This is a genomic window from Halosaccharopolyspora lacisalsi, assembly GCF_014137975.1.
Lineage (GTDB): Bacteria > Actinomycetota > Actinomycetes > Mycobacteriales > Pseudonocardiaceae > Halosaccharopolyspora > Halosaccharopolyspora lacisalsi.
Window position 1 is genome coordinate 55,998 of the sequence record NZ_JACGWZ010000001.1, and the last position, 225,885, is coordinate 281,882.

Annotated in this window: 221 protein-coding genes, 3 tRNA genes, 1 pseudogene and 2 riboswitches (2 of these 227 running past the window's edge); of the genes and pseudogenes, 128 read left to right on the forward strand and 97 right to left on the reverse strand. The window is 69.5% G+C overall.

The window, feature by feature from the left end:
• On the forward strand, positions 1-450 hold the 3' end of the coding sequence (purH, locus tag FHX42_RS00290; RefSeq protein WP_328795949.1) for a bifunctional phosphoribosylaminoimidazolecarboxamide formyltransferase/IMP cyclohydrolase. 1,125 nt of this gene lie to the left of the window's left edge; only the last 450 of its 1,575 coding nucleotides appear in the window; its start codon lies off the left edge, out of view; the stop codon is at positions 448-450.
• A 78-nt stretch (positions 451-528) separates the two neighbouring features.
• Here purH and FHX42_RS27215 read toward each other — a convergent pair whose 3' ends face one another.
• A complete protein-coding gene (locus FHX42_RS27215) occupies positions 529-984 on the reverse strand; it encodes a DUF421 domain-containing protein (RefSeq protein ID WP_182542086.1) in 456 nt (151 codons plus the stop codon).
• Between the two features lie 870 nt (positions 985-1,854).
• On the opposite strand from FHX42_RS27215, the gene FHX42_RS00300 reads away from it, so the two are divergent.
• A complete protein-coding gene (locus tag FHX42_RS00300) occupies positions 1,855-2,697 on the forward strand; it encodes a bacteriocin fulvocin C-related protein (RefSeq protein ID WP_182542087.1) in 843 nt (280 codons plus the stop codon).
• 54 nt (positions 2,698-2,751) lie between these two features.
• Here the strand turns inward: FHX42_RS00300 and FHX42_RS00305 are convergent, their stop codons facing one another.
• On the reverse strand, positions 2,752-4,032 hold the full coding sequence (locus FHX42_RS00305; RefSeq protein ID WP_328795811.1) for an ArgE/DapE family deacylase: 1,281 nt from the start codon (positions 4,030-4,032) through the stop codon (positions 2,752-2,754).
• Positions 4,033-4,090: 58 nt separating this feature from the next.
• Here FHX42_RS00305 and FHX42_RS00310 point away from each other — a divergent pair, with 58 nt between their 5' ends.
• A complete protein-coding gene (locus FHX42_RS00310) occupies positions 4,091-4,555 on the forward strand; it encodes a universal stress protein (RefSeq protein WP_220479400.1) in 465 nt (154 codons plus the stop codon).
• Between the two features lie 44 nt (positions 4,556-4,599).
• Here FHX42_RS00310 and FHX42_RS26130 read toward each other — a convergent pair whose 3' ends face one another.
• Positions 4,600-7,278: a glycohydrolase toxin TNT-related protein gene (locus FHX42_RS26130; RefSeq protein ID WP_182542089.1), complete on the reverse strand. Its 2,679-nt coding sequence runs from the start codon at positions 7,276-7,278 to the stop codon at positions 4,600-4,602.
• A gap of 231 nt (positions 7,279-7,509) precedes the next feature.
• Here FHX42_RS26130 and FHX42_RS26135 point away from each other — a divergent pair, with 231 nt between their 5' ends.
• The 5 genes from FHX42_RS26135 (at position 7,510) to FHX42_RS00340 (ending at position 11,805) form a co-directional block, all read left to right on the forward strand.
• Entirely contained in the window at positions 7,510-8,508 is a 999-nt protein-coding gene (locus tag FHX42_RS26135) for a DMT family transporter (protein WP_182542090.1), read from the forward strand.
• 6 nt (positions 8,509-8,514) lie between these two features.
• Positions 8,515-9,366, forward strand: a complete 852-nt coding sequence (locus FHX42_RS00325; RefSeq protein ID WP_182542091.1) for a bifunctional methylenetetrahydrofolate dehydrogenase/methenyltetrahydrofolate cyclohydrolase — start codon at positions 8,515-8,517, stop codon at positions 9,364-9,366.
• Between the two features lie 71 nt (positions 9,367-9,437).
• On the forward strand, positions 9,438-9,734 hold the full coding sequence (locus tag FHX42_RS00330) for a DUF3017 domain-containing protein (protein ID WP_182542092.1): 297 nt from the start codon (positions 9,438-9,440) through the stop codon (positions 9,732-9,734).
• 296 nt (positions 9,735-10,030) lie between these two features.
• On the forward strand, positions 10,031-10,615 hold the full coding sequence (locus FHX42_RS00335) for a TetR/AcrR family transcriptional regulator (protein ID WP_182542093.1): 585 nt from the start codon (positions 10,031-10,033) through the stop codon (positions 10,613-10,615).
• Positions 10,612-11,805 carry an FAD-dependent monooxygenase gene (locus tag FHX42_RS00340; protein WP_182542094.1) on the forward strand — a complete coding sequence of 398 codons (1,194 nt, stop codon included), beginning with the start codon at positions 10,612-10,614 and terminating at the stop codon, positions 11,803-11,805. The genes FHX42_RS00335 and FHX42_RS00340 overlap by 4 nt, the downstream gene beginning before the upstream one ends.
• Before the next feature lie 127 nt (positions 11,806-11,932).
• On the opposite strand, the gene FHX42_RS00345 is transcribed toward FHX42_RS00340, so the two are convergent.
• The 4 genes from FHX42_RS00345 to FHX42_RS00360 form a co-directional block, all read right to left on the reverse strand.
• Entirely contained in the window at positions 11,933-12,787 is an 855-nt protein-coding gene (locus FHX42_RS00345; RefSeq protein WP_328795812.1) for a DUF4253 domain-containing protein, read from the reverse strand.
• Between the two features lie 118 nt (positions 12,788-12,905).
• A complete protein-coding gene (locus tag FHX42_RS00350; RefSeq protein ID WP_182542095.1) occupies positions 12,906-13,097 on the reverse strand; it encodes a DUF1918 domain-containing protein in 192 nt (63 codons plus the stop codon).
• 107 nt (positions 13,098-13,204) lie between these two features.
• Positions 13,205-13,633 carry a hypothetical protein gene (locus FHX42_RS00355; protein ID WP_182542096.1) on the reverse strand — a complete coding sequence of 143 codons (429 nt, stop codon included), beginning with the start codon at positions 13,631-13,633 and terminating at the stop codon, positions 13,205-13,207.
• A gap of 104 nt (positions 13,634-13,737) precedes the next feature.
• Positions 13,738-14,568, reverse strand: coding sequence for a metal-dependent hydrolase (locus tag FHX42_RS00360; RefSeq protein WP_182542097.1), 831 nt, complete (start codon positions 14,566-14,568; stop codon positions 13,738-13,740).
• 178 nt (positions 14,569-14,746) lie between these two features.
• On the opposite strand from FHX42_RS00360, the gene FHX42_RS00365 reads away from it, so the two are divergent.
• Positions 14,747-15,967 carry an NADP-dependent isocitrate dehydrogenase gene (locus FHX42_RS00365; RefSeq protein ID WP_182542098.1) on the forward strand — a complete coding sequence of 407 codons (1,221 nt, stop codon included), beginning with the start codon at positions 14,747-14,749 and terminating at the stop codon, positions 15,965-15,967.
• 75 nt (positions 15,968-16,042) lie between these two features.
• Here FHX42_RS00365 and FHX42_RS00370 read toward each other — a convergent pair whose 3' ends face one another.
• Positions 16,043-16,483, reverse strand: a complete 441-nt coding sequence (locus tag FHX42_RS00370) for an acyl-CoA thioesterase (protein ID WP_182542099.1) — start codon at positions 16,481-16,483, stop codon at positions 16,043-16,045.
• Between the two features lie 98 nt (positions 16,484-16,581).
• On the opposite strand from FHX42_RS00370, the gene FHX42_RS00375 reads away from it, so the two are divergent.
• Positions 16,582-16,653: transfer RNA gene (locus tag FHX42_RS00375), tRNA-Val, on the forward strand.
• A gap of 171 nt (positions 16,654-16,824) precedes the next feature.
• Here FHX42_RS00375 and FHX42_RS00380 read toward each other — a convergent pair.
• Positions 16,825-17,406, reverse strand: coding sequence for a helix-turn-helix domain-containing protein (locus FHX42_RS00380; RefSeq protein WP_182542100.1), 582 nt, complete (start codon positions 17,404-17,406; stop codon positions 16,825-16,827).
• Positions 17,407-17,572: 166 nt separating this feature from the next.
• Between FHX42_RS00380 and FHX42_RS00385 the strand changes: the two genes are divergently transcribed.
• A complete protein-coding gene (locus FHX42_RS00385) occupies positions 17,573-18,175 on the forward strand; it encodes a class I SAM-dependent methyltransferase (RefSeq protein WP_182543402.1) in 603 nt (200 codons plus the stop codon).
• Positions 18,176-18,339: 164 nt separating this feature from the next.
• Here FHX42_RS00385 and FHX42_RS00390 read toward each other — a convergent pair whose 3' ends face one another.
• On the reverse strand, positions 18,340-19,950 hold the full coding sequence (locus FHX42_RS00390; RefSeq protein ID WP_182542101.1) for an adenosine deaminase family protein: 1,611 nt from the start codon (positions 19,948-19,950) through the stop codon (positions 18,340-18,342).
• A gap of 203 nt (positions 19,951-20,153) precedes the next feature.
• Between FHX42_RS00390 and FHX42_RS00395 the strand changes: the two genes are divergently transcribed.
• Genes FHX42_RS00395 through FHX42_RS00405 form a run of 3 tightly spaced genes read left to right on the forward strand, consistent with a single transcriptional unit; the run spans position 20,154 to position 22,367 of the window.
• Positions 20,154-21,152, forward strand: a complete 999-nt coding sequence (locus tag FHX42_RS00395; protein WP_182542102.1) for a DUF2157 domain-containing protein — start codon at positions 20,154-20,156, stop codon at positions 21,150-21,152.
• Between the two features lie 48 nt (positions 21,153-21,200).
• Positions 21,201-21,998 carry an exodeoxyribonuclease III gene (locus tag FHX42_RS00400; RefSeq protein WP_182542103.1) on the forward strand — a complete coding sequence of 266 codons (798 nt, stop codon included), beginning with the start codon at positions 21,201-21,203 and terminating at the stop codon, positions 21,996-21,998.
• Between the two features lie 60 nt (positions 21,999-22,058).
• The gene (locus FHX42_RS00405) at positions 22,059-22,367 is read left to right on the forward strand and encodes a nucleotidyltransferase family protein (protein WP_182542104.1); all 309 of its coding nucleotides are present in this window, start codon (positions 22,059-22,061) and stop codon (positions 22,365-22,367) included.
• Positions 22,368-22,387: 20 nt separating this feature from the next.
• On the opposite strand, the gene FHX42_RS00410 is transcribed toward FHX42_RS00405, so the two are convergent.
• Positions 22,388-22,525 (reverse strand): hypothetical protein, encoded by a 138-nt coding sequence (locus tag FHX42_RS00410; RefSeq protein WP_182542105.1) that lies wholly within the window; start codon positions 22,523-22,525, stop codon positions 22,388-22,390.
• 308 nt (positions 22,526-22,833) lie between these two features.
• On the opposite strand from FHX42_RS00410, the gene FHX42_RS00415 reads away from it, so the two are divergent.
• The 4 genes from FHX42_RS00415 to FHX42_RS00430 all read left to right on the forward strand — a co-directional run bounded on the left by FHX42_RS00415 (position 22,834) and on the right by FHX42_RS00430 (position 26,324).
• A complete protein-coding gene (locus tag FHX42_RS00415; RefSeq protein ID WP_182542106.1) occupies positions 22,834-23,070 on the forward strand; it encodes a hypothetical protein in 237 nt (78 codons plus the stop codon).
• Between the two features lie 146 nt (positions 23,071-23,216).
• Positions 23,217-23,981: a DUF4352 domain-containing protein gene (locus FHX42_RS26920; RefSeq protein WP_182542107.1), complete on the forward strand. Its 765-nt coding sequence runs from the start codon at positions 23,217-23,219 to the stop codon at positions 23,979-23,981.
• Positions 23,982-24,118: 137 nt separating this feature from the next.
• The gene (locus tag FHX42_RS00425; RefSeq protein WP_182542108.1) at positions 24,119-24,733 is read left to right on the forward strand and encodes a TetR/AcrR family transcriptional regulator; all 615 of its coding nucleotides are present in this window, start codon (positions 24,119-24,121) and stop codon (positions 24,731-24,733) included.
• A gap of 25 nt (positions 24,734-24,758) precedes the next feature.
• Complete coding sequence (locus tag FHX42_RS00430) at positions 24,759-26,324, forward strand: FAD-dependent monooxygenase (protein ID WP_182542109.1); 1,566 nt, start codon at positions 24,759-24,761, stop codon at positions 26,322-26,324.
• A gap of 5 nt (positions 26,325-26,329) precedes the next feature.
• Here the strand turns inward: FHX42_RS00430 and FHX42_RS00435 are convergent, their stop codons facing one another.
• Positions 26,330-26,860: a hypothetical protein gene (locus FHX42_RS00435; RefSeq protein WP_182542110.1), complete on the reverse strand. Its 531-nt coding sequence runs from the start codon at positions 26,858-26,860 to the stop codon at positions 26,330-26,332.
• 369 nt (positions 26,861-27,229) lie between these two features.
• On the reverse strand, positions 27,230-28,705 hold the full coding sequence (locus FHX42_RS00440) for a S8 family peptidase (protein WP_328795950.1): 1,476 nt from the start codon (positions 28,703-28,705) through the stop codon (positions 27,230-27,232).
• Between the two features lie 188 nt (positions 28,706-28,893).
• On the opposite strand from FHX42_RS00440, the gene FHX42_RS00445 reads away from it, so the two are divergent.
• From FHX42_RS00445 to yhjD, 9 genes are all read left to right on the forward strand, one after another.
• Positions 28,894-31,482 (forward strand): bifunctional FO biosynthesis protein CofGH, encoded by a 2,589-nt coding sequence (locus tag FHX42_RS00445; RefSeq protein WP_182542111.1) that lies wholly within the window; start codon positions 28,894-28,896, stop codon positions 31,480-31,482.
• A 270-nt stretch (positions 31,483-31,752) separates the two neighbouring features.
• A complete protein-coding gene (locus tag FHX42_RS00450) occupies positions 31,753-32,265 on the forward strand; it encodes a hypothetical protein (protein WP_182542112.1) in 513 nt (170 codons plus the stop codon).
• A 94-nt stretch (positions 32,266-32,359) separates the two neighbouring features.
• On the forward strand, positions 32,360-32,689 hold the full coding sequence (locus tag FHX42_RS00455; RefSeq protein WP_182542113.1) for a hypothetical protein: 330 nt from the start codon (positions 32,360-32,362) through the stop codon (positions 32,687-32,689).
• Entirely contained in the window at positions 32,689-33,927 is a 1,239-nt protein-coding gene (locus FHX42_RS00460; protein WP_182542114.1) for a putative T7SS-secreted protein, read from the forward strand. Before FHX42_RS00455 ends, FHX42_RS00460 begins: the two co-directional genes overlap by 1 nt.
• Before the next feature lie 40 nt (positions 33,928-33,967).
• Entirely contained in the window at positions 33,968-34,468 is a 501-nt protein-coding gene (locus tag FHX42_RS00465; RefSeq protein WP_182542115.1) for a hypothetical protein, read from the forward strand.
• A gap of 156 nt (positions 34,469-34,624) precedes the next feature.
• Positions 34,625-35,143, forward strand: coding sequence for a hypothetical protein (locus FHX42_RS00470; protein WP_182542116.1), 519 nt, complete (start codon positions 34,625-34,627; stop codon positions 35,141-35,143).
• Positions 35,144-35,364: 221 nt separating this feature from the next.
• On the forward strand, positions 35,365-35,613 hold the full coding sequence (locus FHX42_RS00475) for a hypothetical protein (RefSeq protein WP_328795813.1): 249 nt from the start codon (positions 35,365-35,367) through the stop codon (positions 35,611-35,613).
• Between the two features lie 74 nt (positions 35,614-35,687).
• On the forward strand, positions 35,688-36,725 hold the full coding sequence (gene trpS, locus FHX42_RS00480; protein ID WP_182542117.1) for a tryptophan--tRNA ligase: 1,038 nt from the start codon (positions 35,688-35,690) through the stop codon (positions 36,723-36,725).
• A gap of 40 nt (positions 36,726-36,765) precedes the next feature.
• Positions 36,766-37,809 (forward strand): inner membrane protein YhjD, encoded by a 1,044-nt coding sequence (yhjD, locus tag FHX42_RS00485; RefSeq protein ID WP_182542118.1) that lies wholly within the window; start codon positions 36,766-36,768, stop codon positions 37,807-37,809.
• 59 nt (positions 37,810-37,868) lie between these two features.
• Here the strand turns inward: yhjD and FHX42_RS00490 are convergent, their stop codons facing one another.
• From FHX42_RS00490 to sdhC, 5 genes are all read right to left on the reverse strand, one after another.
• Positions 37,869-39,179, reverse strand: a complete 1,311-nt coding sequence (locus FHX42_RS00490; RefSeq protein ID WP_328795814.1) for a D-alanyl-D-alanine carboxypeptidase family protein — start codon at positions 39,177-39,179, stop codon at positions 37,869-37,871.
• A gap of 220 nt (positions 39,180-39,399) precedes the next feature.
• Positions 39,400-40,191, reverse strand: coding sequence for a succinate dehydrogenase iron-sulfur subunit (locus FHX42_RS00495; protein ID WP_182542119.1), 792 nt, complete (start codon positions 40,189-40,191; stop codon positions 39,400-39,402).
• Complete coding sequence (gene sdhA / locus FHX42_RS00500; protein WP_182542120.1) at positions 40,191-41,981, reverse strand: succinate dehydrogenase flavoprotein subunit; 1,791 nt, start codon at positions 41,979-41,981, stop codon at positions 40,191-40,193. Before sdhA ends, FHX42_RS00495 begins: the two co-directional genes overlap by 1 nt.
• A 39-nt stretch (positions 41,982-42,020) precedes the next feature.
• Complete coding sequence (locus tag FHX42_RS00505) at positions 42,021-42,440, reverse strand: succinate dehydrogenase hydrophobic membrane anchor subunit (protein WP_182542121.1); 420 nt, start codon at positions 42,438-42,440, stop codon at positions 42,021-42,023.
• Positions 42,441-42,448: 8 nt separating this feature from the next.
• A complete protein-coding gene (sdhC, locus tag FHX42_RS00510) occupies positions 42,449-42,883 on the reverse strand; it encodes a succinate dehydrogenase, cytochrome b556 subunit (protein WP_182542122.1) in 435 nt (144 codons plus the stop codon).
• Positions 42,884-43,225: 342 nt separating this feature from the next.
• Between sdhC and FHX42_RS00515 the strand changes: the two genes are divergently transcribed.
• Entirely contained in the window at positions 43,226-43,612 is a 387-nt protein-coding gene (locus tag FHX42_RS00515; RefSeq protein ID WP_407926187.1) for a cytidine deaminase, read from the forward strand.
• 69 nt (positions 43,613-43,681) lie between these two features.
• Positions 43,682-44,959 carry a thymidine phosphorylase gene (locus FHX42_RS00520; protein WP_182542123.1) on the forward strand — a complete coding sequence of 426 codons (1,278 nt, stop codon included), beginning with the start codon at positions 43,682-43,684 and terminating at the stop codon, positions 44,957-44,959.
• 114 nt (positions 44,960-45,073) lie between these two features.
• On the opposite strand, the gene FHX42_RS00525 is transcribed toward FHX42_RS00520, so the two are convergent.
• Positions 45,074-46,240 (reverse strand): coiled-coil domain-containing protein, encoded by a 1,167-nt coding sequence (locus tag FHX42_RS00525; RefSeq protein WP_182543407.1) that lies wholly within the window; start codon positions 46,238-46,240, stop codon positions 45,074-45,076.
• A 326-nt stretch (positions 46,241-46,566) separates the two neighbouring features.
• Here FHX42_RS00525 and FHX42_RS00530 point away from each other — a divergent pair, with 326 nt between their 5' ends.
• A complete protein-coding gene (locus tag FHX42_RS00530) occupies positions 46,567-47,655 on the forward strand; it encodes an adenosine deaminase (protein WP_182542124.1) in 1,089 nt (362 codons plus the stop codon).
• A gap of 25 nt (positions 47,656-47,680) precedes the next feature.
• Here the strand turns inward: FHX42_RS00530 and FHX42_RS00535 are convergent, their stop codons facing one another.
• Positions 47,681-48,919, reverse strand: coding sequence for a primosomal protein (locus FHX42_RS00535; RefSeq protein WP_182542125.1), 1,239 nt, complete (start codon positions 48,917-48,919; stop codon positions 47,681-47,683).
• Positions 48,920-49,101: 182 nt separating this feature from the next.
• On the opposite strand from FHX42_RS00535, the gene FHX42_RS00540 reads away from it, so the two are divergent.
• Positions 49,102-49,683 (forward strand): SMI1/KNR4 family protein, encoded by a 582-nt coding sequence (locus FHX42_RS00540; protein ID WP_182542126.1) that lies wholly within the window; start codon positions 49,102-49,104, stop codon positions 49,681-49,683.
• Positions 49,684-49,729: 46 nt separating this feature from the next.
• Here the strand turns inward: FHX42_RS00540 and FHX42_RS00545 are convergent, their stop codons facing one another.
• The 8 genes from FHX42_RS00545 to FHX42_RS00580 form a co-directional block, all read right to left on the reverse strand.
• Positions 49,730-50,473: an ABC transporter permease gene (locus FHX42_RS00545; RefSeq protein ID WP_182542127.1), complete on the reverse strand. Its 744-nt coding sequence runs from the start codon at positions 50,471-50,473 to the stop codon at positions 49,730-49,732.
• The gene (locus FHX42_RS00550; RefSeq protein ID WP_182542128.1) at positions 50,470-51,366 is read right to left on the reverse strand and encodes an ABC transporter ATP-binding protein; all 897 of its coding nucleotides are present in this window, start codon (positions 51,364-51,366) and stop codon (positions 50,470-50,472) included. The genes FHX42_RS00545 and FHX42_RS00550 overlap by 4 nt, the downstream gene beginning before the upstream one ends.
• Positions 51,363-51,686 (reverse strand): transcriptional regulator, encoded by a 324-nt coding sequence (locus FHX42_RS00555; protein WP_182542129.1) that lies wholly within the window; start codon positions 51,684-51,686, stop codon positions 51,363-51,365. Before FHX42_RS00555 ends, FHX42_RS00550 begins: the two co-directional genes overlap by 4 nt.
• The gene (locus FHX42_RS00560; protein ID WP_182542130.1) at positions 51,683-52,333 is read right to left on the reverse strand and encodes a hypothetical protein; all 651 of its coding nucleotides are present in this window, start codon (positions 52,331-52,333) and stop codon (positions 51,683-51,685) included. Before FHX42_RS00560 ends, FHX42_RS00555 begins: the two co-directional genes overlap by 4 nt.
• A gap of 102 nt (positions 52,334-52,435) precedes the next feature.
• A complete protein-coding gene (locus FHX42_RS00565) occupies positions 52,436-53,299 on the reverse strand; it encodes an aldehyde dehydrogenase family protein (protein ID WP_182543408.1) in 864 nt (287 codons plus the stop codon).
• Positions 53,300-53,321: 22 nt separating this feature from the next.
• Positions 53,322-54,770, reverse strand: a complete 1,449-nt coding sequence (locus FHX42_RS00570; protein WP_182542131.1) for an aldehyde dehydrogenase family protein — start codon at positions 54,768-54,770, stop codon at positions 53,322-53,324.
• Positions 54,767-55,729, reverse strand: coding sequence for a deoxyribose-phosphate aldolase (gene deoC / locus FHX42_RS00575; protein ID WP_182542132.1), 963 nt, complete (start codon positions 55,727-55,729; stop codon positions 54,767-54,769). Before deoC ends, FHX42_RS00570 begins: the two co-directional genes overlap by 4 nt.
• 239 nt (positions 55,730-55,968) lie before the next feature.
• Positions 55,969-56,226 (reverse strand): hypothetical protein, encoded by a 258-nt coding sequence (locus tag FHX42_RS00580; RefSeq protein ID WP_182542133.1) that lies wholly within the window; start codon positions 56,224-56,226, stop codon positions 55,969-55,971.
• A 117-nt stretch (positions 56,227-56,343) separates the two neighbouring features.
• On the opposite strand from FHX42_RS00580, the gene metG reads away from it, so the two are divergent.
• The 11 genes from metG (at position 56,344) to FHX42_RS00635 (ending at position 73,923) form a co-directional block, all read left to right on the forward strand.
• Positions 56,344-58,137 (forward strand): methionine--tRNA ligase, encoded by a 1,794-nt coding sequence (gene metG / locus FHX42_RS00585; RefSeq protein ID WP_182542134.1) that lies wholly within the window; start codon positions 56,344-56,346, stop codon positions 58,135-58,137.
• A gap of 279 nt (positions 58,138-58,416) precedes the next feature.
• Positions 58,417-59,265 (forward strand): TatD family hydrolase, encoded by an 849-nt coding sequence (locus FHX42_RS00590; protein WP_235986868.1) that lies wholly within the window; start codon positions 58,417-58,419, stop codon positions 59,263-59,265.
• Positions 59,266-59,669: 404 nt separating this feature from the next.
• Positions 59,670-61,154 (forward strand): resuscitation-promoting factor, encoded by a 1,485-nt coding sequence (locus FHX42_RS00595; RefSeq protein WP_182542136.1) that lies wholly within the window; start codon positions 59,670-59,672, stop codon positions 61,152-61,154.
• An 89-nt stretch (positions 61,155-61,243) separates the two neighbouring features.
• Positions 61,244-62,038: a 16S rRNA (adenine(1518)-N(6)/adenine(1519)-N(6))-dimethyltransferase RsmA gene (gene rsmA / locus FHX42_RS00600; protein WP_220479640.1), complete on the forward strand. Its 795-nt coding sequence runs from the start codon at positions 61,244-61,246 to the stop codon at positions 62,036-62,038.
• A gap of 151 nt (positions 62,039-62,189) precedes the next feature.
• A riboswitch (SAM riboswitch) is annotated at positions 62,190-62,279 on the forward strand.
• Positions 62,280-62,489: 210 nt separating this feature from the next.
• A complete protein-coding gene (locus tag FHX42_RS00605) occupies positions 62,490-63,512 on the forward strand; it encodes a methionine ABC transporter ATP-binding protein (protein ID WP_182542138.1) in 1,023 nt (340 codons plus the stop codon).
• 105 nt (positions 63,513-63,617) lie between these two features.
• Entirely contained in the window at positions 63,618-64,583 is a 966-nt protein-coding gene (locus FHX42_RS00610; RefSeq protein ID WP_182543409.1) for a 4-(cytidine 5'-diphospho)-2-C-methyl-D-erythritol kinase, read from the forward strand.
• A gap of 54 nt (positions 64,584-64,637) precedes the next feature.
• Entirely contained in the window at positions 64,638-66,428 is a 1,791-nt protein-coding gene (locus FHX42_RS00615) for an ABC-F family ATP-binding cassette domain-containing protein (protein ID WP_182542139.1), read from the forward strand.
• Between the two features lie 168 nt (positions 66,429-66,596).
• Entirely contained in the window at positions 66,597-68,282 is a 1,686-nt protein-coding gene (locus FHX42_RS00620) for a fatty acyl-AMP ligase (protein WP_182542140.1), read from the forward strand.
• Between the two features lie 498 nt (positions 68,283-68,780).
• A complete protein-coding gene (locus FHX42_RS00625; protein ID WP_328795816.1) occupies positions 68,781-71,363 on the forward strand; it encodes an HAD family hydrolase in 2,583 nt (860 codons plus the stop codon).
• Positions 71,360-72,469, forward strand: coding sequence for a class I SAM-dependent methyltransferase (locus FHX42_RS00630; RefSeq protein ID WP_182542142.1), 1,110 nt, complete (start codon positions 71,360-71,362; stop codon positions 72,467-72,469). Before FHX42_RS00625 ends, FHX42_RS00630 begins: the two co-directional genes overlap by 4 nt.
• Entirely contained in the window at positions 72,466-73,923 is a 1,458-nt protein-coding gene (locus FHX42_RS00635) for a glucosyltransferase (protein ID WP_328795817.1), read from the forward strand. Before FHX42_RS00630 ends, FHX42_RS00635 begins: the two co-directional genes overlap by 4 nt.
• Positions 73,924-73,947: 24 nt before the next feature.
• Here FHX42_RS00635 and pth read toward each other — a convergent pair whose 3' ends face one another.
• Positions 73,948-74,535 carry an aminoacyl-tRNA hydrolase gene (gene pth / locus FHX42_RS00640; RefSeq protein WP_182542143.1) on the reverse strand — a complete coding sequence of 196 codons (588 nt, stop codon included), beginning with the start codon at positions 74,533-74,535 and terminating at the stop codon, positions 73,948-73,950.
• 109 nt (positions 74,536-74,644) lie between these two features.
• Positions 74,645-75,280 carry a 50S ribosomal protein L25/general stress protein Ctc gene (locus FHX42_RS00645; protein WP_182542144.1) on the reverse strand — a complete coding sequence of 212 codons (636 nt, stop codon included), beginning with the start codon at positions 75,278-75,280 and terminating at the stop codon, positions 74,645-74,647.
• Positions 75,281-75,606: 326 nt separating this feature from the next.
• Here FHX42_RS00645 and FHX42_RS00650 point away from each other — a divergent pair, with 326 nt between their 5' ends.
• A complete protein-coding gene (locus FHX42_RS00650) occupies positions 75,607-76,902 on the forward strand; it encodes an Nramp family divalent metal transporter (protein WP_182542145.1) in 1,296 nt (431 codons plus the stop codon).
• 150 nt (positions 76,903-77,052) lie between these two features.
• On the opposite strand, the gene FHX42_RS00655 is transcribed toward FHX42_RS00650, so the two are convergent.
• The 4 genes from FHX42_RS00655 to FHX42_RS00670 all read right to left on the reverse strand — a co-directional run bounded on the left by FHX42_RS00655 (position 77,053) and on the right by FHX42_RS00670 (position 81,678).
• Positions 77,053-78,024, reverse strand: coding sequence for a ribose-phosphate diphosphokinase (locus FHX42_RS00655; RefSeq protein ID WP_220479645.1), 972 nt, complete (start codon positions 78,022-78,024; stop codon positions 77,053-77,055).
• 37 nt (positions 78,025-78,061) lie between these two features.
• Positions 78,062-79,570, reverse strand: a complete 1,509-nt coding sequence (gene glmU / locus FHX42_RS00660) for a bifunctional UDP-N-acetylglucosamine diphosphorylase/glucosamine-1-phosphate N-acetyltransferase GlmU (RefSeq protein WP_182542147.1) — start codon at positions 79,568-79,570, stop codon at positions 78,062-78,064.
• Positions 79,571-79,798: 228 nt separating this feature from the next.
• Entirely contained in the window at positions 79,799-81,493 is a 1,695-nt protein-coding gene (locus tag FHX42_RS00665; protein ID WP_328795818.1) for a GGDEF domain-containing protein, read from the reverse strand.
• Positions 81,494-81,607: 114 nt separating this feature from the next.
• Positions 81,608-81,678, reverse strand: a tRNA-Gln gene (locus FHX42_RS00670).
• 354 nt (positions 81,679-82,032) lie between these two features.
• Between FHX42_RS00670 and FHX42_RS00675 the strand changes: the two genes are divergently transcribed.
• Positions 82,033-83,004, forward strand: coding sequence for an acyl-CoA desaturase (locus tag FHX42_RS00675; protein ID WP_182542148.1), 972 nt, complete (start codon positions 82,033-82,035; stop codon positions 83,002-83,004).
• A 195-nt stretch (positions 83,005-83,199) separates the two neighbouring features.
• Positions 83,200-83,796 (forward strand): TetR/AcrR family transcriptional regulator, encoded by a 597-nt coding sequence (locus FHX42_RS00680; RefSeq protein ID WP_220479646.1) that lies wholly within the window; start codon positions 83,200-83,202, stop codon positions 83,794-83,796.
• A gap of 13 nt (positions 83,797-83,809) precedes the next feature.
• On the opposite strand, the gene FHX42_RS00685 is transcribed toward FHX42_RS00680, so the two are convergent.
• Positions 83,810-85,051, reverse strand: coding sequence for a PP2C family protein-serine/threonine phosphatase (locus tag FHX42_RS00685; RefSeq protein ID WP_182542150.1), 1,242 nt, complete (start codon positions 85,049-85,051; stop codon positions 83,810-83,812).
• Between the two features lie 179 nt (positions 85,052-85,230).
• Here FHX42_RS00685 and FHX42_RS00690 point away from each other — a divergent pair, with 179 nt between their 5' ends.
• Positions 85,231-85,596, forward strand: coding sequence for an STAS domain-containing protein (locus FHX42_RS00690; RefSeq protein WP_182542151.1), 366 nt, complete (start codon positions 85,231-85,233; stop codon positions 85,594-85,596).
• A gap of 100 nt (positions 85,597-85,696) precedes the next feature.
• On the forward strand, positions 85,697-86,155 hold the full coding sequence (locus FHX42_RS00695; protein ID WP_235986869.1) for an ATP-binding protein: 459 nt from the start codon (positions 85,697-85,699) through the stop codon (positions 86,153-86,155).
• An 84-nt stretch (positions 86,156-86,239) separates the two neighbouring features.
• Here the strand turns inward: FHX42_RS00695 and FHX42_RS26145 are convergent, their stop codons facing one another.
• Together FHX42_RS26145 and FHX42_RS00705 are read right to left on the reverse strand one after the other, a co-directional pair.
• Positions 86,240-86,614, reverse strand: coding sequence for an alpha/beta fold hydrolase (locus FHX42_RS26145; RefSeq protein ID WP_235986870.1), 375 nt, complete (start codon positions 86,612-86,614; stop codon positions 86,240-86,242).
• A 195-nt stretch (positions 86,615-86,809) separates the two neighbouring features.
• Positions 86,810-87,166, reverse strand: a complete 357-nt coding sequence (locus FHX42_RS00705) for a hypothetical protein (RefSeq protein WP_182542154.1) — start codon at positions 87,164-87,166, stop codon at positions 86,810-86,812.
• Positions 87,167-87,289: 123 nt separating this feature from the next.
• On the opposite strand from FHX42_RS00705, the gene FHX42_RS00710 reads away from it, so the two are divergent.
• Positions 87,290-87,817, forward strand: coding sequence for a TetR/AcrR family transcriptional regulator (locus FHX42_RS00710; protein WP_182542155.1), 528 nt, complete (start codon positions 87,290-87,292; stop codon positions 87,815-87,817).
• A gap of 175 nt (positions 87,818-87,992) precedes the next feature.
• Here the strand turns inward: FHX42_RS00710 and FHX42_RS00715 are convergent, their stop codons facing one another.
• Together FHX42_RS00715 and FHX42_RS00720 are read right to left on the reverse strand one after the other, a co-directional pair.
• A complete protein-coding gene (locus FHX42_RS00715) occupies positions 87,993-88,523 on the reverse strand; it encodes a thioesterase family protein (protein WP_182542156.1) in 531 nt (176 codons plus the stop codon).
• Between the two features lie 89 nt (positions 88,524-88,612).
• Positions 88,613-89,779 (reverse strand): PQQ-dependent sugar dehydrogenase, encoded by a 1,167-nt coding sequence (locus FHX42_RS00720; RefSeq protein ID WP_182542157.1) that lies wholly within the window; start codon positions 89,777-89,779, stop codon positions 88,613-88,615.
• 254 nt (positions 89,780-90,033) lie between these two features.
• On the opposite strand from FHX42_RS00720, the gene mfd reads away from it, so the two are divergent.
• Entirely contained in the window at positions 90,034-93,657 is a 3,624-nt protein-coding gene (gene mfd / locus FHX42_RS00725; RefSeq protein WP_182542158.1) for a transcription-repair coupling factor, read from the forward strand.
• Between the two features lie 66 nt (positions 93,658-93,723).
• On the opposite strand, the gene FHX42_RS00730 is transcribed toward mfd, so the two are convergent.
• The 3 genes from FHX42_RS00730 to FHX42_RS00740 are packed head-to-tail and all read right to left on the reverse strand — an operon-like array spanning position 93,724 to position 95,330.
• The gene (locus FHX42_RS00730; RefSeq protein ID WP_182542159.1) at positions 93,724-94,608 is read right to left on the reverse strand and encodes an alpha/beta hydrolase; all 885 of its coding nucleotides are present in this window, start codon (positions 94,606-94,608) and stop codon (positions 93,724-93,726) included.
• Complete coding sequence (locus FHX42_RS00735; protein ID WP_182542160.1) at positions 94,605-95,048, reverse strand: hypothetical protein; 444 nt, start codon at positions 95,046-95,048, stop codon at positions 94,605-94,607. The genes FHX42_RS00730 and FHX42_RS00735 overlap by 4 nt, the downstream gene beginning before the upstream one ends.
• Positions 95,049-95,060: 12 nt before the next feature.
• A complete protein-coding gene (locus FHX42_RS00740) occupies positions 95,061-95,330 on the reverse strand; it encodes a hypothetical protein (protein ID WP_235986871.1) in 270 nt (89 codons plus the stop codon).
• A 160-nt stretch (positions 95,331-95,490) separates the two neighbouring features.
• Here FHX42_RS00740 and FHX42_RS00745 point away from each other — a divergent pair, with 160 nt between their 5' ends.
• From FHX42_RS00745 to FHX42_RS00790, 10 genes are all read left to right on the forward strand, one after another.
• Positions 95,491-96,333 (forward strand): helix-turn-helix domain-containing protein, encoded by an 843-nt coding sequence (locus tag FHX42_RS00745; RefSeq protein ID WP_182542161.1) that lies wholly within the window; start codon positions 95,491-95,493, stop codon positions 96,331-96,333.
• A complete protein-coding gene (locus tag FHX42_RS00750) occupies positions 96,326-96,511 on the forward strand; it encodes a DUF397 domain-containing protein (protein ID WP_182542162.1) in 186 nt (61 codons plus the stop codon). The genes FHX42_RS00745 and FHX42_RS00750 overlap by 8 nt, the downstream gene beginning before the upstream one ends.
• A gap of 90 nt (positions 96,512-96,601) precedes the next feature.
• Positions 96,602-97,006, forward strand: a complete 405-nt coding sequence (locus tag FHX42_RS00755) for a hypothetical protein (protein WP_182542163.1) — start codon at positions 96,602-96,604, stop codon at positions 97,004-97,006.
• On the forward strand, positions 97,003-97,629 hold the full coding sequence (locus FHX42_RS00760) for a DUF3558 domain-containing protein (RefSeq protein WP_328795819.1): 627 nt from the start codon (positions 97,003-97,005) through the stop codon (positions 97,627-97,629). The genes FHX42_RS00755 and FHX42_RS00760 overlap by 4 nt, the downstream gene beginning before the upstream one ends.
• Before the next feature lie 11 nt (positions 97,630-97,640).
• Positions 97,641-99,077: a PPE domain-containing protein gene (locus tag FHX42_RS00765; protein WP_182542164.1), complete on the forward strand. Its 1,437-nt coding sequence runs from the start codon at positions 97,641-97,643 to the stop codon at positions 99,075-99,077.
• Positions 99,078-99,092: 15 nt separating this feature from the next.
• Positions 99,093-99,917, forward strand: a complete 825-nt coding sequence (locus FHX42_RS00770; protein WP_220479406.1) for an ESX secretion-associated protein EspG — start codon at positions 99,093-99,095, stop codon at positions 99,915-99,917.
• Between the two features lie 192 nt (positions 99,918-100,109).
• Positions 100,110-101,048 carry a hypothetical protein gene (locus FHX42_RS00775; protein WP_328795820.1) on the forward strand — a complete coding sequence of 313 codons (939 nt, stop codon included), beginning with the start codon at positions 100,110-100,112 and terminating at the stop codon, positions 101,046-101,048.
• Between the two features lie 22 nt (positions 101,049-101,070).
• Positions 101,071-102,066 carry a MazG family protein gene (locus FHX42_RS00780; RefSeq protein ID WP_182542166.1) on the forward strand — a complete coding sequence of 332 codons (996 nt, stop codon included), beginning with the start codon at positions 101,071-101,073 and terminating at the stop codon, positions 102,064-102,066.
• An 86-nt stretch (positions 102,067-102,152) separates the two neighbouring features.
• Complete coding sequence (locus FHX42_RS00785) at positions 102,153-103,007, forward strand: lytic murein transglycosylase (protein ID WP_328795821.1); 855 nt, start codon at positions 102,153-102,155, stop codon at positions 103,005-103,007.
• Between the two features lie 21 nt (positions 103,008-103,028).
• Positions 103,029-103,955: a lytic murein transglycosylase gene (locus FHX42_RS00790; protein ID WP_328795822.1), complete on the forward strand. Its 927-nt coding sequence runs from the start codon at positions 103,029-103,031 to the stop codon at positions 103,953-103,955.
• A 45-nt stretch (positions 103,956-104,000) separates the two neighbouring features.
• Here FHX42_RS00790 and FHX42_RS00795 read toward each other — a convergent pair whose 3' ends face one another.
• Complete coding sequence (locus tag FHX42_RS00795; RefSeq protein WP_182542167.1) at positions 104,001-104,417, reverse strand: tetratricopeptide repeat protein; 417 nt, start codon at positions 104,415-104,417, stop codon at positions 104,001-104,003.
• Positions 104,418-104,664: 247 nt separating this feature from the next.
• Between FHX42_RS00795 and eno the strand changes: the two genes are divergently transcribed.
• The 9 genes from eno (at position 104,665) to FHX42_RS00840 (ending at position 113,995) form a co-directional block, all read left to right on the forward strand.
• Positions 104,665-105,954 (forward strand): phosphopyruvate hydratase, encoded by a 1,290-nt coding sequence (gene eno, locus FHX42_RS00800; RefSeq protein ID WP_182542168.1) that lies wholly within the window; start codon positions 104,665-104,667, stop codon positions 105,952-105,954.
• Positions 105,955-106,461 (forward strand): FtsB family cell division protein, encoded by a 507-nt coding sequence (locus tag FHX42_RS27220; protein ID WP_182542169.1) that lies wholly within the window; start codon positions 105,955-105,957, stop codon positions 106,459-106,461. It abuts the gene before it with no gap.
• Positions 106,462-106,463: 2 nt separating this feature from the next.
• Positions 106,464-106,937: a DUF501 domain-containing protein gene (locus FHX42_RS00810; protein WP_182543417.1), complete on the forward strand. Its 474-nt coding sequence runs from the start codon at positions 106,464-106,466 to the stop codon at positions 106,935-106,937.
• A gap of 202 nt (positions 106,938-107,139) precedes the next feature.
• Entirely contained in the window at positions 107,140-108,096 is a 957-nt protein-coding gene (locus FHX42_RS00815) for a Ppx/GppA phosphatase family protein (RefSeq protein WP_182542170.1), read from the forward strand.
• Between the two features lie 224 nt (positions 108,097-108,320).
• A complete protein-coding gene (locus FHX42_RS00820; RefSeq protein WP_182542171.1) occupies positions 108,321-109,979 on the forward strand; it encodes a peptide ABC transporter substrate-binding protein in 1,659 nt (552 codons plus the stop codon).
• Positions 109,980-110,053: 74 nt separating this feature from the next.
• Positions 110,054-110,980 (forward strand): ABC transporter permease, encoded by a 927-nt coding sequence (locus FHX42_RS00825; RefSeq protein ID WP_182542172.1) that lies wholly within the window; start codon positions 110,054-110,056, stop codon positions 110,978-110,980.
• A complete protein-coding gene (locus tag FHX42_RS00830) occupies positions 110,973-111,938 on the forward strand; it encodes an ABC transporter permease (RefSeq protein ID WP_182542173.1) in 966 nt (321 codons plus the stop codon). The genes FHX42_RS00825 and FHX42_RS00830 overlap by 8 nt, the downstream gene beginning before the upstream one ends.
• A 16-nt stretch (positions 111,939-111,954) precedes the next feature.
• Positions 111,955-112,974 carry an ABC transporter ATP-binding protein gene (locus tag FHX42_RS00835; protein ID WP_182542174.1) on the forward strand — a complete coding sequence of 340 codons (1,020 nt, stop codon included), beginning with the start codon at positions 111,955-111,957 and terminating at the stop codon, positions 112,972-112,974.
• The gene (locus tag FHX42_RS00840) at positions 112,967-113,995 is read left to right on the forward strand and encodes an ABC transporter ATP-binding protein (RefSeq protein ID WP_182542175.1); all 1,029 of its coding nucleotides are present in this window, start codon (positions 112,967-112,969) and stop codon (positions 113,993-113,995) included. Before FHX42_RS00835 ends, FHX42_RS00840 begins: the two co-directional genes overlap by 8 nt.
• A 103-nt stretch (positions 113,996-114,098) precedes the next feature.
• Here FHX42_RS00840 and FHX42_RS00845 read toward each other — a convergent pair whose 3' ends face one another.
• Positions 114,099-115,577: a S10 family peptidase gene (locus FHX42_RS00845; protein WP_182542176.1), complete on the reverse strand. Its 1,479-nt coding sequence runs from the start codon at positions 115,575-115,577 to the stop codon at positions 114,099-114,101.
• A gap of 52 nt (positions 115,578-115,629) precedes the next feature.
• On the opposite strand from FHX42_RS00845, the gene FHX42_RS00850 reads away from it, so the two are divergent.
• Positions 115,630-116,406 carry a uracil-DNA glycosylase gene (locus FHX42_RS00850; RefSeq protein WP_182542177.1) on the forward strand — a complete coding sequence of 259 codons (777 nt, stop codon included), beginning with the start codon at positions 115,630-115,632 and terminating at the stop codon, positions 116,404-116,406.
• Between the two features lie 218 nt (positions 116,407-116,624).
• On the opposite strand, the gene FHX42_RS00855 is transcribed toward FHX42_RS00850, so the two are convergent.
• The 3 genes from FHX42_RS00855 to FHX42_RS00865 form a co-directional block, all read right to left on the reverse strand.
• A complete protein-coding gene (locus FHX42_RS00855; protein ID WP_182542178.1) occupies positions 116,625-117,173 on the reverse strand; it encodes a DinB family protein in 549 nt (182 codons plus the stop codon).
• A gap of 109 nt (positions 117,174-117,282) precedes the next feature.
• Positions 117,283-117,582 carry a type II toxin-antitoxin system PemK/MazF family toxin gene (locus FHX42_RS00860; protein WP_182542179.1) on the reverse strand — a complete coding sequence of 100 codons (300 nt, stop codon included), beginning with the start codon at positions 117,580-117,582 and terminating at the stop codon, positions 117,283-117,285.
• Positions 117,582-117,818, reverse strand: coding sequence for a ribbon-helix-helix domain-containing protein (locus tag FHX42_RS00865; protein ID WP_182542180.1), 237 nt, complete (start codon positions 117,816-117,818; stop codon positions 117,582-117,584). The genes FHX42_RS00860 and FHX42_RS00865 overlap by 1 nt, the downstream gene beginning before the upstream one ends.
• 134 nt (positions 117,819-117,952) lie before the next feature.
• Between FHX42_RS00865 and FHX42_RS00870 the strand changes: the two genes are divergently transcribed.
• From FHX42_RS00870 to FHX42_RS00895, 6 genes are all read left to right on the forward strand, one after another.
• On the forward strand, positions 117,953-118,393 hold the full coding sequence (locus FHX42_RS00870) for a MerR family transcriptional regulator (protein WP_182542181.1): 441 nt from the start codon (positions 117,953-117,955) through the stop codon (positions 118,391-118,393).
• A gap of 5 nt (positions 118,394-118,398) precedes the next feature.
• Positions 118,399-119,376 carry an aldo/keto reductase gene (locus FHX42_RS00875; RefSeq protein WP_182543418.1) on the forward strand — a complete coding sequence of 326 codons (978 nt, stop codon included), beginning with the start codon at positions 118,399-118,401 and terminating at the stop codon, positions 119,374-119,376.
• A gap of 97 nt (positions 119,377-119,473) precedes the next feature.
• On the forward strand, positions 119,474-119,926 hold the full coding sequence (locus FHX42_RS00880; RefSeq protein WP_182542182.1) for a hypothetical protein: 453 nt from the start codon (positions 119,474-119,476) through the stop codon (positions 119,924-119,926).
• A gap of 310 nt (positions 119,927-120,236) precedes the next feature.
• On the forward strand, positions 120,237-121,562 hold the full coding sequence (locus FHX42_RS00885) for an NAD(P)/FAD-dependent oxidoreductase (RefSeq protein WP_182542183.1): 1,326 nt from the start codon (positions 120,237-120,239) through the stop codon (positions 121,560-121,562).
• 258 nt (positions 121,563-121,820) lie between these two features.
• Positions 121,821-121,894: transfer RNA gene (locus tag FHX42_RS00890), tRNA-Leu, on the forward strand.
• Between the two features lie 83 nt (positions 121,895-121,977).
• On the forward strand, positions 121,978-122,373 hold the full coding sequence (locus FHX42_RS00895) for a DUF5313 family protein (RefSeq protein WP_182542184.1): 396 nt from the start codon (positions 121,978-121,980) through the stop codon (positions 122,371-122,373).
• Between the two features lie 16 nt (positions 122,374-122,389).
• Here the strand turns inward: FHX42_RS00895 and FHX42_RS00900 are convergent, their stop codons facing one another.
• A complete protein-coding gene (locus tag FHX42_RS00900) occupies positions 122,390-123,025 on the reverse strand; it encodes a carbonic anhydrase (RefSeq protein WP_182542185.1) in 636 nt (211 codons plus the stop codon).
• A gap of 383 nt (positions 123,026-123,408) precedes the next feature.
• On the opposite strand from FHX42_RS00900, the gene yidC reads away from it, so the two are divergent.
• Complete coding sequence (gene yidC / locus FHX42_RS00905) at positions 123,409-124,503, forward strand: membrane protein insertase YidC (RefSeq protein ID WP_182542186.1); 1,095 nt, start codon at positions 123,409-123,411, stop codon at positions 124,501-124,503.
• A gap of 71 nt (positions 124,504-124,574) precedes the next feature.
• Here the strand turns inward: yidC and FHX42_RS00910 are convergent, their stop codons facing one another.
• Positions 124,575-125,267, reverse strand: coding sequence for a class F sortase (locus FHX42_RS00910; RefSeq protein WP_328795823.1), 693 nt, complete (start codon positions 125,265-125,267; stop codon positions 124,575-124,577).
• Positions 125,264-126,709 carry a hypothetical protein gene (locus FHX42_RS00915; protein WP_182542187.1) on the reverse strand — a complete coding sequence of 482 codons (1,446 nt, stop codon included), beginning with the start codon at positions 126,707-126,709 and terminating at the stop codon, positions 125,264-125,266. Before FHX42_RS00915 ends, FHX42_RS00910 begins: the two co-directional genes overlap by 4 nt.
• 439 nt (positions 126,710-127,148) lie before the next feature.
• Between FHX42_RS00915 and FHX42_RS00920 the strand changes: the two genes are divergently transcribed.
• Complete coding sequence (locus FHX42_RS00920) at positions 127,149-127,940, forward strand: Bax inhibitor-1/YccA family protein (RefSeq protein ID WP_182542188.1); 792 nt, start codon at positions 127,149-127,151, stop codon at positions 127,938-127,940.
• A gap of 327 nt (positions 127,941-128,267) precedes the next feature.
• Here the strand turns inward: FHX42_RS00920 and FHX42_RS00925 are convergent, their stop codons facing one another.
• Positions 128,268-129,488: an acetyl-CoA C-acetyltransferase gene (locus FHX42_RS00925; protein WP_182542189.1), complete on the reverse strand. Its 1,221-nt coding sequence runs from the start codon at positions 129,486-129,488 to the stop codon at positions 128,268-128,270.
• A gap of 124 nt (positions 129,489-129,612) precedes the next feature.
• Complete coding sequence (locus FHX42_RS00930) at positions 129,613-130,527, reverse strand: SGNH/GDSL hydrolase family protein (protein ID WP_182542190.1); 915 nt, start codon at positions 130,525-130,527, stop codon at positions 129,613-129,615.
• Positions 130,528-130,723: 196 nt separating this feature from the next.
• On the opposite strand from FHX42_RS00930, the gene FHX42_RS00935 reads away from it, so the two are divergent.
• From FHX42_RS00935 to FHX42_RS00950, 4 genes are all read left to right on the forward strand, one after another.
• Positions 130,724-132,091, forward strand: a complete 1,368-nt coding sequence (locus FHX42_RS00935) for a cystathionine beta-synthase (RefSeq protein WP_182542191.1) — start codon at positions 130,724-130,726, stop codon at positions 132,089-132,091.
• A 95-nt stretch (positions 132,092-132,186) separates the two neighbouring features.
• Positions 132,187-133,494 (forward strand): hypothetical protein, encoded by a 1,308-nt coding sequence (locus tag FHX42_RS00940; RefSeq protein WP_182542192.1) that lies wholly within the window; start codon positions 132,187-132,189, stop codon positions 133,492-133,494.
• Between the two features lie 69 nt (positions 133,495-133,563).
• Complete coding sequence (locus FHX42_RS00945) at positions 133,564-134,364, forward strand: hypothetical protein (RefSeq protein ID WP_182542193.1); 801 nt, start codon at positions 133,564-133,566, stop codon at positions 134,362-134,364.
• A gap of 62 nt (positions 134,365-134,426) precedes the next feature.
• A complete protein-coding gene (locus FHX42_RS00950) occupies positions 134,427-135,566 on the forward strand; it encodes a cystathionine gamma-synthase (protein ID WP_182542194.1) in 1,140 nt (379 codons plus the stop codon).
• 128 nt (positions 135,567-135,694) lie between these two features.
• Here FHX42_RS00950 and FHX42_RS00955 read toward each other — a convergent pair whose 3' ends face one another.
• On the reverse strand, positions 135,695-135,961 hold the full coding sequence (locus tag FHX42_RS00955; protein WP_182542195.1) for a hypothetical protein: 267 nt from the start codon (positions 135,959-135,961) through the stop codon (positions 135,695-135,697).
• 209 nt (positions 135,962-136,170) lie between these two features.
• The gene (gene hppD / locus FHX42_RS00960; protein ID WP_235986956.1) at positions 136,171-137,316 is read right to left on the reverse strand and encodes a 4-hydroxyphenylpyruvate dioxygenase; all 1,146 of its coding nucleotides are present in this window, start codon (positions 137,314-137,316) and stop codon (positions 136,171-136,173) included.
• Between the two features lie 208 nt (positions 137,317-137,524).
• Here hppD and FHX42_RS00965 point away from each other — a divergent pair, with 208 nt between their 5' ends.
• A complete protein-coding gene (locus FHX42_RS00965) occupies positions 137,525-138,016 on the forward strand; it encodes an Lrp/AsnC family transcriptional regulator (RefSeq protein WP_182542197.1) in 492 nt (163 codons plus the stop codon).
• Between the two features lie 109 nt (positions 138,017-138,125).
• Here the strand turns inward: FHX42_RS00965 and greA are convergent, their stop codons facing one another.
• Both greA and FHX42_RS00975 read right to left on the reverse strand, forming a co-directional pair.
• Positions 138,126-138,614 carry a transcription elongation factor GreA gene (gene greA, locus FHX42_RS00970; RefSeq protein ID WP_182542198.1) on the reverse strand — a complete coding sequence of 163 codons (489 nt, stop codon included), beginning with the start codon at positions 138,612-138,614 and terminating at the stop codon, positions 138,126-138,128.
• 178 nt (positions 138,615-138,792) lie between these two features.
• Positions 138,793-139,233 (reverse strand): DUF4307 domain-containing protein, encoded by a 441-nt coding sequence (locus FHX42_RS00975; RefSeq protein WP_328795824.1) that lies wholly within the window; start codon positions 139,231-139,233, stop codon positions 138,793-138,795.
• Positions 139,234-139,379: 146 nt separating this feature from the next.
• Between FHX42_RS00975 and mca the strand changes: the two genes are divergently transcribed.
• Both mca and FHX42_RS00985 read left to right on the forward strand, forming a co-directional pair.
• Complete coding sequence (gene mca, locus FHX42_RS00980; protein ID WP_182542199.1) at positions 139,380-140,258, forward strand: mycothiol conjugate amidase Mca; 879 nt, start codon at positions 139,380-139,382, stop codon at positions 140,256-140,258.
• Positions 140,259-140,260: 2 nt separating this feature from the next.
• Complete coding sequence (locus FHX42_RS00985) at positions 140,261-140,683, forward strand: hypothetical protein (RefSeq protein WP_220479410.1); 423 nt, start codon at positions 140,261-140,263, stop codon at positions 140,681-140,683.
• A 75-nt stretch (positions 140,684-140,758) separates the two neighbouring features.
• On the opposite strand, the pseudogene FHX42_RS00990 reads toward FHX42_RS00985, so the two are convergent.
• Positions 140,759-142,051, reverse strand: a pseudogene (locus FHX42_RS00990) (AAA family ATPase); the annotation flags it as partial.
• Positions 142,052-142,214: 163 nt separating this feature from the next.
• On the opposite strand from FHX42_RS00990, the gene FHX42_RS00995 reads away from it, so the two are divergent.
• Positions 142,215-144,242: a thioredoxin domain-containing protein gene (locus tag FHX42_RS00995; protein WP_182542201.1), complete on the forward strand. Its 2,028-nt coding sequence runs from the start codon at positions 142,215-142,217 to the stop codon at positions 144,240-144,242.
• A gap of 124 nt (positions 144,243-144,366) precedes the next feature.
• Here FHX42_RS00995 and trhA read toward each other — a convergent pair whose 3' ends face one another.
• Entirely contained in the window at positions 144,367-145,044 is a 678-nt protein-coding gene (trhA, locus tag FHX42_RS01000; protein WP_182542202.1) for a PAQR family membrane homeostasis protein TrhA, read from the reverse strand.
• Between the two features lie 188 nt (positions 145,045-145,232).
• Here trhA and FHX42_RS01005 point away from each other — a divergent pair, with 188 nt between their 5' ends.
• Complete coding sequence (locus FHX42_RS01005; protein ID WP_182543421.1) at positions 145,233-146,009, forward strand: isoprenyl transferase; 777 nt, start codon at positions 145,233-145,235, stop codon at positions 146,007-146,009.
• Between the two features lie 66 nt (positions 146,010-146,075).
• On the opposite strand, the gene FHX42_RS01010 is transcribed toward FHX42_RS01005, so the two are convergent.
• Positions 146,076-146,324: a hypothetical protein gene (locus FHX42_RS01010; protein ID WP_328795825.1), complete on the reverse strand. Its 249-nt coding sequence runs from the start codon at positions 146,322-146,324 to the stop codon at positions 146,076-146,078.
• 246 nt (positions 146,325-146,570) lie between these two features.
• Complete coding sequence (locus FHX42_RS01015; protein ID WP_182542203.1) at positions 146,571-146,822, reverse strand: hypothetical protein; 252 nt, start codon at positions 146,820-146,822, stop codon at positions 146,571-146,573.
• Positions 146,823-147,089: 267 nt separating this feature from the next.
• Here FHX42_RS01015 and FHX42_RS01020 point away from each other — a divergent pair, with 267 nt between their 5' ends.
• From FHX42_RS01020 to FHX42_RS01030, 3 genes are all read left to right on the forward strand, one after another.
• On the forward strand, positions 147,090-148,334 hold the full coding sequence (locus FHX42_RS01020) for a DUF885 domain-containing protein (RefSeq protein ID WP_182542204.1): 1,245 nt from the start codon (positions 147,090-147,092) through the stop codon (positions 148,332-148,334).
• A 206-nt stretch (positions 148,335-148,540) separates the two neighbouring features.
• Entirely contained in the window at positions 148,541-149,902 is a 1,362-nt protein-coding gene (locus tag FHX42_RS01025) for a PhoH family protein (RefSeq protein WP_182542205.1), read from the forward strand.
• A gap of 494 nt (positions 149,903-150,396) precedes the next feature.
• Positions 150,397-150,783, forward strand: a complete 387-nt coding sequence (locus tag FHX42_RS01030; RefSeq protein WP_182542206.1) for a VOC family protein — start codon at positions 150,397-150,399, stop codon at positions 150,781-150,783.
• On the opposite strand, the gene FHX42_RS01035 is transcribed toward FHX42_RS01030, so the two are convergent.
• On the reverse strand, positions 150,784-150,999 hold the full coding sequence (locus FHX42_RS01035; protein ID WP_407926189.1) for a DUF397 domain-containing protein: 216 nt from the start codon (positions 150,997-150,999) through the stop codon (positions 150,784-150,786). It lies immediately after the preceding gene.
• A gap of 143 nt (positions 151,000-151,142) precedes the next feature.
• On the reverse strand, positions 151,143-151,571 hold the full coding sequence (locus FHX42_RS01040; protein WP_182542208.1) for a cytidine deaminase: 429 nt from the start codon (positions 151,569-151,571) through the stop codon (positions 151,143-151,145).
• A 117-nt stretch (positions 151,572-151,688) separates the two neighbouring features.
• On the opposite strand from FHX42_RS01040, the gene FHX42_RS01045 reads away from it, so the two are divergent.
• Entirely contained in the window at positions 151,689-152,084 is a 396-nt protein-coding gene (locus FHX42_RS01045; protein ID WP_182542209.1) for a VOC family protein, read from the forward strand.
• Here FHX42_RS01045 and FHX42_RS27225 read toward each other — a convergent pair.
• Positions 152,074-152,742: a helix-turn-helix domain-containing protein gene (locus FHX42_RS27225; RefSeq protein WP_182542210.1), complete on the reverse strand. Its 669-nt coding sequence runs from the start codon at positions 152,740-152,742 to the stop codon at positions 152,074-152,076. The genes FHX42_RS01045 and FHX42_RS27225 overlap by 11 nt on opposite strands.
• Positions 152,743-152,815: 73 nt before the next feature.
• Here FHX42_RS27225 and FHX42_RS01055 point away from each other — a divergent pair, with 73 nt between their 5' ends.
• Positions 152,816-153,241: a pyridoxamine 5'-phosphate oxidase family protein gene (locus FHX42_RS01055; protein ID WP_182542211.1), complete on the forward strand. Its 426-nt coding sequence runs from the start codon at positions 152,816-152,818 to the stop codon at positions 153,239-153,241.
• Positions 153,242-153,306: 65 nt separating this feature from the next.
• On the opposite strand, the gene FHX42_RS01060 is transcribed toward FHX42_RS01055, so the two are convergent.
• The 6 genes from FHX42_RS01060 to FHX42_RS01085 form a co-directional block, all read right to left on the reverse strand.
• Entirely contained in the window at positions 153,307-154,746 is a 1,440-nt protein-coding gene (locus FHX42_RS01060) for a GuaB1 family IMP dehydrogenase-related protein (protein WP_182542212.1), read from the reverse strand.
• A 156-nt stretch (positions 154,747-154,902) separates the two neighbouring features.
• Entirely contained in the window at positions 154,903-155,142 is a 240-nt protein-coding gene (locus FHX42_RS01065; protein WP_182542213.1) for a hypothetical protein, read from the reverse strand.
• A gap of 390 nt (positions 155,143-155,532) precedes the next feature.
• On the reverse strand, positions 155,533-155,997 hold the full coding sequence (locus tag FHX42_RS01070) for a DUF4288 domain-containing protein (RefSeq protein ID WP_182542214.1): 465 nt from the start codon (positions 155,995-155,997) through the stop codon (positions 155,533-155,535).
• Positions 155,998-156,009: 12 nt separating this feature from the next.
• A complete protein-coding gene (locus FHX42_RS01075; RefSeq protein WP_328795827.1) occupies positions 156,010-157,626 on the reverse strand; it encodes a GGDEF domain-containing protein in 1,617 nt (538 codons plus the stop codon).
• Positions 157,627-157,724: 98 nt separating this feature from the next.
• Positions 157,725-159,122, reverse strand: a complete 1,398-nt coding sequence (locus FHX42_RS01080; RefSeq protein WP_182542215.1) for a class II fumarate hydratase — start codon at positions 159,120-159,122, stop codon at positions 157,725-157,727.
• 119 nt (positions 159,123-159,241) lie between these two features.
• On the reverse strand, positions 159,242-160,033 hold the full coding sequence (locus FHX42_RS01085) for a S1 family peptidase (RefSeq protein ID WP_328795828.1): 792 nt from the start codon (positions 160,031-160,033) through the stop codon (positions 159,242-159,244).
• Between the two features lie 260 nt (positions 160,034-160,293).
• Between FHX42_RS01085 and FHX42_RS01090 the strand changes: the two genes are divergently transcribed.
• On the forward strand, positions 160,294-161,289 hold the full coding sequence (locus FHX42_RS01090) for an NAD(P)/FAD-dependent oxidoreductase (RefSeq protein WP_182542216.1): 996 nt from the start codon (positions 160,294-160,296) through the stop codon (positions 161,287-161,289).
• Positions 161,290-161,324: 35 nt separating this feature from the next.
• Here the strand turns inward: FHX42_RS01090 and FHX42_RS01095 are convergent, their stop codons facing one another.
• Both FHX42_RS01095 and glpX read right to left on the reverse strand, forming a co-directional pair.
• Positions 161,325-162,074, reverse strand: a complete 750-nt coding sequence (locus FHX42_RS01095; RefSeq protein WP_182542217.1) for a S1 family peptidase — start codon at positions 162,072-162,074, stop codon at positions 161,325-161,327.
• A 197-nt stretch (positions 162,075-162,271) separates the two neighbouring features.
• Entirely contained in the window at positions 162,272-163,342 is a 1,071-nt protein-coding gene (glpX, locus tag FHX42_RS01100) for a class II fructose-bisphosphatase (protein WP_182542218.1), read from the reverse strand.
• 158 nt (positions 163,343-163,500) lie between these two features.
• On the opposite strand from glpX, the gene FHX42_RS01105 reads away from it, so the two are divergent.
• Entirely contained in the window at positions 163,501-164,115 is a 615-nt protein-coding gene (locus tag FHX42_RS01105) for a DUF4245 domain-containing protein (protein WP_328795829.1), read from the forward strand.
• A gap of 61 nt (positions 164,116-164,176) precedes the next feature.
• On the opposite strand, the gene FHX42_RS01110 is transcribed toward FHX42_RS01105, so the two are convergent.
• The 4 genes from FHX42_RS01110 to FHX42_RS01125 all read right to left on the reverse strand — a co-directional run bounded on the left by FHX42_RS01110 (position 164,177) and on the right by FHX42_RS01125 (position 166,850).
• Entirely contained in the window at positions 164,177-164,461 is a 285-nt protein-coding gene (locus FHX42_RS01110) for an exodeoxyribonuclease VII small subunit (protein ID WP_328795830.1), read from the reverse strand.
• Positions 164,458-164,883, reverse strand: a complete 426-nt coding sequence (locus tag FHX42_RS01115; RefSeq protein WP_328795831.1) for a hypothetical protein — start codon at positions 164,881-164,883, stop codon at positions 164,458-164,460. The genes FHX42_RS01110 and FHX42_RS01115 overlap by 4 nt, the downstream gene beginning before the upstream one ends.
• Before the next feature lie 84 nt (positions 164,884-164,967).
• Positions 164,968-166,197, reverse strand: a complete 1,230-nt coding sequence (gene xseA, locus FHX42_RS01120) for an exodeoxyribonuclease VII large subunit (protein ID WP_182543428.1) — start codon at positions 166,195-166,197, stop codon at positions 164,968-164,970.
• A gap of 131 nt (positions 166,198-166,328) precedes the next feature.
• The gene (locus FHX42_RS01125) at positions 166,329-166,850 is read right to left on the reverse strand and encodes a lipid droplet-associated protein (RefSeq protein WP_182542219.1); all 522 of its coding nucleotides are present in this window, start codon (positions 166,848-166,850) and stop codon (positions 166,329-166,331) included.
• Between the two features lie 119 nt (positions 166,851-166,969).
• Between FHX42_RS01125 and FHX42_RS01130 the strand changes: the two genes are divergently transcribed.
• The gene (locus tag FHX42_RS01130) at positions 166,970-168,022 is read left to right on the forward strand and encodes a 4-hydroxy-3-methylbut-2-enyl diphosphate reductase (RefSeq protein WP_182542220.1); all 1,053 of its coding nucleotides are present in this window, start codon (positions 166,970-166,972) and stop codon (positions 168,020-168,022) included.
• Positions 168,023-168,069: 47 nt separating this feature from the next.
• Here FHX42_RS01130 and FHX42_RS01135 read toward each other — a convergent pair whose 3' ends face one another.
• The gene (locus FHX42_RS01135; RefSeq protein ID WP_182542221.1) at positions 168,070-169,140 is read right to left on the reverse strand and encodes a DUF6542 domain-containing protein; all 1,071 of its coding nucleotides are present in this window, start codon (positions 169,138-169,140) and stop codon (positions 168,070-168,072) included.
• Between the two features lie 711 nt (positions 169,141-169,851).
• Between FHX42_RS01135 and FHX42_RS01140 the strand changes: the two genes are divergently transcribed.
• Positions 169,852-172,431, forward strand: a complete 2,580-nt coding sequence (locus FHX42_RS01140; RefSeq protein ID WP_182542222.1) for a glycoside hydrolase family 172 protein — start codon at positions 169,852-169,854, stop codon at positions 172,429-172,431.
• Positions 172,432-172,483: 52 nt separating this feature from the next.
• Here FHX42_RS01140 and FHX42_RS01145 read toward each other — a convergent pair whose 3' ends face one another.
• Positions 172,484-173,476 (reverse strand): LacI family DNA-binding transcriptional regulator, encoded by a 993-nt coding sequence (locus FHX42_RS01145; RefSeq protein ID WP_182542223.1) that lies wholly within the window; start codon positions 173,474-173,476, stop codon positions 172,484-172,486.
• 177 nt (positions 173,477-173,653) lie between these two features.
• Here FHX42_RS01145 and FHX42_RS01150 point away from each other — a divergent pair, with 177 nt between their 5' ends.
• Complete coding sequence (locus FHX42_RS01150) at positions 173,654-175,072, forward strand: L-fucose/L-arabinose isomerase family protein (protein ID WP_182542224.1); 1,419 nt, start codon at positions 173,654-173,656, stop codon at positions 175,070-175,072.
• Between the two features lie 86 nt (positions 175,073-175,158).
• Positions 175,159-176,649 carry an FGGY-family carbohydrate kinase gene (locus FHX42_RS01155; RefSeq protein ID WP_182542225.1) on the forward strand — a complete coding sequence of 497 codons (1,491 nt, stop codon included), beginning with the start codon at positions 175,159-175,161 and terminating at the stop codon, positions 176,647-176,649.
• Between the two features lie 112 nt (positions 176,650-176,761).
• Here the strand turns inward: FHX42_RS01155 and FHX42_RS01160 are convergent, their stop codons facing one another.
• Positions 176,762-177,706 (reverse strand): DNA recombination protein RmuC, encoded by a 945-nt coding sequence (locus FHX42_RS01160; protein ID WP_182542226.1) that lies wholly within the window; start codon positions 177,704-177,706, stop codon positions 176,762-176,764.
• Positions 177,707-177,834: 128 nt separating this feature from the next.
• Between FHX42_RS01160 and FHX42_RS01165 the strand changes: the two genes are divergently transcribed.
• From FHX42_RS01165 to ychF, 5 genes are all read left to right on the forward strand, one after another.
• Complete coding sequence (locus tag FHX42_RS01165; protein ID WP_182542227.1) at positions 177,835-179,019, forward strand: exonuclease SbcCD subunit D; 1,185 nt, start codon at positions 177,835-177,837, stop codon at positions 179,017-179,019.
• Positions 179,019-181,973: an AAA family ATPase gene (locus FHX42_RS01170; RefSeq protein WP_182542228.1), complete on the forward strand. Its 2,955-nt coding sequence runs from the start codon at positions 179,019-179,021 to the stop codon at positions 181,971-181,973. The genes FHX42_RS01165 and FHX42_RS01170 overlap by 1 nt, the downstream gene beginning before the upstream one ends.
• 75 nt (positions 181,974-182,048) lie before the next feature.
• A complete protein-coding gene (locus FHX42_RS01175; RefSeq protein ID WP_182542229.1) occupies positions 182,049-183,398 on the forward strand; it encodes a DUF2252 domain-containing protein in 1,350 nt (449 codons plus the stop codon).
• 175 nt (positions 183,399-183,573) lie between these two features.
• A complete protein-coding gene (locus FHX42_RS01180) occupies positions 183,574-183,759 on the forward strand; it encodes a hypothetical protein (protein ID WP_182542241.1) in 186 nt (61 codons plus the stop codon).
• Positions 183,760-183,843: 84 nt separating this feature from the next.
• Positions 183,844-184,923 carry a redox-regulated ATPase YchF gene (ychF, locus tag FHX42_RS01185; RefSeq protein WP_182542243.1) on the forward strand — a complete coding sequence of 360 codons (1,080 nt, stop codon included), beginning with the start codon at positions 183,844-183,846 and terminating at the stop codon, positions 184,921-184,923.
• A 469-nt stretch (positions 184,924-185,392) separates the two neighbouring features.
• Here the strand turns inward: ychF and FHX42_RS26150 are convergent, their stop codons facing one another.
• From FHX42_RS26150 to FHX42_RS01210, 5 genes are all read right to left on the reverse strand, one after another.
• Entirely contained in the window at positions 185,393-185,854 is a 462-nt protein-coding gene (locus FHX42_RS26150) for a GAF and ANTAR domain-containing protein (RefSeq protein ID WP_235986872.1), read from the reverse strand.
• 716 nt (positions 185,855-186,570) lie between these two features.
• Positions 186,571-186,846 (reverse strand): hypothetical protein, encoded by a 276-nt coding sequence (locus FHX42_RS01195; RefSeq protein WP_182542245.1) that lies wholly within the window; start codon positions 186,844-186,846, stop codon positions 186,571-186,573.
• A complete protein-coding gene (locus tag FHX42_RS01200; RefSeq protein WP_182542246.1) occupies positions 186,830-187,162 on the reverse strand; it encodes a hypothetical protein in 333 nt (110 codons plus the stop codon). Before FHX42_RS01200 ends, FHX42_RS01195 begins: the two co-directional genes overlap by 17 nt.
• On the reverse strand, positions 187,146-187,385 hold the full coding sequence (locus FHX42_RS01205; protein WP_182542248.1) for a DUF397 domain-containing protein: 240 nt from the start codon (positions 187,383-187,385) through the stop codon (positions 187,146-187,148). The genes FHX42_RS01200 and FHX42_RS01205 overlap by 17 nt, the downstream gene beginning before the upstream one ends.
• A gap of 136 nt (positions 187,386-187,521) precedes the next feature.
• Positions 187,522-188,409: a helix-turn-helix domain-containing protein gene (locus FHX42_RS01210; RefSeq protein ID WP_182542250.1), complete on the reverse strand. Its 888-nt coding sequence runs from the start codon at positions 188,407-188,409 to the stop codon at positions 187,522-187,524.
• Between the two features lie 124 nt (positions 188,410-188,533).
• Between FHX42_RS01210 and FHX42_RS01215 the strand changes: the two genes are divergently transcribed.
• From FHX42_RS01215 to FHX42_RS01230, 4 genes are all read left to right on the forward strand, one after another.
• Entirely contained in the window at positions 188,534-189,370 is an 837-nt protein-coding gene (locus FHX42_RS01215; RefSeq protein WP_182542252.1) for an SAM-dependent methyltransferase, read from the forward strand.
• Between the two features lie 43 nt (positions 189,371-189,413).
• Positions 189,414-189,521: riboswitch (TPP riboswitch) on the forward strand.
• A 38-nt stretch (positions 189,522-189,559) separates the two neighbouring features.
• The gene (locus FHX42_RS01220; protein WP_182542254.1) at positions 189,560-190,609 is read left to right on the forward strand and encodes a thiamine ABC transporter substrate-binding protein; all 1,050 of its coding nucleotides are present in this window, start codon (positions 189,560-189,562) and stop codon (positions 190,607-190,609) included.
• Positions 190,585-192,210 (forward strand): ABC transporter permease, encoded by a 1,626-nt coding sequence (locus FHX42_RS01225; RefSeq protein WP_407926190.1) that lies wholly within the window; start codon positions 190,585-190,587, stop codon positions 192,208-192,210. The genes FHX42_RS01220 and FHX42_RS01225 overlap by 25 nt, the downstream gene beginning before the upstream one ends.
• Positions 192,210-193,250 carry an ABC transporter ATP-binding protein gene (locus tag FHX42_RS01230; protein ID WP_182542257.1) on the forward strand — a complete coding sequence of 347 codons (1,041 nt, stop codon included), beginning with the start codon at positions 192,210-192,212 and terminating at the stop codon, positions 193,248-193,250. Before FHX42_RS01225 ends, FHX42_RS01230 begins: the two co-directional genes overlap by 1 nt.
• Before the next feature lie 53 nt (positions 193,251-193,303).
• Here FHX42_RS01230 and FHX42_RS01235 read toward each other — a convergent pair whose 3' ends face one another.
• The 4 genes from FHX42_RS01235 to FHX42_RS01250 form a co-directional block, all read right to left on the reverse strand.
• Complete coding sequence (locus FHX42_RS01235) at positions 193,304-193,852, reverse strand: DinB family protein (protein WP_182542259.1); 549 nt, start codon at positions 193,850-193,852, stop codon at positions 193,304-193,306.
• A 128-nt stretch (positions 193,853-193,980) separates the two neighbouring features.
• Positions 193,981-194,829, reverse strand: a complete 849-nt coding sequence (locus FHX42_RS01240) for an ABC transporter permease (protein ID WP_182542261.1) — start codon at positions 194,827-194,829, stop codon at positions 193,981-193,983.
• Complete coding sequence (locus FHX42_RS01245) at positions 194,826-195,797, reverse strand: ABC transporter ATP-binding protein (RefSeq protein ID WP_235986873.1); 972 nt, start codon at positions 195,795-195,797, stop codon at positions 194,826-194,828. Before FHX42_RS01245 ends, FHX42_RS01240 begins: the two co-directional genes overlap by 4 nt.
• Positions 195,794-196,828 (reverse strand): LolA family protein, encoded by a 1,035-nt coding sequence (locus tag FHX42_RS01250; RefSeq protein WP_182542265.1) that lies wholly within the window; start codon positions 196,826-196,828, stop codon positions 195,794-195,796. The genes FHX42_RS01245 and FHX42_RS01250 overlap by 4 nt, the downstream gene beginning before the upstream one ends.
• A gap of 122 nt (positions 196,829-196,950) precedes the next feature.
• Here FHX42_RS01250 and FHX42_RS01255 point away from each other — a divergent pair, with 122 nt between their 5' ends.
• The 9 genes from FHX42_RS01255 to dapC all read left to right on the forward strand — a co-directional run bounded on the left by FHX42_RS01255 (position 196,951) and on the right by dapC (position 205,741).
• Entirely contained in the window at positions 196,951-197,358 is a 408-nt protein-coding gene (locus tag FHX42_RS01255; RefSeq protein ID WP_328795832.1) for a (deoxy)nucleoside triphosphate pyrophosphohydrolase, read from the forward strand.
• A gap of 81 nt (positions 197,359-197,439) precedes the next feature.
• The gene (locus FHX42_RS01260) at positions 197,440-197,751 is read left to right on the forward strand and encodes a YciI family protein (protein WP_182542267.1); all 312 of its coding nucleotides are present in this window, start codon (positions 197,440-197,442) and stop codon (positions 197,749-197,751) included.
• A 423-nt stretch (positions 197,752-198,174) separates the two neighbouring features.
• Positions 198,175-200,082 carry a translational GTPase TypA gene (gene typA / locus FHX42_RS01265; protein WP_182542269.1) on the forward strand — a complete coding sequence of 636 codons (1,908 nt, stop codon included), beginning with the start codon at positions 198,175-198,177 and terminating at the stop codon, positions 200,080-200,082.
• Between the two features lie 164 nt (positions 200,083-200,246).
• Positions 200,247-202,010, forward strand: coding sequence for an ABC transporter family substrate-binding protein (locus tag FHX42_RS01270; RefSeq protein ID WP_182542270.1), 1,764 nt, complete (start codon positions 200,247-200,249; stop codon positions 202,008-202,010).
• A gap of 52 nt (positions 202,011-202,062) precedes the next feature.
• Positions 202,063-202,974 carry an N-acetyl-1-D-myo-inositol-2-amino-2-deoxy-alpha-D-glucopyranoside deacetylase gene (gene mshB, locus FHX42_RS01275; protein WP_182542272.1) on the forward strand — a complete coding sequence of 304 codons (912 nt, stop codon included), beginning with the start codon at positions 202,063-202,065 and terminating at the stop codon, positions 202,972-202,974.
• Positions 202,974-203,351, forward strand: coding sequence for a hypothetical protein (locus FHX42_RS01280; RefSeq protein WP_182542274.1), 378 nt, complete (start codon positions 202,974-202,976; stop codon positions 203,349-203,351). The genes mshB and FHX42_RS01280 overlap by 1 nt, the downstream gene beginning before the upstream one ends.
• On the forward strand, positions 203,348-204,109 hold the full coding sequence (locus tag FHX42_RS01285; protein ID WP_182542275.1) for a hypothetical protein: 762 nt from the start codon (positions 203,348-203,350) through the stop codon (positions 204,107-204,109). Before FHX42_RS01280 ends, FHX42_RS01285 begins: the two co-directional genes overlap by 4 nt.
• Positions 204,110-204,293: 184 nt before the next feature.
• On the forward strand, positions 204,294-204,614 hold the full coding sequence (gene fdxA, locus FHX42_RS01290; RefSeq protein ID WP_182542277.1) for a ferredoxin: 321 nt from the start codon (positions 204,294-204,296) through the stop codon (positions 204,612-204,614).
• On the forward strand, positions 204,611-205,741 hold the full coding sequence (gene dapC / locus FHX42_RS01295) for a succinyldiaminopimelate transaminase (RefSeq protein WP_182542279.1): 1,131 nt from the start codon (positions 204,611-204,613) through the stop codon (positions 205,739-205,741). The genes fdxA and dapC overlap by 4 nt, the downstream gene beginning before the upstream one ends.
• A gap of 116 nt (positions 205,742-205,857) precedes the next feature.
• Here the strand turns inward: dapC and dapD are convergent, their stop codons facing one another.
• A complete protein-coding gene (gene dapD, locus FHX42_RS01300) occupies positions 205,858-206,844 on the reverse strand; it encodes a 2,3,4,5-tetrahydropyridine-2,6-dicarboxylate N-succinyltransferase (protein ID WP_182542281.1) in 987 nt (328 codons plus the stop codon).
• A 61-nt stretch (positions 206,845-206,905) separates the two neighbouring features.
• Here dapD and dapE point away from each other — a divergent pair, with 61 nt between their 5' ends.
• Positions 206,906-207,982: a succinyl-diaminopimelate desuccinylase gene (dapE, locus tag FHX42_RS01305; RefSeq protein ID WP_182542283.1), complete on the forward strand. Its 1,077-nt coding sequence runs from the start codon at positions 206,906-206,908 to the stop codon at positions 207,980-207,982.
• A 42-nt stretch (positions 207,983-208,024) separates the two neighbouring features.
• On the opposite strand, the gene FHX42_RS01310 is transcribed toward dapE, so the two are convergent.
• Complete coding sequence (locus FHX42_RS01310) at positions 208,025-208,948, reverse strand: slipin family protein (protein WP_220479414.1); 924 nt, start codon at positions 208,946-208,948, stop codon at positions 208,025-208,027.
• A gap of 259 nt (positions 208,949-209,207) precedes the next feature.
• On the opposite strand from FHX42_RS01310, the gene FHX42_RS01315 reads away from it, so the two are divergent.
• From FHX42_RS01315 to FHX42_RS01340, 6 genes are all read left to right on the forward strand, one after another.
• The gene (locus tag FHX42_RS01315; RefSeq protein ID WP_182542285.1) at positions 209,208-209,987 is read left to right on the forward strand and encodes an LOG family protein; all 780 of its coding nucleotides are present in this window, start codon (positions 209,208-209,210) and stop codon (positions 209,985-209,987) included.
• A complete protein-coding gene (locus FHX42_RS01320) occupies positions 209,969-210,553 on the forward strand; it encodes an LOG family protein (RefSeq protein WP_182542287.1) in 585 nt (194 codons plus the stop codon). The genes FHX42_RS01315 and FHX42_RS01320 overlap by 19 nt, the downstream gene beginning before the upstream one ends.
• 55 nt (positions 210,554-210,608) lie before the next feature.
• Positions 210,609-210,875 (forward strand): type II toxin-antitoxin system Phd/YefM family antitoxin, encoded by a 267-nt coding sequence (locus FHX42_RS01325; RefSeq protein WP_220479416.1) that lies wholly within the window; start codon positions 210,609-210,611, stop codon positions 210,873-210,875.
• Positions 210,872-211,288, forward strand: a complete 417-nt coding sequence (locus FHX42_RS01330; protein WP_182542290.1) for a type II toxin-antitoxin system VapC family toxin — start codon at positions 210,872-210,874, stop codon at positions 211,286-211,288. Before FHX42_RS01325 ends, FHX42_RS01330 begins: the two co-directional genes overlap by 4 nt.
• A 356-nt stretch (positions 211,289-211,644) precedes the next feature.
• Positions 211,645-211,980 carry a PadR family transcriptional regulator gene (locus FHX42_RS01335; protein ID WP_182542292.1) on the forward strand — a complete coding sequence of 112 codons (336 nt, stop codon included), beginning with the start codon at positions 211,645-211,647 and terminating at the stop codon, positions 211,978-211,980.
• 125 nt (positions 211,981-212,105) lie between these two features.
• The gene (locus FHX42_RS01340) at positions 212,106-212,453 is read left to right on the forward strand and encodes a DivIVA domain-containing protein (RefSeq protein ID WP_182542293.1); all 348 of its coding nucleotides are present in this window, start codon (positions 212,106-212,108) and stop codon (positions 212,451-212,453) included.
• Between the two features lie 39 nt (positions 212,454-212,492).
• On the opposite strand, the gene FHX42_RS01345 is transcribed toward FHX42_RS01340, so the two are convergent.
• On the reverse strand, positions 212,493-213,281 hold the full coding sequence (locus FHX42_RS01345; RefSeq protein WP_182542295.1) for an enoyl-CoA hydratase-related protein: 789 nt from the start codon (positions 213,279-213,281) through the stop codon (positions 212,493-212,495).
• A gap of 357 nt (positions 213,282-213,638) precedes the next feature.
• Between FHX42_RS01345 and FHX42_RS01350 the strand changes: the two genes are divergently transcribed.
• A complete protein-coding gene (locus FHX42_RS01350; protein ID WP_182542297.1) occupies positions 213,639-213,806 on the forward strand; it encodes a DUF3117 domain-containing protein in 168 nt (55 codons plus the stop codon).
• 34 nt (positions 213,807-213,840) lie between these two features.
• Positions 213,841-215,409 carry a leucyl aminopeptidase family protein gene (locus FHX42_RS01355; RefSeq protein ID WP_328795833.1) on the forward strand — a complete coding sequence of 523 codons (1,569 nt, stop codon included), beginning with the start codon at positions 213,841-213,843 and terminating at the stop codon, positions 215,407-215,409.
• 269 nt (positions 215,410-215,678) lie between these two features.
• Here FHX42_RS01355 and FHX42_RS01360 read toward each other — a convergent pair whose 3' ends face one another.
• On the reverse strand, positions 215,679-216,605 hold the full coding sequence (locus FHX42_RS01360) for a LysR family transcriptional regulator (protein WP_182542299.1): 927 nt from the start codon (positions 216,603-216,605) through the stop codon (positions 215,679-215,681).
• Between the two features lie 66 nt (positions 216,606-216,671).
• Between FHX42_RS01360 and FHX42_RS01365 the strand changes: the two genes are divergently transcribed.
• Together FHX42_RS01365 and FHX42_RS01370 are read left to right on the forward strand one after the other, a co-directional pair.
• The gene (locus tag FHX42_RS01365) at positions 216,672-217,886 is read left to right on the forward strand and encodes an MFS transporter (RefSeq protein ID WP_328795834.1); all 1,215 of its coding nucleotides are present in this window, start codon (positions 216,672-216,674) and stop codon (positions 217,884-217,886) included.
• A gap of 148 nt (positions 217,887-218,034) precedes the next feature.
• Positions 218,035-219,141, forward strand: coding sequence for a maleylacetate reductase (locus FHX42_RS01370; RefSeq protein ID WP_182542301.1), 1,107 nt, complete (start codon positions 218,035-218,037; stop codon positions 219,139-219,141).
• 96 nt (positions 219,142-219,237) lie between these two features.
• Here the strand turns inward: FHX42_RS01370 and tatB are convergent, their stop codons facing one another.
• The 4 genes from tatB to sigE form a co-directional block, all read right to left on the reverse strand.
• Positions 219,238-219,633 (reverse strand): Sec-independent protein translocase protein TatB, encoded by a 396-nt coding sequence (gene tatB, locus FHX42_RS01375; RefSeq protein ID WP_182542302.1) that lies wholly within the window; start codon positions 219,631-219,633, stop codon positions 219,238-219,240.
• An 89-nt stretch (positions 219,634-219,722) separates the two neighbouring features.
• A complete protein-coding gene (locus tag FHX42_RS01380; RefSeq protein ID WP_182542304.1) occupies positions 219,723-221,360 on the reverse strand; it encodes a trypsin-like peptidase domain-containing protein in 1,638 nt (545 codons plus the stop codon).
• A gap of 230 nt (positions 221,361-221,590) precedes the next feature.
• Positions 221,591-222,367: an anti-sigma factor family protein gene (locus FHX42_RS01385; RefSeq protein ID WP_182542306.1), complete on the reverse strand. Its 777-nt coding sequence runs from the start codon at positions 222,365-222,367 to the stop codon at positions 221,591-221,593.
• Positions 222,364-223,023 (reverse strand): RNA polymerase sigma factor SigE, encoded by a 660-nt coding sequence (gene sigE, locus FHX42_RS01390; protein WP_182542308.1) that lies wholly within the window; start codon positions 223,021-223,023, stop codon positions 222,364-222,366. Before sigE ends, FHX42_RS01385 begins: the two co-directional genes overlap by 4 nt.
• A 243-nt stretch (positions 223,024-223,266) precedes the next feature.
• Between sigE and FHX42_RS01395 the strand changes: the two genes are divergently transcribed.
• Entirely contained in the window at positions 223,267-223,881 is a 615-nt protein-coding gene (locus tag FHX42_RS01395) for an O-methyltransferase (RefSeq protein ID WP_182542310.1), read from the forward strand.
• A 65-nt stretch (positions 223,882-223,946) separates the two neighbouring features.
• On the opposite strand, the gene FHX42_RS01400 is transcribed toward FHX42_RS01395, so the two are convergent.
• Positions 223,947-225,086 carry an Mrp/NBP35 family ATP-binding protein gene (locus FHX42_RS01400; protein WP_182542312.1) on the reverse strand — a complete coding sequence of 380 codons (1,140 nt, stop codon included), beginning with the start codon at positions 225,084-225,086 and terminating at the stop codon, positions 223,947-223,949.
• Between the two features lie 158 nt (positions 225,087-225,244).
• On the opposite strand from FHX42_RS01400, the gene FHX42_RS01405 reads away from it, so the two are divergent.
• The gene (locus FHX42_RS01405; RefSeq protein WP_328795835.1) at positions 225,245-225,733 is read left to right on the forward strand and encodes a MarR family winged helix-turn-helix transcriptional regulator; all 489 of its coding nucleotides are present in this window, start codon (positions 225,245-225,247) and stop codon (positions 225,731-225,733) included.
• 26 nt (positions 225,734-225,759) lie between these two features.
• Here the strand turns inward: FHX42_RS01405 and FHX42_RS01410 are convergent, their stop codons facing one another.
• Positions 225,760-225,885: the 3' portion of a DUF1003 domain-containing protein gene (locus FHX42_RS01410; protein ID WP_182542314.1), read on the reverse strand. 426 nt of this gene lie beyond the right edge of the window; 126 of the gene's 552 nt are visible here — the last part of the coding sequence; its start codon lies off the right edge, out of view; it ends in the stop codon at positions 225,760-225,762.

Here is a 225,885-nt window from a genome sequence, read left to right on the forward strand (position 1 = left end):
GCGATCTCGGGTGGCCTGCTCGTGCAGGGTTCCGACGCCATCGACGCCACGGGCGACGACGTGGCGGAGTGGACGCTGGCGGCGGGTTCGCCGGCGGACGACGCGACGCTGCGCGATCTGGAGTTCGCCTGGCGGACCTGCCGCGCGGTGAAGTCCAACGCGATCCTGCTCGCCGACGACGGCGCCACGGTCGGGGTCGGCATGGGGCAGGTCAACCGCGTGGACTCGGCGCGCCTGGCGGTCTCCCGCTCCGGTGACCGGGCCCGGGGTGCGGTCGCCGCCTCCGACGCGTTCTTCCCCTTCGCCGACGGATTGCAGGTGTTGTTGGACGCGGGCGTGCGCGCGGTCGTGCAGCCGGGCGGTTCGGTCCGCGACGGCGAGGTCATCGCGGCAGCCGAGGCGGCGGGGATCTCCCTCTACCACACCGGTACCCGGCACTTCGCTCACTGACCGGGGTTTTCCCAGCGGGTGTGCGGAGGCGTTCCGGCGGTGCGAGTGCCGGAGCTCCTCCGCGCACCGGCCGCGCGGTCATCCCGTGGGGAGCACTCGCCGGGCCGGTCCTCCCCGCTGCTCCCCGGTGCCGCGCCTGATCACGGGCACTCCGCCGTTGGACTCCAGGATGACGCGGTCGACCTCGCCGAGGTCGACCGCGCCGCGCTGGCGGAGCAACCGGAACAGGTCGTCGTCACGGATGCCCGCCGCGCGCAGTTCCCGGTCGCAGAGCTGTCCGCGAGCCACCAGCACCCGAGCCGGGTGCTCGGTGAGCCGCCACACCAGGGGAACGCGAGACCTGATGCGCTCGACGGCCCGGTGCGCGGCGACCAGGGCGGCCAGGGTCACCGCTCCCTCCACCCAGGAGGTGGTGTTCGCGTTCGGCACCCGGCCGACGATCGCGCCGATCGCCACCGCGACGACGAAGTCGAACGGGGGCAGCTCGGCGAGGGCCCGCCTCTTGCCCGGCCGTAGTCCGACCACGGCGGACACGTACAGCAGTACCGGCTTTGGCCGCCATCGCCCCGAGCGGGTGCCGGTGACCCGCGATGGCCGACATTCACGCCTCCCGGAGAGGTGAACGCGTCGTCGTGGCAGTTACACCGCCCGTGATGCTGCCAAGGCGACGCGATCACCGCGGGATGTCCACGCGGGATGTTCACTCGATCGGGTTCAGCGCTTGACGGTGGGGGTCGGAGGCGATTTACTGATGATGTTCGAACTGAGGTTCGAACACGGAGTGGCCGGCGTCGGGGGTTGGCCACTCCGGCGGACCCCGTCGGTTCGGGTGCAGGCACGACGAGGTCCGTAGTACGTCCGCACGGGTGCCACGGGCGGGCGGGTGACCACGGCGTCGGGGTGTTCGTGGTCGCCCGGTTCCGAGGCATCCGGGGGCGGTCCTGTTGCGGGACGGGACCGCCGGCGGAGCGGAGCGCCACCGTGCTGCCGTGGCCGAGCCCGCGGCGCGGCAGCACGGCGGTGGTTTCGACGACCGTGTCCCGAGAAGTTCCGAGCCGGAAGGGGAGGATGGAATCCCGTGCTGATGTCGGCGCTCTCCGCCGCCGAGCGCCCGAATCGGTGAATTACGCGTAGTTGTCGCTCTATTGCACTGATCGAGTGCGGGGTGTGCTCGAAAGTGTGGTTTCCGGGTGTATCACTGCTTTTTCCGTTCCCGCTGAAGCATCCTGATGGCGTCGGTTTACCAGGGGCTTCCCCGTGTGGTTGGCCCTACTTGGCGAAGGGATGAAAATGAACGGTGCAGCGGAACGCTGGGTACTTGCTTTCGACGCTTCGTGCGGAACGTGCCGAGAGCTCTCCGACGTTGTCGCCCAGGCTTGTGCGGGAAAGCTCGAGGTGTTGCCGTTGACGCATTCCGAGGTGCGGCAATGGCGCGAGCGGGTGTTGGGGGATCGGGCTCGCTGGGAGCCGACCCTGTTGAGAGTTCGGGACGAGAGCGTGCGTGTCTGGACCGGAGCGTCGATGGGTCTTCCGCTCGTGCGCCGGTTGGGAGCGCGTTCGACGGCGCAGGTGCTGAGGTCACTGGGGCAGCTGCGCCGGCAGGTGAACGGGTACCCGCTGGAGCCGGCCTCGATCGGTCGGGCGCGTTTCCTGCGACTCGCCGGTGGTGCCGCCGTGGCGGCCGGCATCGTGTTCACGGGCAGAACACCGGCCTTCGCCGAACGCGGTTGCGCGGCCGCGCGGGACTGGGTCGAGGCGAACAAGGGGAGGCTGCCGACGACCTACGACGAGATCACCGCCTACCCGATGGTGTATCGGCGTGCGATCTACAGTGAGCTCTCCCCGGTGTCCAAGAGCGGGATCTGGATCGAGCACCTCGACCGTTACCGCGCCGCGCACCCCGACCTTTCCACCGAACAGGTCAAGGTCGTCGACGCGGCGAAAGCGATCGCCGCGAACCCCACGCACTTCGAGTCGGGAAATCGGCCGGATCGGGCGCTCGCACAGCTGAAGGAGTCCGCCGTCGGATCCTTCGGGAAGGCGGGAGCGGGGGCGCTGCTGGCCACGATCGGCCCCCCGGAATACCGCTCCGCTTCCGGAGCTCCGGCCTGTGAGTGCACCAACGAGGACGAGTACTGCCCCGACAGGCATTACTGCCAGTACAAGTCGAGCAACTGTTCTTTCAACGACGGCTGCGGGACGTTTGGGCTCTACGTGTGCAACGGTCTCTGCGATTACGGCGGCTGACTTCTCCCGTGGTCCTTTCGGGTCACCGCGGCGACCCGAAAGGACCACGTTCTCTCACTCGACCACGCCGCAGCGGCGCATGGCCAGGAGGGCGTAGGTGCGGGCGGCCTGTTCGAGGTCGGCCACCTCGACGTGCTCGTCGTGGGCGTGGGCGTGGCGAACATCCCCCGGTCCGTACTGCAGCGTCGGGACTCCGGCGGCGGCGTAGTGGCGCAGGTCCGTACCGTACGGAGCTCCCAGCGCCTCCGGTCGCGGTGCTCCGGCCGCCTCGGCGGCGTCCCGCGTCTGGTCGAGCAGCGGATGCCCGGCGGGCAACTGTCCACTGGCGAACGTGCCACCGGGCCAACTGACCCGCACCGGGTGCTCCGCCAGCCAGGGATCCGCCGCGCACGCCCGCGCGACGACCTCGGTGAACTCGGCCTTGGCCGCGGCCACGTCCTCGCCGAGGCGGACACCGTAGCGACCCTCGGCCACCGCCAGATCGGGGACCGTGCTCGCCCAGTCGCCCGCTCGGACCATCCCGATCGACAGCGGGTACGGCACGTCCAGGTGCTTCATCAGCGGATCCGGGTCGGTGTTCCGGCTGCTTTCCAGTTCCCGCAGCACCGGTAGCAGCGCGGCCAGTTTCTCCCCCGCGTCGACTCCGCGAGTCCGCGTGGCGCCGTGAGTGCCGTGGCCCGGCACCTCCAGCCGGAAGGTCAGCGATCCGCCGTTGGCGGCCACGACGGTTCCCGAACTCGGCTCGGCCAGTACGCAGGCTTGCGCCCGGTGCCCGCGCCGCAGCGTCGCGAACGCGCCGATTCCGCCGTCCTCCTCGGCCGGGACGGCGTGCACGGCCAGTGGATGGCGCAGCCGGACCTCGCACGCGCGCAGTGCCTCCAGCGCGCCGAACACGGCCGCCACTCCGCCCTTCATGTCGCACGTGCCGCGGCCGGAGGCGACACCGCCGGCCACCCGCAGGCTGTAGGGGTCACGGTCCGGCCACCGATCGAGGTCGCCCGGTGGCACCACGTCGGTGTGCCCGCACAGCGCCAGGGCCGGTTCACCGTCCGCTCCGAGGACTCCGACGCACCCGTGAGCGGTGTCACGCTCCACCTCCTGGCCGGGAAAGTCATCCTGGGCGGCGAGCTCGTCGACGTCGATGCGCCAGTGGTCCACCCGCGCCCCCAACGCCTCCATCCGGTCGGCACACCACTGTTGTGCCTGCTGTTCTCCGGAGGTGCCCCCGACGCTGGGGATGGCCACGAGCTCGCGGAGATCGTTCAGGATGCCGGTCACGTCCACGGACTTCAGCACCGTGCGTTCGAGGTCGGTCGGCGGATGCGGGATAACCACGTTGCAAGTATGTCGCATCCGTCCGAGTCCCGATGCCACGGCCATTACCATTCGGCGCGTGGCCGAAGAAGGCGAGAGCAGACCACCGGTTTTCGAGATCGGCAAGGACGGACTGAGCGGCATCGTCGTCGGGATGGACGGCAGCCCGGCCAGTTTCCACGCCGCGGCATGGGCGGGCGGACTGGCGCGGCGCGAGCGCGCGCGGCTGGTACTCGTTTACGTCGAGGCGGTCGGCGGGGTCGCCTACTGGTCGCCGATGGGGGTGGCCGTGGCAAGTGAGGCGGCCGAAAGCCTGGTGGAGGAGCTCAAGAAGGAAGTCGTCTCGCACCTGCGGTGGGTCGACATCGACTGGGATTTCGTGCACCACCGCGGGGATCCCGCCGTGGGGCTGGAGCAGGTTTCCGAGCAGTACCGGGCGGATCTCATCGTCGTCGGCCGCTCGCGTCGCCGCGGTGGCCTGTTGGGCACCGTGCCCGCGACGCTGGTCGTCGAAGCCGTGCGGCCGGTCGTGGTCGTTCCCTGAACCGCCCCCGGTGGGCCGGCGGGCTCACCGGGGGCGACTGGGGATCATTCCATCGGAGGGCGTGCCGGTGCGTCGACGCCGGACAGGGCGATCAGCGTGCCGTCGGCGATCAGATCGCTGACGGTGCCGGGCAGCACGTAGGCCGTACCACCGCCGGCCTGTTCGAACCACGGCACAGCGGTGCCCCGCAGGACCTGGACCGGCCGTTGGACGCGGTAGGCCAGGTAACTGCGGCCGGCCCACTGGGGTGGGAGCGAACGCTGGGTGTAGGGGGTGCGGGCCGCGTAGGTCACGTTGCCGTGCGGTTCGCCGAAGCGGTCCAACTCGGTGCCGGGCTGCAGCACCACGCTGCGACGGTCCCGGTACAACGTCAGCGGTGGCTCGCCCTGCATCGGCTGGATCGGCTGTTCCGGCCCCTGGGCGGCTGGTGCTTGGGCTGCCGGTCCCTGGGGCGGAGCCTGGTTCGGCGGGCCTGCCTGGGGCGGCTGCCCGGGAGGACGCGGAGGCTCCGCCTGGGGTGGACGCTGCGGCAGTCCGTTCGGTGCCGGAGCCGGCCCGGCACCCTGCCGTGGCGGCGGTCCCGCCGCGCCGGGCGCAGGTCCCGGTGGTTGTCCGTTCACGGGGCGCGAAGCCGGTTGTTGCTCGGATGGCTGGGGCACGCCGGGTTGGGGAGAGCCGGACTGGTCCGCCCGCGGTTGGCGCTTGGGCAGCGGCGGTTGTCCCGCCGCGGGGCCACCGGGAACGGGCTCGCCCGGACGGGGACCCTGCGCCGGCTGGCCGGTGGGAGACGACGGTGGGCCCGCCGGAGGAGCCGGAGGTTGGGGAGTGGGCTGAGCGGGCGGTGGTTCCGGAGCCCGCGTCGGCTCCTCGTTCGCAGTCGGAGGACTCAGCGCGGGGCCCGGCTCGGCGCTGGGACGTGCGAGTTCCTCGGGAGGCTCCGAGTCGGCTTCCTGGGGTTCCTGGTGAGCCGTGAACAACGGATGCCCGCCCGGCTGCTCGGCGGGGCCGCGGGAGGCTTCGGCGGAGGGTTCCGGTTCGACGGGCTGCCAGGTCGGGAGTTCGGCTTCTTCCTCGACCTGTTCGTCTTCCTCGACCGGATCGGGGAGCTCGGCCTGCTCGGCCGTGTCGGCCCGCTCGGTGTCCTCGATGGTGTCGCCGATCCCGGTGATCAGCGGTTCGTCGGTGGTGGCGGCCGCGGGTTCCGGCGCCGTCATCAGCAGGCTGCCGAGCAGGTACGCCGCAGCCTGGTCCGGACGGTCGAAGCGCAGTTCGGAGGAGCCCTCGGGGGCGGCCACGACCCAGTCCGAGCCCTCGGCCACCAGGCACCAGGCGTCACGAGCACGACTGCCCACCCGGTAGCTGTCGGTGTCCACCGCGTGAGCGCCGAGCTGGTCGTGCAGCCGGTGGAAGACGGCGTCCGAGTCGACCTCGTCCCCGGTCGCGGTGACCGGCTCGGAAGGTTGGGACTCCTCGAGAAGGCTGTGCCGCGATTCGGAACCGAACTCCGTGACCGGCGCCTGCTCGGGCGGGACGGAGTCGGCGGAGTGGGTCTCGATGCCGAGGTCCTCCGGTTCGTCGTCGACTTCGGCGACCTCGTCGACGCGGCCGTCGTCGACCTCGTCGACGTGATGGGCGCCGGACTGGGCGCTCCCGTTCACGGTGGTGTTCTCCGGTTCCGGTGTGAACGGTTCCGCGGTGAACGATTCCTGTCGGGCCATCTCGGGGTGCGGAGGCGCGGGGAGATCGTCCGGGACGCGGGGCGACTGCTCGGCGGTGTTCTCGACCGCTGCTTGCTCGTCACGGTCTTGCTCGCCGTGGTCCTGCTGCTCGAACAACACGTTCGCGGCGGCGTCGCGCGTCCGGTCGTCGACGTCGGTGAGCGTGAAACGCGTGGCGCGAATGTGCTCGACGAGCTCGGGGTCCGGCGGAACACCGTACTGAGCCAGGTAGTAGGCCACCGCGCCCTGCCACAGCCAAACACCGTCGGTGTGCCACGTGGCGGGGACGACGGCCGTCGACTCGGGGTCGAGGAGGTCGTGCTCGTTGTCGCGCGAGGCCAGCACGATCGGAGCGTTCTCCAGGTACTGACGCAGCGCGGCGACGTCCTCCGGAGCGATGGGCGCACGGGTCACGACCAGCGGGCGGCCCTGCTCGTCGGAGTCGTCGAAGAGCCTGGCGGTACGGAACCGCCGGTGGTCGGTCTCCGAATCCGCGGAGGCGGGCTCCGGTGCGGTGAACGACTGCGGTTCGGCTTGCGGGGGCTCGTCCTGGGACGGGGCGGGTTGGGCCGCTCCCTCCAGTTTCTCCCGCATCCAGCCGGGGATGTTCTCGTCGGAGCGCGGGTAGCGACGCAGTTCGTCCACATAGGCCGCTCGGGGCAACGGTTGTTGCCACTGCGGCTCCGCGTCGAAGTTGATGTCGATGCGGTAGCTCGACGGCCGTTCGACGGTGTAGAGCGCGCTGATCCAGGTGCCCACGTCCTGGCGGTACATTCCCTCCCGGAGCTGCTCGAAGATCGTGCGGAGTTCCTCGGAGGGTTTCCACGTCTGGGTGCTGTCGTCCTGTCGGACGGTCTCGCCCAGCAGGTCGTGGTACTCACCGGTGGCTCGGTACTCCACCGTGATCTGTTGCCAGTCCTCGGGAGCCCCCTGGAGCACCAGGACACCGATCCTGCGGGCTATCTGCTCCTGCTCTTCCGGGCTGATCGCTGTCGGACGCGACATGGGTGTCATCCTCCCCCTCTCGACCGGGCACACCGACTCCACCCCACGAAAACGTTACTCGATACCCGAGTTCTCGTGTGGTTGCCACGCCGGTCCGTGTCTCCGGGGCAGGGTACGGGAGCTGCTCGAGCTTTTCGTGGGCTCGTGGTCCTCGGGAGTCTTTCGTCACGGAGGATTGTCACACGTCACAGTGCTGCTCGGCGTTTCGGTCGCGGTGGATACGGTTCGCGGGTGAGTACTCGAACCTCCACGGACGCCCCCGCTGCCGGCACGACTTCCGCTCGGAGGGGAGTCGGAGTGCTGGGCGCCGCGGCGGTGGGGTTCGTTCTCGCGGTGCAGTCGCAGATCAACGGAATGCTGGGAGCGCGGCTGTCGGACGCTCTCGCGGCGGCGGTGATCTCGTTCGGCGTGGGGTTGAGCCTGCTGGTGGTGGGCACCGCGCTGGTTCCGCGTGCCCGGCGGGGTTTCCGCAGGCTGGCGAGCACGTTGCGCTCGGGGTCCGGACTGCGGCCCTGGCACTGCCTCGGCGGAGTGTGTGGCGGGTTTCTCGTGTTCACCCAGGGAATCGTCGTCGGCGTGCTCGGGGTCGCGCTGTTCACGGTGGCGGTCGTCGCCGGGCAGGTGACCAGTGGGCTGGTCGTCGACCGGTTCGGGATCGGACCGGGAGGTGCTCGGCGCGTGACCCCCACGCGGATGCTCGGTGCCGTGCTGGCCGTCGTGGCGGTGGTGATCGCGGTGTCGGCGCAGCTCGACGGTTCACGGGCGAACTGGCTGGTGGTGCTGCCGGTACTGGCCGGTGCCGGCGTTTCCTGGCAGCAGGCGGTCAACGGCAGGGTCCGGCAGACGGCGGACTCCGCGGTGTCGGCGTCGACGCTCAACTTCGCCACCGGCACGTGCTCGCTGGCGGTGGCGCTGCTCGTCGGGTTCGCGGTGCGCGGGCTGCCGGAACCCCTGCCCGCGCAACCGTGGCTGTACCTCGGTGGTGTGCTGGGCATTTTCGTCATCGGTGGCACGGTCGTACTCGTGCGCTACACCGGGGTGCTGCTGCTGAGCATGGGCATGGTGGCCGGGCAGCTCATCGGTGCGCTGATCCTGGACCTGGTCGTTCCGACCCCGGGTACGCGGGTGGATGTCTCCACGGTGGTGGGGATCGGACTGACGTTGGTGGCCGCCGCGATCGCCGCATGGCCGACCGGGCAGGGCGCTCGTGCGCGCGATCTGCCAGGATGACCGATTGTGAGCGCGACGATTCTCGATGGTAAGGCCACCAAGGACGCGATCTACGACGAGTTGCGGCCACGGGTGGCCCGGCTCGCCGAGCAGGGCCACACGCCGGGCCTGGGGACCGTCCTGGTCGGCGACGATCCGGCCTCGCACTCCTACGTCCGGGGCAAGCACAACGACTGCGCGAAGGCCGGGATCACCTCGATCCGCAGGGATCTGCCCGCCGACGTCGGTCAGGCCGAGCTGGAAGCCGTCATCGACGAGCTCAACGCCGATCCCGCCTGCGACGGCTACATCGTGCAGCTTCCGATTCCCGAGCAGCTGGACACCGGTGCCGTGCTGGGAAGGGTGGACCCGAGCAAGGACGCCGACGGGTTGAACCCGGTCAGCCTCGGCCGCCTCGTCCTGGGGGAGCCCGCTCCGCTGCCGTGCACTCCGCGCGGCATCGTGGAGCTGCTGCGTCGCTACGGCGTCGAGCTCAACGGAGCCAAGGTCGCCGTGGTCGGCCGCGGTATCACCGTCGGTCGCCCGCTCGGCCTGTTGCTGACCCGGCGCAGCGAGAACGCCACGGTGACGCTGTGCCACACCGGGACCAAGGACCTGCCCGACGAGGTGAGTCGCGCCGACGTCGTGGTGGCCGCGGCGGGCAAGCCCGGTCTGATCACGCCGGAGATGATCAAGCCCGGTGCCGCCGTGCTGGACGTCGGTGTGACCCGCACGGACTCGGGCCCCTCGGGGGACGTGCACCCCGACGTCGCCGAGGTCGCCGGCCTGCTCTCGCCGAATCCGGGCGGTGTCGGCCCGATGACCCGGGCGATGCTGTTGACCAACGTCGTCGAGGCCGCCGAGCGCCGCTTCACCTGACCGGAGGTGGCGGCGGTTTCGCCCGGAACCGCCGCACCCACGCCGAGGCACGAGTGCGAAGGGGTTGGGCGATGACGGACCGTTTCGGGGGCGGGTCGAGGCTCTCGGTGTATCTGGCCTTCGGCCTGGTCGGCCTGGTCGTGCTGATCGGCTTCCTGCGCGTGGCCACGCAGCACTGGCGGGACGGATCGACCTTGCTGGGCTGTGCGCTGCTGCTCGCGGCCGGGCTGCGCGCGACCCTGTCCACCAAGCAGGCGGGACTGCTGGCCATCCGCAGCCGCGTCGTGGACATCGTGCTCTACGGCGTGCTGGGACTGCTGATCGTGGCCGTGGCGCTGACGATCAAGGGCGGTCCGCTGGACATGTAGGGCCGCGGCGGTGTCCGAGGTGAGCCGCGCGAACACGTGCGGTTGCTGCTTCGCCGCCCGCCTGCCCGCTGAGGCGACTCGGTTACGCTCCGGCCGCGCTGCTCCGGATGCGCTCGACACGCCGGATCTCCCACCTCGAACCGTGACCGCGCGAGGAAGTCACTCCTCTCCGCCTCGGCGCGTTCCCCGAAGAGAAGCACTGCCAGGGGTTGCGCACGATGCTACCGTTTGGGCAATCGCCCAAATCGATTGACCAGGTCGAATGTACAGGGCGAGTGACCTGAAAGAGGTGGCCGATGGTGACGGCGTCGGAGCGAGGACGGGAAGTACGGCGCAAGCTGTTGAACGCGGCACTCGAACTCGTGCCGGAACTGGGTTGGAACGCGGTCAGCACGCGCGCCCTGGCCGAGCGCGCGGGTGTGGCACCCGGTCTGGTCCACTACCACTTCTCGTCCTTGCAAGCGGTGCTGCGCGAGGCCGCCGTGGGTGAGATGCGCCGGACCCTCGGGGCCGCGATCCCCGAGTTCGAGCGTGCGGGGACCCCGGCCGACGGGATCGGGATGATGCTCGAATCACTCGACGCCTACAGCGGGGACGATCCCGCTTCGCTGATGTTCACCGAGGCCTACCTCGTCTCGGCCCGGGACGAGGAACTGCGCGGTGAGCTCGCCGGACTGCTCGCCGAGTTCCGCGACGGCCTGGCCCGGTGGCTCGGGGAGCACGGGCAGGGGAGTCCGGTCGAGACCGCGTCCGTGCTGGCCGCGGCCGTCGACGGGGTGCTGCTGCACCGGCCGCTGAACCCGGCGCTGACCTCGTCAGCCGTCGCCCCGGTCCTGCGCAGGATCCTCGGTCCGGACATCGAAGGAGAGGAGCACCGATGAAGGCCGTGATCTGCGGTGCCGGTATCGCGGGGCTGGCCCTCGCCCAGCGTCTGAGGACCCTGGACTGGGACGTCGTCGTCGTCGAGAAGGCTCCCGGCCCGCGCCCCCAGGGATACATGATCGACTTTTTCGGGCCCGGCTACGACGCCGCCGAACGGATGGGAGTGCTGCCCCGCGTCGCCGAGCTCGGCTACCGGGTCGACGGCCTGAGCTACCTGGACGACTCCGGTCGCAGGCGGGCGGGGATGGACTACGCCAGCCTCCAGCGGGCCGTCGACGGCCGACTGCTGAGCATCATGCGTCCCGACCTGGAACGGGCACTGCGCGAACAGGTCGACGACGATGTCGACCTGCGCTTCGGCAGCACCATCGCGCGGATCGACGACGACACCGACGGCGTTCGTGTCGCCCTCGACGACGGGACGGTCATCGACGCCGATGTGCTGGTCGGCGCCGACGGCATCCACTCGACCGTGCGCGAGCGGGTCTTCGGCCCCGAGCAGCGGTACTTCCGCTACCTCGGTTTCCACACCGCCGCCTACACCTTCGACGATCCCGAGGTGTACGAGTCGCTGGGCAATCGCTTCTGCCTGACCGACACCGTGGATCGGCAGCTGGGCTTCTACGGCCTGCGCGACGGCAGGGTGGCGGTCTTCGCGGTACACCGCAGCTCCGATCCCACGCTGCCGGACGACGCGCGGGAAGCCGTGCGCGCGGAGCATTCGACACTGGGGTGGATGGCTCCTCGTGCGCTGGCGGCCTGTCCGGAGTCGTCCGAGATCTACTACGACCAGGTCGCCCAGGTCGAGGTTCCGCGGTGGAGCCGTGGGCGGGTGGTCCTGCTCGGGGACGCCTGCCAGGCGGTCTCGCTGCTGGCCGGGCAGGGGGCCTCGCTCGCGATCGCGGGTGCCTACGTGCTCGGCGAGCAACTGGCCACGGCGGATTCCGTCGAGGACGCGCTCACCGAGTACCAGCGGCTGTGGCAGCCGGTGGCCACCGAGAAACAGCGGGTCGGGCGCAACGGGGCCAAGTGGTTCCTGCCGCCTTCGACCGCGCGGTTGTGGGCACGCCGGATCGCGTTCAAGCTCGCCGGTCTACCCGGCCTGGACAAGTACTTCGCCACCGCACTGGTCGGGGAGACGCCCGTGCCCGCGGAGGAACTCGACGGTCGCCGCGCGGCGCCCCGGTAGGCGATCCGTGGGCCCTCTCACCGGCCCGTGCCGGGGGCGTGACGATTTTCCCTAAAGTTGTGCCACAACTTTAGGGAAAATCGCACCACCTACGGCAGGACGGACGCTCGCCGATCCGCGCACCCTCTCACTCCCACCAGAAGGACCAGGTGCGGCGGCCCCGGATCTCGCGTGCGTGGGCGGCGAGGCTGCCGGACTCCTGCATCACTCGATCCGGGCTGAAGGTCCAGTGCTCGGCGGCGACGGCGACGGCGTGCTCCTCCCGCTGCGGGGGCGCGGCGACGCTGAGATCCAGCCGGTCCGGGCCGAGTCGCAGCACACGGACGCCGAAGCGCTCCTCCCAGCTGCGCAGCATGGCCGAGAGACCGGCGTTGCGGGAGACGTGGTTGGAGGCGCCGGACCAACCGAGCACCGTGAGGACGTCGGCTCCCCGGGCCACGGGGACCATCGCCAGCCGGGTCTCGTGGTCCAGCAGGCGCGGTGCCTGCTGGTTGGCCAGGATGTCCGGATCGGCCAACGGGGCCCCGGCCGGGGCCGGGCCGGGACAGCGGTGGTCGAACGGATGCAGGCCGTCGGGGTCGTAGGAGGGGCCGAGGTCCGAGTCGGCCTGACACAGCCCCTCCCAGATCCTGGCCATCACCTGCTCGGCCCGCCACCTGTCGACGTGCTCGCGCGGTTCCGGGGCGATGACGCCGACCGTGCAACGCTCCCCGTAGACCTCGGTGTCGTCGCACAACAACAGCGGCCACAGCCCGCTGCGCCGGTGGTCGGCGCGCAGCGAGGCCAACAACTGCGCGGAGGGCGGCTCGTCACTGAGCCAGCACAGCCGTGCCGAGTCGGCCGTCCAACCCGCACGCGTGGACTGCTCGGAAAGAATCTCACCCGGAGGCAGCGTCACCGTGGCGTGGTCCGTCTCGGTGACACCGCCGAGCAGGCTGGACAGGTCGGTGGCGACCCTCGTGGGTTGGTCGCTTCGCACCACGTCACCGCCTCCTTCGCGAATGCCCGGCAGGCGGCGAGGAGATCGCCGCGCCGCCGTACACCTTAGGCAGCGTGCCGTGGTGCGGCCCCAGCGGCCCCGTCTCAGTCGGTGACGCGGGTCACCGCTGCTGGGGAAGTTCCACCTCGCTGTCCGGGCCGGGGAAGACCAGGCGTTCGTGCCCGTCGTGGAAACGGACGAGGTAGGGCGGTGCCCCGTCCTGGCCGCGCACCTCCAGGATCACCCCGGTGCGGTCGGATTCCTCGACGGTGCGACTGTGCATGTGCAGCTGATCTCCGATGGTGGCCTTCATGCCCCTCACCTCCGATTCCGCGTACGTGGAGGGCTCGTCACCAGCCTAGGTGACCCGCATCACCTTGCACAGCGGTCGAGGTGCGAGGTCGTGCTCTGCGAGAGCTCTCAGCCGGTGATGCGGCCGCAGACGGAGGCGATCTTGGCTGCCTTGTCCAGCTTGGTCTGTGTCCACTCGGCGCTGTTCTGCGGCGTGATCTCGCCGGAGGCGACCCGGGAGACGGAATCCTGCAGCCCCCTCAGGTGCTGCTTGAGGGCCTGGTCGGCGGTCCGCTCGGCCACTCGTCCGATCTCCTCGGCCTTGGCCGCCGCGTCGGCCCTGGCCTGGGCCGGGTCCTGCCAGTTCGGCATGAATTTCGCCAGCTGCAGTGCCTTGCCGCAGGCCTGCGCCGCCTGGAGGCCCTGCTGTGCCTGTCGTACGCCCTGCTGAGCATCTTGGACGCCCTGCTGGGCCTCCTGCGCCACGCCGCACGCGGGGAGGCCGGCCAGCAGGGGCAGGGCCAGGGATGTTGCCACGATTCGCTTGTGGAGTCGCATCGTTCCTCCGGTTTTACGGCCGGCACCACGGCGACGCCGGACATGATCAGAATAACGCTTCACGTCCTGACCGCGGGCGTTTCGTGAGATTTCACGGACCGGAATCAGCGCAGGTCGATCCAGGCCATGACCTCGGGCGGCAGACCCGCCCGGTCCAGCCACGGTACGGCGCCGACGCGGTAGAGCACCACGGCCGAGAGCACGACCGCGATCACCGTCAGGGTCGGCCCGAGCAGCACCAGCTCCACCCTGCCGCCGGTCTTCATGCGCAGTGCCTTCGGTGGCGCGACCGGAAACCACGTCTTACCGCCCAGTGGTATCGGCCACAGCATCGGACACCCCTGCTCGGTGATGGCGTCGCCGACGAAGTGCATCACGCAGCCGGTCATCACGGCCACTCCGAAGGCCGCGGCCTGGTGCGGCTGGTCGCCCGCCCACGCCCAGCACACGATCGTGAGCACGAGCGAGACCGCCGCGATCAGCAGCGCGTCGCTGCGCGGGCTCCAGTTGTGCATCAGGCCCCGCACGGTCAGCCCGGCGAAGACGAACATCAGCACGCCGAGCGCGGCACCGTCGCTGCTCTGCACGACGGCCGTGGTGGTCACGCCCGCGAGCAGGGCGAACACGACGGTGTGAGTGAACCCCCGGTGCGTGCCCTCGCGGTCGCTGTCGTGCTTGGTGCGGGTCAGCCGGTACATGAAGCCGCTGAGGCCGCTCATCGCCGCCGAGACCCCGCGCGACATCCCGCCGAAGGTGCGGGCCACGGTGGATTTCGGGTGATCGATGTCGGGCAACAGCGCCGCGCCGGTGGCCAGCGTCGCCCCCACCACCCACGTCTTGGCCGACAGCTGCCCGATGGTGTGACTGCCGGCCAGGGCGGTCACCGCCGCCCAACCGACGAGCCCGCTCATGGCGTGCGTCGGTCCCGTCGCCATCGCCTGCCCCCTCGAAAGATCACCGGTGCGCCGCCGAGCTTACGTGGCGGCCCGTCGGGTGGTGTGACGCGTTTGTGTCCGCGGGTGGGTGACGAAACCAGTGGGGGGCGGCACAATCGAATCAGCTAGCAGTACGCTTGTACCGCTTGCATTCTCGCGAGAGGAGCACCCCGCCACAATGAGCAAGATCAAGGTTCAGGGCACCATCGCCGAGCTCGACGGCGACGAGATGACCAGGATCATCTGGTCCTTCATCAAGGACAAGCTGATCCACCCCTATCTGGACGTCAACCTCGACTACTACGACCTGGGCATCGAGCACCGCGACGCCACCGACGACCAGGTCACGGTCGACGCCGCGAACGCGATCGCCGAGCACGGCGTCGGCGTCAAGTGCGCCACCATCACTCCGGACGAGGCCCGCGTGGAGGAGTTCGGGCTGAAGAAGATGTGGCGCAGCCCGAACGGCACCATCCGCAACATCCTCGGCGGCGTCATCTTCCGCGAGCCGATCGTCATCTCCAACATCCCGCGCTACGTACCCACCTGGACGAAGCCGATCGTCATCGGCCGTCACGCCCACGGTGACCAGTACAAGGCCACGGACTTCAAGGTTCCCGGCCCGGGCACCGTCACGATCTCCTACACGCCCGACGACGACTCCGAGCCGATCGAGCTGGACGTCGCGCGGTTCCCCGAAGAGGGCGGCGTGGCGATGGCGATGTACAACTACCGGAGCTCCATCGCGGAGTTCGCCCGCGCCTCCTTCCGCTACGGTCTGGAGCGCGGCTACCCGGTGTACATGTCCACCAAGAACACGATCCTCAAGTCCTACGACGGCGTGTTCAAGGACGTGTTCGAGGAGATCTACGAGAACGAGTTCAAGGCCGAGTACGAGGCCAACGGGCTGACCTACGAGCACCGCCTGATCGACGACATGGTCGCCACCGCCATGAAGTGGGAGGGCGGCTACGTCTGGGCCTGCAAGAACTACGACGGTGACGTGCAGTCCGACACGGTCGCTCAGGGCTTCGGTTCGCTGGGCCTGATGACCTCGGTGCTGATGACCGGGGACGGCAAGGTCGAGGCCGAGGCCGCCCACGGCACGGTCACCCGGCACTACCGGCGGCACCAGCAGGGTCAGGAGACCTCGACGAACCCGATCGCGTCGATCTTCGCCTGGACCCGCGGTCTCCAGCAGCGGGGCAAGTTGGACTCGACTCCGGAGGTCGTGGACTTCGCCGAGAAGCTGGAGCAGGTCGTCATCGAGACCGTCGAGAGCGGCAAGATGACCAAGGACCTGGCGCTGCTGGTCGGCGGTGACCAGGGGTACCTGAACACGCAGGACTTCCTGAACGCGTTGGACGAGAACCTGCAGAAGAAGATGGCCCAGAGCTGATCCTCGTCGTCCACCGCGACACCGACGCCGCTCCCGCCCGACGGGGGCGGCGTTTTCGTCTCGGGAAAGCGCCGCTCAGGAGCGCAGGGACTCCGCCGCCGTGCGGATCTGCTCGGGGACCGGGGTCGTGCGGCGGGTGTTCGGGTCGACGTAGACGTGCACGAAACGGCCGAGCGAGGCGGGACTGTCACCGCCGTTGCCGAAGGTGGCCAGCGAGTAGGTGATGCTGGAGTTGCCCAGCTTGCGCAACCCGATGCCCACCTCGATCTCGTCCGGGAAGCTGAGCTCGACCAGGTAGCGGCAGGCCGTCTCGACGACCATCCCGATGGCGGGCAACGCCCGGATGTCCAGTCCGGTGGTCCGCATCAGCCAGCCGTTGACGGCGGTGTCGAACCACGAGTAGTGCACGACGTTGTTGACGTGCCCGTAGGCGTCGTTGTCCTCCCAGCGCGTGGAGATCGGCCACAGCACGGGGAAGTCGCTGCGTGACGGTGGGGGATCGGGAAAGTCGGTCACGGCGGGAGATCCTACCGCCGGGGGAAGTCGACCATCCCCTCCTCGGAGGGGGAGTACCCGGACCGTTATACTGGTCGTGCACGGCCGAGGCCATGCACGCGCGATTAGCTCAGTGGAAGAGCGCTACGTTGACACCGTAGAGGTCGCTGGTTCAAATCCAGCATCGCGCACCGAATTCCTTCGACACCTCCCCATCGGGGAGGTTCGCTCACGCGTCGGGATCGACCGACTCCGGGCCTTCGCCGCGCACGCTCGCCCTCGTGGACACATGGGGGGTCCCTTGGCCGCTGAGTCCGTTCGGCGCCTCGTGACACCGCGGCGATCCGTTCCGAGGTTCGCTGTCACGGGCGATAGCGAGCTCGGATGTGGAAGCGCTCCCCCTGCGGCCCCAGGATGCTGAGGTACTCCACCGGCTGGGAACCGGCGTTGCCGAACCAGTGCGGGAGGTGGGTGTCGAATTCGGCGACCTCGCCCGCGGTGAGGACGAGATCCTGCTCGCCGAGCACCAGGCGCAGCCGTCCATTGAGGACGTACAGCCAGTGGTAGCCCTCGTGCGACCGGGGTTCCGGATCCTGCCCGTCCGACGCCGGGGGCAGGATCTGCTTGAACGCCTGCAGGCCGCCGGGCTTGCGGGTCAGCGGGATGGCTGTCATGCCGTGGTGCGTTACGGGCCGCGGGTACACCCGGGGATCGCCGCTGGACGGAGCGTCGACGAGTTCGTCGAGCGGTAGCTGGTGCGCCTTGGCCAGGGGGAGCAACAGCTCCAAGCTGGGCTTGCGGTGTCCGGACTCCAGCCGGGACAGGGTGCTGATCGGAATTCCGGTGGTCTCCGCCAGTTCGGCCAGCGTCGCACCGCTGCGACGACGCAGGTCGCGCAGGCGCGGACCGACCGCGCCGAGCACCGAGTCGAAGCCGTCCACCATCCGCCTATTGCAGTTTTGGCAAAGAACTTTGTCAAGCCGGTGCCATGAGGGCCACGTTGGGCGTGCAGGTGGCCCCGATGACTCGATGGCGATGGTCGCGAACGCGTCCCGGGAACCGGCGACACGGCAGCTGGCCACCGAAGACTCACCGAGAAAGGCAAGGACGATGGACGCGCAGTTCTGGGACGACCGGTACAGCAGCCACGACCAGCTCTTCAGCGGTGCTCCCAACGGCGTGCTCGTCACCGAAGTGACCGACCTACCACCGGGGCGAGCGCTCGACGTGGGATGCGGCGAAGGTGCCGACGCCTGCTGGCTCGCCGAGCACGGCTGGCAGGTCACCGCGGTCGACGTCTCCCGAGTCGCCCTGGAGCGCGCCGCCTCGCGAGCCGAGGACGTCACCCCCGACGTGTCCTGGACACGCGCCGACCTGACCGCCACAGCACCCTCGGCCGGCGCGTTCGACCTGGTCTCGGTCCAGTACTTCCCGCTGCCGCACCAGCCGGACCACGCCGCACTGCGCGGCCTGCTCGACGCCGTCGCCCCCGGCGGCACGTTGCTCGTCGCCAGTCACGACCTCGCCGACCTGCCGCTGGACAACGAGCAGGGAATCGATCCCAGCCAGTACTACCAACCCCACGAGATCGCCGAGCTCCTCGACGACTCCTGGACCGTGCTGGTCGACGAAACCCGCCCGCGAACCAGCCCCGCCCCCGAAGGCACCCGGCACACCCACGACACCGTCCTGCGAGCACGGCGTCCGCGCTGATGCGGCAGCGAACGCGACCCGAAAAGGGACCTCGCCGACGTGGAGGGGACATCAGCACCGGTGGCCGTCCCCTCCACGTCGGCGCCCCACGTCGACGACGCTGTCACACGGTCGAACACCGGGCGACGACGCCGAACTCGCGGAGAATCGCCACCGGTCCCCGGTCAGACCTTCGACGCGTAGCGGGCCTCGAAGGCGCGGAAGGCCGCTTCCTGCCGCCACTGGAGGCCGGCCTTGGGGCTGGAGTTCAGCAGCTCCGTGCACGAGGCGGTGAGATCGCCACCACCGGGGGTGTCCGTGGCGCACGCCGGCTTGACCTCGTGGTCGTCGGGGTTGGTCCAGAGGCTTGCCCCCTCGATGAAGGCCTGCTCCAGCGACGTCCGCGCGCTGGCCTTGAGCTGGGTGTAGTCGAGGCCGAAGTTCCGGACCGCACGCCGGTACTGCTCGGTGATGTCGCTGCGGGAGACACCGGGATCGTCGGTGGACAGCGCCACGGGCACGTCGTGGGCCAGGTAGGTCGGCAGCGGGTGCTCCTCGGGGCCGCAGACCCGCAGGATCTGGCAGTTGCTGGTCAGCGGCACCTCGACCGCGATGTTCTCCCGCGCCATGCGCTCGACGAGCCCACGCCAGTCGTCCTCGTGACGCAGGTCGATGCCGTGCCCGATGCGTTCGGCACCGGCGATGCTCACCGCCTGGTTGATGTGGAAGGTCAGTTCCTTCGGCTTGACCAGTCCGGGCACGAGCTCCCCGGCGTGCAGCGTGACGGGCACCTCCGGGTACAGCCCGCGCAGGTACTTGATCATGCGCATGTGCAGCGTGTAGTCCCGCAGCGCGACGGGGTCGTCCTCGGGCTGGACGAGATTGAGCCCGACGAACCGCGGGTCGCTCCGGGCCAGCTCGAACCCGAGCAGGATGTCGGCGAAGACCCGCGCGGGCTTGCGAGCGCGGGCGACCTGGTAGTCCAGCCGGACATCGACCGCGCAGCCCGCCTCGGCCTGCGCGGTTCCGCAGTGCAGCAGCCGCCGGTAGCGCCGGAAGTCCCGGTCGGTGGCGCGCCGGGAGGCCTGCTCGATGCCGGTGAGCCCTTCGGACAGCAGCACCCGGCGCAGCCTCGCGAAGTCCTTCCGGGACTCCGGGGCGAACCCGACGCGGTCGACGAGCTCGCCGACGGCCTCGGACTGCCGCGACAGCAGCGTCTCGACGTAGAACTGGCGCTGGCGTGCGGCGTCGTTGGCGACCTCGGCCAGCATGTCGCCGTTACGGCCGTCGGTGGCGGCCGAGAACTTGCCGAAGGTCGCGAAGAAGTGGTCGTGGCCGGACTCCTCCGGCGTGGGCCGGAAGTCCTCCATCGACCACGCGCGGATCACCTCGCCCCGGAACACCGGATCGGTGACCGCGTCACTCGCGGGACGCTGCCCGGCCTCGCAGGGTCCGTGGGAGGCCTTCAGCGTGGTCGTGTCGATGCAGCGCCCGTCCTCGGCGGCGTAGCGGATCAACGACTCCGTCGACGCCGCGCCGGACAGGTGGTTGTGCAGGTCACCACCCTTGGGCAGGTGGCTCAGGAATTCGTTGAGCTCGCCGGGATTCGAGCGGATGCCGTCCAGGTACCGGTTCACCCGGCACTCGCGGTCCCCCGGTGCGCACTCGGCGGCTTGGGCCGGTGCGGTGACCACCGGGAACGACGCGGCGGCCAGCAGGGCGACCAGCGCCGCTCGGCCCGCTCCGCGGCGTCTCCGGTGGTGCACCGATCCGGTCCCGACGCTTCCACGGTGCATACGCACTCCTCGTGATCGATTTCGCGCCACGCACCGGCGTGGCGCCGAACGCGATCATTCTGAGGCAGGCGATCAACCGGGGGCATCGGGTGCGGAACGATCTCACCCGTTCGGGCGGGAAGGGGATCCGGATTCCCTCGATGTCCGCCGAACCGCTCCACGTCGTTTTGCGTCCGTGGTGCAATCCCGGTGGGAGGTGCGCCATGACCAGCGGAAGACAGCGCCGAGCCGTCGAACGCCTGACGGAACGTGCCGTGCTCTCACCGGAACAGGCGGACGCGGTGCTGACCGAACTCGATCGGGCTCGCCCGCCGGGCGTCCGACCCGGTGCCGTGGTCCCGGAAATCCTCGGCTACGTCGGTGGCGTCCTGGTACTGGGCGGGGCGTGGCTGCTGGGGCGGCTCTACTGGTACGAGCTGGGGGCACCGGTGCGGGTGGGCATCCTGACGGCGGTCACTCTCACCCTGGTCCTGGCCGGTGTGCTCATCGGCGGTGGCCCCGCGAAGTTTCGGTCGGTGCGGGAGTCGTCCGTACGACGTTTTCGGATCACGACCGTCCTGCTGGCCGTCGCCGCGGTGACGGGGTCGATGGCCGTGAACAACGCCTTCCCCGTGGAGATGTCGGGACCGCGAGCGCTGGACGTGTTCTGCGCCGCCCTGGTGGGACTGCTGATCGGGCTGGTCGGCTACCTCGTGCTGCCCTCGATACCGGGGCTGCTTGTCACCGGCGTGTTCAGCGCGTGGCTGGCGCTGGTCACGCCCGAGTTGTGGCTCGACCACTCGACGGTGGCGGAGGGGTTCGCGCTGCTCCTGGTGGGTGCCGTGTGGACCGTGCTCGCCTGGTCCGGTCTGCTGCGATACCGCGAGCTGGGCTTCGGGGGGATGGCCATCGCCACGTGCGGGGCGCAGTGGCTGACGCTGTCGGAGTTCCCCGTCCTCGGTTACGCCGTAGGACTGCTCGTGGCGCTGGCCTGCTTCGCGCTGTACCTGCTCCGGGGCGGGGTGCTGCTGCTCGTGGTCGGGGTGATCGGGATCGCCCTGGTCGTGCCGGAGGCCGTCTGGGACTGGACGAACGGGACGATCGGTGCACCGCTGATCGTGGTGATCGTGGGGGCCGTCCTGCTGGGGGCCGGAGGCGTCGCCTTCCGGTTGCGTGAACGGCGCTCGCCGGGCGAGGCGGACAGCGGTTCCCGCGACCGGTAACCGACCGGGACCACGTGCCCGCTGTCGCCGGTCGCTATCCTCGGGCCCGTGCTGACCGTCTCCACCGTCAACGTCAACGGCCTGCGCGCCGCCGCGAAGAAGGGCTTCGTCGAGTGGTTGGGGGCCACCGACGCCGACGTGGTCTGCCTGCAGGAAACCCGCGCCGAGCACGAGCAGCTGCCCGCCTCGGTGCGCGAGCCCGAGGGATGGCACACGCTGCTCGCCCCGAGCTCGGACCGGGGGCGCAGCGGCGTGGCGATCTACAGCCGCGATGCGCCGGAGAACTCGCGGATCGGCTTCGACTCCGGCGAGTTCGACGACAGCGGTCGTTACGCGGAGATCGAGCTGCGCGACGTCGTGATCGCCAGCCTCTACCTGCCCAGCGGTGACGTGGGCACCCCGCGCCAGGACGAGAAGGAACGCTTCATGGAGGGTTTCCTGCCGTACTTGGTCGAGCTGCGGGCCCGCGCCGAGGCCGCGAACAAGGACGTGCTGGTCTGCGGCGACTGGAACATCGCCCACCAGGAGATCGACCTCAAGAACTGGAAGAACAACCGCAAGTCGGCGGGCTTCCTGCCCGAGGAGCGGGCCTGGCTGAGCCGCGTGTTCGACGAGGCCGGCTACGTCGACGTCGTCCGTCGCCAGTACCCGGAGGGACCGGGGCCGTACTCGTGGTGGTCCTACCGGGGCAAGGCCTTCGACAACGACTCCGGCTGGCGGATCGACTACCACGTGGCCACCGAGGAGCTGGCCGTCCGCGCGCAGGACGCGCGCATCGAGCGCGCTCCTTCGTACGACAAGCGCTGGTCCGACCACGCCCCGGTCACCGTCTCCTACGACCTGTAGCGGCACTGCTCGCGGGTGGGTGACCCGCTCGGGCAGCATGTCGGGTGGGAGGTGAAGGCCGTGCACGAGGTGGTCGCGGAGAAGCGGCACGAGATCGAGCAGCTGTGCCGAGAGCTGTCGATACGGCGACTCGATCTTTTCGGGTCCGCTGCCGAGGGCACGTTCGACGCCTCCTCCGGCGACGTCGATGTCCTCGTCGAGTTCGACGGTGGTCCGGGATTCGACTATTTCGGCACGTACTTCGCCTTGAAGGAAGGACTCGAACGGATCCTCGGGAGGTCGGTCGACGTGGTGAGTGCTTCCAGCGTCCGCAACCCGTATTCCAAGCAGCGCGTCCTGGACACCAGGGAGTTGCTCTATGCGGCCTGATGTGCGCATATTCCGGGTGATCAGTGCGGGGCGACGTCGTGATTGACGACCACTTCGGAACCGGTGGGGCGGAAGCCGCACGCGAGTAGCGTGCGCAGCGCGTTGCCGGGTGCGGCGGTGGCGAACACCGGTTCGCCGGTGGGGGTGCTGCGCCGCACCGCGTCGAGCAGTTCCCGGCCGACGCTCTGCTACTGGTGCTCTGCGGCGACTTCCACGCCCGCTTCCCACCGGTGGACCAGGCCGCGTCACAAGGTGACGCGGTGCTCGTCATCACCGAACACCGTGACGTCGGTGCGGGCATGGTTCGCTCGCTGCACCCGGGGGTGGTCGTCCCACGCGGTCGTGCGCGGGGGTCCGGTGTTCCTTCGCCGATCGCTGCCAGGACGGCTCCGTGGTGGGCCGCGTTTCCGCTTTCACCGGCCGGCCAAGTCAGGAATCCGGAGCCGCGAGAGGTCACGATGGCCGCGTGTCCGGTGAAGTCGACGACCGCTTCCTGATGCGCGAGTTCGGGGGCCGGCAGGACCTCAGCGGTGCCGTCGACCGGTGGGAACCGACCGCGCGCCGCTTCTTCAAGGAGCTGTCGGAGCCGGTCGAATCCTGTCGACGTGATCGGCAGCGCAGCCACCGGGCCTGCTCAGCGCGATCAGTGAGGAGTCGAGCCAGCATCGCCCGTATCAGTCGCTTCCATGCGATTCAAAAATAGATACTGTTTTGTTGTGGTATGATTATCATTTCGGTATGAACTAACCGTGTTCCGGTGAATACTGCTCGGATGGAACAATCGTCGCCGTTAGGTGAACGTGTGTAGCAAGAGCCCCGAAGGGGCGCAGCGGCCAGCGAGGAGAGACCGTGACCTACCAGCAACAACCCACTTCAGAGCCTTACGTGACTCCGCAGCGGCCGAAGAACGGTATGGGTGTCACCGCTTTGGTCCTGGGTATTCTCGGTCTCCTGCTGGCCTGGATCCCATTCATTGGTTTCGTCGGCTTCGTCCTCGGGGTGCTGGCGATCGTTTTCGGCGGCATCGCCGTGTATCGATCCCACAAGAAAATTGCCACGAACCCCGTTGTCTCGTATTTCGGACTGGGTCTTGGAGCGCTGGCCTTCGTGGTCTCCACGGTGGTGTTCGGCGCACTCGTCGTGAGTTCTGCTCAGTATGCCCAGAACGCGGGTGATCGGCTGGATGTTCCTTCGGTCGAAAACCAGGGCGGAAGCTCTGAGGAAAAAGTCGTGCGCCTCGGTTTCGGCGAGCAGCACACGTGGAGTGGCGGCGAGACCATCTCGGTCGCGAAGCCCGAGGAGCACACTCCGTCCGAGCAGTTCATGCGGGCACCGGAGGGGAAGCGGTACGTTGCTGTCGACGTGACGATCCGCAACGAGGGAAAAACCGAGTACAACGTCGTGCAGACCACGATCACTGCTCAGCACGGCGGACAGGCGGCGAAGCAGAGTCCCATGGCGGGTGATCCCATGCCGAACGTGCAGCTCCCTCCCGGCGGTGAGACGACGTACACGGCGGTTTTCGAGATCGGCGAACAGCCCGGAAAACTCCAGCTTTCCGTTCAGCCGAACGCTTTTGCGGCCGATACGGCGTACTTCTCCGGGAAGTTCTGATCAATACGGCGAGCCCCACGGTCGAAGCCGTGGGGCTTTTTGCTGCCCACTCGGCGTCACCGTTTTCCATCAACTGATTGACGCCCCGGTGCGTGCGCGCTACCGTCGTCTATCAAGTGATGGAAAGGGGCGCGGTGATGGTGAAGCGCGCGAAGCCGGGGGAGCAGACCGAGCGGCGCCGGGAGCGGTTGGCCGTGGCGGGGTACGACGTCATGGTCCGGTCCGGCATGGCCAACGTGCGCACGCGTGAGGTCGCGACCGAGGCGGGCATCACCGTCGCGACGCTGCACTACTACTTCCCGACGAAGAACGACCTGGTGCGAGCCGTCGTCGAGTACGCGATCTCCGAACGGATCATCGTCCCGGTTCAGGAGCAGGCGACCACGGCCTCCGACGCGCCGGAGTGGCTCGGGGAGATGCTCGCCGGCCTCCGCGAGCAGGCCGAGCGGGATCCCGGCCACTTTCGCCTGCTGCACGAGATGATCTGGGCCTCGCACGAGGATCCGGAGCTGCGGGTGCTGCTGGAGAACTGGCACGGCCACTGGCACGAGGGCGTCGCGTCCTGTCTGCGAAACGGCCAGCGTGCCGGCACGGTGCGCGCCGACCTGGACCCGCCGACGACCGCTCAGCTGATCGTCTACCTCGCGTTCAGCGTGGTCCTGCGCCCGCCCATGCCTGTCGACCACGGAAAGCACCTGCCCGGCGAGCTCGATCGGTTGCTCGCTTCGCTGAAACCCGAAGAGAGTGCTTGACCCACTCAACGCAGGGAGGCATCCCATGTCCGACGAACAGACCCGGGTCGTGATCGTGGGTGGAAGCCTGGTCGGGCTCTCCACCGCGCTGTTCCTCCGGCACCACGGTGTCGACGTCGTCCTCGTGGAGCGCCATCCGAGCACGTCGATCCAACCCCGCACCCCCGGCTACAACGCGCGCACGATGGAGTCGTTCCGCGCGGTCGGGATCGAGGACGAGGTTCGGGCCGCGGGGCCGTGGACGCTGACCGGGAGCGGGATCCTGTGGGCGGAGAGCCTGAGCAGCCCGAACTGGCACTGGATCGAGCATCCGAGCATGCACGCTCCGACCGAGGGCTTCTCCGAGGTGAGTCCGAGCGAGATGGCGGTGCTGGCCCAGGACGAGCTGGAGCCCGTGCTGCGCGCTCGTGCCGAGTCGCTGGGCGGGGATCTGCGCTTCGCCACCGAACTCCTGTCGTTCGCCCCCGACGACGAGGGGGTCACGGTGGAGGTGGCCGACCGGCGCACGGATGAGCGGAGGAGCGTCCGGGCGGACTACCTGATCGCCGCCGACGGCGCGGACAGTCCGGTGCGTGAGGCGCTCGGGATCGGCCGGGACGGGCCGGGCGTGCTGGGGCACCAGGTCGGCATCGTGGTCCGCACCGACCTCTCGGAGGTGCTGGACGGGCGGAGCTTCGCCATCTCGATGGTGGCGAACCAGCACGTTTCGGGGATGGTCCGCGTCGTCGGCGACCTGATGATCCTGAACGTGGAGCACGACCCCGACGGGGGCGCGGTGTCCGAGCAGTTCCCCGAACATCGCTGCGCCGAGCTGGCGCGCGCGGCCGCGGGCGTTCCGGACCTACCGGTGGAGGTCCTCGACGCCCAGCCGTGGACGACGCGGGCCGCCGTAGCGCGGCGGTTCGTCCACGGCCGGGTGTTGCTGGCCGGCGACGCGGCGCACGTCATGCCGCCCAGCGGTGCGCTCGGGGCCAACACCGGCATCCAGGACGGCTGGAACCTGGCGTGGAAGCTCGCGCTCGTGCTCGACGGCCGGGCGGGCACGGACCTGCTCGACACCTACGGTGCCGAGCGGCGTCCGGTCGCCGAGCTCACGGTCGATCAGGCGCTCGCGCGGGGAGGCGCCTGGTTCGGCGACGGCGAGGCGAGCACCGAGCTGATCGACGATCTGACGCTGATGTTCGGCTACCGCTACGACTCGGCGGCGCTGCTCGCGGAGTCCGGTGCCGGTGCCGAGGTCGAGGACCCGCGCCGACCTTCCTGGGCGCCCGGCACTCGTGTGCCGCACGTGTGGTTGGACGGCGACCGGGACGAGTCCACGGTGGACGCTTGTGCTTCGGGTTTCGCGCTGCTCACCGGCGGCGACGACTCGTGGCCGCGTGCTTCGGCGGAGCTGGAACGGCGGCTCGGACTCCCGATGACCGTGCGTTCCGTGGACCCGGAGGCGGGGGCCTCGTGGGGTATCGAGCCGTCCGGCGCCGTGCTGGTGCGACCGGACGGGTTCGTCGCCTGGCGCTGCGCGTCGATGCCCGAGAACCCCGCCGACGCCCTCGAATCCGTGCTGGATCGGATTCTGGCCAGGACGTCCTGAGGGGATCAGACGGCTGCCCGCGCGCTGAGCAGCTGGGTGAACTCGGCGCGCTCGTCGTCCGAGCGCAGCATGCTCCTCGCGCGCACGATGAGATTGGCCGCCGCGATCTCGGTTTCGAACGTGCTCACCCCCTCCTGCTCACCGAGGTGCTCGGCCGCCCACTCGGCCACCTGCGACCAGGAGTACAGCGCCCACCCGTCGCCGGAGAGCGGTGCGGGGAAGGAACCCGGCCCGCGCTGTCCCGTGGCGATCAGCCGCATTCCCTCGTAGCTGCGCCCCAGCCGCCCGGCGACGGTGCGCAGCGACACGAGATCGTCGGTTTCCACGGCCTGCACGGCGAATCCGGCGGTTTCCGCGTCGCGAATCGCCGTGGAGATGCCCTGGCCCAGTGTCGGAGCTTCCCTGTCGAAGTGCAGGAGCAGGGAACCGCGTCGGGTTTCCGGGCTCGCGTCGTCGCAACCCGACTCGAACAGGATGTCGTACTCCGCCTCCTCCGGAAGTCGGTCCAGGACCAGGGTGAAGTCGTGGAGAATCATGATCACTGCTCCTTCGGTGAACGATGCTGCTTGCGGAACTTGTCGAGCCGGAAAGCATGCAGTTCTGGAACCTGCGGAGTGCAGTAGATCGGCATCTGCTCGCCGCAGCCCGGGCATACGAGCCGGCCCCATCGGTGCCCCTTGTGGAGTTCCACCACGAGAAAGCCCCTCCTGTGCCCGCTTCAGCACTTCGGCGACCGGCTTCTTCGGGTGTCGTCGCTTGCTGATCACCGTGACGAGCGTGCCGCTTGGTGTTGTGACTACACAACGCACAGCCGGGTGAAGGACGACCACGAACGGGTGATCTTCACCGGAGACGAGCCGAGGGGCCTCCCATCCGCGCGGGAGGCCCCTCGGTGTCGGTCGCGGTCAGCCGCGCACCGCGTCGAGCGCGTTGACGAGGCCGGCGCCGAAGAACCCGGCCCCGGTCTTGCCGCCCCGGCACTTCGCGTCCTGCTTGCCGTCACCGTCGGTGTCGTAGGACTTCGGGCAGGGCAGGGTGTCGGCCTGGGCCTTCAGCGCGCCCTTGACCTGCGCTGCCGTCCAGTCCGGGTGCGCGCTGCGCAGCAGCGCTGCGACACCCACCGTGTGCGGGGACGCCATCGAGGTGCCCTGCATGTAGCCCCAGCCGCCGCCGGGCACGCTGGACAGGATCAGCCCGTTGCGCGACGGTGCCTTCTCGGGGATCTGCTCGGAGTCGCCGCCGGGGGCGGTGACGTCGACCGAGCCGAGCCCGTAGTTGGAGAAGTACGACTTCTCGGTGTCGGCGCCGACGGAGGAGACCGTGACCACGCCGGGCAGTTCCCCGGGAAGCTGGGTGCAGCCCGGGCCGGCGAGGCGGTCCTGGGTCGGTCCGCCGTTGTTCGGGCTGTTGGTGTCGCGGATCGGTTTGGACAGGTCCTGGTTGCTGTTGCCCGCGGCGACCACGTTGACGACGTCGTGCCCCTGCGCGTAGGCCACGGAGCGGCGCACCGCCTCGGCGACGGCGGCCTGGTCCGGGTCGCGCTGGCACCAGAAGTACCAGGGATCGACGAAGTAGCTGTTGTTCGTGACGTCGATGCCGTGCTGGGCCGACCACATGAATCCGCACACCGCGGCGGAGGGGTAGATGAAGCCCTCGTCGGTGATGACGCGGATCGAGGCCAGGTTCACGTTCGGGGCCACCCCGGCGATGCCGAGGCCGTTGCGGGCCGCCGCGATCGTGCCCGCCACGTGGGTGCCGTGGTCCTGGCCCGCTTCCGGCCCCCAGGCTTCGACCGACCGGTCGGGGACGCCGTCGACGCAGCTCACCGACTTCGACTCGTCGAGATTCGGTGCGAGGTCGGGGTGGTTCGGGTCGATGCCGTAGTCGAGCACGCCGACCGTGACGTCCTGGCTGCCCCGCGAGACCTGGTGCGCCTTCGGCGCACCGATCATCCGCATGTCCCACTGCTCGGGTTCCAGCGGCTCCGCGCCCGGTTTCGCGGCCGCCGTGGTGGCCTCGACGGTGCCGTCGACCTTTTCGAACCGGTTGGTCGAGTTCTCGTCCGGCATCCGCGCGACCAGGTTGCGACTGGCTCCCACGCCCTGGACGGCCGGTTCGCCACGCAGGTCGGCGGCGAAGCCGACCTCGGTCGAGGTCGCCGCGATGACACCGATCTCCGGCCAGGACCGCACCACGGCGCCCCCGGCGGCTTCCACCGAGTCCGCCGTGACGTCCAGTCCTTCACCGGTCGGGCCGAGGACCATGAAGTGCGCCGGTGCGGCGGTGGTCTGCTGAGCCGGGGCAGCGGCGGCGGTGACCGCGGGCGCGGCCAGGGTCAGGGCCAACGCCGTACCGGCTATGCGTAATGGGCTGCGTCTCACCAATTTGAATGACACCTACTGCTTCATTGCGTTTTCGGGGTTACTAAGCGTTGCAGTCTCTGCCTTGCGGGGGAGGCTCGATAGGGCGAAATGGAGTAATTCAGCCGTCGTAAGCAACACGTGATGTGACGTGCAGCGCTTCGCTTTCCGGGTGGGATTCACCGGCGGATCGGCATAGGGTCGGGGGCGTGTCGGTTGATCTCGAAACACCCCAGCCGGAACCGGTCCCCAGCGCGTCGGCGATGCGTCGTGCTCTTCGCCGGGCCACCGACGGCAAGGCCCTGGACGCCTCCGAGGCCGCCGTGCTGCTGCACGCGCGCGGCGACGACCTGGAGACCCTGTTCGGTGCCGCATCCCGCGCCCGTGACGCGCACCTGGTGGCCGAGGGCCGCGGGGGCGTGGTGACCTACAGTCGCAACGTCTTCATCCCCCTGACCCGGCTGTGCCGGGATCGGTGCCACTACTGCACCTTCGCCACCGTCCCGCACAAGGTCGACGCCCCGTTCCTGGAACAGGACGAGGTGCTGGAGATCGCGCGCCGAGGTGCCGCGGCGGGCTGCAGGGAAGCCCTGTTCACCCTGGGCGACCGCCCGGAGGACCGGTGGTCGGCGGCCTCGGAGTGGCTGGAGGCGCGTGGTTACTCCTCCACGATCGACTACGTGCGCTCGTGCGCCATCGCGGTGCTGGAGGAGACCGGGCTGCTGCCGCACCTCAATCCCGGGGTGCTGAGCTGGCAGGAGCTGACCAGGCTCAAGCCCGTCGCTCCGAGCATGGGCATGATGCTGGAGACCACCTCGGAACGGCTGTTCAGCGAACCGGGCAATCCGCACTACGCGAGCCCGGACAAGGATCCCGCCGTGCGGCTGCGCACCCTGGCCGACGCCGGTCGGGTGGCGGTGCCGTTCACCAGCGGCATCCTCATCGGCATCGGCGAGACCACGACCGAACGCGCCGAGTCGTTGCTGGCGCTGCGGCAGAGCGCCCGTCAGTACGGGCACATCCAGGAGATCATCGTCCAGAACTTCCGGGCCAAGCCCGACACGGCGATGCGCGAAGCGCCCGACGCCGACCTGCACGACCTGGCCGCGACCATCGCCGTGGCACGGTTGCTGATGCCGTCCGGGGTGAGCGTGCAGGCACCGCCGAACCTGGTCGGTGACCAGCAGCTGTTGATGCTGCGCGCCGGAATCGACGACTGGGGTGGCGTGTCGCCGGTGACTCCGGACCACGTCAGCCCCGAGCAGCCGTGGCCGGAGCTCGACGAACTGTCCGAGCAGACCCGCACCGGCGGGTTCGAGCTGCGCGAGCGCCTGACCGCCTACCCGCGTCACGTGCGCGCGGGGCTGACCGGCGACAGTACGCAGTGGATCGACACGCGGGTGGCGCCCCACGTCTCGCGACTGGCCGACTCGGACGGACTGGCGGCGGCGGAGACGGAGCCGGCCGGGCAACCGTGGCAGGAGCCCGATGGCGGCTTCGAGTCGCTCGGCCGCACCGACCTGAACACCAGCATCGACACGGTGGGACGTTCCGAGGACAAGCGCGGCGACTTCGACACCGTCTACGGCGACTGGGAGGAGCTGCGTCAGCAGCTCCCGAGCACGCGGGAGCCCGAGCGGCTGGAGACCGACGTGCGCGAGGGACTGCGGATCGCGGCCGAGAATCCGGCCGCGCTGCTCGACGAGTCCAGCACGACCGCGGCGATGGCGCTGATGACCTGCGACGGGGTGGCGCTGGACGAGATGACGAAGCTGGCCGACGCGCTGCGGCGCGACGTCGTCGGCGGCGATATCACCTACGTGGTCAACCGCAACATCAATTTCTCCAACATCTGCTACGTCGGATGCCGCTTCTGCGCCTTCGCGCAGCGGGAGCGTGACGCCGACGCCTTCCGGCTGTCCCCCGACGACGTCGCCGACCGCGCCGAGGAGGCCTGGCGGGCGGGGGCGACCGAGGTGTGCATGCAGGGGGGCATCGATCCGCGCCTGCCGGTCGGTGGGTACGCGGAGCTGGTGCGCGCGGTCAAGACCCGGGTCCCGGGCATGCACGTGCACGCCTTCAGCCCGATGGAGGTCGTCTCCGCCGCGGCCAAGGCCGGCGTCGGTATCGCGGACTGGCTGACCGAACTGCGCGAGGCCGGGCTGGACAGCATTCCCGGAACGGCCGCCGAGATCCTCGACGACGACGTGCGCTGGGTGCTGACCAAGGGCAAGCTGCCCGCGTCGGAGTGGATCGAGGTCATCAGCACCGCGCACCGGCTGGGCATCCCGTCGTCGTCGACGATGATGTACGGCCACGTCGACACCCCCGAGCACTGGCTCGGTCACCTGCGCACCCTCGCCGAGGTGCAGGACCGGGCCGCCGCCAACGGGGTCGGCGGGTTCACCGAGTTCGTTCCGCTGCCGTTCGTGCACCGCAACGCGCCGATCTACCTGGCGGGGCTGGCCAGGCCCGGACCGACCCAGCGGGACAACCGCGCGGTGCACGCGATGGCCCGCCTCGCGCTGCACGGTCGTGTCGACAACGTGCAGTGCTCCTGGGTCAAGCTCGGTGACGAGGGCACCTCCCAGGTGCTGACCGGCGGGGCCAACGACCTCGGCGGCACCCTCATGGAGGAGACCATCAGCCGGATGGCCGGATCCGAACACGGTTCGGAACGCACCATCGAACAGCTGCACGACATCGCCTCGCGGATCGACCGCACGGCCCGTCAGCGCGGAACGACCTACGGTCCGGCACCGGTCCGGCACCTCGGCCTCACCGAGGCGCCCGGGTAGGGGGCCCGGCCGGACTTCGCCGAGCCCGGATTTCGCCCGGCCGGGCGAAATCCGGGATTTTGGCTCGTCAGGGGAGTTTCCCGTCGTGGGAATACCCCGGTGCGGGCAGGCGGTTTCTCCGGATCGTTGGATTTCGGACTCCCCGTGTTCGCCATCCGTTCCCCGCCTCGGTTGTCCCGGATCAGGGGACATCACGGATCCCGACGGTTGCTTGTGGGAGAGTTCGGAAACCATTAGTATGCCGCTCAGCTCGACGGAGGAAGGCTCGGCATGGGGTTGTTCGACTGGTTCACCGGCACCAAGCGTCCCGAGGGCGGAGTTACACCGAGATCACCACAGGAGGTCTACCAGTCCCTACTCGCGGTGAACCGGGACGATGCTCCCTTCGTGGTGCGTGACGGCTCGCCCGAGGGGGTCGACCTGATCTCGGAGTGGCGGATCATGGACCCCGTCTGGTACGAGCACTTCAAGGCATTCAGTGTGACCAAATATTATCAGATCCGGATGCGTCTCGATCCTTCGAAGCAGGAAGTGCGCTCGGTGGACAGAACTTGGGAAGTGGACTGGGTACGAGGATTTCCCCAGTTCGTTCATGGTGCCGAAACAGGTCGGGGGCAGGTAAAGAAGGTCGAGAAGGCGTGGTCCCTCGGGCGTGATGAGAACGGCAAGCTTGAACTCAAGGACAAAGCCACCTTCTCTATGGGCGAGTTGAAGTCTCCGCTTCAGAAATCCGTTATCGATCTCGGGTGGACCTGGCGCGGTGTCGCGGTCGGCAAACTCTGACAGGACCACTTTCGAAGTGGTCTTCGCGTTGGCTGGAATTGGGATCGGCCGTGTCCGACTGGAACAGTCGTCTTGTTCGTTGAAATGAGGCAGTATGGGCGATGGATTCGGTGTCGAGCCGGAGGTGCTCCGGCAGGCGGCGTCCAAGATATTCGACACGGTTGGCGGCGCGGACGGCAGGAAGCTGGATTCCTTCTGCGGAGACAGCGGTGCATACGGTCACGATGCCCTGTTCAAGGCTTTCGAGGAGTTCTGCTCCGCCACGCAGCTCGGTGCCGAGGTGCTGGTGCGGAAAGCCGAGTCGACCGGTGACGGGCTGAACCACGCCGCGCGAACTTACGCGGAGAGCGACGGTGTCGCGAACGACGAGATGACCGCCCTCGTCAACGACTTGAACGGCAGCAGGGCTCCGGGAGGGAAGTGATGGCCGAACTCGGTGAGACCACGGACCCCAAGGCGCTGGTTCCCGGTGATCCGGACGGTCTGAACGACAAGGCCACGAAACTCCGCGAGGAGGGTGAGCGCTTCGAGACCGTCGGGGCCGGTCTCAAGCGCGTCGAGGTCGGTGATTGGAAGGGGGAGGCCAGTGAGGCGTTCTGGAGCACCTTCTCCCCCGAGCCGCCGAAGTGGATCAAGGTCTGTGATGCCACCGAGTCCGTCTCCAAGGTCCTGAGTGGTTATGCGGAGACGCTGCGCTGGGCGCAGAACCAGGCTTCGGAAGCCATCGCGCTGTGGGAGAGGGGGGAGGACGAGTCTCGGCGGGCTGCCGGGACTCAGGCCGCCTCGGCGAAAGGGGACGCTCCCGGATCGGGATACCGGCAGCAGGCGCAGCAGACTCTCGCGCACGCCCGCGAACAGCTCGACGCGGCCGGTACCCGGGCGGCGGCTGCCATCGGCGGCGGTTCCGGCAAGGAGGGTGCGCTCGACGGCCTCGTCCACGCGGTGACGAGTGGGTGGAAAGCCGAGGGCAAGGCGGATGCCAGCGGTCCGAATGCCGGAGCCTCGGCCTCCTGGCCCAAGGGCGGCAAGATGGGGGAGCTCAAGGCTTTCGCCGAGTTGGCCAAGGCCAGTGCTCAGGGCTCGGTCGGCAACGAGTACGCGCAGCTGTCGGGCAAGGCTTCCGCGACCGTGGCGGCGGAAGCTTCCCTCTCGGGGGGAGTGACCAATGAGGGAGTGGCCGCGAAGGCCGAGGTGGCGGCGGGAGCGAAGGCGACGGCTCAGGGAAAGGCCGAGCTGGGGCCGTATCTCGGTTACAATGCGAAAGGCGAAGCATTCGTGGGCGGTAAGGCCAGTGCGAGTGCGTCAGTGGGGCTCGACGGTCTGCATGCGAATGCCGGTGCTTTTGCCGGTGGAAAGGTAACCGGAAAAGCGGGTGGCGATATCGGCGGTATAGGTATCAATGCCACGGCTGAGGGGTGGGCCGGTCCGGGAGCTGAGGCTGGGGTCCACTTCGGTCCTGATGAAAGCGGGACATGGCACATCGGGGCGAACGCCGGGGTTTCCCCCATCGTGGGCGGCAAGCTCGGTTTCGAGCTCACCGTCGATCCGGAGGACGTGGCCGCGACGGCCTCCGATGCCGCCCAGTTCGTCGGAGATGCCGGTGAGTCCGTGGGGGAATTCGCCTCGTCGTCCTACGATACCGTGACGGGCTGGGTTTCCTGATTATGGCGGTTCCCGTTTTTCGTGAATGGAGTGTGTGACGATGGTCGGCACCCTGCCGATTCCGATCAAATTCGAACTGCCCGAGGGGTGGCAGGCTGGGGATCCCGACGAGCTCGGGTCGCCGGATTCGGCGTTCGCCGCGATTCACCCCGGATCGTGGCAGCCCGGTTCCACGGCCAACATCACCATCGACGGTGCGTACCGGCCGGACCCGGCCACGCTGACCGACATCGCCGACGAGTCGGTCGGCAACATCGAGCAGGTCGCGGAGCCGGTGGAGGTGGCCCAGCGTTCGGAACTCGGCTCGGCCGAGGCTCCGGGGCTCGGACAGGTGCTGAAGTTCTCCGCCGTCGTCGACGGCACGGCCCGGGAGTTGTTCCAGTGCCAGATCTACCTGTCGATGGTGGATACCGAGGACCCGGAGCAGCGGGTGGTGGTCCGGCTGGTGCTGACCGCCAATCCCGAGCAGTTCCGGACTCTCATGGACGACTTCCAGGCGTTCGTCGGGTCCGTGCGCGCGGAGAGCGAACGGGACGAGTGAGGTGTATCAGTCCCGCTCGCCGGGAACCGCGAGGAAGCGCCTTTCGTGAACCGCTACGGCAGCTCCGGAGTAGCGCCCTGCGCCTCGTTGACCTGCGGTAGGGTGACTCGAGACCGACGAGCACCGCGCCGTCGTCTCCGAGTGGAGTGGGTGAGAATGGCCGGCACCTTGCCGATCCCGATCCGGTTCCGCGTCCCGGCGGGATGGCAGGATGCCGATCCCGACGAGGCCGGTGCCCCCAACGCGGCGTTCGTCGCGGTCCATCCCGGGTCGCAGCAGCCCGGCTCGCTGGCCAGCATCACCCTCGACGGTGACTACCGGCCGGACCCGGCCACGCTGAGCGACATCGCCGACGAGTCGGTCGGCGCGCTCGGGCAGGTGGCCAGGGCGGTGGAGGTGACCCAGCGCTCCGAGTTCGGCACCTCCGAATCCCCCGGAGTGGGTCAGGTGCTGAGCTTCTCCGTGGTCGTCGGGGAGAGCGAGCGGGAGTTGTTCCAGTGTCAGATCTACCTGTCGATGGTGGATACCGAGGATCCGGAGCAGCGGGTGGTGGTCCGGCTGGTGCTGACCGCCAATCCCGAGCAGTTCCAGATTCTCCTGGACGACTTCCAGGCTTTCGTCGCTTCCGTGCGTGCGGACCCGGATGGCGGTGAATCCGACTCCACGGTCGGTTAGTGGCGATGTCCAGCGGTTCTCACACGATCGGCGACCCGGTGTGAGCAACGTTGCGTAACCCCATACGATCTCTGCGGCGTTCGCTGGTCCGCACCTGTCGGCCACCTCTCGGTAGGAGTGCGAATCGAACGCGACGTTACCGGTTTCCGGAACGGTCGGAGAACCGCAAACCCGGATTGGTTGTGGCCCGTACGGGTCACCGTCAAGGGAGGCATCCGCTCGTGCGTAGCCGACTGGCTCGCGCCGGCAAGCAAGCGCCCGCGCTCGTCGCCGCCATGATGGCCGGTGGCACGGCCACCGCTCACGCCGCCACGCCCGATCAGCACCTCGATGCCCAGGCGACTCCGCTGGACGCCCTGAGCGCCCCGGTAGCCGCCACCGCTCTCGGCCTCGGCCTCGTCGGGATGGTCGTGGGCACGTTGCGCCGCAAGAAGATCCCGGTGCAGCCGGAGAACCAGCGCAAGACCTGACGATCACCGGGTGGTGGGCTTCTCCCCCGGGCGGGCGCGGAAACACCGTGGCGACTTGATGCGACAATCGCCGTGTGAGCAGTGACAGCCCCGCACCCCAGGAGGCCGGAGCGGCGCTTCCGCGCGTGTTCTCCGGTATTCAGCCCACCGCCGGTTCCTTCCATCTCGGCAACTACCTGGGTGCGCTGCGTAACTGGATCACCATGCAGCAGACCCACGACACGTTCTACTGCGTGGTGGACCTGCACTCGATCACCGTGGCCAAGGATCCCGCCGAACTGCGCAGCAACACCCGCTACGCCGCCGCGCAGCTGCTGGCCCTGGGCGTCGACCCGGACCGCAGCACGCTGTTCGTGCAGAGCCACGTGCCCGAGCACACTCGGCTGAGCTGGGTGCTGGAATGCCTGATGGGCTACGGCGAGGCCGCCAGGATGACCCAGTTCAAGGACAAGTCCTCCCGGCAGGAGGAGGAGCACGTCAGCGTGGGGCTGTTCACCTACCCGGCGCTGATGGCCGCCGACATCCTGCTCTACGGGACCGACGCCGTCCCGGTAGGGGAGGACCAGCGCCAGCACCTGGAGCTCAGCCGCAACCTCGCCCAGCGGTTCAACTCCCGTTTCGGTACGACCTTCACGGTTCCCGACGCCCACATTCCCACCGACACGGCCCGGATCTTCGACCTGCAGGACCCGGGTTCGAAGATGAGCAAGTCGATCCCCTCCGGGGTCGTCGAGCTCATGGAGGACCCGAAGCGCACGGCGAAGAAGATCCGCTCGGCCGTGACCGACAACGAGCGCGAGATCCACTACGACCCGGAGAACAAGCCCGGGATCAGCAACCTGCTGGTGATCCACTCGGCCATGAGCGGCCGGTCGGTCGCCGACCTCGAATCCGCCTACGAGGGCAGTGGTTACGGTGATCTGAAAAAGGACATCGGCCAGCTCGTGGTCGATTTCGCCACCCCGTTCCAGGCCGCGGTCCAGGGCTACCTGGACGACCCCGCCGAGCTGGACAAGATCCTGCGGCGCGGGGCCGAGCACGCCCGCGGCGTGGCCTCCGAGACCGTGCGCAAGGCCTACGACCGGGTGGGTTTCCTACCTCCGGCGAGCTGAGCTGATCACTCGCCGGTAACGTCCGACCCGGAGGTGAGCCGTGGTCGACCGAAGCCAGCCCGCACGCACCGCACGCGCTCCCGAGGCCCAGCCGAGCAAGCTGGACCTGGTGCGACGCAGGTACCCGTGGATCGACCGGCTCGTACGTGCCGCCGGGCGATACCAGCAGCAGTACGGCGACTACTACGCCGCCGCGATCACGTACTTCAGCGTGCTCGCGCTCGTGCCGCTGCTGATGATCGTTTTCGCCGTGGCCGGTTTCGTGCTGACGGGCGATCCCGAGCTGTTGGCACGGCTCCAGCGGACCATCGCCGAGGCCGTGCCCAGTCCCGAGCTGAGCAAACTGCTCTCCGGCGTCATCGAGGAGGCGATCTCGCAGGCGGGAGCGGTCGGTGTCATCGGGTTGCTGGTGGCGCTGTACTCCGGGCTGGGGTGGATGACCAATCTGCGCGACGCGCTGACGGCGCAGTGGATCCAGGAGCCGGAGAGCCCGCCGGTGCCCAAGCGCATGGGGTTCGACCTGCTCGCACTGCTCGGGCTCGGGTTGGCCCTGGTGCTGTCCTTCGCGATCACCGCGCTCGGCGGAGGTGTCGGTCAGTCGGCGTTCGCGCTGGTCGGGATCGAGGGCAGCCTGCTGGCCTACGTCCTGTGGTGGGTGCTGGCCGTCGTGCTCTCGGTGGGCGCGAACTGGCTGGTGTTCCTGTGGGTGCTGGCGCGGTTGCCCCGTCAACCGGTCACGGTGCGCAGCGCGGTCTGGGGTGCCCTGTTCGCCGCCGTGGGATTCGAGGTGCTCAAGCAGATCGGTGTCATCTACCTGAGAAGCATCAGCGACTCCCCGGCCGGCGCCGCGTTCGGCCCCATCCTGGGGCTGCTCGTCTTCGCCTACCTGACCTCGCGGTTCGTGCTGTTCGTGACCGCGTGGACGGCCTGTGCCCGGGAGAACCTGGAGCTGCTGCCGCCACGGCCGCCGGGCCCCGTCCTGATCAGCCCGGTCGTGCACGAACGCGCCGGCACGCGCGCGAGGACGGTGAGTCTGTTCGGGCTCGGTGCTCTGATCGGGTGGTTGCTGCGCCGTCGCCGGTGATCCGGTGGTGTGAAACCGCCGAACCTCCGATCGTCCGACAGAGCGCAGTCACCCGCGCGTCACGGATGGTCGTCAGGAGGTCCGAGGCTGTCGCGACGTGCGACGGAGGCGAGGCGCGCTCGGCGTTGCCGCAGGGCTACCACCCCGAAGGCGACGACCCCGGCGGCCAGCAGCAGCGCCAGTGGACCGCCGACGTTGCCGAAGAGGCTGGTGTGGGGACGGGGCCGATCGGCCGATGACTCCACCGGCGATGCGGAACCGTCCTCGACACCGGCCGCGTGCTCGACCCCGGTCGATGAGGCGGTGGGCTGCGGTCGCGGTTCCACGAGCCGTCCGATCGGCTCGGTGCCGGTGAGTCGGAAACCGTAGTTGAGCAGGGCCTTGGCCTGCACGTCGAGGTCCACCGGCCGGTACTCGCCGCGCATGAGCACGGCCACGAGCCTGCGGCCGTCGCGTTCGGCGGCGGCGATGTAGGTGTGCCGGGCGTCGTCGGTGAAGCCGCTCTTGGCCCCGATCGCCCCGGGGTAGGTCGTCAGCACGTCGTTGTCGCTGTAGACCTTCATCGGGGCCTCGCCCGGCGGGGTGGGCAGGGTCGTGACCCGGGTGGTGGCGATGCGGGCGAACGCCGGCTGTCGCAGGGCGGCCCTGAAGATCAACGCCATGTCGTAGGCCGAGGTCGTCATGCCGGGGCCGTCCAGTCCGGACGATGTGGCGGCGCGGGTGTCCAGTGCGCCGAGCCGGTGGGCCAACTCGTTCATCCGGTCCAGCGTGGCTCGTTCGCCGCCGAGCGCGCGGGTCAGCGCGTGCGCGGCGTCGTTGCCGGACTGCATGATCAAGCCAGCCAGGATCTGGTCGACCGTGTAGGTCACGCCGGGAACGAGTCCGACCTTGCTGCCCTCCACGGCGGCGTCGGCGGGAGCGGCGGTGAGGGTGTCGGTCAGTTCCAGCTCACGGATGGTCACCAGCGCGGTGAGCACCTTGATGATCGAGGCGGGTCGGTGCCTGCCGTGCGGATTCTTCGCGGCCAGCACGTCACTGCTGCCGAGCTCGGCCACCATCCACGTGGTCGAGCCGACCCGCTCCGGGACGGGTTCGCCGGGCGGCGTGACCACGCCGCATCGACCGAGCGACTCACCACCGACGGGCTGCTCGGGAACCGGTAGCGGTTGGGGGGAGGGGATGCCGGGAGGAGGCACCTCCGAGCTGTCCACGGGGGGCGGCGGCAGTGTCGCGTTCGGACACGTGGACGCCGGTGGTGCGGTCGTCGCCGGAGCGGTCACCGCGCCGGGAACCAGCGCGACGAGCGCGGCACAGACGACGGCGGCGGCCTTCTTCCCCGGCACGGCCGAGCGACGGGCTCTCACAAGCACATGAGCAGGCTAGACGATCTTACGGCGCGGTGGGCCGCGAAATGCGGCGAACGGGGAGAAAACGGGTCGAGGAACACCCGAAAAGAGGATCACGCGGCTCGTCGGAAGCGGTGTCTTCGAACCTCTGGTCCGGTGCGACGACCGGAGCAGCGCTCGCGGTGAACGCGTCGTGCCGGCAGTCGCACCGTCGGCACGACGCGTTCACCATCGGCTGTCGCCGTCAGCGGCGGCGGAACATCAGGGCGCGCTTGACTTCCTGGATGGCCTTGGTGACCTGGATGCCCTGCGGGCAGGCGTCGGTGCAGTTGAAGGTGGTGCGGCAGCGCCACACGCCGTCGATGTCGTTGAGGATGTCGAGGCGTTCCTCGGCGGCCTCGTCACGGCTGTCGAAGATGAACCGGTGGGCGTTGACGATGGCCGCGGGCCCGAAGTAGGAGCCCTCCGACCAGTACACCGGGCACGAGGTGGTGCAGGCCGCGCACAGGATGCACTTGGTGGTGTCGTCGAAGCGCTCCCGCTCGGCGACGGACTGGGTGCGCTCCCGCGAGGGGTCGTTGCCGGTGGTCACCAGGTACGGCTTGATGGCCTTGTACGCCTCGAAGAACGGCTCCATGTCCACCAGCAGGTCCTTCTCCACCGACAGCCCCTTGATGGGCTCCACGGTCAGCGTGGTCTCCCCGCTCTTGGCGAACATGTCCTTCATCAGGACCTTGCAGGCCAGTCGGTTGACGCCGTTGATGCGCATGGCGTCCGACCCGCACACGCCGTGCGCGCAGGAACGGCGGAACGTCAGCGTGCCGTCGATGTACCACTTGATGTAGTGCAACATGTTGAGCACGCGGTCGGTGGGCATCGCCGGCACCCGGTAGGACTCCCAGTGCAGGTCCTCGTCGACCTCGGGGTTGAATCGCTCGATCTTGACGGTGACCATCGTGGCGCCCTCGGGGACCGGGGGCGCGTCCGAGGGCAGGTCGGTGACGGCGTTGTCGTTGTCGCTGAGGGTCGCGGTCATCAGTACTTACGCTCCATCGGCTGGTACCGGGTCACGGACACGGGCTTGTAGTCCAACCGGATGTCGGCGAGGAAGCCGGTCAGGCCCAACGGTGCGTCCGGGTCCTCGGCGTCCGGCAGCTGCTTGTAGGACATGCTGTGCCGCATGAAGTTCGTGTCGTCGCGGGCGCCGTAGTCCTCCCTGGCGTGCCCGCCACGCGACTCCTTGCGCGCCAGCGCGGAATTGACCAGCGCCTCGGCGAGGTCGAGCAGGAAGCCGAGCTCGACGGCCTCCAGCAGGTCGCTGTTGAACCGCATCCCCTTGTCGTGCACGGCGATGCGCCCGTAGCGCTCCTTGAGCAACTGCACGTCCGACAGCGCCTGCTTGAGGGTGTCCTCCGTGCGGTAGACCGAGGCGTTGGCGTCCATCGTCTCCTGGAGGGCGGTGCGGATGTTGGCCACCCGCTCCCCTCCGTGGGCGGTGCGGAGGTGATCGACCATGCCCTGCACGAGCTTGGCCGGCTCCTCGGGCATCTCGACGTGCTCGCGGGAGTGGGCGTACTCGGCGGCGGCGATACCGGCGCGGCGCCCGAAGACGTTGATGTCCAGCAGCGAGTTGGTGCCCAACCGGTTGGAGCCGTGCACCGACACGCAGGCGCACTCGCCCGCGGCGTAGAGACCGGACACGGACGTCTCGTTGTCGCGCAGGACCTCCCCGTCCACGTTGGTGGGGATGCCGCCCATCGCGTAGTGCGCGGTCGGGTAGACCGGGACCGGCTCGGAGATCGGGTCCACGCCCAGGTAGGTGCGGGAGAACGCGGTGATGTCGGGCAGCTTGGACTCCAGCACCTCCTCGCCGAGATGGGTCACGTCCAGCAGCACGTAGTCCTTGTTCGAGCCGCAGCCGCGGCCCTCCAGCACCTCCAGCGCCATCGAGCGGGCCACGATGTCGCGCGGGGCGAGGTCCTTGATGGTGGGCGCGTAGCGCTCCATGAACCGCTCGCCGTCGACGTTGCGGAGGATTCCGCCCTCACCGCGCACCGCCTCGGAGATGAGGATGCCCAGTCCGGCCAGCCCGGTCGGGTGGAACTGGTAGAACTCCATGTCCTCCAGCGGCAGACCCTTGCGGTAGACGATGCCCATGCCGTCGCCGGTCAGCGTGTGGGCGTTGGAGGTGGTCTTGAAGACCTTGCCGAAACCACCGGTGGCGAACACCACCGACTTGGCCTCGAAGACGTGGATCTCGCCGGTGGCCAGCTCGTAGGCCACGGCACCGGTGCAGACCTCCTCGCCGTCCTCGTTGGTGCTCATGTTCACGTCGAGGACGTAGAACTCGTTGAAGAACTCGACGCCGTGCTTGATGCAGTTCTGGTACAGCGTCTGCAGGATCATGTGACCGGTGCGGTCGGCCGCGTAGCAGGCGCGGCGCACCGGCGCGGTGCCGTGCTCGCGGGTGTGCCCCCCGAAGCGGCGCTGGTCGATCTTGCCCTCGGGAGTGCGGTTGAACGGCAGTCCCATCCGCTCCAGGTCCAGGACCGCGTCGATGGCCTCCTTGGCCATGATCTCGGCGGCGTCCTGGTCGACCAGGTAGTCACCACCCTTGATGGTGTCGAAGGTGTGCCACTCCCAGTTGTCCTCCTCGACGTTGGACAACGCTGCACACATGCCGCCCTGGGCCGCCCCGGTGTGCGAGCGGGTCGGGTAGATCTTGGTCAGCACGGCGGTGCGGGCGCGCTGGCCGGACTCGATCGCGGCGCGCATCCCGGCACCCCCGGCGCCCACGATGAGTACGTCGTACTTGTGGAATTGCATGGTGGTCTCCTACGGCGGCTTCGCGCCTGCGGGGGTTGCTCAGCCGATGTTCGGGTTGAAGGTGAAGATCACGTAGGTGCCCAGGACCACGGTGAGCAGGATCGAGCAGTACAGCAGAATCTTCAGCCAGAAGCGGGTGACGTTGGTGCGCGAGTAGTCGTTGATCACGGTGCGCAGGCCGTTGCCGCCGTGCAGTCCCGCCAGCCACAGCATGGTCAGGTCCCACAGCTGCCAGAACGGCGAGGCCCAGCGGCCGGCGACGAAGGCGAAGTTGATGCGGTGCACTCCGCCGTCCAGGAACAGCATGATCAGCATGTGTCCGAGGACCAGGAACAGCAGCACGACTCCGGACAGCCGCATGAACACCCAGCTGTAGAGCTCGAAGTTGCTGCGGCGGGCTGCCGGGCGCGTCGACGAGCGCGGCTTGTCGACGGACAGCGGCGCTTCGGTGGTGGTCATGATCTCTCTCAGCCCCCGAACAGTTCCGTGGCGGCGCGGGTCAGCATGCTGATGGCGGCCGGAATCATCAGAACCAGCCACAGGACGATGACGGTCCAGAGCATCGGACGCTGGAATCTGGGTCCCTCGGACCAGAAGTCGACCAGCATCACCCTGATGCCGTTGAACGCGTGGAACAGCACCGCGGCCAGCAGACCCAGTTCGAACAGGATCATGAGCGGGTGCTTGTAGGTGTTGATCACCGTGTCGTAGGCGTTCGGCGAGACCCGCACCAGAGCGGTGTCCAGGACGTGCACGAACAGGAAGAAGAAGGTGAGCACGCCTGTGATGCGGTGCGCGACCCACGACCACATGCCCAGATCGCCGCGGTAGAGCTTGCCCCGGGCGCGAGGGAGAGACTCGCGCCGGGAAGCCTCCGCCGCGGTGGCGGTGGTGCTGGCCATGATGGGAGGCCTCCAACGTCGCTGGTGGACTTGACGGACCCGCTGGGCGACCACGGGTGCCACCGGCGTCGACGTTTCGGGGGAAACGAACGAACCAATCGCCTGCGACGGGTCCTTGACTCATCGGATGCTAGACCCGTGCCGTCGAGCTGGCCTACTCGCATGTGCTTGCTGTGATCGACCAGACAAAACAACGGCGTGGTTAATCGATATAGAAGCCGTTTTGTCATCGAACGCCGTGGAAATGAGGGTTCGAATGGGTGAATCGTCAACCCTTTAGGGCGAGAGAGATGTCACTGACATGATACGGGTTACCCAACCGGCGACAGCGAGGAGTGAGCGGTGCGAGCGATCCGAACGGACGAGTGGGAGGTGCTGCGGGAAGCGGCCGTGGCCGCGGCGGCACGCGCGTACTGCCCGTACTCCGGGCTGGGGGTGGGGGCGGCGGCGCAGTGCGAGGACGGTCGCGTCGTCGTCGGGTGCAACGTCGAGAACGGCTCCTACGGGCTCACGCTGTGCGCGGAGTGCACCCTGGCCGGTCAGCTGCGCCTGACCGGGGAAGGGCGCTTCTCCGCCGTGGCCTGCCGAGACGGTGGCGGACGTTTGTTGATGCCGTGCGGCCGTTGCCGCCAGCTGTTGCTGGAGCTCGGCGGTCCGGAGTGCCTCGTCGACACCCCACGCGGCGCGCTGCCGGTCCGCGAGCTCCTCCCTGAGGCGTTCGAGTTGTGACGCATCCCGGTGAACGCCTCGAACGTCGGTGTAGGTGTGGAGAGAACAATCATGGAGAAAGGTCGTCTCATGGCACACACCGCCATCGATGTGATCCGCACCAAGCGTGACGGCGGGCGGCTCACCGGACCCCAGATCGACTGGGTGGTCGATGCCTACACGCGGGGAGAAGTCGCCGAGGAACAGATGTCGGCATTGGCCATGGCGATTCTGCTGCGCGGCATGGACGCCGACGAGACCGGCCGGTGGACGGCCGCGATGGTGGCTTCGGGCAACACGCTCGATCTCGAGGGAGTCCGGAGGCCGACCGCGGACAAGCACTCCACCGGCGGTGTCGGCGACAAGATCACATTGGCGCTGACCCCGCTGGTGGCCACCTGCGGAGTCGCCGTACCGCAACTGTCCGGGCGGGGTCTCGGCCACACCGGCGGGACGCTGGACAAGCTGGAGTCGATCCCCGGCTGGCGTGCGGGACTGTCCGTCGGCGAGATCCGCGAACGCCTCGATGAAGCCGGCGCCGTGGTGTGCGCGGCCACCGAGGACCTGGCGCCGGCCGACCGCAAGCTCTACGCGCTGCGGGACGTCACCGGCACGGTCGAGTCGGTACCGCTGATCGCCAGTTCGATCATGAGCAAGAAGGTGGCCGAGGGAGCTCAGTCGCTCGTGCTGGACGTCAAGTGCGGCAGCGGTGCCTTCATGACCCACGTCGACCGGGCTCGTGAGCTCGCCGAGGCACTGGTGTCGATCGGCACGGCCAACGGTCTGAACACCAGCGCCCTGCTGACCCCGATGTCGACGCCCCTGGGCCGGTCCGTGGGCAATGCGGTGGAGGTCGCCGAGGCGATCGAGGTGCTGCGTGGCGAAGGTCCCGCCGACGTGGTCGAACTGACCGTCGCGCTGGCCCGCGAGATGCTCGCGCAAGCGGGGGTGGACGCGGATCCCGCGCGGGTGCTGGCTTCCGGGCGGGCATACGAGACGTGGTGCCGCATGATCACGGCGCAGGGCGGCGATGTCGATGCTCCGCTGCCGCGCGCGGCACACACGCACACCGTCGTCGCGCCCGAGTCCGGGGTGTTGGCCACACTGGACGCGTATGCCGTCGGTGTCGCGGCCTGGAGGCTCGGTGCCGGGCGCGGGCGCAAGGAGGATCCCGTCCGCCACGGTGCGGGCGTGTTGTGCCACGCCAAGCCGGGAGAGCGTGTGGAGCAGGGTCAGCCCCTGCTGGAACTCCTCGCCGACGACCCCGCCGACTTCCCGCAGGCGCTGGAGGCGTTGTCCGACGCCGTCGAGGTCAGCGACGTCGAGGTGACTTCGGCCCCGGTGGTGCTGGAACGCATCGGGGCGTGAGCGCGGCGGCCGATCCGGTAACCACCGCGAGGGTGCGGGTGGTTACCCGGTTTCGCGCGGATCCGGGAGCTCCCGGATCCGCGCGAAACCGGCGAAATCCTCCCCGAGCTCCGACTACGCCGTTTCGGCGGTGATGTCGTCGCTCTCCTCGCCCGGCTTGTCGTCGCGCTTGGCGCTCTTGGAGCGTCCACGGCGCTGCTGACGCGGGAGCGCCGTCGGAGCGGTCGGAGCCGGTTGGGACTGCGGGGCACCGCCGCCGAGGATCAGCTCGGCGAAGGTCGCCATCGCCTCGTCGAGCTGGCCGGCGTGCTTGCGCTCGCTGTCCTCGTTGGCGTCGCGCACCAGCGAGGACAGCGCCTCGGTGTCGGGCCTTTCCGCCAACGTGCCGCTGATCTCGGAGAGGTTCGTGGCCAGCGTGCCGCCGAGGTCGCCGAGCCGCTCGTTGACGCCCTGCTCGACCGTTTCCAGCCGGCTGCTGACGCCCTGCTCGACCGTTTCCAGCCGGTTGTTGACGTTCTCCTCGACGCTGTCGAGCCGCCCCGAGACCCGGTCCAGCCGGTTGGCGAGGTTCTCCATCTGATCGGCCAGCTGCTGCAGCCGGTCCGTGGGGTCCACCGCCGGACGCTCGGCCAGCTCGTCGAGCTTGCCCTGAAGCTGCTGGCGACTGTCGGAAACCGCTTCGCCGACGGAGCTCCGCACGCCTTCAGCGGACTCCGTCACGGCGCGGTTCAGCGCCTCACGGGTGCCGTCGAGGTGTTCGTGCACTCCCTCGTCCATCTCGGTGAAGCGCCCGCGCAGGCTGGTCTCCATCGAGTCGATGCGCTCGCGCACCGGGCCGTGCACGGAGTTCGGCAGCGACTCGATGCGCTCGTCCTGCTTGCCCAGGTGCGCACCCAGCTCGTCCAGCCGCTTGTGGATGTGGGAGAGCTTGTCCTCCATCCCGTCCATGCGGCCGGCCACGCCGTCGAACCGGCCCGCCATCCCGTCCATGCGTCCGTCCAACTGGGCGAACGGCTCGGCGAGCTTGTCGGTGATTCCCTCGACCTGGGTGTTCAGGCCGGAGATCGCGCCGTCCTGGGTTTCCAGCTTGGCCAGCGCCTCGTCCAACCGCTCGGCGAGTACGCCGATCTCGGTGCGGTCGGGGAGTTCGGAGAGCCGCTTGCGTACGGAGCCGAGCGACTCCAGCGGCGACATCCGGGCGTTGATCTCGTCCAGTGCGTCGAAAATCTGCTGTTGTTCGCTCTCGCGGATCTCGGCCGCGCGCGTGAGCATGTTGCGCATACGGTCGAACGACACCGTGTCTTGGCTGTTCTCATTCACGGCTAGGGGCGTCCTTCTTCGTGGGGAGGGGGAGGACGATTGGAGCGTAGCGACTCGCTCGCCATCATGACCAACGCCCCCCGTGTCGCCGGGCATTTCCCGACGGAGTCCAGCGCAACGGAGAGTCTACCAATCCCGCCGAAAGGCGGTGGACGGTTACGCCGTTCGGAGTAATCCTATCGGTGCACCGCTGAAGTTTCACTCACTCGGAGTAAGACAACGTGATGGAGTATGCGCCCGGGCACAGTGGCTCCGTGCGGCGGGGCCGGAGATAGTAACGTGGGAACATGTCAACACCGGTGAGCTTGGACACGATCCCCCTGGCCCCCAAGGTGCTGTTGCACGATCACCTCGACGGCGGGCTGCGCCCGCAGACGGTGATCGACCTCGCCCGTGCGGCGGGCTACGACCAGCTTCCCTCCGAGCGCGCCGATGAGCTGGGAGAATGGTTCATCGCCTCGGCCGACTCCGGGTCCTTGGAACGGTACCTGGAGACCTTCTCGCACACGGTCGCGGTGATGCAGACCCACGAGGCGCTGGTCCGGGTCGCCGCCGAGTGCGTCGAGGACCTGGCCGCCGACGGCGTGGTCTACGCGGAGGTCCGTTACGCGCCGGAACTGTTCCAGGAGCGCGGCCTGACCCTGGACGAGATCGTTTGTGCTGTTCAGGACGGATTCCGGGAGGGTGAGCGCCGCGCCGCCGAGGTCGGAAAAAGTATCCGGATCGGTACCTTGCTCTGTGCGATGCGCCAGAACGCGCGGTCGGCCGAAATCGCGGAGTTGGCCGTGCGTTACCGGGACGTCGAGGTCGTCGGTTTCGACATCGCCGGTCCGGAGGCGGGGTTTCCGCCCACCCGCAACCTCGACGCGTTCGAATACCTCCGTCAGCAGAATGCGCACTTCACCGTTCACGCCGGTGAGGCGTTCGGGCTGCCCTCGATCTGGGAGGCGCTTCAGCACTGCGGCACCGAGCGGCTCGGTCACGGCGTGCGCATCGTCGACGACATCAAGGTCGACGACAACGGAGGGGTTCAGCTGGGCCGGCTGGCCTCCTACGTGCGGGACCGCAGAATCCCGCTGGAGATGTGCCCGTCGTCGAACCTCCAGACCGGCGCGGCGCCCTCCATCGCCGAGCATCCAGTCGGCCTGCTCGCCGACCTGCGGTTCCGCGTGACGGTCAACACCGACAACCGGTTGATGAGCCACTGCTCGCTGTCCAGCGAGTTCGCCGTCCTCCACGAGACCTTCGGTTACGGCTGGACGGACCTGCAGTGGTTCACGGTGAACGCGATGAAGTCCTCGTTCCTGGGCTTCGACGAACGGCTGGAGATCATCAACAACCTCATCAAGCCCGGCTACGCCAGCCTGATCGGCTGACGGGGAAGCCGACGGGGCCGGTGGGTCAGTGGGTGCGCAGTCGGTTCTCGAAGGCGTCGACGAGCTCGCGCCAGGCGGCGACCTCCGCGTCGAACGGGGCGCTCGGCGGGAGCCGGTTGGGGTTCGGCCGGATGATGTACGAGACCATCCACCCCAGCCGTTCGGAAGGCCGCAGGGCCTCCTCGACGCTCTTGTCCTCCGCCCACGTGGCCGCGTCGCTGAGCAGCTCCTCGGCCAGGTCGAGCTGGTTCGGATCCACCTCGCCCGGCCCTTCGGCGAGATCGGCATCGAGGCCGTTGAGCACGTAGGTGTTCTCCGGATCGACCTCGACCTTCAGCTCCCCGGCGACGGCCTTCTCCACCACCCGCGGCCAGGTTGCGACGTTGGAGAGGTCGGTGTCGGGGTCGTCGGCGAGGAAGCGGGCCAGGGCGCTCGGGGAGGTGAACACGTCGATCCGGCCCTCGGACCCGAGGAAGACCGGTTCGTCGTCGAGGTAGCACCGCAGCGAGTAGTGATCGCCGGCACCGGAGATGATCCGGATCGGGTCGATCCCGACCTCGCCCCAGAACCCGAGCTCGGGTTCCTCGGTCGACTCCACCTCCTCCTCGGTCATCTCGGAGGTGGCCGGCTCGGCTTCCTGATCCTCCTGTTGCTCGGGTTCGGAGAAGGCTTCGGCGAGTTCGGCCTCCGCGGTGGCGACGGCGTCGGCGTCGACCTCGGGGGTGGTCATCACGCCGTCGATGGCGTCGAGCAGCTCGTCCCAGCGCTCGGCGACCACTTCGCAGAGCTTGTTCCAACGTCGTTGGCCGTCCTTGCCCGAGAAGGCCAGGGTGCCCTGTTGCAACAGGGAGAAGCCGTCGGCGGAGTCGAGGATCTCGGTGACCGCGTCCAGCTCGCAGACATCGGCCAGGGAGCGGGCGATGGACACGATGTCGGACAGCTCGTTGATGGTCCAGGTGTCCGGGGGCTCGGACACGAGCTCGGGAACTCCCACGAGATCGAACTGGTGTTCCTCGTCGGGGCTGAGGTCGATCGCGCCCAGTGCGTGCACCACGTGCCAGGCCGGGTGGTCGTCGAGATCGTTCTCGGCTCCCGACCGCACGAAAGCGGTGAGGTGTGCCGCGTCGGGGAAGGCGTACAGAGCCTCCTCGTGGCCGAGGAACGCCTCCCAGTCCTCGCCGTCCTCCCGCCACTGGGGTGCCCACAGGGTGACCATGTCGCCCTGCGGCAGACCGAGCTCGATCGGGACGATGTCCTGCGCCATGTCGAATTACCTCCGGTCACCGAACCAGATCTTGCCGCAGCCTACGGGGTGGCCGATAATGCCATGTCCGCCGGTGGGGTTGTCACGCTATCGATCGTCGAGAGCGCGGTGTGCTCCATTCGCCGGAGACGGGTCACGGTTGGCGGTACCGATGTGGTAGTACTGCTCCGATCATGGTCTGAATGGATGTCACTCAGCTGTGGACGAAGATCGTGTTGTGGCTCGGCGAGCACGCCCCGGTGACCGCGGCGGCACTGCACCAGCCCTCCACGCCGCTCGACGTCGAGTCCCTGGAGGCCGAGTTCGGCCGGCAGTTGCCCGCCGAGCTGCGTGAGTGGTGGTCGTGCTGCGGAGGCACCGAAAGCGACGTCCTCGCCGACGTGCTTCCCCCGTTCTACACGCCCTACGACGTCAGCCGGTCGCTGCGAACCTGGAAGCAGCTCCGGGAGTCGTGGCGGACGCAGTGGCAGCGGCCGCTGTGTGATCCCCGAGCCGGATCGCCGGGGTCGAGCTATCACCCGGACTGGATTCCGATCGCCGGGGACGGCTTCGCCGACGAGCTGGTCGTGGACCTGCGACCCGGCGCGATGCACGGCTGCGTCCTGGAGTGGGAGCAGGAGGCCGCGCAGGTGCTGGTCACCGAGTGGTCCGGTGTGGCGTCGATGCTCAGCGACGTCTACCGTGCGCTGACCGAGGGCACGCCCTCGGGCTACAGCCACCCGACCGTCACCGAGGACGGACGACTCGACTGGCAGATCCGCTGATCCGGCGGGGGAGGCGTCGGGTCTCCCGGACCGCGAACACCGGAAGTCATCGGAAGCGGCGGCCCTCGTCGCGCCGGTAGGCGAACACGGCCGCACCCGCGCAGACCAGCGTCCACCCGAGCACGACGAGTACCGACGTCGCTGCCGTGGGAGCGCCGGTGAGCGTGCCGACCACGAGATCGCGCCCCGCTCGTGTCGGTAACGCCTGGGAGAGCGCGTCGAGCCACGCGGGGAACATGCGAGGCGGCAGGAAGAGCCCACCCGCGAAGGCCATCGGGAACAGCAGGAGCTGGACGACCGGGACCGCCGCCTTCAGCGGTAGCGCGTAGCCGACGGCCAGCCCGAGCAGCAGCAACGGTAGTCCGCCCAGCACGAGTGCCACCAGTGCACCGGCGAGTTGGCCGACGGAGGCGTGGGCCTCGGTCAACAGCGCGGCCACCAGGGTCACCGGGATCAGCGAGAGCAGTGCCAGTGCCACCGCGTTGAGCAGGCGGCCACCGAGCTCGTTGACGGGTCCGGCCGGGAGGGTGCGCACGTAGCTCTGCCACGGGCGCGCCCGGTCCTCGGCCACTCCCGCCCCGAGGTTGAACATGTAGGCCGACACGATCGCGAAGAACGCCATCTGACCGGCCGCGAACGTCGCGGCGGTCGGGTGGTTGCCGACCGCCGGGTTCGAGACCACGAACAGCAGCATGAACAGGGGCGGGAAGAGCAGCGTTCCGAGGATGGCGATCGGGACGCGGATCGTTTCCAGGAACTGGTACCGCGCGTGCAGCAGGAGGATGCTCACGATTCCCTCCGGGTCGGCTCGTCACCGCTGGTCAGGCTCATGAAAGCCTCTTCGAGCGATGCGGTGGTCACTTCGAGGTCGTGGAATTCGGTGCCGGAGGCGACCAGGTCGCGGACCAGCCGGTCGGAGTCGCCGGTCAACAGCCGGACCCGGTTCCCGTCGTGCTCCCGCCGGGTGATCCCCGGCAGGTCCGGCGGCGGGGTTTCGGCGCGGAAGCCGACCGTGTGCGTGCCGACTCGGGCCCTGATGTCGTCGGGGTCGCCGTCGGCCAGCACACGGCCGCCGCCGATGACGACCACGCGTTGCGCGAGCGCCTCGACCTCTTCCATGTAGTGGCTGGTCAACAGCATCGTGCCGCCCTCGCGGTGGTACTCGCGCAGCGCTTCCCACAGGACGTGGCGGGCCTCGACGTCGAGGCCCGCGGTGGGTTCGTCGAGTACGACCAGGTCCGGTCGCCCGACGAAGGTGAGCGCTACGGCCAGGCGACGCTGTTGACCACCGGAGAGCCCTCCGGACTGGCGACGTTCGAGCCCCTCCAGCCCGAACCGCTCCAGGACGTCGCCGACGGGGGCCGGGTTCGCGTAGTGCCTGCCGACGAAATCGACGATCTCGCCCACTCGCAGTGTCTCGGGCACTCCGGTCTGCTGTGGTGTGACACCGAGCCGCCTCCGGTTGCCGGCTTCGCGTGGGTCGCCGCCGAAAAGTTCCACCCGGCCCGATGTGGGTCTGCGCAGGCCGGTGAGCAGATTCAGCAGCGTGGTTTTTCCCGCCCCGTTGGGGCCCAGCAGTCCCACGAGTTGTCCCGCACCGACGTCGAGGTCCACGGCGTCCAGCGCGCGGACGCCGTCGAAATCGCGGGTGGCGGAGAGTGCTCGGGCGTGGTGGGTCGTCATCGGGAGTTTCCCTCCGTCGCCGGTCCGATCAGGGATCGCAGCTGTGCCACGTAGTTCTCGAAGGCGGCGCGGCCGAGCCTGGTCAACCCGACGTAGGTCGTGGTGGGCCGTCCTGAGCGGGACTTCTCGCTGCGGGTGTAGCCGGCCTCGTCGAGTTTGCGCAGATGCGTGATGAGGTTGCCCGGCGTCATGTCGAGCAGCTCCTGAAGTCGTGCGAACGACATCCGGTCCTCGGCCGGCAGGGTGGCGAGGGTGGTCATGACCCGGAGCCGGGACTGGGCGTGGATGACGGGGTCGAGTTCCCCGCTCGACGTGTTCATCGACGTTCCCGCTTCGCGTTCCGGAGTGCGAGCACGAGCGCCACGAGGAGGAAACCGCCGCCTCCGGCCAGCGACATGACCAGGTAGTGGCCCGGGATGCCCGCGAACGCGCCGACCGCGTTGATCAGCAGGATCCACAGGCCGACGCAGTACTGCCACCAGTCGTTGCTCAGCGCGCCGCCGCCGAGGAACAGCAGCCCGACCAGCAGTCCGGATCCCGCCGACCACAGCAGTGCGTAGACCTCGAAGTCGATTCCGAGCCTTCCGACCGCGGTGATCAGCACGGCGAGGCAGCCGAACGCGATGGTCCACGACCATCCGTACATCGCTCCGGCCCGTTGCGACGGTCCGCGCAGTCCCTGGGACACCCGGATCAGGGTCACGGCGGTGATCGTCCCGGCGCCCGCCAGGCAGGCGAAGAACAGGGCGAGCGCACCCCAGAGCGGGATCACCACCGCCCCAGCCGGTCCGATGGTGAGGAACAGCTCTCCGAAACCGAGCAGCCAGGCCGTGCCCCAGGCCCCGAACAGGAGACCGGGCCTGATGTCGAGCCCGTTGCGGGTTCGCTCCTGCTGGTGCTCGGCCACGGCCAGCATCTCGGCGGGTGAGGGGGTTTCGCCGGTGGTGTCCGGCCTGTCCTCGTTCATGGTTCGACCCTCCGGCTATGACTTTGCACTGCAAAGTGCATAGCTACTTTGTAGTGCAAAGTTCAGGGCCGGTCAATACCGGTCAGGTCCCCACGGGTCGGCTCAGGTACCCACCGGGTGCCAGACGGTTTTCGTCTCGGTGAAGGTGCGCAGGCGTTTCAGGCTCGGTTCGCGTGTCCAGTCCGGTTCGCCCCTGCCCACGGGCAGGACGCGCTTGACGGTTTCGGAGGCCGAACGTTCCAGCTCCGGCCGGAGCGTCTCCGGCGCACCCGTCAAGTCCAGAGCGTTGACGTCGGCGTGGGTGGCCAGCCACGGAGCCAGCTCCGCGACGTGGCCGGTGAGCAGGTTGATCACCCCACCGGGCAGGTCGGAGGTGGCCAGCACCTCGGACAGGGTGATGGCGGGCAGTGCACGATCACCTGCCACCACGACACAGGTGTTGCCTGCGGCGATCACCGGTGCGACGACGCTGAGCAGGCCGAGCAGCGAGGACTGCCGTGGGGCCAGTGCCCCGACCACTCCGGTCGGTTCCGGCACGCTGAACGAGAAGTACGGCCCGGCCACCGGGTTCGTGGTGCCGAGCACCGTGGTGATCTTGTCCGTCCAGCCCGCGTACCAGACCATTCGATCGATCGCGGTGTCCACGGCCGCGGTCGCCCCCTCGACGGACAGGTCCTCGACCGCCGCCGTCTCGGCGATGAACTGCTCGCGGCGTCCTTCCAGCATCTCGGCCACGCGGAACAACACCTGCCCGCGGTTGTAGGCGGTCGCGCCCGACCATCCGTCGAAGGCCTTGCGGGCAGCGGCCACGGCGTCCCGGAGGTCCTTGCGCGAGGCTTGTGCGGCGTTGGCGAGGAACCGACCCCGCGCGTCGTGCACCGGGTGGACGCGGCCGGACTCCGAGCGGGGGAACGCACCGCCGATGTAGAGCTTGTAGGTCTTGGTCACAGCGATCCGCTCCGGCACTGCCCCGTCTCGGGCTCGGCTGTCAGACGTCAAGGTAAGCCTCCAGACCCGCGCGTCCGCCCTCGCGACCGAAGCCGGACTCCTGGTACCCGCCGAACGGTGCCGTCGGGTCGAACCGGTTGAACGTGTTGGCCCACACCACACCGGCCCGGACCCGCTGGGCCGCCCACAGGATCCGTGATCCCTTCTCGGTCCAGATCCCGGCCGACAGCCCGTACGGGGTGTTGTTGGCCTTGGTCACCGCCTCCTCGGGAGTGCGGAAGGTCAGCACCGACAGCACGGGGCCGAAAACCTCCTCCCCGGCGACGCGCATCGACTGGTGGACCTCGGAGAACACCGTCGGTGCGAAGAAGTATCCCTGCGAAGGCAGCGGACACGGGCTGGTCCAGCGCCGTGCCCCCTCGGCCTCGCCGGTGTCGGCGAGCTCGGTGATCCGCGACAGCTGCTCGGCGGAGTTGATCGCCCCCACGTCGGTGTTCTTGTCCAGCGGGTCCCCGACGCGCAGCGCGCTCACCCGGGTGCGGAGCCTGTCGAGCAGCTCCTCGGCGATCGACTCCTGCACCAGCAGGCGCGAACCGGCGCAGCACACGTGGCCCTGGTTGAAGAAGCCGCCGTTGACGACGCCCTCGACGGCCTGGTCGAGGGGGGCGTCGTCGAAGACGATGTTGGCGGCCTTCCCGCCGAGCTCCAGCGTCAGCCTCGTGGCGGTGCCCGCCAGGCGATGCTGGATGCTCTTGCCGACTTCGGTGGAACCGGTGAAGGCGACCTTGTCGACCCCGGGATGGGCCACCAGCTCCGCGCCGATGTCGCCGGCACCCGGCAGGATGTTGACCACTCCCGCCGGAAGTCCCGCCTGCTGGCAGATCTCGGCGAAGACCAGCGCGGTCAGCGGTGTGGTCTCGGCGGGCTTGAGTACCACGGTGTTGCCGCAGGCCAGTGCCGGTGCGATCTTCCATGCCAGCATGAGCAGCGGGAAGTTCCACGGGATCACCTGCCCGGCGACCCCGAGCGGGCGCGGGTTCGCGCCGTACCCGGCGTGGTCGAGCTTGTCGGCCCACCCGGCGTGGTGGAAGAAGTGGGCCGCCGCCGTGGGAACGTCGGTGTCGCGGGACTCCTTGACGGGCTTGCCGTTGTCCAGGGTCTCCAGCACCGCGAGCTCCCGGCCGCGCTCCTGGATCAGCCTGGCGATGCGGAACAGGTACTTCGCCCGCTCCGAGCCCGGCATGGTCGCCCACGTGCTCTCGAACGCGGCGCGTGCGGCGGTGACCGCTCGGTCCACATCGGCCGCCGAGGCACCCGCGACCTCGGCGAGCGTTTCCTCGGTGGCCGGGTTGACGCTGGTCAGCGACTGCCCCGAACCGTCGACGAACTCGCCGTCGACGAACATGCGGTAGCTCGGCCGCAGGCCGGCGACGTCGCGGGACTCGGGCGCCGGTGCGTAGTCCCACGGGCTGGTGATCGATTCCGTCATTGGTCCACCGCCACGTAGTCGGGGCCGGAGTAGTGGCCGTCGAGCTGGGTCCGTCGCTGCATCAGCAGATCGTTCAGCAGGCCCGAGGCGCCGAACCTGAACAGTTCCGGACTCAGCCACTGCCGACCGGCCACCTCGTGCACCGCGACGAGGTAGCGTACGGCGTCCTTGGTGGTGCGGATTCCGCCCGCCGGTTTGACCCCGCGGGACAGGCCGGTTCGGTCCCGCCAGTCCCGTACGGCCCCCAACATCAGGTGCGTGACCGGCAGGGTCGCCGCGGGGGAGACCTTTCCGGTCGAGGTCTTGACGAAGTCGGCACCGGCCAGCAGGGCCAGCCAACAGGCTCGGCGCACGTTGTCGTAGGTGGCCAACTCGCCGGTTTCCAGGATGACCTTGAGGTGGGCCCGTCCGCAGGCGGCCTTGACCTCGCGGATCTCGTCGTGGACCTGCCCGTAGCGTCCGGCCAGGAACGCGCCGCGGTCGATGACCACGTCCACCTCGTCGGCCCCCGCCGAGACCGCCAGCTCCACCTCGGCGAGTTTGACCCGCGAGGACGAACGGCCGGCGGGAAACGCCGTGGCCACGGAGGCGACTCCGACGCCGGACCCGTTCAGGGCCTCCGCCGCGGTGGCGGCCAGATCCGGGTACACGCACAGCGCCGCGACCGGAGGTGTGTCGGGCCGGTCGGGATCGGGTCGGCGGGCCTTCGCGGCCAGGGCGCCGATCTTGCCCGCGGTGTCGGCTCCCTCCAGCGTGGTGAGGTCGATCATGCCGATGGCGGTGTCGATCGCCCACAGCTTGGAGTCCTTCTTGATGCTGCGGGTGGCGAGGTCGGCCGCGCGCTGTTCGAGGCCCACCCGGTCCACACCGGGTAGGCCGTGCAGGAACCGCTTCAGCGTCGAGTCGTCGCGAGTCGCCTCGGCGAGATCTCCCGGTAAAGCCGGTGGCGGGGTGGGCATGCCGTGGAGTCTATGTGCGTTCGGCCACTGAAGACACCGCCGTGGGCCGATCCCGGCCGGACGGCCGAGAAAGGACGAACCCTCCGACCGGTCTCATCGACCGAAAGGCCGAGGATCGTCGACGACCGTGGCCCATCGACGGTCCGGTGCCCGTACGTCGCGACGGGCCGGTGGGTCCGACGAGTCGATTCTCTCCGGGCACCGGTCCGCGGTGATACCGCCACCATCCGGCGCGGGCGTCAACCGGAGCTTCCCCCGGCGCGGCGCGCTCGCGCGTAGCTGGCCCCGTGCGTGGTCGCCATCGCGGCGAACACGATCGCCGAGCCACCCTGGCCAACGAGGGGGAGGGCGGATTCCGCACCGAGTCCGACCAGGAACAGGACTCCGTTGAGCACCGCGACCACCGAGAACGCGACGGCCGCCGACAGGAGGAACTTTCGCGATCTCGGCACGTACCACCGGGGGTGCTCGTGCCGTCGCGGAGAGGGCTCACCCATGTTCGCCATGGTGGGGCGCGGCGGGGACGGCTCGGCGCCGTCGTATCCCGATCGTGACTCGCGCCCGCGTGGAACCTCCTTCGAGAGCAAAAGCCCTCGATACGTAGGCTATGGACCATGAGTACCTCCGTGTTGACCGCCGTGGCCTGGCCTTACACCAACGGGCCACGCCATATCGGCCACGTTTCCGGCATCGGCGTGCCTTCCGACGTGTTCTCGCGGTATCACCGAATGGTCGGGAACAAGGTGCTCATGGTCTCCGGCAGCGACGAGCACGGCACCCCGATCCAGGTGCAGGCCGAGAAGGAGGGCGTCTCGCCGCGGGAGCTCGTGGACCGCTACCACCGGGTGATCGCCGAGGACATGCGCGGGCTCGGCGTCAGCTACGACCTCTACACCCGCACCACGACCGGCAACCACTACGGGGTGGTGCAGCAGATCTTCCTGACGCTGTACCGCAACGGCTACATCGTGCCGAAGACGACGACCGGGGCGGTCAGCCCGTCCACCGGACGCACGCTGCCGGACCGCTACGTCGAGGGCACCTGCCCGATCTGCGGTTCCGACGGGGCACGCGGCGATCAGTGCGACTCCTGCGGCAACCAGCTCGACGCCGCCGACCTCAAGAACCCCGTCTCCAGGATCAACGGCGAGATTCCCGAGTTCGTCTCCACCGAGCACCTGTTCCTCGACCTGCCCGCGTTCACCGACTCGCTGGGCAGCTGGCTGTCGACCCGCACCGGTTGGCGCTCCAACGTGCTCAACTTCACCCGCAACCTCGTCGAGGACATGCGGCCCCGCCCGATCACCCGCGATCTGGACTGGGGCGTCCCGGTCCCGCTGGAGGGCTGGGACAAGCAGTCGATGAAGCGCCTCTACGTCTGGTTCGACGCCGTGATCGGCTACTTCTCGGCCAGCGTGGAGTGGGCTCGGCGCAGTGGTGATCCGGACGCGTGGCGGGCCTGGTGGAACGATCCCGCCGCGCAGTCGGTGTACTTCATGGGCAAGGACAACATCACCTTCCACGCCCAGATCTGGCCCTCGTTGCTGATGGGGCACAACGGCCAGGGCGATCTGGGTGGGACGCCGGGTCCGTACGGTGAGCTCAACCTGCCCGCGGAGATCGCCTCCAGCGAGTTCCTGACCATGAGCGGGTCGAAGTTCTCCACGTCGCGGGGAACCGTGATCTACGTGAACGACTTCCTGCGCGAGTTCGGCCCGGACATGTTGCGCTACTTCATCTCCGCGGCCGGCCCCGAGACCCAGGACGTCGACTTCACCTGGGACGAGTTCGTCCGCCGGATCAACTTCGAGCTGGTCAACGAGTGGGGCAACCTGGTCAACCGCGCGATCTCGTTGGCGGCCAAGAACGTCGGGGCCGTGCCCGTGCCCCGCGCGCCGGAGGCCGCCGACGAGGAGCTGAAGAAATCGGCGCGGGCGGCGTTCGACACCGTGGGCACGCACCTGCGCCACTCCCGGTTCCGCGCGGCCTCGCAGGAGGCCATGCGGGTGGTCAGCGCGGCGAACAAGTACCTGTCCGAGCAGGAGCCGTGGAAGCGCAAGGACGACCCGGACCGGCGGGACACGATCCTGCACACCGCTCTCCAGGTGGTCTCCGACGCCAACACGTTGCTGACGCCGTTCCTGCCGCACGCGGCTCAGCAGGTCCACGAACTGCTCGGCGGTACGGGGGTGTGGGCGGCCCAGCCCGAGATGCGCGAGGTCTCCGACCTCGACGTGGCCGACAGGTCGTACCCGATCCTGACCGGCGAGTACACCCGGGAGCAGGCGAGCTGGGAGTCCAAGCCGATCGAGGTCGGGCGTCCGCTGAGCAAGCCGAAGCCCATCTTCGCCAAGCTCGATCCCAAGTTGGCCGAGACGGGCCCGGACTGGGCCCCCATCCGGCATTAGGATTCCTTGTGGAATGTCCTGTGTAGTGGGTCGGGTGGGGAACCTCGGGCGGGGCCCCGCCGTGGGATCCGGGACATCGAGTAGGTACTGCGCCCACCCGTAACCCGGCCACCGCCCCCCACGGAGGCGCTGCGCGCCGCAGCGTCTTCGCGGGGGTTGTCCTCGCGAGGCCCACGCCTGAGACCCCAGGCGGGTCGGCCCGCGTACATGGGTGCAAAGCGGCTCCGCCGCTTTCTGGAAGACCCCTCAGAGAATCCTTCTGGGTGTGGAGGAGGAACCTTGAGCAAGAGTGACAAGAGGCGTGAGCCGCCCCCGGTTCCGGAACGGCTGCCCACGCCCATCGTGGATGCTCACACGCACCTGGACGCGTGCGGTGCCTCCACCGCCGCGGACGTGCGGGAGATCGTGGACCGCGCCGAGTCCGCCGGCGTCGACCGCGTGGTCACGGTGGCCGACGACATCGGCTCGGCCCGGTGGGTCGTCGATGCGTCCACCTGGGACGACCGCGTGTTCGCCGCCGTGGCGCTGCATCCCACCCGTGCCAAGGACTTCGGCGCCTCCGAGCGCGAGACGTTGGAACGACTGGCTCCCGATCCGCGCGTGGTGGCCGTGGGGGAGACGGGCCTGGACTACTACTGGGACTACTCGCCGCCACGCCCCCAGCAGGAGGCGTTCCGGTGGCACATCGACCTCGCCAAGCGCGTGGACAAGCCGCTGATGATCCACGACCGCGACGCGCACGCCGACATCCTGCGGATCCTGGAGGAGGAAGGCCCTCCGTCCACAGTGGTTTTCCACTGCTTCTCCGGGGACGCCGAGTTCGCGCGTGAGTGCGTCCGGGCGGGATACGTGCTCTCGTTCGCCGGGACCGCGACGTTTCGCAACGCCAACGCCAAGGGGCTGCGGGAGGCCGCGCGGCTGGTTCCGGCGGAACAGATGCTCGTCGAGACCGACGCGCCGTTCTTGACGCCGCATCCCTTCCGCGGTCGGCCGAACGAGGCTTACTGCGCCAACTACACCCTCCGTGATCTCGCCGAGTTGCGCGAGGTCACGCCGGAGGAACTCGCGGCGGCCACGAACCGTACCGCCGAGCACGTGTTCCGGTTGTCCCGAACGAGCTCCGAGTGAGTGTGGAGTGCCTCGACGACCCCGCGGTGGCGACGCAGAGTAACTCGGCTCACATCGTCCTTTCGGGGGCTTGGCAGTGGAGTTCGATCACGCTAAAGTCTCGCTCCGGTAAACCGATGACAGTGCGGTCTCGGAACACGCCCGCAGTCTTCGCCGGTGTACGTCGGGGTAATCGGGCTCGTGGACGGCCTTCGCCGTTCGGAGTGCGGTTAGGACGGTGCTGGCTACGGGAGTCGGATACATAACACGAAGCACGAAGGTCACGTGGCCGACGCTTCGGTGCGGGGGATCTTCGGCGACTCGGTCCCGAGTGGACCGGGTGGGCCGACGAGTCGCCCGCGCGAGGTGTCGTCCCGGCGCGGCTTCCGCCTTCGAGAGGTAGCGACCCTGTGAACGAACGCGGCATGTCCAGTAGCTCTGCTCGGGGCTACTGGGGAGATTCCTTCGACACCTCCACGGATTGGTTCACTCCCGTCCCGCCCGAGGCCTCCACCGCGGTGGGCCTGCTCGACCGGCCGGACCAGGGAGGGCGCAGCGGTTATCCCGCGCAGGACCACCCCAGTTTCCCTCCCGGAACGCTGGGCGAAACGTGGAGCATCACGCAGCAGGACCTCTACGAGGTGCTCGGTGCGGACGCCGACGACCTGCTCGCCGATGCCGACGTCGAGCTCGACGAGCTCGTCCGGATGATCAACGCCGAGACCACGGTGATGCCACCGCTGGACATCCCGGACACGATCGCCGAGCTCGATCCGCATGCCCCCCCGCCTCCCGAGATGGTCGAGGCGATCAGCACGTGGAAGCGCCGCTTCCTCAAGGGAGCCGTCGGTGCGGTGATCCTGACGCTGACCGGTACCGGTGGTGCCGCGGCGGCCATGGACAAGTCCGTCACCGTCGAGGTCGACGGCAAAGAGCGCGAGATCAACACCTATGCCTCGACCGTCGGTGAGGTCCTGGAGAACCAGGGCATCGAGGTCGACTCGCACGACGCGCTGAGCCCGTCACCGTCCTCCCAGCTCGAGCAGGGCGAGACCATCTCGCTGGATCGGGGCCGGCTGCTGACCATGACGGTCGACGGCCAGCAGCGCGAGGAGTGGGTGCGCTCGGTGACCGTCGGCCAGGCGCTGCGCCAGCTCGGTGTCTCCACCGACGGCGCCTGGGTCTCGGCCAAGCGCTCGATGCCGGTGCCCGAGCAGGGCATGAACCTCGAGGTCAAGACCCAGAAGTCGATCACTCTGGTCAACGGTGGTCAGCAGCCCGAGCAGCTGGAGACCACCGCCGTGACCGTCGACGAGCTGCTGAACCAGCAGCACGTCGAGCTCGGTGCGCAGGACCGGGTCACTCCCGGCGGCGGCGAGCGGATCACCGACGGCGCCACGATCGAGATCAACCGCACCGGTACCTCGACGGAGAACGTCCATCAGTCGGTCGACCCGCCGGTCGAGGAGATCGTCGACAACTCGATGCTCAAGGGCGAGCGCAAGGTCGAGCAGCAGGGCAGCCCCGGCAAGAAGATCGTCTTCTACCGGGTCACTACGAAGAACGGCGAGGAGACCGGCAGGGAGAAGATCGACGAGAAGATCGTCGAGCAGCCCGAGCCGAAGGTCGTGCGGGTCGGTGGCAAGGAGCCGCCGAACAGCGCGGTCTGGGACAAGCTCGCCCAGTGCGAGTCCGGTGGTGACTGGCACACCAACTCCGGCAACGGCTACTACGGCGGGATCCAGTTCGACAAGTCGACCTGGGTGGCCTACGGCGGTGACCAGTACGCCGCCTATCCGCACAAGGCCACCCGCGAGCAGCAGATCGCGGTCGCGACGAAGGTCCGCGACGCCCGTGGCGGCTACGGTGCCTGGCCCTCCTGCGCCTCCCAGCTCGGCCTCTCGTCGTAGGGGCTGTTAGCTTCACTCGGGTGCAGGATCAACAGCCGACGCGTTTACTCGGCCCGGCCGAGGTGCGCGGGCTGGCCGAGGAACTCGGCATGCGCCCGACCAAGAAGCTCGGGCAGAACTTCGTCCACGACCCGAACACCGTCCGCCGCATCGTGAGCACGGCCGGTGTCGGCGCCGACGATGTCGTCGTCGAGGTCGGCCCCGGGCTGGGATCTCTGACCCTGGGCTTGCTGGAGGTCGCCGGGGCGGTGACCGCCGTCGAAGTGGATTCGGTGCTGGCGCGGCGGCTGCCGAGAACCGTGGCCGAGTACGCTCCCACGCGCTCCGAACGGCTGCGGGTCCTCGAAACCGACGCGCTGCGCGTGCGGGCCGAGGCCTTCTCCGAACGCCCGCCGACCGCGCTCGTGGCGAACCTGCCCTACAACGTCGCCGTTCCGGTCGTGCTGCACCTGCTGGCCGAGCTGCCCACCCTGCGGCACGGGTTGGTGATGGTGCAGTCCGAGGTCGCCGACCGGATGGCGGCCGGTCCGGGAAGCCGTACCTACGGTGTGCCGAGCGCGAAGACGGCGTGGTTCGCGGATGTGCGGCGCGAGGGGCCGGTACCGCGTTCGGTGTTCTGGCCGATGCCCAACGTGGACTCCGGGCTGGTGTCGTTCGCCAGGACCGAACCGCCCGCCGCGGTGGACCGCGAGAAGGTCTTCGCTGTCGTGGACACGGCCTTCGCCCAGCGGCGCAAAACCCTGCGCGCGGCGTTGTCGGGGTGGGCCGGTTCGGCTGCCCGTGCCGAAGAGCTCCTGCTGGAGGCGGGCGTAGCGCCCTCCGCGCGCGGTGAACAGCTCTCGATCGACGACTTCGTGCGGATCGCCGAGGCCGCGTACCGCTGAGGCCGGTCCTCGTGACTCCACGACGTGCGGCAGCGCCCGGAGGACCGGTGGTCCTCACACGAGCGTGGAATGTGACGTGCACGATGTTTGTCGTTTCGTGACGAGGATCAACTTGCGTTCACGGCTTCGCATGAGATCTACTGTTCCGCGGAATCCATCCCGAGCGGCTGAGAGATCTGGCTCGTCGAAGCCGCAGCAACCACCCGACGCGGGCAGGTGCTACCGCCAGGACCGATGGAGTTGTGGTGCCTGAAACTCTGATCGCGAGCGCGGACACGCCTCGCACCCCGGTGCGTTACGAGCTGACTCAGCGCCGAGTCGTCGATCTCGTACGACGTACTTCGAGCGCCTGTCGCCGTCGCGCCTGACCCGGGACCCTCTCCTTTCTTTCCCCTTCCGGCAGCGTGCCCTGGGCACGCTTGTGCCGGTGCGAGTCGATGTGGAGCCGATCGTGATCACACTCGAGAACCTGACCAAGTCGTTCCAGCAGAACAAGGGATCCGTCCGCGCGCTCGACGGCGTGTCCCTGGAGATCCAGCAGGCAGCGGTGTGTGGCGTGGTCGGCCCGGCCGGAGCGGGCAAGACCACGCTGCTCCGCTGCCTCGGTCTGCTGGACAGGTCCGACGGCGGTTCGATCCGGATGGAGGGCGCCGAGCTGAGCGGGTTGGACGGCAGGGACCTGCGCGCCGCCCGCCGCCGGATCGGTGTCGTGCCGCAGGGTGATTCCCTGCTGCGCCAGCGCACCGTGGCGGGCAACGTGGCGCTACCGCTGGAGTCCGCCGATCTCTCCGCTTCGCAGCGCCGGGCCCGGGTGGCCGAGCTGCTCGATCTCGTCGGACTGACCGACAAGGCCCCGGTGTATCCCGACCAGCTTTCCGAGGGGCAGCGTCGCCGTGCCGCCGTGGCGCAGGCGCTGGCCACCCGTCCGTCGGTACTGCTGGCCGACGAGCCGACCGCGGAGCTGGATCCGGCGACGACCGACGCCGTGCTGACGGTGCTGGACCGCGCGCGCTCGGAACTCGGCGTCACGATTCTGGTCGCCACGGAGGACACGGCGGTGGTGCGCCGTCTCGCCGACGACGTCGTGGTGCTGGACCGGGGCAACGTGGTCGAGCAGGGCAAGGTCCTCGACCTCGTCTCCGAACCCGGCAGCCGCATCGGTTCGGCACTGTTCCCCGCCGCCGATCAGGGTCGGTCCGCCACGCAGCCGGGCCGGGGGCACGACGTGGTCGCCGAGGTGGTGCTGACTGGGTTCGCCGCCGTGGGAGCGCTGCTGCCGGAGGCTTCCAGCCGTTTCGACGTCGAGCTGTCGATCCTCGGTGGCGGGATGACCCGGCTCGGGGACACGCCCGTGGCGAAGTTCAGCATCGGTCTGTCGGGGGAGCGCTCCGAATCGGCGCTGAAGTGGATGATCGACCACGACGCCCAGGTGCACCGGGCTCCGGCTCGTGTGGACGGAGTCGTCGCCGCGTGAGCGGTGCTGCTCGATCGGGCCGGACGCCCGGGGCCGCGCCGGGGGAATCACCTGCTGGGGCGGCATCGGCTGGCGTGCGGCACGTAGGCTGGGGAGGTGCTCTCCGTGGTACCCACCCCGATCACCGTTCGGGTCCCGGCCAAGGTGAATCTGCATCTTACGGTCGGTGATACCCGCGCGGACGGCTATCATGAGCTGGCGACCGTGTTCCAGGCGCTGTCGCTGGTCGATGAAGTCACCGTTCGCCCCGCCGACCAGTCGGGCATCGACGTGCGCGGCGACGGCGCGGATTCGGTGCCGACCGACTCCGGCAACCTGGCCTGGAAGGCCGTACGAGCCCTCGCCGAACGTGGTGGCAGGGACCCGGAGGAACCCGGTGTCCAGCTGTCGATCCACAAGGGCATTCCCGTGGCCGGTGGCATGGCAGGTGGCAGTGCGGACGCCGCGGGTGCCCTGTTCGGACTGAACGCCCTGTGGCGGCTGGAGATGGGGCGGGACGAACTGCTCGACATCGCCGCGGAGCTCGGCAGCGACGTCCCGTTCGCCCTCCAGGGGGGCACGGCGCTGGGCACGGGACGCGGTGAGCACCTGGTGCCGGTGCTCGCCCGGCACACCTACCACTGGGTGATCGCCCTGGACAGTTCCGGCCTGCACACCCCCGGCGTCTACGGCGAACTGGACCGACTGCGCGAGGGCACGCACTCGCAGCGGGCCTCCGGGGCCGAGCCGCTGCTGGAAGCGCTGACCTCCGGTGATCCCCGGGAACTCGCCTTCCTGCTCGGCAACGATCTGCAGGCGGCGGCCGTGTCGTTGCGCCCCCACCTGCGCCGCACGCTGCGCGCGGGTGTGGACGCGGGCGCGCTGGCCGGAATCGTCTCGGGATCGGGACCGACCTGCGCCTTCCTGTGCTCGGACTCCGAGGACGCCGTGCGAGTGGCCGCCGAGCTCTCGGGCGCGGGCGTGTGCCGCACCGTCCGGGTGGCCAGGGGGCCGGTACCCGGTGCACGGATCGTCGGCGACGATCACGCCGATCGCCCCACCCCGCCCACTCCGCCTCAGGTGCACGCGTGAGCCGGCGAGTGCGCTGATCTGCTACGACGCGATGACGAAAGTGACGAACACCTGATGGTGAACCTGATCAACCTGGAGTCGGTGCACAAGAACTACGGCATCCGTCCCCTGCTGGACAACGTGTCGTTGGGTGTGACCGCCACCGACAGGATCGGGGTCGTCGGCCTCAACGGAGGGGGGAAGACGACGCTGCTCGAGGTGCTTTCCGGCACCGAACCTCCGGACAGCGGCAGGGTCAGCCACGTCCGTGACATGCGGTTGTCCGTCGTGACCCAGCGCACCGACCTGCCGGAGGGCGCCACGGTGCGCAACGCGGTGCTCGACCCGCAGGGCTTCACCGCCGAGCACGAGTGGGCCGCCGACGCGAAGGTGCGCTCGGTGCTGACCGGCCTCGGTATGACCCGCTTGGGACTGGACACTCCGGTCGGCGAGTTCTCCGGCGGTGAACGGCGACGGGTGGCCCTGGCCGCGGCGCTGGTGCGCGACCTCGACGTGCTCGTGCTCGACGAGCCCACCAACCACCTCGACATCGAGGGAGTGCGCTGGCTGGCCGACCACCTGCTCGCGCGGCGTTGCGCGCTGGTGATCGTCACCCACGACCGCTGGTTCCTGGACACGGTGTGCAACCGCACCTGGGAGGTCACCGACGGGCGCGTCGAGCAGTACGAGGGCGGTTACGCCGACTGGATCTACGCCCGCGCCGAACGAGCCAGGCTCGCCCGGCAGGCCGAGGAGAAGCGGCAGAACCTCGCGCGCAAGGAGCTCGCCTGGTTGCAGCGCGGGGCCAAGGCCCGCACCTCGAAGCCGAAGTTCCGGGTGGAGGCGGCGGAGGAGCTGATCTCCGACGTCCCGGAGCCCCGGGACACCGTCGAGCTCGTGTCCTTCGCCAAGCGGCGCCTGGGCAAGACCGTGATCGAGCTGGAGGACGTCGACCTCAACATCGACGGGCGCTCCCTGCTCAACGACGTGACCTGGCGCGTCGGACCGGGCGACCGGATCGGGATCGTCGGGGTCAACGGCTCCGGCAAGACCACGCTGCTGCGGCTGTTGGCGGGGGAGCGCGAACCGGACGGCGGCAGGCGCATCGAGGGCAAGACGGTCCGGATGGCGCACCTGACCCAGGAACTGCACGAACTGCCCGGTAACTGGCGCGTGCTGGAGGCCATCGAGGACGTGGCCAAGCAGGTGACGCTGGGCAAGTACGAGTTGTCCGCCTCGCAGCTGGCGGAGCGCTTCGGCTTCGGCAAGGGCAGGCAGTGGACGCCGGTGGGTGATCTCTCCGGTGGGGAGCGCCGCCGGTTGCAGCTCGCGCGGCTGCTGATGGACGAACCCAACGTGCTCGTGCTCGACGAGCCCACCAACGATCTCGACATCGACACCTTGCAGCAGCTCGAGGATCTGCTCGACGGTTGGCCCGGGACCCTCGTGGTGGTCTCCCACGACCGCTACCTGGTCGAGCGGGTCTGCGACAGCGTCGTGGCGCTGTTCGGGGACGGCAACGTCACCCATCTGCCCGGCGGTATCGACGAGTACCTGCAGAAGCGGGAGTCGCTGCTGGGGTCCTCGCAGCAACAGCTCGGCAAGCAGGCCGCGGACTCCGAGGAGGAGACGAAGTCCGGCGGGATGTCGGGAGCCGAGCACCGGGCCGCGCAGAAGGAGCTCTCCCGGTTGGAGCGTCAGCTCGACAAGCTCGGCAAGCGCGAGGACGCGCTGCACGAGAAGTTGGCCGACGCGGCCACGGAGCCGGAGCGGTTGCAGTCTCTCGACGCCGATCTGCGGTCGCTGCGCGCGGAGAAGGACGACCTCGAGTCGCGCTGGCTGGAGCTGGCCGGTCAGCTCGGCTGAAGCGAGGGCCGCGGGGCTCTGCCCGGTTTCGCGCGAAACCGGGTAACCGCCGCAGCGGCCGATGTGGTTACTGCCGCGTCGGCCGCTCCATGATCACCGCGCCGGGGTCCGCGATCGGGTGATCTCGTCGTCTGTCGCGAGGATCACACTCGTCGTAGGCTGCCGTGTGTGAGTCGGTTCATGGACACGCTGATCGCTTCCGCCCGCCACGACGTCGGCGCTCGCGCGCGCGGCCTCACCACGGGTGAGCCGCACGAGCCCCGTCGCCGCACCTGGAGCGAGGTGCACGAGCAGGCCCGGTGCATCGCCGGCGCCCTGCGGCGACAGGAGGGCACCCCGGCGGTGGGTTCGGGGGACGCGGTGGCCGTGCTGGCCGCCGACCCGGGATCGATCGCTCCCGCGGTGCAGGCGGTGTGGTTGTCCGGCGGCAGCGTCACGATGCTCCACCAGCCGACGCAGCGCACCGATCTGACGCACTGGGCGCGGGACACGCTGCGTACGCTGCGGATGATCGGCGCCCGCCTGGTGCTGTTGGGTCCGCCCTTCGACGGACTGGCCGACGTCCTCGACGAGCACGGGATCGAGTACCGGAATCTCTCCGAGCTCGCCGACTCGGTCGCCGTCCTGGAGGCACCGGTCGAGACCGCCGAGACCGACACGGCGCTGCTCCAGCTCACGAGCGGTTCCGTGGCCGAACCCAAGGCCGTGCGCATCACTCACGGCAACCTGGACTCCAATGCGCGCGCGATGGTCGAGCGAGCCGGACTCGACGCGGAGCACGACGTGGTCGTGTCCTGGCTGCCGCTGTTCCACGACATGGGCATGGTCGGTTGCCTGGCGGTGCCCATGTTCCTCGGCATGGAGGCGGTCAAGGTGACTCCGGCCGACTTCCTGGAGCGGTCGATGCTGTGGCCGGAGCTGATCAGCAGGTACGGCGGTACGGTCACCGCCGCACCGAACTTCGCCTACGCCATCGTCGGGCGCCGGATGGCTCGTGCCGACGACGGTGCCTTCGACCTGTCCACGCTGCGCTTCGCCCTCAACGGAGCGGAACCGATCGATCCGGCCGCGGTGCGGACGTTCGTCGACGCCGGCGCGCGGTTCGGTCTGTCCCCCGGAAGCATGGTGTGTGCCTTCGGCATGGCCGAGTCCACGTTGGCGGTCTCGTTTCCCCCGCCGGGACGCGGCGTGGAGGTCGACACGGTCGACCCCGATGAACTGGAGCGACGGCGTCGCGCAGAACCGATCGGGCAGGAACCGACCGGGCAGGAGTCGGACGGGGCCAGGAGTTTCGCGCTGCTGGGGTCGGCGTTGCCGGGCCTGGAGGTCGAGGTCGTCGACGACTCCGGTCGGCGGCTCGGCCGGCGCGAGGTCGGCCGGCTGCGGATCAGGGGAGCGGCGGTGACCCCCGGCTACCTCACCGTCGACGGGCCGTTGTCGGCTCGGGACGAACAGGGCTGGCTGGAAACCGGCGACGAGGGCTATCTGGTCGACGAGCAGGTGGTGATCTGCGGGCGCCGCAAGGACGTGATCATCATGGGCGGACGCAACGTCTACCCGGTCGACATCGAACGCACCGCCTGCGAGGTCGAGGGCGTGCGGGCGGGCAACGCCGCGGCGGTGCGGTTGGACGCGGGCAGCAGGCGGGAGCGTTTCGCCGTGGTGGTCGAGTCCCGGCTGGCCGGTGACGAGGAGGCGGAGCAGGCGCTCGGAAAGCGCGTGGCCTCCCGCGTCTTCGAGGTGATCGGTCTCCGGCCGTCCACCGTGGTGGTTCTGCGTCCCGGCACGCTGCCCAAGACCCCCTCCGGCAAGCTCCGCCGCGCCGCCACGGCCGAGCTGATCACCACCGGGTGAGGGTTTCGGTGGCACGGGCGACGGAAATTTCCCGAGTCCCGCGTAGCATTCGGATTACGATATGGCGGCAAAATGAGAATAATCCGGGTGGATGGCTTGTTGCCCGAATGTGCCCGCCATCACGTAACAACCGTTTAGGATGAATTTGATCGATGCTTCATCGTTACGGTTGAGTTCTTTTTCGGTGCCGGCGCGGCCGGTTTTCCTCGTCCTGCCGAGTATCGCGCGAACGACCGCGAAAACACCTCGTGGACAGTTGACACGATCGGGTGATATACCGAAATCGGTGTCCGTGCCGATGTCCCGTGCTCGCCATCTTCGCTGCTGTTCGGCGTCAACGGGCGGCGAGTGCGGACGTCGTGGGGGTCTTCTCCCGGGTGCGTTCGTCCGGGGGTGAGCACGCGTATGTACTGAAATAGCAGAGGTAGGTGCGGATTTTTCATGTCGACCGGTGCTCGGCATCGTGATAATCGTGGTCGGCTCGACTACGTTCATCGGTTGATCAGCGACGGATCCTGCTCGGTCGTGTCGCTGGACGTCTTCGACACGATCTTATGGCGAAGAGTTCCACGGCCCGTCGATCTCTTCGAACTGCTGGGGGCGAGACTCAGACGCGACGGCCGCGCTCCCGAATGGTTGACGGACACGTCGTTTCGCCGGATGCGCGTCGTCGCCGAGGAACAGGCGCGCCACCGGAACCGGTCACACGGCAGTGAGGTCTCGCTGTTCGAGATCTGGCAGGAGATGCCGCTGTCGCTGTTCGGGGACGCCCCGATCGAGGAGCTGGTCCGGGCGGAGCTGGAGCTGGAGCGCGAGTTCACGGTGGTCGACCTCGACGTCGCCGAGGTGATCGATTCGGCCGCCAAGCACGACGTTCCGGTCGCCCTGGTCTCGGACACCTACTTCACCGGTGACCAACTCGACCACCTGCTCGATCGCCCCGAACTGGCGCTGCCGGAGGATGTCCGTGTCTTCCGGTCGCTGCACCACGGGACGGACAAGGCCTCCGGCCTGTGGCAGAGCGTCCTGGGGGAACTCGAGTGCGGTCCGGAGCAGGTGGTGCACGTCGGTGACAACGAGGAAGCCGATCACACGACTCCGGCTTCGTCGGGCGTTCGCACGGTGCACTACCGGAGGATCGACGACGACTTCGAGCCCGTGCTCGACCGCGAGCGACTTGCCGCGGAGCTGTCCGGCGATTCCGCGGAGCGACTCAGTCCCGAGCACGGTGACTTCGGTCTGACGAGTCTCCGCGCGAAGACCCTGAGCTTCGCGCCGGACCACCCCGACAGGGCGCTCGACACCGCGTGGCGCTACGGCGCTTCCGTGCTCGGGCCGGTGCTGACGGGATTCGCCGAGTGGGTGGCCTCGCGGGCCCACCACGCGGGAAACTCCGTCGTCTGGTGCCCCATGCGCGAGGGGGAGCTGCTCTCGCGGCTGGTCAACGATGCCGCGGCGGCTCGCGGCTGGAACGTCGAGGCCAAGCCCGTGTGGTTGTCGCGTCAGGTGACGGCGGTCGCTCTCGTCGACCCCTACGACCGCGACTCCGTTCACGAGTTCATCCGCAAGAGCTACCGGCTCACCGTCGGCCAGCTGCTGGCGATGCTGAACCTGCGTCCCGGCGACGTCCCCACGCTGTCCACCGCGTTGAACACGCTGCTCGACCACGGCGAGATCATCGATCGGGTCACCGACGTGATGACCGAGACCCCGCACCTGACCAACAGCCTCGCCGCTTCCGTCACCACCGCGCGTGAACGGCTCCTGAGGTCCCTGCGGAAGAGCGGAGCGCTCGACAGCACCGACCTCACGCTGGTCGATCTCGGCTGGGGCGGCACGATCCAGTGGCAACTCGCCCGGATCCTGCGCAAGGCCCAGGTCGATGTCGCCGTCTCGGGGCTCTACGTGGTCACCGACGAACGCTCGACGAGGTTGCACCAGGAGGGACTGCGTGCCGAGGGCTACCTCGGTCAGGCGGGGAATCCCCACAAGGTCGTCGAAGCGCTCCGGCGCAGTCCCGAGGTCGTCGAGCAGTCCGTGAGCGCCGTGTGCGGATCGCTGATCGACTTCAACGAGGACGGGTCCCCCGTGCTGGGAGCGAGCGCGGGCTCGGACAAGCAGGACGGCGAACGCCGTGCCGTCCAGGACGGCGTCGGCGCCTTCCAGCGGCAGTGGAACCGCTACGTCGCCAACGCCGACGGACACTGGCCCACGCTCACCGACACGGCCCGCGCACCGTTGGCCACCGTCCTCACCTCGGCCTTGCGCTCCCCGACGGAGGCCGAGGCGGGGGTGTTCGGGAACTGGGAGCACGACGACAACTTCGGGTCCAGCGTCGTGACGCGCATTCTGCCCGAGGACCTGCGTCCGGCGGTTCCGTACCTGTCACCGAACGACCTCGACGACCTGCACATGCGGGACGCGTTCTGGCCGGCCCTGATCGCGGCTTCGGACCCGCGGCTGGCGGCCGCGGCGAACGCGCGCGCGAACGGCCTGATCGACCCGAGCGCGTTCGACCCCTCCGGCGAGCAGTCCGAGACCCGGCTTCGTTTCCGAACCGGGGACGACGAGTGGCACGACGGGCCGTGCAAACGCGTGCGGATCAACCACAATGGACTCTCGTTCGCGCGGCTGGGCTTTCACGCGCGGGACGCGACCGACGTGTCACTGGCGATCCCGGGACGGCCGGCGATCGTCCGGGTCGACTGGATCGAGGCCACGGTGTTCACCACCGGTGACCCCGCCCCCAAGGTTCTGCGGTGGGAGAAGCCCGAGGACTTCGCCGGGCTGACCTTCGCCGAGTGCACCTGGCTGGGTGGCAACATGGTGCAGTTCGCGACCCCCCACGCGGCGCTGTGGCTGCCGTTGTCCGTGCGCGCCGGAGCGCCGGTCGCCTCCGCGCAGATCACGCTCGCCTTCGCCGTGTTGCCGCAATCGGATTTCTCCACGCGCATGCCCGCTGCCCCCACGAGTGCGCGTCTCGTGGGGCGAATCCACGAGGAGTACCGCGCGAAGGGCGCCGTCGGCGTCGTCGCGGGCGGTGCACGTCTCCTCGTCCGTCGATTGGTGGGTCGTCGATGAACCCCTATTTCAACGACCCGCACGGCATCGGAACGCGCGAGGATCCGCACGCCCAAGCCCGCAAGGCACGCGACCAGCCGCTGCTGCTGCACTCGTTGTCGCTGTTCCGCGAGGTCTTCGCCGAGGTCTTCGCTCAGCGCGAGATCTCGACCGTCGTCGAGATCGGAGTGGAGTCCGGCCGGGTCAGCGGCATGTACGCCGAGCTCGGAGCGAGTGCGGTCCACTGCGTGGAGCCGCAGCCGACGGACGAGCTGCGCGCGAACCTGGACGGCGCGGAGCTGCACCTGGTGGAGGGCACCTCGCCGGCGGTGCTGGACGAGATCCCCGTCGGCGACCTCTACGTGATCGACGGCGACCACAACTACGCGACCCTCGGCAAGGAGCTCGACTGGATCCTGACCCACGCGCCCGACGCGGTGGTGGTGTTCCACGACCTGCTGTGGCCGTGCTCCCGGCGGGACCAGTACTACCAGCCGAGCGGACTGACCGCGGAGGAAACCCACCCGGCCGGTGAGGACGGCCCCACCGTGTGGCACGACGACACGACTCCCGCCGGTTTCGTCGGTCGCGGTGCGTTCACCGCTGCTCGCGAAGCCGGTGGGGAGCGCAACGGGACACTCACCGCGGTCGAGGACGCACTGGACCGTCACGCCGACGATCCGTGGGAGCTGACCGTGGTCCCCGCCGTGTTCGGCCTGGGAGTCATGGCACGCCGCTCCTCTCCCGGCGCGGCGGCTCTGCTGGAGGCACTGCGCCCGTACAGCACCTCGACGCTGCTCGAGGCGATGGAGAACAACCGGATCGCCCTGTACACCCGCGTTCTCCAGATGCAGTACGAAGCGGTCGCCCACGCCGATGCCGCGGATCGGTTGGCGATGGCGGTGTCCGCCCAGAACGCGGAGCTGGACGGCCTCCGGAACGAGCTCGACGAGGCGCACGCCCGGTATGACGAGCAGGTCCACCGGTCGCTGGAGGAGAAGCGGGCTCTCGAGCTCGAGATCGCGGAACTACGAGAACGGTCCCCGGCGCGAGTTCTCAAGGACGTGCTCCGGACGGTGCTGCTGTGGCCGCGTAGGAAGTGGAACTCGTACGAGGGGCGCGGGTGATCGAGTCGACGAGGGCCGAGCACACCGGTGCGGGTGCCACGCCGGCTCCCGCCGGGTCACGGAAGGGGTACGTGGCCGGTGTTGTCGCCCTGTGCACCGCGTGGGCGTTGACGGCGACCTGGTTGCAGATCGTCCGAGGCCCGGGACTCCTGCCCCGCGATGTCGTCTGGGGCGAAGACGGTGGCGTGTTCCTCAATCAGGCGATGCGTCATTCGTGGTGGCACAACCTCTTCGTGCCCCACGCGGGCTACCTGCAGGTCGTCGCCCGCATCGTGGCGGAACCGGCGTCGCTGCTGCCGGTGTCGTGGGCGGCGACGTGGTTGGCGGCCGGCGCCGCGTTCGTGGTCGCGTCGATCTCCGTGCTGGTGTGGTTCGCCAGCGGGCGCGTCGTCCGGTCGGTGTGGGCGCGTGGCCTGCTGACCGCGCTGGTGCCGCTGCTGCCGCAGGCGGGTTACGAGGTCATCGCCACCGCGTGCAATCTGCACTGGTACCTCGCCTACGCGGCTTTCTGGGTACTGCTGGTCCCCCCGAGAACGGTTCGTGGCCAGCTCGGCGGCGCGTTCGTGGTGGTGCTGGCCGCGCTGTCCGATCCGCTGGCCGGGATCGTCCTGCCCGCGGCCGCCGTCGGGATGAGGTTCGCATCCCGGCGGCGTGTCGCCGCGATCGCGCCCGCGGCGATGATCGTGGCGCTCGCGGTGCAGGTGTGGGTGCATTTCACCGGAGCGGTGGGGTACCGGGCGAGCCCCACGTCGCTGTGGGACCTTCCGCAGATCTACGCGGTGCGGGTGGTGCTCAGCGCGCTGACCGGGGATCGGCTGCTGGAACCGGTCTACGTGCGGATCGGACTCGCCGGTGTCGCCGTCGTCGGTCTGGTGGTGCTGGCCGGAACCGTGGCCGCGTGGTGGAGAGCCGACCGGAGGACGCGATTCGTCACCGCGGTGTCGCTGGTCATCTCGGTGGCGTACCTCTGCGCGCCGCTGTTCGTGCGGGGCACCGGCGGATACCTCGACTACCAGCGGTTCTGGCTGGGCGGATCGCGCTACACGATCGTGCCCCTGCTGCTGCTGTGGACGGCCGTGATCGTGCTGCTGGATCGGTTCGCGCAGCGGTGCGGACCCCGCCCGACCCGGTTCGGCGTGAACGCGTCCGCCCTGGTCGGGACCCTGACCGCCGTCTTCCTCGGAGTCCAGTTGCTCCACGGGTGGGCGGCGCCGAGCGTTCGGAGTGGTGGTCCGTCGTGGAGCGCGGAGGTGCGGGAGGCTCGTCTCGACTGCCGAACACCGGTGGCAGCACGTGATCGGCAGCGAACCGTGCTGGTCGGCGACTACGAGGACGGCCACTCGGTAGCCATCGTCCCCGCTGCCGACCAGGTGACCATCGTGACGGCCCCCGAGGTCCGCGAGGGGGAGGCACTGCTGTTCGGTGTCGTCGTCCCCTGCTCACGCCTGAGGTGAGGATCGCCGGCTCCGGGGAACCGCTCAGTGGAAGCGGTTCTGGGCGGCTTCCAGGCCCTCGGCCGCCAGCACTTCGACGGCGTCGGCGCAGCGGTCCACGAAGTACCCCAGTTCGCGGCGCTCGGTGGCGGAGAAGTCCTTGAGGACGTAGTCGGCCGGGTCCATCCGGCCGGGCGGGCGGTCCACGCCGAAGCGCACGCGCAGGTAGTCCCGCGTGCCCAGCGACTTGCTGATCGAGCGCAGCCCGTTGTGCCCGTTCTCCCCGCCGCCGCGCTTGAGCCGCACGGTGCCGTGGGGCAGGTCGAGCTCGTCGTGGATCACGATCACCGAGGTCGCGGTGACCTTGTGGAACTTCGCGATCCCCGCGACCGGTCCGCCGGAGAGGTTCATCAACGCGCGGGGTTTGGCCAGCACCGCCCGGACACCGGCCAGCCGTCCCTCGACGACCTCGGTGCCGGTCTTGTGGGCCTTGAACTTGCCCCCCGCGCGGGCGGCGAGCTCGTCGGCGACGAGGAAGCCGATGTTGTGCCGATTGCCCGCGTAGCGTGGTCCCGGATTGCCGAGACCGACGATCAGTGCCGGTCCCTGCCGGTTCGGCTCGGGTGTGCTCACGCGGCAACGCTCCCTGCATGACTCGAATCTGCGTGACTCGAATCGACGATACGAGACCGACGGTGCGCCACCCGTCGTGGCGCACCGTCGTGAATTCGGCGTCGTGGAGTCAGGACGCCTCGCCGGAGGTCTGCTCCTCGGAGGCCTCCTCGACGACCCCGGCGCCCGTGGTGTCGATCTCCGACTCCATGTCGGCCGCGGTCGGTGCTCCGCCGACGGCGGCCACCAGGGCCTCCGGGTCGGTCTGCAGGGTCGCACCGCGCGGCAGCGTGATGTCGGAGGCGTGGATCTGGGTGCCACCCTCGAGGCCGTCGATCGAGTACTCGATCTGCTCGGGGATGTGCATCGCCTCGGCTTCCAGCGACAGCGTGTTGTGCTCCTGGGTGACCAGGGTGCCGGGAGCGGCCTCGCCGGTGAGCACGAGCGGCACGTCCACGACGACCTGCTCGCCGCGCCTGACCAGCAGCAGGTCGACGTGCTCGATGTAGTTCTTGATCGGGTGGCTGGTGACCGTCTTGGTCAGCGCCACCTCGCTCTCGCCGCCGGCCACGTCCAGGGTCAGCACCGCGTTGCGGCCGTTGTTCCTGAGGGCGCGGGCGAACTCGACGGTGGGAAGGGACAGGTGCTTGGGGTCGGAGCCGTGACCGTAGAGCACTGCGGGGATCTTGCCCGCACGGCGGGTGCGGCGGGCCGCACCTTTGCCGAACTCGGTGCGCGGTTCGACGGTGAGACGTACCTCGGACACGGTGTTGCACTCCTCGTGACGGCGGAACGTGGAATCGGTCGCTGGCCTGCGGCGGCGGGCGCGCGACTGGTACGAGGTGGATTCGGCGTGCCAACGACACCGAACTTCTCGATCACCACACCAGTGCGCCGATCAACACGTCGGCGGCCACTAAGCCACCGCGTCGATCACGCCGGGTTCACCACCCGGCCTCGCCGAGGCAACCTGGACAGTCTAGGAGTCCTCTTGACGGGGCTGCTAACCGGGGTCCTGCGGTCGCCGGACTCCCGAGATCGCATCCGGCCCGGTTCTTCCACGTGAACGACGTCACCACTACGTTGATCCGCATGGCTGTCGACGCGACTTCGGAGACCCCGGGAGCCCCACCCGACCGAGGGTGGGGCTCCCGGCTCAAACAGATCGGCCCCGGGGTGATGGCGGCTGCCACCGGCGTGGGGGCCGGGGACCTCGTGGCCAGCATGGTCGCCGGTGCCCGCTACGGCTACGCCCTGTTCTGGGCGGTGGTGCTGGGCACGGTGTTCAAACTCGCGCTCGGCGAGGCGATCGGCCGGTGGCACCTGGTCTCGAACCACACGATCCTGTCCGGCTGGCGCACGCTCGGCCGGTGGGCGACCGGGTTCTTCGGCGTCTACATCGTGATCTGGGGATTCATCTACGGCGCGACGGCGATGTCGGCCTCGGCGCTGCCGCTCAACGCGCTGTTCCCCGGACTGTCGGTGCGCTACTGGGCGATGCTGTGCGGGCTGGCGGGACTGCTGCTGGTGTGGTTCGGCCGCTACGGCTTGCTCGAAAAACTCATGACGGCGCTGGTCGCGGTCATGTTCGTCACCGTCGTGGGCACCGCCGTGCTCGTCGGTCCGAACCTGACCGCTCTCGGAGCCGGTCTGGTGCCGAGCCTGCCGGACGGCTCGACGGCTTACGTGCTCGGTCTGATGGGCGGGGTCGGCGGCACGATCACGATGGCCGCCTACGGCTACTGGACCTTCGCCAAGGGATGGCGCAGCCCGGGATGGCTGCCGTTCATGCGCACCGACAACGCGGTCGGCTACGTCACCACGGGTGTGTTCGTGGTGGCGATGCTGGTGGTCGGTACGGAGATCCTGTTCGGCAGCAGGGTCGTCGGTGGTGACGAGGGACTGCTGCGGCTGGCCGACACGCTGGCCGCGGACTACGGGCAGTGGGCGCGGATCCCGTTCCTGGTGGGCTTCTTGTCCGTGGCGTTCACTTCGCTGCTGGGAGTGTGGAACGGGGTGAGCCTGCTGTTCGCCGACTGGTGGCGTACCTGGCGGCTGCCCCGTTCGGCGCCGCCGGAGACCGCGGACGCCTACGCTCACAAGGCCGGGGAGCACAGCAGGCCCTTCAAGCTGTACCTGCTGTGGTTGACGGTGCCGCCGATGGCGCTGCTGTTCCTGGACAAGCCGTTCCAGCTCGTCATCGTCTACGGGGTGCTGGGCGCGCTGTTCATGCCGTTCCTGGCCGGAACGCTGCTGGTGCTGCTGAACTCTCCGACGTTGATGCCAGCCGAGCACCGATCCCGCTGGCTGTCGAACACCGCGCTGGTCCTGTGCCTGGTGCTGTTCGTCAGCGTGGGAGTGAACAAGATCGTCGGGATGCTCTTCTAGCGGTGCTCGAATCGCTTGGGTGAACCCGATTTCGCGCGAAACCCGGAAATCCGGGTTTCGCGCGAAATCGGGTAACCCTCGTGTCGCCGACGGCGGCCGCGTGCTCCGGGCCGCCGGCGCCACGTTCGTGCCGGTTTCAGGTGCGTCGGCTCAGGAGTGGCCGTCGAACAGGCCGGTCACCGACCCGTCCTCGAACACCTGGTGGATGGCCCTGGCCACCAGCGGCGCGGCCGAGAGCACGGTGAGGTTGTGGAACCGGCGTTCCTCGGGGATCGGCAGGGTGTTGGTCAGCACGACCTCGCGGGCACCGCACGAGGACAGTCGATCCACCGCCGGGCCGGACAGCACGCCGTGCGTGGCGGCGATGATCACGTCGGAGGCGCCGGCCGCCAGCAGCTGCTCGGTGGCCTTGGTGATGGTGCCGCCGGTGTCGATCATGTCGTCGACCACCACGCACAGCCGCCCCTCCACGTCACCGACGACGCGGTTGGCCACCACCTGGTTGGGCTTGGTGGGGTCGCGGGTCTTGTGGATGAACGCCAGCGGGGTCCCGCCGAGGTTGTCCGCCCACTTCTCGGCCACGCGCACCCGGCCGGAGTCCGGGGAGACCACGGTGATGTCCCGGTCGCTGTGGTTGTCCCGGATGTAGTCCGAGAGCACGGTCTGGGCGAACAGGTGATCCACCGGACCGTCGAAGAAGCCCATGATCTGGTCGGTGTGCAGGTCGACCGTCAGGATGCGGTCCGCGCCCGCCGTCTTGAACATGTCGGCCATCAACCGCGCCGAGATCGGCTCGCGGCCCTTGTGCTTCTTGTCCTGACGCGCGTAGCCGTAGAACGGCACGACCGCGGTGATGCGCTTGGCACTACCGCGCTTGAGCGCGTCCACCATGATCAACTGCTCCATGATGGCGTCGTTGATCGGCTGGGAGTGCGACTGGATGACGAACGCGTCGCAACCGCGTACCGACTCGTCGTAACGAACGAAGATCTCGCCGTTGGCGAACTCGTAGGCGGCTTGCGGGGTGACCGTCACGTCGAGTTGTTTGGCCACCTCCTCGGCAAGATCAGGGTGGCTGCGGCCGGAAAAGAGCTTGAGACTTTTTTTCGGCGTGGCGGACATGGCACTCACGGTCATGGTCCCTCCCCGTTGACGCCCGTCAGGGGGCGTGGCTCGTCGGATTGGTGGTTGTCTCGCCCAGCGCACGCTGTGCGGCCTGGTCTGCGGCGGTGCCGGGACGGCGCTTGGCCACCCAGCCCTCGATATTGCGTTGTCTCCCACGCGCGACCGCCATGGCGCCGGGGGGCACGTCGTCGGTGACCACCGATCCTGCTGCGGTGTACGCACCGTCACCGACGCGCACCGGAGCGACGAACATGTTGTCCGCGCCGGTACGGGCGTGGGACCCGATCACTGTGTGATGCTTGGCCACGCCGTCGTAGTTGACGAACACCGAAGCGGCACCGATGTTGCTGTGCTCCCCGATGGTCGCATCACCGACGTAGCTCAGATGCGGAACCTTGGTTCCCCGTCCGATATCGGCGTTTTTGACCTCGACGAACGCGCCCACCTTGCCGTCGGGGCCCAACCGGGTTCCCCGACGCAGGAAGGTGAAGGGGCCGGCGGAGGCACCGGCGGCGACCTCGGCGCCCTCGCCGTGGCTGCGGACGACGCTGGCACCCTCGCGGACCGCGCAACCGGTCAGCGTCGTGTCCGGTCCGACGACCGCGCCGGTTCCGACGGTGGTTCCGGAGCGTAGTTGAACTCCCGGCTCCACCACCACGTCGGGGGCCAACTCGACGTCGCAGTCCAGCCACACGGAGGAGGGGTCGGTCACCGTGACGCCCTCGCGCATCCAGTGCAGCACCAGCCTGCGGTTGAGCTCGGCACCGAGCTTGGCCAGCTGCACGCGGTCGTTGACGCCCTCGACCAGCCACGGGTCGTCGCACACCAGCGCACCGGCGGCGTGGCCGTCAGCGCGGGCGATGGAGACCGCGTCGGTGAGGTAGAGCTCACCCTGCGCGTTCTCGGTGGACAGTCGCCGCAGCGCGTCGTCGAGGAACGCGGCGTCGAAGGCGTACACCCCGGAGTTGATCTCCCGCACGGCCGCCTGCTCGGCGGTGGCGTCCTTCTGCTCCACGATGCCGGTGATCCGGCCGTCGTCGTCGCGCAGCATCCGGCCGTACCCGGTGGGCTCGTCCACCACGGCCGTCAGGACGGTCACCGCGTTGCCTGCCGCGCGGTGCTCGGAGAGCAGCTTGCTCAGGGTGGTGGCGTCGAGCAGGGGAATGTCCCCGTAGGTGACGAGCACGGTCCCGCTGTCGGCGCGGGTCAACCGGGACAGCCCGCACGAGACGGCGTGCCCGGTTCCGAGCTGCTGTTCCTGCACGACCGTGTCGACCTCGCGCCCGAGCGCTTCCGCCAGCTCCGACAGCTGCTCGGTGACGGCTTGTCTGCCGTGACCGACCACCACGGTCAGTTCGTCGGGCTCGACGCCTGCCGCGGCACGGACCGCGTGTTCGACCAGGGGTCTGCCGGCCAGGGTGTGGAGCACTTTCGGTGTGGCCGATCTCATGCGGGTGCCCTCGCCGGCGGCCAGCACGACGGTGCTGACGGGCTCACGGGGCACGTCGTCCGAAGGCGGCCGGGCAGTTGTGCCCTGGAGCATCGATGCTCTCCCTCGGTGTCGAGCGGGTACGACGCCGCTTCGCCGGTGTCTCACCGGCGGGCAGGCTCAACGGTGAGCTACTGCCGTGGCGTCCGAACGGGTGAAGGGTAACGGGCTGGACGGCGTCGGGGACCGGTGCCCCGTCGAGGGACACCGACCCCGACGGCTTCCGATGGTACCGAGCATCGCTCGTGCGCACCCGTACTCGAGGAGTGTTCCGGTCTCCGCTCAGACGGCTTCCGGGGGGACCCACGCGTGACCGGCGGACGGTGTCTGATCACCCGACAGCGCCACGACGCTGTTGCCGCCCCCGCGTTTGGCCCGGTACATCGCCGCGTCGGCGCGGGCCAGCACCTCGACGTTGGTTTCCTGCGGGCGCATCGTGACCACTCCGATGGACAACGTCACACCGCGGGACACCGCCATCGGCAGCTGGCCGACCGCGTCGACGGTGCGCCCCAGCGCCGCGTCGGCCTCGGCGAGCGTGACCGTGGGCAGCAACACCACGAACTCGTCACCGCCGTAGCGGGCGACCATGTCGTCACCGCGCAGGGTGTCTCGCAGGGTCCGGGTCACCACTCGGAGCACCTCGTCGCCCTCCGCGTGCGAGGAGCGGTCGTTGACGGTCTTGAACCCGTCGAGGTCGACCAGGGCCACCGACAGCGGCTGCGAGTCCGACTGCTCCAGGAGCTTGTCGAGGTTGCGGTCCAGGGCGCGCCGGTTGGGCAGGCCGGTCAACGGGTCCTGGAGCGCCTGCTGGCTGATCGCGCCGTGCTCGCGGCTGAGCTGCGTGTTGGCCAGCCGGGTCTTGAGCGTGTTCATGCGGGTCTGCCGCATCTCCCACAGCTCGTCCTCCAGCTCGCGGGCGTAGTCGCGCCAGGAATCGCTGCCGACGTCGTCGGTGAGGTGGGCGTACTCGCGGGTCAGCGAGATTCGCAGGGTCGGTTCGGCGGCGTCGTGCCCCAACCGGTCGCGGGTCTCGGCGAGGACCTTGACCGCTTCGTCGGTGCGGTGGGTGCGGTGCAGGCAGCGGGAGAGCGCGAGGACGACGATGACCTGCTCGCCGGCGTGCAGGGAGGACTCCGGTGTCTCCAGGTTCTCCAGGAACTCCAGGTGCTCGGGGCCGGGGGCGGCCAGCGCGCGGGCTGCCCCGAGCACCGGTATCTGCTCGGCCGCCGACTTGTCGGCCCTGCGGGGGAACAGCGACTGGTGCCACGGCTCGTTGATGGCCGTGGCCAGGTCCGCCGCGGTGTGGAAGCGGTCGACGGCGGCCTCGGCGTCCCCGAGCCGTTCCAGCCGCAGGCCCCAGCCGATCAACATCCGGCACCGGTTGATCATGTGGACGGTGATCTCGTGCGGTCCACCGCTTTCCCTGATCCGGTGATGGGCGCGGGCCATGATGTCGTTGGCCATGTCGTAGATGCCCAGCTGGGTGAGTATCACCCCGATGTCGATCAGGGCGGTGGCCAGCAACCGCTCCCAGGAGCGGCGACCGAGCGTGGCGTCGGGGATCAGCTCGTCCTCCAGGATCGCCAGCCCCTCGGCGAGCTCGGTCAGCGCGTTGTCCTCGCTGCCGGCCGCGAACGCCTGCTTGCCCCGCAGCGCGTAGGCGTCGGCCTGGAGCACGAGCAGACCGTGCCTGCGCGTGTGGTTGAGCAGTTCGTCGAGCAGCTCGCCCGCGTTGCCGACGAGCTCGGGATTGCTCAGTCGCAAGGCGACGCAGTGGCGGATGAGCTGGGCGACGACGCGGGGTTCGCCGCGTCGTCGAGCCTCGCGGAGTAGCTCGTCCGCCTCGTGGAGGCTGGAGGACCATCCGCGGGATCCGCTGTGCTGGCCCACGGCGTTGAGTTCACGCGCACGACCCACCAGCCACGCGTCGGACATCTCGCCCAGCGTGGTGGCCGTCTCCTCGTGTAGCTCCACCGTGTGGTCGTGCAGCGACGCACACCCCCTGCCGACGTACCTGTGCCGACGTCCTCGTTCGGCCGCGGGTCACGACCGCCCAACTCGGCGAGCTGCTCGGTCGACGATCGACCGCTCCGCCGCCAGGATTCGAACCTGGACCTTCGGAACCAAAATCCGAGGTGCTGCCCTTACACCACGGCGGACCGCACGACCTCGACATATCGACATCGGCGCTCCACCGTCGAAGCCTACCGAATGCGGTACCTCGTTGTCGTACAGCGACATGGTGCCATGCTCGTTCGGCGGGTTTGACCTCGGCCGTGTCGGAGAGCTCCACAACGGGTATGACACGCCCGTGTGCACATGACACGCCGTCATCGCGCGCGGGGGTCGTGACCTCCCGGAGCGACATAACCTACGCTGTCGTAGGTTACGGTACCGTAGGCTTGGGTTGAACCCTTGAGGTGAACGAGGCCGTACCGACCGTCCGGCGGTCGGGATCGTGGCTCGCGGACGGCTACCGTTACCACCTCCCGAACCAGTTGAGGTAGTAGAGCATGACCACAGCGACAAGCAACGCTTCCCAGGAGGCGTCCCACACCGGTTCGAAACCGAAACCGAAACCGCTCACCATGGGTGAGCGTCCCCGGATCGCGCAAGTGCTGGTGTACTTGTTCGTCCTCGTACCACTCGTGGCGCTGATCGCCGCCGTGCCCGCGGCCTGGGGCTGGGGGCTGGGCGTGGTGGACATCTCGCTGGCCGTGGCCTTCTACGTGATCAGCGGCCTCGGCGTGACGGTGGGCTTCCACCGGTTGTTCACCCACGGTTCCTTCAAGGCCAACCGCTTCGTGAAGTTCGGCCTGGCGATCTCCGGGATGTTCTCGGTGCAGGGTCCGGTGATCACCTGGGTCGCCGACCACCGGCGGCACCACGCCTACTCCGACCGCGAGGGCGACCCGCACTCGCCGTGGCGGTTCGGCAATTCGGCCTCGGCGCTGGCCAAGGGATTCTGGTACTCCCACATGGGTTGGTTGTTCGAGCGCAACCTGACCAACTCCGACCGCTTCGCTCCCGACCTGATCAAGGACAACGGGCTGCTGCGGGTGAACAAGCTGTTCCCGGTGTGGACGCTGGCGAGCTTCGCCCTTCCCGCCGTGCTCGGCGGTCTGATCACCTGGTCCTGGTGGGGCGCGCTGACGGCCTTCTTCTGGGCCGGACTGGTGCGCGTGTCGGTGCTGCACCACATCACCTGGTCGGTGAACTCGATCTGCCACATGATCGGCGAGCGGCCGTTCAAGAGCAGGGACAAGGCGGCGAACTTCTGGCCGCTGGCGATCATTTCCTTCGGCGAGTCCTGGCACAACTCGCACCACGCCGACCCGACCTGCGCCCGACACGGCGTCCTGCGCGGGCAGCTCGACATCTCCGCCCGGACGATCTGGGCGTTCGAGAAGCTCGGCTGGGCCTGGAAGGTGCGCTGGCCCAACGAGAAGAGGTTGGCCCGCATCGCGGCCACCGAGCAGGCGTAGGGGTTCTTTGGAACGGTCACCTGTCGGTACGCGTGGGAGGTGCTCGTTTCCGGGAGGAATCGGGCACCCCCACGGCCCCGTGGGGTCAACGTTTGTCGAGCGCATAGGGTGGCCGGAATGGCGGCACGGCGACGGGCACGAGGCGCGGCCGATTCGAACCGGCGCACGGGCAAACGACGTGCTTCACGGGTGCGGATGACGGGGGAGGAGCGGCGCCAGCAGCTGCTCGACATCGCACGTGCCCTGTTCGCGGAGAAGGGCTTCGACGGCGCCTCCATCGAGGAGATCGCCCACCGCGCCGACGTGTCCAAGCCCGTGGTCTACGAGCACTTCGGCGGCAAGGAAGGCATCTACGCCGTGGTCGTCGACCGCGAGATGCGCAACCTGCTCGATCTGATCGTCTCGGCGCTGTCGGCCGGCCATCCCCGTGAGCTCCTGGAGCAGGCGGCCTGCGCGCTGCTGGACTACATCGACACCTCCACCGACGGCTTCCGCATCCTGGTGCGGGACTCGCCGGTGGCCAGCACCACGGGCACCTTCTCCAGCCTGCTCAACGACATCGCCAGCCAGGTCGAGCACATCTTCGGCCTGCAGTTCAGCGCCAAGGGCTACGACCCGAAGCTCGCGCCGCTGTACAGCCAGGCCCTGGTCGGCATGGTCGCGCTGACCGGGCAGTGGTGGTTGGAGGTGCGCAAGCCCAAGCGGGACGAGGTCGCCGCGCACCTGGTCAACCTCGCCTGGAACGGGCTGTCCCACCTGGAGCACAAGCCCGAGATTCACATCCGCAAGTAGGGCGGCTCGGCGGCTAGGACCCGTCGCCCCGTTCCGCGGTCTGCCTGCTCAGCACGAGCAGCGCGATGTCGTCGTCGACGGCGGCGGACCCGACGAGCCTGCCCATCACCGAGGCGCAGACGGACTCGGCAGGGGCAGCGGTGACCTCCTTGCTCAGGAGCTCCAACCCGTCGTCGATCGAGCTGCCACGGCGCTCCACGAGGCCGTCGGTGTAGAAGCAGACCGCCGCACCGGGGGGCACTTCGAGGAAACTCGTCCGGCGCGACCGGTGAGCGATCCCGAAGCCGACGGGCGGGTCGACCGCGATGTCGGCGAGCGCGGCCGATTCGGCGGGGAGGGCCCGCACCGGCGCGGGATGCCCCGCCAGCGAGAGCCGCAGTTGGTTCGTCGAGGGATCGAAGATCGCGTAGGCGACGGTGGCCATCGCGCGGGTCTCGAAGTGAGTGGCCTTCCGGTCGAGTTTGCCGAGCGCCTGGCCCGGGTCCTCGGTTTCCAGGGAGTAGGCCCGCAGAGCACTGCGCAGCCGGCCCATCACGACGGCGGCGGAAAGTCCCTGGCCCACCACGTCGCCGACCACGATGCCGATCCGACCGGTGGGGAGCGTGAACACGTCGTACCAGTCGCCGCCGACACCGGTCCCGTCCCCGGGAACGTAGCGGGCGGCGAGCGTGGTCCCCGCCACCTCGGGGAGCTGGTCGGGAAGGAGGCTGCGGTGCAGTGCCGCGGCAGCGGCCCGCTCCGCACGGGACGTGTTGGCTTTGGTGGCCAGCGCGATCCGATCGGCCACGAGCTGGAGCAGGTGCATGTCGTGGTCGGTGAAGCGGCGAGCCGTGAACGCGCCCACGTGCAGCACGCCGACAAGCTCCCCGCTGGTCAGCATCGGTATCCCGAGCAGCGAACTGACGCCCTTTTCCCAGAACAGGGGATTGACCACAGTGGTGCTGTCGACTTGGTCCAGCACGAGCGGTTGCTTCCGCTGCGCGACGGTTCCGGCGAAGCCCTTCCCGACCGGAATGTGGATGCCCTGGCGGACTTCCTCCTCGATACCGACCGCAGCGGTGGCGACCAACTGTTGACGCTGGTCGTCGTGGAGCAGGACCGTGGCCGTGTCGACGTTCAGCAGCCCCCGCACCCGCTCCAGCAGTTCGTGGAGAAGTGCCTCGAAGTCAAGACGAGCGAGCGCGGTGTCGGTCACTCTCGTGATCTGGTGCAAACGATCTTCGGCATCGTCCGTCGAGTCGACTGAGTTCGACATGGCTCAAGCATAGTCGTGGGATTTTCCCCGCCACCTTCGTCCTGCCCGTACCGGGTCGATCCGGTACCGCTGATTCGCGGTGGAGCGCTCGACCGCGGCGCGCGCCGCGGCGCTCTCACACCGACGACGGGGATCACCGGAATTTTGCCAAATGGTTATCAACCGAGCAGCATGGAAGCATGAGCGCTTCCGCACACTCGCACGAGTCCGGCGAATCCATGAGTGTGGCCATCGAGAGGGACGAGCGAACTCTCGTTGTGAAGGTGTCCGGTGAGATCGACCTGGTCACATCGCCACAGTTGGAGCAGGAGCTGACGCGGGTGCTGGAGGAGCGTCCCGAGGTGCTCGTGCTCGACATCACCCGAGTCACCTTCCTGTCCTCGGCGGGCCTGGCCGTGCTGGTGAGCACGAACCAGCATGCGGGTGAGCGCACCCGCTTCCGCGTCGCCGCCGACGATGCGGTGACGTTGCGGCCGATCCAGCTGATGGGTTTGGACAGCGAGTTCCCCGTGTATCCCTCCATGAAGGAGGCTGTAGCGGCCTAGGTCCGAACCGCCGCACGTCGTCGGCGGACGGGGGCCTGGGCGCTGCTGCTCAGCTCCACACGGCCCGAGGGGCACACGGACGTTAGGTGAGCGATTCGGCATGGACACCGACCGAGCCGATCAAACCCGCTCGTGCGAAGGCGAGCCCCTTGATACCTCGACCACGGGGGTGGAGCACCGGGCGGTCCCTGCCAGTGCCGATCGGTTACCGGCATTGCGGTGTGTTCTGGCGGACTGGGCAACCCGGGTGGGCCTGAGCGCCGACAGCGTCGAAGCGCTCGGTCTGGCCAGTTATGAAGCCATGGCCAATGTGGTCGAGCACGCTTACACCGACGGAGAGGGTGAGCTCGATCTGACCGCGGTGCTCCTGCCCGCCGAGAACCGGGTGCGAGTGACCGTGTCCGACCGGGGCGCGTGGACCACTCCTCCCGCTCAGTCCGACGTGCGGAAAGGCCGCGGTCTGCCGCTGATTCACCACTTGGCCGAGGAGGCCGAGGTCATCGCCGTTGCGGACGGCACGATGGTGCGCATGTGGTGGTCGATCCCCGCCGCGGGGTGAGGTGAATCGGTCACCGGAGGTGCGCGGGCCCGAGCGGGACGAGGTCGCCGCGCACCGCGCCGTGCTCGGTCCGCGCGATCGGAGTCATGGCGCCGCGCCGGTGGTCGTGCTCGTGGCGGTGCTCCGCGAGCGGTCGGCCAGGATGGCGGTCTCGTCGGCGATGGTCGTCCACAGCGCGGTGGGCATGAAGTGCCCCATGCCCGGGTAGGACACGAGCCGGGCTCCGGGGATGGCCTTCGCGGTCGCGTGCGCCGCACCGACGCGCAGCACGGGGTCGCTCTCGCCGTGGAGCCCGAGTGCGGGGACGCGGATGTCGGCGAGGTCTCCGCGGAAGATCGTCGCGTTCGCCTGCCGCGGGGAGGCGGTGGGATCCAGCGGGGGGCGATCGTGGGAGAGCTCGGTCAGGCCGCGCACCAGCTCCTCGTCGAACGGGTGGGTGTCCGAGTTGAGCACGCGCATCACGGCGACGATCGCCTCGACGAAACCCTCGCGACTCCTCCCGTCGGCCGTCCCCCTGGCTGGGGGGCAGCAGCCGGAGAACGTTGGCGAAGTCGAAGTGGCGGACCATGATCGTCCTGCTGTTTCCGGGGGCGGCGGCCATCGACGTGAGGCTGTCGACCCGGCCCGGGTGCCGCAGCGCGGCGTGCTGAGCGATCATGCCGCCCAGCGAGCCGCCGACCAGGTGTGCCGACTCCAGCCGAGCGCGTCCAGCACGGCCATCGCGTCCTCGACCATGTCGGCGCTGGTGTGGGCGCGGTCGCCCGCCGAGAACAGGGTTCTGACCGGGTGCTGGGGCTCGTGCGAGTGAAAGTGCGTGGACAGCCCCGAGTCGCGGTTGTCGAACCGGGCGACGTGGAAGCCCCGTTCGGCCAGCGCCGCGCAGAAGTCCTCCGGCCACCACACCATCTGACACATGTTCCCCGTGGTCAGCAGGAGCGGTTCTCCTTCGGGGGAGCCGAAGGTTTCGCAAGCGAGTTCGACCTCGCCGTTGCGGGCCCTGCGGAGGGTCATGGCTCCTCCTCTGCGAGTACACCGCACTGGGTTTTGAGGCAAACAAGTGAGTACGGTGTACGCGACTCGATGATCGGGCGGGTGAGGTCACGAACGCACCTTCGCCGGGGCGACAATGGTGCGGTGTCCGACGGCGTGATCTGGCTTCGCCAGGAACAGCCCGCGCGGGGTCCGCGGCCGTCCAGGAGCAGGGCCGAGATCGTGGCGGTGGGTGTCGGGATCGCCGACGTCGAGGGGGTCGACGCCGTCTCGATGCGCCGGGTGGCCTCGGAGGTGGGCCTGGGCGCCATGTCGCTGTACCGCTACGTCTCCGGCAAGCACGACCTGCTCGATCTCATGCTCGACGCCGTCGCGGCGGAGTACGAGCTCCCCGAGGCTCCGCCGGGGGACTGGGAGGCGGATCTGCGTGGTGTGCTGCACCAGTCGCGCCGGATCATGCACCGGCACCCGTGGGTTCCCCAGCTGGCGATCACGCGTCCCGACTACGGTCCGAACAGCCTGCGCTACCGCGAATTCTGCCTCGCCGCGCTGCGACCGGCCGGACTCGTCTCCGGATCGGGACTGGAGGCGCTCGCCCTGATCAACGCGTGCGTTTCCGCGTACGTGGCCAACGAGGTGGCCGAGCAGCAGGAGTCGGGGGCGGACCGGTAGGAGCGCCGAGCAGTGGCGGGCGGCGACGGCGCGCTACCTGAACGGCGTCGTGGAGAGCGGGGAGTCCCCGTTGGTGTCCCGGGCGATCTCCGAGGGCGGCGCGGCCCCGGACGCCGACGCGCGGTTCGAAGGCGCCGTCGACAAGCTGCTCGACGGTCTCGTGCGCTGAGCGGCCCTACTCCGACCGGGTGGCGTGGTCGTGGGCGGACTTGCTCCAGTCGGCGACCCAGTCCGGCAGCTCCGGGCGCTCGACGGACGCGGGCAGCAGGTCGAGCAGCTGATCGGGGGAGACGCGCTCGCCGTCGCGGCCCAGGAAGCGCGCCTGGATCACCGCGCTGGTGGCCGTGCGTCCTCCGGACAGCACGCGGTGCTGCAGGTAGAGGTGCCGCTCGTCCCAGCCGAGCACGCGGGTCTCGACGTGGAAGCGCCGGAACGGTCTCAGCGAGCTGCGGAACGAGGCCGTCTCCGCCTTCACCACCGCGTACCAGCCGCGCTCGCGCAGCCTCGACATCAGGCCGGAGCGAAGCATCAGGTCCATCCGGGCCAGGTCGAAGATCGAGAAGTAGACCCCGTTGTTCATGTGCCCCAGCAGGTCGAGGTCACCCGGCAGCACCCGGAACGGGGTGATCGAGGGGCCGAGGGGGCGAACCCGGGGCCACAGACTGCTGCGCAGCACCAGCGCGATCAGGCGTCCCAGCATGTTCATACGGTGTCCCCTTCCGGTCCGTTCCGGCCCATAAGTTACTCACAAGTAGGACCGTTGCGGTGAAGGGGGCTCGCCTCCCGTGACGTGCCTTACCGCCGCGTCACGCGCAGGAGCTCGTCGTCGTCGCCGTTGCTGGTGGTGATGTAGAGCGCGCCGTCGGGCCCCTGAGCGGCGGCGCGCAGGCGGCCGTGGGTGCCGTCGAGCTCGGCGGGGATCGAGACCTCGCGCACGCTCGCGTCGTCGGCCAGGTGGAACAGCAGAACCTTGCGGCCCTTCAACGCGGTCACCGCCAGCGCCCCGTCCAGCGGCCCCCATCGCGGCCCGGTCAGCACCGTCGCGTCGCAGACGGCCTCGGTCTCGCCGCCCGACGTCCACAGCGCCGGGACGGCGTCGGGGAACTGCTTCAGGTCGGTCATCGGAACCGATTCGTCGTAGAAGCCGGTGCGCCCTCCGCTCGACGGGTCCCAGCCGTAGTTGCCACCGGCCACCAGCGGGTTGAGCTCGTCGTCGACGTCCGGGCCGTGCTCGGCGACGAGCACCCGCCCGTCGCGGCGAACGGCGATCCCCTGCGGATTGCGGTGGCCGTAGGTGTGGATCAGGCGCGTGGCGGGGTCGGGGGAGTCGAGGAACGGATTGCCGGGCAGCGGACGGCCGGTGTCGAGGTTCAGACGCAGGACCTTGCCGCCGAGGCTGGACAGGTCCTGGGCGATCTCGGGACGCGCGGTGTCGCCGGTGGTGACCAGGAGAGCACCGTCGCGGGCCAGCGCGGGGCGGCATCCCGAGTGCCTGCCGCTCGGGTTCACCGGCAGCCCGGTCACCAGCGGACCGACGCGCCGCGCGCTGCCGCCGTCGGCCGACAGCCGCCAGGTGATCAGTCGAACGTCGACGGCCCGGCCGCCGACCTGGTGCGTCTGGCAGGTCACGAACCGCCGGTCGCGGGCGAAGCCGGGGTGCACGAGCAACCCCATCAGGCCGCCTTCCCCCGCGGCCAGCACGTCGTCGAAGTTCGCCCGCACCGGCCGGACCCGTCCGCCCGAAACCAGGGCGAGCCGACCGGGGCGCTGCGTGACCAGCGTGGAACCGTCCGGCAGGAAACCGACGTCCCACCCGTGTTCGAGTCCGCCGGCCACCACCTCGACGCGCAGTCCACCCGAGGTGGTCCTGCGGGGCCGCGCGGCACCGCGTCCGTTCGAACCGCTGCACCCGGCCAACAACAACCCGCCCGCCCCGGCCAGCAGCCCACGCCGCGTGATCATGCCCACATTCTTCCAGTGTCCGCCGGTTCGCGACACGTGTTCGCAATGCGGACACGCATTCACTCGGTGAACGGGCCGTTTTGGCACTCACACCGCCAAAACGGTCCGTTCACCGCGTTCGCCGGGCGGCACGCTCGGGGTGCAGAAGCGATGTGGGCGCGGGGTCGTAAGCTGGACGGGTCCCCCTGTACCACGGCTCCCCGTGACGGTCGGGTGGGTATCTGTGTTTCCCGCGGCGGTGCGAGGTAGTTCCCATGACTCAGGCCGGTCCCCTGGCGGGGCTGCTCGAAACCCTGCTGAAGGACCCGGACGTGCGCCGGATCGTCGAGGCGGCCGACCGCTCTCGACTGGTGCTGGAGGGGCCGGCCGCGGCCCGGCCCCTGATCGCGTCCGCCCTGGCCTCCGAGCGCGGCGCGGAGCGTCCGGTGCTGCTGGTCACCGCGACCGGCCGCGAGTCCGACGAGGTCGCCGCCGCCGTCTCCGCCCTGATCGGTCCCGAGTCCGTCGAGGTGCTGCCCTCGTGGGAGACGCTGCCGCACGAGCGCCTGTCGCCGCGCGCCGACACCGTCGGACGCAGGATCGCGGTGCTGCGCAGGCTGGCCCACCCGGAGGAGCACCCCCACGGCCCGGTTCGGGTGCTGATCACCACGGTGCGCAGCCTGATCCAGCCGGTCGCTCCCGGGCTGGGAGAGCTGTCCCCGGTACGCCTGCGGCTGGAGGAGGAGCACGACTTCACCGCGCTGACCGAGCAGCTGACCGATCTGGCCTACGAGCGCGTCGACATGGTGGAGAAGCGCGGTCAGTTCGCCGTGCGCGGCGGCATCATCGACGTGTTCCCACCCACCGAGGAGCACCCGCAGCGCGTGGAGTTCTGGGGTGACGAGGTCACCGAGATCCGCCCGTTCTCCGTGGGTGACCAGCGCTCCGACGAGCAGGCGAGCCACTCCGAGCTGTTCGCGCCGCCGTGCCGGGAACTGCTGCTGACCGAGGAGGTGCGGCAGCGGGCCGAGGAGCTCGCCGCCCACCACGAGTCGGACCCGCAGCTGACCGAGATGCTCGGCAAGATCGCCGCGGGAGTTCCGGTCGAGGGCATGGAGGCGCTGATCCCGGCGCTGTGCGCCGGTCGGATGGAGCTGCTGACCGACCTGGTCGCGGCCGGTACCCACGTGGTGCTGGCCGATCCGGAGAAGGTGCGGGCCAGGGCCGCCGATCTGGTGCGCACCGGCAACGAGTTCCTGGAGGCCTCCTGGATGGTCGCCGCCGACGGCGGCAAGGCCCCGATCGACCTCGGCGCGTCGGCCTACCGCGACCTGGGCGAGGTCACCGAGTACACCCGCGAACTGGGGCTGCCCTGGTGGACGCTGAGCCAGCTCAGCAGCGAAGCCGTCGACACCGACGCCACCACCGCCGACGCCGAGGTGCTGCGCCCGGCGATCAGGGCGGTCGAGGCCTATCGCGGCGAGGCGGAGCGGGCCTTCGGCGATCTGCGCACCCACACGGCCGGTGGTGGGGCGGCGCTGCTCGTCGTGCCGGGCACCGGCACCGCGCAGCGTGCGGTGCAGCAGCTGCGCGAGGCGGAGCTACCGGCCAAGCACGCCGAGGAGGGGTTGGTCGCGGAACCGGAGTCCGGCGTGATCACGGTCGTGCGCGCGACCCTGGAGAACGGGTTCTCCGCGCCCGCCGTCGCCCTGAACGTGCTCACCGAGGCGGACATCACCGGCGGGGGCGGCGGCACGTCGACCAGGGACATGCGCCGGATGCCCTCGCGGCGCCGCGGCGGCGTCGATCCGCTGGCGCTCAAGCCCGGCGACCACGTCGTGCACGAGCAGCACGGCATCGGCAAGTACGTCGAGATGGTGCAGCGCACCGTCGGTGACGCCACCCGCGAGTACCTGGTGCTGGAGTACGCCTCCAGCAAGCGCGGTCAGCCCGGCGACCGGCTGTTCGTGCCCACCGACCAGCTCGACGAGGTCTCGCGCTACGTCGGCGGGGAGCTGCCCACGCTGAACAAGCTGGGCGGATCGGACTGGAAGAACACCAAGGCCAAGGCGCGCAAGGCCGTCAAGGAGATCGCCTCCGAGCTCGTGCAGCTCTACGCGGCCCGCCAGTCGGCGCCGGGACACTCCTTCGGCGAGGACACCCCGTGGCAGGCCGAGCTGGAGGACGCCTTCCCCTACGTCGAGACCGGCGACCAGCTGGCCGCGATCGAGGAGACCAAGGCGGACATGCGCAACTCCGTGCCGATGGACCGGGTGGTCTCCGGCGACGTGGGTTACGGCAAGACCGAGATCGCCGTGCGCGCCGCGTTCAAGGCGGTCCAGGACGGCAAGCAGGTCGCCGTGCTGGTGCCGACGACCCTGCTGGCCCAGCAGCACCTCAACACCTTCACCGAGCGGATGCACTCCTTCCCGGTGGTCATCAAGGGTCTGTCGCGGTTCACCGACCCGTACGAGGCCGAGCAGACGATCAACGGGCTGGCCACCGGTGAGGTCGACATCGTCATCGGCACGCACCGGCTGCTGCAGACCGGGATCCGCTACAAGGACCTCGGGATGATCGTCGTCGACGAGGAGCAGCGCTTCGGCGTCGAGCACAAGGAGCACATCAAGTCGCTGCGCACGCACGTCGACGTGCTGACCATGTCGGCCACGCCCATCCCGCGCACCCTGGAGATGAGCATGGCCGGCATCCGCGAGATGTCGACCATCCTCACCCCGCCGGAGGAGCGGCACCCGGTGCTGACCTACGTCGGCGCCTACGACGAGAAGCAGGTCGCGGCGGCGATCCGGCGCGAACTGCTGCGCGACGGTCAGGTCTTCTTCGTGCACAACCGCGTGCAGAGCATCGAGAAGGCCGCCCGCCACCTGCGGGAGCTGGTGCCCGAGGCGCGCATCGTCACCGCGCACGGACAGCTGAACGAGGACAAGCTGGAAAAGATCATCCAGGGGTTCTGGGAGCGCGAGTACGACGTGCTGGTGTGCACCACGATCATCGAGACCGGTCTGGACATCTCCAACGCCAACACGCTGATCGTGGAGCGGTCGGACACGCTGGGCCTGGCCCAGCTGCACCAGCTGCGCGGGCGCGTCGGCCGCGCCCGCGAGCGCGGTTACGCCTACTTCCTGTACCCGCCGGAGAAGCCGCTGACCGACACCGCCCACGACCGGCTGGCCACCATCGCGCAGAACTCCGAGCTGGGTTCCGGGATGGCGGTGGCCATGAAGGACCTGGAGATCCGGGGTGCGGGCAACATCCTCGGCGCCGAGCAGTCCGGCCACATCGCCGGGGTCGGGTTCGACCTGTACATGCGGCTGGTCGGCGAGGCGGTCGAAGCCTTCCGCAAGGACACGGGCGGAGGATCCGACGAGACCGAGGAGGAGCTCGCCGAGGTGCGGGTGGACCTCCCGGTCGACGCGCACATCCCGCACGACTACGTGCCGGGGGAGCGGCTGCGGCTGGAGGCGTACCGCAAGATCGCGGCGGCTCTCGGGGAGCCCGCGCTGGACGCGATGCGCTCCGAGCTGACGGACCGCTACGGCCCGCTGCCCGCTCCGGTGGAACGGCTGCTCAAGGTCGCGGCGTTCCGGCAGGTCTGCCGCGCCCACGGGATCACCGAGGTGACGTTGCAGGGCTCGTCGCTGCGGGTGACGCCGGTGGACCTGGCGGATTCGGCGCAGGTGCGACTCAAGCGGTTGTACCCGAAGGCGGTGTACAAGGCGACCATGCGCACGGTGTCGGTGCCGCGCCCGACCGAGGGCGCCGCGGGTGGACGAATGGGCGCCCCCGCGTTGCGCGACGAGGCCCTGCTCGACTGGTGCACCAAGCTCGTCGAGTCGCTGGTCGGGGCGCCCGCCGTGGCCTCCGCGTCCCCGGAGTAATTCACGATTTTCCCTAAAGTTGTGCCACAACTTTAGGGAAAATCGTGGGACGCCCGGGTCCGCCACCTACGCCAGGGCCCCGAGGATCCGGGCGAACTCGGCGGGGCGGTGGAAGAAGCCCGCGTGGCTGGTCTCGACCGAGTGCACGTCGAACGGGTTGTCCGGAGTCAGCGCGTCGGCCTCGGCGATCATCCGGTCCTGCGTGGCGAGCGTGATCGCCCGGTCCTCGGTCAACCGGACGTAGCTGCGCGGGATCGTGCCCCACGTCTCCGACCGCACCTGGCAGTCCTCGCCGCTCGTCGCGGTGTTGACGTCCGGTTCCATGAGGTCGACGAACTCGCGGAACCGGTCGTCGTCGGCGTCGGCCATGAGCGCGGCCTTCATCCGCGCGAACAGCGCCGGATCGGCGGTGCGCAGGTTGGACCGTGCGAACCCGAGTTCCGTCGAGTACCCCAGCATCGGGAACGGAACCTCGTCGAACAGGTTCGCCTCCTGCTCCGGCCACGCCATGCCCTCCGACATGGTCGAGATGCCCGCGCAGCACCACGCGGAGACGTAGACGAGCCGGTCGACGAGCTCGGGAGCGGCGTTGCCCGCGACGTTGAGGGCCATGCCGCCCGCACTGGTGCCGACCAGCACGACCGGTCCGTGCTCGGCGACCCGCCGGACGGTGTCGACGACGTGCTCCTCCCAGTCCGCGAGGGTGATCCCGGCCTGCGCCGACGGTTCTTCGGCGAGCGCTTCGAGGGCCTGCGGTGCCTGGTAGTAGGAAGCCGAGTGACGTGCGTGCGCGCCGTATCCGGGCAGGTCCAGCGCGAGCGAGCGATGTCCCAGCAGCGCCAGCTCGCGTTGCAGCGGCCCCCACACCCGAGAATTGCAGGCAGCACCGTGCACGAGCACGAACGTCGGCTGTCCCGTCGCGGAACCGTGTCTGGCGGAAGTGGTGTTCATCGGTCTCCTGTTCCCGGACGCGTGTCGCTAGGTCCCGCCCGAACGTACTCACAACGCCGGGGATTTTTGAGGGAATTTCCGGAGATGAGTCCGCAGGGGATGTGATTGTTCACAGGCCGGCACGGGTTCGGCTGCTGTGGTCGAGGCGGTTCGAGAGGGGCGCCGTGGTCGGGGTGTGACTCGTGCAGGCGGTGGCGGCCGACGTACTCCCGGGATTCCGGTGCGTCCGGTTCGGGTGGTGTGGCGGATTCTCGGTGGGGTTCGGCGGTGATGTGGGTGCGGAGGGCGGTGACGGTGATGGCCCCGGGTCCGGTTCCGGCGTGCTGGCCGGTGCACTCGCGGACGTAGCCGCCGCCGACGAGGCAGATCGTCATGACCAGCAGGGTGGCGCCCGAGACGGTCAGGGTGGCCGTGACCTGGGTGTGAGCGTCGATGAGCACGGTGGTCTCCCCTCAGAAGTCCCAGATGACGCCGGAGCACTCCTGCTGCTCGGCGATGTCGCCGCAGCGAGAGCACTGCTCGTGGATCGCGGCGGTGGTCGGGACGCGACCGGCCAGGGACGGAAAGGGCAGCCGGATCCAGCGCTGGCACAGCGTCGGCACCCATTCGCCGGGTGGGCGCGCTCCGGGCAGCACCTTGGTGGCGTGGCGGATGTCGGTGGACAGGCCGACGATCCAGAAGACGTCGTTGCGGCCGTTGTACGGACTCGGAAACATGGTCATCCTTTCGGGGTAACCCCTGGTCAGCTCCTTACCTCGGTCAAGCTAGATCGCTAAGGTTTGTTACAGCGAATTTGAAACAACGCAGTGCAGCAGTGTGTACAGCGGTATTTTTACATCAAGTGCTGACACGGTTCTCCCAGCGTTCCAGGAGGTCAACGCAATGAAACAGGCGGAAAGACTGCGTCAGGTCGGGATCGGTGTGCAACTGAAGAACCTGCGGAAAAAGAGCGGAATGACCACCCGATCGGTGGCATCCGCGCTCGGTCTCTCGCCCGCTTCGGTGAATCGCAACGAGCAAGGCCAGCGAGTTCCCGACCGGGAGGAGGCGAGCGCGCTGTGCGCGTTGTACGGAGTGACCGGTGACGAGAAGCGCGAGCTCATCGAGCGGATCGGGGAGACCTCCGAGACCGCCTCATGGTTGGCCACCGGGCATCTGCCCGACCAGCTGGCGAGCCTCATGGTGTTGGAACGGGAAGCAGTCGCGATCACCGATGCGCAGGTGGCGCTGATACCGGGGCTGGTGCAGACGGCGGACTACGCGCGCTTGGTGCTGGGCTCGCCTGCGGTGATTGACGAGGACGTCGAGCGCCGTGTCTCGACCCGTCTGGGGCGGCAAGCGATCCTGTCTCGGCCCAACGCTCCCGAGGTGTCGTTGTTCATCGACGAAGGGGTTCTGCACAGGTCTCTGGGTGACGCGTGGGTCATGCGTAGGCAGTTGGAACACTTGCTCGTGGTTCAACAGCGCGACAACGTCAGCGTCCGGGTACTCCCGTTCGACACTGCTGGCCATCCAGCAGTGGACGGTTCGTTCTCGCGGTACGAACTCGTGGACGGCAGCCCGTACATCTTCGTGGAAGGGCTGTCCTTTGGGGTCTTCATCACGGAACCAACTGAGGTGAAGCCGTTTGTGGAAGTCTGCCGTGTGCTGGACGACCGTGCGCTGGATGAGCAGGGTTCGAACAAGATGATCAAGGAGATCGCGGAGAGGTACGGCGATGAGTGAGCTGCGGTGGCGCAAGAGCACGCGGTCAGGGCAGTACAACTGCGTGGAGGTGGCGTTGGTCTCGGGGGGAGCGCTGGTGCGGGACTCCAAGGCCCCGGACGAGACTCGCGTCGGTGTGTCGGCGGGGCAGTGGCGGTCGTTCCTGACGCAGGTCAGGGCGGGTCGTTACGACGTGTGAGGCTTCGTGCCCGGATTTTGGCCGAACCGCAACACGGCCGTCCGAGCGTCTGGCAGACTGCGCGATGTTGACCGACGCAGGGGAGGTTCTGTGGGAGTCGTAAGCGCCTCGATGGCGATGACCAGTGACGGCATGGTGACCAAGCCCGCCGACGCCGAGCGCGCGATCGCCTCCGGCACGGCCAGCAGCGTCGGCTACGAGATCGACCGCGACCAGATCCCCGAAGTCATCACCAAGTTCCAGCGTGCGCTCATGCACTTGGACGATGCGGCGGGAAAGGCGCAGAGGATGGATCGCATCGTCCCTCCTGGCGGAGACCCCTACAGTCAGCAGGCGGTCAGGGCCATGGGGCCGGAGCTGGTAAGCAACTATCTGGGCTCCAACCAGCGTGACAAGGCGAACATGCAGGCGATGATCGAGAACCTGGACGCGGCCATGCGGCGCTACGACGCCGACGAGGACGAGGCCGCCCGTCGGTTCACCCCGGAGGCGTGACGGTGCGAAACAAGCTTGCCCTAACGGCTGCCGCGCTGTCGACGGTGGCCCTGCTGGCCGGATGCAGCTCAGGTTCGGGCGCCACTGAGTCTCCGGAACCTTCGTCCTCATCCGTGAACATGCACGGCGCACCGAAGGTGCGGAGTCCGCTCGATACCAAGGCGTTCCAGCAGAAGCCGTGCAGCGTGCTCAAGCCGGAGCAGATCGGCGCCCTGAATATGCAGCAGTGGGAGTCCGAAGTGGACATGGGGTCCACCGGTGGTCCTAAGTGCGCTTGGCGCTACATGGGCGGGCCACCTGACTACACGGTTTCCAGCACAGCAGTGACCTTTATGGTTGAAAGTGACGGGCTGAAGTCCTCGTACTTCCGGAAGGGCAAGGGCGTTTTCGAGTACTTCCGGGAATTGAAGCCGATCGTCGGATACCCGGCCATCGCGGCGGGTAGTTCGACTAGTACGCCGGAGAAGGAAGGCCAGTGTGAGGTCGAGGTCGGTGTCACGGACAGTCTGACCTTTCTCACGCAGGTTAAGTTTGGCAATGGCTCTTCCTACGCGGGCGATCCGTGCGGGCGTGCCCGCGACGTGGCGACCGAGGTCGTGAAGACCCTGAAGGCGGGTGCGTGATGGGCTGGGGCATGGATCTCGTCAATGGCGTCGTGGAGGGCGCCCAGAACGCCGGTAGCGCCGTCGTCGACGGAGTGCAGGCCGCTGCCAGCGCCACCGCGGACGGTTTCAACAACGCCTGCGACTGGGTGCACGACCAGTTGACGCCCGACATCCGTCCCGAGGGGACGAACGGCCACCAGATCTACGTGTGGTTCCACCACGGTCCCGGTACCGCCAGCCTCGACGATGCCGTTCAGGGCTGGGGCAAGGTGGCCGAGAAGCACACCGAGGTCTCCGCCGAGCTCGACGGCGCTCTCGGCATGATGAAGGCGAACTGGCAGGGCCAGGCCGCCGACGCGGCGCGGAGCTCGATCGGTCCGCTGCGCGACGCCGCCGACACGGCCAGCAGTCGCTGCCAGGAGGCCGGGAAGGTGCTGGAGGCGCAGAGCTCCGGGTTCAACGAGATCAAGAAGAACGTCACCGACGTGTCGGCCGAACCGCCGATGATGAACCCGCTGACACCGACTGCCAGCGCGGCCCAGGGGGAGATCTACCAGGCGCAGCAGCAGATGAACCAGGCGTCGCTGCGCAGCTACGGTGACGTCACCGGTGGCAACACGGGTGCGGTTCCGTCCTTCGACGGGCACAAGGAGCCCCCCAAGCCTCCGCCGCCGGACGGGCGGGACTCGGGCGACGGCATCGGTGTCGACGGCATCGGTGACGGTTCGGGGACGAACGCGACTCGCTACGGGAGCTCCAACGGGTCCGGTGTGGACTACTCGAATCCGGCGGGGACCGATCAGGCCGGTTACGACGGCAGCGGCAGTGGTAGTGGCAGCGGCAGTGCCAACACCGGCGGTGGCCACAACGGCGGCAGCGGCAGCGGTCAGGCTGCGGGGACGCGGTCCTCGTGGTGGTCGCAGCGCGGCGTCGTGGATACCGAGGCTTTCGGCGGTGACCATCGCGGTTCGGGCGGTATCGGTGTGTCCGCGGGTGCCGCCGGAGCCGCAGGAGCCGCCGGGCTGGTGGCCGGTGGCGCTGTTCTCGGTGGTGGTGTGCTCGGGAGCAAGGCCGGTGGTGCGGGCATCAGCGGTCGCGGCATCACCGGCACGGGAACGGGAACGGGAACGGGCACCGGTACCGGCGCGGGCGGTCGTGGTGGCACCGGATCGCTGCCCGGTGGTGGCCGCAGCGGTGTCGGCAGCGCTCCCTCGACGACGAGCGCGACGGGTGCGACGGGTGCGAGTGCCGCTCGCGCGACCACGAGCACCGGTGCGCCGATGGGGGGCGCGGCAGGGCGTGGTCGGCAGCAGGGCGACGACGACAACACCCACGAGCGTCCCGACTGGCTGCTCGACGAGCACGACCCCGACGACCTGTTCGGCACCGACGAACGCACCGCCCCTCCGGTCATCGGCATCACCAGCGCCGAGCAGGAACAGGCGGAACAGGAAAAGCAGCAGTGAGGACGGCGAACGGGGATGGTCGTGTCCCGACGGTTTGAAGCGATCATCAAGCAGCCGGTCCTGCTCGGCTACGCCTCCTACGACGTGCTGCACAGCGGTGAGTGCGGCGAGGGCGCTCCCAAGCCCACCGGGCTCGAAGGCGTCTCGCCGGGGCGCACGTACCAGGAACGCGTACGTCTGATCAAGGACGTGCTGGCCGAGCTGCGCGAGCGCGGACTGGCCTCCGTGGACAACCCGGTGCCGGAGCTGCGCGAGACCGTCCGGCTGCTGCACAACCCGCACCGGCGGATCTACGGCTGGTACGGCTTCGTCGAGGACGATCAGCGGGTGCAGGGCAGCTTCCACATCGCCGAGTCCGACGACGTGGCCGTGCTGGCGGCGTGGGAGCGCGGGCAGGTGCTGCTCGAACCGGTCGACGCCGACGACCTGCACTCGGTCGTGGCCAGTCTGCTGCCCGACGCCGTGGAACCGATCGCCGACGGCGAGATCGTCGTGACTCCGGAACGGCCCCGCCGCGCGAGCAACGACGACGACAGCGAACTGCCGTTCGTCGACCGCGATCTCGACCGCACCGAGCGGGACCCGGTGCAGCGCAAGCACGATCGCGTCGAGCAGCTCACCACCGGGGAGCAGCACTTCGTCATGCAGCTCGGCAAGGCCCACAAGAGCGCCCGGGGCGGGGAGAAGGTCAACGAGTTCCCGCTGCACTACTACTTCGGCGCCGAGGGCGCGGTGATGTCGGTGCTCAAGCGCTCCGGTCCGGATCCGGACGACGAACCGCTCCGGCACCTCATCCCGGCCACGCCCGAGGCCTTCCTCCGCGAGCTGCGCGCGCTGTAGGGGCCCAGCATCGTGGTGAACGGACCGTTTTGGCGGTGTGAGTGCGAAAACGGTCCGTTCACCCTTTGGGACAGTGGTCCGGGTCCTGACGACGACCCGGCCGGAAAACCTCGGTGGGGGAAAATCGCGAAACCCCGACGGGGACGGTGAAGGGGCGGACACGAGGTGTTGCTTCGTGAGAGAGTGCGCCCTGTGAGTCACGTCATCATTCGTCCCGCTCGCGTGATCGTCGCCGCACTGGCCGCCGCACTCCTGCTGGCCGGTTGCGGTGGTCCCAGCAGAGTCGGTGCCGCCGCGATCGTCGGTGATCAGCGCATCCCCGTCAGCCAGGTGGAATCCTGGTCCACCGTCACGATGAACGAGCAGCCCACGTTGAAGGAGAAGCTCCGGGAGCAGGGTCAGCTGGGCGAGCTCGGCAGGCGGCTGGCCGGTTTCGCCGTGCGCCAGCAGCTCGTTCGCCGGGTCGCGGAGAAGGAACAGCTCAGCGTCGACGAGCAGCAGGTCACCGCCCGGATCAAGGCGCAGGGCGGTGTTCGGCGGGCCACCGAGGGCACGATCCTGAACTCCCGCAACTTCCGCGCGTCGGTGCGCTCGCGGCTGCTCCTGGCCGAGCTCGGCCGCAAGTACGTGGACCGGTTGTCGATCACCATCGACTACACCCAGGCCACCTCCCGCGCGGATGCTCAGCGCAAGGCCCAGCGCATGGCTCGGGGCCCTCGGGAGGCCGCCGAACTCATCGCCGCCGACCGCGCCGCGGGAACCGCGACGGGGACCGGCAAGCGGATGCAGGCGATGGAGAACCCGCGGATGGCGCTCAACACCCCGCTGTTCGGCGCCGAGCCGGGAACCGTGCTGGCGTTCAGGGGGTCGAAGCAGCGCAGTGCCGGGCAGTGGATGATCGCGCTGGTCCGCGAACGCGCCACGACGAGTCAGGCGTCCGCGGAGACCGGTCAGCTCGGCGATCGGGCGATGCTGGCGTTCGGGCGGCGGCTGCTGGGCCTTACCGCCCAACGGGCCGATGTCCGGCTCAGCCCCCGCTACGGCGCGTGGGACCCGATCCAGCTCACCGCCGTCCCGGAGGAGGGGCAAACCACCGGTTTCCGGATCGGTGGCCACGCACTCTCGACGTGAGCCGGTGCGGAACAATCGCGGCATGAGCACCGCGCATCAGCCGGTCACCGGCTGCGCCGTCATCGTCATCGACGACCGCTTGGGCGATGTGCTGCCCGCTGCCGCCGCGCCGCTGCTGCGCGGAGCCGCCACCGTCCACGCCGATGCGGGGTTGTCCGAGGAGACCCGCACCGCGCTGGGCGCGACGCCGACTCCGTCGCCGGTCGACCTGCTGACGCGGGCCGCTCGCGAGCCCGTCGTGCTCGTCACCGCCGATCCCGCTTCCGGCGCGGCCGAGGCGTTGCGCGGCGGGGGAGCCCGGTGGGTCGGTTCCACGCCCCCGGCCGGAGTGGAGCTGCTGGAGGCGGTGGCCGTGATGGACCGGCTGCGCTCCCCGGGAGGCTGCCCGTGGGACGCCGAGCAGACCCACGAGTCGCTGCGGCGCTATCTCGTGGAGGAGACCTACGAGCTGCTGGACGCGCTGGAGCGCCAGGACCGCGCGGCGCTGCGCGAGGAGCTGGGTGACGTCCTGCTGCAGGTGCTGTTCCACGCGCGGGTGGCCGCCGAGGACGACGGTGACCCGTTCGGAGTGGACGAGGTGGCGGCGAGCCTGGTCACCAAGCTGATCTCCCGGCACCCGCACGTGTTCGCCGACGGGGAGCCGCTCCACAGCGCCGAGTCCCAGCAGCTGCGCTGGGAGGAGCTCAAGCAGCGGGAGAAGCGCCGCGACTCCCTCGTGGACGGTGTCGCGCTCGGCCAGCCCGCCGTGGCGCTGGCGGCCAAGCTCGCCCAGCGGGCCTCCCGGGCGGACCTGCCCGCCGAGCTGCTGCCACGGGGTGAAACGGTCGGTGCCCGGCTGTTCGCGCTGGCCGCTCAGGCCGCCCAGGACGCCGCCGACCCCGAGGACGACCTCCGCGCCGTGGCCCTGGACTTCGTCGAGCGGGTGCGCGTGGCCGAACAGCGCGCGCGGCGGACCGGTCACCAACCACCGGAGCTGACGGCCGAGCAGTGGTGGAGCTGTTGGCCGGGCTCGGAGTGAACCGTGAACGCCGGGCGTGTGACGAGAAACCGCACCATCGGCGGGCCGAACGGGCACACTGGGGTGGTTGTCGAGGGGAGACAAGGGTGTCATCGCAATCGAGTCCGGTCCGGACGTGGTCGCTCCGGGTCCTGGGGGCGGCGATCATGGTCGTGCTGGTGCTGTTGTCCTGGGTCGTGCTGCGGAGACTCGACGACCACCAGCAGCAGCCCACGCCCAGCATCCCGCCCGATCCACTGCCCGTGGCCTCGGCACCGCCGGATCCCGGCGTCGAGCCCCCGGCCGTGCACGTGCTGCCCGCGGACGCGCCGCCGCGTCCGCCCGAGGACAGACCGCAGGGCCAGCTCACCGGGTGGTCGAGGTCGATGTCCGACGAGCTCAACATTCCCGAGGCCGCGCTGGAGGCCTACGGCTACGCCGCCAGCGTGCTGGAGGTCACCGAACCCACCTGCGGGCTGACCTGGACCGTGTTGGCCGGGATCGGTGCCGTGGAGTCCGGCCACGGCCGTTACGGAGGGGCGGACCTCGACGAGACCGGACGGCCGAGCACCCCGATTCGGGGGATGCCGCTGGACGGGCGCGAAGGCATCAAGACCATCCACGACACCGACGACGGCGTCCTCGACGGAGACGAGGTCTACGACCGGGCCGTGGGGCCGTTGCAGTTCATCCCCACCACGTGGAACCGGTGGGCCGTCGACGCCGATGCCGACGGTGCCGCCGACCCCGACGACATCGACGACGCCGCCCTGGCCGCGGGCAACTACTTGTGCGACTCCGCCGGTGATCTGCGCGAGCCCCAGCAGTACTGGAAAGCGCTGCTGGAGTACAACGCCAGCGAGGAGTACGGCCAGCAGGTGCTCAACCACGCCGACTACTACGGCGGGCGCAGTCACCGACTGATCGGGGCGGAACGGTCGCGACCCCTCGGCAACGACTGATCGGGCACGTAGCCTGTCCGAGTGATCCAGCCTGGTCGGGTGATCCGTCCCACGACGGCGAGCACCCCCCTCCGCCGAGTGCTGGCGGCCACCGGGCGGCTGACGTTCGCCCTGTCGCTGCTCGGACTGATGGTGTTCGGCGTCGGCCTGCTCGCCGAGTTCGCACGACCGAGCCCGGCGCCGGTGGCGGGGCCGCTGCCCGAGCGGGAGGTCGAGCCGGCGCCGGTGCGGCCGGGATCGTCGGCGCCTCCCGTGCGTGAACCCGCCCCCGAACCACGTGCGGAGCCCGAACCACGTGCGGAGGCCGAACCTCGTGCGGAGGCCGAGCCACGTGCGGAGGCCGAGCCACGCACGGAGGCCGAGCCTCGTGCGGAGGCCGAGCCGGTGCGAGAGTGGGCCAACCGGGTGGCCGCAGGAGTCGACGTGCCCGCGCGGGCGCTGGTGGCTTACGTCAACGCCGATCTGGCGATGAGCGAGTACCGGTCGGAGTGCCGGATCTCCTGGGCCACTCTCGCGGGGATCGGGCGCGTCGAGTCCGATCACGGACGGTACGGGGACCGCAGCCTGGGGGCGGACGGTCGGCCGTCGAGTCCGATCATCGGTGTCGCTCTCGACGGCGGCCCCGAGGTGCGTGCCATCGGTGACACCGACGACGGTCGGATCGACGGGGACCCGGTGCACGACCGGGCCGTGGGGACGATGCAGTTCATCCCCTCGACCTGGGCGAAGTGGTCCACCGACGGTGACGGGGACGGCACCGGTGACCCGCAGGATCTCGACGACGCCGCGATGGCCGCCGCCAGGTACCTGTGCGCGGGCGGGCGCGACATGAGCACCGGTCGGGGCTGGTGGGCCGGAGTGCTGTCGTACAACAACTCGGTGGCCTACGGGCAGCGGGTCTTCGCCCTGGCCGAGACCTACGCCAACGCCGTCAACCGCAGGCGATGAGGAGGGTTCGCGGAGTGGCTCGCGCAGGGGTCGGGTGGGGGAACCTCAGCCGTTGCCGTTGCCGTTGCCGTTGCCGTTGCCGTTGCCGTTGCCGTTGACGGCGATGCGTGCGTTGATCTCCCCGAGCATCTCCTGGTAGGCGGGGTCCGGGTACATGGTGGCGGCCAGCCGTATCTGGGTCTGGGCCTCGTCGAGCCGCCCCTGCCGTTGCAGGGTGCGGCCCAGCACCAGCCGCGCGTAGTGGTCGGAGGGATCGAGTTCGATCACCCGTGCGAAGGCTCGCTCGGCGCGGTGCAACTGCGCGGAGAACAGGTACGCGCGTCCGAGCAGCAGTTGCACGCTGGGTTTGTCGGAGGCGGTGTCGAGGACGGGTTCCAGTACGCGCAGCGCCTCCAGGGGTCTGCGCTGCGTCACCAGGGTTTCCGCTTGGCGGAAAGCTTCCACGATATCGCCGCTACTCATGGGCCGCCGCTTCCCGTGGACTTTTCCGGTCACCCTTCCGGGCCCCGTCACGGTACCTCGGTGATCGGTGTCTCCTCCACCGCTGCGCGGTCACGGAAAACGGCGACGGGAACCACGATCGGGGCGAGTCCCCGGCGAACACGAGGCGGATCGGCGATAGGCTCGGAGGTGGTCGTCGGGCGTTCGAGTCACACCGAGCCGCGCTCGGCCGCAACGTCCATAGTTCACAGGCTGATTAGGAGCACACGTGGCGATCATCGAGCAGGTCGGCGCCCGCGAGATCCTGGACTCGCGCGGTAATCCCACCGTCGAAGTCGAGGTGGCGCTGGACGACGGCACGCTGACCCGCGCCGCGGTTCCCTCGGGCGCGTCGACCGGCGAGCACGAGGCCGTCGAGCTGCGCGACGGTGACCCCGCCCGCTACGGCGGCAAGGGCGTGGAGAAGGCCGTCGCGGCGGTACTGGACGAGATCGACCCGGCGCTCTCCGGGGTCGAGGCGATCGAGCAGCGGGTGGTGGACCAGAAGCTGCTCGACCTGGACGGCACCCCGGACAAGTCCCGGCTCGGCGCCAACGCCGTGCTCGGGGTCTCGCTGGCCGTGGCCAAGGCAGCGGCCGAGTCCACGGGCCTGGAGCCCTTCCGCTACGTGGGCGGCCCGAACGCCCACGTGCTGCCGGTACCGATGATGAACATCCTCAACGGCGGCGCTCACGCCGACACCGGGGTGGACGTCCAGGAGTTCATGATCGCCCCGATCGGTGCGGACTCGTTCTCCGAGGCACTGCGCTGGGGCGCGGAGACCTACCAGGCGCTGAAGTCGGTGCTGAAGTCCAAGGGCCTGGGCACCGGGCTGGGCGACGAGGGCGGCTTCGCCCCCGACCTGGCGAACAACCGCGAGGCGCTGGACCTGATCGGCACCGCGGTCGACAAGGCCGGCTACAAGCTGGGGCGCGACATCGTGCTGGCCCTGGACGTGGCCGCCAGCGAGTTCTACAGCGACGGCGTCTACCACTTCGAGAAGTCCGAGCGCAGCGCCGAGCAGATGGTGAGCTACTACACCGAGCTGCTGGACTCCTACCCGCTGGTCTCCCTGGAGGACCCGCTGTCGGAGAACGACTGGGACGGCTGGGCGAAGATGACCTCCCAGCTGGGTGAGCGGGTGCAGATCGTCGGCGACGACCTGTTCGTCACCAACCCCGACCGGCTGGAGGAGGGCATCAACCGCCGCGCGGGCAACGCCCTGCTGGTCAAGGTCAACCAGATCGGCACGCTCTCGGAGACCCTGGACGCGGTCAACCTCGCCAACTCCGGCGGCTACCGCAGCATGCTCAGCCACCGTTCCGGCGAGACCGAGGACACCACGATCGCCGACCTGGCCGTGGCCACCGGTTGCGGGCAGATCAAGACCGGCGCCCCGGCCCGCAGCGAGCGGGTCGCCAAGTACAACCAGCTGCTGCGCATCGAGGAGACCCTCGGCGACGCGGCTCGCTACGCCGGTGAACTGGCCTTCCCCCGATTCACGTCCTCGGAGTCGTAAGTGCCGACCGGGCGCGAGCAGCAGGGCGGGCGGCGCGGTCGGGGAACCAACACCTCGGCGCGCCGCTCCGAACGCGCCCGTTCCGCGCGGTCGGGTGGGCAGCGCTCCACCCGACCGCGTCCCGGTACCGGTGGGGCTTTCAAGCTGGCCTCCACCCGTCGGGCGGCGGTGCTGGCGATACTGGTGTGCGCGATGGCGCTGAGCGTGTCGGTCCCGCTGCGCACCTACATGAGCCAGCGCGACGAGTTGCAGGCCAAGCAGCAGCAACAGGCCGAGCTGGCCGAGGACGTGCACGAGCTGTCCAAACGCAAGGACATGTTGTCCGATCCCCAGCACGTGGAGGCCGAGGCGCGCAGGCGGTTGGGATTGGTGCGGCCGGGCGAGACGCCCTACGTCGTGCACCTGCCTCCGGGCAAGAAACCGGAGAAGCCCGAGCCGGCGCCGAAGCCGAAGGACGTTCCGTGGTACCAGCAGTTGTGGCAGTCGTTGACAGGAGGAGGTTCGTGACGGTGTCGCTCACGCCGATCACAGAGAGTGACCGGGAGATCGTCGAGCGGCAGCTCGGACGCCCGCCACGAGGGGCGCGGGCGGTCGCCGCCCGCGACTCCGCGGGGGAACCGGCCGTCGTGATCACCAATCCGCGGCTGGAGGACGGGACGCCGTTCCCGACGCTGTACTACCTGACCTCGCCGCGGCTGGTCGCTCCGGTCTCGACCCTGGAGTCCGAGGGGAGGATGCGGGAGATGACCGACCGCCTCGCCGAGGAGCCGGAGCTGGCCGAGCGCTACCGCCACGCGCACAGCTGCTACCTCGCCGACCGCGACGCGATCGAACCGCTGGGCACCGACGTGAGCGCGGGCGGGATGCCCGACCGGGTGAAGTGCCTGCACGTGCACGTCGCCCACTCCCTGGCCGTCGGCCCCGGAGTGAACCCCTTCGGAGACGAAGCGCTGGAAGAGATCGCCCGTCGCTGGTCTCTTTAGAGTGCACGGGTCGGTTCGCGTGGCGGCACGGGTAGCGAAACCTCAGCCGGAGCCGTGCCGGGGTTCGTGCGATTTTCCCTAAAGTTGTGGCACAACTTTAGGGAAAATCGCCACGGCCCCGGGCCGCGTCGAGGAGTCCCGGTTACTGCGTAGCGTGGTAGGTGATCGGGGAAGTACCCCGGTGCTCCGGAGGAGGAAACTGATGCCACGGGTGGCGGCGATCGACTGCGGGACGAACTCGATCCGGTTGCTGATCGCGGATGTGACGATCCACGACGACGGCACCCGCGCGCTGCGTGACGTGCATCGCGAGATGCGCATCGTCCGGCTCGGCCAGGGGGTGGACGCGACGGGGCGGCTGGCCGACGAGGCCGTCCAGCGAACCAGGGGCGCGCTCACCGACTACGCCGCGACCATCCGCCGCGAGAACACCGAGCGCACGCGGATGGTGGCCACCTCGGCGACCCGGGACGCCGCCAACCGCGAGGAGTTCTTCGCGATGGTGCGCGAGACGCTCGGTGTGGACGCCGAGATCATCACCGGCAGCGAGGAGGCCCACCTGTCCTTCGTCGGCGCCGTCGGCGATCTCGACCCGAGCGACGGTCCGTTCGTGGTGACCGACATCGGCGGTGGCTCCACCGAACTCGTTCTCGGGACGTGGGACGGGGCTCAAGCTCGGGTCGAGGCGTCCTTCTCGACCGATGTCGGTTCCGTGCGGCTCACGGAGCGTTGTCTGCACGCCGACCCGCCGACCGCCGAGCAGGTGGCGGAGGCGGAGAAGGTCGCTCGTGGGGTGCTCGACGAGGCCTTCGCCGCGGTCGACTCCTCGCGGGCCCGCACCTGGGTCGGGGTGGCGGGCACGGTCACCACGTTCTCGGCGATCGCCCAGGGGCTGGACAGCTACGACCCCGCGGCGATTCACCTGTCTCACCTGTCCCGCCGGAGCCTGGAGGACACGAAGCGCTCGCTGCTGGAGATGAACCACGACCAGCGCGCGGCCATCGGTCCGATGCACCCCGGGCGGGTGGACGTCATCGGCGGCGGGGCGCTGGTGGTCAAGGTGCTCGCCGACGAGCTGGCCGAACGAGCCGGGATCACCGGGCTCACCGTCAGTGAGCACGACATCCTCGACGGTATCGCCCTGTCGCTGACCGAGTAGCATTCTCACGCACTCGGATTCCCGTTATGTGGACACTCGCGTTCCATCTTCTGGGTGAATTACCTGCTGTATCGAGTCAGAAGATGACGGGTTAATGACATCGCATTGTCGTGAGCTGCATCTCCCTTATGTTTACCGACGACTGACAAGGCGGTGAACAGCGCCGCCGGCGTGGTGCTCCCGCATACCCGCGCGGGAGCCACGCGGGACGTGGGAGGAACTCGATGCGCAGAACACGCATGGCCGCGCCGGTCGCGGCCACGCTGTCGGTGGCCCTTTTGGCCGCCGGTTGCGGCGGTGGCAGTGGTGGTGTCACCAAGAAAACCGGAACCCTGGACGACCCGATCGTCGTCCAGTGGGGTGAGCCGGAGAACCCGCTGGTGCCCACCAACACCACCGAGGTCAACGGCGGCAACGTCCTCGATCCGCTGTTCACCGGGCTGGTCGAGTACGAGCCGAAGACCTTCAAGCCCCACAACGCGATGGCGAAGTCGATCGAGCCATCGCCGGACAAGAAGACCTACACCGTCGAGCTCAAGGAAGGCTGGAAGTTCCACGACGGCGAGGAAGTCACCGCCGACAACTTCGTGCGTGCCTGGAACTACGGCGCCTACGCCCCGAACGGGCAGCTGACCGCCAGCTTCTTCAGCAAGATCCAGGGCTACGACGAGGTGCACCCGAGCGACCCGGACGGCGACTCGGGCCCGAAGGAGCCGCCGAAGCCCACGGCCGAGAAGATGTCCGGTCTGAAGGTCGTCGACGACCACACCTTCACGATCACGCTCGAGAATCCGTTCACCATCTTCCCGACCACCCTGGGATACAGCGCCTTCGCGCCGATGCCGGACGTGTTCTTCGAGGACAAGGCGAAGTACGAGAAGACCCCGATCGGCAACGGGCCGTTCAAGTTCGAGAAGCGCACGCCCAAGCAGAGCCTGACCGTGACCTCCTACGACAAGTACAAGGGCGAGGACAAGGCCCAGGTCGACGCGGTCAAGTTCAAGGTCTACAAGAAGCTGACCACGGCCTACCAGGACCTCAAGTCGGGCAACCTGGACGTGCAGCGGCAGGTTCCCACCTCGGCGCTGGTCGGCGGGCGCTGGAAGGAGGAGCTGGGCGACAACGCCATCCAGCGCGAGGGCATGCTCACCGCCACGCTGAGCTTCCCGCTCTACAAGGAGAAGTTCCAGGACCCGAACCTGCGCAAGGCCATCTCGATGGCCGTCGACCGGGAATCGATCATGAAGAGCGTCTTCTCGGGCAGCCGTGAGGCGATGCACGAGTGGGCCGCCCCCTCGGTGGACGGGTTCGAGGCCGGCAGGTGCGGCCAGTGGTGTACCTACGACGAGGCCAAGGCCAAGGAGTACCTGAAGAAGGCCGGCGGCTTCCAGGGAACGCTGACCATCAGCAGCAACGCCGACGGCAGCCACCAGGAGTGGGTCAAGGCCGTGGCGGGCAGCATCCGCGACACGCTGGGCATCAAGGTGGCCTTCCAGCCCGTGCCGACCTTCAGCGAGTTCCGCGAGAAGATCAACTCCCACAAGATGACCGGGCTGTTCCGCAGCGGCTGGGTGGCCGACTACCCCAACATCCAGACGTTCCTGGGCCCGCTCTACAGCACGGGTGGTTCCTCCAACGACAGCGGGTACTCCAGCCCGGCCTTCGACAAGGCGATGCAGCAGGCCAGCAGCGCTTCGAGCGTGAAGCAGGCCAACGAGCTCTACGGCCAGGCGGCCGACGTGCTGAGCAAGGACATGCCGGTGATCCCGATCTACTCGCAGCCGATCCAGGCGGGCAAGTCGGACCGGGTTGCCACGGCCACCATGACGCCGCGGCGCTCGCTGGCCCTGACCACGCTCACGGTCGCCAAGCCGAAGGAGTGAACCCACAGCGATAGCGGTCCGGTCCGCCGTCCCCGCGACGGCGGACCGGGCGTGTCCTTGTCGAAGGAGGTCCGGTGGGTCGTTACATACTGCGACGGCTGTTGCAGTTGATCCCCGTGTTCATCGGAACGACGTTCATCATCTACGCCCTGGTCTGGGCGATTCCCGGCAACCCGTTCGCCGGCAAGTGCGGCAGTCGCGGTTGCCCGCCCACCTACATCGCGGAGATGACCCAGCAGTACAACCTCGACGATCCGATCTACGTCTCGTACTTCAAGTACCTCGGTGATCTGCTGACGGGGAACTTCGGCGAGACCTACTCCGGTATCGAGGTCAGCACGCTGATCCAGAACGCCTATCCCGTCACGCTCAAGCTCGCCCTGATCGCTCTGGTCATCGAGGGCGTCATCGGGATCTCGGCCGGGGTCCTCACCGCGCTGCGGGGCAAGGGCTTCCTGGACAGCCTGGTGCTCGCCTCCACGTTGTTCCTCATCGCGATTCCCGTGTTCGTCACGGGTTTCGTCCTGCAGTACCTGCTGGGCGTCCAGCTGGAGTGGATCGACCCCTCGGTCAGCTCGGACCCGGGGATCGGGGAGCTGATCCTCCCAGGATTCGTGCTCGGCAGCCTGTCGATGGCCTACATCTCCCGGCTCAGCCGCACTTCCATGCTGGAGAACAAGAGCGCGGACTACATCCGCACCGCCACGGCCAAGGGGCTCGCCCCGCGGCGGGTGGTCGGGATCCACATGCTGCGGAACTCGCTGATCCCGGTCGTGACCTTCCTCGGCACCGACCTCGGTGCCCTGATGGGCGGTGCGATCGTGACCGAGGGAATCTTCAACATCCCGGGCATCGGTGGCCTGGTCTACGACGCGATCCTCGGCCAGGAGGGCACCACCGTCACCGCCGTCGTGGCACTGCTGGTGATGGTCTATCTGCTGATGAACCTGCTCGTGGACGTTCTCTACGCGGCGCTCGATCCGAGGATTCGATATGACTGACTCAGGCGAAGCACGGCAGAGCGTCCTGGAACCCTCCGCGACCACGGAGGAAAGCGAGGCCGGGACGGCTCCGCGGAAAACCGAGAAACAGCGCGGGCTGTGGGGAGAGGCCTGGCGCGACCTGCGTCGACGTCCCCTGTTCATCGCTTCGGCGATCCTCATCGCGATCCTGCTCGTGATCGCGGCGTTCCCGGGGCTGTTCGCGAGTGCCGACCCCAATACCCAGCTGCTGAGCAAGGCGCGCCAGGACCCGTCGGGCGAGGCGTGGTTCGGTTACGACCACCTGGGGCGCGACATCTACGCCCGCGTCATCCACGGTGCCCGCGCCTCGATCATCGTCGGGGTGTTCTCGACGCTGCTGGCCGTGCTGCTCGGTTCCCTCATCGGACTGGTGGGCGGATACTTCGGCGGCAAGACCGACAGCTCCCTGTCCCGGTTCGCCGAGATCTTCCTCGGCCTGCCCTTCGTGCTCGGCGCCATCGTCATCCTGTCCACCTTCAACGCCGGGATCGAGGGAAATCCGGGAACGGTGCGGGTGATGACCCAGGTCGTCGTGACCATCGGGATACTGGCCTGGCCGATCAGCATGCGGATCATGCGTTCGGCGGCGATCACGTCCAAGCAGCAGGACTACGTCAAGGCGGCCAAGGCGTTGGGTGCCAGCCACGGCAGGATCATCTTCCGCCACATCCTGCCGAACTCGGTGGCACCGGTGATGGTCTACGCAACGATCGCGCTCGGCCAGTTCATCGGTCTGGAGGCGACGCTGTCGTACCTCGGGCTGGGGCTGCGCGCCCCCGTGGTCTCGTGGGGGATCATGATCTCCGACTCGCAGAACTACCTCTTCAGCGCCCCGCACATGCTGCTGTTCCCGGCGATGTTCCTGGTGATCACCGTGCTGGCGTTCGTGATGCTGGGCGACGCCGTGCGCGACGCGCTGGACCCGAAGCAGAGTTAGAAGGAGGGCAACCGCTGTGTCCACGAAGGACGAGAAGGCAGGCGGCTCTCCGGAGTCGCGGCTGCTGGAGGTCGACGACCTGCACGTGGAGTTCCGCTCCCGCGAGGAGACGGCCCACGTGCTCAACGGCGTGAGCTACCACGTCGACGCGGGGGAGACCCTGGCCGTGCTGGGCGAGTCCGGTTCAGGCAAGAGCGTGACGGCCCAGACGGTGATGGGCATCCTGGACACCCCGCCCGGCCACGTCACCGGTGGCTCGATCCGCTACCGGGGCGAGGAGATGCTGTCGGCCACCGAGCAGCGCCGCCGCGAGCTGCGCGGCGAGAACACGGCCATGATCTTCCAGGACGCGCTGTCGGCGCTGAACCCGGTGTTCACCGTCGGGTTCCAGATCGCCGAGCAGTTCCGCTTCCGGCGGGGCATGTCGCGCAAGGACGCGATGGCCAAGGCGGTCGAGATGCTGGACATGGTCCAGATCCCCAATGCCGGGCAGCGCGTGAAGGAGTTCCCGCACCAGTTCTCCGGCGGGATGCGCCAGCGCGCCATGATCGCCATGTCGCTGGCGCTGGACCCGGACCTGCTCATCGCCGACGAGCCGACCACCGCGCTCGACGTCACCGTGCAGGCCCAGATCATGGACCTGCTCGACGAGCTGCGCCGCGAGCGCGACATGGGCCTGGTCCTGATCACCCACGACCTCGGCGTCGTCGCCGAGGTGGCCGACCGCATCGTGGTCATGTACGCGGGGCGGATCATGGAGCAGGCCGACGCGCACTCGCTGTACTCCCAGCCCGGCCACCCCTACACCGAGGGGTTGATGGAGTCCATCCCGCGGCTGGACATGAAGGGGCACGAGCTCGCCAGCATCAAGGGGCTGCCGCCGAACCCGAGCGACACCCCGCCCGGATGCCCGTTCCACCCGCGTTGCCACCGGGCCGAGGACGAGTGCCGCGAGAAGCGGCCCGAGCTCCACGACCTGGGCGCGGGCCGCCTCAGTGCCTGCCACTTCGCCGAGGAGCTGATCAGCCGTGACTGAACCCGTGTTGCAGGTCCGCGACCTCGTCAAGCACTTCCCGGTGACTCAGGGGGTGGTGTTCAAGCGCACCATCGGGCACGTCCGCGCGGTCGACGGCGTCTCCTTCGACCTGAACAAGGGCGAGACGCTCGGAGTGGTCGGGGAGTCCGGGTGCGGCAAGTCCACGCTGGCCCAGGTGCTGATGCGGCTGGAGCAGCCGACCAGCGGCACCGCGCTGTTCGAGGGCGCGGACATGTTCGCCAAGAAGGGCGCCGAGCTGCGCGAACTGCGTCGCCAGATGCAGGTGGTGCTGCAGGACCCCTACACCTCGCTCAACCCGCGCAAGACGGTCGGTGACATCGTCGGGGAGCCCTTCGAGATCCACCCCGAGGTGGCGCCGAAGGAGGACCGGCAGCGCCGGGTCCAGGAGCTGCTGGACATCGTCGGACTCAACCCCGGGCACATCCGGCGGTACCCGCACCAGTTCTCCGGCGGGCAGCGCCAGCGCATCGGCATCGCCCGCGCGCTCGCGCTGCGCCCGAAGGTGATCGTCTGCGACGAGCCGGTCTCGGCCCTGGACGTGTCGATCCAGGCGCAGGTGATGAACCTGCTCGGCGAGTTGCAGTCGGAGTTCGGGCTGTCCTACATCTTCATCGCCCACGACCTCGGAGTGGTGCGGCACCTGTCCGACCGGGTGGCGGTGATGTACCTGGGCAAGATGGTCGAGACCGGCACCGAGGACCAGATCTACGAGCACCCGCAGCACCCCTACACCCAGGCGCTGCTGTCGTCGGTGCCGGTGCCCGACCCGGAGCTGCGGGACCGCCGCGAGACGATCCGGCTGAGCGGGGACGTGCCGAGTCCGGCCAACCCGCCGTCCGGGTGCCGGTTCCGCACGCGGTGCTGGCGGGCCCAGGACCTCTGCGCCGAGCAGCAGCCGGAGTTGGAGGTGCGACTGGACGGCGGACGGATCGACCCCGACGCCGAGGGCCACCCCAGCGCCTGCCACTTCGCCGAGCAGCACCCGCACGTGGTGAAGTGAGGTCGGCCGCGGGGAGGCGCCCGGCGGCACCCAGCCGGGCCTTTCCCAAAGGGTGAACGGGCCGTTTTGGCACTCTCACCGCCAAAACGGTCCGTTCACCGGGTCACCGCGCCACGAACTCGGCGAGGTCGGCGGCCTGCTTGATCCGCGAGGGCTCGTGCACGTACATCATGTGCCCCGCCGGGTAGTAGCGGACGTCGATGTTGCCGCGCAGCTGCCGGGGGATCTCCAGCCGCGCGAGCACGTGCTCGGCCGCGAAGTACGGCGTCGCGCCGTCGGTGTGCCCGGAGCCGACGTGGACCCGCAGGTGCGGGTTGGCCCGCATCGCCGCGGACAGCTTGCCGGTCACCGACACCGAGCTGCCCTCGAAGTCCTTGAACGACCACGGCTGCACCCGGCTGGTGATCAGCTCGTAGGGGAGGTCGTTGACGTAGCCCAGCTCGGCCCGCAGGTAGTGGTTGATCGCGGCGGCGTAGGCGCCCTTGATGCCGGAGATGCTGGGATCGTCGCTGAAGTGCTCCCCGGCCGCGTCGGGCTCCCAGCCGGTGAACCTGCCGTCCATCCGCCCGACCGTGAGCCGCTGGTCCCGCAGCAGTTCGGTGAAGAACCGGACGTGCTCGATGCGCAGGTCGACGCGGTCGACGTAGTCCTCGGACAACCCCGTCAGCGCGGCGGTCCTGCGCACCATCTCCGCCCGCTCGTCGTCGGACAGCCGCGCGCCGCGCGCGAGCGCCCACGGGTAGTCGCGCTCGGCGAACTCCTCGGCCTCGTCCAGCACCTCGCGCAGCGGGCGGTCGCCGTGCTTGCCGTGGTGGTGCGCGATCGCGGCGTAGGTGGGCAGGTACAGCGCGTACGGGAGGTCGTTGCCCTCCGTGAACATGACCGTTCCCATGTCCAGCACCGAGGAGATCAGCAGCAGCCCGTTGAGGTACATGCCGTAGCGGGTCTGTAGGTGCTCGGCCAGCGCCGCCGCGCGCAGCGTGCCGTAGGACTCCCCGGCCAGGTACTTCGGCGACATCCAGCGCGTGTTGCGCGAGATCCACAGCCGGATCAGCTCGCCGACGGACTCGATGTCGCGCTGGTAACCGTGGTAGTCACCGGGCTCGCCGCCCTCGACCGCGCGCGAGTAGCCGGTGGAGACCGGGTCGATGAACACCAGGTCGCTGTGCGCCAGCAGCGTCTCGTGGTTGTCGGTGAGCTCGTAAGGAGGTGCCGCGGGTTGGTTCGCGTCCCCGGCGAGCACCCGACGCGGGCCCAGCACCCCCATGTGCAGCCAGACGCTCGCCGAACCGGGCCCGCCGTTGAAGGCGAACGTGACCGGTCGGCTGCCCGGTTCGGCGTCGTCGACCACGTAGGAGGTCATGAACATCTCGGCCTTGGGCTTGAGGCCCCGGAACGTTCCGTCGTCGTAGACCTCCTCGCGGAGCACGACGCGTCCCGTGGTGGCCGTGTAGGACAGCGTCCTGCCGTCGGCGGTGACGGTGTGGTGGGTGCTGACCAGGTCGTCGGCGGGTTCGGCCGGACTGCCGGACTGTTCGGGGGCAGACTTGGCGCTGTTCTCTGCTTGCTCACTGGCTGCCATAACCAAGACCCTACTTGCGCGCGGCGGCTCGGGGCTTTGTCACGGTGAGGGGATGAACGACGTGCGCTCCGAGCTGGTTTCCGACCCGGTTTCGCAGCCGGGTTCGGTGGCGGCGGCCAGCTCCGACCTGGCCGAGCTGGACGCGGCGATCCCGCACTGCACCGCCTGCCCGCGCCTGGTCGAGTGGCGCGAACGGGTCGCGCGCGAGAAGCGCGCGGCGTTCCGGGACCAGGGCTACTGGGGCAGGCCGGTCCCGGGCTTCGGCCCCCACGACGCCTCGATCGCCGTGGTCGGTCTGGCCCCGGCGGCCCACGGCGCCAACCGCACCGGCAGGATGTTCACCGGGGATCGCTCGGGCGAGGTGCTGTACCGGGCGCTGTACGACGTGGGGTTGGCCTCGCACCCGCGCTCGGAGAGCCTCGGGGACGATCTGACCCTGCGGAGCACCCGCATCACCGCGCCCGTGCACTGCGCGCCTCCGGCGAACAAGCCGACCCCGGGCGAGCGGGACACGTGCGGCAGCTGGCTGACTCGCGAGCTGGAGCTGCTGCGCCCCACCCTGCGGGTGGTCGTGGTGCTCGGCGCCTTCGGGTGGCAGTCGCTGCTGCCGATACCGGATTCCGCGGGGTGGCGCGTACCCCGGCCCCGCCCGAAGTTCGGCCACGACGCCCACGTGCGGCTGCCCGCCACCGACGACGGGGCCGACCTGCACCTGCTCGGCTGCTACCACGTCAGCCAGCGCAACACCCAGACCGGACTGCTCACCCCGGAGATGCTGCGCGGCGTGCTGCACCACGCCAAGGAGCTGGCGGGACTGGGGGACTCGTGACGAGCTCGGTCTCCGACGGGGCCGTCATCGAACAGTGCATCGGCCGGTACCGATGCGTCCACGACCGGCATCAGCAGGAACCCGTGTCCCGGTCGCGTCCTTCGCGCAGGCTCCTCAGCTCGTCCGCCGTCTCACCTTCCGACGCTTCGCTTCCGTCGGAGCGTCCGCCGAACCGGGCCGGGATCTCGGCGTCCCCGGCAGCGCCCTCGCGCCGAGGCTCATTCACCGGTGGCGCCGTCGACGAGTTCCCGCGCCACGTCGAGTTGCCCCACGTGGCGTGCGTACTCCTGGAACAGGTGGAACACGATCCTGCGCAACGACGGGACTTGCTCCGGGTCCCGGAACCGACCGCCCGTGCGGGCCGGATCGTCGAGCTCCGCCCGAGCGATGAGAGTCCGTGAGCGTTCGACTTCGTCGCGGTAGGCGGCCAGGATCGCGGCCGTGGGTTCGGAGGTGGCGTCCCACTCCGCCTCGTCGCCGCCTGGGAGTCGGGCGAGCACGTCTTCGGCGGCGAACCCCCACCGCAGCCAGCGCCGTTCGACCATGCCCAGGTGCCTGACGAGTCCCAGCGGAGCCCATCCCATCGGGGGCACGGGGGTTCTCAGCTGCACGTCCGTCAACCCGGCGACCTTGTGGAGGAGCCGGTCGCGGTACCAGTCGAGGTAGCCCACGAGCAGTTCGCGGGAGTCACGGGTCGTGGCGGGAGGCTCGCCGAACTCACCGAGTTCCCCGAAGGCGTCCGGGGAGGTTCCGCTGGTCACATCCATGATCGGACCCTAGCGCGAATCGCCGAGTGGCGGAACGGCGTTTACCGCGGAGCCGCACCACGCCAAGGATCCGGCGGGACGGGGACGATCACTCGTCGCCGGTCGCTTCTCATTCGAGCCCGTACGCGGAGCGGATGGCTTCGGCGAGCGCGGGCTCCTGCGCCGGAAGCAGATATCCGAGGTGTCGTCCGAGGGTCGCTGCGGGGATGGTGACGATGTTGTCGCAGCTGATCACGCTCTCGTGATCGAGCCCGTTGGCCGATCCGACCGGAACCTCCGTGGACAAGCCCCGGATCGTGCTCGTAATGGGCGCCACGGAAACCCGAGTGAGGTGAGGGCGTACCAGTTCTCTGGTCAGAACGAGGACCGGGCGGGTCTTGTCCAGGCGTGCGTTGTGGATCGGCCGCATCAGTCGAGATCGTCCATGGGCGTGTGTGCGGCGTGCTCGGCGAGGTCGTCGAGATCGGTGTCTCCGCCCGCTCGGGCCAGGATCTCGGCGTCCCTGGCGGCGATCTCGTGGCGGCGCTGACGTTCCAACGCCCGTGCGACGACGGTTGCTCTGCTGTTGGCGTCACCGTGCTCGACGTGTCCGTCGATGAACTCGACGAGCTCGTCCGGAAGGCGAACCGCTATCTGTCTGGTCATGTCAATGATGATACCACTTTGGGATTCAGTGCCACGAGCAACGCGACAGCGATCCCCGGCTCACAGTGGCGACGAGGCACGGCCGAAACGGTGGAATTGACCTGGAGTGCACTCCAGGTCGTACGGTCGACCACGTGAGCTACTCGATAGCCGACGCCGCCCGGTACAGCGGGCTGTCCATCGACACTCTTCGCTACTACGAACGCGTCCAGCTCATCGAACCGCCGGCCCGCGACAGCGGTGGTCGCAGGATCTACACCGACGCGGACCTGTCCTGGCTGGAGTTCCTGACCAAGTTGCGAACCACCGGCATGCCGATCCGCAGGATGCACGAGTACGCCGTGCTGCGCCGCCAGGGCATGGCCGGTGCGGGAGCGCGCAAGCGGATCCTGGCCGAGCAGCGAACGGCCGTGGTCGAGCGCATCGCCGAACTGCGATCCTGCCTCGACGCACTGGACTACAAGATCGACAATTGCGAACGTCTCGAACGTCGCATGGCCGCCTCCGCGGCGGAGGACGACACGGCGGAAGACGACACCAGAGAAGCCGAAACAAAAGAAGAGGTATCCGCGTGAACGACATGCCGACACGCAAGCTGGGAAGCCTGGAAGTCGGTGCCCAGGGGCTCGGCTGCATGGGGATGAGCCACGCGTACGGCGTGCACGACGATGACGCCGAGTCCGTCGCCACCATCCACCGCGCGCTCGACCTCGGCGCGACGCTGATCGACACCGCGAACGTCTACGGCGACGGTGCCAACGAGCGGTTGGTCGGCCGCGCCATCGCCGACCGGCGCGACGAGGCGGTGCTCGCGACCAAGTTCGGCATCACCAGTCCCGGCGGCGGGATGCGGGTGCGCGGCGACGCGGCTTACGTGCGGGAGTGCTGCGAGGAGTCGCTGCGACGGCTCGGCGTGGACCACATCGATCTCTACTACCAGCACCGGGTGGACCCGGAAGTCCCGGTCGAGGAGACCTTCGGCGCCCTGTCCGAACTGGTGTCCGAGGGCAAGGTCCGCAACCTCGGGATCTCCGAGGCCGGTGCCGACAGCATCCGCCGCGCGCACGCGGTGCACCCGATCGCCGCGCTGCAGAGCGAGTGGTCACTGTGGACGCGGGACGTCGAGTCGGAGGTCGTGCCGACCTGCCGCGAGCTCGGTATCGGGATCGTGCCGTTCTCCCCGCTGGGCAGGGGACTGCTGACCGGCGCGGTGACCTCCACCGACGAGCTGGCCCCCGACGACGTGCGGCGCGGGTTCCCGCGGTTCGAGGAGGGAAACATCGACCGCAACCTGGCCATCGTCGACGCGCTGCGCACGCTCGCCGACAGCAGGGACGTCACGGCGGGGCAGCTCGCGCTGGCCTGGGTCCAGCACCGCGGTGTCGACGTGGTGCCGATCCCGGGGACGAAGCGACGCACCTACCTCGAGCAGAACGTCGCCGTCGCCGAGCTCGTGCTGACCGACGACGAGATCAGGGCGATCGAGGCGGTCACTCCGCCGGACGCCGTCGCGGGCGAGCGCTATCCGGCGGAGTACACCCGCGCGACCGGCCGGTAGGGGCCCTCTCGGGGACGTGTCGGGGACTTTCCCGATGTGCCGGGAACTTCCCCGCGAATAGCGTCGTGGACACGTTCGCTCGCGGGAGGAGTCGACGATGAACGTCGCGACGACATCGGTTCGGAACCGGCTGGGATTGCCCTGGTGGGCGATCGGCCTGCTCGCGGCGTTGGCGGTGCCCCGGGTCGTCACCCACGACCTGGGGCTCGTCGGCCCCGTCGTCAACGCGCTGCTCGTGTTCGGTCCGCTCGTGTGCTGGGTGGTCGTGGCCGTCGCGGCGAAGGTGCCCAGACCCGTGCTGACGCTGGTGGTCGTCGGTGCGGTCCACGGGGTCCTGCTGGCGATCGGGCACCAGGTGCTCTGGGGCCACGCCTACGGCGGCGACGTCCCGCAGCTGGGCGGAAACCTGGAGGACCTGCCGTGGATGGCGCATTCCGCGATCACGCGAGCGACCGCCTTCCTCAGCAGCGTGATCGTCGGAACGGTCGTCGGCGTGATCACGGGTGTCGTGGCATGGGGTGCGGGTCGGTTCAGGCGCGGGGGAACGTGACGCGGAGGTGCCTCGGTCGCGTCAGGGGATTTTCCCGATGCGGGTGGATCCCTTCGCGCGGGAGCGTGGCGGTCGTGGGTGCCCCGGGTCCGCCGTGGCGGTTTCGACGCCTCGCGGTCGCTGATCGTGATGTAGAGTGGCGAGCACCTGACATCGTCGCCAGGGAGGCTGGTCGGCCACTTATCAGTTGATCACGCACCGCTTTCGCTTCGTCACGGCGCGTCCACTGTGATGGGAAACACTCGCGACCGGGATCACACTTGGGGGGAGTGTGCCGCATGTCGTCGCTTGCCGGTGCGAGCATGGAGACATGGCTGGTAAATCCGATCCCACCCGGATTCTCATCATCGGCGGCGGTTACGTCGGCATGTACACCGCTCTGAAGCTTCAGTCCAAGCTCGGCCGTCGTGAGGCTTCGGTGACGGTCGTCGACCCTCAGCCGCACATGACCTACCAGCCCTTCCTACCGGAAGCGGCGGCGGGCAATGTCGAGCCCCGTCACGTGGTAGCGCCGTTGCGACGAGTGCTCAAGCGGTGTCATGTCCTCACCGCGCGTGTCACCGAGATCAATCACGCGGACCAAGCGGTCACGGTCGCCGACTCCGAGGGTGTGACCGACACCCTGGAGTACGACGAACTGGTCGTGGCGCTGGGCTCCGTCTCCCGCCTGCTGCCCATCCCCGGCCTCGCCGAGCAGGGTATCGGCCTCAAGACCGTCGGAGAGGCCATCTACCTGCGCAACCACGTGTTGGCCAAGATGGACGCGGCGTCCACCACGTTCGATCCGAGACTGCGTGACCGGCTGCTCAACTTCACCTTCGTCGGTGGTGGCTACGCGGGCATCGAGGCGCTGGCCGAGCTGGAGGACATGGCTCGGTACGCGACCCGTTACTACGACAACATCGACCCCGAGGACATGAAGTTCACCCTCATCGAGGCCGCCGGGCGGATCATGCCCGAGGTCAGCGAGAAGATGGGTGTCTACACGGTCAAGGCCCTGGAGGAACGGGGCATCTCGGTCTACCTGAACACCTTCCTGAAGTCGGTCGAGGGCGGTCACGCCGTGCTCTCCGACGGCACCGAGTTCGACACCGACACCCTGGTGTGGAACGCCGGTGTCAAGGCCAACCCGGTGCTCAAGAACAGCGATCTGCCACTGGACGAGCGCGGGCGCGTCAAGGCGACCTCGCACCTCCAGGTCGATGGGCTGCCGAACGTGTGGGCCTCGGGCGACTGCTCGGCCGTCCCGGACCTGTCCAAGGCCGAGGAGAACCCGGAGGCGACCTGCGCGCCGTCGGCGCAGCACGCGGTGCGTCAGGCCGAGCAGCTCGCCAAGAACATGATCGCCCACCTGCGGGGCAAGAAGACCGGCGAGTACCACCACGCCTACGCGGGCTCGGTGGCCGGTCTCGGCCTGTACAAGGGTGTGGCCGACGTGTACGGCTTCAAGGCCAAGGGCATCATCGCTTGGTTCATGCACCGCACCTACCACGTGAGCAAGATGCCCACGTTCAACCGCAAGGCGCGGATCGTCATCGACTGGACGCTGGCGTTCCTGTTCCGCCGCGAGGTCGTGTCGATGGGTCAGATCCAGGACCCGAAGGCCGCCTTCGAGCGCGCCGCTTCCAGCGACTGACCGCTCCACGCCGTTCGGCGGTTTCGGTGTGTCGAGTATTACGGGGCCACGTGCCGGGTGTTGCCCGCACGTGGCCCCGAGTTTCTGATTAACTGTCCGTAGTGCGGCTCCGTGGATGCTTCACTCGGTGGTGAGACAGCCTCCGCGGGCAGCACCCTGGTGTGGTCGAATTCGCTCGGTGCGTGCTGTCATTGCTCCGCTTGGCGGATTTCGCGCCGTCGGATCACCAGGCACGCTCTACGGGTCCGACCTTCCCGAGCCCCCGTAGCCCAACAGGCAGAGGCAGACGACTTAAAATCGTCACAGTGTGGGTTCGAACCCCACCGGGGGCACGCACGCGGCCCGTTCGGCCCGTGCGGACGGGGACCCGCGAAGTTTCACCCGTCCGAGCGGACGGGCCGACTACGATGGCGGTGTGTCGATCAAGCGCCCCCACCCCGCGTCGTGGCTGTACTACCAGTACGCCGGGCGCCTGCCGGCAGCGTACGGCGAGTGGGTGCTGCACGACGGAACCTGCCGGACCTGGATGCTCCGCGTGGTCGTGCGCGGCGTCCTGCGGATCGCGCCGATCGCCGCGGTGCTGTTCGCCGTGCTCGTGTACTTCGGGGGAGCTTGGCCCGTGGCGCTGGGGGCGCTGCTGCTCGGTCTCCTGGTCGTCCTGCGCGTCACGCTGACCGGTGCGGTGGAAAGCGTCGACGCCCGGTTGGCCCGCCACGGCTACCCGCCGGGACACGGCTCGGCCGTCCGCAACCGGATGGACGAGGAAGCCGCCGAGCGCTACCGGGCCGTGTGGCGGAACTCCGGCGACTGATCGACGGCTCTTCCGATCAGGTGGTCGCGCCCTCGGTCAGCGGGCCGTGGCTGGAGACAAGCCGCAGCGAGCCCTCCTCCAGCTGGTAGGACAACCCCACGACGGCGCAGCGTCCGGCCGTGACCTCCGAGGAGATCAGGGGGGACCGCTCCAGGAGGAGGTCCGCGGTGCGGCGGACGTGCTCGTCGACCAGCTGGCTGGTCTCGGTCGCCCCGGCGGCGCGGGCGGCGAGCACGCTGGGGGTGACCCGTTCCACGACGTCCCTGATGTGACCGCCGGGGGACTCGCCCTCGGAGCAGGTCTTCGCCGCGGCCCCGACCGCTCCGCACGAGTCGTGCCCGAGGACCACCACCAGGGGCGTGCCCAGCACGCCGACTCCGTACTCGATGCTGCCCAGCACCTCGGGGCCGCTCACGTGGCCGGCGGTGCGCACCACGAACAGGTCGCCCAGCCCGCGGTCGAAGAGGATCTCGGCGGCCAGCCGTGAGTCGGAGCAGCCGAACAGCACGCCGAACGGCGCCTGGCCGGAGGTCAGGGCGGACCGGCGGTCGGCGCCCTGGTTCGGGTGCGAGCGCTCGTCGTCGACGAAACGCCGGTTTCCCTCCATCAGGGTGGCGTAGGCCTGTGCCGGCGATGCGAAGGAGGCAGACATACCGCACAAGTTACTCGAGTCGTCGGCCTGTGACGATCTCCGGCGGGGCACGTCACAGTGGTCGGATCCGGCGTGTTTCCCGGCCCGAGGGGGTGCGGCGCGTACAATCGAGGCCGTCGCGTGGCGAACGGCCGACCGCCTTCACGACTTCCGAGTCCACGGGGCTCGTGCTCCGGACAGTCGTTTGATCAGTTGCGAGACTGGTGCACCGCCGTGGTCCGCAGCATCCGGCTGGGTGACCCGCGGTGTCGAGTGCGGTGCGGCCCGCGCCACAAGATCGAGTCTACCGTGGCACCCTGTGGGGCTGGGCCCTGCACGCAGGTGGGGCGCACGGATGTGCAGGTGCACCCGGTACGGCCGGGTGAGGACCAGGAGTTACTTCAGTGGCTGACTTTTTCGGCTTTATCCTCTATCCGGTTTCGGCCGTGCTGTGGTTCTGGCACAAGGTGTTCGGCTTCCTGCTGGGTCCGGACAACGGCTTCGCCTGGGCGTTGTCCGTGTTCTTCCTGGTGTTCTCGCTGCGGGTGATCCTGCTCAAGCCCGCGCTGAGCCAGATCCGCTCCAGCCGCAAGATGGCGAAGTTCGCCCCGCAGATGCAGAAGGTGCGGGAGAAGTACAAGAACGACCGCCAGGCGCAGATGCAGGAGATGCAGAAGCTGCAGTCCGAGCAGGGGGTCAACCCGCTCGGCGGCTGCCTGCCCGCGCTGCTGCAGATCCCGGTATTCCTGAGCCTGTTCCACGTGCTGCGCAGCTTCGATCCGACCGCGCAGAGCAACTTCATCTTCGACCGGTCGGGGGTCGTTTCCTTCACCGACGCCGACATCTTCGGCGCCAAGCTGTCGAACTGGCTCACCCAGTCCGAAGAGACGCTGGAGAAGTTCGGAACCACACGTCCCGAGATGATCGCGGTGGGCATCCCGCTGATGATCATCGCCTCGGTGGCGACGTACTTCACCATGCGGATGTCGCTCAAGCGCCAGAGCGACGCCACCATGGCCAACCCGCAGAGCGCGATGATCGGCAAGGTCATGATGTACCTGGCCCCGGTCGGCGCGCTGATCTCGGGCTGGTTCCTGCCGCTGGCGGTGTTGCTGTACTGGCTGGCCAACAACGTCTGGACGCTGGGTCAGCAGCACTTCCTGACCAACAAGGTCGACCGCGAGGAGCAGCGCCAGAAGGAAGCCGACATCGCCGCGAAGAAGGAGGCGCCGCGTCCGAAGCCGGGCCAGAAGCCGGTCGAGGCGGGCAACGGCAAGGCCGAGCAGGCCGACGACTCCGAGCAGGGCGAGGCTCCCGAGGCCGCGCAGCTCAACGGTGCGCAGCTCGACGCCGACCGCTCGGACGGGGGTGCCGGCGTCGGCAAGTTCAGCGGCAAGCCCGCGGGTGGGGGCAGACCCGGTGGCAAGACCCAGCAGAAGAACCGCCCCGGTAAGCAGGCCGCCTCCGCCAAGAAGAAGAGCCAGAAGAAGAAACGCTAGAAGCACGCGAAACGGGCCCGGTGGTCGGCGACCACCGGGCCCGTTTCGCGTCGGGCCTGCTTCGCTCTCGGTCACACGGGTTCGGCGATGACGATCCGGTTCTCGCTGTAGCCCCGGTCGCCTCCGACGAAGCGCCCGCCGCAGGTCACCAGGGCCAGGCGGTGGTCGCCGCCCTGCCCGAACAGTTCGGTGGCCCGCCGGGGCAGTTCGTCCTTGTCCACGGTGACCAGCTCGGCGATCCGGTAGGTGAACTCACGGCCGCGCTGCCCGGTCACCGTGACCCGCTGCCCCACCGAGGCGTCCCACAGCTCGGCGAACGGGCCCGTGCGGCCGTTCCAGTTCACGTGACCGGCCAGCACCGTGGCCCCCTCCGAGGCGTCCAGCCCCGCACCCCACCAGGTGGCCTCGCCGAGGCTTTCCGGGATCGGCAGCGTGCCGGACTCGTCGAGTTCCTCGTGCACCAGTTCGGCGGTTCCGCCGTCCGGCAACCGGATGGTCCCCGGCGGCTGTCCCTCGCTGATGTGCACCGGTCGCGGCGGGGACGACCGCGAGACCGCGGGGTCCCGCGACGGGAGGGAGGACGGTGGTCGGGTGACCTCCGCGGTCGAGGAGGGAGGTGGTGCGGCGGCCTCCTCCGCTCCACCCTTCACGGCACCGTTCGTCATCAGGGCCCCCGCGACCACGGCGACCACGGCGGCGAGCCCGACCGCGCCGGCCAGCACCAGCGCGGTCAGGCGTCGACGATCACGGCGACCTTCGGTCACCGCTGCCGTCCCGTCTCGAACCTGCGGCGGCGCAGCAGCACACCGCCGCCCACGGCACCGGTGAGCAGCAGGCCGCCACCGAGGCCGAACAGGCCCAGCGGGGCGCCGCCGTCGCCGGAGTCACCGGAGGGGACGTCGCCCGCGGCGACGGTCGTGTCACCGGCGGGAATCGTGATGGGCACGCTGGGGGTGTTCGGTTTGTTGACCAGTTCCAGCGCCAGGGTCTCGCCGGGCTTGAGCGTGCCGCAGGCCGACGGTGGTGCGGCCGGGTCGAACGCCTCCCCGTACCCCTTCGCCGGTGCCGTCTCGACGACGCAGACCTCCTGGGGGGTGCGCAGCTCCGGCACGGTGGCGGTCCCGTCGCTTCCCGTGGTCACCACGAGGGGCTCTCCCTCCGGACCGACCAGTTCGGTGCCGTCCTGCTCGGTCGCGGGCGTCTTCTCGTCGGGACCGGTCACGCGCAGCTTCACGCCGGCGATCCCGTCCCGGCTCTGTGAGTCGATCTTGCTGATCTCGACGACGCCGGGAGCCGTCACCGCCGTCGTCGCCGCTTCGACGGTGAGCTGCTGCTCGCCGCCGGTGGAGACCACGCGCTGGGTGGTGCCGGGCTTGTGCACGGCCTCCCGGACGTAGGGGCGCTCGGCCGGGGCCGCCAGCGTGCCGGTCACCTCGGGGTTCGGGCCCGTGGGCGTGACCCGCAGCTTCACCGGGCCACCGTCGGCGGGGGTGGTGACGGTGCCGTCGTCGGACAGGCCCTCGACCTCGGCGTCGGTGGCGTCGAGCTCGACGGGGACCCCGCCCACGCCGTCGCCGTCGCGCTGGGTCACGCGCAGCGTCCACTCGGCGCTCTCCCCGATGACCTGCTCGTCCTCGGGCTCGGTCAGCGAGGCCTGCCAGGGGCCCCGGTTGGCCTCGGCGTCCTCCCGCAGGCGCTCCACGGCGTCCTTGGCTCCCCCGGGGAGCTTGGCGAAGTGCTTCTCGACGTCGTAGGCGATCTCGCGGAAGTCGTTCTTCCGATCGAGGTCCTCGGGGGTGCGCGGAGCGGCCGTCCAGGAGTGCAGCAGGTGGGCCAGGGCCGCGGCCTCGTCCGCCGACTCCGTGTCGCCGTAGCGCAGGAGCAGGTAGGAGATGTTGGCGGCGGTGTCGTCGGGGATCGCAGTTCCCCACTTGGTCTTGAGCACGTCACCGGGCTCGTAGGCCTCGTCGCTGTCCGGGGCCTTCAGGGCGAACTGCACGCACCAGACCTGTTCGCCGTCGACCATGTAGGAGCCCAGCCAGTCGCTGGGTCTGTCGCGGTCGCCGTAGGGCTGCCCCGGCCTGATCTCGTGACCGATGCCCTCCTGCGGTGCCGCCTGGGCCACGCCGGGGGCGGCGGTCAGCGTCCCCCCGGCGAGCAGTGCCGCGCCCGTGATGGTCACGAGCAGTTTTCCGAACACGCGCATGCAAACTCCATTTCCGTGGTGGAGGAAGGTCCCGGTGCCCGCGCGCACCGGTGAGCATGCGCACGTCCCCGACTGCCCGGGTGTCGCGTAGCGATCCTTCTTCGTGCGCAGCGTGTTCACAAGAGGCCATACGGTGGAAAAGAGAATTACGTTGTGTTGGTGAAGACGCGGCGTGGAGGGCGTCGAGGGCCCCCGGTCGGCCGTAGCATGGGGTGCTGGGACGGTGGAGCTCACCACGGGCAGCAGCGTCCCGCCAAGGTTGCCCGCGCAGTATTCAACGCAATGTGATCGTTACTCGTGCTGCCCGGTGCGAGCGGGTAGTTTCCGATCGGTGCCCCGATCAGTCCCGGGGGTAAAATCGTCTTTACACGAGACGGGAACCGACCGCCGGGCTCGGTCGTTGTACCTGTGACGGCGCACGAACGCCCAGGAGGATGAGTTGCGCACAACGAGCAACCCCGCGTTCAAGAACCTGCCCTCAGGGGGCGGGTCCGCGAACTTCGACTACGGCCGCGGCGGCGTGGGTGTCGCGCCCGGCCAAGCGCCCACCGCGGCTCCGCCGCAGGCCGAGCGCCCGATGACCATCGACGACGTGGTCACCAAGACGGCCACCACGCTGGCCATCGCCCTCGGAACCGGTACCGCGACCTTCCTGGTCGGTGGGCAGGCCGCGATGGGGCTGGCGCTGCCCGCCATGCTGATCGGGCTCGTGCTCGCGCTGGCGGTCATCTTCAAGAAGAAGGTGAGCCCCGGGCTGGTCATCGCCTACTCGGCGGTCCAGGGCGTGTTCCTCGGCGGGATCAGCTGGGCCTTCGCCTCGATGTTCAGTCCGGCCATCGTGATGCAGGCCATCGTCGGCACGATGGGCGTGTTCGCGGCGATGCTGGTGGTCTACAAGACCGGAGCGATCCGCGTCACGCCGAAGCTGACCAAGTGGATCATCGGTGCGATGGCCGGCGTGGCCGTGCTCATGGTGGTCAACCTGCTCATGAGCATGTTCGGGATGCCGCTGGGCATTCGCGACGGTGGTCCGCTCGCGATCGGCTTCAGCCTGCTGTGCATCGGCATCGCGGCGTTCAGCTTCCTGCTGGACTTCGACGCCGCCGACAAGGCCATCCACCAGGGCGTGCCGGCCAAGTTCGCCTGGTACGTCGCCTTCGGGCTCATGGTGACCCTGGTCTGGCTGTACCTGGAGATCCTGCGTCTGCTGTCCTACCTCCAGAGCGACTGACGACGGAGTCCGAGCCGACGACGCGGGGGCTCGACGACGTGGCGAAGCGCCTGTCACCTCGACCGAGGTGGCAGGCGCTTCGTGTGTGAGGGGCTGGGGTTACCCGGTTTCGCGCGAAACCGGGTAACCCCAGAAACCATGCTGGTGGTTACCCGGGGTCGCCGGAGCGGCGGTTCACGGGCCGCTCCGGTCACCGGTCCGCGGTTTCCCCGTAAGGGGTTCTTGCAGAAAGCGGCGGAGCCGCTCTGCATCCGTGTACGCAGGCCGACCTGCCTGAGTCCCCCCGCCCGACCTGCTACGCAAGCCGAGCCATGGAAGAGGCAGCGATCAGCTGAGGCGTTCGAGGACCATGGCCATCCCCTGGCCCCCGCCGACGCACATCGTCTCCAGGCCGAACTGCTTGTCGTGCCACTGCAACGAGTTGAGCAGGGTCGTGGTGATGCGCGCACCGGTCATCCCGAACGGGTGCCCCACGGCGATGGCACCGCCGTTGACGTTGAGCCTGTCCAGCGGAACGCCCAGCTCTTGGTAGGAGGGGATGACCTGGGCGGCGAACGCCTCGTTGATCTCCACGAGGTCCATGTCGCCCGGGCTCATCCCGGCCCGGGACAGGGCCTGCTTGGACGCCTCCACCGGACCGAGTCCCATGATCTCCGGGGAGAGCGCGGTGACTCCGGTGGAGACGATGCGGGCCAGCGGGGTCAGGCCGAGCTGCTTGGCCTTGGTGTCGCTCATCACCACCACGGCGGCCGCACCGTCGTTGAGCGGGCAGGCGTTGGCGGCGGTGATCCGCCCGTCGGGGCGGAACACCGGCTTGAGCTGGGAGGCCCCTTCCAGCGTCACACCGGGGCGCGGACCGTCGTCGGCGTCGACGACGGCGCCGGACGGGGTGGTCACCGGGGTGATCTCCCGCGACCAGAACCCGTTGGCGATGGCCTTCTCGGCGAGGTTCTGCGAACGCACCCCGAACTCGTCCATCTCGGCGCGGCTGATCCCCTTGGTCAGGGCCAGGTTCTCGGCCGTCTGCCCCATGGGCAGGTAGACGTCGGGCAGCTGGTCGAACTCGCGCGGGTCGGTCCAGTCCTCGGCACCCTGCTCGGCCCGCTGCCGCGTCCGCTCCTGGGCCTCGTCGAAGGCCGGGTTCTGGGTCTCCGGCAGCGAGTCGGAGTTGCCCTTGGAGAACCGCGAGACGAGCTCGACACCGGCGCTGACGAACGCGTCGCCCTCACCGGAGCGAATCGCGTGCAGCGCCATCCGGGTGGTCTGCAAGCTCGACGAGCAGTAGCGGGTGATGGTCGTTCCGGGCAGGTGGTCGTAACCGAGCAGCACCGAGACCACGCGGGCCATGTTGAATCCCTGCTCCCCGCCGGGCAGGCCGCAGCCCAGCATCAGGTCGTCGAGCTCACGGGGATCCAGCTCGGGGACCTTGTCCAGCGCCGCGCGCACGATCGTGGCGGTGAGGTCGTCGGGGCGCATGTCGGCCAGCGACCCCTTCTTCGCGCGTCCGATGGGCGAGCGCGCGGTGGAGACGATGACGGCTTCGGGCATGGTGGGATGCTCCCTTCCTCCCGCGAACGGGCGGAGGCGACGGGTTGCTCGCGCTCACTGTAGGCCCGCCGGGGCTTGTTGTGCGGTGATGCGCGTCACGATACCGACCACGTGGTATGCGAGGTCAGCTGCCCTTCCGTTGTTTCAGCCGCCGGTTCAGCCACGTGACGAGGCGCTGCGTCGGCCTCCTGGCCTCCGCGGCCGAGGAGCGCGTGGGCGCGTGGGGCAGCGGTGCGCCCTCCCAGGCGTCGAGCGCGTGGCACAGGGCGGGCAGCAGTACCTCGACGACGGCTTCGTACCCGGCGGCCGAGGGATGGAAGCGATCCCGGCTGAATAACTCGGTGGGATGAGTCAGGAACTCGGGGGAGAGCAGATCCGCCAACGGCACCGCGTGACCGCCGGCCTCCTCGACCACGCGTCGTTGCGCCTTGGCCAGCGACAGGCTCATCGTGCGGACCACGGAGCGCAACGGCTGCGGGATCGGGCGGATCGCCCCGAGATCGGGACAGGTCCCCGCGACCACGGCCACGTCCGCTGCTCGCAGCCGCCGCACGGCCTGCCCGAGCAGTTGGGTGCTCTTGTGCGCGGGCAGTTGCGAGGTGACGTCGTTGGCCCCGATGAAAATGATCACGACTCGGGGTGGGCGGCGCAGCACCTCGTCCACCTGCGCGTCCAGCTCGCGGCTGGTGGTGCCCACGATCGCGTGGGTGCTCAGCGCCACCGGGTGTTCGAGTTCGGCGGCCAGGCCACGTGCCAGCAGCACGCCCGGCAGTTGTTCGGGCACGTCGACCCCGAGTCCGGCGGCCGTGGAGTCACCGATGATCGCCAGTTCCAGCGGAGCGATCCCGTCCGACGGTCGGGGGTCCGTGCCGTCGGGCAGGTGGATGCCGTCCGCGCGCAGTGGTGCGTTCTCCGGAGGGCCGATCACTCGCCGGGCGTGCCGGGACTGCCCGTTGAGCAGTCCGTAGGCCGCTCCGGACAGACCACCGAGCGTGCCCGCCGCGAACGCGGCGAGCCGGACCAGTCTCAGCCCGATCATCGTCCCTCCTCGTGACTCGCGCGAAACGGCCTCCGCGCACAGTGTGCGTGCTCGACGACCTCCGCACTGGTGGTGACACAGCGGCGGTTCGATTCGTTCCCGAGCCGTATGTCGTCACACCGACCGTTTGGGTTAGCGCCGTGGTCGACGATTAGGCTCCGGGTCACAGGCGGAGACAAGGGAGAGGACTCGCACGGTGGACTACGCTGAGCACGTGGCCGACCTGGTCGGCAGCACCCCGCTGGTGAAGCTGAACGCCCTCGGTGGGGGACTGTCGACACCGATACTGAGCAAGATCGAGTACTTCAACCCCGGGGGCAGCGTCAAGGACCGGATCGCGCTGCGGATGATCGAGGCCGCGGAGGAGTCCGGGGAGCTGCGCGCCGGCGGCACGATCGTGGAGCCCACCTCCGGCAACACCGGGGTCGGCTTGGCGATGGTGGCCCAGCGCAAGGGCTACCGCTGCGTGTTCGTGTGTCCGGACAAGGTCAGCGAGGACAAGCGCAACGTGCTGGAGGCGTACGGCGCCGAGGTCGTGGTGTGCCCGACCGCCGTGCCGCCGGAGCACGCCGAGTCCTACTACAGCGTTTCCGACCGGCTGGCCGAGCAGGAGGGGTACTGGAAGCCCAACCAGTACAACAACTCGGCCAACCCCGAGTCGCACTACAACACCACGGGTCCGGAGATCTGGGAGCAGACCGAGGGGCGCATCACGCACTTCGTGGCCGGTATCGGTACCGGCGGCACGATCTCGGGCGCGGGCCGCTACCTCAAGGATGTCTCCGACGGTCGCGTGCGCATCGTCGGCGCCGACCCGGAGGGATCGGTGTACTCGGGCGGCAAGGGCAGGCCCTACCTGGTGGAGGGAGTGGGCGAGGACTTCTGGCCCACGACCTACGACCACGACATCTGCGACGAGATCATCGCGGTCTCCGACGCGGACTCCTTCGGGATGACCCGGCAGCTGGCCCACGAGGAGGCCCTGCTGGTCGGCGGCTCCTGCGGAATGGCCGTCGCGGCGGCGCTGCGGTTGGCCGAACGCACCGGACCGGACGACGTGATCGTCGTGCTGCTTCCCGACGGGGGTCGCGGCTACCTCACCAAGGTCTTCAACGACTCGTGGATGGCCTCCTACGGGTTCTTGTCGCCGGACCACAGCGGTGGTTCGGTCGGTGACGTGCTGCGCCGCAAGGACGGCACCATTCCCGAGCTGGTGCACGTGCATCCGAACGAGACGGTCGCCGAGGCCGTGACCATCCTGCGGGAGTTCAGCGTCTCCCAGATGCCGGTGGTCAACGCGGAACCGCCGATCATGGCCGCCGAGGTCGCCGGTGCGGTCAACGAGCGGGACCTGCTGCAGGCCCTGTTCGCGGGGAAGGCCAATCTCGCCGACCGGGTGGAGACGCACATGTCGCCGCCGCTGCCCACGATCGGCGCGGGCGAGGAGATCAGCTCCGCGATGACCGCGCTGACCAATGCGGACGGAGCGATGGTGCTCGTGGACGGAAAGCCGGCGGGCGTGGTGACCCGGCAGGACGTGCTCGCGTTCATCGCCGGTCGGTGACCAATCGTTACACGTGGGCACTATGCTGCCACGTGATCGGATAGTCTGCTGGGCGCACGCGCCCAGATTCATGCCCAAGGGGGTCAGGAAACTCGATGAGCTCTCCGCAACCGCCCGCTGACGGTCAGCAGGGACAGCCAGAGCCCGACGGCCAGCAGGACGGCAGTTCCGCCAACCAGAACGAGTCCGGTGCCGACTCCACGCAGGTCGTCCGGCCGGCGCAGCCTCCGCAGGAGCAGCAGCCGCAGCAGGAGAGCGGACAGCCTTCCGGTGCCGACTCCACGCAGGTCGTCCGGCCGGCGCAGCCTCCGCAGGAGCAGCAGCCGCAGCAGGAGAGCGGACAGCCTTCCGGTGCCGACTCCACGCAGGTCGTCCGGCCGGCGCAGCCTCCGCAGGAGCAGCAGTCTCCGCAGGAGGGGGGCGGCTCGACGCAGGTCGTGCCGCCGTCCATGCAGCCGCCGCAGCCGATGTACGAACAGCCCGGCCTGGCCGGGCAGCAGCCGGGATACCCGCAGCAGCCGCCCCAGCAGCCCGGCATGGCTCCGCCCCAGGGACAGCCGGGCACCCCGAGCGGTGGATTCCCCGCTCAGCAGCCGTTCGTTCAGCAGCCCCCTCCTCCCGGGCAGCCCGGGATGCCCCCGCCCGGCCAGCCCGGTATGCCGGGCATGGGCAAGGCCGGTGATCCCAACAAGGGCGTCGCTATGGGGGCGGCCTGGACCGCAGTCGGCCTCGGTGGTCTGCTCGCGGTGCTCCAGATCATTGTGCTGATCATGTTCATGGGCAGCTACGAGCAGCTCCAGCAGGCCCAGCAGATGATGGACCAGTACGGCCAGATGGGCGAGCAGTACGGCGTCAGCACGCCCGACGTGGAGCTGCCGTCCTTCGGGCTGGTCATCTTCCTGCTCGTTGTTCAGATCATCGTCTCCCTCACGATGGTGACGGGCGGGCTGCTCATCAACGCTCGCAAGAAGGTGGGGCCGCTACTCTCCGCTGGTGCCGCAGCGGTGTTCGTGATCTCCGTGATCATCAACATGGTCTCGTACTTCTCCGCGGTCCAGATCGTGTCCTTGCTTCTCTCCGCCGCGGTGGGTGTGCTCGCGATGCTGCCGCAGACCCGCTCCTACGTTTCCGGTGGCGCCGCCCCGGCCGCAGCCGGTGGCTACGGGCCGCCGCCGGGTGCGTTCGGTCAGCCGGGCATGCCCCCGCAGTCCGGTGGCATGCCGCCCCAGCCTCAGCATCAGGGCATGCCCCCGCAGCCGGGGCAGCAGCCGCAGGCGCCCTACGGACAGCAGCCGCAGGCTCCCTACGGGCAACAACCACAGGCGCCCTACGGGCAGCAGCCCGGTGGTCCGTCGCCGTACGGCCAGCCGCCGCAGCAGCCGGGTCAGCCACCCCAGTGGTGACCGGTTGATCGAGTCCAGTGGCCCCCGACCAGGCGTCGGGGGCCACTTTCGTCCGGCGTCAGGAAGTAGGTGCCCGCCGTGCAGCCCCAGCCCCACGGGCAGCAGCCCCCGCAGCCCCCGCAGCCGTACCAGCAGGTTCCCCAGCAGCCGTACCAGTACGATCCTCACGCTCAGCAGTACCAGCAGCCGTACCCGTACGCGCAGCAGTATCAGCAGTGGTATCCGCAGTGGTGGGGCGCTCCCGCCGGGGAACCCAGCGGCATCACGACGCTCGTGGCGGCGGTGCTCGGTCTGCTGATCGGAGTCACCTGGATCGTGGGTGTGTCGGCCCTGATCATCACCGCCCCCGATGTCGAGGTCGGCGGTATGGCGGTCGCCGCGGGAATCGCCTTCGTGCTCTCGGTGCCCTCGCTGATCGGTTCCGTCGCGCTGTTCGTCCGGCGCGGTTTCGGCCGCTGGCTCCTGATCGTGGGGCTCGCGCTGTCGGTGCTTCCCTCGGGGTTCGTCGTCGTCGCGTCCTTCACCACGTCGCCGGGACCACCGCAGGGGCTCCTGCTGCTCTCGGTCTCGGTCCTGGTCTTCTCGATCGCGGGAATCGTGCTGGCCTCCTCGCCGACGACCAGTCGCTACCTCGGGGCGGTGAAGCAGTACGCCCGGCAGCCCGGTCATCCCGCGCAGCAGGCCTACCCCCAGTACGCCCAGCAGGCCTACGCGCAGCAGGGTTACCAGTACCCCCAGCAGGGCTGCCCCCAGCAACCGCAGCAGGGTTATCTACAGCAGGGCTATCCGCAACAGGGTTACCAGCAGCCCCAGTATTCGCAGCAGCCCGGCCCACTCCAGCAGCCCGGCCCGCTCCGACACTGGGGATGAGTCGTGCGGGGTCGCGGGCGGCCCGCGCGGATCGCCGTCGCCCGGCGTCGTAGGCTTCCGGTATGAGCGACGGCTTCGCCACCCGCGCGATTCACGCGGGCCAGCAACCGGACCCCGCGACCGGATCGGTGATCACGCCGATCCACGCCACCTCCACCTACGCCCAGGACGGCGTCGGGCAGCAGCGTGCCGGGTACGAGTACTCGCGCACCGGCAACCCCACCCGCACCGCGCTGGCGGAGTGCCTGGCCTCGCTGGAGGGCGGCAGGCACGGGCACGCCTTCGCCTCGGGCATGTCGGCCACCGACGCGGTGCTGCGCGCCGCCCTGCGTCCCGGTGACCACCTCGTGATCCCCGACGACGCCTACGGCGGCACGTTCCGCCTCATCGACAAGGTCCTGAGCGGCTGGGGCGTGGAGTACACCCCCGTCCCGGTCTCCGACGTGGACGCCGTGCGCGCGGCGATCCGCCCGAACACCAAGATGCTCTGGATCGAGACGCCGACGAACCCCCTGCTCAACATCGCCGACCTGTCCACGTTGGCCCAGCTCTCCCACGACACCGGCACGCGGCTGGCCGTGGACAACACCTTCGCCTCCCCGCACCTGCAGCAGCCGTTGGAGCACGGCGCCGGCGTCGTCGTGCACTCGACGACGAAGTACCTCGGCGGCCACTCCGACGTGGTCGGCGGCGCCGTGGTGACCTCCGACGACGAGCTCGCCGAGCAGGTCGGCTTCCTGCAGAACAGCGCCGGAGCCGTGCCCGGCCCCTTCGACGCGTGGTTGACGCTGCGTGGCCTGAAGACGCTGGCGGTGCGCATGGAGCGGCACAGCCGCAACGCGGAGCGGGTCGTGGAGGCGCTGGAGAACCACCCGAAGGTCTCCCACGTGATCTACCCGGGCCTGGAGCAGCACCCCGCCCACCAGGTCGCCGCCAAGCAGATGCGGCACTTCGGCGGCATGGTCTCCTTCCTCCACGCCGACGGCCCGGAGGCGGCGCTGGAGATGTGCGCCCGCACCCGACTGTTCACCCTCGCCGAGTCCCTGGGCGGGGTCGAGTCGCTGATCGAGCATCCCGGCAGGATGACCCACGCCAGCACCGAGGGATCACTGCTGCAGGTGCCCGCGGAGCTGGTTCGGCTGTCGGTCGGCATCGAGGAGGCCGACGACCTGGTCGAGGACCTCCGGACCGCGCTGGGGTAGAAGGATGCACGGCTCGGCTTGCGCAGCGGTGCGGGCTCCGGACTGGGTCCGTCCGTGCCGGGGTTTGTGCGATTTTCCCTAAAGTTGTGCCACAACTTTAGGGAAAATCGTGAAACCACCGCGGCGGGTCAGGGGCGCAGTACGGGGGCGGTGACCGTGGTGTCGACGCCGAGGGGGTGCCGGACAGGGGGATCGGGTACGGGGGCGGGCGGGAAATCCTGCCTGGTGACGCAGCCGCCGACCAGTTCGACGACTCCGCCCCGCACCCGGTACCTGCCGGGGTCCTCGCAACCGGCGCTGGCCACCGTGAACACCGCCGCACCGGACAGTGCCGTGGCCGTGGCGATACCGGTGACCAGCGGGATCATGCCCGCGGTGGAGGTCAGCCGTGCCATGAGCCCTCCCAGGACAGTGCTGTGACGGGCGCCGTCCCACGGCGGCTGCGAACCCGTCCGGGCGCTGCACCGAGGATACCCAACGGCACGCGCACGGGCCGCTTCTCGGCGGCACCGCAGCGGTGTCGGTGGTGTGTCGAAGACCGCCGACACCGCTGAACGGGTGGCGCCGGGATCGCCCGAGTGCCGGGGAGGAGCTCGGCGGGCGGCTACAGGTTGCCGCGCAGTTCCTGCTCCCGCTCGATGGCCTGGAACAGGGCCTTGAAGTTGCCGATGCCGAAGCCGAGCGAACCGTGCCGCTCGATGAGCTCGAAGAACATGGTCGGGCGGTCACCGATGGGCTTGGTGAAGATCTGGAGCAGGTACCCGTCCTCGTCGCGGTCGACGAGGATGCCGTGCTCCTTGAGCGTCTCGATCGGCAGCCGCACCTCACCGATGCGCGCCCGCAGCTCGGGGTCGTCGTAGTAGGAGTCCGGGGTCGCCAGGAACTCCACCCCGGCCGCGCGCATCTCGGTGAGCGTGGTGAGGATGTCGTTGGTGGCCAACGCGATGTGCTGGCAGCCCGAGTCCCCGTAGAACTCCAGGAACTCGTCGATCTGCGACTTCTTCTTGCCCATCGCGGGTTCGTTGAGCGGGAACTTCACCCGGTGGTTGCCGTTGGCCACGACCTTGCTCATCAGCGCCGAGTAGTCGGTCATGATGTCGTCGTCGACGAACTCGGCCATGTTCACGAAGCCCATGACCCGGTTGTAGAAGTCGACCCACCGGTCCATCTCGCCCATCTCGACGTTGCCCACGCAGTGGTCCACCGCCTGGAACAGCCGCTTCGGAGCCTCGGCCGGCTTGCGGTAGCCGCTCGTCCTGGCGACGTAGCCCGGCAGGTACGGCCCGGTGTAGCCGGAGCGGTCGATGAGGGTGTGCCGGGTCTCGCCGTAGGTGGCGATGGCGCCCCTGCGGATGGTGCCGTGCTCGTCGGAGACGTCGTTGGGCTCCTCGAGCACGGTCGCTCCCTGGGCGCGGGCGTGCTCGACGCAGCGGTCGACGTCGGTGACCTCCAGCGAGATGTCGGTCACGCCGTCCCCGTGCTTGCGGTGATGATCGGCCAGTGGGCTGGCGGGGTCGACCGCGCCCTGAATGACGAACCGGGCCGATCCTGACTTGAGCACGTAGGACTTGTGGTCCCGGTTGCCGTGCTCGGGGCCGGTGTAGGCGATCAGTTCCATGCCGAAGGCGCTCTGGTAGAACAGGGCGCTCTGGGTGGCGTTGCCCGCGGCGAACACCACGGCGTCCAGGGAGCGAACGGGGAACGGGTCCCGCGACGCGTCGTGGTCGACCAGTCCGACGAGCTGGCGCATCTGGTCGAAGGTGACGGCGTCGATCTCCCCGGTGCGGGGGTTGGCGGTGCTGGTCACGATGCCCTCCTGCACTTCTCGCGAGCTTGGTGATCCCAGCGTGCGAGCCCGGGGCATCTTGAGCAATGGCGGCTTCGATTACTGTACAAACTGCTCAACGAGCGGCCGACGATCGGTGCCGACGGCAATCAGACTGACCAGGAGGTGTGACATGGCTCCCACGGGCGACGACGATCCGCTGGACGGGCTCGACGCGCGGCTGTTGCTGCTGCTGTCCGACGAACCGAGGCTCGGGGTGCTGGAGTGCTCGCGTCGGCTGGGAGTGGCCCGCGGCACGGTCCAGGCCAGGATGGATCGCATGGTGCGGCGCGGAGTGCTGCGGGGGTTTCCCCCGGAACTCGACCTGGCGGCGATGGGATACGGGTTGACCGCCTTCGCCGTGCTGGAGATCGCCCAGGGGCAGCGGGCCACGGTCGCCGAGCGCCTCGCGGCCATCGACGAGGTGTGCGAAGTGCACGCCACCACGGGGCAGGGGGACCTGTTCGTGCGGATGGTGGCGCGCTCGAACGCGGACCTGCAGCGCGTCATCGACACGGTCGTGGCCGTGCCCGCGGTGCGGCGGACCTCCACCTCGATCGCACTGTCCACCCCGGTGCCCCCGCGGGTGCGCCCACTACTGGAGAACCTGGCCAACGACGAATAGCGGAATCCGCGGGCCGGTCTGCGCGGTGGGCCGGGTGGGGGGACCTCAGACGCTGCCTCGCTGAGGTCCCCCCACCTGCACCGCTAAGCGACTCAATCCGTGTCTCCGTCTATCCGGAGAAGGGTTCGGCCTTGACCAGGGTGACTCGCATGGTCCCCCCGTTGGGCAGGTCGTACTCGCGGGTCTCGCCCTCGCGGGCGTCCAGCAGCGCCTGGCCCAGCGGCGAGCTCGGCGAGTACACCTCCAGCTCCCCGTGAGCGCCTTCCTCCCGGTTGGCCAGCAGGAACTTCTCGTTCTCGTTCTCGCCCTCGTAACGCACGGTTAGCACCGAGCCGGGGCGAGCGACACCGGACTCCGTGGGGATGTCGCCGACCTGGGCCGTACGCAGCAGCTCCTGGAGCTGGCGGATGCGGGACTCCATCTGCCCCTGCTCTTCACGGGCCGCGTGATAACCGCCGTTCTCCTTGAGGTCGCCTTCCTCGCGGGCCTCGTTGATTTTCTCGGCGATCACCGGGCGGCCGGCCACGAGTTCGTCCAACTCGGTCTTGAGCCGGTCGTAAGCATCCTGGGTCAGCCAGGTCGCCTGGGTCTCGCTCACGGTCACCACTCCTCGTAGACGGCGGCTCCGCGCTCCGCGGGCCGGAACCCTCCGAGCCCCGTGAGGCACGGAATGGAAAAACACGGCCCGTACCGGGACCGTGCTGTGCCTACGATAACACGAGCGAGGCCACTCGGGGATTGATTTCGTCCGACGATCAGTCCGCTGTGGCGGTGTTTCACCCGGTTGGCCGTGTCGGTTCGAGCAGGTACTCCGGAACGTCGTAGTCGCATCCGTACACGTTGCCGGCCACCGGAGGCTGGCTGGTGGTGATCACCGTGGTGGGGTGGGACAGCCCCGAACTCGGCGGGACCAGGACCTCCCTGCGGCCGGTCTCGGTGCCGTCCAGCGACCGGGCGCGGACGACGCACACAGCCGGGCGCCGCGGCTGGTCCCGGCGCACCTCCAGGGTCATGCGCAGCGAATTGTCGTCCAGTGCCCGGTAGGTCATCCGCTTGCCCTCGATGGGGGCGCTGCCCAGGTTGTCGTAGGCCACGAACGCCGCGCCCAGGCCCGCCAGGGCCACCAGGGCGGTCAGTAACCACCGCATCCGATTCGATGGTGAGCGCTTGCGGGGGCGCACGCCGTAACGCCCCTCCGGGGGCTGCTGATCTGTCACGGGAGTCTCACCCCTTCGTGGGCCGTGGAGAAAATGTCGGTCCTTCGGGAACAATGGGGACCGGCGCCCACGTTGAGTATCCCTGGGGTGTTCCGGTCACGGTCAGCGGGGCCGGTCCGAGGCGAACGGAAAGGATTACTCCGGCGATGGCCGATAAGCTGCGTCTGATGACCGTGCACGCGCACCCGGACGATGAGGCGAGCAAAGGTGCCGCCACCACAGCGCGTTATGTGGACGAGGGGCACGAGGTGATGGTGGTCACCTGCACCGGCGGTGAGGCGGGCAGCATCCTCAACCCGGCGATGGAGCGCCCCGAGGTCGTGGAGAACCTGCCGGAGATCCGGCGTGCGGAGATGGCCGAGGCCGCGAGCCTTCTCGGGGTCGAGCACCGGTGGTTGGGCTACGTGGATTCGGGCCTGCCGGAGGGCGACCCGCCACCACCGTTGCCCACGGGCTGCTTCGCGGTGGAACCGCTGGAGGGGCCGACCGGGGATCTGGTCGGGGCCATTCGCGAGTTCCGCCCGCACGTGCTGATCACCTACGACGAGACCGGCGGGTACCCGCACCCGGACCACGTGCGCACCCACGAGATCTCGATGGCAGCCTTCGACGCGGCCGCCGATCCCGAGATCCACCCCGAGCACGGGAAGCCCTGGCAGCCGTTGAAGCTGTACTACTCCCACGGGTTCTCCCGCAAGCGGATGCAGCTGTTCCACGACGCCCTGCTCGAGCGGGGGCTGGAATCGCCGTACGGGGAGTGGTTGGCGAAGTGGGACTCGTCCCGACCGGACCCGCACGAGCGGGTGACCACCAGGGTCGAGTGCGGCAAGTACTTCGACGTGCGTGACGACGCGCTGCGAGCCCACGCCACGCAGATCGATCCGCACAGCCGCTGGTTCGCGGTTCCGCTCGACATCCAGCGCGCGATCTGGCCGACCGAGGACTACGAGCTGGTCCGCTCGTTGGTGGACACGACATTGCCGGAGGACGACCTGTTCGCCGGGGTTGGAGAAGAGCGGGTGTGAACGTGAGCGGTGTGGAGACTGTGGCGGTCGTGCTGGCCCAGCCGGACTTTCCCGGCGGGGAGTCTCCCAACGGCGGCCAGGGGGCGGGCTTCGGCAAGTCCACCCCGGTGGGGTTGCTGCTGCTGATCGTGTTGCTGATCGGAGTGGTCTTCCTGGTCCGCTCCATGAGCAAGCACATCAGGGGTCTGCCCGGCAACTTCGACCAGGGCAGGGCCACGGCGGCGGCCCCGGCCCGCGTCAAACGAGCCGAGGCGGCGCGGCAGTCCGAGCAGGACTCCGAACGGACCGAGCGGGATTCCGAGAGATCACGGGGAAGTCCGGATCACGAGGGCTCGGAGGAGACCGACGAAGCTTCCTCCGCCGCGACGAAGTCGGCGACGACGGAGAGTGACGCGGGGAGCGCGAAGAGCGAGAGCACCTCTTAGTCACACGGTTTCGCGTGCTTGTCCCGAGGCGTGGAGTCACTGCTCTTCGCGCGTCGGTCGAGCAGTGTTGGTTCCGGGGGCCGCCGCCCCCGGAAAACGCGCGGGCTCGCTCCAGACCCGCAGCGCGGGGACCGAGACGATCTCGTGCTCGGGGTAGCGCAGTGCTGTCAGCTTGCCGCCGAAAACGCAGCCGGTGTCCAGGCACAGGGTGCGGTTCTCCCACTCGGGTTCGGGAGTGGGCGTGTGCCCGTACACCACGACCGCTTTGCCCCGGTACTCACGTGCCCAGGGATAACGTATCGGCAGGCCGTACTCGTCGGTCTCGCCCGTGGTGTCGCCGTAGAGGGCGAAAACGCGCACCCGGCGTGAGGCGCGGCCGTGGTAGCGCTCGGGCAGGCCCGCGTGGGCGACCACGAGGTTGCCGTGGTCGAGCACGTAGTGCACGGGGAGTTCGGCGCAGAAATCCAGCACTCGCTGGCGGAACCCCTCGCCGGCCTCGTCCAGCTGCGCCAGCGACTCCGCCAGTCCGTGGGAGACCCGGACGTTGTGACCGCGCAGCGCGCGGACCAGCTTGTCCTCGTGATTGCCCGTGATCACCAGGGCGTGGCCGGAGTCGGCCATGCCCATCGCCAACCGCAGCACCCCCGGGGTGTCCGGTCCGCGATCGACCAGGTCGCCCAGCAGCAGAGCCCGCCGCTCGTCGGGGTGGTGCGCGTCGACCGCCCGGCCCGACGAGTCGCGGTTCAGGTGGTAGCCGAGCTCGCTCAGCAGCGTTTCCAGCTCCTGGCGGCATCCGTGCACGTCCCCGATGACGTCGAACGGTCCCGTCTCGTGTCTCCTGTCGTTGTGCAGCGGATTCAGCCGAACCCGCGCCGAGTTCACCTCGGACTCGTCCCGCAGCACGTGGACCTTGTGGAAGCCTTCCTCGCGCAGCGGCTTCAGGCTGCGTTGCAGGTCCTTGTGCTGGCGCCGGACGACCCCCGCGCGGATGGAGCGGTCCGGGCGGTCGGTGCTGCGCCGCACGCACACCGTCTCCGGCAGGTCGAGCACGATCGCCACGGCCAGTACGTGGTGTCGGCGAGCCAGCCGTAGCAGGCCCTGCCTGGCGTGTTTGTGCACGTTCGTGGCGTCCACGACGGTGAGCAGCCCTCTGGAGAGGCGCTTCTCCGCCACGGAGTGCAGGATCTCGAAGGCGTCGTCGGTCGCGCCCTGATCGTTCTCGTCGTCGGAGACGAGACCGCGGTAGTGGTCGCTGGACAGGATCTGCGTCGGCAGGAAGTGTTCGGCGGCGAACGTGGACTTGCCCGCTCCCGCCGCGCCGACCAGTACCACCAGTGACCGGTCCGGGACGTCGATGGCGCGGCTCATGAGGGGGCTTCCCGTCGATCGTTTCGGCTTGGCCGCGTGGTTTCGCGCGAGACCGGATTTTATGGAACCAGGGTTTCGCGCGAAACTCGAATTCCCGGCCGCGGGCTGCTCCGGGAGTGCGGTCGTCGCGACGGAAGTCGTCGCGACATGGGACGCTGCGGGTATGGCACAGCGGCTAGCACAGGCGACCAGCCCGTACCTGCTCCAGCACGCCGACAACCCGGTCGACTGGTGGCCCTGGTCCCAGGAGGCTTTCGACGAGGCGCGGCGGCGGGACGTGCCGGTGTTGCTGTCGATCGGTTACGCCGCTTGCCACTGGTGTCACGTCATGGCCCACGAGTCCTTCGAGGACCCCGAGATCGCCGAGGTGATGAACGAGAACTTCGTCAGCATCAAGGTGGATCGCGAGGAGCGGCCCGACGTGGACGCCGTCTACATCGAGGCCACCCAGGCGATGACCGGTCAGGCCGGATGGCCGATGACCTGCTTCCTGACTCCCGCCGGTGAGCCCTTCCACTGCGGGACGTACTACCCGGCACGGCCACTGCACGGGATGCCGTCGTTCCGCCAGTTGCTCGACGCCGTCGCGCAGGCGTGGCGGGAACGGGGCGACGAGGTCCGCCGGACCGCCACCAACGTGGCCGAGCAGCTGGCCGCCCAGGGCAGCGCGCTGCCCGAGTCGCCGGTGGACGACGAGACCCTGGCCACGGCCGTGTCGCAGCTGCACTCGGAGTTCGACGCGGAGGCGGGCGGTTTCGGCGACTCCCCGAAGTTCCCGCCGTCCATGGTGGTGGAGTTCCTCCTGCGCCACCACGAGCGCGCCGGCGACGAGGGCACCGGCCGAACCGCGCTGGGGATGGCCGAGGACGTCTGCGAGTCCATGGCCAGGGGCGGTATCTACGACCAGTTGGCGGGTGGGTTCGCCCGCTACAGCGTCGACGCGAAGTGGGTCGTGCCGCACTTCGAGAAGATGCTCTACGACAACGCCCTGCTGCTGCGGGCCTACGCCCACCTCGCCCGACGTCACGGTGCCGGTTCCCTGGCCGAGCGCGTGACGCGGGAAACCGCGCGGTTCCTGCTGCGCGAAATGCACACGCCCGAGGGAGGCTTCGCCGCCTCCCTGGACGCCGACACCGACGGTGTCGAAGGACTGACCTACGTCTGGAAGCCCGAGGAACTGCGTCAGGTCCTCGGTGCCGAGGACGGAGCGTGGGCCGCCGAGCTGTTGATGGTGACGACGGAGGGCACTTTCGAGCACGGGGCATCCACGTTGCAGCTGCGTCACGACCCCGACGACTGGCAGCGGTGGCGCCGCGTTCGCGACCTCCTCCACGAGGCGCGGTCGCACCGTCCGCAACCGCCGCGTGACGACAAGGTCGTGACGGCCTGGAACGGGATGGCCATCGTCGCGCTGGTGGAGACGGCCACGGCGCTGGACGAGCCGGAGTGGCTTCGGGCCGCCGAGCGGGCGGCCACCCTCATCGCCGACGTGCACCTCCGTGACGGGCGGCTGTACCGGAACTCGCGCGCGGGTGCGGCCGGACACGCCGCGGGAGTGCTCGAGGACTACGGATGCCTGGCGGAGGGGCTGCTCAGCCTGCATCAGGCCACGGCGGAGCCGGAGTGGCTCGAGCGGGCCTGCCGACTGCTGGACACCGCGTTCGACCTGTTCGCCGACGCCGACAACCCCGGTGCCTTCCATGACACCGCCTCCGACGCCGAAGCGCTGGTGCGACGCCCCTCCGATCCCACCGACAACTCCAGTCCCTCCGGGGCGGCGGCGTTGACCTCCGCGGCCGTCACCGCCTCCGCCCTCGCGGACGAGGACCGCGCTCCGCGCTATCGCCGCGAGGCGGAGCAAGCGCTGGGGCGCGCGGGGCTGCTCGCGCAGCGAGCCCCGCGCTTCGCGGGTCACTGGTTGGCCGCCGCCGAAGCACTCGGACACGGGCCGCTCCAGGTCGCCGTGGCCGGCGAAGCCGGCGGCGACCGGGCGGCCCTGATCAGCGCCGCGCGGCGGCGCGCTCCGGGTGGGGCGGTGGCGCTCGCCGGGGAGCCGGAGGCGAGCGGCGTGCCGCTACTGGCCGGGCGCTCGTCGGTCGACGGAGCCCCGGCGGCCTACGTGTGCCGTGGCTTCGTGTGCGACCGGCCGGTCACGAGCGTGTACGAACTCGTCGCGACGCTCGGGGACTGATCCGGGCTCGCGCGGGCGACGCCGTGGTGAACGGGCCGTTTTGGCGGTGTGACTGCCCGAACGGTCCGTTCACCCTTTGAGACAGCGACCCGGGCCCTGACGACGATCCGGCCGGAAACCTCGGTCAGGAGTAGAGGGCCAGCCAGATGGCGATGTGGTGGCAGAGGGCGGCTGCCGACACCGCCGCGTGGAAGAACTCGTGGTAGCCGAAGGTCTCCGGCCAGGGGTCGGGCCTGCGGGCGGCGTAGCAAACCGCCCCCGCCGTGTAGAGGATCCCGCCGACCACCAGCAGGACCAGCGCGGTCACCCCCGCGTTGCTGAGCAGGTTGGGCAGCACGAACACGGCCACCCACCCCAGCGCGACGTAGACCGGAAGACTCACCCAGCGGGGACCGTTCGGCCAGGCCAGCTTGAGCACGACACCGCCGAGAGCCCCGCCCCAGACGATCGCGAGCACGACCGCTCCCGTGGTGGGCTGCATGGCCATCATCGCCAGCGGGGTGTAGGTGCCCGCGATGAACAGGAAGATCATCGAGTGGTCGAGTCGCCGCATCCAGGTGCGGGCGCCGACCGTGTTCCACGTCTTGCGGTGGTAGAGCGCGCTGACGCCGAACAACCCCAGCACGGTGGCGACGTAGATCGAGGTGCCCAGTGCCGCGCGCCCCGAGACCGTGACTGCGGCCAGCGTGATCAGGGCCGCACCGGCGACGCAGGCCACGACGAGTGACCAGAGGTGAATCCAGCCGCGCAACCGTGGTTTCACGAACGCCAGGGATTGGCGGGAGGAGAACGCCTTAGTCATACCCCGGAGGTTACGGTAGTTCGGCCGGGCGGGCGGTATGGCTGCCCTCACCTCACCGGCGAAGTCGTCCACCGGAGGTGAAACACCTCGTGCGTGAGCGACGGGACGATCCGGACGAAGGCGACAGCCGCCACGGTCGGGTCAGGGAGTTGCCGTGCTCGGTGACGATCCGCGTAGCCTCATGGAACGTGGCGCTCAAGGTTCGGCTACGTGAACTGATCTATGACCTCTACGAGCGGCGCCTGCGCCGCCAACTCGTCGATGTCCAGCCTCCCAGACATGTCGGCGTGATCCTGGACGGTAACCGCCGGTGGGCCAAGGAAGCGGGTTTCGACGCCGTCTACGGGCACCGCGCGGGCGCGCGCAAGATCACCGACTTCCTCGGCTGGTGCCAGGACGCCGGTGTCGAGGTCGTCACGCTGTGGTTGTTGTCCACCGACAACCTGGCGCGCTCCAGCAAGGAGGTCGACTCGCTGCTGGAGATCATCGCCGGGGTGGTGGAGGAGCTCACCGAGCCCGGTACCCCGTGGAGGGTCCGGATCGTGGGAGCACAGGACCTGCTGCCCACGCGGATCTCCGCCCGGATCTCGGCGGCGGCCCTGCGCACGGAGGGGCGTTCGGGCATGGAGGTCAACGTGGCGGTGGGCTACGGCGGGCGCAGGGAGATCGCCGACGCCGTGCGCAAGCTGCTCCAGCAGCACGCCGAGGCGGGGACGACGATCGAGGAGCTGGCCGAGGGGCTCGATGTCGAGCACATCGCCGAGCACCTCTACACCTCTGGTCAGCCCGATCCGGAACTGCTGATCCGCACGTCCGGGGAGCAACGCCTCTCGGGGTTCATGCTCTGGCAGTCCGCCCACTCGGAGTTCTGGTTCTGCGAGGCGTACTGGCCGGCGTTCCGCCGCATCGACTTCCTCCGCGCGTTGCGCAACTTCGCGACTCGCCACCGCCGATTCGGCTATTGACCCACGCGTGGCCCACGCAGCAAAGGAGGGGCCGGATCACCGGCCCCTCCCGTAGTGCTGTGGTGATCAGCTCACGGAAGTGGGGTGATCCACGACGGGGGCGTTGACGCACTCGCTGGCCTGCGGCGAGCCGATCGGCACGACAACGCCGAGCACGGCGACGTTGTTGCCGCAAGCCTGGACCGGCAACACGCTGATGTTGTTGTCGTTGAGGAGGTTCACGCCGTCGTTGTCGTGAGTGTCGGCACTGGCGACGGGGGCCAGCGCGATCATGCCGGCGGCGGCACCGCCGATGATAGCTGCCTTCTTCAGCACTGGAACTCACTCTCCTTGTTTCGAGCTGGGTGAAATCTGGGGACGGACGGTGTCCCGGACAGCGCACTCAAGCGCATCATTGGGGATGATGCTGCGCCCGAGTGCGGAATCCATTACGCTCCCACCGCGAATCGTGGGTGCGTGAACTTCCGGATTCTTGCGTCGGGTGAGAAAAAGGAGACTCGGAAGTGCGGACCGATCTCCTCGCCCACGACCGGTCGAGGGGAGTCCTCGGTGCCGGCTGTGTCAGCCCACTGCGGTGGGGTGGTCCACGATGGGGGCGTTGACGCACTCGCTGGCCTGCGGCGATCCGACAGGGACGGTGACTCCGATCACAGCGCTGATGTTGTTGCCGCAGAGTTGAATCGGCACGACACTGGCGTTGTTGTCGTTGAGGACGTTCACGCCGTCGTTGTCGTGAGTGTCGGCACTGGCGACGGGGGCCAGCGCGAGCATACCGGCGGCGGCGCCGCCGATGATAGCTGCCTTCTTCAGCACTTGGTTAGCTCCTTGTTGGTACGGGCGATGCGAGCACGGAGTCCACTTCGAAAGAACCCCAGTAGTTCCACCGTGGTACGCACTCGGTGTGAAACATACACAGCCACTCACCTACTCCGAAAGCTAACTAACACCATCGTGTGATCATTGGATTTACCCCTCAAGTTCCGTTCATCAGGGTTTTCCGATATTTGTTCATGTTCGGGGGGGGCTCCGCCGGATCCGCTGCGACTGGGAACGTCCTCGCGTGGGCATTATCGTCCGGACATGGACGTGCGCACGCTTGTCACCGAGTACCTGATGCTCGGGTTGCGGTTCGGCCGGCTCGTACCGGGTTTCGTGGACTCCTACACCGGAGATCCGCGATTGCGCGCGCGTGTCGATGCCGAGGAGCGGCCCGACCCGGCGCGATTGGCGAGCGCGGCGGCCCGGCTGCGTGCCCGGCTGGACCAGGTCCCGCTGTCCCGACGGCGCCGCACCTTCCTGGAAGCGCAGCTGCGGGCGCTGGAGTGCTCCGGACGCAAACTGGCCGGCAGCCGCATGTCCTTCCGCGGCGAGCTGCGGGAGTACTTCCAGGTCGAGGTGTCCTTCGGTGACCAGGACGAGTACCGGCGCGCCCACGCCGAACTCGACGAACTGCTGACCGGTGGCGGCCCCCTGGCCGACCGGCTCGCGGCGTTCCGGGAGAGCACTCGGGTGCCGCCGGATCACCTCGAGCGGTGCGTGCGGGTGTTGTCGGGAGCGTTGCGGCAACGCGTCCGCGGCGTGTTCGGCCTGCCTCCGGGGGAGACCGTGGAGTATCGGATCGTGACCGGCGAACCGTGGTCGGGGCTGCACAGCTATCTCGGCAATCACCGGTCACGGGTGGTCGTCAACGCCGACAGCACCGTCCGGATGGCCGGCCTGGCACACCTGGTAGCCCACGAGGCCTACCCCGGTCACCACACCCAGGACTGCCACACCGACCGGTTTCCCGACGACCCGGCTCCGTCCGAACGGTCGATGTGCCTGCTCAACACCCCGCAGTCGCTGATGGCGGAGGGACTCGCCGAGCTCGGTCTGGTCGTCACCGTCGGTCCCGGCTGGGGTGGCTGGCTCCGGGAGGTCTTCGCCGAGCTCGGTCTGCACCTGGACGGGGAGCGGGCGGAGCGGTTGGACGCGATCATGAACGTGCTGCGCCCGGTCCGCCAGGACGCGGCCCTGATGCTGCACGAGTACCACGCCGACGTCGACGACGTCCTCGCCTACCTGCGGCGTTGGCTGCTCGTTTCGGAGGAGAAGGCGCGGCAGCTGGTGCGGTTCCTGTCCCATCCGTCGTGGCGCGCGTACACGACGACCTACGTGGAGGGACGGCGGCTGCTGAGCTCCTGGTTGGACGCACGGCCCCCGACGGTCTCGGCGGCGCAGCGCTACGCGGCGTTGCTGAGCGAACCCCCGACCCCCCGGACGGTGGCCGAGCGCGTCCCCCGCGCGGAGCAAAGCTCTCGTGTGCTCCGTGTGGCCCAGCGGTGACGATCCGTTGAATCACCTGTGTGGGTGCCTGTGTAGAGGCGGACGACGCAGGTAGCGTCCGGTGTGACGGACCGTGCCATATGCGGTCCGTTCGGGGAGGCCCTGGCCGTGGCAGGATCGGGCGGTTGCACCCCCCAGGCGCGACGAGGGCGACCCGGCCCGCCGACGTGCGGGCGTGGGCCAGCCATGCCCGCGAGGGAGTAGCCGTGACCACACGACGTTCCCAGCCGCAAGCGGAGTCCTCCGGCTCCGCGAGCCAGTCTTTCGGCACCACAGACACTCGCACCTACGTTCTCGACACCTCCGTGCTGCTGTCCGACCCCTGGGCGGCGACCCGCTTCGCCGAGCACGACGTGGTCCTGCCGTTGGTGGTGATCAGCGAGTTGGAGGGCAAGCGCAGGCACCCCGAGCTCGGTTGGTTCGCGCGGGAGGCGCTGCGCGAGCTCGACGAGTTGCGAACGCGGCACGGCCGGCTCGACGCACCGGTACCGGTGGGCGAGCAGGGCGGCCGGCTGAACGTGGAGCTGAACCACTCCGACCCGCAGGTGCTGCCGCCCGGCTTCCGCACCGACTCCAACGACGCCCGCATCCTGGCCTGCGCGTTGAACCTCGCGGCCGACGGTCATCAGGTGACCCTGGTGACCAAGGACATGCCGATGCGGGTCAAGGCGGCCTCGGTCGCCCTGGACGCCGACGAGTACCGGGCGCAGGACGTGATCTCCTCCGGCTGGACGGGGATGGCCGACGTCGACGTTCCACCGGACGCCGTGGACGCGCTGTTCAAGGACGGCGTGGTCGACGTCGACGACGCCAGGGACCTGCCCGCCAACACCGGGTTGCGCCTGCAGGCGGGAACGCAGCGCGCGCTGGGTCGGATGACCGCGGACAAGGAAGTCAAGCTGGTGCGCGGGGACCGGGAGGCCTTCGGCCTGCACGGGCGTTCGGCGGAGCAGCGCATCGCGCTGGACCTGCTGATGGATCCCGAGGTCGGCATCATGTCCATGGGTGGGCGTGCCGGGACCGGCAAGTCGGCGCTGGCGCTGTGCGCGGGGCTGGAGTCGGTGATGGAGCGGCAGCAGCACCGCAAGGTGGTGGTGTTCCGCCCCGTCTACTCCGTGGGCGGCCAGGACCTGGGCTACCTGCCCGGCGGGGAGAACGACAAGATGCAGCCGTGGGCGCAGGCGGTCTACGACACGCTGGGCGCGCTGGCCGGGCAGAACGTCATCGACGAGGTCGTCGACCGCGAGATGCTGGAGGTGCTGCCGCTGACCCACATCCGGGGCCGGTCGCTGCACGACTCGTTCGTCATCGTCGACGAGGCGCAGTCGCTGGAGCGCAACGTGCTGCTGACGGTGCTGTCGCGACTCGGGGCGAACTCGCGGGTGGTGCTCACCCACGACGTCGCCCAGCGCGACAACCTCCGCGTCGGGCGCCACGACGGGGTGGCGGCGGTGATCGAGAAGCTCAAGGGGCACCCGCTGTTCGCCCACATCACGCTGACCCGCTCGGAGCGCTCGCCGGTCGCGGCCCTGGTCACCGAGATGCTGGAGGGCGAGTTCACCCCCTGACGCCGCCGCGGTGAACGGACCGTTCGGGCGGTGCGAATGCCCGAACGGTCCGTTCGCTCCGTTCGGACCGCCCGGCTGGTGGGTGTTCGACCGTCCTGACACCGGACGTCTCAGGCGACGAGCACGTTGGCGTCGAGGACCACGCTCACCGGTCAGCGCCCGGTCGTACCCTGAGCCGCTCGGCCTGTTCGATCAACGGCGCGTGGTCGGCCTCCGCGGTGGTGGTGCGATTTTCCCTAAAGTTGTGCCACAACTTTAGGGAAAATCGCACAAACCCCGGAACGGAAGGGGACCAGGCCGGGGCCCACCCGCTCAGCAGCACAGGCCAATCCGTGGGGCTTCTTAAGCCGGTCCCGTGGAGTCTTACGCAGGACGTCCGAAGCACGGTGGTCTTGCGGTGTGGGTTTCGGTCGTGCTTGGATTCCCTCTCGACGTCGCGTGTCGGTGGCGGACAGCGTCAGGCATGGAGGCGCCGGTCTTTCGGAAGGTCCTCGATGACCACCCTGTTCAACCACACGATCATCGCCGCGCACGACAAGCAGCGGTCGGCGTCCTTCTTCACCGAGATGTTCGGCCTGCCCCCGGCCGAGCCGGGTGGGGTCTTCCTCGTCGTCCACCTCGACGGCGGTGTCCTGCTCCAGTTCGCCGAGCCGGGGATCGACTTCCCGCCGCAGCACTACGCGTTCCTCGTGACCGAGGACGACTTCGACGGCATCCACGGGCGGATCCGAACCGCCGGTGTCGAGCACTGGGCCGATCCGCACGGCAAGCTGCCCCAGCAGTACAACACCAACCACGGCGGACGTGGCGTGTACTTCTGCGACCCGTCCGGCCACTACCTCGAAGCCATCACCCGGCCGTACGGCTCGGATCCGGGCTGATCAGCTCCGGTGGTCGAAGTCCCCGGCCCTGGCGTGATCGAGGAAGGCGCGCCATGACCGGGGCGTGACGGCGAAGGCGCCGCCGTCGGGGTTCTTGGAGTCGCGGACCCCGACGACGGTGCCCGTCATCCGCACCTCCACGCAGTTGTCGTTGGCTGCCGCCCTGCGGCTGCTCTTGAACCAGCCCGTGTCCCGATGGCTGCTGGGCATGGTCATCCCTCTTCCGCGATGCGATTGATCAGTCGGAGCGAGTCGGCATCACTCGACGCGAGTTGGTGCAGGCGTTCGAACGCCCGAAGCAAGCGGTCTCGGCGTCTTCGTCGAAGCAACCGGTGGTGAGGATGCCACAACGGCTTCGTTCACTCCGCGCGGTCGGTGCTCCAGACGTTGCGCCAGTAGTAGGGGTGTGCTTCTTCGAGCTGCACCCAGCGGGGGTTCGTGAAATCCGTCGGTTCGGGAACAGCCACCCTGACGTCCGGTCCGTGAGTGATGAGCCGCTCCATGCAGATGCCGCACGGGCTGAGGATCACGTACCGGTGGACGGACTCGCGGAGCACGCACGCCGACGCGATGACCGGGTTTCCCCGCTTGTGCGCTTCCGCGAAGGCGCCCACCTCGTGGCAGAACTGCGTGCTGGGGTTGAGCGCTTCGGGGGAGGTGCTGGTCAGAATCGTCCCGTCGTCCAGGAGCATCGCGGCCGCGCCTTCGACGTCGTTCGGATCGGGGAAGCGGGTGTCGATGAGCTCGCGCGCGGCGGAAGCGAGCGCATCGAGCTGTGATTCGCGCATCCCGGAACCCTAGATCGGCCGCCACCGGTGGTCCAGCGGTCCAGCGTCCCCGTATCCGCCGCCCCGGTGTCCGATTCGTTCAATGCCGAACGCTCGATCGGCCTCTACGGTTCACCCATGACGATGCAATTCAGTGCTCTGGGACTGGTCGCCGACGACATGGCGAAGACGCTGGCGTTCTACCGCCTGCTCGGTCTCGACATCCCTGCCGGGGCCGACGCCGAACCGCACGTGGACGTGATCGTGCCGGGCGGAGTGCGGTTGATGTGGGACACCGCGGAGGCGGTGCGCTCGATCGACCCCACGTGGAAACCGCCGTCCGGCGGGCACCGGGTGGCGCTGGCCTTCGACTGCGGCTCCCCGGCCGCGGTGGACAGCGCGTACGCCGAGATCACTGCGGCGGGGCACGCAGGTCACCACGCACCGTGGGACGCCCCCTGGGGGCAGCGCTACGCGACCGTGCTCGATCCCGACGGCAACCCCGTGGACCTGTTCGCGACCTTCACGAGCTGACCAGCTTCGCGAAGCTCGCGCCGGCCAGGTCCCTGGTCTCCCGGATCAGGTGCGCCTGGTCGGCGTAGCCGGTGCGAGCGGCGATCACCGCGCCGGAGGGCTCCGACTCGGCCAGGTGCAGCGCGGCCCGGAAGCGCAGGATCCGCGCGAGCGTTTTCGGGCCGTAGCCGAACTGCCGCAGGCACCGGCGGTGCAGCTGCCTCTCGCTCAGGTTCACGTGCTCGGCCACCGTGGGCACCGCCGCGCCCTCGCGGAGCAGTCCGACGATCGCCGACGTTCGCGGGTCCGGCGCGGCGTTCGAGGGTGCGAAGCTCTCCAGCGCACCTCCGGGATCGGCCGCCTCGGCGACCCGTTCGACGAACGCTCTCGTCCGGTCGTCACCCATCAGCTCGGTCAGCGGCACGCGGGTGTTGCGCAGCTCGGCGGCGGGAACCGCCAGGAGCCCGGGCAGCGCACCCGGCGGAAAACGCAGGCCGACGTAGTGATCACCCGCGCGTCCCCGCACCTCGTGCGGTCGCGTGTCCGGGCCCGCGACGACGACATCACCGTCCATCCGGATCAGGTCCATGCACCCGTCGGGCAGCACGTCCCCCGGTCCGGTGACGGTCGTCCGCCACACGACCGCACCCGCGATCACCGATTGCCGTTGCTCGTACACACTTCGAGTGTGCCAGTCACCTTCCGGCGCGGTTCGGGGCGAACTTGTCGGTGCCCGCGGCTAGATTCGGCCCATGTCGCTAACCACAGCCGAACGCGAGCAGTTCCTGGCCGAGCCGCACGTCGCGGCGCTGTCCGTGTCGGCCGGTCCGAACCGCGGACCGCTGACCGTGCCCATCTGGTACCAGTACTCGCCCGGCGGCGAGGCGTGGGTGCTGACCGAGGCCGACTCCAGGAAGGCCCGGCTCATCGAGGCGGCCGGGTGCTTCAGCCTCATGGTCGAACGGGTCGAACCGACCGTGCGCTACGTGTCGGTGGAGGGCCCGGTGTCACGGACGGTGCCCGGCACCGGCGAGATGCTGCGGGAGATGAGCAGGCGCTACCTCCCCGCGGAGAAGGCCGGGCCCTACGTCGAGTTCGCCGAGGCCGAGCTGGGCGAGCAGGTGGCCGTCTTCCTGAGACCACAGCGGTGGCTCTCCGCCGACCTCGGCTCGACCTGACGGCGTTGTGGTGAACGCGTCGTTGTGGCGGTGTGAGTGCCAGAACGACGCGTTCACTCCGTTGCTCACCAACCGGCGGGGAGAGGGCGCCCCTCGGCGAAGCCCGCGGCGGACTGGATGCCCACGAGCGCGCGCTCGTGGAACTGGGCCAGCGTGCGCGCGCCCGCGTAGGTGCACGCGGAGCGCAGGCCGGAGGTGACGCGGTCGAGCAGGTCCTCCACGCCGGGGCACTGCGGGTCCAGCTTCATCCGGGAACTGGAGATCCCCTCCTCGAACAGGGCCTTGCGGGCCTGGTCGAAAGCGCTGTCGGTGCGGGTGCGGGCGCCGACGGCACGCTTGGAGGCCATGCCGAAGGACTCCTTGTAGGCGTTGCCGCGCTCGTCGCGCTGCAGGTCGCCCGGGGACTCGTAGGTGCCGGCGAACCAGGAGCCGACCATCACCGCGGAGGCCCCGGCGGCCAGCGCCAGCGCCACGTCGCGGGGATGGCGCACGCCGCCGTCGGCCCAGACGTGCTTGCCGTACTCCTTGGCAGCGGCGGCGCACTCCGCCACGGCGGAGAACTGGGGCCTGCCGACACCGGTCATCATGCGGGTGGTGCACATGGCACCGGGACCGACACCGACCTTGATCACGTCGGCACCGGCCTCGGCCAGGTCGCGGACCCCCTCGGCCGTGACGACGTTGCCCGCCACGACCGGGACCTCGGGGTTCACCGAGCGGACCGCGCGCAGCGCGGCGATCATCTTCTCCTGGTGGCCGTGGGCGGTGTCGACCACCAGCGTGTCCACCCCGGCGTCCAGCAGCGCCCGCGTCTTGGCCGCGACGTCGCCGCTGACGCCCACGGCCGCGCCGACGCGGAGCTTGCCGTCGGCGTCCAGGGCGGGGGTGTAGATCTCGGCGCGCAGCGCACCGCGGCGGGTCATGACCCCGGCCAGGCGTCCCTCGGCGTCGACGGCCAGCGCGATCCGCTTGGCCTGGCGGTGCAGGCTCTCGAAGACCTCGCGCGGCTCGGTCTCCAGCGCGAGCACGACGGGGTCGCGGTCGGTGACCTCTCCCAGCCGGGCGAACCGGTCCACGTCCGTGCAGGCGGCCTCGTCCACCACGCCCAGCGGGTGGTTGTTGTCGTCGACGATGACCACGGCGCCGTGGGCGCGCTTGTGCAGCAGGTTGATCGCGTCGGCGACGGCGTCACCCTCGTTCAGCACCAGCGGGGTGTCCCACACGGTGTGGCGCTGCTTGACCCAGGAGACGATCTCGGCGACCGCCTCGGGGGCGACGTCCTGAGGGAGCACGGTCAGGCCGCCCCGGCGCGCGACCGTCTCGGCCATGCGCCGCCCGGCGACGGCGGTCATGTTGGCGACCACGAGCGGCAGCGTCGTGCCCGAGCCGTCGCTGGTGGCCAGGTCCACGTCGAACCGGGACTCCACCCCCGAGCGCCGGGGCGCGAGAAACACGTCGTCGTAGGTCAGGTCGGTGGTGGGCTGCTGCCCGTTCAAGAACTGCACGAGACCTCAGGATACTGCTTCTGCCGACCGTTTCCGAGTGGTAGGCGTCACTGCGGCTGGTGGGCTGAACTCAGTCACGTTCTGTTGGTGCGTGGAAGTACGCCGGGACTGCCCGCCGGAGGCGGGACCCCGGCCTCTGCATCTCTGGGGTCTTTGTCACTTCGCTTCGATGAACAGCAGACGAGCTGTGTCGCCGAACTGCTCCAGGTAACTGGAGTCGCCTCGCTGGTCCACCAGTACGGAGCCGCAGGCTACGTCCGGAAGCCACGGGAGCGGTTCCTCCGCTCCGAGGGCGAACGTGACGTGGAACCCCTGCGAAATCGGCCTTTTCCTGCGGCATGCGTCCACCATGTCGACGTCGCGCTCGTCGTTCTTCGCCTGTCGGGCTTCGAACATGACGGTCCCCGCTCCTGTGCGCTCAAGTTCGGGGAGCAGGACCTCCATGCATTTGCGCCGAGCACGCTCAGTACGCAGATGAGTCGCACGACCGACCGCGGAGATGCTCGTGATCCCCAGCGCCCCCACGGCCTTGGCGAAGTGCAATCCGTGGGATGGATCGGACTCGTGCCAGTGGAGCTGCCCCGTCCGGGCCGCAGCTCGTACAGCGTGGAGCGAAGTTCCCCGGCGTCGGCGAGGTCGACGATGCCGGCGGTGAGGATGTAAGCGCCGACGCCGGGGTCGTACGACTCGTCGACGTAGGCGGAGAGCACCGGCGAACTACGGCGCGAACCTCAGTTCGAGATCAAGTCGTGTCACCCGATCGTGGAAGACGTCCACCGGAAAGCCTTACAGCTCCTCGTCACCGAGCCGGGGCTCGAAGGAGCTGTAGCCGGAGTAGTCGCGGAAGACACGGCTGTAGAGCTCCGAACCGTCGTCGAAGGTGGCGTCCTCGAGCTTCTTGACCTCCACCACGTGCTTGAGCTTCCAGTTGACCAGCCGCTGGTGCTCGTCGTGGTGGCTGGTCTCGTGCTGCTTGCCGTACTCGCGGGCCTTCTCCCGGGCCTCGTCGTCGGACTCGGCGGTGAGCAGGACGAACGACTCCTCGTACCAGGGCTCGTAGTCGGGTGACTCCGAGGAGGACTCGATGACGAGCACGGCCACGTACGACTCGGGTTCGGCGGTGGCGAACACCCGCGGGCGGTGCTCGCGCGGATCGATCGTGCCGGAACCGAGGTCGATCGAGCTGTGGTCGTCCTCGACGAGCTCGTCGGGGAGCCGCTCGATGTTCGGTTCGTCGCCCGGTGTGCTCATGCCCCCATTGTTTCATCCGGCCGGTCCGGGCCGGTTCACCGACGGGGGCGACACGTCGCCTCCCGTCCTGCGCTGCTCGGGTGGAGCCGGGACGTGCTCCTTGCGGTCGAGCATGGCGCGGTCGGCGCCGGCGACGGTGGCCGCCACGTCGGAGCGCGCGTCCAGCTCGGCCCAGCCGACGGTGATCGACACCGGTGTGTCGGCCACCAGGGCCTCCCAGCCGCCCGCCTCCACGGCGGTGGCGACCCGCTTGCCGACCTCCTCGGCGGTGGCCAGGTCGGTCTCGGGCAGCACCGCGACGAACTCGTCCCCGCCGTAGCGGGCGACGAAGTCGCCGTCCCGCAGCGAGCGGGCCAGGATCGCCGCCACCCGTTGCAGCACGAGGTCCCCGGAGAGATGGCCGTAGGCGCTGTTGACCGCCTTGAAGCCGTCGAGGTCGATGACGCCGATGGCGGCGCGGATCCGCTGCTCGGCCAGCTGGGTGATCCGGCGGTCGAAGTGCCTGCGGTTGGGCAGGCCGGTCAGCGGATCGGTGAGCGCCTCCGAGGCGTACTGCTCGACGGTTCGCCGCAGTGCCTCGTGGTCCAGGGATGCCTTGGTCCCGTCGACCAGTCGGTCCCGCAACTGCTCGATCCCCTGGGTGGACACCCGCATCGCCCGGCGGTCGGCCGTCAGGGCCGAGCGGTGGTCGTCGGCCGCCGCGTGGGCGAGAGCGCGTACCCGGTGGATCTCGGCGGAGCCGAGCGTGTAGTGGTTGATCCACCGCCCTGCCAGCCGTTCCAGGGACTCGTGCGGTCGTCCTTCCGCGAGGGCGGCGCACGCCCCGGCCAGCAGTCGCAGGTCGGCCACTTCCCAGCCGCTTTCCTCCACCGTGAACAGGGACGGATCGAAGCTCACGTCCTCACCCAGCGCCGCCAGCCGAACAGCGGCGTAGCCGTAGTAGTGCTGTTCGACGGGCCACATGGCGGCCGGATCGGTGCGTTGCTCCCATGTGGACAGCACTTCGCGCAGGATCCGCGCGCACGCTTCGGTGTCACCTCGGTGGTCCAGGGAGACCGCCCAGCGCACCCCGACCTCGGGCAGCGCGTGGTCGCCGCTGGGCAGGCCGATCTCCTGCCCCGACAGGTAACAGCGTTCGGCCAGCGTCATCGCCTGGGCGTGGAAACCGACGTAGGAGTACGTGACGGCGAGGTCGTGCCAGGCGCTGACCGCGTCGATGCCCGGATGCCGGACCCGGTCGAGCTCGCGGCTGCCCTGGACCAGGTGCCGGATGCAGCGCTGCAACGAGTCCCGGGCGGCGGTGATGCCCGCCAGCGCGTACAGATCGCCCAGCAGCTCGGGGCTCCTGCGGTCGCCGAGCACGTCGAAGGCCCGATCCAGCACCGGGGGGCACTCCTCGGTGCGACCGAGGTTGAACAGGCGGCCCAGCATGACGACCAGGGCTCTGCCGGTGACCAGCGGGTCGGTGGCTCGGTCGGCGATGGCGGTCGTGATGTCGAGCGCACCCTCGTTGTCGCCCTCCCGAATCAGTCGCCGGACCTCGGTGAAGACGGCGGCGCCTTCGCCGTCGGATGTCTTCTCCCGAACCTCCATCACCCCCGCGTGGACACGCTGCTTTCGTAGAGTCACGATAATGCCACCAATGAGTGAAGCAAGTTACCGCGCGGGGCCGTGAGCGACTTTTTCGCCGTGGACCGCCTTCGGCCACTCACGACCCCGTGCTCCCGTCACTGCTCGGGGTGGGCCATTCCGAGCACGTCCAGGGCGGTGTCGAGCTCCTCGAGCGTGAGGTTGCCCGATTCGACGTGGCCGCGTTCCAGCACGATCTCGCGGATGGTCTTGCGCTCCTTGAGTGCCTGCTTGGCCACCGCGGCGGCCTCCTCGTAGCCGATGTAGCGGTTGAGCGGCGTCACGATCGACGGCGAACCCTCGGCGTACTCGCGGGTGCGCTCGACGTCGGCACGGATTCCGGCGAAGACCTTCTCGCCCAGCAGGCGGGACACGGCGGCCAGCAGCCGGGCCGATTCGAGCGTGTTGCGGGCGATGACCGGCAGGTTGACGTTGAGCTGGAAGTTGCCCTGCGAACCGGCGAAGGACACCGCGGCGTCGTTGCCGATCACCTGGGCCACGGTCTGGTGGGTGGCCTCCGGGATGACCGGGTTGACCTTGCCCGGCATGATCGAGGAACCGGGCTGCAGGTCCGGCAGCGCCAGCTCGGCCAGACCGGTGCGCGGGCCGGAGCCCAGCCAGCGCAGATCGTTGGCGATCTTGTTCAGGCTCACCGCGACGGTGCGCAGGTTGCCGGAGGTCTCCACCACGCCGTCCTGGCTGGCCTGGGCCTCGAAGTGGTCGCGGGCCTCGGTCAGCGGCAGTCCGGTGACGCGGGCGAGCTCCTCGGACACGGCCGAGCCGAAACCCTTCGGCGCGTTGAGCCCGGAGCCGACGGCGGTACCCCCGATCGGCAGCTCCCCGAGCCTGCCGAGCCCGGCGCGCAGTCGCTCGACGCCGAAGCGCACCTGGCTGGCCCACGCTCCGGCCTCCTGGCCCAGCGTGATCGGCACGGCGTCCATCAGGTGGGTGCGGCCGGACTTGACCACCTCCGACCACTCGGCGGCACGACCCTCGATCACCTCGGCGAGGTACTCCAGGGAGGGGATGGTGTCGGTCAGGACCGCTTCGGTGGCGGCGATGTGGATCGTCGTCGGGAAAGTGTCGTTGGACGACTGCGAGGCGTTGACGTGGTCGTTGGGATGCACGTCGCGGCCCAGCGAGCGGGTGGCCAGGGTCGCGATGACCTCGTTGGCGTTCATGTTCGACGAGGTGCCCGATCCGGTCTGGAACACGTCGATCGGGAAGTGGGCGTCGTGGCGCCCGTCGGCGACCTCGTCGGCCGCGGCGGCGATCGCCTCGGCCATGTCCTCGGGCAGGATGCCGAGCCTGCCGTTGACGCGAGCGGTGGCGGCCTTGAGCAGCCCGAGCGCGCGGATCTGCGTGCGTTCCAGCCCGTGTCCGGAGATCGGGAAGTTCTCCACGGCACGCTGGGTCTGTGCCCGGTACAGGGCGTCGGCGGGCACCCTGACCTCACCCATGGTGTCGTGCTCGATCCGGTAATTCTGTTCAGTCATGGCGAAAGTGTGGACCGTCCCGGCTGGGTGGGTCAGTATGGGAAGCGCCACGTCACGTCGGTGGGACACGGCCCGGTCGGACCGTGTCACACCGACGAGGTGCGGTTTCGCTCCGCGACTCAGATGCTCGCGTGCTGCTCGATCCAGTCGGTGTAGGCGGTGGCGTCGGTGTAGACCGACGGTGCCGTCCCGCACACCGGTACCGGGCTGCCGAGCCTGCTGGTGACCCCGATGAGCTTCCAGGCGCCCGGCTCTCCCCGCAGCTGCGGCCCGCCGGAGTCGCCGAAGCAGGCGTTGGACAGCGGTTCGGTGGTGCCGGTGCACAGTTCGGTCCCGGAGTCGACACCGCTGAGCGTGCACCTGCCGTCGGCGACCAGCTTGGTGTCGAGCTCCTGCAACTGCTCGGGCGGCTGACCGCATCCACGCGTCCTGCAGGTCACGCCCCAGCCGATGATCCTCGTGGGGGTGTTGGGCGCGCCGGCGGACTCGGCGATGTCCACCGGGTCCGCCGCGACCGTACGATCCAGCTTGAGCAGGGCGATGTCGCCGTTGGGCGACTGCGTGGCGTAGTCGGGGTGAACCACGATCTCGGAGACCCCGGCCTCGGTACCACCGGTGGTGTGGTCCGAGCTGCCGATGCGCAGGCCGAGGTCGCCGGGGTTGGCTCCCTGGACGCAGTGCGCGGCGGTCAGGACCCACTGCTGGTCGATCAGGGAAGCACCACAGCTGTGCTGGCCCGATCGCTGCAGGGAGGCCATCCATTCGTAGGACTCGGTTGCCTCGTGTCCCCCGACGATCATCGTGTTCGGATCGTCGGAGGGTGCGGATGCGGCGCCGGCGACGGCCGGTGTGGCACCGACTGTCATGGCCAGGGCCGCGAAGCCGCCGAGCAGTAGCGCTCGTGTCTTCACCGCGTTCTCCTCTCCCGGACGGTTTCGAGGCAACGTAGATCGTTTGTTACCGGCCAGGTACCGCTGAATACCGGGGTGGATTCAGCGAATCGGCCTATTGCGAGATCGACATCGATGGTCTAGAGGACTCCGGAAGCCGCCCGTCGCGGGGCGAATCGGGCGGACGCTTCACCTGTTTCGGCGAAACCGCGTTCCGGTCACCCCACGCCCGCGGAAAAAGCACTAGGGTGAGGACGACGTCACATTCGAGGTGGTTGCTCATGACGGAGGTGACAGGCGAGCGGGCCTGCCACGAGGTCGACCTGCTCGTGGTGGGCGCCGGACCGACGGGGCTGTTCGCCGCGTACTACGCGGGCTTTCGCGGTTTGTCGGTGGCGGTGATGGACGCGTTGCCGGAACCGGGTGGGCAGGTGACTGCCATGTACCCGGAAAAAATGATCTTCGATGTCGCCGGGTTCCCCGAGGTTCGCGGACGCGACCTCGTCTCCGCGCTGGTCGAGCAGGCCGCCCAGTACGACCCGACCTACCTGCTCGGCCGCCACGCCACCGAGCTCTCCGATGTGGAGGGCGGGCTGCTGGTGGGCACGGCCGAGGGGGTTTCCGTGCGGGCGGGTGCGCTGCTGATCACCGCGGGCATCGGGGAGTTCAACCCGCGCCCGCTGCCCGCCGGGGACGGCTGGGTCGATCGGGGAGTGGTGCACTTCATCCCCGAGCTCAACGCCCACAGCGGACACGACGTGGTGGTCGTCGGTGGTGGTGACTCCGCGTTCGACTGGGCGCTGGCCCTGCACCCGATCGCCCGGAGCGTCACGCTGGTGCACCGCCGCGCCAGGTTCCGCGCCCAGTCGGGACTGGTGCACAAGGTCGAGGACCTCGGGGTTCCGCTGATCACCGAGGCCGAGGTGGCCGAGATCCGGGGGGACGCCGACGGCGTTCACGAGATCGAGCTGGCGCTGTCGGACGGGCAGCAGCGGGTGCTTCCCGCGCAGACCGTGGTCGCCGCGCTCGGTTTCACCGCCGACCTCGGCCCGATCGAGTCCTGGGGGCTGGAGATCGACAAGCGCACCATCGCGGTGGACACCACGATGCGGACCAATCGCGAGCGGGTGTACGCGGCCGGGGACGTGGCGGCCTACCCGGGCAAGGTGCGGTTGATCGCCACCGGGTTCGGGGAGGCGGCCACCGCGGTGAACAACATCGCGGTGGCCACCACCGGAGCGCGTCTCTTCCCCGGTCACTCCACGAACATGGGTTGACCTGCGGTTCGCTGCGCGAGTCCTCAGGGGACTCCCTATCGGGTGCTCCGGGCGATCCAGTGGGAGTAGGCGGCCACGTCGGTGTAGACCGACGGGCCGGTCGCGCAGACCGGGCTGCCGTTGCCGCTGCGGCTGGTGGCGCCGATCAGCTCCCAGCTCCCGGGCGCGCCCTTGATCTGAGGTCCGCCGGAGTCGCCGTAGCACGCGCCGGAGTCCCCGCCGGGATTGTCGGTGCAGATCTCGGTCGAACCGGAGATGCCCCCGCACTCGGCGTCGCCGACGATGCTGGTGCCCAGTTCCTGGAGGGTCCGCGGCGCACCACCGCAACCGCGGGTCGGGCAGGTCTGGCCCCAGCCGACGATCCGGGTGCGGGTCCCCACCGATCCCGACTCGGAGGCGATGTCGATGGGCCGGCTCCGCAGCTGCCGGTCCAGCTGGAGCACGGCGAGGTCACCACCGGGATGGGTCTTGACCCGGGTGACGCCGGCCTGCTCGCCGCCGCTGGTGCGATCGTTGCTGCCGACGCGGACGGTGAACTGCCCGCCGCCCTGAACGCAGTGGGCCGCGGTGACCACCCAGTCGGGCTTGATCAGCGAGGCGCCGCAGAGGTGCCTGCCCCCCGACTGGAGGGACGCGATGAACGAGTACTGCTCGGTGGCGTCGTGGCCACCGATGATCATGGTTTCCGGGGTGTCGGCGGGGGTGGCGACAGCGGGTGCGCTGAGGCCACCGAGGGCGGTGCAGGCCGCCGCGACCACTCCGATGAGCAAAGATCTCTTGCGCATCTGCGTGCATCCTTCCGTGTCTCCGGCGCTGTGAGCCGGCTGGAAACGGAAGGTAGTGAACGTTCCACGGACCAGGGACCCGCTCAGGGAGGTCTCTCCCTCCTCCGAAGGGCCGTTGTCGTCGCCCTTCGCGCTCTTCACGGCCCTTCCGGGTGAGGGTTGGGCAGTTCTCGCCACGACCGCCCAACCCCGCCGGATCAGGGGAGCAGGGGCTGGTGCTCGGAACCACCGCTGCCGAAGTCCACGTCGGAGTACTGACGCAGCTTGCTCAGCCGGTGCGACCCCTCGACCGAGCGAACGGTCCCGGACTTCGACCGCATCATGAGCGACTGCGTGGTGCAGCGGTTCGACTGGTAGTGCACCCCGCGCAGCAGCGGCCCGTCGGTGATCCCGGTGGCGCAGAAGAAGACGTTGTCACCACCGACCAGGTCCGAGGTGCCCAGGATGCGCTCGACGTCGTGACCGGCCTCGGTGACCTGGCGCCGCTCGTCGTCGTCCTTGGGCCACAGCCGCGCCTGGATCTCGCCGCCGAGGCACTTCAGCGCGCAGGCCGTGATGATGCCCTCGGGAGTGCCGCCGATCCCCATCAGCATGTCCACCCCGCTGTTCGGCCGGGCCGCCGCGATCGCTCCGGCCACGTCACCGTCGGTGATGAACTGGATTCGCGCGCCGGCCTCGCGGACCTCGGAGACCAGCTGTTCGTGCCGGGAACGGTCGAGGATGCAGACGGTGACGTCGGTGACGTCGATGTGCTTGGCACTGGCCACGCGCCGGACGTTCTCGGCCACCGGAGCACCGAGGTCGACGCTGCCGGCCGCCTCCGGCCCGACGGCGAGCTTTTCCATGTAGAACACGGCGGAGGGATCGAACATCGCGTTGCGCTCGGCCACGGCGAGCACGGCCAACGCGTTGGGCATCCCCTTGCTCAGCAGGGTGGTGCCGTCGATCGGGTCGACGGCGACGTCGCACTCGGGGCCGTTGTGGTTGCCGACCTCCTCACCGTTGTAGAGCATCGGCGCCTCGTCCTTCTCGCCTTCGCCGATGACCACGACTCCGCGCATGGTCACCGTGCCGATGAGCTTGCGCATGGCGTCGACCGCCGCGCCGTCGCCGGAGTTCTTGTCGCCGCGACCGACCCAGCGACCGGCGGCCATCGCGGCGGCCTCGGTGACCCGGACCAGCTCCATGGCCAGGTTGCGATCCGGCGCCTCGTGCCGGTCGTCGGTGGAAGTGTCGGGAACGGAAGTGTGGGGAACTGAGGTACTCATGTGATGCCTCCCGATGACGAGCAGGAGCGGCTCGGTTGACGAACCGACCAGTACGTTCCGAGCATGGATTGTGAAGGATCTTCGCAGATCCGGACGGCCGCGGGAGACCCACGTGGGCGAGCCCACCTCCACGCGGCCGCGCGGGTGCACGCGCGGCGGTGGGTGAGAGCATGAGGGGCGTGGCCGAACAGCGCAACCAGCAGTCCGCCGGGGGACGGCCGTCCCGAACCGTGACCTCGATGCTGTTCTCGATGTTGCCCCTGGTGCTGGTGGTCGCCGGTGTCGCCGGTCTCACCGGGCAGTGCTCGTTCAGCCCGCTCGGGCCGTCGGTCGAGCAGGGCTCGGCGCCGACCGTCGACGCGACCGCCGAACTGCACGAGGCGGCCCGCCGGATGGACTTCCCGGTGTTCGAACCGCGGCTGCCCGCCGGGTGGCGGGCCAACTCCGCCGACGTCGAGCAGCTCCCCTCGAAGGCCCGAGCGGTGCGGGTCGGCTGGCTGACCGCCGGATCGCACTACATGAGGTTGTCGCAGTCCAGCGCCTCCGAGGCCGAGCTCGTGTCCTTCGAGACCAGACGGTCACCCCGGGCCAGGGGCGTCGTCGAAGCGGGCGGACTGCGCTGGGTCGACTACGACAGCGTCCGCTCGGAACACGCCTGGGTCACCGAAAGGCGAGGCGTGCGCCTGCTGATCACCGGCAGCGGGAGCGACCGCGAGTTCCGCACCTTCGCCACGGCCGTCGCCGGAGCCGCACCCGTCGCACCGCAGCCGTGACGTAGGCGAGCGGCGTTCGTGGTGGCCTCCCCGAGTCCCGCCGCGAGCCGTTGAGGGACCGCTACTCCTCGGCGGGCGCTTCGACGGATGCCAGCGCCCGGTCGACGCGCTCGCGTGCGCCCGCCAGGTGACGTTCGCACACCGCCGCCAGCGCCTCGCCGCGCTCCCACAGGCTCAGGGAGTCCTCCAAGGACAGCCCGCCGGCTTCCAGCTGCCGCACCACCTCGGTCAGCTCGTCACGCGCCTGTTCGTAACCGAGGCCGGTCACCTCGGGGTGGGCGGCCTCGGGGTCGAACTCGTTCTCGTCGCGGTCCTGCTCGTCGCGGTCCTGCTCGTTCGTGGTCACGGGGTTGAACTCTCCAACGTGCTCGGTACGGACACCACAGCCGTGGCGATCGCCCGGTCGTAGCCGGCGAACGCCTCGGCGAACTCGGCACCGTCGCCCTCGCGCACCGCGTCGTTGATGCGCAACTGTGTCTCGGCGACCTTACGTCGATATCCCGCGCCGTGCCCGCACCACCACCGGGTCCCCACGTAGATCGACGTCGCCTCGGCCAGCGCGCGCAGCCGGCCCGGCAGCGCCCGCAGCTCCGGTGACTCGCAGCCCCCCAGCAGGGCGACCCAGCATCCGGCGGCGACGGTTTCGGCCTCCTCGGCGCGTTGGCGCACGGTGTGCGCGGGAACGCGGCCGGAGTCGGCGCTCGCGGAGTTCGTCACGGCCACCGTCAACGGAAGGAACGTGGACTCCTGCTCCGGGTGCGGCACCACGACCTCCCTGTTGGCGTGCTGGACGGACGATGACGGCGGATCACCGAGTGGACGGGTACGGCGGACCTCCGCGGTTCGCGTCGATCACTCCCCGGGGTCGGCCACGACCGCGTGGAGCGATCCGTCAACGACTCGCACCCGCAGTCGGGTTCCCGGCTCGGCGTCGCCGACGGACCGGATCACGGCTGGAACGCCGTCCGGCCCGACGCGCTGCACGATCGCGTACCCACGAGCCAGCGTGGCGGCCGGACCGAGGGTCGTCAAGCGTGATCGTGTCGCGGTCAGCGAGTGCTGCTCGGTGTTCAGCACCGTCAGCACCGCCCGCCGGGAACGTTCCCGCAGCGTGTTCAGCTGTTCCGACCTGCGTTGCAGCGGCCCGAGCGGGTCGGCGAGGGAGGGCCTGCTGCGCAGCGAGTCCAGCAGGCGGCGTTCGCGCTCGACCCACCCCTGGAGCGCTCTCCGGGCGCGGTCGCGCAGCTGGTGGATCCGCTGGGTCTCCTCGGCGACGTCGGGCACGACGCGTTTGCCCGCGCCGGTGGGGGTGGAGCACCGCACGTCGGCCACGTGGTCGAGCAGAGGTGAGTCGGGTTCGTGTCCGATCGCGCTGATCACCGGGGTGGTGCAGGCCGCCACCGCGCGGCACAGCGCCTCGTCGGAGAAGGCCAGCAGGTCCTCGACGCTGCCGCCGCCACGGGCCAGCACGATCACGTCGACCTCGGGGGCCCGGTCGAGTTCCTCCAGGGCCTCGAGGATCTGGGGGACCGCCGTCGAGCCCTGCACGGCGACGTTGCGGACCTCGAATCGCACGGCGGGCCAGCGCAGTTCGGCGTTGCTGAGCACGTCGTGCTCGGCGGCGGAGGCGCGCCCGGTGATCAGGCCGACGCGTCCGGGCAGGAAGGGAGGTGAACGCTTGCGCGCGGGTTCGAACAGCCCCTCGGCCTTGAGGAGCTGGCGCAGTCGCTCGATGCGCGCCAGGAGTTCGCCGATCCCCACCGCGCGGATCTCGTCGACCCGCAGGCTCAGGGTGCCGCGCCCCACGTAGAAGTCGGGTTTGCCGTGCACCACGACGCGACTGCCGTCGGTCAGCGGAGGGTCCATGTCGCGCAGCAGCGACGACGAGCACGTCAGAGTCAGCGACACGTCGGCCGACGGGTCGCGCAGCGTCAGGAACGCCGTCGTGGCCCGGGGACGTGCCGATATCTGCGTGATCTGGCCCTCCACCCAGATCGTGCCGAGCCGCTTGATCCAATCGGCGATCTTGCGGGAGACCGTGCGAACCGGCCAGGGCTCTTCGGGGCTCGTCGGGGAGTTCAGCGCTGCTCCTTGTTGAGGGTTCCTGCGAACGGCTCACGCCGTGGTGCGGGTGGGAGAACCTCGGCCAACGGTGCCGACCGCGTGCTTGGAGGGAAGTGGCTTCGCCGCTTTCCGAGAAGAACCTCGAAAGCCTACTTCGAGCGCAGGGTTTCGATCCTGTTGGACAGCATCCGCTCGAAGTCGGGGCGGCGGTTGTGGGTGCTCTCGTGGTCGAGCAGCCGCTGCAGGTCCGCCTCGGACAGTCGGCGCAACGTGCCGCGCAGCTGGGGGAGCGTGAGCTGGTCGTATCCGGGCAGGGGAGGAGGCGCGGTGTCCGGTTCGGCGGAGCGGGGTTCCTCCCGGACGGAATCGCCCGGCTCGGCGGAGCCGCCGGACTCGGCGGAGCCGCCGGACTCGGCGGAGCCGCCGGACTCGTCCTCGTCGAAGGTGGCCCACTCCGGCTGCTGCTCGTGTCGAGCGCACAGGGACAGGGTCTCGTCTCCCTTGATCGCCAGTTCGGTGACCTGCTGTTGCAGTCGCATGGACAGCTGCAGCGCCTGGCTGGCGACGGTGATCGGCAATCCGACCAGCTGGCGCGGCAGTCGACGGGTCTCTTCGAGTGCCGTGGCCGCGATTCCTGCGGCGACTCGCACGGGCAGCGGGAACGAGGGCATGACCCCAGCCTGCCCCAATCGGTCCGCGGAATCCATCGGCCGGGTCCGCGCGGCGTGAGATCGGTCGCGGCGCGCGCACCGTGCTGACCCGGCCCCGCCAGGTCCGTACCCTGGGTGCCATGACCACCTCGTCTCAGGACGCCGACACCGTGGAATCGGACACCGTGGAATCAGGCGCCGTGGAATCGGGCGCCGAACACTCCTCGGGCAAACGCATCCTGCTGGCCAAACCCCGCGGGTACTGCGCGGGGGTGGACCGTGCCGTGGACACCGTGGAACGGGCGCTGGAGACCTACGGGCCGCCGGTGTACGTCCGCAAGGAGATCGTGCACAACCATCACGTCGTGCAGACGCTGCGGGACCGCGGAGTCATCTTCGTGGAGGACACCTCCGAGGTCCCGGAGGGCAGCCTGGTGGTCTTCTCCGCGCACGGGGTGTCCCCGGCCGTGCACGAGGAGGCGAGCAAGCGCGGTCTGCGCACGATCGACGCCACCTGCCCGCTGGTGACCAAGGTCCACAAGGAGGTCAACCGCTTCGCCCGCAAGGACTACGACATCCTGCTGATCGGGCACGAGGGCCACGAGGAGGTCGAGGGCACCTCCGGGGAGGCCCCCGACCGGGTGCAGCTGGTGGACAAGCCCGACGACGTCGACGACGTCGAGGTGCGCGACCCGTCCAAGGTGGTGTGGCTGTCGCAGACCACGCTGAGCGTGGACGAGACGATGGAGCGGGTCCACCAGCTTCAGGAGCGCTACCCGGACATGCAGGCCCCGCCCAGCGACGACATCTGCTACGCCACCTCCAACCGGCAGGTCGCGGTCAAGGCGATGGCCGCCGAGTGCGACCTCGTGCTCGTGGTCGGTTCGCAGAACTCCTCGAACTCCAAGCGGCTGGTCGAGGTGGCCCTGCAGGCGGGCGCCAGCACCTCGTACCTGGTCGACTACGCCAGCGAGATCGACGAGAGCTGGTTGGACGGAGTGGACACGGTCGGCGTCACCAGCGGTGCCTCGGTCCCCGACGCGCTGGTCTTCCAGGTGCTGGACTACCTGCAGGAGCAGGGCTGGGGCGAGGTCGAGGAAGTCACCACGGCCAACGAGAAGGTCTCCTTCGCGCTGCCGCGCGAACTGCGCAAGGACCTGCCGGAGAACTCGAGCGGCAGCAGCGTCCGGTAAGGCGCCCCGGTGGTGCGGTTCCACGCGGAACCGCACCACACCACGGCTCAGCCGTTGTCGCGCCGTGGGCGCCGGGGACGACCGGGCTGGTCGCCGGAGGGCCGCTGGGGTGGCTTACCGCCGCGCCCGGGAGGCGCCTGACGCTGTTGCCCCGCTCCGCGTCCCGGAGGAGGCTGCTCGTTCCGCTGGGGCTTGTCCTTGCCCTCTCCGCGCGGACGAGAACCCGGTGCGGGCCGTCCCGGCTGCCCGCCCTGCCGCTGCTTGCCCTGTTGGGAGCCGCGTTGCTGTTCTCCGCCCTGGGCCGAACCGCGCGCACGTGCTCCCCGCTTGGACGGCGCGCCGTCCTGCTTGGCCTTCTGCTGCTCCGCGGCCGGCTTGGGACGCTTCTTGTTCGCAGCCGGTTTGGCCGGCTCCCCACCTTCGGCGGGCCTTCCCCGCCCGGACGTGCGCGCGCCGCGTGCCGATCGCTGCCCCGACTCGGGCCCCGACGCGGGGCGTCGCCGACCCTCTCCCCTGGCCGCAGCCGGGCGCTGTTTGTCCTCCGCCGGCCTGCGCTCCGCCTCCGGTGGTTTCTGGCCGACGGGGCGAGGAGCCTTCTTGGTCGGGGCGTCGGAGTCCTCGACGGGGGTCCTGGGCTCGCGTGGCCGGTAGCGCTCCAGCACGAACATGCGCAACAGGCCGATGGCGATCGCGAGTGCCGTGGTGATCGCCATGGCGGGGAAGCCGCTGATCAGTGGGCTGGCCACGGCCAGCACCGTGGCTGTCGTTCCCGCGTTGCTGGGCACGTTGGCGCCGACCATCAGCACGACGAGCGGCATGATGATCGCCAGCACGAGCGGGGGCTGCACCATCGGCCCGAACAGGCTCGTGCGTCGGACCAGCGCGACGGCCAGCAGCGATCCGAGGGCGTAGCAGCACGTGAACACCAGGCCGGGTTCGGACCAGACGAGCACGTCGATCAGCGTGCCCAGCGCGGTCGGAACCACGGCCAGCAGCACCGCCCACCACCAGGGGATGCCTCGGGTGTCGAAGAGGGAACGGTTCGCCCAGTCGGTGGCGCCTTCGTCGCTGTCGGCGTGAGGCGCTGTTGATGTCGGGCGCTCGGGTGTGGCGGTCACGGGTACCAACCGTAACGGTCGGGCAGCTTCGGTAACGACATGTCTCGGGAATACGGCGGTGACAGGCCTGAACCCGCTGCCTCGTTACCCAGGCGTGACTCCTTGGTGATTCGGACGAAAGCGGACGATCGGCTGCGGTCGTGCGAGCGGACTGTGAGGCTTGACACGGTGCTGGGGGTCGTCCTGGTGTTCCGGTAATCGCTTTCCTCGGTTCCCCGGTCAGCGCGGTGGAGTGCTGGTGCGTCACCGCTGTGACGAGGATCGAGCCTCACCCGGTGTCGTGACCCGTTTCGGCGACCGAGTCGGCCGCGGGAAAGTCCGGTAGCGCGTATGCCGTGTCGCATCGGGACCGAGTGTTTTGCCCGCCGGAATAACGGGTTTTCGGAGTCGGCGGGAGGACACGTAGAAGCGGTGTCGGCGAATGTCGCCGATGTCGCGACGAGGAATGAGAACACCTGGATGGGTGATTTCGCTTTTCGCTTCCACCGGCAACCATCATGAGGACGAATTCGGCCGATCGAGTCCATCCGGGGCTCCGGTACGTGTCGGTGTTCCGGGACACCGGGAAGGCGCCTACCTGAACGAGTGATATGAGCGGCCCCGTTCGAGCGAGGGTGGTGAATTCGAGTCGCGCACCGGTGAGTGAACGGGTAGACCCTGTCCGGGAGAGGACGGGTCCTGTGTGGATGCGGTTGTGGGGAGGCTTGCACGATGGCAGCAGGATGGCGGCTGTTTCGGCGGGTGGCGGGTCGAAGTAGGGGAGTCACGGCTCACTTCGGCGTGCTGGCGCTGACTTCGGCGGCGTTGGTCACTCCGGCGGGAGTGGCGACACCCGCTCATGCCGAGCCGGACTCGGCGGACGGGGGAGCGGTTTCCGAACGAACCGTCGGTTGGGAGACCTATCGGCAACTCGACGAACTGACGCGGTCGCGCGGTTCCGAAAGGACCAGGCAGTTCTCCAGTTTCGCGCGCGACGGCAGCAACGACGACGGTTTCGCGGGGACCTATTCCTGTCTGCGCACCACTTCGGAAGGCTGCGTCATCGCCGAGCGCGCGGGTGCCGGTGAGATAGCCTCCATCTGGTTCACCCGGGAACCGCTCGGCGACGTGACCGCGACCGGGAACATCACCGTCGAACTGGACGGCAAGACCGTGCTGGACGCCCCGCTGAGCGACGTGGTCAGCGGGCGGATCGGCGCGCCCTTCGTCTGGCCGCTGGTCGGAAACGCCGATGACACGGAGGGCGGAGCGGTCATCAAGGTGCCGATGCCCTACCGGGAATCGATGCGGATCACCGTGGACGACAACCCGTACTTCTACCACGTCGATCACCGCGTCTTTCCCGACGCCGAGGACGTGTCGACCTTCGATCCCACCGACCCCGCCTCCGACGTCGTCCGGAAGTTGCGGCGATTCGGCATCGACGATCCCAAGCCACCGGCGCCGACGGCCGAGGTGGCCCGCGAGGACTTCTCCCTCGAACCGGGCGAATCCGAGCAGCTGGCGACACTTCGGGGTCCGGCGAGCATCGACGAGCTGCGCCTGCGGATTCCGCAGGTGGCCGCAAGCCCTCGCGTGGTCGACGACGGTCGGGCCTTCGGCGCGGGAGGCGGCAGCGAGTTCAGGGCCGCCGTGGCGCCGAACAACGAGGGCGTGCGGATCACACGGCGTTTCGACCCGCAGATAGGCCACCAGACCGCCACGATGCTGGTGGACGGTCAGCCCGCGGGTGAGTGGCGCAGTGGTCCCGCCGTCGCGGGGCAGTGGGGTACCCAGAACATCGAGGTCCCCGAAAGGATGACCGAGGGCAAGTCCTCGCTGCGGATCACCAACCGGTTCGTCTCCTCCGAGCTGGACTTCAACGAGTTCCGCTACGAGGTGCACAGCTTGGTCGACGGGGAATGGGTGCGCACCGACGTGCTCAATCTCGGCCCCACGCATCCGGGCGAGGAGCAGGCCCACGACTACAGCATCACCAACCAGGTCTTCGAGCGCGACAAGCTGGTCAGCCGCTACCCGACCCCGCCGGAGAAGGTCGCGGCCTCCGACGAGGTACTGCGCTCCACGCGGCTGCGGATCACCTTCGACGGCCACACCACCGTGGACGCCCCGATCGGGGAGTTCTTCGGCTCCGGGCTCGGTGAGTACGACGTCCGCAGGATGATGAGCTCCATCGACGCCGGATCCGGTGGTTGGTACACCTCGTGGTGGCCGATGCCGTTCAACCGCACCGCCACCGTGGAGCTGGTCAACACCGGTGACGTACCGATCGAACGGGCCACGCTGGAGGCCGGCAGCGTCCCGTCCGAGCGGGTCGGCCCCGGCACGGGCAGGGGCTACTTCCACGCCACCCACAAGCGCGGAGCGACGGTGCAGGGCGAGGACTGGAACTTCCTGACCGCCCGGGGGAGCGGCACCTTCTACGGTGTCACGCACAGCATGAGGGGCCGGATCCCGCCGCACGGCAAGGAGAGGACCACCGAGCCGCTGTCCTCGCGCGACCACGCGATGGCCAACATCCGCAACTACCTCGAGGGGGACGAGCGGTTCTACGTCAACGGGTCCTCCAGCCCGTCCTGGCACGGAACCGGGAGCGAGGACTTCTACGAGTCCGGGTGGTACTTCCGGTCGGGCACCACGTACTCCATGCCGTTGGCGGGCAACCCCGCCTACGAGCGCTACGGCGACGGGTGCAAGTACGACTGCACCGGTGCGTACCGGCTGATGATCCCCGACGCCGTGCCGTTCTCCGACGGCATCGTGGCCGGGATCGAACACGGTCCGTCCAACAACGAGCCGGGACTCTACAGCTCGACGGCGTACTGGTACGGCGGTCTGCCCTCCGGTACGGAGCGGACCGACCGGATCGACCTCGCCGACCGGAGCAGTCGGGCGAAGCACTCCTACAAGGCCGGTGGAGAGAAGGTCGAGACGCTGACCTCCACGTTCGTGGGTCTGCGCGATCCGGAGCCACTGACCCGCGAGACCACGACCGCGTCCGGGCGGGTCGGCTTCGAGGTCGACATCTCCGAGTCGAACAACGGGGTGCGACTGCGCAGGCTGAGCGATCAGGCGCAGTCCCACCAGAAGGTGCGGGTCCGCGTCGACGGCAAGACGGTGGGGACGTGGTTGCAGCCACTGGGAAACCGGAGCCACCGCTGGTTGCAGGACGGCTTCGACATCCCGCCCGCCATGACCGCGGGCAAGTCCTCGATCCGCGTCGAGCTCGTCCCCGTCGGGAACGGGCCTGACTGGTCGGCTTCGCGCTACACCGTGTTCTCCCACAAGTGACGCGGTGAGGTGAACGCGTCGTCCCGGCGGTGTGAGTGCCGGAACGACGCGTTCACCCCGATCTGCTGCTGCCGCGGGGGACCAGGTGGGCCGAGAGGGTCGTGACGGTGGTTTCGGTGTGGTCGCCGCCGATGCGTCCGAGGAGCAGCTGGGCGGCCGTCGCTCCCATGTCGTAGGCGGGCTGGGCGACCACCGACAGGGGTGGGTCGATCAGCACGGTCCAGGGGGCGTCGTCGAAGGCGACCACGCCCACGTCCCGGCCCGGACGCATCCCGAGCTCGTCGAGGGCCGCCAGCACGCTCACCGCCATCGCGTTGTTGGCCACCAGGATCGCGTCCGGAGGTTGCCGTTCGGCCAGCAGCGAGTGCGCGGCCTCCGCGGCCCCGGTCGCCTTGAAGTCCGAGCGTCGCACCAGTTCCCCGGAGTCGAGTCCGGCCGCGCGGAGTCCGTCGCGGTAGCCGGCGAGCCGGTCGTCGGCGGTGGGCACGCCCTCCGGTCCGGTGAGGCAACCGAGGCGGCGGTAACCCTGTTCGGCCAGGTGCAGGGTGGCCTCCCTGGCGGCCAGTCGCGTGTCCACCAGGACGGTGTCCCCGCCCGAGCGGGGCAGCGGCCGGTCGATCGCCACCACCGGGGTGTCGTGGGCACGCAGTTTCTCCGCGCTGTCACCCCGTCCCGCGGGGGACAGCAGCACCCCGGCGACCCGCTCCTGCAGCGCCACCTCGACGTACTCGCGCTCCTTGTCGGGATCGTCGTCGGAGTTGCACAGCACGACGGAGTAGCCGGCGTCGTGGGCGACGTCCTCGACACCACGGGAGATGGCGGTGAAGAACGGGTTCTCCACGTCGGAGATGATCAGGGCCAGGACCGCGGTCTCCTGCTTGCGCAGATTGCGGGCGGGACCGTTGGGGCGGTAGCCGAGCTCGTCCGCCGCGGCCAACACCCTCCCCGCCAGCGCGGGGTCCACGGAGTCCTTGCCGTTGAGCGCACGCGAGACCGTGGCGGTGGACACTCCCGCCCGCTCGGCCACCTCGCTGATGGTCGCCACCGCTACCTCCTTCGGGGCGGGATGCCCCGGTTGGCTTGACAGCCGAACGTACTCAGCACGAACATTTCCAGAATAACTGCTGAGAAAACGATTGCTCGCCGATGGGCGCACGGTCGAGCGTGAGCGGGAAGTCTTGGCTCCGACGGCGCGTTCGGCGGTCACAGTGAGGAGGTCGGCGTGGCTCGTATCGGTGTGATCAGCGTTTCCGACGGCCGTGACCACGTGCACGCCCGCAACGCGGAATTCATCCGGTCCAAGCAGGACACACTGGTCGCCGCGCTGCGCTCGGCGGGCCACGAGGTCTCGGTCGGCAGCGAACTGGTGGCCACGAACACCCAGGCCACCTCGGTGGCGCGCCGGGTGGCGGCCTCCGACGTCGACGTGACCGTGCTGTACTACGCGGTGTGGGCGTTCCCGCACTTCACGATGCTGGCCGCCGACGCCACCCGCAGCCCGCTGGTGCTCGTGGCCAGCACCGACCCCACCGAGCCGGGGCTGGTGGGGATGCTGGCCGCGGGAGGAGCGCTGGACCAGATCGGCCGTCAGCACACCCGGGCGTGGGGAGCCCCCGACGACGCCGAGCTCGTCGAGCGGATCGGCGTGCGGGCCGTCGCCGCCTCGGTGGCCTCCTCGCTGCGCGGATCCACCTTCGGCCGCTTCGGCGGGCGCCCGATGGGCATGAACACCGCCGTGGCCAACACCGACCAGTGGCAGCGCCTGTTCGGCATCGACGTCGAGGAGATCGACCAGTACGAGCTGGTGCTGCGGGCGGAGAAGGCCGACGCCGCCGAGGCGCGCAAGGGCCGCGAGTGGTTCGAACAGCACGCGGCCGGGGTGCACTACGACGGCAAGAAGCTCACTCCCGAACTGCTGGAGCGCCAGCTCCGCTCGTACCTGGCCATCCGCGACATCATCGCCGAGCGCGAGCTGGACTTCTCCGGGATCAAGGCACAGCCCGAGCTCACCGAGAACTTCGCCACGATGGACATCACCGAGGCGCTGCTCAACGATCCCTACGACTGGAACGGGCCGAAGCCCCCGCACATCTGCGCCACCGAGACCGACATGGACGGCGCCCTGACCATGCGGTTGATGAACCACGTCTCCGGGACCCCGGCGCTGTTCGCCGACGTGCGCCACTACCACGCCGACCGCGACATCTGGGACCTGTGCAACTCGGGTCAGCACGCGACCTGGTTCGCCGCGCGCAGCGACGACCCGGCCGAGAACCTCTCGCGGGTGCACCTGTACCCGGAGGTGTTCTTCTTCCCCGCGGGTGGTGCCTCGGTCCAGCACATCGCCGCTCCGGGGCGGATGACGCTGGGCAGGCTCACCCGTCGCGACGGCCGGTACCGGTTGCAGCTGATGCTCGGCGACTTCGAGAGCTACGACGAGGCCACCAACGAGGAGCTGGTGCGTCAGTCCACTCCCGAGTGGCCGCACGCGTTCGCCAGGCTGGACGCGCCGGGCGAGGTGTTCCTGTCCAAGTTCGGCTCCAACCACATTCACGCCGTGCCCGGTGACCACCGGGCCACCCTGCGGGCCGTGGCCGAGCAGCTCGACGTCGAGCTGGACGAGTGGACCCGGGAGCGGTAGGGCGACTGCACGACGAGTTGACCCTCGTTGCGCGGTGGACGAGTATTCCGTGAACATCGGCACGGCACGAAGCGGGAGGACGCGGGATGGCGCACGAGGTGCTGCTGGGCATCGACATCGGCACGTCGAGTTCCAAGGGGGTGCTGGTCACCGCCGAGGGGGCCGTCCTCGCCAGGGCGAGCCGGGCGCACGAGACGTCCTACCCGCACCCGGGACGGGTCGAGCACGACGCGGATTCGGTGTGGTGGCAGGACTTCCTCGCGCTGGTCACCGAGCTGTTGCCCGCCGCGGAGGGACGCACGATCTCCGGTCTCGGCATCAGCGGCATCGGTCCCGTGCTGCTGCCCGCCGACGCCGAGGGCACCCCGCTGCGCCCGGCGATCCTCTACGGGGTGGACACCCGCGCCACCGCCGAGATCGACGAGCTCACCGCCGAGTTCGGAGCCGAGACCCTGCTGGAGCGCGGTGGCTCGGCGCTGAGCAGTCAGGCCGTGGGGCCGAAGATCCGCTGGTTGGCCAAGCACGAGCCCCACGTCTACGAGCGCACCGAGATGCTGCTGATGTGCAGCAGCTATCTGGTGCACCGGTTGACCGGCCGTTACGTGCTCGACCACCACTCGGCCAGCCAGTGCGACCCGCTCTACGACCTGCGGGCCGGGGACTGGGCGCACGACTGGGCGCGGCGGGTGGCACCGGGGCTGACGCTGCCGGAGCTGGCGTGGCCGACCGAGGTCGTCGGCCACGTCGGCGCCAAGGCGGCGGCCGAGACGGGCCTGCCGGAGGGGTTGCCGGTCACGGCGGGCACCGTCGACGCCTGGGCCGAGGCCACGAGCGTCGGAGTGCGCCGGCCCGGTGACGTGATGCTGATGTACGGCACCACGATGTTCTTCGTCCAGGTGCTGGAGGACCCCAGCCCGCACCCGACGCTGTGGGGCACCCGCGGCGCCTTCCCGGGCACCTACACCCTCGCGGCGGGGATGGCCACCTCGGGAGCCGTGACGGACTGGTTGCGCAAACTGGTCGACGGCGAGTTCGCCGAGCTCGTCGAGGAGGCGTCCGCGGTACCCGCGGGCAGTCGCGGACTGTTGCTGCTGCCCTACTTCGCCGGGGAACGCACCCCGATCTTCGATCCCGACGCGCGGGGCGTGGTCGCGGGCCTGACGACCGTGCACGGGCGCGCGGAGCTGTATCGGGCGGCGCTGGAGGGCATCGCCTACGGCGTCCGGCACAACCTGGAGGCGATGGGCGAGTCCGGGGCGAGCGCGGGGCGTCTGGTGGCGGTCGGCGGCGGTACGCGGGGCGGCCTGTGGACGCGGATCGTCTCCGACGTGACCGGCAGGGAGCAGCAGGTACCGGCCGAGACCATCGGGGCGTGCTTCGGTGACGCGCTGCTGGCCGGGGTGGGCACCGGCGTCGCGGTCGACCCGGACGACTGGAACCCGGTGACCGAGACGGTCCGGCCGACGGCGGCCGGCACCGAGCGCTACGACGAGTTCTACCGGCACTACCGAGCGCTGTACGAGTCCACCGTCGACACGGCGCACTTCCTCGCCGAACAACAACGCTTCGACGACTGACCGCGGCGGTCCGTGGTCAGCAGCGTTCGGTTTCCCGGGCTTCGATCAGGTCCTGCGCCACGTCTTCTCCTGCTCGTCGTCGTACGTCCAGGGTGGTCACCCGATCGCACGGTCAGTTGTCCTCGGGGGTGGAGGTGGCGTTGCCGGCGACTCCGTCGCCGTCGCGGCGGACGTCGGTGAGGTCACCGGGGGTGTTGGCGGCCTCGGCCAGGGGTTGCACCGCGCTGCGGAAGGATTCGAGCGCGTCGAGTTCGCGGCGGCGGGCCGAGACGAAGCGCTGCAGGTGGGTGCTGGAGAGGTTGACCGCCTCGACCGCGCCGGAGGCGGCGCGCTGCGCGCGCACCGCCTGCGAGCGCGCCTGCTCGACGTCCTCGGCCAGGGTCCGCTCGGTCGCCGCGAACAGCGCGGCCGAGGCCAGCACCGCGAATCCCGTCGGCCCGCAGGGAAAGACCCGCTTGTCCAGCATCCACGACAGCAGCCCCGGATCGGTGTCCAGAGCGGTGATCAGCGCGGCGTCCGAGGGCACGAACATGATCGTTCCGTAGATGGCGTCCGCCCAGCGCTGGTATCCCTTGCCCGCGAGCTCGGAGGCGCGCGAGCGCAGGTTGCGCACGTGCACCCGCAGCGCTTCGCCGCGTTCCTCGGGATCGTCGGTCTCCATCGCCTCCGCCCACACGGCGAGGCTGGCCTTGGCGTCCACCGGCACCCGCCTGCCGCCGCCGACCGTGAGCACCATGTCCGGCCGCGCCGAACCGCCACCGGCGAGGTCGGTCTGCAGGGTGAAGTGCACCTCCTCCCGCAGTCCCAGCGAGCGCGCCGTCTCCACGAGCACCTTCTCCCCCAGCTCACCCCGTCCGGAGATCGAGGCGAAGGTGACCTCGTAGCGGCGCAGCGCCGCCTGCTGCTCGGCCGTGCGGGCGCGTTCGGTCTCCACCATGCGCAGCGCTTCGTCGGTGCGGCGCGCGTTGTCGGTGTAGAGGCGCCAGATCAGCACCAGTGCCGCTGCGAACAACAGCGTCAGCACGACGACCATGGTCGTGAGGAATCCTGAACCCACGTGTGCTCCCTCGACGTGTTCGTACGGAGATCATGCCGGAGAGGCGCCGCGATGTCGCGCACGGCGCACGACGCGCCGAGGCGACGGGGGCGGACTCCGGCGTGATCGCCGGCCGCTAGGTTGGCCGTATGCGGGTACTGCACACCTCCGACTGGCACGTCGGCCGGACCTTCCACGGTCGTGACCTGCTGGCCGACCAGGAGTCCGTGCTGTCCGGGCTGGCAGATCTGGTCACCGACGAGCGGGTCGACGTCGTGGTGATCTCCGGGGACCTCTACGACCGCGCCGTCCCGTCCGGCGAAGCGGTGGAGGTCTGCGTGCGGGTGCTCGGGAAGCTGCGCGCGGCGGGCGCGCACATCGTGGTGACCCCGGGCAACCACGACTCCGCCGCGCGGGTGGGGGCCTTCGCCGACTTCGCCGCCGCGGGCGGGCTGCACCTGTGCACCAGGACCTCCCGGCTGCACGACCCGGTCCTGATCGACGACGAGCACGGGCCCGTGGCCTTCTACGGCATCCCCTACCTGGAACCGGACCCGGCCCGGCACGTCCTGAACTCCACCGCCGAGCGGGTTCCCGGTGCCACCGGCTCGCTGCGAGCGCGGGGCCACGCCGCCGTGCTGGGCGAGGCGATGAACCGGATCGGCGCGGACCTGTCCGCCCGTCCGGAGGGGACTCGTTCGGTGGTGCTGGCCCACGCCTTCGTCACCGGCGGCGAGGCCAGTCAGTCCGAACGCACCATCTCCGTCGGTGGCGTGGAGCAGGTGCCGGGCTCGGTGTTCGACGCCGCCGACTACGTCGCGCTCGGTCACCTGCACGGTCCGCAGCGGATCGGCGAGCACCTGCGCTACTCGGGCAGCCCGCTGGCGTACTCGTTCTCCGAGGCCGACCAGCGCAAGTCGGTGTGGCTGCTCGACCTCGACGCCGCCGGTCTGGCCGGTGTCGAACGCAGGGAACTGCCGGTGCCGCGCGCCCTGGCGACGGTGTGCGGCCGTCTCGAGGACCTGCTCAACGAACCGGAGTACGAGGCGCTGCGGGACTGCTACCTGTCGGCGACGCTGACCGACGAGGTCCGCCCGCTCGACGCGATGCGGCAGTTGCAGCGGCGGTTTCCGCACGCGGTGCACCTGGAGTGGCAGCCGGAGGAGGGACGCGCCACGGCGCCACTGCGCTACTCCGAGGCGGTGCGAGGGCGTGACGACCGGGAGCTGACCGACGGCTTCGTCGCCGACTGCCGGGGAGCGCCGCCGTCGGAGTCCGAACGTGAACTGCTGGACGAGGCACTGCGCGCGATCCGGACCGCGGAGGACTCCTGATGCGGTTGCACCGGTTGGAGCTCAGCGGCTTCGGTCCCTACAGCGGTCACGAGGTGGTGGACTTCGACGCGCTCGGCTCCGACGGCCTGTTCCTGCTGCACGGCGACACCGGCGCGGGCAAGACGGCGCTGCTCGACGCCGTCGCGTTCGCCCTCTACGGAAAAGTGCCCGGTGCCAGGAAGGAGGCCAAGCGCTTCCGGTGCGACACGGCCGCCTCCGACACCCCCACCTGGGTCTCGCTCGAACTGACCGTGCAGGGCCACCGCCTGCGCGTCCAGCGCACTCCCGAGTACCAGCGCCCGAAGCGCTCCGGCAGCGGCTACACCCCCCAGAAGGCGAAGGCCTCGCTGATCTGGGTGAGCGGACCGCCCGAGGACCTCCCCTCGGAGGGCGCGACCCGCATCGACGAGGTCGGGCGTACGGTCCAGCGGCTGCTGGGCATGAACGCCGACCAGTTCTTCCAGGTGGTGATGCTGCCGCAGGGCGAGTTCGCCCAGTTCCTGCACGCCGATACGGGCGATCGCGCGGAGCTGCTGGAGAAGCTGTTCGGCACCCAGCGCTTCACCCGGGTGGCGGAGTGGTTTTCCGGCCATCGCAAGCAGCGTCGTCAGCGGCTGAGCGAGCAGCGCGCCCACGTCGACCAGCTGTTCGCGCGCGTGCTCCAGGTCGCGGGAGCGGAGCCGGAGGACGGCGAGGACCGCGCGAGCTGGTTGGAGGACCTGGAGAAGCGGCTGACCCGGGAGTCGGAGGAAGCCGACGCCGAGCAGGAGCGGCTCCGGCGTGAGCGGGACGAGGCCGAACGAGCCCTGGCCGCACGACGGGACCTGGCCGACAAGGTGCGCCGCGTCCGCCTGTCCCGCGCCGAGCTGTCCGAACTGGACGAACATCGTGCCGAGCACGAAGCCTGGCGCGCCGAGCAGGACGCGGCGACCCGGGCGATGCCGGTGCTCACCGCGCACCGCGCGGCCCGGCGTGCCACGGAGGAGCACGAGCGGGCCGCCGAGGAGGTCACCGTGGCCTCGGCCCACTGCGTCGGGGTGGACACCGAGGAGGGGACCGACGAGTTGCGCGCGGCGTCGAGCCACCTCCACGAGCAGGCCGGTGCGCTCGCGCAACTGGTCACCGAGTCCGAGCAGCAGGACGACGACCGGCGACGGCTCTCCGAGCTCGCCGACCGCATCGAGGCCGACCGGAGCAGTGACGCCGAGCTGGCCGAGCAGCAGGACGGACTGCCCGCGCGGATCGAGACCACGCGACGCGAGCTCGACGAGGCCAAACACGCCGCGGCACGCCTGGACGCCGCCTCCGGCCGCGTCGACGAGCTGACCGCGCTGGTCGAGGACGCGCGCCGGCTCCCGGCCGCGCGGGAAGAACTGACCACCGCCGAGACCCGGGCGCGGGAGGCGGTCGACGAGCACCAGAGCGCGCGGGAACACCTCCAGAACCTGCGGGAACGGCGGCTGGCCGGGATGGCCGCCGAACTCGCCACCACGCTCGACGGCGGACGCCCCTGCCCGGTGTGCGGCTCGGCCGAGCACCCGGACCCCCGCCGCGCGGTCGACGAGCCGGTCGGTGCCGAGGACGAGGAGCGGGCGCGAGCGGAGGAACAGGCCGCCCAAGCCCGCCGCGAGCAGTCCCACACCGAGGTCACGAGGGCGCAGCAGGCTCACGACCGGTTGCGGGAGCGGCTGGGGGAGTGCGCCGAGAGCGGTCTGACCGCCGAACTCTCCGAGGCCACCACCCAGCGCGACGCGCTCCGTGAGCAGGCCGAGCGGGAGCGGCCGCTGACCGATCGACTCGCCGAGCTGGAGTCGGACTCCGAGCGGCTCACCACGCGGCGCGGTGAGCTCGCCACCCGGGTGGCCGCCGCGCGCTCCGAGCACGCGAACCTGGCCGGCACCGTCGAGGAGCGACACTCCCGGCTGGAGCGGGGCAGAGGTGAGTTCGACAGCGTCGCCCGCCGCCGCGAACACCTCCTCGACACGGCGGCACGCGTGGACCGGCTCGTCACCGCGCGCATCGCGCGCGACGACGCGCGGCGGCGCAATGACGAGCAGCAGGCCGCACTGGCCGAGGCCGCGGCCGAGGCGGGCTTCGACGGAGTCGATGCCGCACTGGCCGCCGAGCGCGGCGAGCAGCGCCGCGCGGAGCTGGCCGAGGCGCTGGCCGAGGTCGAGCGGCGCGAGGCCGCCGCCCGCGCGGCGCTGGCGAGCGAGGAGCTCGCCGGGGTGGACGCCGAAACCGAGGTCGGCCTCGACGAGGCCGCCGAGGCGGCCACCACCGCGCGGGAGGCGGCGGAGCAGGCCGCGGCGACGGCGCGCGGCGCCGAGCAGCGGCGTCGCGACGTCGCCGAGCTCGCGGAGCGACTGCGCCGGGCCTGGGCGGAGCTCGGGCCGGAGCAGTCGGCCTTCGCCGAGCTCGACGCGCTGACCGACGTGGTCAACGGCGGTGGGCAGAACGCGCGCAAGATGTCGTTGCGCTCCTACGTGCTGGCCGCGCGGCTGGAGGAGGTCGCCGCGGCGGCCACGCACCGGTTGCGGCGCATGAGCGAGGGGCGCTACTCGTTCGTGCACTCCGACGCCGCCGGTCCGCACGGGGCGCGGGGTGGTCTCGGGCTCGACGTGCTCGACGACTACTCGGGGCAGACGCGCCCGACCAAGACCCTCTCCGGTGGTGAGTCGTTCCTGGCCTCGCTGTCACTGGCTCTGGGACTGGCCGACGTCGTGGCGGCGGAGACCGGAGGGGTGCTGCTGGACACCCTGTTCATCGACGAGGGCTTCGGCACCCTCGACGCCGACACGCTGGATCTGGTGATGAACACCCTGGACGACCTGCGCGCCGGGGGACGGGTCGTCGGGCTGGTCTCCCACGTCGAGGAGGTGCGCCAGCGCATCGGCGTGCGGCTGCGGGTGAGCAAGTCCCGCACGGGATCCACGTTGACGCTCGAATCCTGATCGGTATCACACGGACGAGTGAGCCGTCACTCCACTAGCATGGTGCTGCAAAGGTGCCCTCGCGGAAGGCGAATCATGTCCGAGCTCACTCGCACCCTCGACGTCGCCGATCAGGACCAGCGCAGACGGTTCATCACCGAGAGCCTGGTCGAGGCGTTCTCCGACCTGATGGAGGCCGCTCCCGCCGCTTTCCGCACGAAGTTCCGCAAGATGGCCGCTTCCCCGTTCGCCTTCTACCGGGGCAGCGCCTGCCTGTTCTACGCGGACGTGGCCCGGTTGCGGGACCCGTGGGCCGACGAGCGCACCAGCAGGGTCTGGATCCAGGGTGACCTGCACGCCGAGAACTTCGGCACCTACATGGACAGCACGGGCAGGCTCATCTTCGACGTCAACGACTTCGACGAGGCCTACGTCGGCCACTTCACCTGGGACCTGCAGCGCTTCGCGACCAGTATCGCGCTGCTGGGCTGGAGCAAGGCCCTGCCGGACTCCGAGATCGAGAAGCTCGTCCGGCACGCCACCCACGCCTACCTGGATCAGGTCCGCTGGTTCGTGCGCGGTGAGCAGGACGCGGCGTTCTCGTTGAACCTGGACACCACCGACGGGATCATCCACCACATCCTGCAGAAGGCGCGGCTGAAGAGCCGGAGCGAGCTGCTGGACCGGGAGACCGAGACCGAGGGCTACGACCGTCGTTTCCGGAACAAGGTCGGCGTTCGCCGCCTCGGTGACGCCGAGCGCGCCAAGGTCGTGGCCGCCTTCGAGCGGTACCTGGCCACGATCCCGCAGGACAAGAAGATGAGCGACTTCGCCTACACGATCAAGGACGTCGTCGGGCGCAGCGGCTTCGGGATCGGCAGCGCCGGTCTCCCGGCCTACAACGTGCTCATCGAGGGTGAGAACGAGGCCCTGGAGAACGACATCATGCTGTCGATGAAGCAGGGCAACGTGGCCGCGCCCTCGCGGGTGGTCACCGACGAGGAGATCAGCTCCTACTTCGCCCACCACGGCCAGCGCACCGCGCTGTCCCAGCGTGCCCTGCAGGCCCACGCCGACGAGATGCTCGGCTACACCGAGATCGACGGTGTCGGCTACTCGGTTTCCGAGATCTCGCCGTACGAGTCCGACCTGGACTGGAACGAGCTGACCGAGCCGGACGACATCCTCCCCGTCCTGGATTACCTCGGCAGGGCCGTCGCCAAGGTGCACTGCGTCTCCGACTCGGACTCCGACCAGTCCCTGGTGCCGTTCCAGACCGAGGAGGCCATCGAGAAGGTGGTCCAGGGGCGCGAGGAGGAGTTCACGCAGTGGCTGTGCGACTTCGCCCTCGAGTACGCCGACGTGGTCCGCGATGACCACCGACTGTTCGTCGACGCCTTCCGCGGCGGCGAGATCGGCGACATCTCCGCCACTCGTTCGGGTTGAACGCGTTCAGGGTCTCGACACGACCTTTTCGGTGACGTAGAATAATGGGTGCGCCCGCGCTCCCGGTGACCCCCAGGCCGGTTGAGTGCGGGCCTCTTCTTTGTCGGTCCTCTTGTCGGACGCCTCGCGTCCGCAGCGGGTGCGTATTGCCCGGAGATCCAATAGTGTCCGTGCCATGACTCGTGCAGCGCGTGCCCCCAAGGTGTTCACCACGGCAGTCGCAGCCGCTCTGGCGTTGATTTTTTTCGCCGGGTGCAACGACTCCGCCCCGCCGCCTCAGGACGGGGGAGGCAACCAGCAGCAGCAGGAGGAGCAGGACGGCGGCAACGAGGGTGACCAGGGCGGTGGTGAGGAGGACTGAGCGGGCGCGTCGACGGCGGTGGTGGTGCCACTACGGCCACCGGGTCCGCTGATCGCGGAGCCGAACTCCTAGACTTGTCTCCCCGTGAGCCTCACCCTGGGAATCGTCGGACTGCCCAACGTCGGTAAGTCCACGCTGTTCAACGCGCTGACCAGCAACGAAGCCGTTGCCGCGAACTACCCGTTCGCCACCATCGAGCCGAACGTGGGCGTGGTCCCGCTGCCGGACGAGCGGCTGGAGAAGCTGTCCGAGATGTTCGACTCGGCCAAGGTGGTTCCCGCCACGGTCTCGTTCGTCGATATCGCCGGGATCGTGCAGGGCGCTTCCGAGGGGCAGGGGCTGGGCAACAAGTTCCTGGCCAACATTCGCGAGGCCGACGCGATCTGCCAGGTCATCCGGGTGTTCGACGACTCCGACGTGATCCACGTCGACGGCCGCGTCGACCCGCGCACCGACATCGACACCATCAACACCGAGTTGATCATCGCCGACCTGCAGACGCTGGAGAAGGCGCTGCCCCGGCTGGAGAAGGAAGCCCGCACGAACAAGGAGCGGCGTCCGGCGCTGGAGGCGGCCAAGGCCGCCAAGGAGGTCCTCGAGGACGGACGGACCCTGTTCGGTTCGGGGCACGGCAGCGAGACGCCGGAGCTGCGTGAGCTCAACCTGCTGACGACCAAGCCGTTCCTGTACGTGTTCAACGCCGACGAGGGCGTGCTGACCGACGAGTCCCGGAAGCAGGAGTTGCGGGATCTGGTCGCTCCCGGCGACGCGGTGTTCCTGGACGCGAAGGTGGAGGCCGAGCTGCAGGAGCTCGACGAGGAGTCGTCGCGGGAGCTGCTGAGCTCGATCGGGCAGCAGGAGCCGGGGCTCAACGCGCTGGCCCGCGCGGGTTTCCACACTCTCGGCCTGCAGACCTACCTCACGGCGGGGCCGAAGGAGGCCCGGGCGTGGACGATCCATCAGGGTGACACGGCACCGCAGGCGGCCGGAGCGATCCACACGGACTTCGAGCGCGGTTTCATCAAGGCCGAGATCATTTCCTACGACCAGCTGGTTGAGGCGGGGTCGATGAACGCGGCCCGGTCGGCGGGCAAGGTCCGCATGGAGGGCAAGGAGTACGTCATGAAGGACGGCGACGTCGTCGAGTTCCGCTTCAACGTCTAGGCGGCGACGACCAAGGCTGGTCAGTGACCTGACTCGGTTCGTCGTTCGCCAGGATGCTCGAGCGCGTCCGCGAGCATCCCGGCGGCGTTCCGAGTCCGACCCTCAGCGGTCGGCCACACGTGGGCGCAGGTGTTCGGAGTGCTCGTGGCACTGGAGTGCCCGAGCGCCCGCCGTACGGTCACGACCTCGCATCCGGTCGCGATCAGGGGGTGGCGTGTGCCTCAGATCGTGAAGCCGGATCTTCTCGCAGTCCGCCGCCTCACGTGCCTCACGCCCCAGCACCCGACGCTGTGCTGGTGCAACGGGTTGCCGTTGTCTCCTTTGAACGACCACTGGTCTGGTGCAGCGTCGGGCGGGAACTGGTCAAGGGCGTCCCCTCCGGGACGCCGAGAGAGGAGAAAAGCGCGCCAAGAGGAGTGACCGGTTTCGCCTCTGACGCGCTTTACGGGTGCGCGGAGTGACTGCCTGCTCAAGCACACCGTTGCCCTGGCCAAGCTGTTCCATAATTGGGCTTCAAATTGGTTACCCAGGGAGTTACCAGTACGGCGCTCGACGTAAACCAGGAGATCCCTGCTGAGCGGTCAGCGCCCCTGACCTCGGGGATCTCACCGGTTTTAATGATCTCGCTGGTGACGTCGCGGAGCTTGACGTTGCGGTGCTGCGAGACTCGTTTTAACACTTCGAACGCCTGATCCTGGGCAAGCTTGTAGTGGTTCATGATGATGCCCATCGCCTCGCCGATGCCCTGGCGGGTCTCGATCGCCTCGTGCAGTTGCGCGTCGTTGCGGGCGCTGGCCAGAGCCACGGCGGCGTGTGAGGCGAAGATCCAGCCCACCTGCTCGGAGCGTTTCGTGAACGCGTCGCGCCGTGACGAGTAGAGGTTGAGTGCGCCGAGGTTCTCCTGCGTGGTGAACAGCAGGAAACCGAGCATGCTGCCGAGGCCGAGCTCCCGTGCCCGCGGGGCGTAGTTCGGCCACCGGTCGCCGCTTCCCCCATGTCGGCCACACGGAAGGTTTCTGTCTGCTGGTCAGCCGCATCGAAGCAGGGGCCCTCGCCTAGCTCGGTCTGGATCTGGTCCGACTCCCGGCTCAGCTCGTTGCTTGCGGCCAGGGTGTTCAGCTTTCTGTTGCGGTCCAGCGCCATGATGCTGGCGGCTTCACACCCGTCGATCCTGTAGACGGCCTGTTCGGCGATCCCGTCCAGCGTGCTGTTCACCGAGTCCTCGGCGAGTAGTTGCCGAGCCATGTGCGCCAACGAGCTCGCCAACTCCACCTCTTCGTGCTTCTCGGCCATGCCGTCACCTCCGGCCGACTACGCAATTCCTCGTTCGGGGTTCCCAGGGGGGCGGTATGGAAACCACTGGGCAATGCACCGAGCTCACGACACAAAGAGAGGTTCTCGTCGGATGGGCAGGTCACCGAGATGAGAGGGCCCCAGCGCCGATTGCGGTTCACACGTGACCGAGAGGTCCTCAACCCGTCAGATCTCCGCGCGGAGGGGCCGTTGAAAAGAGCTGTGCACACTGGCCGCCTCGAGCCGATCGCCCACGGGATCACCGGGAAGCCGCTGAGCCCGGCGATCGCTGCCGCGACTGTGGGCATCGAGGATCGCGGGGCTCCGCGCCGACCACAGTCTTGCCTTGAACCACTAGCCGGTGCGAGTGGAGTCGTCGAGGTGGGCGAGGTCGTGGTCGACTTGAGCGAGTTCCTCGATGAGGCGCCGGGCGTCGATGTGGAGGGTCTCGTAGGCCGGCCATCGGTTGTGCTGGTCGAGACCGCGGACCTCGATCTCCTCGTCGAGGTGGCCCGCTGGTTGGCGTGGCGGGCCGACGTCCCCACCGAGTAGCCGTTGGTCCGGCCTCCTGGGAAATTCGTTCGTGGAGGCCGGACCCTCCGGACGGTGCCGTTCAGTACTTCGCGGCAACGAGGAGAGAGCCCGGGGTGCGGTCGTCGGGCAGGTCGAGCAGTTCCTCGATCGCCTCGTGCGCGTTTCCGGTGTAGCGCCACGTCGTGCTCGCCGGAGCCAGCACGTTCTCCTCGTCGGCGGGCATCCGCATGGCCGCGGCGCTGTCCTCGCCCTCCAACCGCAGGACGTCGATCACGTTGTCGTGTCCGCGCACGCCGATCAGCGCGGCGATCTCACCGCTGTCGTCGTGCGACTGCATGAACTGGAAACCTCGCGTGACCAGTGCTCTCAGACCGGCGTCGGCACTGGAGCGGGATTCAACGGATGACGTCATCGAACTCGCCGTCCTTGACACCGGAGAGGAATGCCTCGACCTCGGCGCGGGTGTAGACCAGCGCGGGACCGTTCGGGTGGCGTGAGTTGCGCATCGCGATCTCGCCGCCGTCCAGGGGGGCGACCTCGACGCAATTGCCGATCGCGCCGCTGCGGCGGCTCTTGCGCCACGCGGCCTCGTCGAGCAGTCCTGCCGAGATTCCGTTGCGGTCGTCGTTCGTCACGTTTTCCCACCCTTTCGAGCAGACTCGAATGCATCTGCACGTGCATTTGAACGTGCCAGAGAGTAGCACGGATCACACCGTCTGCACGTGCAGCTGCACGACAACACTCGAAGGTGTCAACGGCGCGTTTTTCGCACTAGAGTTCGGCGCGCGCTTTGTACAGGAGTTGCCGTGTTTGCTCGGGAGTGTGGGCATCCACGGCGAGTTGGTCGAAAACCCTGCTGTACAACTCGATTTCCTTGGGTTTGTCCAGGTAAAGCGCGCCGGACAGGTGTTCGATGTAGACGAGGTTGGGCAGTTCGGGTTCGGCGAAGCGCAGCAGGCTGAACACGCCCTCCGCCGCGTAACCGCTGAGTCGGTACGGCACGATCTGCACGGCGACGTGGGGCAGTTTGGTCACCTCGAGCAGTGACTCGAGCTGGTCGATCATCACTCTGCGACCACCGATCGGCCGGTGCAGCACGGACTCGTCGAGCGCCACCCACAGTCGCGGCGCTTTCGGCCCGGCGAGCAGCAGTTGACGTCGCATCCGCAGCGCGACCCGCCGCTCGACCGCGTCGTCGGCCAGTTCCGGGCGGCCGTGGCTGGTGATCGCCCGCGCGTAGTCCTCCGTCTGCAACAACCCGGGGACGAATTGCAGTTCGTGGGTCTGGATCAGCGAGGCGGACTCCTCCAGGCCGACGTAGTCCTGGAACCACTCGGGCATCAGATCGGTGTAGTGGTACCACCAGCCGGGCTGGTTGGACTGGGCGACCAGTTCCAGGAAGTTCTGGCGGGCGGCGCAGTCGGCCACCCCGTAGAGGGTGAGCAGGTCGGCCACGTCACGTTCCTTGAAGCTGACCCGGCCGAGTTCCATCCTGCTGATCTTCGAGCCCGAAGCCCGGATGGAGTAACCCGCGTCGGCACGTGAGATGTCGGCGGTTTCCCGCAGCCGCCGAAGCTGTGTTCCCAGCACCATGCGCCGTGCCGTGGGGCCGCTACCGGGTTCTTCCGTGGCCGACTCGTCTGAGGTGTCCGTGGCCATAGCGGCTCCTCGGTGTGCTGTGTCCTGATCGGTTGTCACACTTGCCCTTCACCGATCGCGTCGATACCCCTACGCTGTGTACCTCGTGATCGATGCCGACACCTTAACGCCTAGCGAGGCCCGCATGCCCGATCTCCACTCCTCGACCGTCAGCGCCACACCCGCGCGCATCGACACCACCAAGGCCAGCATCGCCCGGGTCTACGACGCCTTCCTGTACGGCAAGGACAACTACGAGATCGACAGGGAGGTCTTTCACCGGGTCCAGCGGGTGGCTCCGGAGGCGGCCATGCTCGCCTGGGACAACCGCAACTTCCTCATCCGCGTGACCCGTTTCCTGGCCGCCCAGACGGGAGTGAGCCAGTACCTCGACTGCGGTTCGGGGCTGCCCACGGCGGAGAACACCCATCAGGCGGCCCAACGACTCGACCCGGACGCCCGCGTGGTCTACGTCGACAACGACCCGGTCGTGCTCGCGCACGGGCGGGCGTTGCTGGAGGAGAACGACCGCACCTACTTCAGCGCCGCCGACATCTTCGAGCCCGAGGAGGTGCTCAACGACCCGGTCGTCACCGAGCAGCTCGACTTCTCCGAGCCGATCGCGCTGTTCCAGATAGGCACGCTGCACCACCACGCCGGTGAGCGCGATCCCGGGGAGATCATGGAGGCTTACGTCGAGGCCTTGCCGTCGGGCTCCTACGTGGCGGTGAGCCACTTCTTCGATCCGCAGGACTCCGAGTACAGCAAGCTGGCCCGCCGGATGGAGGACGTCTTCCTGCACAGTCCGATGGGGACCGGTCTGTTCCGCACCGACGAGCAGATCAAGGCCATGCTGCCCGGGCTGGAGATCGTCGAGCCCGGGCTCGTCGTGTGTGCCGACTGGTGGCCCGACGGCCCGCGGATCAAGCCGATGGACCCGGTCTCGCGCTGCATCGTCGGTGTCGTCGGTCGTAAACCCTGATCACCACGAACCCTGATGGCCCCGGTTCCGGGACGGTGTAGGGTCTGATCGCCACGGGAGTCCGGTGCGCCGGGCTGAGAGGAGGGCCGCGACCCTCGACCGTCCACCTGAACCGGGTCATGCCGGCGCAGGGAGGCGCCAACGATCAGCTCGATGTGCGCACGCGTGGTGTGAACCTCGGGAGGATCGTTGCACCGTTTTCTGCACCGCACGCGGATCGCGGGGCTGCTCGCGGTGGCCGTGCTGGCCGCCGGCTGCTCGTTCGTCGGCGCACGGGACGACGGCGGAGACACCGTCACGCTGGTGACGCACGACTCGTTCGCCGTCGACGAGGGCGTGCTGGCCGCCTTCGAGCGCCGGTCCGGTCTCGACGTCGAGATCCGTCGCGCCGGTGACGCGGGAGCGCTGGCGAACGAGCTGGTGCTGACCAAGGACGCCCCGATCGGCGACGTCGCTTTCGGGGTCGACTCGACCTTCGCCTCCCGCACGCTGAACCAGGGCGTGTTCACCCCCTACCGGCCCCGGAACAGCGGCGAGATCCCGCAGCGCTACTCCGTCGATCCGAAGCACCGGCTGACCGCCGTCGACGTGGGGAACGTGTGCGTCAACATCGACAAGCGGTGGTTCGCCGAACACGACGTCCCCGAACCGACGAGCCTGCGGGACCTGACCGAGCCGCGCTACCGAGGGCTGTTCGTCGTCCCGAGCCCGGTGACGTCCTCACCGGGACTGGCCTTCCTGCTCGACACGGTCACCGCGTTCGGTGAGCACGGCTGGCGTGATTACTGGCGCGGTCTGGTCGCCAACGACGTCCGAGTCTCCGCGGGCTGGCAGGAGGCGTACAAGCAGGACTTCTCCGGCTCGGGTGGTCACGGCGATCGCCCGATCGTGTTGTCCTACGCCTCCTCGCCCACCGCGGAGACGCGTCCGGACGGAACCTCGCGCACGAGGGCACTGCTGGAGACCTGTTACCGGCAGGTCGAGTACGCCGGGGTGTTGTCGGGGGCACGGCACCCCGAAGCTGCCCGCCGGGTCGTGGACTTCCTGCTCTCGCGCCGGTTCCAGGAGCAGGTTCCCCAGCACATGTACGTCTATCCGGCGGTGCGGGACGTTCCCGTGCCGGAGAGCTGGTCGCGGGTGGCGCCGCCGCCGCGTGACCCGGCCGAGCTGGACGCGCGGAGGGTCGAGCGCGAGCGTCAGCGCTGGGTACGGCAGTGGCGCGACTTGGTACAGGGATGACGAGCAGCCTTTCCGGCAGCCGCGCGTATCCGGTCACCGTGGGAGTCGCCGCCGTGATCGTGCTCGGGTTCCTCGGCGTCTTCTTCGCCTGGCCGGTGGTCGCGATTCTCGGGCTCGGCCTCGGTGGCGGCGTCGGTGACGTGCTGGCCGATCCCGCGACCTGGCGCCTCGTCGCCTTCACGCTCGGTCAGGCCGCCGCGTCCACGGTGGTGGCGCTGCTGGCGGGCCTGCCCCTGGCCTACGTCCTCGCCCGCGTCGCGATGCCGGGCAAGACCCTGCTCCGCGCGATGATCACCGTGCCCTTCGTGCTGCCGACCATCGTCGTCGGCATGGCCTTCCGCGCCCTGCTCGGAGCCGAGGACGGCAACGTCGGCGCCATCGTGCTGGCCAACGCGTTCTTCAACGTCGCCGTCGTCGCCCGCACCGTGGGCGGGCTGTGGAGTCACCTCGACCGCAGGACCGAGGACGCGGCCCGGTCGCTGGGGGCCTCGCGCATGCGCGCGTTCACGTCGGTGACGTTGCCCGCGCTGCGGCCCGCCCTGGGAGCGGCGGTGGCGGTGGTGTTCCTGTTCTGCTCGACGAGCTTCGGGATCGTGCTGGTCCTCGGTGGCGGCCGGTACCGCACCCTGGAGACCGAGATCTACCTGCGGACCGTGCGGATGCTCGACCTCTCCGGTGCCGCCGCGCTGTCGTTGCTGCAACTCGCGGCCGTGGTGGTGGCGCTGGTGATCGCGGCGGTGGCACGGCGACGTGGCGAGCGGACGTTGCGGTTACGTCAGGCCACCGACACCGCGCGCGTGCCGCAGGGCGGCGAGTGGGGCGTGGTGGTCGCCGCCGGAGCGGTGCTCTGCGGGCTGCTGGTCCCGATCGTCGCCCTGGTCGTCCGGTCGGTCTCCGGCGATGACGGCTGGACGTGGGCGGGCTACCGCGCCCTGACCGGAACTGGGGCCGGGGCACTGGAGGTCTCCGGGGTCGAAGCCGCGCTCAACTCCCTGCGCACGGCCGTCGACGCCACCTGGATGTCCCTGCTGTTGGGGCTGTTGGCCTCGGCGGTACTGGTGAGCCTGCGTAGGCGCGGTTCCGCCGAGACGATGGACGCCGCGCTGATGCTGCCGCTGGGGGTCTCGGCGGTCACCCTCGGCTTCGGATACCTGATCACCCTGGACACGCTGCCCGGTCAGCTGCGCACCTCGCCGCTGCTGGTGCCCTTCGCCCAGGCCCTGATCGCGACCCCGCTGATCGTGCGCATGGTGCTGCCGGTGGTCCGGTCGATCGACGACGGGCTGCGCGGGGCCGCCGCGCTGCTGGGGGCCGGGCCGCTGCGGGTGCGCTGGGAGGTCGACATCGCCCTGAGCGCCAGGACCGTGCTGGCCGCGGCCGGATTCGGCTTCGTCGTCGCGCTGGGGGAGTTCGGGGCCACCAGCTTCCTGGCCCGTCCCGACACGATCACCCTGCCTGTGGCCGTGGCCCGGCTGCTCGCGCGCCCGGGTGAGCTGAACACCCAGCTGGCCTACGCGGTCTGCGCACTGCTCATGGTCGTGACCGCGCTGGTGGTCCTGATCGTCGAGCGACTACGAGTTCCTACGGCGGGAGAGTTCTGATGGGGCTGGAGATCCGCGACCTGTCGGTGCGCTTCGGGTCGGTGCCCGCGGTGTCCGGTGTGAACCTGTCGGTGGCCGCGGGGGAGGTGGTGGCCCTGCTCGGACCGTCCGGATGCGGCAAGTCGACGATGCTGCGCGCCGTCGCCGGGCTCGAACCCCCGACCGCCGGCGGTGTGCTCTGGAACGGTGCCGACCTGGGTGGCGTCGCGGTGCACCGCCGCGGGTTCGGGATGGTCTTCCAGGACGGGCAGCTCTTCCCGCACCGCGACGTGGCGGGCAACGTCGCGTTCGGACCGCGAATGCGCGGGGCGAGCAAGGCGCGGCGGCGCGAACGCGTCGGTGAGGTGCTGGAGCTCGTCGGACTCGCCGGGTACGAGCGGCGGCGCACGACGGAGCTCTCCGGTGGGGAGGCGCAACGGGTCGCGCTCGCGCGTGCGCTGGCCGCCGACCCGAGGGTGCTGCTGCTCGACGAGCCGTTGGCGGCGCTGGACCGCGCGCTGCGCGAACAGCTCGCCGTCGTCCTGGCCGAGCTGCTGGGCGGCGCAGCGGCCACCGCCCTCGTCGTCACCCACGACCACGACGAGGCGTTCACGCTCGCCGACCGGGTCGCCGTGATGTCGCGCGGCCGAATCCTGCAGGTCGACGCGCCGTCACGGCTCTGGAAGCATCCCGCGGACGAGGAGGTCGCCGCGTTCCTGGGATGTTCCACGGTGCTGTCCGCTCGGATCGGTGACGGCCTCGCCCGCTGCGCGCTCGGTGAGGTCGCCGTGCCGAGCGAGGCCGCGGGAGCGGGGCTTCTCGGGTTGCGGGCCACCGGACTGCGGGCCGTGCGCTTCGGCGGTGTCGAGGAGGAGCCGGAGGTCGTCGGTGTCGTGCGCGAGCGCGTGCACCGCCACGATCACGTGCGGGTGGCCGTGACGGTGCCGCAGGCACCGGAGCTCGGGCGGGTGGAGGCCACCGCGCGGGTGGACGACGCACCGGAGTACGAGGAGAAGGTGCGGTTGTGGCTGAACCCCGACGGCGTCGCCGTCATCGGGTGAACGGGCGAAGGGGTGTCAGCGGCGTTGTGGCGGGAGTCCGGAACGCGCGTTCCCTACGTGGTCGCGCCGCTCTCGAGGGATTCGAGGAGGGATTGGGCCTTCGCACCGTCGAGGGACTCGCGGATGATGTCGGCGTGGCCGGCGTGCCGGGCCGTCTCCTCGATCAGGTGCAGCAGCACCCAGCGCGCCGAGAACGGCTCGGCGCCGGGGACGGAGCGCGCGGCCTCCGGGACGGGCAGCGGCTCGTCGAGGTCGGTGACACCGTCCACGATCGAGCGGGTCTCCACGGCCGCCGCCGCGTACTGCTCGAGGAAACCGGCCAGCGTCTCGCCCGGTCCGACGCTGTACTCGGCTTCCCGGTCCGTGACCGGCCACAGGCCCGGCAGCTCGCGCTGGGCGACCATCACCACCATCCACCGGCGTTCCGTGCGCATCACGTGCTTGAGCAGCACGGTCAGACTCAGGTCACTGGCGCTGGGCGCCCGGGCGGCCTGCTCCTCGGTGAGGCCGTGCACCGCCGCGCGCAGCGCGTCGCGCTGCTTTTCCAGGAATGTGAGCAGGCCGTCACGATCGTCGGTGACAGCGCGGACCATCAGTGACATGGGAACACCTTTCCGCGTCGAGTGAGACACAGTCTGTCACGAACCACCGACAGTATCCGGGTAGGACCTGTGCGATTTTCCCTAAAGTTGTGCCACAACTTTAGGGAAAATCGTCGAACCCTCGGGACTCAGACGTCCCTGGTGGCCATGCGGGCGACTGTGGCCGAGACGCCGATGAGGACGTAGCACCCCGCCCGCCACAGTCCGGTGATCAGGTCGCCCGTCGGGATCGGGTCGCGCAGCACGTCGGCCACCGCGTACAGGTCGGTCGTGATCAGGAACGGTCGCAGCCACTCCAGTGCCGGGAGCTCGCCCAGCACCCCGAACACGATCAGCCCTCCCACCGTGACCGCCAGCACCACCAGCGGATGCTCGGTCAGCGCCGAGACCGCCAGCGCGATCGCCCCGATCCCGGCCATCTGCGTCATCGACCACCCGGCGGCCAGCGCCACCCGTCCGATCGCCCCGGTGAGCGGCAGCGTCGTGCCGGACAGCGTCACCAGTCCGTCACTGCCGACGATCACCAGCCCGGTGAGCACGCCGACCACGGCGATCACCGCGACCGACAGCACCGTCATCACCAGCACCCCGGTGGCTTTCACCCACACCAACCGGACCCGGCCCACCGGCGCCAGCAGCAGTCCGCGCAGCGTGCCGTGCGCGGACTCACCCGCCAGCGCGTCGGCCGCGACCATCGCCGTCACCAGCGGCAACAGCAGGCTCTGGGTCATCACGAGCGTCACGATCGGCAGCACCAGCCCGTTCCCCGCCACCGAAGCCAGCAGTGCCGGGCCGTCACCCGGCGAGGGACCGCCCGTGAGGGCGACGACCGTGCCGATCAGCACCGGCAGCGCGGCCAGCCCGAGCAGGGCGAGGAGGTTGCGCGGGCGCCGCAGCACCCACCGCAGCTCCGACAGCAGGACCCGGCCCAGCGGCGCCGAGGAGCGGTGAGTGGCGGTGGGCGTCGTCGTGGTCAAGACGTCTCCTCGGTGAGCTGGGCGAAGATGTCCTCCAGGTCGGCTCGGCCCCGACGGGCCTCGCGTACGCCCACACCGGCGTGGACGAGCGTGGCGATCACCTCGGGCGAGTCGACCTCGGTCAGCTCCACCCGCAGCGCCCCGTTCTCCCGCCGGGCCGGAATGCCCCTCTCGCGCAGCGCCTCCAGTCCGGCGACGTCGTCCGAGGCGGCGACCACGAGGTTCGGCCCGCCCGACTCCAGCAGCGTGGTGAGCTCGCCCTGGGTCACGAGGGAGCCCTTGTGCAGCACCGCGGCATGCGTGCAGGTCGCCTCCACCTCGGAGAGCAGGTGCGAGGAGACCACCACGGTCGTGCCCGCCGCGTGCAGGTCGGCGATGACCTGCCGGATCTCCCGGGTGCCCGCGGGGTCCAGCCCATTGGTCGGCTCGTCGAGCACCACCAGCTCACGCGGCACCAGCAGGGCGGAGGCCAGCCCGAGCCGCTGTTTCATGCCCAGCGAGTAGGCCCGGTACTTGCGGCCCGCCGCCGCGGCGAGACCGACTCGTTCCAGCGCGGCGGTGACGGCCCCGCGCAGGCCGGACCCGGCGAGCTCCGGCTCCGTCGCCGCGCTGCGCAGCAGGTTCTCCCGCCCGGACAGGAAGGGATGGAAGCCGGGCCCCTCGACGAGGGCGCCGACCCGGGGCAGGGCGCGGTCGACGTGCTCGGGCACGGCGTGCCCGAGCAGTTCGGCCGTCCCGGCGGTGGGCAGGGTCAGGCCGAGCAGCATCCGGATCGTGGTGGTCTTGCCCGAGCCGTTCGGTCCCAGCATCCCGAGCACGACACCGTGCGGCACGGCAAGGTCGACGTCGGACACGGCCACGGTGCGCCCGTAGGTCTTGCGAAGCCCGTGCGTGCGCGCGGCGAACTCCGCGGACCCCGGGACGGAGTCGATCGTGGCCGTCCCGGAGGTTTCGGTGGTACCGCTCAACGCGGAGCTCCCATCGCCCCGGTCAGCACCTGCTCGGGAACCGCACCGACGGCCAGGCGACCGTCGGCCGTCAGCAGCGCCGAACCGGACCGGGTCGTGACGATCCATCCCCGGCCCCAGTCCCCGCTGACCGGCTCGCCGATCCGCCGGGCGAGGTCACGTGGGTCCTTCGGACCGTCGTCGGTGCCCTGCCGGGACTGCGGCTCCTGCGGGAGGCGGGTCAGCAGGACGCTGTCCCAGCCGGCACCGACCACGCGGTGTCGCGCGCGTTCGGTTCGCTCGGGTGCCTCGGGCGTGGTCACCTTCGCGCCGGCCGGTGGGGTGAACCGGAACAGTTCGGAGTCCTGCGGCTCCAGGGACAGCTTCGTGAAGCCCGCCTTCAGAGCCGGTTGCCGCGCACCGTCGGTCTCGACCACCACCCGCAGCGGTATCCGCTTCTCGGCGCCGATCGCGATCCGCACCTCGCGCAGCACGGTGCGCTCGGTGGGCTCGGGAGTCAGGACCAGTTCGTAGGCGTCCCTGCCGGCCACGCTGGCCGTGCCGTCCACCGCGACCTCGCTGCTCTCCCGCAGCTTGGCGATCAGGTGCCGTGCCGTTTCCGCCGGGGTCGTCGCGGGTCGGTGCTCACGGGTGGCGTCCGGCCGGTACTTGGTGACGGTGCGCTCGGTGGAGCTCCACTTCCACACGGTGTCGCCGTCGTCGACGACCGTCTTCTCGCCGCCCTCGGACGGGACGGTCAGCCGGTGGCGCCCCTGGCCGTCGGACCACGCCCGCAGGGTGCTCGAACCACCCGAGAGCGGGGAGGACTCCGGCACTCCCGGGAGGGCGGGCAGCCCGAGGTCGTTGTCCACCCGGATCGTGCCCGCCATCTCCGGGGAACGCGCGGTCATGGCCGAGGAAACCAGTTCCTCCGGTTCGATCGCGGGCAGGTCGGGCTTGGCCGCGCCGGCGGGAAGGGTCAGTGCGGTCAGCCCCAGTAACCCCGCCGCCGCCCCGGCCGTCGCCGTGAGCGCGACGCTTCTGCGTTTCATGAGTCCTCCTGGTGGTCGGCCGAGCGAATCCGGACGTACTTCACAGCGTGGGCGATGAGCCGCGCGCTGGCCAGTGAACCGGGTGAATCGATCGGGCGCGGAGGCCTGGCAGGGTGGTCCGCGTGTCCGTAGCGCGAAGCCCGCGACTGCTCGTGGTGGGGGCGGCGATCGTCCGCCGAACACGGCTGCTCGCCCAGCAGCGCCGTTACCCGGCGGAAGCCGCCGGGCGGTGGGAGCTGCCCGGTGGGCGGGTCGAAGCGGGGGAGACCGAGCACGAGGCGGTGGTCCGGGAGTGCCGGGAGGAGCTGGGCATCACGGTGCTGCCCGCGCAGCGGGTGGGGGCGGACGTCGCCCTGCCCGAAGGCGTGCTGCGGGTGTACGCCGCCGCCCTCGCCGATCCGGTCGCGACGCCGCGGCCCCTGGAGCACCGTCAGGTGCGCTGGGTCGGTCGCTCCGAGCTGGCCGAGCTCGACTGGCTGGAGACCGACCGGGCGCTCGTCCCCGCGCTGGAGGCGCTGCTGCGCGAATAGGGCGCGTGCTCGGCCGTGCCGGAAATACGTGCTATCGCCCGATGTTGGTCACCGGCGCGCTTCCGGAGTTATCGTGAAAGAATGTACGTGGTACTTCAGCACTACACCGCGCCACTCGCCGATGTCGACGCTTTGTTGCCCGACCATTCCGAATGGGTCTCCCAGCATTACGACTCGGGTGACTTCATCGCCGCCGGACGGCGCCACCCGCGCACGGGGGGCGTGATCATCGCGCGGGCGATGTCCCGCGGCAGGTTGGACGCGATCCTGGCCACCGATCCGTTTGCGCTGCACAAAGTGGCAAGGCAGGAGGTGATCGAATTCCAGGCGTTGCGCACGATCCCCGAGCTGGCCCAGTACGCCGACCATCTCGCGCCGACGGGCGGGGAGTAGGCCGGAAGCGGCCCGGCGTGCACGGTGTGCGCGTCGGGACGATCGGTATCAACCGGACTTTTCACGGGTCCCCTTCGTCTCTTTTCGTCTTTTCGTCGAATACGTGGGCACCGGAGGACCCGAAGAATTCGTGAAACTTTTTCGGTGCGGCTCGCGAATATCATCTGCCTGGGGGTGACGGGGCCGAACGGGGCACCGACGTGCGGGCGGCGGGACGCGACGCGTGTTGTTCCGGACACGTGTCCGACACGGCTTTGTCAGCGTGGACTATCCTGAAAGGGACCGTCTGTCGACACCACGCCGCGCCTCGCGTGAGAAGTTTCGTCGGGGCGTGGGAGAACCACCGCGACGTACGACGCATCCGCGGCCGATCCGTCGACCTCACGGCCCGATTCTCATTTCACCTCGATCAGGAGTACTCGCGTGTCCGCCACCAGCGTCGCTGCACCGAACCAGCGCACCCGCACGGATCTGCGCAACGTCGCGATCGTCGCGCACGTCGACCACGGCAAGACCACCCTGGTGGATGCCATGCTGCGACAGTCCGGTGCCTTCTCCGAGCGTGCCGAGCACGTCGACCGGATCATGGACTCCAACGATCTGGAGCGGGAGAAGGGCATCACGATCCTGTCCAAGAACACCGCCATCCGTCGGATGACCGAGGACGGGCCCGTGACCATCAACGTGGTCGACACCCCCGGTCACGCCGACTTCGGCGGTGAGGTCGAGCGTGGCCTGTCCATGGTCGACGGGGTGGTGCTGCTGGTCGACGCCAGTGAAGGCCCGCTCCCCCAGACCCGGTTCGTGCTGCGCAAGACGCTGGCCGCCGGGCTGCCCGTGATCCTCGTGGTCAACAAGGTCGACCGGCCCGACGCGCGCACCGCCGAGGTCGTCGACGAGACCCACGACCTGCTGCTGGACCTGGCCACCGACGTCGGCGCCGACGAGTCCGTGCTCGACATCCCCGTGGTCTACGCCTCCGCCCGGGCGGGCCGCTCCAGCCTGACCCAGCCGGAGCAGGGCGAGCTGCCCGCGGACGAGGACCTGACCTCCATGTTCGACACGCTGCTCGGGCACGTCCCGGCCCCGGTCGGCGACTGGGAGGCGGCGCCGCAGGCGCTGGTGACCAACCTCGACGCCTCCTCGTACCTGGGCCGCATCGCGCTGTGCCGGGTCTACTCCGGCAAGCTGCGCAAGGGCCAGACCGTCGGCTGGTGCCGCGAGGGCGGCAAGGTGGAGAAGGTCCGGCTCAGCGAGCTGTTCGTCACCGAGAACCTCGACCGGGTGCCCGCCGAGGAGGCCTCGGCCGGAGACATCGTGGCGATCGCGGGCATCCCCGACATCACCATCGGCGACACCCTCGCCGACCCCGAGAACCCGGAACCGCTGCCCCGGATCACCGTCGACGCCCCGGCGATCTCCATGACCATCGGCACGAACACCTCGCCGCAGGCCGGGCGCATCGGCGGCACCAAGGTCACCGCGCGACTGGTCAAGAACCGGCTGGACTCCGAGCTGATCGGCAACGTCAGCATGCGGGTCGTGCCCACAGAGCGCCCGGACACCTGGGAGGTCCAGGGCCGTGGCGAGCTGGCGCTGGCCGTGCTGGTGGAAACCATGCGCCGGGAGGGCTTCGAGATCACCGCCGGTAAGCCGCAGGTGGTCACCCAGACCATCGACGGCAAGCTGTGCGAGCCGTTCGAGCGGCTGAGCCTGGACGTGCCCGAGGAGCACCTCGGCGGGGTCACCCAGCTGCTGGCCTCCCGCAAGGGACGCATGGAGAGCATGGACGGCCACGGCACCGGCCGGATCAAGATGGAGTACGTGCTCCCGTCGCGCGGGCTGATCGGTTTCCGCACCGACTTCCTCACCGAGACGCGGGGCGGCGGTATCGCCAACCACGTCTTCGAGGGTTACTTCGGCTGGGTCGGCGAGCTGCGCACGCGCAGCAGCGGTTCGCTCGTGGCCGACCGGTCCGGTCCGGTGACCACCTACGCGCTGCTGCAACTGGCCGACCGCGGCACCTTCTTCGTGGAGCCGACCGCCGAGGTCTACGAGGGCATGGTCGTGGGGGAGACCTCGCGTCCGGAGGACCTCGACATCAACGTGACCAAGGAGAAGAAGCTCACGAACATGCGGTCCGCGGCCGGCGAGGAGCTGGAGCGGCTGGCTCGTCCGCGCACCCTGGGTCTGGAGGAGGCCCTGGAGTTCTGCTCGGCCGACGAGTGCGTCGAGGTCGGACCGAACTCGGTGCGCGTGCGCAAGATGACCCTGGACGGCAACCAGCGTTCCCGCGAGCGTTCCCGCTCCAAGGCCCGCGACCAGGGGTGACCGCCCCTGTCCGGTGGGTGTGGGTGGTTGCCGTCGCAACCACCCACCCCGCTGTGGTCGCCCCGCCGCTCCGGTACGGGCGGGTGGAGCGATCAAGCGCTCATGAGAGGCTGAGCATTCCGGCCGGGGGCTGAGCAATGCCGGACTCGTGAGGGGAGTTTCGCTTGAACGCGCACCGGGGACGACGCCGCCCGCTCACCGCGGCCCTCCTGCTGCTGACGTTGAGCGTGCTCGCGGGATGCACGAACGCACCTCCACCGCCGCTGGTGAAACCGTCGCCGTCGTCGTCGCCGACGACCGTGCCGAGCAAGCCACCGAAGCCGAAAGAGGTGGTCGTCGGCGTCGGCGAGTTGCGGGGCGGGTTCAATCCGCACGCGCTGGCCGACATCTCCCCGGCGACCCGGGCGTTGTCGAGCCTGATGCTGCCCTCGGTGTTCGAACCGGGGCCGGACGGGAAACCGCGGCTGAACACGATGCTGATGGAGTCGGCCGAGGTCGTCGACGACGGCAAGGGCCGGGAGTCCGGGCGGTTCACCGTCCGCTACCGGATTCGCACCGACGCGGGATGGTCGGACGGGGCGCCGCTCGCGGCCGAGGACTTCGTCTACCTCTGGAAGCAGCTGCGCTCCCAGCCGGGAGTGGCCGAGCCCGCCGGCTACCGGATGATCCACGACGTCAACTCCCGCCAGGCGGGCAAGACCGTCGAGGTGTCCTTCTCCCGCCCCTATCCCGGCTGGAGGCAGCTGTTCGACAACCTGCTGCCCGCGCACCTGCTCCAGGACGCACCCGGGGGCTGGGCCGACGCGCTCGACGACGGTTATCCCGCCTCGGCCGGCCCGTACGCGATCCGCCGGGTCGATCTCGATCGCGGCGAGATCGTGCTCATGCGCAACGAGCGCTACTGGGGGCCTCCGGCCAAGACCGATCGCATCGTGCTGCGCGCCAGTGATCAGTCCGGTCAGGTCGAGGCACTGCGCAGTGGTGACACCGGGGTGGCCCTGTTCCGGGCCGACGCCGCCACCATGGAGGACCTGCGCGGGCTCGGGGACTCGGTGCGGTTGAGCACCGTGCCCAGCCCGGCGACCACGCAGTTGCTGTTGCGTCCGAACAGCCCGCGCCTTTCAGACCGGCGCGTGCGTGAGGCCGTGGTCGCCGCGCTGGACCGCGAGGCGCTCATCGACGTGGGAAGCGGCGGTGGGCCCGGGCGGCAACTGCCCGCCCACTCCCAGGTGCTGGCGCCCTCCGAGAGCGGCTACCAGCCGACCGAACCCGCCGGCACCTTCTCCGGCGCGCCGAAACCGCAGCGGGTCGCACGCCTGCTCACCGAGGCCGGGTACCGGCGCGACGGCGATGTCTGGAGTCGTGACGGGCACCCCCTGGAACTGGTGATCGCCGCGCAGTTCCGCAGCGAGCACTACGTCAGGCTCGCCGAGGCGACGGCCGACCAACTGCGCGAGCAGGGCATTCAGGCGAGGGTGATCACACCGAGGGGCGACGAGCTGTTCGGCAGCATGCTGCCTTCCGACCCGCTCGCCGAGGGGAAGCAGCGGGCGACCGTCGACATGGCGATCACGCCGCGCCCGGCCGGAGGAGATCCGGCCTCGATGATGGCCTCCCGATGGGGCTGCCCGGCGACGAGTCCCTCCGGTGGGCACTCCTTCCCGCACAACATGGCGGGATTCTGCGATCCGCTGCTGCAACCGACCATCGAGGCCGCGCTCAGCGGTCGCATCCCGTTCTCCGAGGCCTCGTCCCGGGTGGAGTCCACCCTGTGGGCGCGGGCCGTCGCGCTGCCGCTGTACCAGCACGCCCAGGTGCTGGCGATCAGCCGCGAGGTCAAGGGGGTCGAGCAGGGCAACGGCTTCGCGAGTCCCCTCGACACGGCGGGGAACTGGATCGGGGCCCCCGCCGAGACCTACGACTGGTAGCCCTCGCCGAGCCGTTGACGTGGCGATACGCGCGGGCAATTAGGCTGGACCGGTGACGCTGACGGCCCCACCACGGTTGCTGCTGGTACACGCACATCCCGATGACGAGACGATCTGGACCGGCGGGACCATCGCCCGTTACTCCGCGAGGGGCGTGCAGGTGATCGTGGTCACCTGCACCCTCGGCGAGGAGGGCGAGGTCATCCCCGACAGCCTGCGCGGCCTCGACTCCGACCAGGCCGACCAGCTCGGCGGCTACCGGGTCGGTGAGCTGCGCGGCGCCTGCGCCGCGCTCGGCGTGGCCGGACACCGTTTCCTCGGCGGTATCGGTCGCTGGCGCGATTCCGGCATGACCTGGAAGGAACCGGGACGTGCCGAGGCACTGACCGACGCCCACCCCCGCGCCTTCGCCCACGGCGATCTCGAGGAGCAGTCCGGGGCCCTGGAGGAGATCCTGCGCGAGATCCGGCCCCAGGTCGTGGCGACCTACGCCGCCGACGGCGGCTACGGGCACCCCGACCACGTCCGTGCCCACGAGGTGACCACGGCCGCCGCCGACCGGGTGCCCGACGTGCTGCGGGTGTTCCACGCGGTCCCGTCCCGGGACACCACCCGCCGGGGACTGCAAGGGCTCTCCGAGGCGCGGGGACTGCCGTTCACGATGCCCCGCGCGCACGAGCTTCCCCAGGTCGACGACGAGTCGATCACCACGGTGGTCGACGTCGCCGAGCACCTCCCCGCCAAGATCAGCGCCCTGCGCGCCCACGGCACCCAGGCCAAGGTGTGGCTCGACGAGTGGGACAACGGTGCCGGCGTCGCGGCCTACGCGCTGTCCAACGACGTGGCCCAGCCCGTCGTCGGCACCGAGCACTACGTCCTGGCCAGGGGGGACCCCGACGGCGCCGGCAGCGACCTGTTCGGCGGCCTGGGGGTCAGCGGGACCGAACCGACGGGTGGCCGCTGATGCTCGACCGGGTCACGATCGGCGCCCTGCTGCTCGACGCCGTACTGCTGGCGATCCTGGAGCTGCTGTTCCTGCCGTCCTACATCGGCCAGGTGCAGTTCCCGATCACGGCGGCGGTGGCGGCGGTGACCACACCGCTGCTGGTCTCGCAGGCGGCTCGGCTGTCCTCCCGACCCGGTGTCGTCGCCGCGCCGCTGATCGTGTGGTTCGTGACGCTGTTCGTCTTCGGCGCCTTCGGTCCCGGTGGGGACGTGCTGTTGCTGGGCGGGGACTGGCGCACGTACCTGCTGCTCGGGGCGGGTGCCGTGCCCGGTGCGCTGATGCTCGGGATCGTGCGGGGCCGTCAGACCGTCGAGGGGGTCGGGAGTCCGCGATGAGCGAGGTGGTGACCGACGAGCGGATCGCGGGACTGCTGCGTCCGTTCGTCCGCGCCTCCGCGCCGGTGTTGCGGACGCTGCGCGAGTCCGATCCGCTGCTGCTGCGACGTGGCCGGGAATCGACCGAGCCCGCCGAACCCGGCAGGCTGGGCGGGGTGCGGCGGCGCCTGGACTCGGTGCGGCTGCCCGGTAGTTCGGCCTGGGACGCGATGACGGTCGGACAACGATGTGACTGGTGGGTCGAGCGCGTCGGGCGCCTGCTGGCCGCCGTCGCCGGACTGCCGCGCTTCGGCGGCGTCATCACCTCGCGGCTGCCCCTGCGCAACGCCCTGGGCACGGTCGGCCAGGTGCTGGTGCTGTCGGCCATCGCCGCCGAGCACGGCGTCACCGACCGCACCGTGCAGGTCCGGATGATCGCCCGGGTCCTGTTCGACCGCGACCTGTCCGACGCGCTCGCCTCCGGAGCGGGATCCGCCGAGCGGGACGAGGCTCGTACCGCCGACCTCACCGGGGACCTGGAGAGGTCGAACCGGGGACGCACGAAGTCGAAGGCGGTGGTGCGCACTGTGTGGCGGATGGCGCGGGCGCTGTGGGAGATCGACTCCGAGCTCGACAAGCGGCCCCAGGGGCGCTTCTACCACGAGGCGATCGGTTCGGTACCCGTCGTCGGGGTCGTGGGTGGTTACCTGGGCGAGCGTTCGGGACTGCGCCGGGTGGCCCGGCACGGGGAGCGGTGGATCCGGCGACACGGGACGTGAGGACGTGTTCTCGATCACCGGTTCGTGGCGTTTCCCGAGCGGGACGAGGCCAGTAAGGTCACAGTGATTCCGTGCAGTGGGAGCCACTTACGTACGCGGGGGCTCAACGAGAGATACTGGTAGTAAGCCGCGTGCGGGGACTTCGCGCGCGCGAACGGTAAACGCTTCAAGCAGGAGAGCAACAGTGACCTACGTGATCGCCGAACCTTGTGTCGACGTGCTCGACAAGGGGTGCATCGAAGAGTGCCCCGTCGACTGCATCTACGAGGGCGGGAGGATGCTCTACATCCACCCCGACGAGTGCGTCGACTGCGGCGCCTGCGAGCCGGTGTGCCCGGTGGAGGCCATCTACTACGAGGACGACGTCCCCGAGGAGTGGACCTCCTACACCCAGGCCAACGTGGACTTCTTCGACGAGCTGGGCTCGCCCGGCGGTGCGGCCAAGGTGGGCAAGGTGAACAAGGACGTCGAGCCCGTCACCAGCCTGCCGTACCAGGGCGAATGAGTTCGCCGGACTCGCGGTCGCACGCGGGGGGACGCGGTCCGGCGCTGCCGGACTTCCCCTGGGACTCGTTGTCCGAGCAGACCGCCGTCGCCAAGGCGCACTCGGACGGCATCGTCAACCTCTCGGTGGGGACACCGGTGGACCCGGTGCCCCCGCGGCTGCGCCGAGCGCTGTCCGAGGGTGCCGACTCACCGGGTTATCCCGCCACGCACGGAACCGCCGAGCTGCGCCGTGCCGCGGTCGAGGCGCTGCGCCGTCGTCACGGCGTGGCCGACCTCGATCCCGAGGCGGTACTGCCCACGATCGGGTCGAAGGAACTCGTGGCGTGGCTGCCGACGCTGCTGGGTGTCCGGCCGGGCGAGCAGGTGGCGATCCCGGAGCTGGCCTACCCGACCTACGAGGTCGGTGCCACGCTCGCGGGCGCCGAGACCGTGCGCACCGACGCCACTCACGCCCTGGGGCCGGCCCGGCCGCCGTTGCTGTGGTTGAACTCCCCGTCGAACCCCACCGGCAAGGTGCTGCCGATCGAGCACCTGCGCAAGGTCGTGGAATGGGCGCGGGAACGCGGCACGGTGGTGGCCTCCGACGAGTGCTACCTGTCGTTGGGCTGGGAGAGCGAGCCGGTCTCGTTGCTGCATCCCGCGGTGTGCGGAGGCAGCTTCGAGGGACTGCTCGCCGTGCACTCGCTGTCGAAGACCTCGAACTTCGCGGGCTACCGCGGCGGCTTCGTCACCGGTGATCCCGAGCTGGTGCGGAGGCTGCTGGAGGTGCGCAAGCACTCGGGCATGATCGTGCCGCGCCCCGTGCAGGACGCGATGACCGTCGCGCTCGACGACGACGAGCACGTGCGTGAGCAGCGCGAACGCTACGCCTCGCGGCGTGCGCTGCTGTGGCCGGAGCTGGAACGCGCCGGATTCACCGTCGAGCACTCGCAGGGCGGGCTCTACCTCTGGGCGACCCGGGGCGAGTCGGCCTGGCGAACCGTGGAGTGGCTGGCCCGGCGCGGCGTCCTCGTCGCTCCCGGATCCTTCTACGGTCCCGGCGGTGAACAGCACGTGCGCATCGCGCTCACGGCCTCGGACGAGCGCATCGCCGCCGCCGCCGACCGCCTGAGCGAATCGGGGTGAACGGACCGTTTTGGCGGTGAGAGTGCCAAAACGGTCCGTTCACCCCCGACTGTTTTTCACGAAGCGGCGCAGCCGCTTCGCGTCCCCGCACGCAGGTCGACCCGGGATTCGCCGGATCAGTCGTTGGCGTGGAGGGCGGCGTTGAGCTCGATCCGCTCGCCGGTCCGGGCAAGGGCTTCCACGGCTCCGGTGCCGGAGTTGCGGCGCAGCAGCAGGCCGTCGGAGCCGGAGACCTCGCTGGCCTTGGTGATGGTGCCGTCCGGCAGGGTGATCTTGGTTCCGGCCGTCACGTAGAGCCCGGCCTCGACCACGCAGTCGTCGCCCAGCGAGATGCCCACGCCGCCGTTGGAGCCGATCAGGCAGCGCTCACCGACGGAGATGACCTCCTTGCCCCCACCGGAGAGGGTGCCCATGATCGAGGCGCCGCCACCGATGTCGGAGCCGTCGCCGATGACGACCCCGGCGGAGATGCGACCCTCCACCATCGAGGCACCGAGGGTGCCCGCGTTGAAGTTGACGAACCCCTCGTGCATGACCGTGGTGCCTCCGGCCAGGTGCGCGCCCAGGCGAACCCGGTCGGCGTCACCGACGCGCACTCCGGAGGGAATGACGTAGTCGACCATCCGGGGGAACTTGTCGACGCTGTAGACCGTCACCGCACCGCGCGCCCGCAGTCGCAGGCGGGTGGCCTCGAAACCCTCCACCGGGCACGGGCCGTGGTTGGTCCAGACGACGTTGGACAGCAGCCCGAACATCCCCTCGAGGTTCTGGCCGTGCGGCCGAACGAGCCGGTGCGACAACAGGTGCAGCCGCAGGTAGAGGTCGTGGGTGTCGGCGGGCGCGTCGGACAGGCGTTCCACACCGGTGCGCACGGCGACCACCTCGACACCGCGGGCGTCGTCGCGCCCGAGCAGGTCGGCTCCGCCCTCCCCGAGCGACCGAGTCGCTTCGTCGTGCGACAGCCGGGTGCTGCCGACCTGTTCCGGTTCGCCGAGCTTGACGGTCGGGAACCAGGTATCCAGCACCGTGCCGTCGTCGGTGACGGTGGCCAGCCCCACGCCGTGGGCCCCGGTGGTCTGCGGATCAGGACTCTGGCTGCTCATGGTGAAACCGTAATCGGCGCAGCTGCTGCGGACAGCGCCGGGGCGGGTAGCCTACGGGGTCGTGACCGCGCGTTTGGATCTCTCCGCCGACCCCGTCGAGCTGACAGCCGCGCTGGTGGACGTCCCCAGCGTGTCCGAGCAGGAGTCCGACCTCGCCGATGCCGTGGAAAAGGCGTTGCGCACCCAGGCTCCGCACCTGGAAGTGGTGCGCAACGGGGCGGCCGTGCTCGCGAGGACGAACCTGGGGCGGGACTCGCGGGTGCTGCTGGCCGGACACCTGGACACCGTGCCGATCAACGACAACCTGCCCTCCCACCGCACCGGTAGCGGCGACGAGGAGATCCTGCACGGCTGCGGCACCGTCGACATGAAGGGCGGTGACGCGGTGATGCTGGGCATCGCCGCGTCGCTGACCGAACCGCGCCACGACCTGAGCTTCGTCTTCTACGACTGCGAGGAGATCGCCGCCGACCGCAACGGGCTCAACCGCATCGAGCGCGAGCTGCCGGAGTGGCTGACCGCCGACCTGGCCGTCGTGTGCGAGCCGTCGAACGCCTCGATCGAGGCCGGCTGTCAGGGCACCATGCGCGTCGAGGTGCGCACGCACGGGCAACGCGCCCACAGCGCCCGCGCGTGGATGGGGGAGAACGCCATCCACGCGGCCGAGCCGGTGTTGCGCCGGCTCCTCGACTACACCCCCCGGCAGCCGGAGATCGACGGACTGACCTACCGGGAGGGGCTGCAGGCGGTGCGCATCGAGGGCGGCGTGGCGGGCAACGTCGTCCCCGACTCCTGCGTGGTGACGGTGAACCACCGCTTCGCCCCGGACACTTCCGAGGCCGCGGCCGAGGCACATCTGCGTGAGGTCTTCGCCGGTTTCGACGTGACGGTGGTGGACGTCTCGGGAGGAGCACTGCCGGGGCTGGCCGAGCCCGCCACCGCCGAGCTGGTGACGGCGGCGGGTGGACGGCCCGTGGCCAAGCTGGGTTGGACCGACGTGGCCCGTTTCGCCGCGCACGGGATGCCCGCCGTCAACTTCGGCCCCGGATCGCCGTCGCTGGCCCACACCCAGCAGGAGCACGTGCACACGGCGGACGTCCGCCACTGCGCCGACGTCCTCCGTCGCTTCCTGGTCTGAAGCTCCCCGCGCGCTCTGCGCGAGCCGGCGTGAGGGAAATCCTCAGGAGATGCCGTGGGTGGTGGGAGGTGTCGGCTCCACGGGGACGTCGTTGTTCGGCGTTCGCGGTCGCGGCGCCGTCGCCCGTGGCTCCGCCCCCGGTTCGACCGTCTCCGGCACCGTCACCTCCGGCTCGTCCTCGCTGCTCCGCTCGGCGGTGGCTTTGGCCTGCCCGTCCGTGGCCTGGTCCATGAACCGCAGCAGCTCGACCGGGAACGGCAGCACCAGCGTCGAGTTCTTCTCGGCGGCGACCTCGACCACGGTCTCCAGCAGCCGCAGTTGCAGTGCCGAGGGCGTGTCGGACATGACCTCGGCGGCCTCGGAGAGCTTGCGGGAGGCCTGGAACTCGCCGTCGGCGGAGATGACGCGCGAGCGCCGTTCGCGTTCGGCCTCGGCCTGGCGGGCGATCGAGCGCTTCATCGACTCCGGCAGCGAGACGTCCTTGATCTCCACCCGGTCGATGTGCACGCCCCAGCCCAGCGCGGGGTTGTCGATCATCACTTCCAGGCCCTGGTTGAGCCGCTCCCGGTCGGACAGCAGGTCGTCGAGGTCGCTCTTGCCGATGATCGAACGCAGCGAGGTCTGGGCGACCTGCCCCATCGCGTACAGGTAGTCCTCCACGTTGATCACGGCACGTGCCGGGTCGATGACGTTGAAGTAGATCACCGCGTCGACCTTCACGGTCACGTTGTCGCGGGTGACCCCCTCCTGGGCGGGGACCGGCATCGTGACGATCTGCATGCTGACTTTGTGCATCCGGTCCATCCCGGGGACGATCATCGTCAGACCCGGCTCGCGCACCTGCCGCTGCAGGCGCCCGAAGCGCAGCACGACGCCGCGTTCGTACTGCCTGACGATCCGCGCGCTCGCTGCGAGGCAGACCACCCCGAAGATCAGGATGATGATCAGCACGTTGATGAGGATCATGGCGGGCTCCCGACTTGCGTGCGTTGCTGCCCGCCGACCGGCCGGGGCCGTTCGCCGTGGTCCAGATCGCGGTGGTCGAAGTGGGCCCGCCGACACGGGTCCAGGCTGCCGGCGTCATCCGATACCCGCATACTACTCCGTTTGCACGCTGCGTGAAGACGTCGGCGCCCGGTGATGTCGGGGGGCTGTCGACCGCTGAGCACTTCGCGGAGGCGGGCGGCTCATCCGGGATTCACCCCGGCTGCTTAAGCTCACGGGTATGACGAGCCCGTGGGACGCACCGAACGGCGAGGAACGGCCCGAAGAGAAGCGGCGCGGACCGGTGGTGGTGCGCCGATCCCGGCTGGGGGATCCGTCCACGACCGACCAGCGGCTGCTCGACTCGCGCGGTCCCACCGACTGGGTGCACACCGACCCGTGGCGGGTGCTGCGCATCCAGTCGGAGTTCGTCGAGGGTTTCGGCGCACTGGCCGAGGTGCCGCGGGCCACGACCGTGTTCGGCTCGGCCCGAACGGCCCGCGAGCACCCGGAGTACGAGGAGGGGGTGCTGCTGGGGGCGGCCCTGGCCCGCGCCGGATCGGCCGTGATCACGGGTGGTGGCCCCGGAACGATGGAGGCGGTCAACCGGGGAGCCTCCGAGGCGGACGGCCTGTCGATCGGTCTGGGCATCGAACTGCCCTTCGAGCAGGGACTCAACCCGTGGGTCGATCTCGGGGTCAACTTCAGGTACTTCTTCACCCGCAAGACGATGTTCGTCAAGTACGCTCAGGCGTTCGTCTGCCTGCCCGGTGGGTTCGGCACACTGGACGAACTGTTCGAATCACTGACACTGGTGCAGACCAAGAAGGTCACGAAGTTCCCCGTGGTGCTGTTCGGACGTTCCTACTGGCAGGGCCTGTACGACTGGCTGCGGGGCACCATGATGGCTTCGGGCAAGATCGGCGAGCGGGACCTGGCGCTGCTGCACCTGACCGACGACGTCGACGACGCCGTGAGCGTCGTGGAGGAGGCATACCGGGCATGGGAGGAAACGCACTGAGCGAGGGAAGGCCCGCGGACGGGTCGGTGGCGGTCTGCGTCTACTGCGCGTCCAGCCCCGTGGAGCAGCGCTACCTGGACCTGGCCGCCGAGGTCGGCTCCGGCGTCGCCAAGCGCGGCTGGAACCTGGTCTCCGGTGGTGGCAGGGTCTCGATGATGGGCGAGGTCGCCCGCTCGGCCCGCCTCGGCGGTGCGCGCACGGTCGGAGTCATACCGCAGGAGCTGGTGGATCGCGAGGTGGCCGACACCGCGGCGGAAGAGCTGCTGGTCGTGGACGACATGCGCGAGCGCAAGGGGCTGATGGACGCCCACGCGACGGCCTTCCTCGCGCTGCCCGGCGGTATCGGGACCTGCGAGGAGCTGTTCGAGGTCTGGACCTCCCGCTACATCGGGATGCACACCAAGCCGGTGGTGCTGCTCGACCCCGACGGCCACTACCGGGGGTTGCTGGAGTGGGTGCGCGGACTGGCCGGGACCGGTTTCGCCAGCCAGCGATCGCTCGACGCCCTGACCGTGGCCACCGACGTCACCACCGCACTCGACGCCTGCGCGGGCTCGGCGAGCTGAAGTTGTGGTGGCGGTGAGTTCGCCTGTCCTTTCCTGGAGTCCGGACTGTCTAGATATGAGCGAGGAGGTGGCTGTGCATTGGCAGCTCCAGGAGGCGGAACAGCGCTTCAGCGAAGTACTTCGCTGTGCGCACCGTGGCGGTGCCCAGTTCGTCAGTCGTCATGGCGAGGATGTCGCCGTGGTTCTCGGTATCGAGGAGTACCGGCAGCTGAGCGGTTCCGACTTCAAGTCCTTCCTGCGTTCGGGACCGCCGTTGGACGATCTCGCTCTCACCAGGTCCGGTGAGCTGCCTCGGGACATCGATTTCCCGGCTGACGCATGACGTATCTGCTCGGCACCAACGTCGTTTCCGAATCGCGACGGCGGCGCGCGGCTGATCCTGCCGTCATATCGTGGTTCGAGTCCGTTCCCGAGGATCAGCTTTATCTGAGCGTACTCACAGTCGGCGAGGTCAGCCGAGGGATTGCTCGTTTGCAGCGCCGTGATCCGCAGCAGGCCGAAGTGCTTCGGCAGTGGCTGTACGAGCTCCGAGACTCGTACAGCGACCGGATCGTGCCGGTTATCGCTGAAGTCGCCGATGAGTGGGGGAGGCTCTGCGTTCCGGATCCTCTCCCCGTCGTGGACGGCTTGCTGGCGGCTACGGCGAAGGTGTTCGGTTGGACGTTGGTGACTCGCAATGCCTCGGATGTGTCCGTTGCCGGTGTCTCCGTGTTCAATCCCTTCGGAACTTGGTAGTCCGGCCTCGGAGCGGGGCGGTTCAAGTCCTTCCGGGTGACCGGTCCGGTGGTGGCGGGGTGGTGTCGGTTGCGTGACGGTTTCCTTCGTGAGCGTGCGTTGCCGCCGCGGACACCGCCCGTGAAGTAGACCGCTTCGGTGACGAACGAGGCGACTTCACCCGAATGGCGTAGAGTCCGGTACGGGACGATCATCCGCTGCGCTCCTTTCCGCTGGCCCGGCCTCGTCGGCCGGCCCGGCTCGATCATCGCGAGCGCTGTGATCGAGGACATGCCACCGGTGACCCGTTTCGGGACTTCGGTCCCTTGTCGGCGGGACGGTGACAGTAGCCCCAAATAACCGTAGAGTCGCTACCTGTGAAAGCTGATGCTCTACGCGGTCACCTGGACGGATTACTGCTGGCCACTCTCGACGGCAGGCAACTCCACGGATACGCGATCATCGAGGCGCTGCAACAGCGCAGTGGTGGTGCTGTCGACCTGCCGACCGGCACCGTGTATCCGGCCCTGCGCCGCCTGGAGCGGGCCGGGCACGTGCGCAGTGACTGGAGCACTGTCGGAGGGCGGCAACGGCGGACTTACCGGCTGACGCAGTCCGGGATGCGCACCCTGCACGACGAGAGGCGTGCCTGGCGCGAGTTCACCTCGGCCATCGAGGGAGTGCTCGGCAGCGAAGCGGCCGCCCCTGTGTAGAGAGCCCCGTGGAGAGGCCTGCGTAGTGGTGCGGGTGGGAACTCCGACCACCGCAGGACGTCCGGACCGCCGTCTCCACGGAGGTGCTCCGCGCTCCGGTGGGGGTTCGTGCCAGGATCTGTGCCGTGGCTAGCGCACTCATCTACCTCGTCGTCGTGCTCGCTGTCGCCGCGGTGGTCTACCTGCTCGCGTCCGTGGTCTTCGGCCGTGGCGAGGAAATGGAACCGTTGCCTCCGGGCTCGACACCGACCCGACTGCCGCCGACGGACGTGGCGGGGTCCGACGTGCGAGCGTTGCGGTTCCAGCAGGTCTTTCGCGGGTACAAAGCCGCCGAGGTCGACTGGGCGCTGGAGCGGACGGCTTCCGAGATCGACGAGTTGCGCGGCCGGATCGCGGCGCTCGAACGACAACTGGAGACCGCCGAACAGGTTCGCGGCGCTCCCGGCGACGCCCCCGCGCAGGACGGGGAGTGAGCAGGCGCTCCGCGGGCGACGCCGGAGCGCCTCCGGCCGTCAGTGCCCGGTGAACTCCGGGGATCGTTTGTTGATGAACGCCGAAACCGCCTCATGGTGGTCGGCGGTGCCGCCGGACTCGGCTTGGGCTCCCGCCTCGACGGCCAGCGTCTCGTCCAGGCCCTCCGCGGCCGCCGCGAGCATGGTTTCCTTGATCCGGGCGTAGGCGCTGGTCGGACCGGTCGCCATCCGCTCGGCCAGTTCGGTGGCCGCATCGGTGGTCGTGCCGGGCGCGGCGACGCGGTTGACCATACCGATGCGCAGTGCCTCATCGGCCATGACCGGTTCGGCCAGCAGCAGCATCTCCATCGCACGCCCGTAGCCGACCAGCCGCGGCAGCGTCCACGAGGCACCGGAGTCGGTGGACAGGCCGACGCTGGCGAAGGCCATGAGGAACTTCGCGTCCTCCGAGGCCACCCGAAGGTCGCTGGCGTAGGCCAGTGACGCCCCCGCACCGGCCGCGGTGCCGTTGACGGCCGCGATCACCGGTTTCGGCATCGTGGTCACCGCGCGGATGAGCGGGTTGTAGTGCTCCTCCACCGTCCGTAGAGGAGTGGGGTCCTCGGCCTCCAGCATCTCGGCGTGCTCCCTGAGGTCCTGGCCCGCGCAGAACGCCTTACCGGCCCCCGTGATCACCAAGGCGCGCACGGCGTCGTCGGCCGCCGCCTCCCGCAATGCCTCGATCAGGCGCTGCTTGAGCTCGACGGTCAGGGAGTTGAACGACTCCGGACGGTTGAGCGTGAGTCGTCGCACACCGTGGGCGTCTTCGATCAGCAGTACGTCGGACACGTCGGGACCTTTCGTCGACAAACACCGGGCGCTGGAGCGCCTCCGTGGGGGCGGGCGATGGGCGAGCATTTCCACAGTAGACGAGGCGTGGGAGGTCGGCCGTCGTCGGAGCCCTGCTGCCGAGTAGACGGTTCGCTTGACGAAATCGCCACGTTCACGCCCGCAGCACCTGTTCTGCGACGCCGAAAAAACCGCACGGCGCGGGAGTCTGCCACTCTTCGGTGGTATTCGACCAGCGCAGCCCGACACGAGTTGATCGGTTCGGTTTCGCGGCCACGTCCGGATGGGGGACAATGGGAGCGGACCAACTGGTCGTGCAGTCCAGTGGGTGGGAAGAGTTCACGGAGGGAGCACGCTATGGCGGCCATGAAGCCCCGGACCGGTGACGGTCCCCTCGAGGTCACGAAGGAGGGACGCGGAATCGTGATGCGCGTCCCGCTCGAGGGCGGTGGGCGTCTCGTCGTCGAGATGACGATGGAGGAGGCCACGAACCTGAGCGAGGCACTGAACTCCGTCACCGGCTGAGGCCGTCGAGAGCGAACGCGAGAAAGGTAGTGCTGTGCCCGGTTCTTCAGCGTCGGTACGGACCGACGATCCGGTGTTGCCCGCCATCCCGACCAGTCTGGTCGAAGTGGAGGTCGTCGAGCGGTGGCGAGACGGCGTACCCGCGATGGCTCCCGTCGCGGAGGTCGACGGTTCGACGGACCTGAGCACCCCGGCCGCGGCGCTCGACGTGGATGTCGCGGTGCTGCGGACGTTGGGTGCCACCGCTTCCGCGGGCGAGGTGCGCACCGTGCCGTTGGCCGACGAGGGCTTCGGTTGGGTGGTCGGTGTCGGTTCGGGAGAACCGGCGCAGTGGCGAAGGGCCGGTGCCGCGCTGGCTCAGGCGGTCCGGGAGCGACTGGGCGCGGACGACGGGGACGAGGCCGACCCGGACGACCTGGGTGACGCGCTCGATGCCGAGTACGTGCAGGTCCGGTTGCCCGCCGACGTCGACGCCGACACGGTCGCGGCGCTGACCCTGGGGTTGAGTCTGGGCGGCTACCGCTTCCGGGTCACCGCCGAGCAGTCCCCGCCGCGGCTGCGGAAGGCGCTGCTGGTGGCGCGGGAAGGCGCGGACGTGGACGAATTGCGGGAAACCGCGCGGCGTGCCCGGCACTCGGCGGCGGCCACGGCGCTGACTCGCGATCTCGCCAACGCCCCCTCCAACATCAAGGATCCGGCCTGGCTGACCACCACCGCCGCCGAGCTGGCCGCCGGGGTACCCGGTCTGCGGGCGAGCGTGCGCGACGAGAAGTGGCTGTCGGAGCGTGGTTTCGGCGGGATCCTGGCGGTGGGCGGCGGCTCGGCGCGGCCGCCGCGCCTGCTGGAGCTGAACTGGAGCCCGCCGGGAGCGGAATCCGCGCCGCACCTGGTGATGGTGGGCAAGGGCATCACGTTCGACACCGGTGGGATCTCGCTCAAGCCGGGTGACGGCATGGAGATGATGCGCACCGACATGGCCGGCGGCGGGGCGGTGATCTCCGCGTTGCTGACCATCGCCCGCCTCGAACTTCCGGTTCGGGTCACGGGGTTGGTTCCGGCGGCGGAGAACCACGTGTCGGGGTCGTCCTACCGCCCGGGTGACATCGTGCGGCATTACGGTGGCACCACCACGGAGGTGCAGAACACCGACGCCGAGGGCCGCATGGTGATGGCCGACGCGTTGGCCTACGCCGTGCGCCACCACGAGCCCGACATGCTCGTGGACGTGGCGACGCTGACCGGGGCGATGAAGGCGGCTCTCGGGCTGCGCATCGGCGGTGTCTTCGCCACCGACGAGGAACTCTCCGAGCGGGTTCGCCGGGCGGGTGAGCGCGCGGGGGAGAACTGGTGGCCGATGCCGCTGCTGTCCGACCACGCCGAGGACGTCCGCAGCGAGATCGCCGACGTGCGGCAGGCGGCTCCCGGGCCGGGCAACGTCATGGCCGCGCTGTTCCTGCGGGAGTTCACCGGGGGGCTGCCGTGGGCCCACCTGGACATCGCCGGGCCGGCTCGTGCGGACAAGTCCTACGCCGAGGTGGTTCCCGGGGCTACGGGATTCGCCGCCCGGACGCTCATCGAGTTCGCCGAGGACCTGTCTTCTTGACAGTCCTTTGATCGGCTTGCGCAGTGGGTCCCGTGGGGAACCTCAGGCGGGGTCTCGCTCCGGGACCTGCCACATCGAGTAGGCACCTACGCCACGTGGCAGCTGTCCTCGCGAGACCCGCACCTGAGAACCCCGGTGGGTCGGCTTGCGTGCATGGGGAGGAAGCGGCGGAACCGCTTCCCGGAAGACAAAGAACCCTGAAAAAGCGAAGAACGCTGTGGTGCGGAGCGTCGCTGCGAGGTTGTGCGGAACCGTGAGGCGTCACTTCGTCAGGGGATCCGGTCGTTCAGGGTGACGTCCTTGAAGGCGCGGGCGGCGGGGGGCAGTGGTCGCAGGGACGACCAGACGAGTCCGATCGTGCGATGCGCCGCCGGGTGCAGCGGGATCTCCGCCGTCCCCGGCACCGGTCCGGTGTCGGCCGGTGGAAGCAGGGCCACGCCGAGTCCCGCTGCCACCAGTCCTCGCACGGTGTCGACCTCCTCGCCCTCGAAGGCCAGGCGCGGCTCGAACCCGGCCCCGCCGGTGAGCTCGGTGAAGATCTGCCGGAGCCCGTAACCGGGGCGGGTGGCGATGAAGTCCTCGTCGGCGAGTTCGCCCAGCCGCAGCGTGTCCCGGCCGGCCAGCCGGTGATCGGTGTACAGCACCACCATGAGCTGTTGCCGGTGCAGGGCCACCGAGTCGAAGTGCTCCGCCCCGGTCGGCAGGGGCGAACTCAGGCACAGGTCGACCGAACCCTCGTGCAGCCGCGTGAGCATGTCCGTGCGCGCGCCCTGGACCAGGCCGAACCGGGCCCGCGGATGTCGCTCGCGGAAGTCGCTGATCAGGCCGGGAACCAGGATGCTGCCCATGGTGTGCTGAAAGCCGAGCACCACCTGTCCCCGTTGCGGATCCGTCTCCTCGAGCACGCCACGACATCCGGCCTCCAGGCCGCGCAGGGACTCGTCGGCCGCGTCGGCCAGCAGGCGTCCGGTGCGGGTGAGCCGGACACCACGGCCCTGCCGGAAGGTCACCGGTGTTCCCAGCTGCTCGGACAGCCGCGCCAGCGTGCGGCTCACGGTGGGCTGGGGCACCCCGAGCCGGTCGGCGGCGCGTGTGAGGTGTCCCTCCTCGGCCACGACACGCAGCAGGACCAGCGTGGGGCTCAGATGCGCCACGAGCTGGGAAACGTCCGGGGAGACGTCCGAATCATTCACCATGGTATCGATTGTGGCCCTCTGCTGCATTGGACGTATCAGTGGTGGCTTTCTAGCTTCGATGGTGTGGTGACGGAGACGGATACCGGCCGGATACGCAGGATTCGCGTGGCGCTGCTCGTCGGGGCGCTGGCCCTGTTCGCGCTGCTGTACATGCCGCAGCCGGTGCTGCCGCAGCTCGCCGCCGAATTCTCGGTGGCTCCCGGCACCGTGGCGCTGTTGGTCTCGGCGGGCACGCTCGGGCTGGCGCTGGCCGCCATCCCGCTGGGCACCCTGTCCGAGGCGGTCGGCCGTCGCCGCACGATGGTGACCTCGCTGCTGGTGGCCGAAGCGCTCGGACTGGTGTTGCCCTGGGTGCGCGACTTCCCCCTGATGGTGGGGATCCGGTTCGTCCAGGGGACGGCGGTGGCCGGACTGGCCGCGGTGGCAGTGGCCTACCTCGCCGACGAGACGGGCGGGAGGCAGCTCGGCACCACGATGGGGCTCTACGTCGCGGGGACCACCATCGGCGGCATGTCCGGTCGGATCCTGGGAGGGGTCGTCGCCGACTTCGCCGGATGGGCCGGCGGCATGATGGCGGTGTCCGCCCTGGCCGGGGTGTGCACGGTGCTGTTCGTGCTGCTGCTGCCCGTCGAACGCAGGCACACCAGGCAGCCGCTGCGCTGGAGGCCGCTGCTGGGCGGATTGCGGGCCGCCGTCGGTGACCCGCAGCTCTACGCGCCCTACTTGGTCGCCGTGCTGGGCATGGGGGCGTTCGTCACCGTCTACAACGTCCTCAGCTTCCGGCTGACCGCCCCACCGCTGCTGGTGCCGCCCGCGCTGGCGGCGCTGGCGTTCCTGGCCTACGCGGCGGGGACGGTGACCTCGGCGCTGGCCGGACGTGCCGCCGACCGCTGGGGCAGGGCACCGGTGCTGCTGTGCGGGCTGGCGATCATGACGATCGGACTGGTGACCATGCTGGCCGGGTGGCTCGGCGTCATCGTGGTCGGGCTGGTGGTGTTCACAGGTGGTTTCTTCACGGCGCACTCGGTGGCCAGCGGCTGGGTGGGGGAGCGGGCCTCGGAGTCGGCCAGGGGCCAGGCCTCGTCGCTGTACCAGTTCTGCTACTACGCGGGCAGCAGCGTGGGCGGGGTCGTGGGCGGCTCGGTCTACGCGGCGTGGGGGTGGCCCGCGATGACGGCGGTGCTGGCCTGCTGGGTGGCGGTCGCCGCCCTCGGCGTCGTCGTCGCGGCCGGTGGTCGACCGCGTCGGCGAGTCCCCGAACCGGTCCCGAGTCGAGCGTAGGGCGCCGATCACGGGTACCGGCCCCGCACGCCGGACACGGCACGGCGACCCGGGAAAATAGCTGCCCATCCGTGTTGGGCGGTTGCCCGGTTTCGCGCGAAACCGGGCAACACGCCGGGACCCACCGGGACGACAGGAGGACGAAGCTATGACGAGTACTACCGCGCGTGGGCAGGATCGACCGGACGACGCCTCCGTGACCGTCCACGAGTCCCTCGCGCAGCGTGCCCTGATCGGCCGGGACGCGATCGATCGCGCCGCCGACGAGGTCGATCGCGTCGGCGCGCGGCGGGTGCTGCTGGTCGCGACCCCGTCCGCCGCCGTGGCCGCCGAGCGGGTCGCCGAGGCGCTGGGGTCGTGGTTGGCGGCGCGCTTCGACCGGCCGGCGCCGCACACACCGGTCGCGGTGACCGCGGAGGTCATGGCGGTCGTCGAGGCGACCGGAGCGGACTGCGTGATCGCGATCGGAGGCGGTTCCGCGATCGGACTGGCCAAGGCGGTGTCGGTGCGAACCGGTGTGCCGCAGGTCGCGGTACCGACCACCTACGCCGGTTCCGAGGCCACTCCGGTCCTCGGGGAGACCGAGGACGGCGTCAAGACCACCCGCCGCGACTCCTCCCTGGTTCCCGGGGCGGTCGTCTACGACCCCGACCTCACCCTCGCGATGCCGGCGGGCCTGACTCGGACCAGCGCCCTGAACGCGCTCGCCCACGCCGTCGAGGCCCTGTGGGCGCCCAACGCCACTCCGGTCACCGACGCGCTGGCCACCGAGGCCGTCGGCGGCATCCTGAGCGCGCTGCCCGAGGTCCTCGACGATCCGACGGAGCCGGCTTCCCGCGGCCGCCTGCAGTCCGCCGCGTGGCTCTCCGGGCTCTGCTTGGCTCAGACCCGGATGGGCCTGCACCACCAGCTCGCGCACGTCCTCGGCGGCGCCTTCGACCTCCCGCACGCCGAGCTGCACACGATGTTGCTGGTGCCCGTGATGGCGTTCAACCTGCCGGAGGCGCCCGCGACGTTCGACCGGATGACCCGGGTCGTCGGACCTGACCCGGTCGCGGTGGTCTCCGAACTCGCCCACGGCCACGACGGGCCGACGACCCTCGCCGACCTGGGAGTGCCCCGCGCGGAGCTCCGCGGCATCGCCGAGCGCGTGGTGGCCGAGCCGTACCCGAACCCCCGGTCGCTGACCGTCGACGCGGTCGCGGCACTCCTCGACGAGATGTGGCAGGGCCGGTCCCGCAGCGGCCCCACGTGACCGGAAGCGGCGGAGCCGCTTGCCATCACGCATGCAGGTCGCGCCGGCTGAGGTTCCCCCACCCGGCCCGCTACGCGGGCCGTTTCACGAGGAGCCCTAAGTGGCGTCCGAGTCGAAGGGGGGCCGCTCGCCCGGTTCGAGGGAACTCCGAGTGGAGTCCGAACCGGGCTTGTGGCCGTTGGCCGGGTACTGGTTGCCCTTGTCGTCGAGGGCGTCGAGGGGATTCTCCCCGTCGAACAGGTGCTTGCTCACCGCGCTGCGCGCGTCGAAGTTGCGCAGCCCGCGCAGGTCCTCCAGCGGTTTGCGCAGCTCGTCGAACTCCGGGCCGAGCTCGGAACGCAGCTGATCGCGTGCTCCGGTGGCGTAATCCTTGACCTGCCGTATCGTTCTCCCCAGCCGCGCGGCGGCCGTGGGAAGCCGCTCCGGGCCGAGGATGAACAGACCGGCGACGATGAGAACGAGCAGCTCACCCCAGCCGATACTATCGAACACCTCGACTCCCTCCGGCTCGACGAGCGCGTACCGTGCCCCAGCCTACCTATACCCGGTGCTCGAAGGGAAAGGCTCTTCGAAAGGAGCCGCTATTCGAGCTTGGCTCGGACGACGAGTTCGCGTCCGCCGCGAACCACGGTGACCGGTACGGTCTCGCCGATCCGGTGCTCGTCGACCGCCACGATCAGTTCGTTGGCGCCGGTAACCTCCCGGTCGCCGACCTTGATGATGACATCGCCCTCGGCGATCCCGGCCGCCTCCGCCGCGCTGCCCCGCTGGACGTTCTGGACCTGGGCCCCCTTGGTCGAGCCGTCGGTGACGGACTTGGCGTTGACGCCGAGTCCTGCGTGGCGTACCTCGCCGGTGCGGATCAGCTGCTCGGCGACGCGCCGGACCTCGTCGACGGGGATGGCGAACCCGACGCCGATCGAACCGCCCTTGCCCGGCCCCACGGTGCGGATGGCGCTGTTGATGCCGACCACGGCACCGTTGCCGTCGACCAGCGGACCGCCGGAGTTGCCCGGGTTGATCGCGGCGTCGGTCTGGATGGCGTCGATGACCGCGTTGGTGTCGGTGCCCTCGCCGGCCAGCCGTACCGGCCGGTGCACCGAGCTCACGATGCCGCTGGTCACCGTGCTTTCCAGCCCCAGTGGTGAGCCGATGGCCACGACCTCGTCCCCCACGGCGAGGTCGTCGGAGGAACCGAGCTGGGCCACCGTGGGGTTGGCGACCTCGACCTTGAGCACGGCCAGGTCCGTCTTGGGGTCGCGCCCGACGATGCGGGCCGGGACCCTGCTCCCCTCGTTGAAGACGGTGTAGATCTCGGCGTTGGGGGTGTCCACGGCCATCGAGACCACGTGATTGTTCGTGACGATGTAGCCGTTGCCGTCGACGACGACCCCGGAACCGGTGCCGCCGGTCGAGCCCACCTGCACCTCGACGGAGACCACCGCGGGCACGACCCGCGAGGCCACCGTGGAGACGGAGCCGTTCGGGCGGTCCGCGCCGGGCTCGACCTTGGCCAGGGTGACGTCGGGGTCGGTCAGCGGATTGCCCTCCTCGGCGGTGATGCGGCCGACGAGACCGCCCGCCACCCCCAGCAGGAGTGCCACCGCGGCCAGGGCCGCCAGGGCACGCGGACGCACCCGGCGACCGAACAGCACCTCGCGCACGTTCAGCAACGGCCCGGTGCCGGGTTCCGCGGCGGACTCGTCGGCCTGCTCGTGCTGCGCGGGGGGACCGAGCACGGCCGCCGCGGCGGGGTCGCGCCACGGATCCCGCCGCTCGCTCCACAGCGCGGACTCGTCCCGGTCGCTCGACTCGCCCGGTGGCTGTTCACCGGGGGCGCGCTGCAGTGTCTCGTCGCTGTCCGGAGGCCGACCGAACGCTTTGGCCAGTGCCTCGGGGGGTGGTGGCCGCTGTTCGACCCCGTCGGCGGGTGCTGCGTCGCGCGCTCGCGGAGCGAAACTGCCCGCGACGCCCCGCGGACGGCCGAAGGCCGCCGATTGAGCCGGGTCCACGGGTGGCTGCCGGGGCGGTGCCGCCGGTTGTGCCGGGACACCGCGGGTCGACGGTCGTCCGCCGCCCTGCCAGGGATGACGAACCGAGCCGGGACCCGGTTCCGTGGGGGAGTGCGGCGATGCCGAAGCAGCCGTACCGTTCGTGCCGGTGACGCCGTCCTCGGAGTCGGAGCCCTGCGTGGACGTCCTCGGCTGCTCGTCGCTCATCGCTCCCCGGGCCTGTGTACGGATGGACCTCGTCGCCTGCCGCACGAGTGGATCACACGGAGTGCGGAAGTGCGCTCGCCGGTGTGAATGATCGCCGAGTTTTCACACGAACGGGTGAAGAACCGGTGATTCTCGGCGACGATCGCCCTGCCTTTCGTCCCCTGTCGAGACTCATTTTGCCCGGTATGGGGTGAAGTCCGCGTTGGGAGGGAGGTTCGCGGTCCGGTGTTTCAGCGCGCGGCGGAAATCGGAGTGGAAGTCGCGGCGCTCGAACTGGAAGCGGGGGGCGGCTGCTCGGCGCTCGGAGCGGAGCTGCGCGCGGACGTCACCACGGAGTGCTCCGGCGCGTGCCCCTTGCGGAGCAGGGGTCCGTCGATGGCGGTCCCGGTGGGGACCAGGTTGCTGGTGCGGGCGGTGTCGTTGCGCGGAAACGGCCTGGGAACCGTGGTGACCGCGTCGCGGGGTTCGTCACCGGGGACGTTGATGAAGGCCAGGGCTCCCAGCACGATGCCGGAGAAGACGACACCGGCGCCCTGCTTGGTCCGGCGTCCGTGCCCCTTCGGGTGCTCGGGGTGATCGGTGGCGGAGGTGCGCCTGTCGAAGGAGAGGTCACCTCCGAAGGAGCGTGTGCCACCACCCAGTGGAGTGCTCGATCCCGGTGTCGGGCCGGAACCGAAAGGGCGGGGCTTGCCACGGGATTCGAGCGTGACGAGTTGCCCGTCCTTGGTGAGGGCGAGCCCGTCGGGCTGGGCCGGTAATTCGGCCTCGGAGGGGATGGAACGCAGCGATTGCAACAGTTGGGAGGACATCTGGGGTGCCTCCGCCGTGCGCATCGCGGAACGGGCCTGTCGCTGTGCCGTGGCCTCGGCGGCGCAGTTCGGACAGCCGGCGAGGTGAGCGGCCGCGCGATCGTAGGCGTTCGGGGTCAGCTCGCCGTCGACGAAGGCGACGAGCGCGTCCAGCGCGAGGTGTTGTTCGGGCAGTCCCCACCCGCGCAGTCCTGTCATGCCGAATCCTCTCGTGCGCGCTCGCGGCGGGTCGCCAGCGCTGTCTTGAGCAGCTGCCGACCGCGATGGATCCGACTGCGTACGGTGCCCAGCTTGACGCCCAGCGTGGTGCCGATCTCCTCGTAGGAGAGGCCCTCCACGTCGCAGAGCACGATCGCGGCGCGGAACTCGGGTGCCAGCTCGTCCAGGGCCGCCTGCAGGTCGGGATCCATGTGGTTGTCGTGGTACACCTGCTCCGGACTGGGCCCCCGGCCCGGAATGCGGTCGGTGTCCTCCGGCAGCCCCTCCATGCGCAGGCGGGAACGGCGGCGGGCCATGTCCAGGAACAGGTTCGTGGTGATGCGGTGCAACCACCCCTCGAAGGTTCCCGGCTTGTAGGAGGCCAGGGAGCGGAAGACGCGGATGAACGTCTCCTGCGTCAGGTCCTCGGCGTCGTGCTTGTTGCCGGCGAGGCGGTAGGCCAGCCGGTACACCCTGTCGGCGTGCTGGCGTACCACCTCGTCCCAGGACGGCGGGGTCCAGGCCGCTTCCTCCGGGGTGGAGGTGGTGGGGTGCCGTTCGGCCTCGGACGCCTGGCCCGTCGACTGGACGGCCATCGGCTGGGTCGCGACCGATGGGCTGACTGTGGGCTGCGTTGCCGTCTGCTGGATGGCCATGTGGCGCGGGGGCACCTCCTGCGGGCGCTGTTGCACCCTGTTGAACGAACCCGATGCTCGTTGTGTTCCCGGATCCCGGCGAAAAGATGTCGCAGACTTCCGGTCGTGACACTTTCACTGTGCTCCTCGCGGGTGAGGCGACCGTGAAAACGAGCTGAGAGCAGCCTGAGAAAATGCGTCCCGGAGCGAAAATATGGCCCGCGTCGGTTACGAGAGATCCCCGCGACGATAGCCTGATGCACCGTGCTCCCCGAGATACCGCTCGGTGCCGAGTCGACACGTTCCGTCGGCGGTGTGGCACCCGACGTCGCCGACAAGTCGCCAGCCCCGGAGTCGTTGCCGGCCACGACCGAGGCGGCGCTGCGCTACCTGACCTCGGTGCTGCGTGCGCGAGCGGTCGTCGAGGTCGGGACCGGATCGGGGGCGACCTCGCTGGCCCTGCTCGAAGGGATGCACCCGGACGGCGTCCTGACCTCCATCGACATCGATCCCGAGGCGCAGCGGTTGGCCCGTGCGGCGTTCGCCGAGGCGGGGGTGCCCGCCAAGCGGACGCGACTGATCACCGGGCTCGCCCCGCAGGTCCTGCCCCGGCTCGCCGAGGGCGCCTACGACCTCGTGTTCGTCGACGCCGCCAAGCGGGAGTACCCGCGTTACCTGGAGCTGGGGGTCGAGCTGTTGCGGCTCGGCGGCACGATGGTGTTCACCGGTGTGCTCGCCGACGAGCCACACGACCCGGCCCGCCGCGATGTCGACAACCTGGCCCTGCAGGAGCTCGTCCGCGCCGTCGACGAGGACGAGCGCCTGCTGCCCGCCGTGTTTCCCGTGGGAGCGGGTCTGCTCGCCCTCGCCAGGGTGTGAGGGCTCGGGGTTCCCTGCGGCAAGCGCCGGTTCGTCCCGCCCGAGCCCTCCGCGAGGAGACCTCCTCAGGCGGGGGAGACCGACAGGAGCTGTCCGGACAGTCCGCGTGCGCGGGTGGACAGCTGCTTGGCGACGTCCTCGAGCGCGGTGGCGGCCGGGGACTCCGGGTGCTCCAGTACCAGCGGGTTGCCGCCGTCACCGGTCTCACGCACCCGGGGGTCCAGCGGCACCTGACCCAGCAGCGGCACGTCGGCGCCCATCGAGCGGGTCAGCGAGTCCGACACGATCTGCCCGCCACCGGAGCCGAAGACCTCCATCCGCTGGCCGTCCGGAAGCTCCATCCAGGACATGTTCTCCACGACACCGGCCAGTCGCTGACGGGTCTGCATCGCGATCGCCCCGGCCCGCTCGGCGACCTCGGCCGCCGCCTGCTGGGGAGTGGTGACCACCAGGATCTCGGCGTTGGGCATGAGCTGGGCCGTGGACAGCGCCACGTCGCCGGTGCCCGGCGGCAGGTCCAGCAGCAGCACGTCCAGGTCGCCCCAGAACACGTCGGACAGGAACTGCTGCAGTGCCCGGTGCAGCATCGGCCCGCGCCAGACCACGGGAGTGTTTCCCGGGGTGAACATGCCGATGGAGATCAGCTTCACGCCGTGCGCCTGCGGCGGCATGATCATGTTCTCCACCTGGGTGGGCTTGCTCTCCGTGCCGAGCATCCGGGGCACCGAGTGCCCGTAGATGTCGGCGTCGACGACCCCGACCGAGAGTCCTCGCCGCGCCATCGACACCGCCAGGTTGACCGTGACGCTGGACTTGCCGACGCCCCCCTTGCCGGAGGCCACGCAGTACACGCGGGTCATCGAGCCCGGCTCGGCGAAGGGGATGCGGGGTTCCTCGGCGTTGCCCTTGAGCTGCTTGCGGAGTTCGGTGCGCTGCTCGTCGCTCATCACGTCGAGGTCGACCGACACCGACCGGACGCCCTCGATCTCGGAGACCGCCGTGTCGACCCGCTTGGTGATGGTGTCCTTCATCGGGCAGCCCTGCACCGTGAGGTACACACCGACTTGGACGTCGCCGTCGTCACCGATCGAGATGTCGCGAACCATGCCGAGCTCGGTGATCGGCTTGTGGATCTCTGGGTCCTCCACCGCGCTCAGGGCCTGGCGGACGGCCTCTTCGGTAGGGGTGGGTTGCGTAGTGGTCACGGTTGCGTGACACCGACCTTTCCTGCGCTTGCCGTCACACCGTCATGCTACGGGCCACGGCGGTCGCTCCCACAGCCCGCGCGACATGTGGGAACGGACGTGAGCGAGGGGCGGTGCGCTTCGTGTTCACCCGGGTGTGTTCAGTAACATTCCGCCTCGTGGTCGAAAACGGTCCCGATCGATTACCCGGTCGCAACGAAATGGCGGCGTACCGCTGCTTCCTCCGGGCGCACGCCAGAGTCACCCGCTGCCTGGAGGGTGAGCTGCTCTCCGAGCAGCACCTGAGCCTGGCTGCTTACGAGGTGCTGGAGGCGCTGGAGCGGGCGCCGCGGCGGCGGTTGCGCATGACCGAGCTCGCCGACGCGGTGCTGCTGTCGCGCTCCGGGGTCACCAGGCTCGTCGACCGGTTGCAGCGGCTCGGGCTGGTGCGGCGCTCACGGGTGAGCTCCGACGGCCGCGGAGTGCTGGCCGTGATCACCGGACGCGGCCGGAGCAGGCTGGAGACCGCCTCCGTCAGCTACCTCGACGGTGTAGCGCGGTACTTCGTCTCCGTAGCCGGGGACGACCTGGAGGCGCTGGCGCGTACGTGCGAGCGGCTGGCGGCCGGAGGAGTACCCGCCCCGCCCAGTTCGGGCGTCCAGGCCTGAGCCGCGCGCGTCCGGTGACAGCGGCGTCACTCGTGTTCGGCGGGGTCGTCGCGAGTGGTTCCTGCGTCCGATCTCGACCCGCCGCGTCGTCGTCGTCCTCCGGAGCGCTCCGTACCGGGAAGTTCGTCGCGCAGCCGGTCCAGCTCGGTGCG

Bases quoted from the DNA above. Each gene is read 5' to 3' on its own strand.
- FHX42_RS26130 (WP_182542089.1), bottom strand. From the start codon at position 7,278: ATGTCGCGTCCGACAGCGATCAGCCCGGAAGAGCAGGAGCAGATAGCC.
- FHX42_RS00330 (WP_182542092.1), top strand. From the start codon at position 9,438: ATGACGGACCGTTTCGGGGGCGGGTCGAGGCTCTCGGTGTATCTGGCC.
- FHX42_RS00335 (WP_182542093.1), top strand. From the start codon at position 10,031: ATGGTGACGGCGTCGGAGCGAGGACGGGAAGTACGGCGCAAGCTGTTG.
- FHX42_RS00340 (WP_182542094.1), top strand. From the start codon at position 10,612: ATGAAGGCCGTGATCTGCGGTGCCGGTATCGCGGGGCTGGCCCTCGCC.
- FHX42_RS00350 (WP_182542095.1), bottom strand. From the start codon at position 13,097: ATGAAGGCCACCATCGGAGATCAGCTGCACATGCACAGTCGCACCGTC.
- FHX42_RS00355 (WP_182542096.1), bottom strand. From the start codon at position 13,633: ATGCGACTCCACAAGCGAATCGTGGCAACATCCCTGGCCCTGCCCCTG.
- FHX42_RS00360 (WP_182542097.1), bottom strand. From the start codon at position 14,568: ATGGCGACGGGACCGACGCACGCCATGAGCGGGCTCGTCGGTTGGGCG.
- FHX42_RS00365 (WP_182542098.1), top strand. From the start codon at position 14,747: ATGAGCAAGATCAAGGTTCAGGGCACCATCGCCGAGCTCGACGGCGAC.
- FHX42_RS00380 (WP_182542100.1), bottom strand. From the start codon at position 17,406: ATGGTGGACGGCTTCGACTCGGTGCTCGGCGCGGTCGGTCCGCGCCTG.
- FHX42_RS00385 (WP_182543402.1), top strand. From the start codon at position 17,573: ATGGACGCGCAGTTCTGGGACGACCGGTACAGCAGCCACGACCAGCTC.
- FHX42_RS00390 (WP_182542101.1), bottom strand. From the start codon at position 19,950: ATGCACCGTGGAAGCGTCGGGACCGGATCGGTGCACCACCGGAGACGC.
- FHX42_RS00395 (WP_182542102.1), top strand. From the start codon at position 20,154: ATGACCAGCGGAAGACAGCGCCGAGCCGTCGAACGCCTGACGGAACGT.
- FHX42_RS00425 (WP_182542108.1), top strand. From the start codon at position 24,119: ATGGTGAAGCGCGCGAAGCCGGGGGAGCAGACCGAGCGGCGCCGGGAG.
- FHX42_RS00430 (WP_182542109.1), top strand. From the start codon at position 24,759: ATGTCCGACGAACAGACCCGGGTCGTGATCGTGGGTGGAAGCCTGGTC.
- FHX42_RS00435 (WP_182542110.1), bottom strand. From the start codon at position 26,860: ATGATTCTCCACGACTTCACCCTGGTCCTGGACCGACTTCCGGAGGAG.
- FHX42_RS00450 (WP_182542112.1), top strand. From the start codon at position 31,753: ATGGGGTTGTTCGACTGGTTCACCGGCACCAAGCGTCCCGAGGGCGGA.
- FHX42_RS00455 (WP_182542113.1), top strand. From the start codon at position 32,360: ATGGGCGATGGATTCGGTGTCGAGCCGGAGGTGCTCCGGCAGGCGGCG.
- FHX42_RS00460 (WP_182542114.1), top strand. From the start codon at position 32,689: ATGGCCGAACTCGGTGAGACCACGGACCCCAAGGCGCTGGTTCCCGGT.
- FHX42_RS00465 (WP_182542115.1), top strand. From the start codon at position 33,968: ATGGTCGGCACCCTGCCGATTCCGATCAAATTCGAACTGCCCGAGGGG.
- FHX42_RS00470 (WP_182542116.1), top strand. From the start codon at position 34,625: ATGGCCGGCACCTTGCCGATCCCGATCCGGTTCCGCGTCCCGGCGGGA.
- FHX42_RS00495 (WP_182542119.1), bottom strand. From the start codon at position 40,191: ATGACCGCGACCCTCAGCGACAACGACAACGCCGTCACCGACCTGCCC.
- sdhA (WP_182542120.1), bottom strand. From the start codon at position 41,981: ATGCAATTCCACAAGTACGACGTACTCATCGTGGGCGCCGGGGGTGCC.
- FHX42_RS00505 (WP_182542121.1), bottom strand. From the start codon at position 42,440: ATGACCACCACCGAAGCGCCGCTGTCCGTCGACAAGCCGCGCTCGTCG.
- sdhC (WP_182542122.1), bottom strand. From the start codon at position 42,883: ATGGCCAGCACCACCGCCACCGCGGCGGAGGCTTCCCGGCGCGAGTCT.
- FHX42_RS00520 (WP_182542123.1), top strand. From the start codon at position 43,682: ATGGCACACACCGCCATCGATGTGATCCGCACCAAGCGTGACGGCGGG.
- FHX42_RS00525 (WP_182543407.1), bottom strand. From the start codon at position 46,240: ATGCGCAACATGCTCACGCGCGCGGCCGAGATCCGCGAGAGCGAACAA.
- FHX42_RS00530 (WP_182542124.1), top strand. From the start codon at position 46,567: ATGTCAACACCGGTGAGCTTGGACACGATCCCCCTGGCCCCCAAGGTG.
- FHX42_RS00535 (WP_182542125.1), bottom strand. From the start codon at position 48,919: ATGGCGCAGGACATCGTCCCGATCGAGCTCGGTCTGCCGCAGGGCGAC.
- FHX42_RS00540 (WP_182542126.1), top strand. From the start codon at position 49,102: ATGGATGTCACTCAGCTGTGGACGAAGATCGTGTTGTGGCTCGGCGAG.
- FHX42_RS00550 (WP_182542128.1), bottom strand. From the start codon at position 51,366: ATGACGACCCACCACGCCCGAGCACTCTCCGCCACCCGCGATTTCGAC.
- FHX42_RS00555 (WP_182542129.1), bottom strand. From the start codon at position 51,686: ATGAACACGTCGAGCGGGGAACTCGACCCCGTCATCCACGCCCAGTCC.
- FHX42_RS00560 (WP_182542130.1), bottom strand. From the start codon at position 52,333: ATGAACGAGGACAGGCCGGACACCACCGGCGAAACCCCCTCACCCGCC.
- FHX42_RS00570 (WP_182542131.1), bottom strand. From the start codon at position 54,770: ATGACGGAATCGATCACCAGCCCGTGGGACTACGCACCGGCGCCCGAG.
- deoC (WP_182542132.1), bottom strand. From the start codon at position 55,729: ATGCCCACCCCGCCACCGGCTTTACCGGGAGATCTCGCCGAGGCGACT.
- FHX42_RS00580 (WP_182542133.1), bottom strand. From the start codon at position 56,226: ATGGGTGAGCCCTCTCCGCGACGGCACGAGCACCCCCGGTGGTACGTG.
- metG (WP_182542134.1), top strand. From the start codon at position 56,344: ATGAGTACCTCCGTGTTGACCGCCGTGGCCTGGCCTTACACCAACGGG.
- FHX42_RS00595 (WP_182542136.1), top strand. From the start codon at position 59,670: ATGTCCAGTAGCTCTGCTCGGGGCTACTGGGGAGATTCCTTCGACACC.
- rsmA (WP_220479640.1), top strand. From the start codon at position 61,244: ATGCGCCCGACCAAGAAGCTCGGGCAGAACTTCGTCCACGACCCGAAC.
- FHX42_RS00615 (WP_182542139.1), top strand. From the start codon at position 64,638: ATGGTGAACCTGATCAACCTGGAGTCGGTGCACAAGAACTACGGCATC.
- FHX42_RS00630 (WP_182542142.1), top strand. From the start codon at position 71,360: ATGAACCCCTATTTCAACGACCCGCACGGCATCGGAACGCGCGAGGAT.
- FHX42_RS00650 (WP_182542145.1), top strand. From the start codon at position 75,607: ATGGCTGTCGACGCGACTTCGGAGACCCCGGGAGCCCCACCCGACCGA.
- FHX42_RS00655 (WP_220479645.1), bottom strand. From the start codon at position 78,024: ATGTCCGCCACGCCGAAAAAAAGTCTCAAGCTCTTTTCCGGCCGCAGC.
- glmU (WP_182542147.1), bottom strand. From the start codon at position 79,570: ATGCTCCAGGGCACAACTGCCCGGCCGCCTTCGGACGACGTGCCCCGT.
- FHX42_RS00675 (WP_182542148.1), top strand. From the start codon at position 82,033: ATGACCACAGCGACAAGCAACGCTTCCCAGGAGGCGTCCCACACCGGT.
- FHX42_RS00680 (WP_220479646.1), top strand. From the start codon at position 83,200: ATGACGGGGGAGGAGCGGCGCCAGCAGCTGCTCGACATCGCACGTGCC.
- FHX42_RS00685 (WP_182542150.1), bottom strand. From the start codon at position 85,051: ATGTCGAACTCAGTCGACTCGACGGACGATGCCGAAGATCGTTTGCAC.
- FHX42_RS00690 (WP_182542151.1), top strand. From the start codon at position 85,231: ATGAGCGCTTCCGCACACTCGCACGAGTCCGGCGAATCCATGAGTGTG.
- FHX42_RS00695 (WP_235986869.1), top strand. From the start codon at position 85,697: ATGGACACCGACCGAGCCGATCAAACCCGCTCGTGCGAAGGCGAGCCC.
- FHX42_RS26145 (WP_235986870.1), bottom strand. From the start codon at position 86,614: ATGCGCGTGCTCAACTCGGACACCCACCCGTTCGACGAGGAGCTGGTG.
- FHX42_RS00705 (WP_182542154.1), bottom strand. From the start codon at position 87,166: ATGACCCTCCGCAGGGCCCGCAACGGCGAGGTCGAACTCGCTTGCGAA.
- FHX42_RS00715 (WP_182542156.1), bottom strand. From the start codon at position 88,523: ATGAACATGCTGGGACGCCTGATCGCGCTGGTGCTGCGCAGCAGTCTG.
- FHX42_RS00720 (WP_182542157.1), bottom strand. From the start codon at position 89,779: ATGATCACGCGGCGTGGGCTGCTGGCCGGGGCGGGCGGGTTGTTGTTG.
- mfd (WP_182542158.1), top strand. From the start codon at position 90,034: ATGACTCAGGCCGGTCCCCTGGCGGGGCTGCTCGAAACCCTGCTGAAG.
- FHX42_RS00730 (WP_182542159.1), bottom strand. From the start codon at position 94,608: ATGAACACCACTTCCGCCAGACACGGTTCCGCGACGGGACAGCCGACG.
- FHX42_RS00740 (WP_235986871.1), bottom strand. From the start codon at position 95,330: ATGACCATGTTTCCGAGTCCGTACAACGGCCGCAACGACGTCTTCTGG.
- FHX42_RS00745 (WP_182542161.1), top strand. From the start codon at position 95,491: ATGAAACAGGCGGAAAGACTGCGTCAGGTCGGGATCGGTGTGCAACTG.
- FHX42_RS00750 (WP_182542162.1), top strand. From the start codon at position 96,326: ATGAGTGAGCTGCGGTGGCGCAAGAGCACGCGGTCAGGGCAGTACAAC.
- FHX42_RS00765 (WP_182542164.1), top strand. From the start codon at position 97,641: ATGGATCTCGTCAATGGCGTCGTGGAGGGCGCCCAGAACGCCGGTAGC.
- FHX42_RS00770 (WP_220479406.1), top strand. From the start codon at position 99,093: ATGGTCGTGTCCCGACGGTTTGAAGCGATCATCAAGCAGCCGGTCCTG.
- FHX42_RS00780 (WP_182542166.1), top strand. From the start codon at position 101,071: ATGAGCACCGCGCATCAGCCGGTCACCGGCTGCGCCGTCATCGTCATC.
- FHX42_RS00795 (WP_182542167.1), bottom strand. From the start codon at position 104,417: ATGAGTAGCGGCGATATCGTGGAAGCTTTCCGCCAAGCGGAAACCCTG.
- FHX42_RS00815 (WP_182542170.1), top strand. From the start codon at position 107,140: ATGCCACGGGTGGCGGCGATCGACTGCGGGACGAACTCGATCCGGTTG.
- FHX42_RS00820 (WP_182542171.1), top strand. From the start codon at position 108,321: ATGCGCAGAACACGCATGGCCGCGCCGGTCGCGGCCACGCTGTCGGTG.
- FHX42_RS00830 (WP_182542173.1), top strand. From the start codon at position 110,973: ATGACTGACTCAGGCGAAGCACGGCAGAGCGTCCTGGAACCCTCCGCG.
- FHX42_RS00845 (WP_182542176.1), bottom strand. From the start codon at position 115,577: ATGGCAGCCAGTGAGCAAGCAGAGAACAGCGCCAAGTCTGCCCCCGAA.
- FHX42_RS00850 (WP_182542177.1), top strand. From the start codon at position 115,630: ATGAACGACGTGCGCTCCGAGCTGGTTTCCGACCCGGTTTCGCAGCCG.
- FHX42_RS00855 (WP_182542178.1), bottom strand. From the start codon at position 117,173: ATGGATGTGACCAGCGGAACCTCCCCGGACGCCTTCGGGGAACTCGGT.
- FHX42_RS00860 (WP_182542179.1), bottom strand. From the start codon at position 117,582: ATGCGGCCGATCCACAACGCACGCCTGGACAAGACCCGCCCGGTCCTC.
- FHX42_RS00865 (WP_182542180.1), bottom strand. From the start codon at position 117,818: ATGACCAGACAGATAGCGGTTCGCCTTCCGGACGAGCTCGTCGAGTTC.
- FHX42_RS00875 (WP_182543418.1), top strand. From the start codon at position 118,399: ATGCCGACACGCAAGCTGGGAAGCCTGGAAGTCGGTGCCCAGGGGCTC.
- FHX42_RS00880 (WP_182542182.1), top strand. From the start codon at position 119,474: ATGAACGTCGCGACGACATCGGTTCGGAACCGGCTGGGATTGCCCTGG.
- FHX42_RS00885 (WP_182542183.1), top strand. From the start codon at position 120,237: ATGGCTGGTAAATCCGATCCCACCCGGATTCTCATCATCGGCGGCGGT.
- FHX42_RS00900 (WP_182542185.1), bottom strand. From the start codon at position 123,025: ATGTCTGCCTCCTTCGCATCGCCGGCACAGGCCTACGCCACCCTGATG.
- FHX42_RS00915 (WP_182542187.1), bottom strand. From the start codon at position 126,709: ATGCGCGTGTTCGGAAAACTGCTCGTGACCATCACGGGCGCGGCACTG.
- FHX42_RS00925 (WP_182542189.1), bottom strand. From the start codon at position 129,488: ATGCCCGAAGCCGTCATCGTCTCCACCGCGCGCTCGCCCATCGGACGC.
- FHX42_RS00930 (WP_182542190.1), bottom strand. From the start codon at position 130,527: ATGATCGGGCTGAGACTGGTCCGGCTCGCCGCGTTCGCGGCGGGCACG.
- FHX42_RS00940 (WP_182542192.1), top strand. From the start codon at position 132,187: ATGAGCTCTCCGCAACCGCCCGCTGACGGTCAGCAGGGACAGCCAGAG.
- FHX42_RS00950 (WP_182542194.1), top strand. From the start codon at position 134,427: ATGAGCGACGGCTTCGCCACCCGCGCGATTCACGCGGGCCAGCAACCG.
- FHX42_RS00955 (WP_182542195.1), bottom strand. From the start codon at position 135,961: ATGGCACGGCTGACCTCCACCGCGGGCATGATCCCGCTGGTCACCGGT.
- hppD (WP_235986956.1), bottom strand. From the start codon at position 137,316: ATGCGCCAGCTCGTCGGACTGGTCGACCACGACGCGTCGCGGGACCCG.
- FHX42_RS00965 (WP_182542197.1), top strand. From the start codon at position 137,525: ATGGCTCCCACGGGCGACGACGATCCGCTGGACGGGCTCGACGCGCGG.
- mca (WP_182542199.1), top strand. From the start codon at position 139,380: ATGGCCGATAAGCTGCGTCTGATGACCGTGCACGCGCACCCGGACGAT.
- FHX42_RS00995 (WP_182542201.1), top strand. From the start codon at position 142,215: ATGGCACAGCGGCTAGCACAGGCGACCAGCCCGTACCTGCTCCAGCAC.
- trhA (WP_182542202.1), bottom strand. From the start codon at position 145,044: ATGACTAAGGCGTTCTCCTCCCGCCAATCCCTGGCGTTCGTGAAACCA.
- FHX42_RS01020 (WP_182542204.1), top strand. From the start codon at position 147,090: ATGGACGTGCGCACGCTTGTCACCGAGTACCTGATGCTCGGGTTGCGG.
- FHX42_RS01030 (WP_182542206.1), top strand. From the start codon at position 150,397: ATGACCACCCTGTTCAACCACACGATCATCGCCGCGCACGACAAGCAG.
- FHX42_RS01035 (WP_407926189.1), bottom strand. From the start codon at position 150,999: ATGACCATGCCCAGCAGCCATCGGGACACGGGCTGGTTCAAGAGCAGC.
- FHX42_RS01040 (WP_182542208.1), bottom strand. From the start codon at position 151,571: ATGCGCGAATCACAGCTCGATGCGCTCGCTTCCGCCGCGCGCGAGCTC.
- FHX42_RS01045 (WP_182542209.1), top strand. From the start codon at position 151,689: ATGACGATGCAATTCAGTGCTCTGGGACTGGTCGCCGACGACATGGCG.
- FHX42_RS01055 (WP_182542211.1), top strand. From the start codon at position 152,816: ATGTCGCTAACCACAGCCGAACGCGAGCAGTTCCTGGCCGAGCCGCAC.
- FHX42_RS01065 (WP_182542213.1), bottom strand. From the start codon at position 155,142: ATGTTCGAAGCCCGACAGGCGAAGAACGACGAGCGCGACGTCGACATG.
- FHX42_RS01070 (WP_182542214.1), bottom strand. From the start codon at position 155,997: ATGAGCACACCGGGCGACGAACCGAACATCGAGCGGCTCCCCGACGAG.
- FHX42_RS01080 (WP_182542215.1), bottom strand. From the start codon at position 159,122: ATGACTGAACAGAATTACCGGATCGAGCACGACACCATGGGTGAGGTC.
- FHX42_RS01090 (WP_182542216.1), top strand. From the start codon at position 160,294: ATGACGGAGGTGACAGGCGAGCGGGCCTGCCACGAGGTCGACCTGCTC.
- FHX42_RS01095 (WP_182542217.1), bottom strand. From the start codon at position 162,074: ATGCGCAAGAGATCTTTGCTCATCGGAGTGGTCGCGGCGGCCTGCACC.
- glpX (WP_182542218.1), bottom strand. From the start codon at position 163,342: ATGAGTACCTCAGTTCCCCACACTTCCGTTCCCGACACTTCCACCGAC.
- FHX42_RS01125 (WP_182542219.1), bottom strand. From the start codon at position 166,850: ATGCCCTCGTTCCCGCTGCCCGTGCGAGTCGCCGCAGGAATCGCGGCC.
- FHX42_RS01130 (WP_182542220.1), top strand. From the start codon at position 166,970: ATGACCACCTCGTCTCAGGACGCCGACACCGTGGAATCGGACACCGTG.
- FHX42_RS01140 (WP_182542222.1), top strand. From the start codon at position 169,852: ATGGCAGCAGGATGGCGGCTGTTTCGGCGGGTGGCGGGTCGAAGTAGG.
- FHX42_RS01155 (WP_182542225.1), top strand. From the start codon at position 175,159: ATGGCGCACGAGGTGCTGCTGGGCATCGACATCGGCACGTCGAGTTCC.
- FHX42_RS01165 (WP_182542227.1), top strand. From the start codon at position 177,835: ATGCGGGTACTGCACACCTCCGACTGGCACGTCGGCCGGACCTTCCAC.
- FHX42_RS01170 (WP_182542228.1), top strand. From the start codon at position 179,019: ATGCGGTTGCACCGGTTGGAGCTCAGCGGCTTCGGTCCCTACAGCGGT.
- FHX42_RS01175 (WP_182542229.1), top strand. From the start codon at position 182,049: ATGTCCGAGCTCACTCGCACCCTCGACGTCGCCGATCAGGACCAGCGC.
- FHX42_RS01180 (WP_182542241.1), top strand. From the start codon at position 183,574: ATGACTCGTGCAGCGCGTGCCCCCAAGGTGTTCACCACGGCAGTCGCA.
- FHX42_RS26150 (WP_235986872.1), bottom strand. From the start codon at position 185,854: ATGCTCGGTTTCCTGCTGTTCACCACGCAGGAGAACCTCGGCGCACTC.
- FHX42_RS01200 (WP_182542246.1), bottom strand. From the start codon at position 187,162: ATGACGTCATCCGTTGAATCCCGCTCCAGTGCCGACGCCGGTCTGAGA.
- FHX42_RS01210 (WP_182542250.1), bottom strand. From the start codon at position 188,409: ATGGCCACGGACACCTCAGACGAGTCGGCCACGGAAGAACCCGGTAGC.
- FHX42_RS01215 (WP_182542252.1), top strand. From the start codon at position 188,534: ATGCCCGATCTCCACTCCTCGACCGTCAGCGCCACACCCGCGCGCATC.
- FHX42_RS01230 (WP_182542257.1), top strand. From the start codon at position 192,210: ATGGGGCTGGAGATCCGCGACCTGTCGGTGCGCTTCGGGTCGGTGCCC.
- FHX42_RS01235 (WP_182542259.1), bottom strand. From the start codon at position 193,852: ATGTCACTGATGGTCCGCGCTGTCACCGACGATCGTGACGGCCTGCTC.
- FHX42_RS01250 (WP_182542265.1), bottom strand. From the start codon at position 196,828: ATGAAACGCAGAAGCGTCGCGCTCACGGCGACGGCCGGGGCGGCGGCG.
- FHX42_RS01260 (WP_182542267.1), top strand. From the start codon at position 197,440: ATGTACGTGGTACTTCAGCACTACACCGCGCCACTCGCCGATGTCGAC.
- FHX42_RS01280 (WP_182542274.1), top strand. From the start codon at position 202,974: ATGCTCGACCGGGTCACGATCGGCGCCCTGCTGCTCGACGCCGTACTG.
- FHX42_RS01285 (WP_182542275.1), top strand. From the start codon at position 203,348: ATGAGCGAGGTGGTGACCGACGAGCGGATCGCGGGACTGCTGCGTCCG.
- dapC (WP_182542279.1), top strand. From the start codon at position 204,611: ATGAGTTCGCCGGACTCGCGGTCGCACGCGGGGGGACGCGGTCCGGCG.
- dapD (WP_182542281.1), bottom strand. From the start codon at position 206,844: ATGAGCAGCCAGAGTCCTGATCCGCAGACCACCGGGGCCCACGGCGTG.
- FHX42_RS01310 (WP_220479414.1), bottom strand. From the start codon at position 208,948: ATGATCCTCATCAACGTGCTGATCATCATCCTGATCTTCGGGGTGGTC.
- FHX42_RS01315 (WP_182542285.1), top strand. From the start codon at position 209,208: ATGACGAGCCCGTGGGACGCACCGAACGGCGAGGAACGGCCCGAAGAG.
- FHX42_RS01320 (WP_182542287.1), top strand. From the start codon at position 209,969: ATGGGAGGAAACGCACTGAGCGAGGGAAGGCCCGCGGACGGGTCGGTG.
- FHX42_RS01325 (WP_220479416.1), top strand. From the start codon at position 210,609: ATGAGCGAGGAGGTGGCTGTGCATTGGCAGCTCCAGGAGGCGGAACAG.
- FHX42_RS01330 (WP_182542290.1), top strand. From the start codon at position 210,872: ATGACGTATCTGCTCGGCACCAACGTCGTTTCCGAATCGCGACGGCGG.
- FHX42_RS01350 (WP_182542297.1), top strand. From the start codon at position 213,639: ATGGCGGCCATGAAGCCCCGGACCGGTGACGGTCCCCTCGAGGTCACG.
- FHX42_RS01360 (WP_182542299.1), bottom strand. From the start codon at position 216,605: ATGGTGAATGATTCGGACGTCTCCCCGGACGTTTCCCAGCTCGTGGCG.
- FHX42_RS01370 (WP_182542301.1), top strand. From the start codon at position 218,035: ATGACGAGTACTACCGCGCGTGGGCAGGATCGACCGGACGACGCCTCC.
- FHX42_RS01380 (WP_182542304.1), bottom strand. From the start codon at position 221,360: ATGAGCGACGAGCAGCCGAGGACGTCCACGCAGGGCTCCGACTCCGAG.
- FHX42_RS01385 (WP_182542306.1), bottom strand. From the start codon at position 222,367: ATGACAGGACTGCGCGGGTGGGGACTGCCCGAACAACACCTCGCGCTG.
- sigE (WP_182542308.1), bottom strand. From the start codon at position 223,023: ATGGCCATCCAGCAGACGGCAACGCAGCCCACAGTCAGCCCATCGGTC.